This window comes from Thiorhodovibrio winogradskyi (assembly GCF_036208045.1).
Lineage (GTDB): Bacteria > Pseudomonadota > Gammaproteobacteria > Chromatiales > Chromatiaceae > Thiorhodovibrio > Thiorhodovibrio winogradskyi.
This window is the reverse complement of sequence record NZ_CP121472.1, coordinates 1316809-1547494: the sequence shown is the minus strand read 5'-3', so window position 1 is coordinate 1547494 and position 230686 is coordinate 1316809. Positions and strand designations below refer to the sequence as shown.

At 60.9% G+C, this 230686-nt stretch carries 194 protein-coding genes, 1 tRNA gene, 1 pseudogene and 1 CRISPR repeat array (2 of these 197 running past the window's edge); of the genes and pseudogenes, 117 read left to right on the top strand and 79 right to left on the bottom strand.

Annotated elements, in window-relative coordinates:
* On the top strand, positions 1-53 hold the final stretch of the coding sequence (locus tag Thiowin_RS06990) for a metallophosphoesterase (RefSeq protein ID WP_328987028.1). It extends 892 nt beyond the left edge of the window; the window shows 53 of its 945 coding nt (coding positions 893-945); its start codon lies off the left edge, out of view; it ends in the stop codon at positions 51-53.
* A 16-nt stretch (positions 54-69) separates the two neighbouring features.
* Here the strand turns inward: Thiowin_RS06990 and Thiowin_RS06985 are convergent, their stop codons facing one another.
* The 5 genes and pseudogenes from Thiowin_RS06985 to Thiowin_RS06965 all read right to left on the bottom strand — a co-directional run bounded on the left by Thiowin_RS06985 (position 70) and on the right by Thiowin_RS06965 (position 6652).
* Positions 70-321, bottom strand: a complete 252-nt coding sequence (locus Thiowin_RS06985) for a hypothetical protein (protein WP_328987027.1) — start codon at positions 319-321, stop codon at positions 70-72.
* Positions 322-330: 9 nt separating this feature from the next.
* Entirely contained in the window at positions 331-2367 is a 2037-nt protein-coding gene (locus tag Thiowin_RS06980; RefSeq protein WP_328987026.1) for a type I restriction endonuclease subunit R, read from the bottom strand.
* Between the two features lie 119 nt (positions 2368-2486).
* Positions 2487-3332 carry a type II toxin-antitoxin system antitoxin DNA ADP-ribosyl glycohydrolase DarG gene (darG, locus tag Thiowin_RS06975; protein WP_456243447.1) on the bottom strand — a complete coding sequence of 282 codons (846 nt, stop codon included), beginning with the start codon at positions 3330-3332 and terminating at the stop codon, positions 2487-2489.
* A gap of 1939 nt (positions 3333-5271) precedes the next feature.
* Positions 5272-5613: pseudogene (locus Thiowin_RS25210) on the bottom strand (N-6 DNA methylase); the annotation flags it as partial.
* 55 nt (positions 5614-5668) lie between these two features.
* Entirely contained in the window at positions 5669-6652 is a 984-nt protein-coding gene (locus tag Thiowin_RS06965; RefSeq protein ID WP_328987023.1) for a class I SAM-dependent DNA methyltransferase, read from the bottom strand.
* Positions 6653-7132: 480 nt separating this feature from the next.
* On the opposite strand from Thiowin_RS06965, the gene Thiowin_RS06960 reads away from it, so the two are divergent.
* Positions 7133-7480, top strand: coding sequence for a BON domain-containing protein (locus Thiowin_RS06960; RefSeq protein ID WP_328987022.1), 348 nt, complete (start codon positions 7133-7135; stop codon positions 7478-7480).
* 206 nt (positions 7481-7686) lie between these two features.
* Positions 7687-8685 carry an aldo/keto reductase gene (locus Thiowin_RS06955; RefSeq protein ID WP_328987021.1) on the top strand — a complete coding sequence of 333 codons (999 nt, stop codon included), beginning with the start codon at positions 7687-7689 and terminating at the stop codon, positions 8683-8685.
* Positions 8686-8829: 144 nt separating this feature from the next.
* On the opposite strand, the gene Thiowin_RS06950 is transcribed toward Thiowin_RS06955, so the two are convergent.
* On the bottom strand, positions 8830-9195 hold the full coding sequence (locus Thiowin_RS06950) for a TusE/DsrC/DsvC family sulfur relay protein (protein ID WP_328987020.1): 366 nt from the start codon (positions 9193-9195) through the stop codon (positions 8830-8832).
* 578 nt (positions 9196-9773) lie between these two features.
* Between Thiowin_RS06950 and Thiowin_RS06945 the strand changes: the two genes are divergently transcribed.
* The 9 genes from Thiowin_RS06945 (at position 9774) to Thiowin_RS06905 (ending at position 15605) form a co-directional block, all read left to right on the top strand.
* Positions 9774-10631: a DUF2189 domain-containing protein gene (locus Thiowin_RS06945; RefSeq protein WP_328987019.1), complete on the top strand. Its 858-nt coding sequence runs from the start codon at positions 9774-9776 to the stop codon at positions 10629-10631.
* A gap of 50 nt (positions 10632-10681) precedes the next feature.
* On the top strand, positions 10682-10888 hold the full coding sequence (locus tag Thiowin_RS06940; RefSeq protein ID WP_328987018.1) for a potassium transporter TrkG: 207 nt from the start codon (positions 10682-10684) through the stop codon (positions 10886-10888).
* A complete protein-coding gene (locus Thiowin_RS06935) occupies positions 10873-11547 on the top strand; it encodes a potassium channel family protein (protein ID WP_328987017.1) in 675 nt (224 codons plus the stop codon). Before Thiowin_RS06940 ends, Thiowin_RS06935 begins: the two co-directional genes overlap by 16 nt.
* A gap of 252 nt (positions 11548-11799) precedes the next feature.
* A complete protein-coding gene (locus tag Thiowin_RS06930; protein WP_328987016.1) occupies positions 11800-12102 on the top strand; it encodes a hypothetical protein in 303 nt (100 codons plus the stop codon).
* Between the two features lie 253 nt (positions 12103-12355).
* Positions 12356-12496, top strand: a complete 141-nt coding sequence (locus Thiowin_RS06925) for a hypothetical protein (protein ID WP_328987015.1) — start codon at positions 12356-12358, stop codon at positions 12494-12496.
* The gene (locus tag Thiowin_RS06920) at positions 12493-12804 is read left to right on the top strand and encodes a hypothetical protein (RefSeq protein WP_328987014.1); all 312 of its coding nucleotides are present in this window, start codon (positions 12493-12495) and stop codon (positions 12802-12804) included. Before Thiowin_RS06925 ends, Thiowin_RS06920 begins: the two co-directional genes overlap by 4 nt.
* Positions 12805-13020: 216 nt before the next feature.
* Positions 13021-13476 carry a CBS domain-containing protein gene (locus Thiowin_RS06915; RefSeq protein WP_328987013.1) on the top strand — a complete coding sequence of 152 codons (456 nt, stop codon included), beginning with the start codon at positions 13021-13023 and terminating at the stop codon, positions 13474-13476.
* Positions 13477-14037: 561 nt separating this feature from the next.
* Positions 14038-14985 carry a diacylglycerol/lipid kinase family protein gene (locus tag Thiowin_RS06910; protein ID WP_328987012.1) on the top strand — a complete coding sequence of 316 codons (948 nt, stop codon included), beginning with the start codon at positions 14038-14040 and terminating at the stop codon, positions 14983-14985.
* 338 nt (positions 14986-15323) lie between these two features.
* Positions 15324-15605: a hypothetical protein gene (locus tag Thiowin_RS06905; RefSeq protein WP_328987011.1), complete on the top strand. Its 282-nt coding sequence runs from the start codon at positions 15324-15326 to the stop codon at positions 15603-15605.
* A 225-nt stretch (positions 15606-15830) separates the two neighbouring features.
* Here the strand turns inward: Thiowin_RS06905 and Thiowin_RS06900 are convergent, their stop codons facing one another.
* From Thiowin_RS06900 to Thiowin_RS06880, 5 genes are all read right to left on the bottom strand, one after another.
* The gene (locus tag Thiowin_RS06900; RefSeq protein ID WP_328987010.1) at positions 15831-17312 is read right to left on the bottom strand and encodes an alkaline phosphatase D family protein; all 1482 of its coding nucleotides are present in this window, start codon (positions 17310-17312) and stop codon (positions 15831-15833) included.
* Positions 17313-17409: 97 nt separating this feature from the next.
* Complete coding sequence (locus Thiowin_RS06895; protein ID WP_328987009.1) at positions 17410-18135, bottom strand: esterase family protein; 726 nt, start codon at positions 18133-18135, stop codon at positions 17410-17412.
* Entirely contained in the window at positions 18107-19078 is a 972-nt protein-coding gene (locus Thiowin_RS06890) for an acetylxylan esterase (protein ID WP_328987008.1), read from the bottom strand. The genes Thiowin_RS06895 and Thiowin_RS06890 overlap by 29 nt, the downstream gene beginning before the upstream one ends.
* A gap of 9 nt (positions 19079-19087) precedes the next feature.
* Positions 19088-19996 (bottom strand): polyphosphate kinase 2, encoded by a 909-nt coding sequence (gene ppk2 / locus Thiowin_RS06885; protein WP_328987007.1) that lies wholly within the window; start codon positions 19994-19996, stop codon positions 19088-19090.
* A gap of 135 nt (positions 19997-20131) precedes the next feature.
* Complete coding sequence (locus Thiowin_RS06880; RefSeq protein ID WP_328987006.1) at positions 20132-20392, bottom strand: hypothetical protein; 261 nt, start codon at positions 20390-20392, stop codon at positions 20132-20134.
* Between the two features lie 274 nt (positions 20393-20666).
* On the opposite strand from Thiowin_RS06880, the gene Thiowin_RS06875 reads away from it, so the two are divergent.
* Positions 20667-22535 (top strand): methyl-accepting chemotaxis protein, encoded by a 1869-nt coding sequence (locus tag Thiowin_RS06875; protein ID WP_328987005.1) that lies wholly within the window; start codon positions 20667-20669, stop codon positions 22533-22535.
* A 38-nt stretch (positions 22536-22573) separates the two neighbouring features.
* A complete protein-coding gene (locus tag Thiowin_RS06870; protein WP_328987004.1) occupies positions 22574-22972 on the top strand; it encodes a hypothetical protein in 399 nt (132 codons plus the stop codon).
* Between the two features lie 274 nt (positions 22973-23246).
* Here Thiowin_RS06870 and Thiowin_RS06865 read toward each other — a convergent pair whose 3' ends face one another.
* The 4 genes from Thiowin_RS06865 to Thiowin_RS06850 form a co-directional block, all read right to left on the bottom strand.
* Positions 23247-23534 carry a hypothetical protein gene (locus Thiowin_RS06865; protein WP_328987003.1) on the bottom strand — a complete coding sequence of 96 codons (288 nt, stop codon included), beginning with the start codon at positions 23532-23534 and terminating at the stop codon, positions 23247-23249.
* Positions 23535-23767: 233 nt separating this feature from the next.
* Positions 23768-26002, bottom strand: coding sequence for a TRAP transporter permease (locus Thiowin_RS06860; protein ID WP_328987002.1), 2235 nt, complete (start codon positions 26000-26002; stop codon positions 23768-23770).
* A gap of 96 nt (positions 26003-26098) precedes the next feature.
* On the bottom strand, positions 26099-27082 hold the full coding sequence (locus tag Thiowin_RS06855; RefSeq protein WP_328987001.1) for a TAXI family TRAP transporter solute-binding subunit: 984 nt from the start codon (positions 27080-27082) through the stop codon (positions 26099-26101).
* Between the two features lie 367 nt (positions 27083-27449).
* Complete coding sequence (locus Thiowin_RS06850; RefSeq protein ID WP_328987000.1) at positions 27450-29582, bottom strand: molybdopterin-containing oxidoreductase family protein; 2133 nt, start codon at positions 29580-29582, stop codon at positions 27450-27452.
* Between the two features lie 600 nt (positions 29583-30182).
* Between Thiowin_RS06850 and cas3 the strand changes: the two genes are divergently transcribed.
* The 4 genes from cas3 to cas7c are packed head-to-tail and all read left to right on the top strand — an operon-like array spanning position 30183 to position 35915.
* Positions 30183-32333: a CRISPR-associated helicase Cas3' gene (cas3, locus tag Thiowin_RS06845; RefSeq protein WP_408034173.1), complete on the top strand. Its 2151-nt coding sequence runs from the start codon at positions 30183-30185 to the stop codon at positions 32331-32333.
* Positions 32334-32356: 23 nt separating this feature from the next.
* Positions 32357-33004: a type I-C CRISPR-associated protein Cas5c gene (cas5c, locus tag Thiowin_RS06840; protein WP_328986997.1), complete on the top strand. Its 648-nt coding sequence runs from the start codon at positions 32357-32359 to the stop codon at positions 33002-33004.
* Positions 33001-34800 carry a type I-C CRISPR-associated protein Cas8c/Csd1 gene (gene cas8c, locus Thiowin_RS06835; RefSeq protein WP_328986996.1) on the top strand — a complete coding sequence of 600 codons (1800 nt, stop codon included), beginning with the start codon at positions 33001-33003 and terminating at the stop codon, positions 34798-34800. The genes cas5c and cas8c overlap by 4 nt, the downstream gene beginning before the upstream one ends.
* Complete coding sequence (gene cas7c, locus Thiowin_RS06830; protein ID WP_328986995.1) at positions 34797-35915, top strand: type I-C CRISPR-associated protein Cas7/Csd2; 1119 nt, start codon at positions 34797-34799, stop codon at positions 35913-35915. The genes cas8c and cas7c overlap by 4 nt, the downstream gene beginning before the upstream one ends.
* 65 nt (positions 35916-35980) lie before the next feature.
* Here the strand turns inward: cas7c and Thiowin_RS06825 are convergent, their stop codons facing one another.
* Positions 35981-36265, bottom strand: a complete 285-nt coding sequence (locus tag Thiowin_RS06825; protein ID WP_328986994.1) for a BrnA antitoxin family protein — start codon at positions 36263-36265, stop codon at positions 35981-35983.
* The gene (locus Thiowin_RS06820) at positions 36249-36518 is read right to left on the bottom strand and encodes a BrnT family toxin (RefSeq protein ID WP_328986993.1); all 270 of its coding nucleotides are present in this window, start codon (positions 36516-36518) and stop codon (positions 36249-36251) included. Before Thiowin_RS06820 ends, Thiowin_RS06825 begins: the two co-directional genes overlap by 17 nt.
* Between Thiowin_RS06820 and cas4 the strand changes: the two genes are divergently transcribed.
* Genes cas4 through cas2 form a run of 3 tightly spaced genes read left to right on the top strand, consistent with a single transcriptional unit; the run spans position 36517 to position 38560 of the window.
* Positions 36517-37185: a CRISPR-associated protein Cas4 gene (gene cas4, locus Thiowin_RS06815; protein WP_328986992.1), complete on the top strand. Its 669-nt coding sequence runs from the start codon at positions 36517-36519 to the stop codon at positions 37183-37185. The genes Thiowin_RS06820 and cas4 overlap by 2 nt on opposite strands.
* 1 nt (position 37186) lies before the next feature.
* A complete protein-coding gene (gene cas1c, locus Thiowin_RS06810; RefSeq protein WP_328986991.1) occupies positions 37187-38242 on the top strand; it encodes a type I-C CRISPR-associated endonuclease Cas1c in 1056 nt (351 codons plus the stop codon).
* Positions 38243-38269: 27 nt separating this feature from the next.
* Positions 38270-38560, top strand: a complete 291-nt coding sequence (gene cas2 / locus Thiowin_RS06805; protein ID WP_328986990.1) for a CRISPR-associated endonuclease Cas2 — start codon at positions 38270-38272, stop codon at positions 38558-38560.
* Between the two features lie 178 nt (positions 38561-38738).
* A CRISPR array of direct repeats spans positions 38739-41088; the repeat unit is 37 nt; unit sequence GCATCGCCCGGCCAATTGGCCGGGCGCGGATTGAAAC.
* A gap of 213 nt (positions 41089-41301) precedes the next feature.
* Here cas2 and Thiowin_RS06800 read toward each other — a convergent pair.
* Positions 41302-43194 (bottom strand): methyl-accepting chemotaxis protein, encoded by a 1893-nt coding sequence (locus Thiowin_RS06800; RefSeq protein WP_328986989.1) that lies wholly within the window; start codon positions 43192-43194, stop codon positions 41302-41304.
* 158 nt (positions 43195-43352) lie between these two features.
* A complete protein-coding gene (locus tag Thiowin_RS06795) occupies positions 43353-43604 on the bottom strand; it encodes a hypothetical protein (protein ID WP_328986988.1) in 252 nt (83 codons plus the stop codon).
* 109 nt (positions 43605-43713) lie between these two features.
* Here Thiowin_RS06795 and Thiowin_RS06790 point away from each other — a divergent pair, with 109 nt between their 5' ends.
* From Thiowin_RS06790 to Thiowin_RS06745, 10 genes are all read left to right on the top strand, one after another.
* Complete coding sequence (locus Thiowin_RS06790) at positions 43714-46485, top strand: ATP-binding protein (protein ID WP_328986987.1); 2772 nt, start codon at positions 43714-43716, stop codon at positions 46483-46485.
* An 11-nt stretch (positions 46486-46496) separates the two neighbouring features.
* On the top strand, positions 46497-47432 hold the full coding sequence (locus Thiowin_RS06785) for a PhnD/SsuA/transferrin family substrate-binding protein (RefSeq protein WP_328986986.1): 936 nt from the start codon (positions 46497-46499) through the stop codon (positions 47430-47432).
* A complete protein-coding gene (locus Thiowin_RS06780) occupies positions 47429-50662 on the top strand; it encodes a response regulator (protein ID WP_328986985.1) in 3234 nt (1077 codons plus the stop codon). The genes Thiowin_RS06785 and Thiowin_RS06780 overlap by 4 nt, the downstream gene beginning before the upstream one ends.
* A complete protein-coding gene (locus tag Thiowin_RS06775; RefSeq protein WP_328986984.1) occupies positions 50659-52947 on the top strand; it encodes an ATP-binding protein in 2289 nt (762 codons plus the stop codon). The genes Thiowin_RS06780 and Thiowin_RS06775 overlap by 4 nt, the downstream gene beginning before the upstream one ends.
* The gene (locus Thiowin_RS06770) at positions 52940-54184 is read left to right on the top strand and encodes an ABC transporter substrate-binding protein (protein ID WP_328986983.1); all 1245 of its coding nucleotides are present in this window, start codon (positions 52940-52942) and stop codon (positions 54182-54184) included. Before Thiowin_RS06775 ends, Thiowin_RS06770 begins: the two co-directional genes overlap by 8 nt.
* Positions 54181-56739 (top strand): PAS domain-containing hybrid sensor histidine kinase/response regulator, encoded by a 2559-nt coding sequence (locus Thiowin_RS06765; protein WP_328986982.1) that lies wholly within the window; start codon positions 54181-54183, stop codon positions 56737-56739. The genes Thiowin_RS06770 and Thiowin_RS06765 overlap by 4 nt, the downstream gene beginning before the upstream one ends.
* A gap of 248 nt (positions 56740-56987) precedes the next feature.
* On the top strand, positions 56988-58193 hold the full coding sequence (locus Thiowin_RS06760; protein ID WP_328986981.1) for a hypothetical protein: 1206 nt from the start codon (positions 56988-56990) through the stop codon (positions 58191-58193).
* 125 nt (positions 58194-58318) lie between these two features.
* Positions 58319-59605, top strand: coding sequence for an APC family permease (locus Thiowin_RS06755; RefSeq protein WP_408034172.1), 1287 nt, complete (start codon positions 58319-58321; stop codon positions 59603-59605).
* A gap of 294 nt (positions 59606-59899) precedes the next feature.
* Entirely contained in the window at positions 59900-60985 is a 1086-nt protein-coding gene (locus tag Thiowin_RS06750) for a serine hydrolase (RefSeq protein ID WP_328986979.1), read from the top strand.
* Between the two features lie 137 nt (positions 60986-61122).
* Complete coding sequence (locus Thiowin_RS06745) at positions 61123-62409, top strand: cation:proton antiporter (protein ID WP_328986977.1); 1287 nt, start codon at positions 61123-61125, stop codon at positions 62407-62409.
* A gap of 115 nt (positions 62410-62524) precedes the next feature.
* Here the strand turns inward: Thiowin_RS06745 and Thiowin_RS06740 are convergent, their stop codons facing one another.
* From Thiowin_RS06740 to Thiowin_RS06730, 3 genes are all read right to left on the bottom strand, one after another.
* Entirely contained in the window at positions 62525-63787 is a 1263-nt protein-coding gene (locus Thiowin_RS06740; RefSeq protein ID WP_328986976.1) for an ammonium transporter, read from the bottom strand.
* A gap of 25 nt (positions 63788-63812) precedes the next feature.
* On the bottom strand, positions 63813-64151 hold the full coding sequence (locus tag Thiowin_RS06735; protein ID WP_328986975.1) for a P-II family nitrogen regulator: 339 nt from the start codon (positions 64149-64151) through the stop codon (positions 63813-63815).
* 95 nt (positions 64152-64246) lie between these two features.
* Positions 64247-65164, bottom strand: coding sequence for a TorF family putative porin (locus Thiowin_RS06730; RefSeq protein ID WP_328986974.1), 918 nt, complete (start codon positions 65162-65164; stop codon positions 64247-64249).
* Between the two features lie 320 nt (positions 65165-65484).
* On the opposite strand from Thiowin_RS06730, the gene ubiK reads away from it, so the two are divergent.
* The 9 genes from ubiK (at position 65485) to cydX (ending at position 77260) form a co-directional block, all read left to right on the top strand.
* Positions 65485-65742: a ubiquinone biosynthesis accessory factor UbiK gene (ubiK, locus tag Thiowin_RS06725; RefSeq protein ID WP_328986973.1), complete on the top strand. Its 258-nt coding sequence runs from the start codon at positions 65485-65487 to the stop codon at positions 65740-65742.
* Positions 65743-65819: 77 nt separating this feature from the next.
* Positions 65820-67439: a YifB family Mg chelatase-like AAA ATPase gene (locus Thiowin_RS06720; RefSeq protein WP_328986972.1), complete on the top strand. Its 1620-nt coding sequence runs from the start codon at positions 65820-65822 to the stop codon at positions 67437-67439.
* The gene (locus Thiowin_RS06715) at positions 67436-69391 is read left to right on the top strand and encodes an ATP-binding cassette domain-containing protein (RefSeq protein WP_328988020.1); all 1956 of its coding nucleotides are present in this window, start codon (positions 67436-67438) and stop codon (positions 69389-69391) included. Before Thiowin_RS06720 ends, Thiowin_RS06715 begins: the two co-directional genes overlap by 4 nt.
* Complete coding sequence (locus Thiowin_RS06710; protein ID WP_328986971.1) at positions 69388-69939, top strand: DUF2939 domain-containing protein; 552 nt, start codon at positions 69388-69390, stop codon at positions 69937-69939. Before Thiowin_RS06715 ends, Thiowin_RS06710 begins: the two co-directional genes overlap by 4 nt.
* Before the next feature lie 181 nt (positions 69940-70120).
* Positions 70121-72634: a glycogen/starch/alpha-glucan phosphorylase gene (locus Thiowin_RS06705; protein WP_328986970.1), complete on the top strand. Its 2514-nt coding sequence runs from the start codon at positions 70121-70123 to the stop codon at positions 72632-72634.
* A 146-nt stretch (positions 72635-72780) separates the two neighbouring features.
* Positions 72781-74127 carry a Glu/Leu/Phe/Val family dehydrogenase gene (locus Thiowin_RS06700; RefSeq protein WP_328986969.1) on the top strand — a complete coding sequence of 449 codons (1347 nt, stop codon included), beginning with the start codon at positions 72781-72783 and terminating at the stop codon, positions 74125-74127.
* Positions 74128-74282: 155 nt separating this feature from the next.
* Positions 74283-75941 (top strand): cytochrome ubiquinol oxidase subunit I, encoded by a 1659-nt coding sequence (locus Thiowin_RS06695; protein WP_328986968.1) that lies wholly within the window; start codon positions 74283-74285, stop codon positions 75939-75941.
* A gap of 4 nt (positions 75942-75945) precedes the next feature.
* A complete protein-coding gene (gene cydB, locus Thiowin_RS06690) occupies positions 75946-77088 on the top strand; it encodes a cytochrome d ubiquinol oxidase subunit II (protein WP_328986967.1) in 1143 nt (380 codons plus the stop codon).
* Between the two features lie 58 nt (positions 77089-77146).
* Positions 77147-77260 carry a cytochrome bd-I oxidase subunit CydX gene (gene cydX, locus Thiowin_RS06685; RefSeq protein ID WP_328986966.1) on the top strand — a complete coding sequence of 38 codons (114 nt, stop codon included), beginning with the start codon at positions 77147-77149 and terminating at the stop codon, positions 77258-77260.
* 152 nt (positions 77261-77412) lie between these two features.
* Here the strand turns inward: cydX and Thiowin_RS06680 are convergent, their stop codons facing one another.
* Complete coding sequence (locus tag Thiowin_RS06680) at positions 77413-78027, bottom strand: N-acetylmuramoyl-L-alanine amidase (protein ID WP_328986965.1); 615 nt, start codon at positions 78025-78027, stop codon at positions 77413-77415.
* A gap of 463 nt (positions 78028-78490) precedes the next feature.
* Between Thiowin_RS06680 and Thiowin_RS06675 the strand changes: the two genes are divergently transcribed.
* From Thiowin_RS06675 to kdsB, 6 genes are all read left to right on the top strand, one after another.
* The gene (locus Thiowin_RS06675) at positions 78491-79840 is read left to right on the top strand and encodes a L,D-transpeptidase (RefSeq protein WP_328986964.1); all 1350 of its coding nucleotides are present in this window, start codon (positions 78491-78493) and stop codon (positions 79838-79840) included.
* Between the two features lie 98 nt (positions 79841-79938).
* Positions 79939-80589 (top strand): MotA/TolQ/ExbB proton channel family protein, encoded by a 651-nt coding sequence (locus Thiowin_RS06670; protein ID WP_328986963.1) that lies wholly within the window; start codon positions 79939-79941, stop codon positions 80587-80589.
* Positions 80586-81113, top strand: a complete 528-nt coding sequence (locus Thiowin_RS06665) for an ExbD/TolR family protein (protein ID WP_328986962.1) — start codon at positions 80586-80588, stop codon at positions 81111-81113. Before Thiowin_RS06670 ends, Thiowin_RS06665 begins: the two co-directional genes overlap by 4 nt.
* Positions 81110-82873 (top strand): lipid A export permease/ATP-binding protein MsbA, encoded by a 1764-nt coding sequence (gene msbA / locus Thiowin_RS06660; RefSeq protein WP_328986961.1) that lies wholly within the window; start codon positions 81110-81112, stop codon positions 82871-82873. Before Thiowin_RS06665 ends, msbA begins: the two co-directional genes overlap by 4 nt.
* A 66-nt stretch (positions 82874-82939) precedes the next feature.
* A complete protein-coding gene (gene lpxK, locus Thiowin_RS06655; protein ID WP_328986960.1) occupies positions 82940-84043 on the top strand; it encodes a tetraacyldisaccharide 4'-kinase in 1104 nt (367 codons plus the stop codon).
* Positions 84040-84831 carry a 3-deoxy-manno-octulosonate cytidylyltransferase gene (kdsB, locus tag Thiowin_RS06650; RefSeq protein ID WP_328986959.1) on the top strand — a complete coding sequence of 264 codons (792 nt, stop codon included), beginning with the start codon at positions 84040-84042 and terminating at the stop codon, positions 84829-84831. The genes lpxK and kdsB overlap by 4 nt, the downstream gene beginning before the upstream one ends.
* A 185-nt stretch (positions 84832-85016) precedes the next feature.
* Here kdsB and Thiowin_RS06645 read toward each other — a convergent pair whose 3' ends face one another.
* A complete protein-coding gene (locus Thiowin_RS06645) occupies positions 85017-85145 on the bottom strand; it encodes a hypothetical protein (RefSeq protein WP_328986958.1) in 129 nt (42 codons plus the stop codon).
* Positions 85146-85728: 583 nt separating this feature from the next.
* Here Thiowin_RS06645 and Thiowin_RS06640 point away from each other — a divergent pair.
* The 3 genes from Thiowin_RS06640 to Thiowin_RS06630 all read left to right on the top strand — a co-directional run bounded on the left by Thiowin_RS06640 (position 85729) and on the right by Thiowin_RS06630 (position 90598).
* Positions 85729-86124, top strand: coding sequence for a DUF4150 domain-containing protein (locus Thiowin_RS06640; protein ID WP_328986957.1), 396 nt, complete (start codon positions 85729-85731; stop codon positions 86122-86124).
* Between the two features lie 93 nt (positions 86125-86217).
* Positions 86218-88842, top strand: a complete 2625-nt coding sequence (locus Thiowin_RS06635) for a type VI secretion system Vgr family protein (protein WP_328986956.1) — start codon at positions 86218-86220, stop codon at positions 88840-88842.
* Positions 88843-89356: 514 nt separating this feature from the next.
* Positions 89357-90598: an amidohydrolase family protein gene (locus Thiowin_RS06630; protein ID WP_328986955.1), complete on the top strand. Its 1242-nt coding sequence runs from the start codon at positions 89357-89359 to the stop codon at positions 90596-90598.
* Between the two features lie 16 nt (positions 90599-90614).
* On the opposite strand, the gene Thiowin_RS06625 is transcribed toward Thiowin_RS06630, so the two are convergent.
* Positions 90615-90914, bottom strand: coding sequence for a hypothetical protein (locus Thiowin_RS06625; protein WP_328986954.1), 300 nt, complete (start codon positions 90912-90914; stop codon positions 90615-90617).
* Between the two features lie 47 nt (positions 90915-90961).
* On the opposite strand from Thiowin_RS06625, the gene Thiowin_RS06620 reads away from it, so the two are divergent.
* From Thiowin_RS06620 to Thiowin_RS06595, 6 genes are all read left to right on the top strand, one after another.
* Positions 90962-91306, top strand: coding sequence for a hypothetical protein (locus tag Thiowin_RS06620; RefSeq protein ID WP_328986953.1), 345 nt, complete (start codon positions 90962-90964; stop codon positions 91304-91306).
* 156 nt (positions 91307-91462) lie between these two features.
* Positions 91463-92260, top strand: coding sequence for a DUF4198 domain-containing protein (locus Thiowin_RS06615; RefSeq protein ID WP_328986952.1), 798 nt, complete (start codon positions 91463-91465; stop codon positions 92258-92260).
* Between the two features lie 12 nt (positions 92261-92272).
* Positions 92273-92905: a cobalt transporter CbiM gene (gene cbiM / locus Thiowin_RS06610; RefSeq protein WP_328986951.1), complete on the top strand. Its 633-nt coding sequence runs from the start codon at positions 92273-92275 to the stop codon at positions 92903-92905.
* Complete coding sequence (locus Thiowin_RS06605; protein ID WP_328986950.1) at positions 92898-93560, top strand: carboxypeptidase-like regulatory domain-containing protein; 663 nt, start codon at positions 92898-92900, stop codon at positions 93558-93560. The genes cbiM and Thiowin_RS06605 overlap by 8 nt, the downstream gene beginning before the upstream one ends.
* Positions 93557-94318, top strand: coding sequence for a cobalt ECF transporter T component CbiQ (gene cbiQ / locus Thiowin_RS06600; protein ID WP_328986949.1), 762 nt, complete (start codon positions 93557-93559; stop codon positions 94316-94318). The genes Thiowin_RS06605 and cbiQ overlap by 4 nt, the downstream gene beginning before the upstream one ends.
* A gap of 745 nt (positions 94319-95063) precedes the next feature.
* Positions 95064-96023, top strand: a complete 960-nt coding sequence (locus Thiowin_RS06595; RefSeq protein ID WP_408034171.1) for a D-alanyl-D-alanine carboxypeptidase family protein — start codon at positions 95064-95066, stop codon at positions 96021-96023.
* 202 nt (positions 96024-96225) lie between these two features.
* On the opposite strand, the gene Thiowin_RS06590 is transcribed toward Thiowin_RS06595, so the two are convergent.
* The 4 genes from Thiowin_RS06590 to Thiowin_RS06575 all read right to left on the bottom strand — a co-directional run bounded on the left by Thiowin_RS06590 (position 96226) and on the right by Thiowin_RS06575 (position 100412).
* The gene (locus Thiowin_RS06590; protein WP_328986947.1) at positions 96226-96684 is read right to left on the bottom strand and encodes a hypothetical protein; all 459 of its coding nucleotides are present in this window, start codon (positions 96682-96684) and stop codon (positions 96226-96228) included.
* 50 nt (positions 96685-96734) lie between these two features.
* Positions 96735-97862, bottom strand: a complete 1128-nt coding sequence (locus Thiowin_RS06585) for a hypothetical protein (protein ID WP_328986946.1) — start codon at positions 97860-97862, stop codon at positions 96735-96737.
* A gap of 37 nt (positions 97863-97899) precedes the next feature.
* Positions 97900-98946 carry a YncE family protein gene (locus Thiowin_RS06580; protein ID WP_328986945.1) on the bottom strand — a complete coding sequence of 349 codons (1047 nt, stop codon included), beginning with the start codon at positions 98944-98946 and terminating at the stop codon, positions 97900-97902.
* Between the two features lie 263 nt (positions 98947-99209).
* Entirely contained in the window at positions 99210-100412 is a 1203-nt protein-coding gene (locus Thiowin_RS06575; RefSeq protein ID WP_328986944.1) for a hypothetical protein, read from the bottom strand.
* 348 nt (positions 100413-100760) lie between these two features.
* On the opposite strand from Thiowin_RS06575, the gene Thiowin_RS06570 reads away from it, so the two are divergent.
* Genes Thiowin_RS06570 through Thiowin_RS06560 form a run of 3 tightly spaced genes read left to right on the top strand, consistent with a single transcriptional unit; the run spans position 100761 to position 108303 of the window.
* Positions 100761-103388: a type VI secretion system Vgr family protein gene (locus Thiowin_RS06570; RefSeq protein WP_328986943.1), complete on the top strand. Its 2628-nt coding sequence runs from the start codon at positions 100761-100763 to the stop codon at positions 103386-103388.
* Positions 103389-103405: 17 nt separating this feature from the next.
* The gene (locus tag Thiowin_RS06565; protein ID WP_328986942.1) at positions 103406-107239 is read left to right on the top strand and encodes a DUF2169 family type VI secretion system accessory protein; all 3834 of its coding nucleotides are present in this window, start codon (positions 103406-103408) and stop codon (positions 107237-107239) included.
* On the top strand, positions 107236-108303 hold the full coding sequence (locus tag Thiowin_RS06560) for a pentapeptide repeat-containing protein (protein WP_328986941.1): 1068 nt from the start codon (positions 107236-107238) through the stop codon (positions 108301-108303). The genes Thiowin_RS06565 and Thiowin_RS06560 overlap by 4 nt, the downstream gene beginning before the upstream one ends.
* A gap of 64 nt (positions 108304-108367) precedes the next feature.
* Here the strand turns inward: Thiowin_RS06560 and Thiowin_RS06555 are convergent, their stop codons facing one another.
* The 7 genes from Thiowin_RS06555 to Thiowin_RS06525 all read right to left on the bottom strand — a co-directional run bounded on the left by Thiowin_RS06555 (position 108368) and on the right by Thiowin_RS06525 (position 115239).
* Positions 108368-108922 carry a DUF1848 family protein gene (locus Thiowin_RS06555; RefSeq protein ID WP_328986940.1) on the bottom strand — a complete coding sequence of 185 codons (555 nt, stop codon included), beginning with the start codon at positions 108920-108922 and terminating at the stop codon, positions 108368-108370.
* On the bottom strand, positions 108897-109067 hold the full coding sequence (locus Thiowin_RS06550; RefSeq protein ID WP_328986939.1) for a hypothetical protein: 171 nt from the start codon (positions 109065-109067) through the stop codon (positions 108897-108899). The genes Thiowin_RS06555 and Thiowin_RS06550 overlap by 26 nt, the downstream gene beginning before the upstream one ends.
* The gene (locus tag Thiowin_RS06545; RefSeq protein WP_328986938.1) at positions 109067-109930 is read right to left on the bottom strand and encodes a hypothetical protein; all 864 of its coding nucleotides are present in this window, start codon (positions 109928-109930) and stop codon (positions 109067-109069) included. Before Thiowin_RS06545 ends, Thiowin_RS06550 begins: the two co-directional genes overlap by 1 nt.
* A 336-nt stretch (positions 109931-110266) precedes the next feature.
* Positions 110267-111931 (bottom strand): sensor domain-containing diguanylate cyclase, encoded by a 1665-nt coding sequence (locus Thiowin_RS06540; RefSeq protein ID WP_328986937.1) that lies wholly within the window; start codon positions 111929-111931, stop codon positions 110267-110269.
* On the bottom strand, positions 111928-113547 hold the full coding sequence (locus Thiowin_RS06535) for an ASKHA domain-containing protein (RefSeq protein ID WP_328986935.1): 1620 nt from the start codon (positions 113545-113547) through the stop codon (positions 111928-111930). Before Thiowin_RS06535 ends, Thiowin_RS06540 begins: the two co-directional genes overlap by 4 nt.
* A gap of 4 nt (positions 113548-113551) precedes the next feature.
* Complete coding sequence (locus tag Thiowin_RS06530; protein ID WP_328986934.1) at positions 113552-114568, bottom strand: uroporphyrinogen decarboxylase family protein; 1017 nt, start codon at positions 114566-114568, stop codon at positions 113552-113554.
* Positions 114568-115239 carry a cobalamin B12-binding domain-containing protein gene (locus tag Thiowin_RS06525; RefSeq protein WP_328986933.1) on the bottom strand — a complete coding sequence of 224 codons (672 nt, stop codon included), beginning with the start codon at positions 115237-115239 and terminating at the stop codon, positions 114568-114570. The genes Thiowin_RS06530 and Thiowin_RS06525 overlap by 1 nt, the downstream gene beginning before the upstream one ends.
* A 729-nt stretch (positions 115240-115968) precedes the next feature.
* Between Thiowin_RS06525 and Thiowin_RS06520 the strand changes: the two genes are divergently transcribed.
* On the top strand, positions 115969-116967 hold the full coding sequence (locus Thiowin_RS06520; RefSeq protein WP_328986932.1) for a hypothetical protein: 999 nt from the start codon (positions 115969-115971) through the stop codon (positions 116965-116967).
* A 231-nt stretch (positions 116968-117198) separates the two neighbouring features.
* Here the strand turns inward: Thiowin_RS06520 and Thiowin_RS06515 are convergent, their stop codons facing one another.
* On the bottom strand, positions 117199-117627 hold the full coding sequence (locus Thiowin_RS06515; RefSeq protein ID WP_328986931.1) for a hypothetical protein: 429 nt from the start codon (positions 117625-117627) through the stop codon (positions 117199-117201).
* A 479-nt stretch (positions 117628-118106) separates the two neighbouring features.
* Between Thiowin_RS06515 and Thiowin_RS06510 the strand changes: the two genes are divergently transcribed.
* From Thiowin_RS06510 to Thiowin_RS06480, 7 genes are all read left to right on the top strand, one after another.
* Positions 118107-118415, top strand: a complete 309-nt coding sequence (locus Thiowin_RS06510) for a PepSY domain-containing protein (RefSeq protein WP_328986930.1) — start codon at positions 118107-118109, stop codon at positions 118413-118415.
* A gap of 154 nt (positions 118416-118569) precedes the next feature.
* On the top strand, positions 118570-119265 hold the full coding sequence (locus Thiowin_RS06505; protein WP_328986929.1) for a response regulator transcription factor: 696 nt from the start codon (positions 118570-118572) through the stop codon (positions 119263-119265).
* A complete protein-coding gene (locus tag Thiowin_RS06500) occupies positions 119262-120608 on the top strand; it encodes a sensor histidine kinase (protein WP_328986928.1) in 1347 nt (448 codons plus the stop codon). The genes Thiowin_RS06505 and Thiowin_RS06500 overlap by 4 nt, the downstream gene beginning before the upstream one ends.
* Positions 120609-120733: 125 nt before the next feature.
* Positions 120734-120856, top strand: a complete 123-nt coding sequence (locus Thiowin_RS06495) for a hypothetical protein (protein WP_328986927.1) — start codon at positions 120734-120736, stop codon at positions 120854-120856.
* Positions 120857-120923: 67 nt separating this feature from the next.
* Complete coding sequence (locus Thiowin_RS06490) at positions 120924-121400, top strand: nucleotide exchange factor GrpE (protein WP_408034170.1); 477 nt, start codon at positions 120924-120926, stop codon at positions 121398-121400.
* Positions 121401-121705: 305 nt separating this feature from the next.
* Entirely contained in the window at positions 121706-122710 is a 1005-nt protein-coding gene (gene lipA, locus Thiowin_RS06485) for a lipoyl synthase (protein WP_328986925.1), read from the top strand.
* A gap of 93 nt (positions 122711-122803) precedes the next feature.
* A complete protein-coding gene (locus Thiowin_RS06480) occupies positions 122804-123427 on the top strand; it encodes a hypothetical protein (RefSeq protein WP_328986924.1) in 624 nt (207 codons plus the stop codon).
* Between the two features lie 49 nt (positions 123428-123476).
* Here the strand turns inward: Thiowin_RS06480 and ilvA are convergent, their stop codons facing one another.
* On the bottom strand, positions 123477-125006 hold the full coding sequence (gene ilvA, locus Thiowin_RS06475; protein WP_328986923.1) for a threonine ammonia-lyase, biosynthetic: 1530 nt from the start codon (positions 125004-125006) through the stop codon (positions 123477-123479).
* A 266-nt stretch (positions 125007-125272) separates the two neighbouring features.
* On the opposite strand from ilvA, the gene rpiA reads away from it, so the two are divergent.
* Positions 125273-125929, top strand: coding sequence for a ribose-5-phosphate isomerase RpiA (gene rpiA, locus Thiowin_RS06470; protein WP_328986921.1), 657 nt, complete (start codon positions 125273-125275; stop codon positions 125927-125929).
* A 56-nt stretch (positions 125930-125985) separates the two neighbouring features.
* On the opposite strand, the gene Thiowin_RS06465 is transcribed toward rpiA, so the two are convergent.
* Both Thiowin_RS06465 and Thiowin_RS06460 read right to left on the bottom strand, forming a co-directional pair.
* Entirely contained in the window at positions 125986-126546 is a 561-nt protein-coding gene (locus tag Thiowin_RS06465; RefSeq protein ID WP_328986920.1) for a bactofilin family protein, read from the bottom strand.
* A gap of 106 nt (positions 126547-126652) precedes the next feature.
* Positions 126653-127435 carry a DUF6776 family protein gene (locus tag Thiowin_RS06460; protein WP_328986919.1) on the bottom strand — a complete coding sequence of 261 codons (783 nt, stop codon included), beginning with the start codon at positions 127433-127435 and terminating at the stop codon, positions 126653-126655.
* Between the two features lie 354 nt (positions 127436-127789).
* On the opposite strand from Thiowin_RS06460, the gene Thiowin_RS06455 reads away from it, so the two are divergent.
* Together Thiowin_RS06455 and Thiowin_RS06450 are read left to right on the top strand one after the other, a co-directional pair.
* Entirely contained in the window at positions 127790-129466 is a 1677-nt protein-coding gene (locus Thiowin_RS06455; protein ID WP_328986918.1) for an SUMF1/EgtB/PvdO family nonheme iron enzyme, read from the top strand.
* Positions 129456-130364: a PfkB family carbohydrate kinase gene (locus Thiowin_RS06450; RefSeq protein ID WP_328986917.1), complete on the top strand. Its 909-nt coding sequence runs from the start codon at positions 129456-129458 to the stop codon at positions 130362-130364. The genes Thiowin_RS06455 and Thiowin_RS06450 overlap by 11 nt, the downstream gene beginning before the upstream one ends.
* 92 nt (positions 130365-130456) lie before the next feature.
* On the opposite strand, the gene Thiowin_RS06445 is transcribed toward Thiowin_RS06450, so the two are convergent.
* Positions 130457-131482, bottom strand: coding sequence for a DUF2333 family protein (locus tag Thiowin_RS06445; protein ID WP_328986916.1), 1026 nt, complete (start codon positions 131480-131482; stop codon positions 130457-130459).
* Between the two features lie 534 nt (positions 131483-132016).
* Between Thiowin_RS06445 and Thiowin_RS06440 the strand changes: the two genes are divergently transcribed.
* The 10 genes from Thiowin_RS06440 (at position 132017) to Thiowin_RS06395 (ending at position 142490) form a co-directional block, all read left to right on the top strand.
* The gene (locus Thiowin_RS06440; RefSeq protein ID WP_328986915.1) at positions 132017-132628 is read left to right on the top strand and encodes a Na+/H+ antiporter subunit E; all 612 of its coding nucleotides are present in this window, start codon (positions 132017-132019) and stop codon (positions 132626-132628) included.
* Between the two features lie 234 nt (positions 132629-132862).
* Entirely contained in the window at positions 132863-133249 is a 387-nt protein-coding gene (locus tag Thiowin_RS06435) for a monovalent cation/H+ antiporter complex subunit F (RefSeq protein WP_328986914.1), read from the top strand.
* A complete protein-coding gene (locus Thiowin_RS06430) occupies positions 133246-133545 on the top strand; it encodes a monovalent cation/H(+) antiporter subunit G (protein WP_328986913.1) in 300 nt (99 codons plus the stop codon). Before Thiowin_RS06435 ends, Thiowin_RS06430 begins: the two co-directional genes overlap by 4 nt.
* On the top strand, positions 133542-134123 hold the full coding sequence (locus Thiowin_RS06425) for a Na(+)/H(+) antiporter subunit B (RefSeq protein ID WP_328986912.1): 582 nt from the start codon (positions 133542-133544) through the stop codon (positions 134121-134123). Before Thiowin_RS06430 ends, Thiowin_RS06425 begins: the two co-directional genes overlap by 4 nt.
* Complete coding sequence (locus Thiowin_RS06420; protein ID WP_328986911.1) at positions 134120-134830, top strand: MnhB domain-containing protein; 711 nt, start codon at positions 134120-134122, stop codon at positions 134828-134830. Before Thiowin_RS06425 ends, Thiowin_RS06420 begins: the two co-directional genes overlap by 4 nt.
* Complete coding sequence (locus Thiowin_RS06415) at positions 134820-135098, top strand: NADH-quinone oxidoreductase subunit K (RefSeq protein WP_328986910.1); 279 nt, start codon at positions 134820-134822, stop codon at positions 135096-135098. The genes Thiowin_RS06420 and Thiowin_RS06415 overlap by 11 nt, the downstream gene beginning before the upstream one ends.
* Positions 135091-136560 carry a complex I subunit 5 family protein gene (locus Thiowin_RS06410; protein WP_328986909.1) on the top strand — a complete coding sequence of 490 codons (1470 nt, stop codon included), beginning with the start codon at positions 135091-135093 and terminating at the stop codon, positions 136558-136560. The genes Thiowin_RS06415 and Thiowin_RS06410 overlap by 8 nt, the downstream gene beginning before the upstream one ends.
* The gene (locus Thiowin_RS06405; RefSeq protein ID WP_328986908.1) at positions 136557-138062 is read left to right on the top strand and encodes a complex I subunit 5 family protein; all 1506 of its coding nucleotides are present in this window, start codon (positions 136557-136559) and stop codon (positions 138060-138062) included. The genes Thiowin_RS06410 and Thiowin_RS06405 overlap by 4 nt, the downstream gene beginning before the upstream one ends.
* Complete coding sequence (locus tag Thiowin_RS06400; protein WP_328986907.1) at positions 138059-139849, top strand: proton-conducting transporter transmembrane domain-containing protein; 1791 nt, start codon at positions 138059-138061, stop codon at positions 139847-139849. The genes Thiowin_RS06405 and Thiowin_RS06400 overlap by 4 nt, the downstream gene beginning before the upstream one ends.
* Before the next feature lie 34 nt (positions 139850-139883).
* Positions 139884-142490, top strand: a complete 2607-nt coding sequence (locus Thiowin_RS06395; RefSeq protein WP_328986906.1) for a proton-conducting transporter transmembrane domain-containing protein — start codon at positions 139884-139886, stop codon at positions 142488-142490.
* 3 nt (positions 142491-142493) lie between these two features.
* Here the strand turns inward: Thiowin_RS06395 and Thiowin_RS06390 are convergent, their stop codons facing one another.
* Positions 142494-143399, bottom strand: coding sequence for a recombination-associated protein RdgC (locus Thiowin_RS06390; protein ID WP_328986904.1), 906 nt, complete (start codon positions 143397-143399; stop codon positions 142494-142496).
* 48 nt (positions 143400-143447) lie between these two features.
* Positions 143448-144536 carry an AmmeMemoRadiSam system radical SAM enzyme gene (gene amrS / locus Thiowin_RS06385; protein ID WP_328986903.1) on the bottom strand — a complete coding sequence of 363 codons (1089 nt, stop codon included), beginning with the start codon at positions 144534-144536 and terminating at the stop codon, positions 143448-143450.
* 196 nt (positions 144537-144732) lie between these two features.
* Here amrS and amrB point away from each other — a divergent pair, with 196 nt between their 5' ends.
* Genes amrB through Thiowin_RS06370 form a run of 3 tightly spaced genes read left to right on the top strand, consistent with a single transcriptional unit; the run spans position 144733 to position 147567 of the window.
* Positions 144733-145572: an AmmeMemoRadiSam system protein B gene (gene amrB, locus Thiowin_RS06380; RefSeq protein WP_328986902.1), complete on the top strand. Its 840-nt coding sequence runs from the start codon at positions 144733-144735 to the stop codon at positions 145570-145572.
* A gap of 45 nt (positions 145573-145617) precedes the next feature.
* Entirely contained in the window at positions 145618-146211 is a 594-nt protein-coding gene (gene amrA / locus Thiowin_RS06375; RefSeq protein WP_328988019.1) for an AmmeMemoRadiSam system protein A, read from the top strand.
* A 42-nt stretch (positions 146212-146253) separates the two neighbouring features.
* The gene (locus Thiowin_RS06370) at positions 146254-147567 is read left to right on the top strand and encodes an HlyC/CorC family transporter (protein WP_328986901.1); all 1314 of its coding nucleotides are present in this window, start codon (positions 146254-146256) and stop codon (positions 147565-147567) included.
* 6 nt (positions 147568-147573) lie between these two features.
* Here the strand turns inward: Thiowin_RS06370 and radA are convergent, their stop codons facing one another.
* Positions 147574-148977 (bottom strand): DNA repair protein RadA, encoded by a 1404-nt coding sequence (radA, locus tag Thiowin_RS06365; RefSeq protein WP_328986900.1) that lies wholly within the window; start codon positions 148975-148977, stop codon positions 147574-147576.
* 316 nt (positions 148978-149293) lie between these two features.
* Here radA and Thiowin_RS06360 point away from each other — a divergent pair, with 316 nt between their 5' ends.
* The 4 genes from Thiowin_RS06360 to Thiowin_RS06345 all read left to right on the top strand — a co-directional run bounded on the left by Thiowin_RS06360 (position 149294) and on the right by Thiowin_RS06345 (position 159108).
* Positions 149294-153589 carry a response regulator gene (locus tag Thiowin_RS06360; protein WP_328986899.1) on the top strand — a complete coding sequence of 1432 codons (4296 nt, stop codon included), beginning with the start codon at positions 149294-149296 and terminating at the stop codon, positions 153587-153589.
* Between the two features lie 135 nt (positions 153590-153724).
* Positions 153725-156286 (top strand): two-component system response regulator, encoded by a 2562-nt coding sequence (locus tag Thiowin_RS06355; RefSeq protein ID WP_328986898.1) that lies wholly within the window; start codon positions 153725-153727, stop codon positions 156284-156286.
* Positions 156287-156450: 164 nt separating this feature from the next.
* Positions 156451-158862 carry a Fe(2+) transporter permease subunit FeoB gene (gene feoB, locus Thiowin_RS06350; protein WP_328986897.1) on the top strand — a complete coding sequence of 804 codons (2412 nt, stop codon included), beginning with the start codon at positions 156451-156453 and terminating at the stop codon, positions 158860-158862.
* 15 nt (positions 158863-158877) lie between these two features.
* Positions 158878-159108, top strand: coding sequence for a FeoC-like transcriptional regulator (locus Thiowin_RS06345; RefSeq protein ID WP_328986896.1), 231 nt, complete (start codon positions 158878-158880; stop codon positions 159106-159108).
* 143 nt (positions 159109-159251) lie between these two features.
* Here Thiowin_RS06345 and Thiowin_RS06340 read toward each other — a convergent pair whose 3' ends face one another.
* The gene (locus Thiowin_RS06340; RefSeq protein WP_328986895.1) at positions 159252-159806 is read right to left on the bottom strand and encodes a hypothetical protein; all 555 of its coding nucleotides are present in this window, start codon (positions 159804-159806) and stop codon (positions 159252-159254) included.
* Between the two features lie 229 nt (positions 159807-160035).
* Here Thiowin_RS06340 and Thiowin_RS06335 point away from each other — a divergent pair, with 229 nt between their 5' ends.
* Both Thiowin_RS06335 and Thiowin_RS06330 read left to right on the top strand, forming a co-directional pair.
* Positions 160036-160650 carry a 2OG-Fe(II) oxygenase family protein gene (locus Thiowin_RS06335; protein ID WP_328986894.1) on the top strand — a complete coding sequence of 205 codons (615 nt, stop codon included), beginning with the start codon at positions 160036-160038 and terminating at the stop codon, positions 160648-160650.
* A complete protein-coding gene (locus Thiowin_RS06330) occupies positions 160647-161060 on the top strand; it encodes a hypothetical protein (protein WP_328986893.1) in 414 nt (137 codons plus the stop codon). Before Thiowin_RS06335 ends, Thiowin_RS06330 begins: the two co-directional genes overlap by 4 nt.
* A 42-nt stretch (positions 161061-161102) precedes the next feature.
* Here the strand turns inward: Thiowin_RS06330 and Thiowin_RS06325 are convergent, their stop codons facing one another.
* Positions 161103-161720 (bottom strand): DUF938 domain-containing protein, encoded by a 618-nt coding sequence (locus tag Thiowin_RS06325; RefSeq protein ID WP_328986892.1) that lies wholly within the window; start codon positions 161718-161720, stop codon positions 161103-161105.
* A 125-nt stretch (positions 161721-161845) separates the two neighbouring features.
* Here Thiowin_RS06325 and Thiowin_RS06320 point away from each other — a divergent pair.
* A tRNA-Ser gene (locus Thiowin_RS06320) sits at positions 161846-161936 on the top strand.
* Between the two features lie 269 nt (positions 161937-162205).
* Here Thiowin_RS06320 and Thiowin_RS06315 read toward each other — a convergent pair.
* On the bottom strand, positions 162206-162469 hold the full coding sequence (locus tag Thiowin_RS06315; protein WP_328986891.1) for a DUF4224 domain-containing protein: 264 nt from the start codon (positions 162467-162469) through the stop codon (positions 162206-162208).
* Entirely contained in the window at positions 162466-162801 is a 336-nt protein-coding gene (locus tag Thiowin_RS06310; RefSeq protein WP_328986890.1) for a carbon storage regulator, read from the bottom strand. The genes Thiowin_RS06315 and Thiowin_RS06310 overlap by 4 nt, the downstream gene beginning before the upstream one ends.
* 705 nt (positions 162802-163506) lie before the next feature.
* On the opposite strand from Thiowin_RS06310, the gene Thiowin_RS06305 reads away from it, so the two are divergent.
* Positions 163507-164406, top strand: coding sequence for a phosphate-starvation-inducible PsiE family protein (locus Thiowin_RS06305; protein ID WP_328986889.1), 900 nt, complete (start codon positions 163507-163509; stop codon positions 164404-164406).
* 426 nt (positions 164407-164832) lie between these two features.
* On the opposite strand, the gene Thiowin_RS06300 is transcribed toward Thiowin_RS06305, so the two are convergent.
* Complete coding sequence (locus Thiowin_RS06300) at positions 164833-165114, bottom strand: ACT domain-containing protein (RefSeq protein ID WP_328986888.1); 282 nt, start codon at positions 165112-165114, stop codon at positions 164833-164835.
* Between the two features lie 482 nt (positions 165115-165596).
* On the opposite strand from Thiowin_RS06300, the gene Thiowin_RS06295 reads away from it, so the two are divergent.
* The 13 genes from Thiowin_RS06295 to Thiowin_RS06235 all read left to right on the top strand — a co-directional run bounded on the left by Thiowin_RS06295 (position 165597) and on the right by Thiowin_RS06235 (position 182965).
* Positions 165597-166139 (top strand): YcjF family protein, encoded by a 543-nt coding sequence (locus tag Thiowin_RS06295; RefSeq protein ID WP_328986887.1) that lies wholly within the window; start codon positions 165597-165599, stop codon positions 166137-166139.
* 7 nt (positions 166140-166146) lie between these two features.
* Positions 166147-167001: a hypothetical protein gene (locus Thiowin_RS06290; protein WP_328986886.1), complete on the top strand. Its 855-nt coding sequence runs from the start codon at positions 166147-166149 to the stop codon at positions 166999-167001.
* A gap of 93 nt (positions 167002-167094) precedes the next feature.
* The gene (locus tag Thiowin_RS06285) at positions 167095-167700 is read left to right on the top strand and encodes a hypothetical protein (RefSeq protein WP_328986885.1); all 606 of its coding nucleotides are present in this window, start codon (positions 167095-167097) and stop codon (positions 167698-167700) included.
* Positions 167701-168212: 512 nt separating this feature from the next.
* Positions 168213-168689, top strand: a complete 477-nt coding sequence (locus tag Thiowin_RS06280) for an RDD family protein (protein ID WP_328986883.1) — start codon at positions 168213-168215, stop codon at positions 168687-168689.
* Between the two features lie 140 nt (positions 168690-168829).
* Complete coding sequence (locus tag Thiowin_RS06275; RefSeq protein WP_328986882.1) at positions 168830-169219, top strand: hypothetical protein; 390 nt, start codon at positions 168830-168832, stop codon at positions 169217-169219.
* 339 nt (positions 169220-169558) lie between these two features.
* Positions 169559-172846, top strand: a complete 3288-nt coding sequence (locus Thiowin_RS06270; RefSeq protein ID WP_328986881.1) for a helicase-related protein — start codon at positions 169559-169561, stop codon at positions 172844-172846.
* Positions 172847-172868: 22 nt separating this feature from the next.
* Positions 172869-173540, top strand: a complete 672-nt coding sequence (locus Thiowin_RS06265) for a DUF4391 domain-containing protein (protein ID WP_328986880.1) — start codon at positions 172869-172871, stop codon at positions 173538-173540.
* 18 nt (positions 173541-173558) lie between these two features.
* Entirely contained in the window at positions 173559-175622 is a 2064-nt protein-coding gene (locus tag Thiowin_RS06260; RefSeq protein ID WP_328986879.1) for a site-specific DNA-methyltransferase, read from the top strand.
* Positions 175623-175697: 75 nt separating this feature from the next.
* The gene (locus tag Thiowin_RS06255) at positions 175698-175931 is read left to right on the top strand and encodes a type II toxin-antitoxin system Phd/YefM family antitoxin (protein ID WP_328986877.1); all 234 of its coding nucleotides are present in this window, start codon (positions 175698-175700) and stop codon (positions 175929-175931) included.
* Positions 175932-175934: 3 nt separating this feature from the next.
* Positions 175935-176321, top strand: a complete 387-nt coding sequence (locus Thiowin_RS06250) for a type II toxin-antitoxin system VapC family toxin (protein ID WP_009148020.1) — start codon at positions 175935-175937, stop codon at positions 176319-176321.
* A gap of 74 nt (positions 176322-176395) precedes the next feature.
* Positions 176396-179440, top strand: a complete 3045-nt coding sequence (locus tag Thiowin_RS06245) for a type III restriction-modification system endonuclease (RefSeq protein ID WP_328986876.1) — start codon at positions 176396-176398, stop codon at positions 179438-179440.
* The gene (locus Thiowin_RS06240) at positions 179437-181494 is read left to right on the top strand and encodes a hypothetical protein (RefSeq protein WP_328986875.1); all 2058 of its coding nucleotides are present in this window, start codon (positions 179437-179439) and stop codon (positions 181492-181494) included. Before Thiowin_RS06245 ends, Thiowin_RS06240 begins: the two co-directional genes overlap by 4 nt.
* 7 nt (positions 181495-181501) lie before the next feature.
* Positions 181502-182965, top strand: coding sequence for a tetratricopeptide repeat protein (locus tag Thiowin_RS06235; protein ID WP_328986874.1), 1464 nt, complete (start codon positions 181502-181504; stop codon positions 182963-182965).
* A gap of 59 nt (positions 182966-183024) precedes the next feature.
* Here Thiowin_RS06235 and Thiowin_RS06230 read toward each other — a convergent pair whose 3' ends face one another.
* The 3 genes from Thiowin_RS06230 to Thiowin_RS06220 all read right to left on the bottom strand — a co-directional run bounded on the left by Thiowin_RS06230 (position 183025) and on the right by Thiowin_RS06220 (position 186137).
* Positions 183025-184326 (bottom strand): DEAD/DEAH box helicase, encoded by a 1302-nt coding sequence (locus Thiowin_RS06230; protein WP_328986873.1) that lies wholly within the window; start codon positions 184324-184326, stop codon positions 183025-183027.
* Between the two features lie 89 nt (positions 184327-184415).
* A complete protein-coding gene (locus Thiowin_RS06225; RefSeq protein ID WP_408034169.1) occupies positions 184416-185258 on the bottom strand; it encodes an IS4/Tn5 family transposase DNA-binding protein in 843 nt (280 codons plus the stop codon).
* Between the two features lie 63 nt (positions 185259-185321).
* Entirely contained in the window at positions 185322-186137 is an 816-nt protein-coding gene (locus tag Thiowin_RS06220) for a Druantia anti-phage system protein DruA (protein ID WP_328986872.1), read from the bottom strand.
* A 100-nt stretch (positions 186138-186237) separates the two neighbouring features.
* On the opposite strand from Thiowin_RS06220, the gene Thiowin_RS06215 reads away from it, so the two are divergent.
* On the top strand, positions 186238-186513 hold the full coding sequence (locus Thiowin_RS06215; RefSeq protein WP_328986871.1) for a hypothetical protein: 276 nt from the start codon (positions 186238-186240) through the stop codon (positions 186511-186513).
* A gap of 364 nt (positions 186514-186877) precedes the next feature.
* Here Thiowin_RS06215 and Thiowin_RS06210 read toward each other — a convergent pair whose 3' ends face one another.
* The 4 genes from Thiowin_RS06210 to Thiowin_RS06195 all read right to left on the bottom strand — a co-directional run bounded on the left by Thiowin_RS06210 (position 186878) and on the right by Thiowin_RS06195 (position 190529).
* Complete coding sequence (locus tag Thiowin_RS06210) at positions 186878-187015, bottom strand: hypothetical protein (RefSeq protein WP_328986870.1); 138 nt, start codon at positions 187013-187015, stop codon at positions 186878-186880.
* A gap of 103 nt (positions 187016-187118) precedes the next feature.
* Positions 187119-188555 carry a GumC family protein gene (locus Thiowin_RS06205; protein WP_328986869.1) on the bottom strand — a complete coding sequence of 479 codons (1437 nt, stop codon included), beginning with the start codon at positions 188553-188555 and terminating at the stop codon, positions 187119-187121.
* A 30-nt stretch (positions 188556-188585) separates the two neighbouring features.
* On the bottom strand, positions 188586-189923 hold the full coding sequence (locus Thiowin_RS06200) for a hypothetical protein (RefSeq protein ID WP_328986868.1): 1338 nt from the start codon (positions 189921-189923) through the stop codon (positions 188586-188588).
* 300 nt (positions 189924-190223) lie between these two features.
* Positions 190224-190529, bottom strand: coding sequence for a hypothetical protein (locus Thiowin_RS06195; protein ID WP_328986867.1), 306 nt, complete (start codon positions 190527-190529; stop codon positions 190224-190226).
* A 107-nt stretch (positions 190530-190636) separates the two neighbouring features.
* On the opposite strand from Thiowin_RS06195, the gene Thiowin_RS06190 reads away from it, so the two are divergent.
* The 5 genes from Thiowin_RS06190 to Thiowin_RS06170 all read left to right on the top strand — a co-directional run bounded on the left by Thiowin_RS06190 (position 190637) and on the right by Thiowin_RS06170 (position 195782).
* Complete coding sequence (locus Thiowin_RS06190; RefSeq protein WP_328986866.1) at positions 190637-191512, top strand: TauD/TfdA family dioxygenase; 876 nt, start codon at positions 190637-190639, stop codon at positions 191510-191512.
* Positions 191513-191785: 273 nt separating this feature from the next.
* The gene (locus tag Thiowin_RS06185; protein ID WP_328986865.1) at positions 191786-193246 is read left to right on the top strand and encodes an NAD(P)/FAD-dependent oxidoreductase; all 1461 of its coding nucleotides are present in this window, start codon (positions 191786-191788) and stop codon (positions 193244-193246) included.
* Positions 193247-193327: 81 nt separating this feature from the next.
* Positions 193328-193513 carry a hypothetical protein gene (locus Thiowin_RS06180; protein WP_328986864.1) on the top strand — a complete coding sequence of 62 codons (186 nt, stop codon included), beginning with the start codon at positions 193328-193330 and terminating at the stop codon, positions 193511-193513.
* A gap of 62 nt (positions 193514-193575) precedes the next feature.
* Positions 193576-195057: a cryptochrome/photolyase family protein gene (locus Thiowin_RS06175; protein WP_328986863.1), complete on the top strand. Its 1482-nt coding sequence runs from the start codon at positions 193576-193578 to the stop codon at positions 195055-195057.
* Between the two features lie 11 nt (positions 195058-195068).
* Positions 195069-195782: a hypothetical protein gene (locus Thiowin_RS06170; RefSeq protein WP_328986862.1), complete on the top strand. Its 714-nt coding sequence runs from the start codon at positions 195069-195071 to the stop codon at positions 195780-195782.
* A gap of 71 nt (positions 195783-195853) precedes the next feature.
* Here Thiowin_RS06170 and Thiowin_RS06165 read toward each other — a convergent pair whose 3' ends face one another.
* Together Thiowin_RS06165 and Thiowin_RS06160 are read right to left on the bottom strand one after the other, a co-directional pair.
* Positions 195854-197809 (bottom strand): SLC13 family permease, encoded by a 1956-nt coding sequence (locus tag Thiowin_RS06165; RefSeq protein WP_328986861.1) that lies wholly within the window; start codon positions 197807-197809, stop codon positions 195854-195856.
* 395 nt (positions 197810-198204) lie between these two features.
* Positions 198205-198339, bottom strand: coding sequence for a hypothetical protein (locus Thiowin_RS06160; RefSeq protein WP_328986860.1), 135 nt, complete (start codon positions 198337-198339; stop codon positions 198205-198207).
* A 363-nt stretch (positions 198340-198702) separates the two neighbouring features.
* Between Thiowin_RS06160 and Thiowin_RS06155 the strand changes: the two genes are divergently transcribed.
* From Thiowin_RS06155 to Thiowin_RS06145, 3 genes are all read left to right on the top strand, one after another.
* Positions 198703-199440 (top strand): response regulator, encoded by a 738-nt coding sequence (locus Thiowin_RS06155; protein ID WP_328986859.1) that lies wholly within the window; start codon positions 198703-198705, stop codon positions 199438-199440.
* The gene (locus tag Thiowin_RS06150; RefSeq protein WP_328986858.1) at positions 199437-200819 is read left to right on the top strand and encodes an ATP-binding protein; all 1383 of its coding nucleotides are present in this window, start codon (positions 199437-199439) and stop codon (positions 200817-200819) included. Before Thiowin_RS06155 ends, Thiowin_RS06150 begins: the two co-directional genes overlap by 4 nt.
* Before the next feature lie 196 nt (positions 200820-201015).
* Positions 201016-201480 carry a peroxiredoxin gene (locus tag Thiowin_RS06145; protein ID WP_328986857.1) on the top strand — a complete coding sequence of 155 codons (465 nt, stop codon included), beginning with the start codon at positions 201016-201018 and terminating at the stop codon, positions 201478-201480.
* Positions 201481-201579: 99 nt separating this feature from the next.
* Here the strand turns inward: Thiowin_RS06145 and ccoS are convergent, their stop codons facing one another.
* The 13 genes from ccoS to surE form a co-directional block, all read right to left on the bottom strand.
* Entirely contained in the window at positions 201580-201768 is a 189-nt protein-coding gene (ccoS, locus tag Thiowin_RS06140; protein WP_328986856.1) for a cbb3-type cytochrome oxidase assembly protein CcoS, read from the bottom strand.
* 125 nt (positions 201769-201893) lie between these two features.
* Positions 201894-204371, bottom strand: coding sequence for a heavy metal translocating P-type ATPase (locus Thiowin_RS06135; RefSeq protein ID WP_328986855.1), 2478 nt, complete (start codon positions 204369-204371; stop codon positions 201894-201896).
* Positions 204372-204465: 94 nt separating this feature from the next.
* Positions 204466-204924 carry a FixH family protein gene (locus tag Thiowin_RS06130; protein WP_328986854.1) on the bottom strand — a complete coding sequence of 153 codons (459 nt, stop codon included), beginning with the start codon at positions 204922-204924 and terminating at the stop codon, positions 204466-204468.
* A gap of 361 nt (positions 204925-205285) precedes the next feature.
* On the bottom strand, positions 205286-206767 hold the full coding sequence (gene ccoG / locus Thiowin_RS06125; RefSeq protein WP_408034168.1) for a cytochrome c oxidase accessory protein CcoG: 1482 nt from the start codon (positions 206765-206767) through the stop codon (positions 205286-205288).
* A gap of 161 nt (positions 206768-206928) precedes the next feature.
* Positions 206929-207855 (bottom strand): cytochrome-c oxidase, cbb3-type subunit III, encoded by a 927-nt coding sequence (gene ccoP / locus Thiowin_RS06120; RefSeq protein ID WP_328986853.1) that lies wholly within the window; start codon positions 207853-207855, stop codon positions 206929-206931.
* Positions 207848-208138: a cbb3-type cytochrome c oxidase subunit 3 gene (locus Thiowin_RS06115; protein WP_328986852.1), complete on the bottom strand. Its 291-nt coding sequence runs from the start codon at positions 208136-208138 to the stop codon at positions 207848-207850. Before Thiowin_RS06115 ends, ccoP begins: the two co-directional genes overlap by 8 nt.
* On the bottom strand, positions 208131-208877 hold the full coding sequence (ccoO, locus tag Thiowin_RS06110; RefSeq protein WP_328986851.1) for a cytochrome-c oxidase, cbb3-type subunit II: 747 nt from the start codon (positions 208875-208877) through the stop codon (positions 208131-208133). The genes Thiowin_RS06115 and ccoO overlap by 8 nt, the downstream gene beginning before the upstream one ends.
* A 25-nt stretch (positions 208878-208902) precedes the next feature.
* Positions 208903-210354, bottom strand: a complete 1452-nt coding sequence (ccoN, locus tag Thiowin_RS06105) for a cytochrome-c oxidase, cbb3-type subunit I (protein WP_328986850.1) — start codon at positions 210352-210354, stop codon at positions 208903-208905.
* Positions 210355-210711: 357 nt separating this feature from the next.
* Positions 210712-211713: an RNA polymerase sigma factor RpoS gene (rpoS, locus tag Thiowin_RS06100; RefSeq protein WP_328986849.1), complete on the bottom strand. Its 1002-nt coding sequence runs from the start codon at positions 211711-211713 to the stop codon at positions 210712-210714.
* Positions 211714-211792: 79 nt separating this feature from the next.
* Entirely contained in the window at positions 211793-212707 is a 915-nt protein-coding gene (locus tag Thiowin_RS06095) for a peptidoglycan DD-metalloendopeptidase family protein (protein ID WP_328986848.1), read from the bottom strand.
* A gap of 61 nt (positions 212708-212768) precedes the next feature.
* Positions 212769-213353 carry a YqaA family protein gene (locus Thiowin_RS06090; RefSeq protein ID WP_328986847.1) on the bottom strand — a complete coding sequence of 195 codons (585 nt, stop codon included), beginning with the start codon at positions 213351-213353 and terminating at the stop codon, positions 212769-212771.
* Positions 213353-214024 carry a protein-L-isoaspartate(D-aspartate) O-methyltransferase gene (locus tag Thiowin_RS06085; protein ID WP_328986846.1) on the bottom strand — a complete coding sequence of 224 codons (672 nt, stop codon included), beginning with the start codon at positions 214022-214024 and terminating at the stop codon, positions 213353-213355. Before Thiowin_RS06085 ends, Thiowin_RS06090 begins: the two co-directional genes overlap by 1 nt.
* A complete protein-coding gene (gene surE, locus Thiowin_RS06080) occupies positions 214021-214932 on the bottom strand; it encodes a 5'/3'-nucleotidase SurE (RefSeq protein WP_328986845.1) in 912 nt (303 codons plus the stop codon). Before surE ends, Thiowin_RS06085 begins: the two co-directional genes overlap by 4 nt.
* Before the next feature lie 130 nt (positions 214933-215062).
* Between surE and Thiowin_RS06075 the strand changes: the two genes are divergently transcribed.
* On the top strand, positions 215063-215611 hold the full coding sequence (locus Thiowin_RS06075) for a Smr/MutS family protein (protein WP_328986844.1): 549 nt from the start codon (positions 215063-215065) through the stop codon (positions 215609-215611).
* 139 nt (positions 215612-215750) lie between these two features.
* Here Thiowin_RS06075 and truD read toward each other — a convergent pair whose 3' ends face one another.
* From truD to Thiowin_RS06040, 7 genes are all read right to left on the bottom strand, one after another.
* A complete protein-coding gene (truD, locus tag Thiowin_RS06070) occupies positions 215751-216911 on the bottom strand; it encodes a tRNA pseudouridine(13) synthase TruD (RefSeq protein ID WP_328986843.1) in 1161 nt (386 codons plus the stop codon).
* Between the two features lie 21 nt (positions 216912-216932).
* On the bottom strand, positions 216933-217421 hold the full coding sequence (gene ispF, locus Thiowin_RS06065; RefSeq protein ID WP_328986842.1) for a 2-C-methyl-D-erythritol 2,4-cyclodiphosphate synthase: 489 nt from the start codon (positions 217419-217421) through the stop codon (positions 216933-216935).
* Between the two features lie 44 nt (positions 217422-217465).
* Positions 217466-218263, bottom strand: coding sequence for a 2-C-methyl-D-erythritol 4-phosphate cytidylyltransferase (gene ispD, locus Thiowin_RS06060; protein ID WP_328986841.1), 798 nt, complete (start codon positions 218261-218263; stop codon positions 217466-217468).
* Positions 218263-218604 (bottom strand): cell division protein FtsB, encoded by a 342-nt coding sequence (gene ftsB, locus Thiowin_RS06055; RefSeq protein WP_328986840.1) that lies wholly within the window; start codon positions 218602-218604, stop codon positions 218263-218265. Before ftsB ends, ispD begins: the two co-directional genes overlap by 1 nt.
* Positions 218605-218634: 30 nt before the next feature.
* Entirely contained in the window at positions 218635-219912 is a 1278-nt protein-coding gene (gene eno / locus Thiowin_RS06050) for a phosphopyruvate hydratase (protein WP_328986839.1), read from the bottom strand.
* A gap of 164 nt (positions 219913-220076) precedes the next feature.
* Positions 220077-220937, bottom strand: coding sequence for a 3-deoxy-8-phosphooctulonate synthase (gene kdsA, locus Thiowin_RS06045; protein ID WP_328986838.1), 861 nt, complete (start codon positions 220935-220937; stop codon positions 220077-220079).
* 132 nt (positions 220938-221069) lie between these two features.
* On the bottom strand, positions 221070-222785 hold the full coding sequence (locus Thiowin_RS06040) for a CTP synthase (protein WP_328988016.1): 1716 nt from the start codon (positions 222783-222785) through the stop codon (positions 221070-221072).
* A gap of 1844 nt (positions 222786-224629) precedes the next feature.
* Between Thiowin_RS06040 and Thiowin_RS06030 the strand changes: the two genes are divergently transcribed.
* Together Thiowin_RS06030 and Thiowin_RS06025 are read left to right on the top strand one after the other, a co-directional pair.
* Entirely contained in the window at positions 224630-226204 is a 1575-nt protein-coding gene (locus Thiowin_RS06030; RefSeq protein WP_328986837.1) for a DUF4139 domain-containing protein, read from the top strand.
* A complete protein-coding gene (locus Thiowin_RS06025; protein ID WP_328986836.1) occupies positions 226201-227490 on the top strand; it encodes a nickel-dependent hydrogenase large subunit in 1290 nt (429 codons plus the stop codon). Before Thiowin_RS06030 ends, Thiowin_RS06025 begins: the two co-directional genes overlap by 4 nt.
* A 359-nt stretch (positions 227491-227849) precedes the next feature.
* Here the strand turns inward: Thiowin_RS06025 and Thiowin_RS06020 are convergent, their stop codons facing one another.
* On the bottom strand, positions 227850-229424 hold the full coding sequence (locus Thiowin_RS06020) for an ATP-binding protein (RefSeq protein ID WP_328986835.1): 1575 nt from the start codon (positions 229422-229424) through the stop codon (positions 227850-227852).
* Between the two features lie 456 nt (positions 229425-229880).
* On the opposite strand from Thiowin_RS06020, the gene Thiowin_RS06015 reads away from it, so the two are divergent.
* Both Thiowin_RS06015 and hypD read left to right on the top strand, forming a co-directional pair.
* Positions 229881-230180, top strand: coding sequence for a HypC/HybG/HupF family hydrogenase formation chaperone (locus Thiowin_RS06015; RefSeq protein ID WP_328986834.1), 300 nt, complete (start codon positions 229881-229883; stop codon positions 230178-230180).
* Positions 230177-230686: the 5' portion of a hydrogenase formation protein HypD gene (gene hypD / locus Thiowin_RS06010; protein ID WP_328986833.1), read on the top strand. It continues 645 nt past the right edge of the window; the window shows 510 of its 1155 coding nt (coding positions 1-510); the start codon lies at positions 230177-230179; its stop codon lies off the right edge, out of view. Before Thiowin_RS06015 ends, hypD begins: the two co-directional genes overlap by 4 nt.

The following is a 230686-nucleotide window of genomic DNA, read 5'->3' as shown; positions in this document are numbered from 1 at the left end:
AGGGCGAGACGCAGCTCAAGGCCGAGAATTTCTGCTGGGTCACTTCAGAGTAACCATCCGGCCCGACCATCAGGGCGGCGCATAGGCAAGGCCGAGCGTGTCATGCCCGGTTTCATCGATGGCGCGCACCAGACCTTTGGTCAGCCGCTCGCGGGCATCGGGATTGCGCCAGCAGCCGACCAGGCGAATCTCGCGCCCGATGCGTTCGACCAAGTCGAGTGTTGCCGCAATGAGGGCATGGCGCTGGCTGTCATCGGCATCGACGTTTGGGAAGCAGAGCTCGAGCATCAGGCGCACGAAGGGCCGGCTGGCGGCGACCACCTGCGCCTTTTAGCCCTCGGGCAGGATCACCTTGGCAAAGTGCCGCATCATGTCTCGCGCCTTCTGTGCGATCAGCAGCGGCGCCTCCAGCACAACGCTGTCGGTGCCATAGCGGGCCTTGATGACGGCCAGCTCCTCGGGCTCGTAGTCCTTGAACATGTCGAGGAACAGATCGTCCAGGGTCGTCGCGTCCTTGACGAATCCGTCGGCGGTGCGGCCCTCGTAGCGGATCGGCACCGTGGCGCCATCCAGCTCGGCGTCCTTGAGCACATAGCAGTCGATGAAGTCGCCGAAGATCTCCGCCGTGCGCTTCTTGTGCTTGGCCAGGATCGGCGTCCCGGTGAAGCCGATCATCGCCGCGTTCGGCAACGCTTGGCGCAGATTGCGATGCAAGCTCAGCGAGTGGCCGCGATGCGCCTCATCGACCAGCACCAGGATGTCGCGGGATTCGTTCAGCAGGGGAAAGCGTTCTTCGCTGACGTCTTGCGTGAGCCTGATCTCCTTCTCGACCACCGGCTGCTCGCGACCGGGTTTCTTCTCCTTGCGCCGAATGGTCATGGCGACCCGATCGGCGTCATCCACGCGACGCTCCTGATACTTTTGCAGCATGGCAAAGACGATATCCGGCGTCGGCTCGCGGAGGATGGCTTGCGTCAGCGCGGTTGGCGTCAGCCGGCGCTCCAGATCCTGCTGATTGGGGCGCACTGTCTCGCCGGACAGCCGCGCCGTCGCCTTGAGCTGACCTTCAAGGTCGGTGCGATCGGTGACCACGACCACCTTGTACTGTTGCAAGCCCGGCGTCATGCGCAGCTTGCGCACCAGAAACACCATGGTCAGGCTCTTGCCGGAGCCTTGTGTGTGCCAAACGATGCCGCCGCGGATGGCTTGGTCGTTCCATCCCGCCGCGCCATCGTCCAACAAGCGGCGAATGATCTTGTGCACCGCGCGAAACTGTTGATAGCGGGCGATGATCTTGCGCGTGCGGCCATCGACCTGCTCGAAGACGGTGAAATTGCGCATCAGGTCGAGCAGATGCGCGGGGCGCAGCATGCCCGCCACCAGCCGTTGTTGGCTCGACAGCGCCGTCGCGGCATCTTGCGATGCCGCTGGCCGCTGATCCTCGTCGCGGAAGAACAGCGGCGTGCCGGCGCGCCCGGCTTGCTCGGGGCCGAGCGCCGCGAGCTGCTCGGCGGCAACCGGGGCGAGCGTCGCGCCTGTTGCATGGGTGGATGCGGGTTCCTTGCTGGTCTCCACCGCCCCAGTCGCTTTGTTGCCTTCGTCGGTCTCGGCGTCGTCCCGCGCCTGCTGGATCTCGGCCAGCACCTGCGCGGGCGCGACCGGGCTGGTCTCGCTCCATTCCAGATAGGCCTCCGGCGGCGCGCCAAGGGTGCCGGCGCGGGCCTCGAAGAAATCGCTGGCGATCAACAACTGATTGGTGCGAAACAGGCGCTCGACGCCCTCGTGCTCTTTGAAGAGTGTCGGCCAGACCTCGCGGCGTTGATTGGAGTAGCGCAGCAATTGGTTGATCGCCGCGGCCATGGGGCTCTCGATGGCCGGGCTCTTGAACTCCGCCACCACCAATGGCAGCCCGTTGACGAAGAGCACCGCATCCGGCAGCACATGGCCCTGTCCGCTGGTCAGATCAACCTTGAACTGATTGATGACCAGGAAGTCGTTCTGGTCCCAGTGCTCGAAGTCGATGTAGCGCACCGGTTGCGGCCGGCCCTGATCCCAGTCCGGCAGCCCCTCGACCACCGTGCCTTTTAACAACAGCTCGGTGATCGCCTGGTTGACCTCCATCGGCCGATGCCCCGCTACCTGCTCCAGGTCGCGGATCATCTTCTCGATGCGCGCATCGTCGAGCCAGGGCTGACCGTCGCGCCGATTGATCGTGCGCAGGGCCGCGACCAGGCGGCCCCTGAGCAAGACCTCTCGTGAGCTGGTTCGCTGGCTGGACTCGGGCAGGTCGGGGTCCGCCTTGATCCAGTCCCAGCCCATGGCTTGGAGCTGCTGGCAAAAGGGGCGCTCCACCAAGTCCCTTCCCATTCGATCTTGCTCATTTAGCGGCGCTCCTTGTTTCGGGTTGCCTCATACCCAGACCAAGCGCGGCGGCCTGGCTTGGGAAAGTGCGTTAACCACCAGGCCGCACTTGTGCTAAATCGGCATCATCTTTCGGTTAAGCCCTTGTTTTTATGACGAGACGCCATTTTTTCCAGGTTTTTACTTGTGTTAACGATTGTGCTAAACCTTTGCGACCGGGTAGTTAGCCATCCCGCATTGTCCAGCTGCTTCCAAGCGGCTGTAACGTGCTCAGGCTTGAACAGGCGAGCCTGGCGGTGGTTCCAGGTCCGCACCCGCTCGCCGGCATCATCGATGCTCGCCGCGGGCGCTCCGGCGCCTCCGCTCGGATGGTGCGCGACCCAGTGCACGGTGGCGAGCAATTCCATGCCATAGGGCGTCTCGAAGCCTTCGATTAGGTCCACGACCTGCTCTAGGCGTTGCCGAGATTCCGGCTTATCGGCAAGAAAGGCTGTCGCCGCCTCAACGGCGCCGGGCAGCAGCTCGATCTCGGCATCCGGCTTCTGGCTGTTGCCATAGCCGCGGATGAAGTGGCCCTCCATGACCTCTAGCACCTTGTTTAGGTTCGCCGCATAGGGGCCGTAATGTCCCGCCTCGTAGCGCAGCCGCAGCGGCTCACCGGCGGCCTGAAGGAAGTAGGCCAACTTCTGAACCTCCAGCAGCGTGCGGCTGTAGTCGAGAGCGGCGTAGGCGTCCATCAACCGGATGAACAGGGCCCTAGCTTGGGTCATATTCGGCCGCTTGGTGCCCACGGGCATGGATTTCGCCTGCGGCGCCCCGCTCGGCTCGAACAACAGCACCCGCACGTCGGGCAACCGCGCGAATGTCGCCTCGATCATCGGCCGCACCACGCCCCAGTCGAGCCCGCCAAGACCACAGCCAAGCGGTGGCACAGCGATGGAGCGGATGCCCAGCCGTTGTACCTCGGACACAAGGGCCGTCAATCCGGAGTCGATGTCCTCGATGAGCGTCACCGAGTGTCTTCACATTCCAGCTAGTTGGAACCCTGCCTGAATTAGATTCCTGGAAGTCTTTCGGACTTGAGTTTGGATCACGCAGCTCGCCGTTCTCGTCGATGCCGCAAGTCAGAAAGTTTTTGAGTAGACCGGTGCGGAGTTGCTTGAGCTTGGCAATAACCGCCTCGGTGCGCGTGATGGCTTCGTCGACCAAGCGGAGATGCTGTCCGATGACCCGCTGCTCCTGAATCTGCGGCAACCAGATCGGTGTTGCGCTGACAGCGGCGTGAGGCAGACCATAGCGCGTCAATCCATTTGCGTGCTCTGCGAAGTAACGTGCAATGCGGTGATTCCCAAGCTGTTTGCAGAGGAAGGGTGGATCAACGCGATCAAGATCTGGTCGTATCAAGCCCAGATGATATCCGCATACAAGATCCGGCGCTGTGTAATCCGCGATGGCAGGAACCCCAATATCGTATGGAGTTTCCGAGTCCTTGGTCAGCATAACGTCGCCTACGCGAATCCCAAAACGATCAATCTCGGCCAGACTTGCGGACGCCTCCATGAATTCACGTTCCACAAATCCAATGACAGCCGAGCACCGCTCCCCCAACGCCGCATCCAACCCTGCTTGCAGGTCTTGCGCAAACAGCATCAACACCAACTCATCCTTGTCGTCCTCGCTCATCACTCCGCAGCGTGACTTGAGCTCCTCCAAGAAATCGGCGAGCAGGGCGCGGTAACGTTTCCGGGCGTTGGCAAGATCGTCGAGGATTGCCTGGTAAGGCTCCAGTGCCTCATTGATCCGCTTCAGCTCGGCATAGACCGGCGGGAGTTGCGTTTCGAGCGCCCCGTGCCGCGCCTCGGCGTCCCGGAGCTGTTCTTCGCGCTTGCGTGCCGCCGGGCGGGCGCGGGCATTGTCGGGGACAGGCTGCTGAAGCTGCGCCTTCAACCGTCCGATCTGGGTTGCCAGCTTGCCAATCGCCTTCACCGGTTCGCGATGCTCGGCGCGTAGCTCCTTGGCCTGGCGCTCCAGATCCTTGGCCTGATTCCAGTTGCTCAGCTCCTCCTCGTCCAGTTCCTCTGGCGCGTTGTCGGCCTCGAAGGCGGCCTTGTCGGCCTTCAGGCGCGCGACCTCGGCGCGGGTCTCGGCGATCCGCTCCAGGTAGTCGCCCATGGTCGCCAGCACCAGCTTATGGCCGAAAGGATCGAACGCGGGGCCGGTGTTATCCTCATCGTCCAGGGCATCGGCGATGGCGTCGATCCAGCCGTCGATGACGCCGGCAAAGCCACGCTCCGTCAGGATCTTGAGATCGGCGAGGCTATCGGTCCACCAGGCGGCGATCACGCCAGCGAGCTTGAAATAGTCCAACACCGCGAGCGGGGCGAGGGCATCGGCGAAGCTGGCCAGCATCTCGGCGCGAACGGCATTGAGATTGCCGCGCTCGCTCAACGCACTGAGCTTGGGGGCATGCTCGCGCCACCAGTTGGCGAGCTGTTCCTGGACGGTCTGGAGGCGGGCCTGAACGCCGGGGTCTTGCTCGATCAGCGGTCGGATGGCCGCGCGTTCGGTCAGGGTCGGGGCGAAGTCCCGATAGGCGCCCTGGCCAAGCCCAAGCCCAAGCCCAAGCTCCAGTTGTTTGGCCGCCGTGATGGACTCGGCGGTTTCGCTGGCTGGCTGGATGCGGCCGCTGTCGGCTGTCTTGGCCGCGGGATGCCGCTCATCGCGGCAGACAAAGAGCTTGCTCGGGTCCAGCCCAATCGCGTCGAACAGAGCACGCTGGGCATCGATCTCCGCCGCGGGCACGCCGCCGTGCAGGTGTGCGCGCACATCCTGCGGCTCGGGCGGTGGGGCGTTGTCGACATAGCGGCGGATGTTCAGGTTCCTGTCGTTGGTCGGGTCGCCGATCTCGGTGATCGACACGACGCGGGCGTAGGCGGGCAGGTCCTCGAAGCGTTTGTAGGTGGTGACGATCTTCTCGATGTCCTCGGGCCTGAGCGCATTCTGCGCGCGGCCGGCGTGGTACTCGGCATCGGCGTTGATGAACAGCACCCGGCCGCGACGTGCCTCGGGCTTGTTGGGATTCTCCGGCTGGCCGCTCAGATTCGGGCGCATCACCAGGATGCAGGCCGGGATCGCGGCACCGTAGAACAGATTTGCCGGCAGGCCGATAACGGCCTCGATTAGATCCTGTTGCAGCAGCTTCTGGCGGATCTCGCGTTCGGCGCCGGCGCGGAACAGCACGCCATGAGGCATCACCGTGGCGACCATGCCACCGGCCGGCAGACCGCGAGCATGTGCTGGGCGAACATCAGGTCGGCCTTCTTGCCGGTGGTCGGACACCAGCCCCAGCGGAAGCGCTCGGGGTACCCATGTTGGTGCGGCTGTAGTTCTGGCTGAAGGGCGGATTGGCGATGACGCGGTCGAAGCGTTCCAACTCGCCAGCCTCACGGTGCCGGGGATGCAGCAGGGTGTCCTCGAGCTGGATGTCGGCGCCCTCGACGCCGTGCAGCAGCATGTTGAGCTTGCAGATGGACCAGGCGCAGGCATCGTTGACCTGGCCCGCGAGCACCAGATCGCGTGGATCACCGCCGGATTGCTCGACGTATTCGCGACTGATGATCAACATACCGCCGGAGCCGCAGGTGGGATCATAGACGCGCATGCCGGCCGCGGGCTTGAGGATGCGCACCATGAGCCGGATCAGATCGCGCGGAGTGTAGAAGTCCCCGCCCTTCTTGCCGGCAGACTCGGCGAACATGTTGATCAGGTATTCATAGGCGCTGCCGAGCAGGTCCGAGAACTGGAAGTCTTCGTTGCGCAGCCGGTGCTGGCTGAAGTGGCGCACCAGATCGGCGCAGGCATCGTCGCTCACCACGCGCTTGTTGCCCTGCATGCGCTGGAACTGGATGTGGTCGAGCACATGGGTCAGGGAGTCATTGCTCTCGGTGAGCGCCGCGAGCGCCTCGTCGAGCCGGCTGCCAAAGGGCTTGCTAGCGTCGTTGAGCTTGGATTGCAGGTAGGACCAGCGCGCCCGTTCCGGTACGAAGAAGCTGTCGTAGAAATCCGGATTCTCACCATAGCGCTGCTCGGCGACGTCCTGAACGATCCCTTGCGCTATCTTGCGGTTGACGATGCGCTCGCGCTCGGCGTCGTATTGATCCGAGCAGCGCTTCAAAAACAGCATGCCGAAGATGTAGTCCTTGTAGGTGGCGGCATCCAACCCCTCCTGGCGCAGCCGGTCGGCGGCGGAGAGCAGGTGGCGTTCGAGCTTCGCAAGGGAGAGCTTGGGCATGGGGCTGAGACTGCGTTGAGATTGGGCTAGCTGATGGGATCCATGCTTCGGCAGGCTGCATGTATCCCCTTGCCGAGAGGCACGAAGTCCGCATTCTGGGGATACCCAAGCCAATCCGAGGATCTAACATACGGCGCCGGGATTAGATTATCGGTCGTGAGCTGGGAGGTCAACGCCGTAAATGCAGCTGATCGACCATCGAGAGGGGCACGCAATGCGCTTGGTTATGCGGTTTCTAGCGATCTTGGGCCGCAGTGAACAGGCTCAAGATGAATGGCTTCAGTTTGCTGTCTGTAGCAAAAAAATCGTGGACGACGGCGGCTACCAAGCAGCGCGTTGATCGAACTCGAAGGCTCGCGGATGATCGGGACTATAGGGACGGCCGACGGCGTCGTGGCGCACCACTTCCAGCGGGTGTTCTGCCCCAGTGACTGGGGCATTGACACCAAGCCGAAGGGCTGACCCTTGACCATCTGACCCTTGGCCATCAAGAAGCAAGACAAGTCACCCCCCCGCGCCGCCGGGGTGCGCTCGGTGAAGAACGCCATCGAGGTCAAGCCTGAAGCCGACGCATCGGCGCCGACTGACCAGTCACACTTGACGCTCGACAAAACCGATGCCGGCATTGCCCAGCGCTTGCGCAACAGTCTGCGCTTCGACACCCGCATGCTGTCCCTCGACATTGACGCCGAGGTGCGCGATGGCGCTGCCATCCTCAAAGGCCAGGTGGACACCGAGGCCCAACGCGAGCAGGCCGGCAGCATCGCCAGCCATCTGATTGGCGTCAACAGGGTGGATAACCGGCTGTTGGTTAAGACCCAAAGTTAGAATGAGGCCTCAATCAGGAAAGACCATGTCGACTCAAGACGCTCAACACCCAAGCGTTGACTCCCTCAAGGCACTGGAATTGCGCGAAGCCGGAAGACTGCACCGTGAGTGCCTTGATGACATGCCTGAACCCGCGAGCTGAGTCGATCAAGCAGCCGCCACCGCCGCGGCGGCTAATCCCCCCTCCTCCACTTCACGAGGTTCCCATGGAATTCATCACACTCGCCGACACCCCACTGAACGTCTCCAGAATCGGCCTTGGCACCTGGGCCATCGGCGGCTGGATGTGGGGCGGGACGGATGCGGACACCTCCGTTCAAACCATCCTGCGCGCGACCGAGCAGGGCATCAATCTGATCGACACCGCGCCCGTCTATGGCTTCGGGCGCAGCGAGGAACTGGTCGGCAAGGCCATCGCCGCACATGGCCGCCGCGACGAGTTGATCATCGCCACCAAGACTGCCCTGGAGTGGGACAAGGATCAGTCGAGCGTCTGGCGCAACGCCAGTCACGCGCGCATTGAACGCGAAGTCGATGAGTCCCTGCGCCGCCTGGGCACTGATTATATCGATCTGTATCAGGTGCACTGGCCAGACCCGCAAACGCCGATCGCCGAGACCGCCGAGGCCATGCGCGCGCTGCTCGAAGCGGGTAAGATCCGCGCAATCGGCGTCAGCAACTTCACCCCGGCCCAATGCGAGGAATTCCTCGCCGTGGCGCCCCTGCATAGTGTGCAGCCGCCCTACAATCTATTCGAGCGTCAAATCGAGGCCGATCTGCTGCCCTGGGCACGCGAGCATAGTGTCGCGGCGCTTTGCTATGGCGCCATCTGCCGCGGCCTGCTGTCCGGGCGCATGCGGCCCGACACCGCGTTCGAGGGCGATGACTTGCGCCTGTCCGACCCAAAGTTCCAACAACCGCGTTTTGGGCAATACCTCGCCGCCGTCGAAGATCTCAAGACCCTGGCGAGCGAAGGCGGTGGCCATTCGGTTCTCGGGCTGGCGCTGCGCTGGCTGTTGCAGCAATACGACCACAACATCGCCCTCTGGGGCGCGCGTCATCCCGGACAACTGTCCGCCATCGACGAGGTCTTCGGCTGGACGCTCGGCGAGGACGATCTGGCCGAGATCGAGCGCATTCTGGCAACCCGGATTCAGGATCCCGTGGGACCGGAATTCATGGCGCCGCCGCAGCGCCAGCCCTGAAGCCTGACGCTGAGCCAGTGCGCCTTTGGCACCAGCACGACAGTTCAGCAAAACAACTGTTTGAAAACAGCGCGGGCCTCCTTTTGGCTGGACCAATTGCACCGGCGGCTGGGGCAAATGCCCCAACCGCCGGTGCCGATGATCTCAGCGGGCGACACCGAAACCCTCGTCCTGCGTATAGGGCGGAATCGGCAGGCCGGCGATTGTTAGCCCCTGCAACACCGGTCCCTGTGGGAACAGGCGGCGCAGATACCGCCGCCCGCCCTGATCGGCGAATTCGGCGTCGAGGTGGTCGGACAAATCCCTCCCGTTTGCCGGCATGCCTTGTTCGAGATAATGGGCGCGCAAGCTCGCCACCACCTGCCAATGGTCGTCGCTTAGCGCGATGCCGAGCGACTCGGCGATGCGCTGGCCCTCGGCGGGGGTCCAGTCTTCGAGTTCAATCTCGCGGTCGGCGCGACGCGAGCTTGAGGTGTCAGGGTTGTCAATGACCTTTCGCGCATCTGTCATGTGTCGTCTCCTCATTCTTTCTGGAACAATCGGACTCCCCAAGCTGCAATCGCCGTGCCCTTTCTCGAACGCCCATGAGGATGAGATCCGACGATCAGATCAGGCAAGGAAGGCGCTTGGGGGTGAAGACACCCGTCAGGCATGGCACTAAACGCTGGAAACTCAGCAATCGTGCCACCCGGCTGATGCCACTCACTCATCACTCACACGTTCTCATCACTCACAGGTTCCAGCGTGGGAATGCAGAGCGGCCGCTCCAGCGGCCCGAGTCAGCAGTCGAAGCACCATCAAGGCCAATTGGGAAGGCCGATTGGACACACCTTCGGCAGCGGCGGCGGGTGCATTGAACCAGTGATGGTGGATATGCCCCACCCTCAGGGTGTCGCGTTGCGCGGTTTGAGTCCTGATGGGTACTGGCACGGCTTCTGCTTTCCTTGCCTCTATCCCTGATCCATTCCGCAGCGAGTGCGATTGCCTTCCATCCCACCAGAACGAGGTTCCAGGCAGGATAAGGCGCAAGAAATGCACTCAGGGCCCGCGGCTTTCGCCGCGCAACATCCACCATCGGGAGGTCGCTGATGAGTACCTATGTTCTCTCCACCGCTCACCTGCCCCAGCGCAGATTTGAAATTCACCACAGGGCCTGGCGCCGGCCCTTCCAGTGGCTCGAGCGCGGCTGGCAGGATCTACGCGCCGCGCCGGTTATCAGCCTGCTCCACGGGCTGGTGATTGGCCTGCTGGTGGCCGCGGTCGGACGCTGGCTGGGCGCGAGCGAGCCGTTTTTTCTGGTGCCCTTCGCCTTTGGTGGGTTTTTGATCATCGCGCCGGTGCTGGCGCTGAGCTTGTTGGCGCTGGCCAAACAACGCGAGCATGGACCACGCGTGGATGGCCTGGGCGAGGATGCCTCCAAACCACCACTGTCAGCGCTCGCGCTGCTCTCCCGCAATGCCTCATCGCTTGGTTTATTTGGCCTGTTTCTGCTGCTGGTGTTCATCAATTGGATCATGCTGTCCAATCTGCTGTTCGGCGGTGTGTTTCATGAGCTGATGCCGACCTATGACCAGGTGCGGCCGCTGCCGGTGATGTTCGCCGAGAGTTGGCCTTTCGCGCTGATCTTCGGCGGTTTGGCGCTGCTCCTCGCGGCCTTGGTGTTTCGCGCCAGCGCCCTGGCGTTGCCGCTGATGGTGGATCATAAGATCGATCCATTCAATGCGGCTTTCGCCAGTTGGCGGGCGGTGGGCGAGAACGCGGCCACCATGGCCCTGTGGGCCCTGCTTCTGGCGCTGCTCACCGGCCTTGGCCTGCTGACCTTTGGCCTGGGGTTCATTGTGCTCATGCCTTGGATGGCCAATGCATCCTGGCACGGATACCGCGATATCCTCAGGCTCCAGTCAGAAGACGATGGGAAGCAGCATGGTGTTTCCGATGCCAGTTAGCATGACCTCGCTTCTCTCCTATCCCGCCGTTCTGACCGGTTGGCTGCTGCGTGGTCTCGGCCACCGCTAATGCGGGGCTCTCGGCGGGCCTGACCAGTCCCGAACTCCACCCGGCGCTGAAACTGGTGCTGTGCGCCGACATGCTGTTCGGACGGGTGGAGATTCTGGCGCTGCTGGTGGTGCTCTATCCACCAACCTGGCTGGCGCGCAAACGCAACCTCCAAAGGAGAGCGAAAAGGCCATGCGAACCGCATTGATCGGCAGCAACTCACTGACCCTGTCCACCGCCGAGTTGCTGCTCGAGGAGGGTCATGAGGTCGTGATCATTGAACGCGACCGCAACCGCATCGACGTGCTGTCCGAGCGGCTCGACGCCGGATTCGTTCACGGCGACGGCACCCTGCCGGACGTGCTCCGCGACGCCGAGCCCGAGAACACCGACGTGCTTTTCTGTCTGATGGAAAGCGACCAGATCAATATCCTGGCGGGGCTGATCGGGCGCTCGCTCGGATTCGCGCGAGTGGTTCCGCGCGTGAATGACCCCCAGTTTCAACGCATCGCCGCGGAGCTTGGGCTTGAGGACACCATCATGCCCAATCGGGCTGTCGCCGCGCACTTGAGCCAAATGCTCTCGGGCGGCAAATCGCTGGAACTTTCATCGGTCATCCGGGGGAACGCGGCCATTTTCAGCCTCATCGCCAAAGCGTCCGAAAAGGGCCCCATTGACAACCTGAAGTTGCCAGAACGTACCCGGATCGTCTGCCTTTATCACGACGAGCAGTTCTATTTGCCACGGGAGGTCAAGGCGCTAAAAACCGGCGACGAGCTAATCCTGATCACCAGCCACCAGCAGCTTCCCGAACTCGAGCAGCGCTTTGAGCGCGGCGAGGCCGGAGACCAGCTCAAGGCCGACTGACCGGGGCGCGACTCATGGCGCGGACCGGCAGGGCGCACCGGAGACGGTAGCGCGCGACCCCGCGCAAGGGCATCAGCGGCGGGCTTTGGGCAAATGCCCCTATCACTGGTGCACTTGCCCACCCCCAGCATCAGGTCCTAACCTCCTTGGATCTGAACAGTCGCACTCACCAACACCAGCCCCGAGGCATCAAGCTTCCATGCCAGCGCGGCGGATGAAGAAGACCTGTTCATCACCGTCACCACGCCCATTGTGATTGCCCAAACCACGGTGATCGGCACCGTCGAGGACGTCGGAGACAATATGTTCCGCGTCGATACCGGCCAGCAGGATGTCAATGTGATGACCGCGGCCATGGGCTATGACCCGCTCGACGATGAAGGCTACCAAAAAGTCGAGGCCGGCGATCGCGTGCATGTCACTGGCCAGCTGGACGAGGATTTCTTCACCGCGCCGGATCTGATGGCCGACAGCATCGTGGTGCTCAAGGATTCCAGCAAGCAGCAGAGCCAGCAGAACGCGTGGACCACGGATAACGGCGGCGATCAAAGCTGATCGGCTGCTTGTCGGGGCGCGGCGGGCGGCCAAGCGCCGCCGCGCGCCCCGCGGCTCAGGAAAACAGGGGCAGCGCTGGCCAGAGGCGCCGTCCCTGATACATCCGCATGGATTCCGCCACCTTCTCCTTGACAGGCTCCTTGACAGGCGCCCTGCTATGGTTTGGCCTCGGCACCTTGACCATCGCCCTGCTCGGCGCCAAGCTCACGCGCCTGGCCGATCACCTCGCCGATCACCCGGTCTGGGCGAAGCGGTGTTCGGCGCCCTGTTGCTGGGGGCGACGGTCTCCTTTCCGGGCAGTGTCGCCTCCCTGACCGCGGCCCTGGCCGGTCACCCGGAGCTGGCGGTCAGCAATGCCGTCGGTGGGGCATCGCCGCCCAGCCAGAGTTGGTGACCACGGTCGCCGCCGTGCGCCAGTGCGCGCTGACCCTGGCGGTGAGCGGCATCATCGGCGGCAACACCTTTGATGTGCTCTTTCTGGTGCTGGCCGATACCGCCTATCGCAAGGGCTCCATCTACCACGCCATCGGCCCGGCACCCTTGTTCCTGATCAGCCTGGCCATTCTGCTCACCGCCACCCTGCTGCTCGGGCTGATCCAGCGCCAACGCCACGGACTGGCCAACATCGGCTTCGAGAGTGTCGCGGTGCTGGGCTTTTATTTGATCGGTCTGGCCGTCCTGGTCTGGTGGCCAGGGTCTTGACCATGTATGCGATTTGTGCTAAGTAAATCGCCTTAGTAGACGGTGCATTTGCACGGCTGACAGGAGCATTTGAACCAGCGTGCCGGCTCAACGGGGCGGTTTTAGGCGCAAAGAAAGCACTGGCATCACCTTTGCTTTGATTTATGTGAACGAGCCTATCGCAGGTTTCCGCTTGAACCCGCACAACCACTCCTCGGAACAACAGGAGAACCAGCCATGCAAGTGCAAGATGTCATGACCCCAAATTTCCGCGTCATTCCCTACACCGCCTCTATGGGCGAAGCCGCCACGCTGATGCGTGATGAAGATGTCGGTTTTCTGCCGGTGACCAATGAGAACCAGGTGGTCGGTATCCTGACTGACCGCGATATCACAGTGCGCGGTCTTGCCGCCGGTTTTCCGCCGGAGACGGCCGTCAGCGAGGTCATGAGCCCCGGGGTGGATTTCCAATACGCTGACGCCGATCCGCAGGCCGCCGCCCAACTGATGGAAGAACGCCAGGTGCGCCGCCTGGTGGTCTTGGATCAGTCCAACCGCTGTGTCGGTGTGGTGTCACTGGGTGATATCAGTGTCGGCAGTGGCAATCCGGTGCTCGGCGGGGCCACGCTCGAGAGGATTTCCGAGGACAGCCCCGCGTCCTCGGTGTCCGGGGAGCCTAACCCGGCGGCTTGACCAGCCACAGCGAACCGCTCAGTCTCGCTGCGCGCCGGTTCGTATCGTCCGGCGGCGCTTGCCCCTTGCCTACCCTCAGGAGTCCGTTATGTTTATGAAGGACACCCCCAGCGACAAGCTTGTCGAAGTGCTCGGCTTGCGCGACCTGTTCAACCCGCTGCACCCCCAGGTGATTGGCCGCTTTTTACGTCGGCGAGGAAGCACAGGATCCGGAGCCCTTCAACTAAGAAACCCTGTGTTTTCTCTCCGGCGAGCCCTCCCCGCGCTGCTGGTCCGATTCCCATGACCGCAATGCGGAGGTCGAGCCCCAGTTCCGCGGACGCGAAACCATCCGAGGCAAGCGCGTCGAAAGCGGATAACATGACTGCAGGATGATCTCCGCACCCGCGCGCACCCGGCGCGGGTCTTCACCCGCGCTTTTGCTGAACAATGAACCAAGCCGAGTCCAACAACAACAAGATAAGGGCGAACCCGCCCCCACCGACGCGCAGCGGTGCAACCGCTGCTGAAGAGTCCAGTTTTTGGTCCCAGTGGGCCAGTGGCGATTCCCGATCCGGGCGGGTGCTGGCGATCTTCAATCCAACCGCCGGCGACACCCCGGCCGCACGCGACGCGCAGACCGCCCTCCTCGAGCACCTGCGCATGGGTCTGACCACGCACGGGCTGGAACTCGAGCACATGGCCTTCGAGCCCATGCATTTTCGCCAAGCCCTGCAAGCGCACCTGGGCGATGATCTGCGTGCCATTTTCGTACTCGGCGGCGATGGCACCGTGCTAGCCGTTGTCGAAGCACTGAAAGGCGCCCAGGTTCCGCTAGGCATTCTGCCGCGGGGCACCATGAACTGGCTCGCACGCGACCTGGGGCTCCCTCCCGATCCCGAACAGGCGTTGGCGGAGCTCATGAATCCCGTCCTGCGTTGGATTGATCTTGGTCGGGTCAATGGCCACCCCTTCCTCTGTGCCTGCATGGTCGGCGTTGCCGCATTGCTGGCGCGTTATCGCGAGCAGCGCCGTCAACAATCCCGCTGGCGACGTTGGCCGGCACTCTTGGTCAAGGCCCTCAGGCTGTGGGGACGTTATCCGCACTTGCGCCTGCACCTGGTCACGGAGGACAAGACCCAGCGGCTGTGCTCACGCACCCTAGTGGTGGTCAACAACCGCCTGGAACCGGCGTTTAATGTGTTGCCGGCTCGCCCGCGCCTGGATGAAGGCCTGCTCGCGCTTTATGCCATGCGCCGCGCCACGCTGAAGCGCCTGCGCTCGCTGCTCGCGCGTTTGATGTCCGGCGCCTGGAGCATGGAGGATGTGCTCCTGACCGAGACAAGCACCACTGTGCGCATCGAGTTACCCGGCACCACAAGCCTGCCGGTACTCTTGGATGGGGAAATTCGGCGACTCAACCCACCCTTGAATTTCAACATCGAGGCCAGCGCGATACCCGTGCTCGTACCCGCCGCTCCAAACTCGACCAATCATCTGAAAAATGACTTAAACGCTCGTCCTCACTGAAAAAAGGCCCACTAGACTAGACAATGGTGCTGATCGACCTGCGCGCGCAAGCGGCCTTCTGGCAAAACCAACATGCGCGCCAAGGCCGAACGCCAGTTGGCGCATCAGGGGCGAACTCAGGTCAATCGGCATCATCGGTCATCAGCACCTCGCACAAAAAACTGCGGCAGCTTGGACAGATTCTTCCACGCAAGTGCGCTCAAAGCCCCCAGGGATCCGTTGCCAGGCAGGCCACCCCGGTCCTGCCTGCGCAGAATCTGATAATCCTCCCGTGAGCGTCGGATCGAATCGCTTTCACCGAGCCCCAGGCTGGGGTTCAGGGGCGTCAATTCCCTTTAATGCACATCAACAGCCAGCCAGCCGTCCCGGATGGATGCAGCGATCCGTTGCGCATCGACCCCCTCGGCCACCAAACCTCGGCCACCAAAGATTCGTTCCGCACCGAGGCAGTGATACAGTTCCCCGAAAACAACGCCCGCAATTGGAGAACATTTGCTCGCGGATTGCGGCAACCGCTGCCGACGTTAAAAATTCTGTCTGGTATTGCGCAAGATCAAGCTCATCAGCAAAGGGTGGCATTTCTTCGTCACCCTTTGGTTGTGTCCGAAAAGACGTCCTGAAACTCCCGCACCAATCCGTGACCGCGGTAAAGGCCGAACCTGTTAGAACACCAGGTTCGGATTCAACGAGTCCGAAAACACGACTTATTTAGCGCTCCGCCGCACGGCACATGACGCGCGCAGTTCATCGGGCGAGTGATGACCGTATTGCACGCGTGCTCCCCGCAACCGCCATCTCCCCTGTCGCGGCTGCGGTCGCTATTGCGGAAAACCAATGCCCCTGCATCAGATCGGGACTGGCCCAGGACGATCCTTTTCGACAATGAAAGACGCCTGCACATGGCAGGATGGTGCGCGCACCTTGACCGACGGCACCGCGAGAAGATCGGCGCGGACGCGCTCCGGGGTGACGTCCAGCCGCAGATAGCCGCGCTCGGTGCCGTTGGCGTAGCGCAGATGCGGATTCTCACGCACGGTGGCTTGAATCCGGTCCTCGGGGAGTGATTGGGAGGTAATCGAGGTCGTCACGAATTCACTCGCCACGGTCGCCGAGCGCGGGTCATCGAAATTCTTTTTCAGATCGGCGACCCAGAAAGCATGCACATCTCCGCCGAGCACCACCGGATTGCGCGGTTGGGGTTCCGCGAGAATGTCGAGCAAGCGTTGGCGGGCCGCCGGATAGCCGTCCCACCCGTCGGAAAAGAACGCCTGACCCGGCCCCGGGGCACTGTCGGCCTGGGCCATCAGCGTCTGTTGACCAAGCAGATTCCAGTGCGCGGTCGAGGCGCGCAGATTGGCCGCCAACCACTGCTCCTGACGCGTGCCAAGCAGAGTGGCGGCTGGGTCTAGCCGTTGATTACAGTCGCGGATGATGGCCGCGCCCGCGCGCCCCGGCTTCGGGCAGGGCTGCGGACTACGATATTGGCGATTATCGAGCAGATGCAGATCGGCGAGCGCCCCATGGTGCAACCGCGTATGAATGCGCATGGACGGCCCCAAAGGCACCATGGTGCGCGGCAGCGGCATGTGCTCGTAGTAAGCGCGATAGGCCACGGCCCGGCGCTTTAGGAACCACGCCGGATCGTCATTGTTCTGGGAGATCGCGCCGGCATAGTCGTTCTCCACCTCATGATCGTCCCAGACCATCAGCCATGGGCAGCTGGCATGCGCGGCTTGCAGGTCCGGGTCGGTCTTGTAGAGCGCGTGATGGCGCCGATAATCGGTCAGGGTGACGGGTTCCTGTCCCCCTTGGGAGCGCACGAGGTCATCGCCCCAGGTCGATTCGTAGATGTAATCCCCGAGGTGGAGGAAGAGATCAAGCGCATCGGCGGCGACGTAGCGATAAACGCCAAACCACCCCTGGGCATAATGTTGGCAAGACCCCACACCCAACCGCAATCGCGAAACAGGCGCGTATTGCGCCGGCGCGGTGCGCGTGCGCCCGACCGGACTGGTCGCGCCGAGGGCGTGGAAGCGGTACCAGTAGGTTTGCTCGGGCTCAAGCCCCTCGGGCTCGACATGCACCGAGTGCGCCCAGGCGGGCTCCGCATAGACGGTACCGCTCGCGGCGATCTGACGAAAGCCAGGATCGCGCGCCAATTCCCAAGCAACCTGGATGATTTCCGCCGGCAGGCCACCGTCCGGCGCCAAGGGCTCGGGGGCGAGCCGCGTCCAAAGCACCATCGAGCGCGGTTGTGGATAACCGGAGGCAACCCCCAGGGCGAAGGGATCGCGTTCACACCAGAGGTCCGCCCGTAATGGTGCCACGCAAGTCGCAGCGCTCAACGCACCGCAGGCTTGTAGAAGCCCTCGCCGCCGCGGGGAGAAGCCGCGATTTGGGACAAGCTGTTTGAACCGATATTGCTCAGACATAAAGCGGTGCCATGCGTCGCCAGTAGTAACCGCTGTGGGCACGGTCATCCCATTCATGCAGCGCATGCCACACGCCCTTCTCCCACAGGATGCGACTGACATGGCGATTGTTGTCGAGAAAGGGATCCTCGCGCCCGATCACGAAGATGATGTCCATGCGGCGCAAGGCGTCCAACCGCCAGCCATCGAGTCCAGGAAGGTAGTGCGCCGGGGAGTGGTAGTAAATCAGCTCGCTGCGATGCCCATCCAACAAATCCCGAAAGTTCTCGACATTCAAGGTCGGGTCATAACGCCCGGAGAAGGCGCTCAACTTCTGGAAGAGATGCGGATGCCGAAAGGCGATATTGGCGGCATGGAAGGCACCGAAGCTGCAGCCGTGCGCGATGGTACAGGGGTGGCTGTTCTTGCTGGCCATCAGCGGGAGGACCTCGTTGAGGATGTAGTCCTCGAAGGCCTGGTGCCGGGCAATACGCCCTTCCGGATGAGCCCAGTCACAGTAGAAGCCCTCCCAATCGAGGCTGTCGACGCAATAGAGCTGGAGCTGGCCGGCATCGATCTTGGGTCGCAGCGCCTCGGTCATGCGCAGGTTTTCATACTCGAAAAAGCGTCCATCGCGGGTTGGAAACACCAAGACCTTCGCCCCCGCATGTCCGAAGACCAGCAGCTCCATGTCCCGGCCGAGGCGTGGGCTATACCAACTGTGATATTCCCGATTCATGGTGACAGAAGAATCTCCTCAGGGCATCCAGCAGGTTGTGCTCCTGGGCGCTGCGTGCCGGGTTTTCGGCATGGCCAGTCGCCAGGACGAATAGCTGTTTGGGGCCTGCCAGCGCGTTATGGATGGCAAACTGCGTCGGCGGCGCGACATAGGGATCAAACAGCGCCGCGGCGACATGAACGGGCTGACGAATGAATCGCGCAGCCGAGCCGGCATCGTAGTACGCCAAGGTTTCCAACAGGTGACCATGGTGGCGTTGAAAACGCTGATGGGCGGCGGCCGAGCCAAGCGTTGGCAGTTGCAGGCGCAGTGGCTGATGACCGAAGGTGGGAACGTTAAGATGGGCGCGCGCGATCCGCTGATCCCAAGGCAGCGCCAAGGCGCCGATTCCGGCGCCGAAACTGATGCCCATGTAGCCAATATGGTATTCGCACTGCGGGAAGCGGGCCAACAAGGCACTGATACCGATCCAGAGATCCTGCACACAACCGCCGATGATGTAGCGGTCGCGTTGGTCGATGTCGTGCAGAACATGCCACCGAGGATCCTCGGAAATCGGTGCTCGGCGGCTACGCCCGATCCCGCGAAAACAGGGCATCAGATAAACGGCATCGGCACAAGGCAGCGGGAAATCCGGTTGATCAATGCCCCCGTAGCCGTGCCCCACGAGAAAAGCCTGGGTTGCCGGACGCTCGGTGGGTTCGAGCAGCCAACCGCCAATCGCAAAGCCCTCCGTCGATTGATAGCAGCAGTCCCACACCCGCCACCCGGTGCGTTGGTTCGCGGATCGGGTTAACTCCAGTGCTGGGTCGACGCCCAATGCCTGGCGGTAGCGCGCCTGCCAAAATGCGGCAAAATCCGCTGGCGCTTGGGGAGGCTGGATGGACAACAGGCCGTCGAGCGTGTAGCCGTAGGTTGGATCGAAAGGATAGGAGTGCGTCACGGCCAAGCATCAGTAACGCTGCGGCACCATCAGCTCGGCGGGCAGGGTGGAACGCTCATAGTTCGGGTCGAACACCCGGTCAGGCAGGCTGATGGACTCGTGCTCAACTTCCGTGTAAGGAATTTGTTCCAGCAGGTGGTGAATGCAATTGAGACGGGCGCGCTTCTTGTCGTTGGCTTCGACCACGTACCAGGGCGCCTCGGGGATGTTTGAGCGCGCGAAGGTCTCTTCCTTGGCTTTGGTGTAAGCCTCCCAGCGCACGCGCGATTGCAGGTCCATCGGGCTGAGCTTCCACTGCTTGAGCGGGTCATGGATGCGGATCAGAAAGCGCAGTTGCTGTTCTTCGTCGGTGATCGAAAACCAGTATTTGATGAGCCGGATGCCGGAGCGCACCAGCATGCGCTCGAACTCCGGCACGTCCTGAAAGAACTGCTCGACTTGCTCGGGGGTGGCGAAGCCCATGACCCGCTCGACGCCGGAACGGTTGTACCAGGAGCGGTCGAACAGGACGATCTCGCCGCCGGATGGCAGATGCGGCACATAGCGCTGAAAGTACCACTGAGTGCGTTCTCGTTCCGTCGGCTTACTGAGTGCCACCACCCGGCAGACGCGCGGATTGAGCCGCTGGGTGATGCGCTTGATCACACCACCCTTGCCGGCGGCATCGCGGCCCTCGAAGATCACGGCAATTTTCTCCCCGGTGTGCTCCACCCAATCCTGCAGCTTGATTAGCTCGGCTTGCAGCTTGAGCAGGGCGCGAAAATAGGTGTTGCGATCCAGTGTTTCCGGATGGCGCCGCTTGTAGAGTTTGCGGAGCTCGAGCGAGAGCGCCGGCTCGGACAACTCCAGTTCGAAGTCCTCATCGAATGAATCCTGGAGTTCCGCCTGGATCCAGTCCATGCCGTCGAGATGGGTCATTGTGGGATCCTCGAATGCTGCTCAGTTTGCGTTTCCAAAGGAGCGGATCAGCGCTTGGCGGCACGATGTCCGTCTCAACTCCGACCAAACAGGAACCGGACAAGCCCGGCGAGGAGAAATCGCGCCCGCCTCGGTTCAGTCCTGTCCTGGCCAGAGCACGCTGTGCTCTCGCAACCAGTTAATGAAGCGCTCGTTCTTGATATCCATGGAGCATGTCGGCGACAAGCTGTCCTGATAGTGGCCAAAGGCCTCGAGCAGTTCCGTTCGCTCCCAGGGGTCGAGATCCTCCCAGGCGCGCAATGCCGATGACTTTTCAGGCTCGTTGATCACCGCTTGTTCACTGGCGTCATTAACGTGTCGCGCTAGCCAGCGGGGGAGTAAACCGCGGAGTCTCATGATTCGACCGCCCCAGCCCCCCCGACGGACCGTTGATTGATGCTACTTCGCATGGATGACAATGTCATGACCTCGAAGGCCGTTTGTGTGATGACAGATCCCCCCATGCTTGCAGATTTTGCTGCAGCGGTCTAACCTCAAAACACCCTCAATCACCGCTGACGCCACCGCTGGACTCAGGGAGTCAGGTCGCTTTCCAGCCGACGTCAATCTCCGTCCCCCAACGGACTCCCCGTTGTGCGGACTGCCCTGTCGCAAGAGGCGTCAGATCCTTGTGCTGTTACGCAATCGCATTTCGCTCGCGGCCACTGTCATCGTGGTCGTCTCCGCCCTGTCCATTTCCATCGTCGACCACGTCGCTCAGCGCCAACTCGAAACCGGGATGGCCGAACCCGTCAATGTCGGCAAGACCTACGCCTGGCAGGCGTCAATTGACGAGCAGCTGACCCGCATGCGCGCTCAGGCCGATGCGCTGGCCAATGATTTCGCGATCAAGACCGCGCTAAAAGCCCAAGATCGCGCAGGCTTGCAGAAACATGCCGAGGCGCTGTTCAATCTTCTGAAAGAGCAGGATGTCTTTTCCGTCATGCAGATTCGCGGCACCGACGGCGAACTGCTCTACTCGGCGCCGGAGCAACCAAAACCTCCCAATCTGCCGCGGTTGACCGCACAAGCACTCGACGAAAACGAACAGGCGTCGGGACTGGAGCTGGGCTCGGACGGACGTCTGTATCTCGGCCTCGCCATCCCTATCGGCGGGCGTCGCGGTCTCTATGGTGCCGGATTGTACTTGATCGATTCTCAGGTGCTTGCGCGGTTGATGGCTGAACGCGATGGCGGTCAGGTATTCGTTCTCGGACCACAGGGAAGCGCGCAGGCCGCGAGCAGCGGGATTGCGTTCGCCGCGCTGGGCCTCAAGCGCCCTGCCGACAAGGCGCAATTGCAGACCGTCGCGGTCGCTGATCAGGTGCTTTCCGTAGCCAGTCAACCCATTGCCGACAGCGACGGGACGGCTGCAGGTTATCTGGTCTCGGCACGGGATATCACGGCCGATTATCGCGACGCCAAACGGCAAGCTCGGCTCCTGCTCGGCCTTACCACATTGATTCTGTTCGCCGCTGTCGCAGGCTTGTGGTTCTACATCCGCGCGGCCTTTCGCCCGCTCGGCGAAGGTGTGAACAGCCTGGAGGCCTTGGCCAACGGCCAGTTGCGCTTGAAGCTCAAGCCCTCCGAGCGCCAAGACGAAATCGGGTCCCTAACCGCGTCCCTGATTTCAACCAGTACGCGTCTGCGCGACGTCGTTGGTCAGGTCGAGCAGGCCGCGCGTGACGTCGTACAGCATGGCTCCCACCTGAACGACTTGTCCGAGACGGCTCAGCAAGGCACCGCCGAGCAGCAAGTCAAAATCGAGCAGATTGCAGCGGCCGCGACGCAAATGACCCAGACCATGGAGGCGTTGTCAGCCAGCATCGGCGAGATCAGCGCCTATGCCGTGGACACGCGCGAGCTCGCCACCAAAGGCTCCGGGATCATTCATACGGAAATCGCGGACATCCAAAGCATCGCCGCCGACGTCAAGCAGCTTGAGCAGGAAGTTGCCGAGCTGCATGTTCAGGCTGGGCACATCTCCGAAAGCGTGGCCGACATCGAGCAAATTGCTTCCCAAACCAATCTGCTGGCCCTGAATGCTTCAATCGAAGCCGCCCGCGCCGGTGAGCAGGGCCGAGGCTTTGCCGTGGTGGCTGAGGAGGTACTCGCGCTGTCGCGACGCACGCAGCAATCGAATGCACGCATTGCCGAGATTGCCGCGAGTATTCAGACCCGCGTCATCGCGCTGGGCAAGGCCGCCGGCAAAGCATCGGAAAAGACGACGGCGGATGCCAAGCTCGCCCAGCGCGCCGATCAAGCCCTAACACGCATCGAAGAGCACATCGAATCCCTCGAGCAACGCATCGAACAAGTTGTCGCGGCCTCCGAGCAGATTCTGAGCGCTTCGCAAACCGTGGGTCAGGACGTCCATGTGGTCGAGGCCAATGTCAATCGGATCGCCACGAATGCCCGCGAGGTGGCGGATGCATCGATCAGCCTGCGCCGGCTGGCAGAGAACTTGCAGGAACGGATTGGGTTTTTCATGCTGAAATAGACGCGGGCGGCAGGTCGTGCGACACGCGAAATCGCAGCATGGCATGGCTGAATGAAGGATCGGGAGAAATCGAAAAAACTGTGGTTCGCCATGGGTTCCGATGGACAGTTACGCACAGAAGCAGAACCATTCTGAATTGTGCTGTATCCAACCTGCCGCCGCATTCGGACCAGATCAAACCAGCCTGGGCTGCTGTTGCCGGAGCCTATCTGCTTGCCGCGGCGACGTTGGTACTCAAAACACCCGTCTATCTGCAACGTCCGGTAGCCTTAACCCTGTACATCGTTGGTTTGGTGATCGGCCTCTGGATCCTGCCTACACCATCAGGGCTCGAATGCTTCTTGCCGGTGTTCTACCTCAAGCTATTAGTCAGTCTCCTGCCGCACGAGGAACCTTACCGACCCTTGACTAGCGATAGAAGGTCATCGCTCGGCTGATTTATGTGTCTTATCGTGTAAAATTGTTAAGCCGGGAATTGGCCGGTATGCGCTATTGTTGGGCGTCATAGAAGGCTGCAGGAGCAAATGGATGGGGGCCAAGGCCAGCGCCTCGGCGTGCTCGAGATAATCCGGAGCATAGCGGAAATCCCCCCTGCTGAAGGCCGCCAGCGGTTCGGTGCCGCGATGCGCAACTCGCCCGCGAGCAATAGCGCGCCTGCCGGGGTGCGACGCCAGACTGAAACTTGCATCAGGGGTTGCCTGGTTTTTTCGTTCATTGACAACGCGGAGCACGCTGGCGACTGAGGTCAGAGTCGAACAATGACTCGAGTATTGATGAGCCGGTCGACCTCTTCAAGCGCGCCATAGAGCCGAATGGCGCGCAGCCAGGCACCAATTTGCGCGCTAGGATCACCCTGCTCCAGTTGCGATAGGTCGGCACCGAGAACCCGATGCGGACCGCCGCGCGAAACTGTGGTTCCTCGGCCAGCAGGCGGCGACGTCGCAGGCGCGCGCCCAAGGCCGTCAAGGCGGTTTGCTCGGCCTCTGTTAATGCAAGCATCTTTTCTTTTATCTGGCTTTTTGAACTGAAAAGAAAGTTTTATTGCTTTTATGCCAAAACGCAATCTCGCCTTTGGGCGCGTAACGAAATTGGCTGAGGGACAAAGAATCGACAGGTATCGATATGATCAGGATGAGTAGCAAATGGCAGTCAGAATGTCTGGCTTGGGCCAGGGAAACCCCTCGTTCGCGGATCCGACTTTAAATTTCCTGGTTCTTCACTGGCCCTGGTTTTTAACTGGTCCTGGTTTTTAACTGGTCCTGGTTTTTAACCGGATTGAGGACAAAACGCTGCGCGGCGAAAATCACCGCGGCGACGCTCAGGCCGATGAGATCCGACTGCCAGCCACCGCCAATCATCGCCAGCGCCGCACCCAATACCAGAATGCGCAGCGTCCAGTGAATCTGCCCGAAGAACCAGCCCTGGATGGCGGAGGCAAAGAGGAAAATGCCCAATCCCGCGCTCAGGAAGGCATGCAGGTTCTGATACCAGGCGCCCTGCATCAGCATGGGCGGCGAGTAAAAGAACATGAAGGGCACCACAAAGGCGGCCAGGCCGATTTTGAAGCTCTCAAGACTGGTGCGCATGGGATCGGAGCGCGCTATGGCCGCGCCGGCGTAAGCCGCCAGCGCCACCGGCGGCGTGATGGCCGACATCACCGCGAAATAGAAGATGAAAAAATGCGCGGTCAGCGGATTGATGCCCATTTGGATGAGACCCGGCGCGATCACGCTCGCCGCCACCGCATAGGCCGCCGTGGTGGGCATGCCCATGCCGAGAATAATGGCCACCAGCATGGCGAACACCAGCGCGATAATCTGGCTTTGTCCCGCCAGCGCCAGCAGCAGCGACGAGAACCGCACCCCGACACCGGTCAGTGCAATCACGCCCACGATGATGCCCGCCGCCGCGCACACCGCCACCAGTTGCAGCGACATCCGCGCCGCGATCTCCAGCGCGTAGGCGATCTCTTTCCCGCCCATGCGATGGGGCGTGAGCCAGCTCACCACGGCGGCGGCCGCCATCGCCAGGGTGCCGGCACGAATCACCGAATAACCCATGAACAGGGCGCCCATCAGGATAACGATGGGGATGAACAAAAATGCCTGCCGCGCCATGGCGGCGAACTGGGGCAGCTCCTCGCGCGGCAGGCCGTGCATATCGAGCTTCAATGCCTCTTTGTCCACCATGAAATACATGGACAGAAAATACAGCGCCGCCGGGATGATGGCCGCGATCACAATGTCGGTGTAGGCGATGCCGGTGATCTCAGCCATGATGAAGGCACCAGCGCCCATGATCGGCGGCAGGATCTGCCCACCCGAGGAGGCCGCCGCCTCGATCGACGCCGAGGTCTGCGGTTTGTAGCCGACCCGCTTCATCAGCGGAATGGTCAGCGAGCCAGTGGACACCACATTGCCGGCCGAGGTGCCATTGATCATGCCCATCAGCCCGGAGGAGAACACCGCCACCTTGGCCGGGCCACCGCGCGCGCCGCCGGCGGCGGCAAAGGCGAAGTTCACGAAATATTCCCCCACGCGACTCGCCTGCAGAAAGGCCGCGAAGGTAATAAACAGAATGATGTAGGTCGATGACACCGCCGTGGTGGGTCCAAGAATGCCGTTGTCGGTGTAGATAAAGGCAAAAAAGCGTTCCGGCGCATAGCCGCGATGCTCCAGCACCCCCGGCAGCCAAGGGCCGACGAAACCGTAGGCGATGAAGATCGCCACAATCACCACCAGCGCCACGCCCGCCAGCCGTCGCGTCATCTCCAGGATCAGCAGGATCCCGGCAATGGCGGCGTACATGTCATTGCCATGCGGGAAGACGCTGGCGCGAAAGCGCAGAAACTCGGCATGCGAAATGATGTACAGCCCCACGGTGATGGCGGCCACCGCGAGCAGCAGATCCGGCGGTGGCAGGCGGTCGCGTGCGCCCAGCGGCGAGACCCAGGAGGCGAGAATCGCCAAGACCGTCCCGAGCAGGATCGGGTAGCCGAAGGTCATCAGCATCTGCTCCGGCGGGGCGCCCGTGGCCACGCGGCCGTCGGTGAAAATGGCCCAGATGATTTGCACCAGCGCGGTAAAAATAGCCACCGCGGCTGGCAGCAGCAGGATCCATTCCAGCCAGCTTGCCGGGCGTTGGCCGCCATCCGGCGCGGGGAAGGCGCGGGCGGAAAAGAAAATAAAACCCAACGCGAGGCCGCAGGACACATGGATCAGGCGATAGACCCAGGTCTCCAGCGGGTAGAGGTTCATCACTCCGACATGAAAAGCGGTATAGAGCACACAGGCTCCCGCGAACAAAAGACCGAGCAAACCGACGAAAACGCGCTGGTTGGAGGTCACCACCTCGGCATCGACGGAACTCGTTGCTGGCGCGACGGCTGTGGTGGTTGACTGCCCTGTTTTCCCTGGGCTTTTCCGCAAGCTTTTCCGCAAGTCATTCTGGGGTGCGTCTGTGGTCATCGGTTTCCCCTTCGCGAAGGATTTCATCGGCGCAAAAAAAAGCCAGAGCTGCGCTCGATGCAGTCTCTGGCTTGCTTGGTCAAAGCTGAGTCAGCCTCAGCCGCGGAGGTTGTCAGGGATGGTGATGCCCTGTTCCTCGAAGTAGCGCACCGCACCCGGATGGAAAGGCAGGAAACTGTTGTTGACCCAGTTCTCAAGCAAGGTGGCCTTGGCCGCGGCATGGATCTTGAGCATGCGATCGTTGTTTTCGAGCACCAGCTTGGTGATCTCGTAGGCCAGACTCTCCGGCATGTCGCGGTGCACGACGGCGAAGTTCCACATAGCCACTGTGTTGTCATCCTCGGTCTGTCCCGCGTAGGTGCCGGCTGGGATGGTGTAGGCGGCGACCTCGGGGAACTCCTTCAGAATGGTTTCGAGTTCTTCCGGCGTGAAACCAAAGGTCTTCACATCGGTTTCAGCCGCGAGTTGCGAGAAGGCACCAATGGGCACGCCGGCTGCGAATGTGAAGCCATCAATCAGGCCATCCTTCAACTGGCTGGCGGCATCCGAAGCGCCGGTAAAGGACGGGCGCACCGTCACGCCGAGCGCCTCAAAAAACCTTGGCCAGTAGGTTCCAGCGGTGCCACCGGCCGGTCCGACGCTCACGCGCTTGCCTTCCAGGTCGGCAACCGATTCGATCTCGGAGCGACTCAGCGCGATTCCGTGGAAAGGGGTCTCGTACATCGGGAACAAGGCCCGCACATCTTTGTGCTCCAACCCAGGCGCCAGTTCGCTCTTGCCAGTCCAGGCTTCGTACATCGGCCCCATGGTGACCAGGCCAATGTCATGTTCCTGCATTTGCACCAAGGTCACATTCTGCGACGGGCCCCCAGTGATCTCGCCGCTGGCATTAACGCCGAGCGCTTCCCCAATGTAGCTGGCAAGGCCGTTACCGTAGACGAAATAAACACCACCAACACTTGCTGTCCCAATGGTCATGCTGCTTGGCCAGTCGGCGCGATCCTCCGCCATGGCAGCGGTCGCGGTCAGCGCCAGTCCGGTCGCCGCCGCCATCATCCAGCGAGTCAGTTTGCCATTCATGTTAATTCTCTCCTGGTTCGGACCCTGCACTTGGCTCGGCCCCTTTATTATTCCGCGGGATCAGGTCATCCAGTCCCGCCCCTTCCCGCCGGGCTCCCACCCAGCAATTCCTCAGTCTAACCGGCAAGGGATCCCCCCGCCTGATTTCGGATGAGTCTAAACAGTCGCGAAATCACGTGACTGACATCCGCGATTTGGGCACCCAAGCCGCGGACGCGGCATGCGCCCAAAGGGTCATTTATATCACTATGCTACTCGGTCTGTTCAAGCTGATTGGCGAGCAGCCAGTGGGCTTTGAATCCGAGCGACATCAACAGCGGTGGATTAAGCAGGTTAAACAGCAACTCGATGTGCTGGCAACAATGGATCATCCGAGGTCCGATTGATTGGGTTCAGTCCTAATGGAGCCCATTGGCTCCACCTCGCACAGCAAGGTCTTGTAGATTGGAAAGCCACTAATGGGATCATAGCGGGCGATATCCGTCAGCTCGTTGATGTTGGCCTCGCGCCAGGCGTCCGGGCCAACTGGGGTGCCCCCGCCCATGTTCGCGTCGATGGCACCCGCGACCATGTCATCGGTGACCAAGGCGCGCATTTCGACCGCGCCGCGGGGCGAGCGAATGCGCACCTTGTCCCCGTCAGCGATCCCCCGCGCCTCGGCATCCCGGGTATTGATGGTCACGGTCGGCTCCGGTCGCTTCGCGAGCAGCCCGGGAATGCCATGATGCTGGGAGCGGAAGTCAGTCGTCACCCGCGCGCCTGAGTTGAACACCAGCGGATAATCCTTGGCCAGTGCCGGATTGGCCAAGGGTCCCTCGGCGGGCTCGGTATAGACCGGTAGCGGATCATGGCCGTGCTCGGCGAGAATACTGGAGGCGATCTCGAGCTTGCCCGAGGGGGTATCGAAGCCGGGCTGGCCATCCGCCCGCAACAGACCTGCTTGCCATTTGCGATAGCGCATTTCGGGGGTGTCGCGCTTGACCCAGCCACCGGCGGCGCGCACATCCTCCAGGCTGTAGCCACTGCCCTCGAGCGCGAAACGAATAATGGCCTCCTCGTCCCGCGGAAAGCATTCACCGTAACCAAGCCGGCGGGCAAGCTCGGCGAGAATCAGAAAATCGCTGCGTGATTCACCGACCGGGTCGATGACCTGCTCGCGCAGGCGGAAGATGGGGCCATAGCGCATGTAGCTGTCGATCTCAAAGCCCGTCGTGGCCGGTAGCACCAGGTCGGCGTAGGCACAGTCGGCGGTAAGCTGGCGATCGATGCTGACCAGGAAATCCAGCGCGTTCAGGGTCTTTTTCCACACCTCGGGCTGCGGCCAGGAGGTGATGAGCGAGGCGCCCAGGATGATGAGGCCGCGAATGCGATAGGGTTTACCCGCGAGGATCGACTCCGGGAGGGCAATGGCGTGAGACTCACCGCGATACTGGCTGTAGATGGGAAAACGCTCGCGTCCCAGGGCTTTCTCCAGCGCAGGATTGGCGAGCAGCCGCGAGCGATTGGGTGGGAAGTCGCTATTCGGCATCCTGAAGCAGCGTCCGCCCGGTACGTCCAGCTGGCCCGCCAGTGCCCAGAGCACCAGCGTGGCGCGGATGGCCTGCACACCTGAATCGCTGTACTCAAGGCCAGTGTACATCACCGGACTGGCGCCCCTGGCCTTGGCCAGGCGCCGCGCCAGGCCGCGGATTCGCTCGGCCGGCACCCCGGTGATGCGCGCGGCCTGCTCCGGGCGAAAACCCTGGATGTACTGGCGAAAATCCTCGAAACCCAGCGTCCAGTCGCGCACAAAGGCCGGGTCGAACAGCGCCTCCTCAATGATCACCTGTGCCAGCGCCAACGCAAGCGCACCGTCGGTACCGGGTCGCGGCGCGATCCACTCGGCCTCGGCCAGGCGCGAGGTGCGGGTGCGGCGCGGGTCAATCACCACCACCTCGGCCCCGCGCCGCTTGGCCGCGAGAATACGCTCGAGATCGCGCGGCGGACTATCGGTGGCCGGATTGGCACCCCAGACCACAATCAGTTCGGCGTTCTCGATATCCGAGAACATATTGATGAACATCCCGCCCATGGTCACGTGGGGCGCGATCATCGCCATGGAGACATAGCAGAGCGCGCCCACGCCCAGAGTGTTGGGCGAGCCGAAGGGAAAGAGCACGCTGGAGGCCGAGGAGACCGCCACCCCTTGGGGTTGAAACAGATCGCACATCGCCAGCTCAAAGCTGCCGCGCCCGGTATAGATGGCGGTCGCCTCCGGCCCGGACTCGGCTTTAATCGCCTTGAGCCGCGCGACCATCAGCTCGAAGGCTTCGTCCCAGCCAATGGGCTCGAACTCCAGCGAGCCCTTGGGCCCCTTGCGTCGCAGTGGCTGTTTGAGCCGATGCTCGGAGTAGATAATCTCGCGCGCATGCTCACCTAGAGTGCAGAGCGCGCCCAGCGGATGGTCGCGGTCCGGCCGCAACCGGTCGAGGCGGCCGGCGGCGTCATAATCCACTTCCACCCAACAGCCTGCCGGACAAATTCCGCAGATAGCTTTGCGGCGGTTCTTTCCGTGATCGGTCTGTGCGGCCAGAGCAGACATCAATCCTCCAGTCTTTCGGGTTTCATCGGGATGGCCATGGTCAAAATCACCTTCAGGCGCGGCATCAACCGGGCGTCCGGGACTTCTCCAGTGGCGCAAAAAGCCTTGATTATATATGTGACTTGCGTTGCAAGGCTGCACAGGCCTCGCATCTTAACCCCAAGGTGCCGAGCCGGCCGATGTCCTGCCAGGAAAACACCTTTGCCTAGCTGTGGCTTTGACTTGAAACCCCGGCATACACCAGAATCTGATTCAAGGTCTGCTACGGGCACAGATTGCTCGCAATACGTTTGGCATAGTCATGCCGGTTTGCAAAAAAAATAATCCGCCACAAGCCGCTGCTCGAGGCATTTCTGAAGCTGAGGATTTTGCTTGCCAATGTGATTGGATTTGGGCATGCACGTTAACCAGGAATTTTCCATGTCTATGAAAATGCAATTTCTTGCGCACGCTCGCCGCGACGCGAAAGACCAGTGGCATTACCATTCACTTTCCGAGCACCTTAAAGCCGTTGCCAACTTGACCTCAGCTTTCGCCGGATTATTCGGCTCTTCGGATTGGGCCAACGCCGCCGGACTCTGGCACGATCTTGGCAAATTCAGACCAAGATTTCAGCGCTACATCCGTGAGGCCGTTGGGCTGGACCCGGAAACCGCCCATCTCGAAGCGCGACCGGGACGCGCACCCCACTCCACGGCGGGCGCCTTGCTGGCGGAGCGGGAACTGGGTCTTGCCGGCCGCGTGCTGGCCTATGTGATCGCCGGGCACCACGCCGGTCTGCATGACTGGGATGGTGGACTGAGTACGCGCATGGCCGGCGATGACGCGCGCGACGAACTTGCCGAAAGCCTCGCCGCCCGTCCACCCGATGACAGTCCGCATCCGCTGCTGCCGCCTGCCGATTTGCGCCAAGTGCCTGGCGGTAAAGCGGGCTTCGCGCTCTGGGTGCGGATGCTGTTCTCCTGTCTGGTCGATGCGGATTTCCTGGATACCGAAGCCTTCATGGCTCCCGAGCAGGCCGAGCGGCGCACCGCTTGGCCGGAACTTGCCAGCCTCGCGCCGGTTTTCGACCAGTCCATGCAGGCGCTAGTCGATCAGGCGCCGGCGACCCAGGTCAACCGCCTGCGTGCGCAGGTGCTGGAGCAGTGCCGCGCGGCAGCCGAACTGGCGCCTGGGGTGTTTTCGCTCACCGTGCCGACCGGCGGCGGCAAGACCCTGGCGAGCATGGCTTTTGCGATATGCCATGCCCTCAAGCACGACAAGCGCCGGGTGATTCATGTCATCCCCTATACCAGCATCATCGAACAGACTGCCGCCGTGTTTCGCGGCATCTTCGGCGATGCGGTGTTGGAGCATCACAGCGCGGCGGACGCGACGCCGGATGCCGAAACGCTGCGCAGCCGGCTTGCGTGCGAGAACTGGGATGCGCCCATTGTGGTGACCACCAGCGTTCAGTTTTTTGAGTCGCTGTTCGCCGCGCGCACCTCGCGCTGTCGCAAGCTGCACAATATCGTCAACAGTGTCGTGGTGCTCGATGAGGTGCAACTACTGCCGCCGGCGCTGTTGCAGCCCATCGTCGATGCCATGAATCTGCTCGCCAAGCACTATGGCATGACCCTGGTGCTGGCCACCGCCACCCAGCCGGTGCTGAGCACGCGACGCTACTTCGACCGCGCGCGGAATTTTGACGGACTCGACGATGTTCGCGAGATCATCCCCGATCCAGATGCGCTCCAAGACCAACTGAGGCGGGTGCGGGTGCGCTTGCCGCGAGACTGGCATGCCCCCGTCGCCTGGGAGGCGCTGGCCGAGGAACTCGGTCGCCACGACTCGGCGCTGGTCATCGTCAACAGCCGCCGCCATGCACGCGAGTTGTTCCGCGTCATGCCGGCCGGAACCCTGCACTTGTCGGCGCTCATGTGCGGGGCACATCGCTCGCGGGTGATTCGTGCCATCAAGCAGCGTCTGGCCGCCGGCGAGCCAACCCGGGTGGTCTCTACCCAACTGGTCGAAGCCGGCGTGGACCTGGACTTTCCCGTCGTCTATCGCGCCCTGTCCGGGCTGGACTCCATCGGCCAGGCCGCCGGGCGTTGCAACCGCGAGGGGCGACTGGATCAGGGCGAGGTGGTGGTCTTCATCCCGCCTGAGCCTTCCGCACCGGGCTTGCTGCGCACGGCCGAGGATGCCTGTCGCTCGACCCTGCATGACATCAAAGACGGCGATCCGTTGGCCCGCCTCCGCTTTGCCGACTATTTCGAGCGGCTCTACTACAGTCGCGATCTCGACGCCCAGAGCATCCGCCGCCTGCTTAGTATCGATGACCCCAAGGAACTCAATGTGCAGTTCCGCAGCGCCGCCGAGCGCTTTCGGCTGATTGAGGACGAGGACAGCGTCCCGGTAGTAGTGCTCGACCGCGATGCCGGGGATCATGATCTCGATATTCTGCTCGGCACTCTGCGCAAGAGCGGCCCGGATCGCTGGTTGATGCGACGCTTGCAGCGCTATATAGTCAACATTCCGCGCCGTGATGCCTTGTGCCTGCTAGATCAGGGCGATGTCGAAGAGCAGGTACCGGGACTCTTCGTGCAGATCAGCGATTGGCTCTACGATCCTGATTTGGGCCTGGTCATCGATGGCGTCGCGCCCCGACCGGCGCAAACCATTGTCTGAGGGCAACATCTTTAGAGGGCCGCATGAACACCTATTGCCTGGAAGTCTGGGGCGATTTCGCCTGCTTCACGCGCCCAGAGATGAAGGTCGAGCGCGTCAGCTACGATGTCATCACGCCATCGGCGGCGCGTGCCATCTTTGACGCCATTCTCTGGAAACCCGCCATCCGCTGGCAGGTGTGCCGCATCGAGGTACTCAAGCCCATCCGCTGGATGACGCTCAAGCGCAACGAGGTCGGCGGCCTGGCAACGGATCGCGGCGGTGGCGAGGGCTATCGCGGCTTGTTTATCGAGGATGGTCGCCAGCAGCGTGCTGGGCTGTTTTTGCGCGATGTCGCTTATCGACTGCATGCCGAGCTGCATTTCGATGCCAAGCGCGACCCTGGCGCGAACAGCGAAAAGTATCGGCAGATGTTCGAGCGACGCGCTCGGCGCGGCCAATGCGTCAACCAGCCCTATCTGGGCTGTCGCGAGTTTGCCGCCGCCTTCGAGCTGATTGATCCCGGCGCCGCCACAACCGCGCCCATCGCCGACAGTCGCGATTTGGGCTTCATGTTGTTCGATTTGGACTTCGGCGACCCGCAAGACCCCCAGCCGAGATTCTTTCGCGGTCAGATGCAAGCCGGCGTGATCGAGGTGCCGAATTGGTCCGACCCGGAGGTGCTGGCATGATTCTGCAAGCGCTCGCGGCTTACTACCAGCGACTACAGGCTGCCGAGACTGGCGGCGAGTCCTTCGCACCGGCTGGCTTCGAGTACAAAGAAATCCCCTTTGTTATCGAACTCGACCCCGAGGGCAGTCTCATCGGGCTCACGGATACGCGCGGTCGCGATGGCAACCTCAAGTCATCTCAGCGTTTTTTAGTGCCGCAGGCGGAAAAGCGCACGGTTCAGGTCAAGGCCAATCTGCTCTGGGACACGGCCGAGTATGCGCTCGGGATTCCCGATCCAAAGAAGCTTGATGAACGACAAAAGAAAGGCAAGGCCGACGACTATCTTGATCGCGTGCAAGAGATGCACCGCGCCTTCATCGCCCGCCTTGATGAACTGCCGGACGACACCCGAGCGGATGCCGCTATTCAGGCCATGCGCTCTTTTCTGCGCGAAGCACCGCTTGGGGCCATGCAGGCATTGCCTGTATGGGAGGACATCACCAAGACCAACCCTTGCATCGGCTTTCGGCTGCGCGGCGATCTCGACCTGGTCTGCCAGCGCCCATTGGTGGTGGACGCGCTGCGACAACCTCCCGCCGCATCCGAGGACGGCGCGATCTGCCTCCTCAGCGGCGAGCGCGGCACCATCGAGCGCCTGCATCCGCCGATCAAAGGCGTGTGGGGTGCGCAAACATCGGGTGCCAATATTGTTTCCTTCAATCTCGGCGCCTTTCGCTCCTACGGCAAACTCCAGGGCGCCAATGCGCCTATCGGCAAGGCGGCAGCGAGTGCTTACACCACGGCGCTGAACCATTTGCTGCGCAAGGAGTCTCCGCAGCGCGTCCAGGTCGGCGACAGCTCGACCGTCTTCTGGGCCGAACAACCCAATGCGCTCGAGACCGCGCTGCCCGACCTCTTCGGCGAGCCGCCGAAAGATGATCCTGACCGGGGCACGCGCGCCATCGCCGAGCTGTATCGTGCTGTCGCATCGGGTCAATTCGCCGTCGGCAAGGGCGAGGATCGCTTCCATGTGCTTGGCCTCGCGCCCAATGCCGCGCGCATCAGCATCCGCTTCTGGGAGACCGCACCGGCGCTGGAACTGGCGCAACGGATTCGCCGGCATTTCGAGGATCTGCGCATCGCGCGCGGGCCGAACGATCCCGAATACCTGTCGCTATTTCGGCTATTGGTGAACTGCGCCCAGCAAGGCAAGGGCGACAACATTCCGCCCAATCTTGGCGGCGATGTAATGCGCGCCACCCTGAATGGGCGGCCTTACCCAACCACCCTGCTGCACGCCGCCGTGCAGCGCTGTCGCGCCGAGCAGCGCGTGACCTACCCGCGCGCCGCCGTCATCAAAGCCTGGCTGTGTCGCGACCAGCGCCGCGCCGGTACAAATTCGCTCAATCCCGCCCCGGAGCCAACGCCCATGCTCGATCTCGCCAATCCCAGCCCGGCCTATCGGCTCGGGCGCCTGTTCGCTACGCTTGAGCGCATCCAGGAAGAAGCCAGCCCCGGCATCAACGGCACCATCCGTGATCGCTTCTATGGCGCCGCCTCCGGCACCCCGGTAGCGGTCTTCCCGACCCTGATGCGACTCAAGAACCACCACATCGGCAAGCTCGCCAAAGGTCGCGCCGTCAACATGGAGCGCCTGATCGCCGAGATTCTCGACGGGCTGGCCGATTTCCCCAATCAGATGGCCATGCCCGATCAGGGGCGCTTCGCCATTGGCTACTACCATCAGCGCCAAGCCTTTTTCACCAAGCGACCCGCTAAACCAGACGACCAGAATTCCCAGGAGAAAGACGCATGAGCATTGGCCATCGTTATGATTTCGTGCTGCTGTTCGATGTCCAGGACGGCAATCCCAATGGCGACCCGGACGCCGGCAACCTGCCGCGCCTTGATGCCGAAACCGGTCAGGGGCTGGTCACCGATGTGTCGCTGAAGCGCAAGGTGCGCAACTTCGTCGGCCTGACCAAACAACAGGACGATGGGCTATTCGCGCCCGGCTACGACATTTATGTCAAGGAAAAGGCCGTGCTCGGCCATGCTCATGTCAAGGCGTTCGAGAAACTCGGCATCAACCTCGGCGAGACCAAAACCATCGAGGTGCCGCTTGAGCTGGAAGATGCCCTGGCGGAAACCGCCTTGCCGCCCGGCATTGAGCGCATCAGCGATGACGAAGGCCGCGCCCAGCTTGCCTTCTCGGCGGTGCTCGACAAGGGCGAAGTCAAGGATTGGCTCAAGGACACGCCAGATCTGGACAAGAAACTCGCCAAATTGATCGAGAAAGCGCTCAAGGACACCAAGTCACGCAAACCCAGCCGCGACGAGACCGAGCGCGGTCGCGCCCAGATGTGTCAGGACTTCTATGACATCCGCACCTTCGGCGCTGTGTTGTCCTTAAAAAGCGCGCCCAACTGCGGTCAGGTGCGCGGCCCGGTGCAGCTCACCTTCGCGCGCTCGGTCGATCCCATTGTCGCCGCCGAGCATTCCATCACCCGCATGGCGGTGGCGACCGATGCCGAGGCCGAAAAGCAATCCGGCGACAACCGTACCATGGGACGCAAGCACACGGTCCCCTATGGACTCTATCGTGCCCACGGCTTCGTCTCCGCCTTTCTCGCCAAACAAACCGGCTTCGATCAGGGCGATCTCGATCTGCTTTGGCAAGCGCTCGGGCAGATATTCGAGCACGACCGCTCTGCCGCGCGCGGGCAGATGGCGACGCGCGGGCTCTATGTCTTCAAGCACGACTCCGAGTTGGGCAATGCCCCGGCGCATAAACTGTTCGATTTGATTCGCATCGAGCGGACCAATCCGGCGGCTCCGGCACGCCAGATCGGCGATTATCGCGTTCATGCCCCACAACCGGGTCCGCTCGCGGACTTTCCCGGCGTGGAACTGCTGATCATGAATCCCTGAGTATCGAGGCTGTGCGTGAGATTTCTTTCAGGTGCCCACCTGAAAGCCTGAGTCCGACAAGGGATTCAATGCGCCGAATGCGCGGCAACATAATCGCGCAATGCTGCATCGATGCGCGTCTGCCAGCCGGGGCCGCCAGCTTTGAAGTGCTCCAGCACCTCGGGAGAGAGCCGAATCGAAATCGCTTGCTTGCGTTGCGCGCGCAGCTCGGCCAACGGACGCATCCGCGCCAACTGCGCATCGGTGAATTCCGTCGCATCCGGATCGGCCTCAATGCCGTCGCGAATCTGCCTGGCTTCTTCTTCGTCAGGCACATGGAAGGTTCGGCCATGCCTATCTTCGACGTACATAGTCTCTCACCTCTTTTGGTGTGGCTTTACGAAGACTGAAAATCCGATAGTGATCATCGTCCTCGGTCAGTGCGACGCAATAGATCACCGGCCCAAAGGGCGCAAGGCATTTCAGCCGCAACTCGAAATAATCCTCACGGTCGTCTTCCCAGCATGTCATCAAGTTCCATTCCAGTTTTTCCGCCAACGCCAGTGACACACCGTGCTTGGAGATGTTGCGGCGGTCTTTGCCGGGATCGAAAATGACCTTCATGCTTGCAAGTGTATATACAACAGCGGCGTCCGACAAGGTCGGGACACCAGACCCCATCGCCATCTCCGCGCTCCAACACTGGGCCTACTGCCCGCGTCAGTGCGCGCTCATTCACCAGGAGCAGTCTTTCGCTGACAATCTGCACACCGCGCGCGGACAAGCGGTGCATCATCTGGTCGATCAGCCCGGCGAGGCCATCAAGGCCGGCGTTAAGATCGAGCGCTCCCTGCCGCTGTGGTCCGAACGTCTGGGGTTGGTTGGCAAGGCCGATCTGGTCGAAATCCATCCCGACGGCGCCATCTTACCGGTCGAATACAAACATGGTCGCAAACGCCAGGCACGCCATGATGATATCCAGCTCGCCGCCCAAGCACTTTGCCTTGAAGAAATGTTCGACCGACCGGTTCCGCATGGCGCCATCTACCACGCATCCAGTCATCGCCGCCGTGAAGTTGCCATCGATGCCAGCCTGCGCGCCGCCGTCAGCGAGGCGCTGACCGCCATCCGCACCATGCTCGCCTCCGGGCGCCTGCCGCCGCCGGTCAACGACCGCCGCTGCCGCGAATGCTCCCTGGCCGAGCTGTGTCAACCTGAACTCATCGCAGAGCGCGAACGCTTCAAGCGCGCCCTCAGCGGACTGTTCGATCCGGACTCCGAGGCCGCCTGACATGCCCGCTAGCCAAACCACCTATCAGGTGCAAAACAGCCTTTACGTCATGACCCCAGGCGCCTATGTGCATCTGGACAACACCACGGTGCGCATCGAGATTGAGCGCGAAACCCGACTTCGGGTGCCCCTGCATCATGTCGGCAGCCTGGTCTGCTTTGGCAACATCATGGTCTCGCCCGCCCTGATGCACCGTCTTGCCGATGAAGGCAAATCGCTGATTCTGCTTGACAGTTCAGGGCGTTTCAAGGCGCGACTGGAAGGCCCGGTGTCTGGCAACATCCTCCTGCGGCAAGCCCAATACCGCGCGAACGAGAACAAGAACGGGAGCATCACCATCGCCCGTGCCATCATCGCGGGCAAATTGCGCAACAGCCGCTCCGTTTTGCTGCGCGGCGCCCGTGAAACCCAGAACGCCGACGAGTCCGCGCAACTGACCGCCGCCGCCGAATCCCTAGCCGCCTCCCTGCGTGCAGTGCCCGGCAGCCCAGATCTCGACAGCCTGCGCGGCACCGAGGGCGAAGCCGCCCGCCGGTACTTCTCTGTCCTCGGACTCATCGTCAAACCCGCCATGCGCGAGCATTTCAGCCTGCCGGGCCGTTCGCGCCGCCCGCCGCGTGACCGCTTGAATGCTGTGCTGTCGTTCCTGTACTCCATGTTGATGAATGACTGCCGCTCTGCACTCGAATCCATCGGACTCGATCCTCAACTCGGCTTTCTGCACGCCGTGCGCCCCGGGCGCGCCGCGCTTGCCTTGGACATTCAGGAAGAATTTCGCAGCATTCTCGCCGACCGCTTCGCCCTGACACTGATTAACCGGTCGCAACTCACCGTCAAGGACTTCGACCAGCGTGAAGGCGGCTCAGTCTTGCTTAACGACCAAGGCCGCCGCGCGGTGGTTGCCGCCTGGCAGGAACGCAAGCTAGAAGAGATCACCCATCCGCTACTCGAGACCAAAGTACCCATCGGCATTCTGCCCTTTGTGCAAGCCCGCGTCCTCGCCCGCTTCCTGCGTGGCGATCTTGACGGTTATCTGCCTTTTCTTGCAAAAACTTGATTAACCGAGAAAAGCGACGAACTAACCATGCTCATCATCGTCACCTACGACGTATCCACCGAAACCTCCGCTGGCCGCCGCCGTCTGCGCCGAGTCGCCAAGGTCTGCGAGCGTTATGGCCAGCGCGTCCAAAAATCGGTGTTTGAATGCCTGGTTGACCAAATGCTCTACGAACAGATCGAGCGCGAACTCCTCGCGGAAATTGATGAAACCGAGGATAATCTCCGCTTCTACCGCCTCACCGAACCCCACGATTTGCGCATCAAGGAATATGGCCGCTTTCGCTCAACCAATTTTGAAGGCCCATTAGTGATCTGATGCGCGAACCCCAAGCGAACTCCCGTCCCCCACGCTTTCGCGCAACCCATAACCACCTGATTGTTAAGGTCAGTGGCATTCTTCTCATGCATCAGCCGCAACGGCAGCAGCCTTTGTTGACCAGGTTCGCGCAAGCTCGCCGCAAGGACATTGTAATACAAGGACTTGCACCAGCAGCGCATCGCCCGGCCAATTGGCCGGGCGCGGATTGAAACCGCATAACGACCAAGCTAAGGCGCGCGAGCGGGAGCGCATCGCCCGGCCAATTGGCCGGGCGCGGATTGAAACCTTGCAGGCGAGCTGGAAAAAGTCGGCGTTGCCGCGGCATCGCCCGGCCAATTGGCCGGGCGCGGATTGAAACTTGCTCGCCGGCCCCTACACGGGCGCCACAGACCAGCATCGCCCGGCCAATTGGCCGGGCGCGGATTGAAACCGCGTAAGCGTGGCGCATGGCATCGGCAGCCAGGGCATCGCCCGGCCAATTGGCCGGGCGCGGATTGAAACCCGACGTGCTCAGCAAAGCCGCCGCCAGCGCCAAGGCATCGCCCGGCCAATTGGCCGGGCGCGGATTGAAACAACACCGCCACCGCCGCCGTGGGCGAGTTTTTCGGCGCATCGCCCGGCCAATTGGCCGGGCGCGGATTGAAACACGATCCCCGCGCGCGAAGTCCCGCCAGAGGCGCGCGCATCGCCCGGCCAATTGGCCGGGCGCGGATTGAAACCATATAACGCCATCATCAGCCGGCGCGAAGCGCTCGGGCATCGCCCGGCCAATTGGCCGGGCGCGGATTGAAACCGCTAACAATCTGGCTGGCGCGACGTTCCTTAACGCGCATCGCCCGGCCAATTGGCCGGGCGCGGATTGAAACTATACCGACGTTGCGGCCCTGTGCGGCCTTGGTGAGCATCGCCCGGCCAATTGGCCGGGCGCGGATTGAAACTGGATCAATTTCAGGCCCGCTCGGTGCGCCAGCGCTTGCATCGCCCGGCCAATTGGCCGGGCGCGGATTGAAACTTGAACTGGCTGGACGAAAAAGACCCGGACTGTGACGCATCGCCCGGCCAATTGGCCGGGCGCGGATTGAAACTTGCAGGCGAGCTGGAAAAAGTCGGCGTTGCCGCGCATCGCCCGGCCAATTGGCCGGGCGCGGATTGAAACCCGCTGCGCCGCTCCATCGTCCTGCCCGACTACCGCATCGCCCGGCCAATTGGCCGGGCGCGGATTGAAACGATCAAGTGCGACAGGACGGCGGTGCGGCGCATCAGCATCGCCCGGCCAATTGGCCGGGCGCGGATTGAAACATCAACAGCCAGGTATCTTTCGCTGAGCCACATAATGCATCGCCCGGCCAATTGGCCGGGCGCGGATTGAAACCCAGGCCCAGGCGGTGAGTGGCGATGCGCTCCAGGCATCGCCCGGCCAATTGGCCGGGCGCGGATTGAAACATACCCGATCACAAAGTAGATCGGTGCGAGCGTAAGGCATCGCCCGGCCAATTGGCCGGGCGCGGATTGAAACTCACCCAGACATGGACTGCCAGCGCATTGCCTGGGCATCGCCCGGCCAATTGGCCGGGCGCGGATTGAAACTGGTGATTAAGCCTAACAGGTAACTAGACAGAAAAGGCATCGCCCGGCCAATTGGCCGGGCGCGGATTGAAACCCGGCAAGGGTTACGGCAAATCCATCTGGAGGCTGAGCATCGCCCGGCCAATTGGCCGGGCGCGGATTGAAACTGATTAGAATACTTGACGCGCGCAGTTTAGCGCGCGCATCGCCCGGCCAATTGGCCGGGCGCGGATTGAAACGTTTTTCATTGTCTTAATCTCCTTGCCGTTGTTAGTAGCATCGCCCGGCCAATTGGCCGGGCGCGGATTGAAACCGCCAAATCGCGCGCCAAATCATCAGCAGCACGCGGCATCGCCCGGCCAATTGGCCGGGCGCGGATTGAAACTAGTGTGTGTTTGGCGCGTCTAGTGTGACGCGCGTGCATCGCCCGGCCAATTGGCCGGGCGCGGATTGAAACAGCTCGCGAGCTTGATAACATCGCCCGCGCGGGCGCATCGCCCGGCCAATTGGCCGGGCGCGGATTGAAACTCGATGGGCGCATCACAGACGGGGCAACGATTAGGCATCGCCCGGCCAATTGGCCGGGCGCGGATTGAAACGGCTGGCGCGCTATAGCACTGGCGTAGCACCAGAGCATCGCCCGGCCAATTGGCCGGGCGCGGATTGAAACAGGAGCGTGCTTAGCTCGGTGGGCAGCGCGGCAAGGCATCGCCCGGCCAATTGGCCGGGCGCGGATTGAAACTCCGGCAAACAAAGCATCGACATCCATCTGTGCATCGCATCGCCCGGCCAATTGGCCGGGCGCGGATTGAAACCAAGCCGACATCGACGATCTCTACCGCCTGTTCGGCATCGCCCGGCCAATTGGCCGGGCGCGGATTGAAACACCGCATAAGGAACCACCATGGCAACAACCAGATGGGCATCGCCCGGCCAATTGGCCGGGCGCGGATTGGAACGAGCTGCCGCGCATGTGATTGCAGGCCTTGATCATAATCCGGGCCAAAACCTAGCGATTTAGTCGGGCAGTCTGCTTTTACCTCTATGTAAAACAGTGTCTTATTCCTTGCGACTCCAGACCAACAAATACGGGTGGCCCGACTTATGGTCCAGGCCGTCTCTCTCGCATTTTTTGCCGGGTCTTTTCGGAATCGCCCTTTTTGGTGTAAACCTCACCCCGTTTTGAAAAACGCCACGGTCTCATGCAGGCGCTGGGAGTGCTCGCTGACCTGGTTTGCCGTGGCGGCGAGTTCCTCGGAGACGGCGGCGTTTTGCTGAGTGGCGCGCTCCAGATCCGACATCGCCGTGGTGACCTGCTCGACACCGCTGGCCTGTTGTTGCGAGGCGGCGGCGATTTCGCGCACCAGCGTGGCGGTTTCGCCGATTTTCGGCACCGTCGCTGCCAGCTTGCGCCCGGCGTCATCGGCCACCGCCAGGCTGTCCTTAGCGAGTTGGCCGATTTCCAGCGCGGTCTGGCGGCTATTCTCGGCGAGCTTGCGCACTTCCGCCGCCACCACGGTGAAACCCTTGCCGTGCTCGCCGGCGCGCGCGGCCTCGATGGCTGCGTTTAGTGACAGCAGGTTGGTTTTGTAGGCAATGCCCTCGATCAGGCCGATCTTATCGGCGATGCCTTTCATCGCCGTGACCGTGCGGCTGACCGCCTCGCCGCCTTTCTCGGCCTCATGCGCCGCGTCCATGGCTTTTTCCTCGGTAGCGTGGGCCTTGCTGGTGTTGTCATGCACAAGGGTGTTGAGCTGGGCCATGGTCCCCGCTGTCTGCTCCACGCTGGCGGCCTGCTCGGTGGCCGCCTGGGCGATGGACTGAGAGGCGGCATCAACCTCGCGCGAGGCGGCGCCGAGCTGTTCGGTGCCATGTCGCACGCCGCTGACCACCTCGCGAAAGCGCTCGGCCATGTGGTTAAGCGCACGCGCGAGTTCGCCGAGTTCATCGCGGCTATGCAGGTCGATGTTGGCGCTCAGATCGCCCTCGGCCATGTGGCGGGCGAAGGCGAGCCCCTGATTGACCGGCGCGATCACGAAGCGGCTTAGTACCAGCAGCCCGAGCACCGTCGGCAGCGCCACCAAGAGTCCCAAGGTCAGCAGGGTGATGAGTTGCGCCGTGGCGATAATGGCGCGCGGGCCGCTGACATCGTAGCGCAGCACCATCACGCCGAGCGACTCGCCTTTGTAGTCGCGCACCGGGAACAGCGCCAGCGCGGCCTCGCCCTGAACCTTGGTGATAGGTGCGGACACCGCTTGTCCCAGCAAATTGGCGTCCACCGCTGTGCTGATGGCGCGATGTTCCTGACCAGCTATGAGCACATAGCGATCATCGAGCACTGGGTATTGTTGTGGATCGCGCAGCCGGGTGGTGATGGGCAGCAGACTGGCATTCATATAAAGCTGCATCGACAGCCCCGCCTGCTCTTGCAGGCTGGTGAGGACCTGATCGAAATCAGCGAGCACCTCGACCGAGCCGAGCCGCTTGCCATCCGGCCCGATCACCGGCGCCAGGCCGCGCACCGCGAAGCCGCCACGCCCGGGCTCGATTCCGCTCAGGGAGCGGCCGTCGCGGTTGACATCGATCACCGTCTGGCGAAAGGACGACAGATCATCGGAGATGTCGACCCATTCGCCATCGCGCCTGGCCTGCTTCTCGCGCCACAGGCGCAGCAGGGAGCGCGCGTTGGGCAGGTGGAAGTGCAACTGGAGCTTCTTGCCGAGCAGAGCCGTGTAGCCCGCTGCCATCGGCGCCAACTGGGCGCGCAGTTGCTCGCGCGCAGCCTGCGCCCTGGGATCGGCTTCGTCCTCAAACCGGCCATCGCCTGCCAACTGATAGGCCGCGATCACCGCGTCAGCCTGGCTATACTGCGCAGCCTGCGCCAGGGCGCCGCGGCCGGCGTCATTGATGGCCCGCTCCACATCAGCGATTTTCGCCTTGACCAGCATGTCGATGAAGGCGGTTTCCAGTTGGCGCAATTGCGTATTGAGGGCAATGAATCCACCGATGCCCAATAAGACGCTGCCAATGATCAAGGGCAGCAGGAATTTGGAGCGAATCCGCATGACAGCTTACTCCGGCGCATCCTAATGACTCGCGCACACTGACTCACGCACACTGGCTCGCGCACACTGGGGTTCATCAAGTCATCATCTGGCGAATTGTTGAAGACAAAACACAGAGGCCATACCTCGCCCAACTCGGGTGCCAGGGCGCGCGCATGCTATAATATGCATCCGCGCGCATAAGTATAGCGCCCGGCAATCAAAAGGGGCCTGTTACTGCCGCGTAATGATGAAAAAATATAAATAATATGATTGAAAAATATCAATGCTTTTTCATAACCAATTAACTGCAAAGATATTTTTTTATCAATCCATGCGCCACTATTGGAGCCCGAATAGTCTGTATGCATTGTCATGCGTTGCATTTGTGCTATACCAAAGTCTGTCGCTCGCGCCAGCAGCCGAATCATGCTGCTCGTTTGCGGCCTAATCGGATGCTATGTGCAACAACCCGGTTTTGTGTTGATTGTCTTTGTTCTCTGACCCTTGGTTATAGCTGAACACGACACGGCAATCCCAATGAAAATTCAACATCCTGGTCGCTCCGATCTTCCCGGCACCGAGCGCCAGGAGCAAAGCGACCACCTATCCCGGCGAGTTCCATCCATCAGGTTCCGACCGACGTGGCTCGCCGTGGCCCTGCTGCTGACCGCGCTGCTGCTGGCAGGCTTCGCCCGCTTCTGGTTCTCTTTTTCCGTCGCTGTTGTTCCCCCCCCAAATCTGTTGAACGGCCTGGCGCTGGCCAGCGCGTTCTGCGGCGTCTTTTTTGCTGGCATTGCCCACGCAACCGGCGCACGCGCCTGGGCTACCTTGGCCGTTACTGATGCCGGTAACCAAAGGCGCGCCCTAGAAGCCGAGCGAGCGCTCCTGGTGAGTGAACGCCGCCTGCACGCGGTACTCGATAATCTTGACGCCCTGGTCTATGTCAGCGATCTGGCGAGTGAAGAGATTCTCTTTGTCAATGCCCATGGCCGGGCGCTCTTTGGCGATATCGAGGGCGAAACCTGCTGGCGCGCGCTGCACGGGCACGATGAACGCTGCGCCAACTGCTCGCCTGAGCAGCTGTTCGATGCCCATGGCCAGCCCAGCGGTATCCGCCACTGGGAGGTCTTGAACGCGCGCAACGGGCGATACTATGACTGCCGCGATCAGGCGATCCATTGGACCAACGGCCAGTATGCGCGCCTGCAGATTGCCTTCGACATCACCGAGCGGGTAGAAAACGCTGAGCGCCTGGCGCGCTCCGAGCAGGCGCTACGCGCCGAGCGTGATCTGTTTTCCGCCGGGCCGGTGGTGACCTTTGTCTGGGGGCTGGAACCCAGCTGGCCGATCCAGCGGGTGTCGAGCAATGCCAAGGCCATTCTTGGCTACGGACCCGAGGAACTGTGCGCGCCGGGGTTCCACTTCATCGACTTGATTCATCCCGAGGATCGCGCGCGCACTGAAGACGAAGTTGCGGTTCATCTGACCGCGGGCAATCAACGCTTCGAGCAATCCTATCGGCTGGCGGTGCGGGAACAAGACACTGTGCGCTATCGCTGGTTCTATGATGTCACCCAAGTCGTGCGCGCACCCGATGGCGGCCCTAGCGAGATCCGCGGCTACCTGTTCGATCAGACCCATCTCAAGGAGTTGGAGAGCGCGCTCGCGCGCGAGGCCGAGGATCGGCGCATCTTGCTCGACACCATTCCCATTCAAGTTTGGTACCTGAGCGATGAGCGCACCTATGGCGCGGTCAATCAAGCCCATGCTGATTTCTTCGGCGTGCCCAAGGATGCCATGATAGGGCGCGATCTGAGCGATTTCCTGCCTGGAGCCGTCGTTGAGGTGTGTCGAGTCAGCAATTCGCAGGTCTTCACCGGCGCGCGCACCCTGGTTACCGAGGAGTGGGCGCCCGATGCCAGTGGCGAGTTACGCCTGCTGAGCATCGCCAAATCGCCCAAACTGGGACCGCAGGGGCAGGTGGAGTATGTGGTCGGCTGCGCCATCGACATCACCGAGCGCAAGCGCGCCGAGCAGGCACTTGAGGCCACCACCGCCCAGGCCCAGGCGCTCGCCGGGCAGGCCGAGAGCGCCAATCGCGCCAAGAGCGAGTTTCTCGCCAATGTCAGCCACGAACTGCGCACGCCGCTCAATGGCATCATGGGCATGACCGAGCTCCTGCTGAGCGGCGGTTTGACGACGGAACAACAGGGCCAGGCGCGCATCTTGCAGCACAGCGGCGAGACTTTACTGGCATTGATCGAAGATCTGCTGGACTTCTCCCGCATTGAAACCGGTCAGGTCAAGCTCGAGCGGCAGGCCTTTGATCTCGGCCAGTTACTTGATCAATTCAGCGACGCGCAGGGTTTTCGCGCCCAGCAGAAGGGTCTTAAGCTGATCTGTGCCATGGCGCCCGAGCTGCCGACGCAGCTATGGGGCGATCCAGGGCGCCTGCGCCAAGTGCTGACCAATCTGGTCGACAATGCCATTAAGTTCACCAGCCAGGGCGAGGTACGCCTTATGGTGGAGTTGATTGAGCGACGCCACGACGCGCTTATCCTGCGTTTCGCGGTACGCGACACCGGCATTGGTTTGGCGCCCGAGACCAGCGCACACCTGTTCGAGAAGTTCACCCAGGCCGATGGCTCCAGCACGCGCGAATACGGTGGTATCGGGCTGGGGCTGGCCATCGCGCGCCAGCTCACCGAACTCATGGACGGCGAGATTGGTGTCAACAGCCAACTGGGGCAAGGCGCGGAGTTTTGGTTCAGCGCGCGTTTTGGTTTGCAAACCCAAACCACGCGCTCATCCGCGCGCGGATCGAGGATGAAGACAGGCGACCGCCATGATGAGCTGTTCAAGAAACCGCCGCGTCTTGATACCCATGCTCGGGTGCTGGTGGTGGACGACAATCTAACCAATCGTCAGGTCGCACTGGGGTTGCTCGCGCGTTTCGGCATCAAGGCCGAGGCGGTCAGCGATGGCGAGGAGGCCCTGGCAAGGCTCACGCGCGAGGCCTTCGATCTGGTGCTGATGGACATCCAGATGCCGGGACTCGATGGTCTGGAGACCACCAAGCGGCTGCGCGGCCGAGGAACTGGTTTCGCGCCGGCCAGCCCGGCCTTGATCATCGTGGCCATGACCGCGCACGTGCGCCCCGAGGATCGCGACCGCTGCCTGGCCGCCGGCATGAATGATTACCTGGCCAAGCCGCTCGACCCCGCGGCCGTGGCGGCGATGCTTGGCAAATGGCTGGCTGTCGCTCCCGCCCTGGCTCCGCTCGGCAGCCAAGCAACAACTGGGCACTAGGAAAATCCAGGATGTTTAACCGCAATGTTATCGGCCTTTGCATTGCCTTCTGGTCAGGCTTGGCGGCGCCGGTCCAGCGGGGTGATCACCGGAGCACATCAGGAGTCCTGACCTGGCTGTGGTTGTTGCTGCTTTTGGGCCTGTTCTGGCAGCAAGCGTCTGGGCAGCCGCTGGTGTTTGCCCCGCTGCCATTGGAAAACCCGTCCCTAACCCAGATGCGCAACCAGCCTCTGGCCGATCTGCTCGCCCAGTTGCTCCAGCGCCCAGTGGAGATGCGGCTGTGTCGCGATCATGCCTGCCTGATTGATGCGCTGGCCCAGGGTGAGATCGATCTGGCCGAGCTTGGCCCTTTGCCCTATCTGCTGGCGCGTGATCGGCTGCCCGCGCTGCAACCTGTGGTGAGTGTTCGCGAGTCCGATGGCCAGGCGAGTTATCGCTGCGTGCTGGTCGCGCCAGTCGATGGCCTGCAATCCCTGGCGCCGCTCGCCAGCCCTGACTCACCACCCAAGGTCGCGTTCACTCGCGCGGAATCGACCTGCGGCCCCTCCGCCAGTTTCTGGCTGCTGGCCGAGCATGGCGTCGAACCCGCATCCATCGCGGCAACCTATGCGGGCGGGCATGATGAAGTGGCGCTGGCGGTGCTGCGCCAGCTTTTTTCCCTTGGCGGGGTCAAGGACAGCGTGGCGCGGCGTTTTCACGGCCTGGGACTGCGGGTACTGGCCACTTCCGAGCCCATGCCCGGCTTTGTGCTCGCGGCGCGGTTGGAGCGGCTGACGCATGCCGAACTGGCGCGGTTGCGCACCACCCTGATGCAGCTGCCAGACATGCAGCGCGACCGCTTGCAGAGCGGCCGCGCCGGCTTTACGGACTTCGATGCCAGCCTGTTCGAGCAGGTCGAGACCATGCGCGCCTTTTCCGCCCCCTATCTGCAGCGGATCGCGCCATGACGCAGGTGCCCTGGTCGCGCTCGGCCGGCGCCCGTCGCCGCCAGGGACTGGCGTTGCTGATTGGCGCCGTGGTGCCCTTGGGGCTACTCGCCACCGCCATTCTGGCCAGCGAACGCGACCGCGCGGTTGCGAGCCTGCTGGAGCGCGATTTGCTGACACTGCACGTGAGCTGGCGGGCAACCCAGACCCTGCAGCGCAACAGTGTCGCGACCTATTTCGAGGAATATGTCGATCAACCGCGCACCCTGGAGCTGCTCCAGGCGACGAGCGATCCGGCGCGGATCGACCTCGCCCGTCTGCAACTTTTCCGGCACCTGAGCCCAGCTTACGAACGCATGGTCGAACGCGGCCTGCGCCAATTTCATTTTCATCGCCCTAATGGCGACAGCCTGCTGCGCTTCCATCATCCGGCGCGCTTTGGCGATAATTTGCTTGATGCGCGTGACTCCATTCGCCTTGTCAATACCGAGCTAAAACCGGTTTTCGGGTTTGAAGTGGGCCGGGTGGTCTCAGGCTATCGCAGCGTCTATCCCATTCTCGACGCGCGGGGCAGGCATCTGGGCAGCGTCGAACTTAGCCTGCCATTCAAGGTGCTGATGGAGGAATTGCAGGCGCTGATGCCGACCTATGTGTTCCAGTTGCTCTTGGATACAGAGCGTCAACGCGCCATCCTGTTTGACGAACAGCAAAGTCTCTACGAACCCTGGCCAGCCTCGGCGCGGTTTCTGATCGAGGACCCCCACCGCCTGCGCCCGGATTCGCCGCCGCCCCTGCCGGACTTCATGGGGCCAGTGCTCGCGGCCCTGCGTGACCAGCCTGAATGTCTCGATCATCTGGAACAGGGCCGCGAGGGCGCCTTCCGTCTGCGCGCGCAGGGGCGCGACTATGCGGTGCTGCGCACCCCGGTGTTTGATCCGGGGCAACGTCAGGTTGGTTTGCTAGTGGCCTATGTCGAGGAGCCTGAGTTCCGCGCGCTTGACCGGGCCTTTCACCTGCGTCTGCTCGGCATGGTGGCTGGATTGGCAACGCTGTTCATTGTCCTGTGGCTGCTGCTGCGGGCGCTCGAAGCGCGTCTCGATGAGCGCAACCGGCTCAAAGTCATCGCCGACACCATGGGCCAGGGGCTCTATCTGACCGATGGCGAGGAGCGTGTTCTCAGCATCAACCCCTATGGTCGCGAGCTGCTGGGCTACGCCGAGCCGGCCGTGATCGGCCAGGGGGCCCATGACCTCTTCCATCGCCACCAGGACAACGCCTTTACCTCCAGCGCGACCTGTCCCATCGTCACGGCGGTGCGCGCCGGGCGCGAATACCGCGAGGAAACCCGCTTTCGCCACGCCGATGGGCGCTTGATCGATGTGTTGGTGATCAGTCGACCGCTGCTGCCGGAAGGGCGCTATGTTGGCGCGGTCACGGTGTTCGAGGACATTTCCGAGCGCAAAGCGGCCGAGGCCAAACTCGCTGCCTATGCCCAGGAGTTGGAATGCAAGACCATTGAGCTCGATCTGGCCGTGGCGCTGGCGCGCCAGGCCAACCAGGCGAAAAGCGAGTTCCTCGCCAACATGAGCCACGAAATCCGTACCCCCATGAATGGCGTCATTGGCATGACCCATCTGCTACTCGACACCGAATTGGACGAGCGACAACGCGCCTATGTCGACACCATTCAGTCCAGCGGCGAGAGCCTGGTGGGACTGATCAACGACATTCTGGATCTCTCCAAGATTGAAGCCGGTCAAATCGAACTGGAAAGCCTGGCGTTCGATCTGCATGCACTCTTGGATGCCGTCACCGCCACTCTGGCTCTGCGCGCCGCGGACAAAGGGCTGGAGTTGATCTGCTCCGCCGCCCCCGATGTTCCCGTGCAGCTGCGGGGCGATCCCGGGCGCTTGCGTCAGATCCTGCTCAACCTGGCCGGTAATGCCATCAAGTTCACCCATGAGGGCGAGGTTGCCGTGCTAATTACCCTGGCCGAACCCCTGACCGAACCCCAGGCGGCAACCCCTGGCAGGGTGCGCCTGCGCATGGTGGTGCGCGACACCGGCATTGGTATTCCGGCGGCAAAACTCGACCGGCTGTTTCAGAAATTCAGCCAGGTGGATGCTTCTACCACTCGGCAATATGGCGGCACGGGTCTTGGTCTGGCGATTTCGCGCCAGTTGGTCGAACTCATGGGCGGGGAGATCGGCGTGACCAGCGCACCGGGTCAGGGCTCGGAGTTTTGGCTAACCCTGCCGCTTGATTGCCTGGAGAGCGCCAAGAGCGCGCCCCCCGCCTTGCCCCTGGATTTACCGGCACTGATCGTCGCTCACAATGATAGCCTGTGCGATGTGCTCGACACCCACCTGGCCGCCAGGGGCCTGGCGCCCAAGATCGCCCGCGACGCTCCGGGCGCGCTGACGGCCTGTTACCAGGCGTTGGAGGCAGACAAGCCCTACCAACTGGCCGTGATCGACCAGCGCCTGCCAGGCATGGACGGCCTGGCCCTGGCGCGCGCCCTGCGCACCGACACGCGCTTTGCCCACATGCCTCTGGTGCTGCTCAGCACCTTCAACACCCAGTTGGCCGCCGCGGACTTGCCGCCCGGCACCCTCCTGCTGAGCAAACCCATCCGTCTGAGCGCCATGCAAGAGGCGCTGGTCCAATTGCTGGGCCAAGCTCCCGATGCCAGTCCCACTGCGGCGTCAGCCAGTCCCGGGAGTGATTCAGCAGCTGATGTGGGAATTGATTTGGGAGCTGATTTGGGAGCTGATTTGGGAATAGGATCGGGAACTGAACCGGGGACGGATTCCCAGCCCTTCGCCGCGCGCGCGGCGCGCATCCTGTTGGCCGAGGATAACACAATCAATCAACAGGTCGCTCTCGGCATCCTCAAAGGCTTCGGCCTCGGCGCCACAGTTGTCGCCACCGGATACGAGGTGCTCGCGGCCCTCCGCGACCAGCCCTTCGATCTGGTGCTGATGGATGTGCAGATGCCGGAACTCGACGGCCTTGAGGCCGCGCGCCGTATCCGTGCCACCATGGACGGAAGCCTGCCGCGCGAGATTCCCATCATCGCCATGACCGCCCACGCCATGCAGGGCGACCGCGAGCGCTGTTTGGATGCCGGCATGAACGGCTATCTGACCAAACCCATCAACCCACTGCGTCTGCGAACCATGCTGCGCACCTGGCTGCCGCTGATCGCGGAGACCCCATCCGTCAACCCAAGTAAAGAAGCATCCGCATGACTGCCATCATCGCCACGGGGTCCATGACCCAGGCATCGGCCACCGCCGCCAAACCGCGCCCGCGTCGCCCCCGACGCTTGGGTGGCGCGGTGCTATTGCTGGTATTGCCGGTTACCCTAGTGGTGTTCGCCGTGCTCGGCGCATCGGTCTTCACCCTGGTGCGCCACACCCTGGACGCTCGGCTCAACGCCAACGTGCTGGAGCTGGCCCACCACAGCGAGGACATTTTGCGCGACACCCTGAACATGTTACGCAACCAGGCCCGAGCCCTGGCCGGCAACAATCTGGTCATCAACGGCCTGATCGACACCCAGGATCGCTACCGCTATCTGCCCACGCTGTTTCGCTCATTGGAGCGGGTAGCGGGCACCGAGGCCAGCGGCTACTTTGCCATGCTTGATTTTCAGGGCCGGGAGATTCTCTCCAACCAACAGAGGACGCCCGCTGCGTTGCCGGTGTCGGAGATCGCGCATGCGATCGATGCGGGCGTTGAGTTTTTGCGCTTCGACCGGGAGGGGCTGGTCTTCGCCACCCCCATTCTTGTCCATGGCGCCCCTGAGGGTGCGGTGGTGATCGCGCTGCCGTTCGCGGGTCTACCCGAGTTGCTGGCCAGTTGGAATCGACGCGAACACGCTATTTCCCTTAGAACAGCGACTGGTGAGCGGCTATTCACCAACCGCTATCAGCACGCGCAAGCGGATGCGGCGTCCATTTTGGCACAACCCGGCTGGGTCGCGGTGTCGACCACCGCGAACATCCTGGGACTCGCAACCCTAGTGGTCGAGGTGGGGCTGCCACGCGCCCAGGTCGACACTGGCCTGCGCACCCTGAAACACTCCTGGTTGTTATTGATGGCACTGGCGCTGATGAGCGTGACGAGTGCCATTTTGCTTGCCACTCACCTGACCGCACGGCCAGTTGTGCGACTTGAGCACGCGCTGACCGACTTGGCCGCGCGCATGGACCGGGATCTGCCGGCTTGGCTCCCGGAGCCCGACGGGCCGCGCGAGGTCTATCGTCTGGCGCGGGCCTTCAATCGCGCGTTGGATGCATTACGCCGCTCGCGCGCCGATAGCGCCGCAAGCCGCCGTCTGGCGGATGCCGCCGAGCAGGCCAGCCGTGCCAAGAGCGAGTTCCTGGCCAACATTAGCCATGAGTTGCGCACCCCCATGAATGGCGTGATCGGCATGACCGAGTTATTGCTCGACACACCGCTGGATGCGGATCAGCGCGACAAGGCGAAAACCGTGCTGGAAAGCGCCGAATCCTTGCTGGCGATCATTGACGACATTCTGGATTTCTCCGCGATTGAAACCGGTCGGCTTACACTGGAACCGCGGGATTTCGATCTCCAGGATCTGCTCGGGGAGTTGAGCGACGCGCTGGCCTGGCGTGCCGCGGAAAAAGGCCTGTCGTTTCAGTACGTGATCGATCCGGCGCTTGCAACCTGGCGCCACGGCGATGACAAGCGTCTTAGCCTGATGTTAACCAAGCTGCTTGACAATGCCATCAAGTTCACCGAACAAGGCGAGGTATGCCTGACTCTGAGTCCGGTCCGGCATGCGGGCGCTGACCAGCACTGGATTGAGTTTAGTGTGCGTGATAGCGGCATGGGTATCCCGGCCGACAAGCAGGGTCTGTTGTTCCAAGCCTTCAGTCAGGTGGATGGCTCGGCCACGCGCCGCCATGGGGGTACCGGACTGGGGCTGGCCATTGTGCGCCAGCTCGTCGCGCTGATGGACGGTGGACTGGGGTTTGAAAGTGCGCCTGGGGTGGGTTCGACCTTCTGGGTGCGCCTCACCCTGGCGCCCGGGGTATCACCGCCGCCCGCGCGCGATGTCCCCCGGGGGCTACGCGGACAGGGCGTGCTGGTTGTTGACGATCAGGCTGACCAGCGCGCGCGACTTGGTGCCTTGCTCACAGCCTGGGCACTGCACCCGCTCCTGGCCGGAGATGCCGCCGCAGCCCTGCAACTGCTCTATGGGGCCAATGCCGGCCCGTCACCGCTCGGAGCATCACCTACTGTGGCGCTCATCAAGCAACAACTGCCCGGCATGGACGGCGCTTCGCTGTGCCGCGCCCTGCGCACTGACAACCGTTTTGCCGCGCTGCGCTTGGTGTTGATGACCGACTCTGGCAGAACAGGGAGTAATGCTGAATCACCCCAGGCTGCCACGGCCCTTGGCTGCGACGCCACCCTATCCGCGCCGGTTCGCGGCCGCGATCTGCACGCCTTGCTCGTGCGTTTGTTCAATGCTAATGGAGAGCCGCCCCTTGATGCCTAAAGCGCTTCGCTTCCGGTTGGCCCTTGGCCTCATCCTGTTTCAGCTCCTGCTCCTGTTCGCCGGTCTGGCGCCGGCGGCGCCGCCCATCCGTGTTGGCCTAAATGCCGATTTATCGGGCGCTGACCGCCAATCCGGCGAGGCCATCCGGCGCGGCGCCTTGGTGGCCATGGCTGAAATCAATGCCGCGGGCGGGGTGCTCGGGCGCGAACTCCAACTGGTGGAACGCGACCACCGGCGCAACCCAGCGCGCGGCCGCCATAATGTCGAGCAACTGGCGGCCGATCCCGCGGTGATCGCCATCCTCGGCGGCAAGCACACCCCCGTGATTCTCGCCGAGCTTGACAGCATTCATGACCGGGGCATCCCCTATCTGGTGCCCTGGGCAGCCGGTTCCGGGCTGATGACCCATGGACACCAGCCCAATTATGTCTTTCGTCTGTCACTCAACGACGCCTTTGTCGGCGAACTATTGGTGGAGCATGCGCTGGAGCGCGGTCTGGTCCGACCCGGCCTGCTGCTGGAACAAACCGGCTGGGGCCGCTCCAACGAGCGCGCCCTTCTTGCCGCGCTCGATGCCCGGGAACTGCGTCCGGCGCGGGTGGAATGGTTCAACTGGGGTGAGCGGGACTTTGCTCCGGCCCTGGAACGTCTGACCGCCGCCGAGGCCGACAGCCTGATCTTTGTCGGCAACGCGCCTGATGGCGTGCATCTGATTGACGCGCTGCTGGCGCGGCCCGCGTCCGCGCGGCTGCCGGTCATTTCCCATTGGGGCATCGCCGGTGGTGATTTTGCCGCGCCTCTGGGCGCGCGCCTGGACGCGGTGGATCTGGTGTTTCCCCAGACCTTCTCCTTTCTCGACCCGCCGCGCCCGCCGCGCGCCGAACGGGTGCTGCGCCGCTACCGCGAGCAATTTCCGCCCCTGGTCGGGCAAACGCTGGCCAATGACCCAAATGACCCAAATGACCCAGTGAAGACCCCCACCGGCTTCGCCCATGCCTACGATCTTGTCCATCTTCTCGCCCTTGCCATCACCCAGGCGGGGAGCACCGATCGGAAAATAGTGCGCGGGGCGCTCGAGCAGCTGCCGGCTTATGCCGGTTTGGTGCGTGACTATGACCCCGCCTTCAGCGCCAAAAGCCATGACGCCCTTGGTCCAGAGGATGTGAACATGGCGCGTTTCATCGCCGGTGCGATTGTGCCGCTGCGCCACGCGACTGCCGGAGGAGCATCTCAATGACGACCACGCCCGTTGCCGCTTCTCCCAAGCTGGCCAACCCTCCCCACGAACACGATCACCTACTCGGCAATCTTTCCCGTCTGGTGCCGGGCGTTCTCTATCAGTATCGCCTCTATCCCGACGGTCGCAGCGCTTTTCCCTTTGCCTCCGAGCATATCCGCGATATCTACGAGGTCACCCCCGAGGAAGTGCGCGAGGATGCCGGTGCGGCCATCGCCCGCTTGCATCCCGAGGATGTTGATCGGGTCATGGCGTCGATTCATAGCTCGGCCGAGCAACTCAGCCGCTGGGAATGCGAATACCGGGTGCGCCTGCCAGGCCGGGGGGAACGTTGGCTGCGCGGCCAGGCCAATCCGCAGCGCCTCAAGGATGGCAGCACCCTGTGGCATGGGCATATTGGCGATATCACGGACTATAAGATTGTCGAACAGGCGCTGCGCGTGACTAACGACTCGCTGCAACTCGCCAAGGCCGAGGCCGAGGCGGCCAATCGCGCCAAGAGCGACTTCCTCGCCAACATGAGCCACGAAATCCGAACCCCGATGAATGGCGTGATCGGCATGACCGGGCTATTGCTCGACACCGAACTGAACGCTGATCAGCGCCACTACGCCGAGAGCGTGCGCATCAGTGCCGAGTCCCTGCTCAGCTTGATCAACGACATTCTGGATTTCTCCAAGATCGAAGCCGGCAAATTGGAACTTGAGACACTGGACTTTGATCTCGAGGAACTGCTCGATGACTTCACCACCACTCTGGCCTATCGGGCGCAGGATCAGGGGCTGGAATTTCTCTGCGCCGCCGATCCCGAGGTACCCACCCGGCTGCGCGGGGACCCCGGGCGGCTGCGCCAGATTCTGCTCAATCTCGCTGGCAACGCGCTCAAGTTCACCAGCCAGGGTCTGGTGAGTGTGCAGGTATCTATCGGCGAGCCGCCGGCGGCCGCCAATGGCGCGGTTTTGCTGCGGTTTCGCGTCACTGATACCGGCATTGGGATTCCGCCAGACAAACGTGAGCGACTCTTTCAAAAATTCTCTCAGGTGGACACATCCAACAGCCGCGAGTACGGCGGCACTGGCCTGGGATTAGCCATTTCCCGGCAACTGTGCGAACTCATGGGTGGTGCCATTGGCGTGGACAGCATCGCGGGTCAGGGTTCAACCTTTTGGTTCACCGCGCGCTTTGAACTGCAATCCCAGGCCCGCAACGAACCACCGCCAGAGCTTGCCCGGCAGCGGGTTCTCATTGTCGATGACCATGCGAACAATCGCGAGATTCTGGGCCGACGGCTGGAGGCTTGGGGCCTGCGCCCGAGCGAGGCAACCGATGGCCCCGGCGCGCTGCGTCTGATCTACCAGGCCTTGGATGCCGGCGAACCCTTTACCGCCGCCTTGCTTGATCTGCAACTGCCCGGCATGGATGGGATCAACCTTGGTCGCGCGCTGCGCTCGGACCCGCGTCTGGCCGAGCTGCGACTGGTCCTGCTGCCTTCCCTGACACTCGCTGGCAAGACGGCGGATTACCTGGACATGGGCTTTGACGCCTGCCTGCCCAAACCCATTCGCCATCAGGATTTGCGCCGCCTGCTTGGCGAGTTATTCCGTCCCGCCGCGCCCGCCCAACCCGAGTCTCCAGCGGCGGAGCGCGCACCGCGGCGCCTGGAGCAAAGCGCGATCTCCGGCGGCCTAAGCGGTGGCCTAAACAGCAACCGAGGCGGTGAGCAAAGCCACCGTGGCCGGGTGCTGTTGGCCGAGGACAACCAGATCAACCAGCAGGTCGCGCTCGGTCAGCTCCGCCGCATGGGCGTGCGCGCCGATGCCGTGGCCAATGGCCTGGAAGTGATCGAATCCCTGCGCCAGATCCCTTACGACCTGGTGCTGATGGATGTGCAGATGCCTGAACTCGATGGCCTGGACGCCACCCGCCGCATTCGCGATCCGCGCACCGGTGTCCTGAACCCCGGCGTACCCATTGTCGCCATGACCGCGCATGCCATGCAGGGCGACCGCGAGCACTGCCTGAGCGCTGGCATGGATGACTATCTGACCAAACCGCTCAATGTCCCGGCACTCACCAAGGCCCTGGCACACTGGTTACCGGTCGCGGAATTGCTCGCGCCGCAAACGCCAGCCGCCGAGGCTCCAAAGGCACCCGCTATCGATTCACTGATTGATCCAGTAATCGACCCGATGACCACCCCAGCGCTCGACTGGAGCGAACTGCTCGCGCGTCTCGGGGGCGACCGCGACTTCGCACGCGATCTGTTGACCCAATTCCTGGCTGGGTTACCCCCTCAAATCGCGCGCATCCGCCACGCCCTGCATGCCGAGGATGGCGGAATCTTGCTTCGCCATGCCCATAGTCTGCGCGGTGCGGCCGCCAATATCAGCGCCACGCGCCTCCGCGACATTGCCGACACTATCGAGCAGGCCTGCATGCGCGACGACTTGGATTCCGCGCGCGCGGCCAGCGACGAACTGGAAGCTGCTGCCGAAGCGCTATGGCAAGCGAGCCGCGAGGAGGCAGGGGTTATCCCGCTCACGCGGATGAGTTGAGGATGCTTGATTCAATCGCCCCAAAGTGCCAGAGCTGGTATTCCTCGACACCTTGCTGTGCGCCCTCACCTCGCGCTGGCGGCGGATCAGGCACGCGCCCGGGTGGTGGCTGATCGCGAGCTTCGAGGATCGAATCAGACTTGTTAACGATAGGATTCCTTAAACATAATGAAAAATTGTGATTGTTTCTATTTTGTAGTTCAGGTTAGCCAATGAAAAACCAGGGATTCCCGGCCTCAAGTTCATGGATGCTGTGTATTGGGTGGATTCTCATTACCGCCCTTGCCTGCATGCCAGCCGCCGCGCAGCCCGGTGATGCCGCCCGCTACCTGGCAGGACTGCCGTTACCCGAACATTCGACTTATCAATCACTCGTCGATGATGAGTGGCAAAGTTACCAAGAGTCCTTTAATACGGCTTGGCAGGCGCTTGAACAGGACCGCTTTCAGCCCATGCGCGATTGGCAGGCGCAGGTCTTGGCGTCGGAGATTCTTCCTGACTTGCCGGTCTATTATCCATTTGGAGGTCCGGACATGATTCATGCGCTGATGCTTTATCCGCACAGCCAGGATTACCTCTTGTTTGGGCTTGAGCCACCCGGCTCGCTTGAGCTTCACCCGGATGCAACGCCCGAGGAGCGACATCAACTCCTCGACGCCGTGCAATGGGCGCTGCGTGATATCTATCAGCGAGGCTATTTTATTACCGGTCGCATGTCGAGCGACCTGAACCGGCGCGAGCTTGATGGAGTGTTGCCGCTTCTGTTGGTCTTTATCGCCCGCGGCGGCTATGAGGTGCTAGCGATAGAGCACGGGTGGCTATTGCCCGATGGCCGTTTTGACACCAACACATCCGAGCATTTATCGCGGGGCCTTGTAACCGACGATGCCGATGCGTCGCCTGACGAATCGCGCGACCCAAGGCCAGCGGACTGTGCGAACATCCCAGGGGTGCGCGTTCGATTTCGGGCCAACGACAACAGCCCGGAAAAACAGGTAACCTATCTGCGGCTCGACGTATCTGACGCCGGTCTTAAGGATTGTAGGGCACTGGAGACCTATGTCACGGGCCTGGGTCCAACCAATACCTTCATTAAATCCGCATCCTATCTACTGCATTATGCCACTTTCAGCCGCGTCCGGAGGCTAACGCTCGCGGTCAGTGACTCGGTTTTTCAAGATGATACCGGAATACCCTATCGTGACTTCGACCAGGCCGACTGGGATATTCTCTTGTTCGGCCGTTATACCACGCCAATTCGTGACTTCAGCGGTGTCTTTCAGCCGGATCTGAATCAAGCTTACATGACAAAAGCCCATTCCATCGACAATTTACCCTTCAGCATGGGATACCACTGGTGGACATCCGCGCAGAATCATCTTATTGCCCGCCGCCGCCAGCCCTTGGCCAAACCCGCGTCCAAGGAGAACGCAGGATCCCTCTCCCGCCCTTAAAGGCAACGCATCGCGCCTCCCTGTGCTAACCTCCACGTTCTCTCCATTCGCCAGCCCCATCACTTGACATGCCTTCGAAACCCGCCATTGGAGTCTCCGCGGCCGCCGCGGTCGTCGTAGCCAATATGATTGGCACCGGAGTCTTTACCAGCCTCGGTTATCAGGTCATTGACATTCAGTCACCCCTTGCCGTGCTGGCACTCTGGATCATTGGCGGTCTGGTCGCGCTATGCGGCGCCCTGGTATACGCTGAACTCGGCGCGCGAATGCCCCGCTCCGGTGGTGAATATCACATGCTGTCGCGGATCTATCATCCCGTGATCGGTTTTCTAGCTGGTTTTATCTCAATCGCTGTCGGTTTCGCGGCGCCGGTCGCGGCGGCCGCAATCGCAATGTCGAGCTATTTGACGTCAGTTTTGGGGCTAAATACCCATGGCCCATGGATGACGAGTATCGCGGTGATCGCGGTCATGGCGGTCACATTCATTCATCTTTTCCCACTTCGTACCATTGGCCTGTTTCAGATCCTGGTCACCACGCTAAAGGTGATCTTGGTGCTGTTGTTCATCTTGTTTGGCTTTGCCTTGGCAACACCACAACCCATCTCCTTTGCTTATTCACCAGCAGTAGTTCCCGAAATCCTGTCCAGTGAGTTCGCCGTGTCCCTGGTCTATGTCATGTATGCTTACTCTGGCTGGAATGCGGCCATCTATATTGCCTCTGAAATTCACGAGCCAAGACGCAATTTACCCATTGCATTGATTGGCGGCACCAGCGCGGTCATGCTGCTCTATACGCTATTGAACGCGGTCTTTCTCTACAGCGCCCCAATCTCGGAAATGGCCGGACAAACAGAAGTTGGCTATATCGCCGCGCGCCATATCTTTGGCGAGACAGCCGGAGTCGCGATGAGCTTGCTGATCGCTTTTGGACTCATTTCGACCATCAGCGCCATGACCTGGGCCGGACCTCGGGTCTTGCAAACCATGGGCGAAGACTATGCCATCTTCGCCGCTTTTCAACGCGCTAATCGTAATGGTGTTCCTTACCTTGCTCTATTGTTCCAGTTTGTGGTCGTCTGTTACCTGATCCTATCCTCTTCCTTCGAGGCAATTCTCATTTACATCGGTTTTACCCTGTCCTTGTCCGTTTTTCTAACCGTCATTGGGCTATTCATCGTGCGGGCGCGCGATCAGCAACGACCACAGCATTACCTAACCTGGGGCTATCCCTGGACACCCCTGATCTTTCTCATCATCACGGGCTGGATGTTGGTGTTCCTGTTGTGGGAGAAACCTATTGAATCCATTGTCGGACTGGCAACCGTCCTCAGCGGACTTTTGTTGTATGCCTGGAATAGTCACCTGAATTCACGCATGACGCGAAGGGTCGCAGCCGCGCTGACTGACTAGCTTTCACGGCGTACCAGTGTCACTCACGATTGAGTATTGAGCCACCTTTTATTCACAATGTCACAGAAGGCTTGCGAGCACCAACACATCATCATGTTTGCACCCTGCCCAAAAGCCTACCTGCCACTGCTCGCTTTGATTGCCTTGGTGATCTACGGATTTCCGCTACTTCAGGGCTGCTCCATGTCATCCGCGAAATCCGACCACAGTGCCAGTAGAAACTCGGGTTCCCATACCGACCCAAGAATGACGCTCAGGCAGGCATCTTTTCCTTCCAAGGAATCCGAGGTGCTAATGCAAATCCTGCAAACTGATCCCCTGCTACGCGATTACATTGAAAATTCCGAGAGATATCGAATACAAATAATCTTTACCCAGATCGAGCGCAAGCCCTCGAATCGCCCGCGCTTGATCAATTCAAGCTTTCACCAGGACGAGCACTACTATTATCCAGCCAGCCTGGTGAAGTTGCCCATCGCGCTCTTCGCACTCGAGCGACTCAAGGAGCTGGGTTTAAGCAAAGAAAATCAGTTTAAAATTGTTCCGGCAAATCAATGCAGTCAGTACCCGGCCGATAGCTGCAATAGCGTCCAGGAGTGCATTGAACAGATCTTCATCTACAGCAATAACGACGCTTATAATCGGCTGTTTGAATTCTTGGGACAAGACAGAATCAATAACCGCCTGCGCACGCTTGGTTATCAGGGCAGGATTCACCGCCGCTTTAAACCCGGCTGCGGTGGCGACCTCGGCGACACAACTGGCGCCGTCACCTTTTTTGATCAGGCTGGCAATATCCGCCACCAACAAGCATCGCGGACAGCTAGACACGTGGCGACGCCACCGCGAGGGGACATGCGCGTCGGACGAAAAACCCGCACGGCACTGGGAACCTTGAATGAACCCATGGATTTTTCGGACAAGAATTATCTTCCGCTTGGCGATCTCCATCAGATGTTGATCGCCCTGGTCGAGCCATGGGTTGCCGCGGAACAACATCGCTTTTCGATCAGTGAGAAGGATCGCGCTTTCTTGCTAAAAACCATGGCAATGCGACCGAGAGATGCCGGAGGCAGCCAACCGGACAGCTTTCGCAAGTACCTTCTGGTTGGAGGACTGGAGCGAATGCCGCATGATCTCCAGATTATGAATAAAGTAGGTCTGTCCTATGGCTTTGTGTCCGATGTTGCCTACATCCGTGATATGTCACAGGGTGTCGATTTTTTTCTATCGGCGAGCATCTATACGAATAAAAATCAGATCATGAACGATGGCCAGTATGAGTACGAGACCATTGCCTATCCTTTCATGCGTGCTCTCGGTCAAGCTGTCCTTCGCTATATGCGCGATAGCGCGAGGGATACTTCCGTTGATCACTAACGCCAGACCTTTGCTTGACTCTAGTGTGCCTCGAACTCTAGTGACCATCGATTAGATCTCGAGCCTGGTTTCATGGCCAGCCGCAACGAAATGATGACATCCGAACCAAACCCGAGGCTTTGCCAGGAGCTGAAAATATGAGTCTGTTTGACATCATCGCGGTATTGATCTCCTTGTCGGCGGTCTTCAGTTGGATCAACGCCCGCTTTCTAAAGCTACCGACAGCGATCGGTCTGATGATGATGGCGTTAGCGCTCTCGCTGGCGCTGCTGTTGCCATTTCCGCTCAATGAGCATATCGCACTTGACGCACGAGTGTTGCTTTCAGGCGTTGATTTTAATGCCACGGTTTTGCATGGCATGCTGAGTTTTCTGCTATTCGCCGGTGCTCTACATGTCAATATTCATGACCTGGCACAACACCGCAATACCATCGCCGCTCTCTCAACACTGGGCGTTGTCCTGGTCACGATCATTGTTGGCCTTTCCTCTTATCTGGTCTTTCTTTTGCTGGGGTTCGACATTCCCCTGCTCTATTGCTTGCTGTTCGGGGCGCTGATATCGCCAACTGACCCGATCGCTGTCCTGGGGGTGCTGAAAAGCGCTGGTGCACCGAAAAGCCTTGAGACCAAAATCACCGGTGAGTCACTGTTCAATGATGGTGTAGCAGTGGTGCTCTTCATGGTGCTCTTTGATATTGCCATTGGAGGGCAGCAGATTCACTTGGACCATGTGCTGGTGTTGTTTGCGCAAGAGGCGATTGGTGGGGCGCTCTTCGGACTGATGGTTGGACAGATTGCTCTCGAAATGCTAAAGCGTATTGACAACTATCAGGTGGAAGTCTTGCTGACGCTTGCCGTCGCTAGTGGTGGCTATGCACTGGCCGAGCATGTTCATCTATCGGCCCCCATTGCCGTGGTCGTTGCCGGCTTGATGATTGGTAATCAGGGACGCCATGGCGCCATGTCGATGAAAACGCGCGAGCACCTGGATTCATTCTGGGAACTGGTGGATGAATCCCTTAACGCTGTGCTTTTCGTGCTGATTGGGCTTGAAGTCCTTGCCTTGACGCTTGGGGAGAACTATTTGCTCGCCGGCGCACTGATTATCCCATTGGTGTTGATGGCTCGCGCGCTGAGCATTGGTGTACCACTTGGGCTTTATCGCGGATTTCGAAATCTCTCCCCTGGTACTATCGCGATACTGACCTGGGGCGGCATTCGAGGCGGCATCTCTGTCGCCCTGGCGCTCTCCTTGCCACCTGGCGGCATCCGTGACCTCATCCTCACCGTCACTTACATGATCGTGGTGTTCTCCATTATGGTTCAGGGACTCACCCTGACCCCGGTGATTCGCGCATTTGAGCACAAGGCAAATCGTGAGTTTGGTGCCCCGGCGCCAGAGGAAAACAAGCTACAGCCGTGACCCCGGTGCCGTACTTTATGCTTGAAGTTCATTCTTTTGTGTTTGAGTTAAACCTGAGCACAAAAAACGGGGCCCGAAGGCCCCGCTGCCAGCATGATGCGGTCTTAGCGCAGCATCACTTCCCAGCCTTGACAAACTCCGGATAGGCCTCAAGCCCACATTCGCCAATATCGACACCTTCGTACTCTTCTTCCTCGCTGACGCGCAGCCCCATGGCCAGCTTGATCAGGAACCACACCAGCAATGAGCTGGCGAACACCCAAGCCAGGATGCTAAAGAGTCCAATAAACTGCGCGACAAAGGACGCCTCGCTATTGGTCAGAGGCACGGCGATCAGGCCCCACATACCGACCACGCCATGGACGGAGATGGCGCCGACTGGATCATCGACACGCAGCTTGTCCATGGTGACGATGGCATAGACGACGATCACGCCACCAACACCGCCAATTAGGGTCGCGGCGATGGGAATTGGCGTTAGGGGTTCGGCTGTGATGGCCACCAGGCCAGCCAAGGCACCGTTGAGCGCCATGGTAAGATCGGCCTTGCCAAACATAATCCGCGCCGTGATCAAAGCCAGCACCAGCCCGCCAGCAGCTGCCATGTTGGTATTGACAAAGACAGCCGCCACCGCGTTGGCCTCGCCGATGTCGGAGATTTTTAGCTCCGAGCCCCCGTTGAAGCCAAACCAACCCAGCCACAGGATAAAGGTACCCAGGGTCGCCAACGGCAGGTTGGAGCCGGGGATTGCGTTGATGCTGCCGTCCTTGCCATATTTCCCTTTACGTGCGCCGAGCAGCAGAACACCGGCCAGAGCCGCGGAAGCACCGCACAGATGGACGAGGCCAGAGCCTGCAAAGTCATTGAAGCCGATCGCGTCGAGCCAGCCACCGCCCCACTTCCAATAACCTTGCACCGGGTAGATGAAGCCGGTCATGATCACCGCGAAGGCCAGGAAGGCCCAAAGCTTCATGCGCTCGGCCACGGCTCCTGAAACAATCGACATTGCCGTGGCAACGAAGACCACCTGGAAAAAGAAGTCCGCCATCAAGGAGTAATAAGTCTCGCCATCGCTCGCCAGCACCTCGGCCACTTCATGATCGCCACCAAACATGAAGCTGAAATCGAAATGCGGCAGCCAGCCTCCGGCGAAATCATCACCCGGGTACATGATTCCATAACCCATCAGCATGTACATGATGCAGGCAATGGAGAAGAGCGCGACGTTCTTGGTCAGAATTTCGGCCGTATTCTTGGCGCGAACCAGACCGGCCTCGAGCATGGCAAAGCCCGCGGCCATCCACATGACCAGCGCGCCCGAGATGAGAAAATAAAAGGTATCCAGCGCATAGGCGAGCTGTACAGTCGGTTGTTCCACTTTTGGTTCCTCCCGTGAAGTTCGCTTAAAGCGCGTCTGGACCGGTCTCGCCGGTACGGATGCGGATGACCTGATCAACTTCAAAGACGAAAATCTTGCCGTCTCCAATCTTGCCGGTGCGGGCCGCGTTGGTGACCGCCTCGATCACCTGCTCGACCAGTGCGTCGTCGACAGCGATTTCTACCTTGATTTTGGGTAGAAAATCGACGACATATTCAGCGCCGCGATAAAGTTCGGTATGGCCTTTCTGCCGACCGAACCCCTTAACCTCAATGACGGTGATGCCAGACACGCCGATGTCGGCCAGCGCCTCCCTCACGTCATCGAGCTTAAATGGTTTGATGACTGCTGTAACCAGCTTCATTGCATAAGCTCCTTAGTGTGTTGTTTTAGGGTGACCACCAGGGGCGGCCACCCCGCGCAATTAGCCTCTTGAGAAGATCAGACTACTCGGGCAGCTTAGAACTCCTTGTTCCAGCCCACCCAGACCTTCGCATCTTGGTCCCACAAATCTCCGGCATTCGTGGATTCACCGTCGACTTGCTCATAGGTCAAGCTGAAGGTGCCAAAGTCACCGGCCTCTTTGCTTATGGACGCACCCCAGTGCCAATAGTCGTAACTCGCCGTCCTGAGGCGACCGGCTTCCCGGTAGACCTCTTCGTCATGCTTAAAGTCGTAGTAGCCACCGAAAACTCCGAAACTGAACTCTTGGGGAAGAGGGATATCCAAGGCGGCGTTGTAGTAAAAGTCGCCATCATAGTAAAGTGCGTCTTTATTTGCCTTGCCACCCCAGGCGGTATATTGAATACCGGCAGACACGGCTGCCGCGCCGAAATCATAGCCGCCGGAAATACCAATTTCCCAGAAATCAACCTCATCTTTGCTGTCGGGATAAGCGTAGTAAATGGTATTGATGCCCAGGCTGGCGTTCTCATCGGGCAAGGCAAAGTCAAACCCGGCATAAAAGTCAAGCTCATAAGTCGGCGAATCGGCATTGGAGCCGGATGTGGTGCCCTGGACCAGCCAGCCATTCGGGGTATTGATTGGCGCCCCGGTATTTGGGTTGATTTGTACAAAACCCGTCACGCTTTGGCTGCCATCGTCCCAGTCGATGTTGGACGCCCAAGTGCCTGCCGAGAAACCACTCTCATGGGCAGCATCAACCCCACCCTGCACAGCCGCGCCATCACCTGTCTGCGTGACACCACGCCACATGTAGTTGGAAACAGCACCGATATTGGCACTGAGAGACCAAGGCCCTGCCGCGAAGGCAACACTGGTCCCGGCCAGTGACAGCGCGACCGCGGCTGCAAGACTGCTGAGTTGACGCGGCGACGGCTTGGTCGATTGAGTGTCTTTCATAGCGTCGATTTTCATGCGCTTTTCATCCTTACATTCGTTTGCGAGTTAAGAAAATGGGCACCAGGCTCCGCTTTGAGCTCCGCAAAACGGGAGCAGTTGAACCTCGATCACTGGATAAGCATAACGCATGCCAACCTGAAATGTTACGAAAAGACAACGGTTTTCAGGCATTTGTTGTAAAAACGCACCGTCCTGACGCACTATCATTGGGCGAGTGATGGGTGCAAGCAGGGCATCGACGCACCGATACGGTGCATGAATCCTCCGGCGACGCGACACCTGATCAGGCTTATAATGACCGGTATTTCCTTATGCCAAGAACAGGTAGCCTCGATATGATGGATCCAAAACAACTCGACGACCTCGCCCGCCGTCTCAGCGCCGCGATGCCCAAGGGAGTGCAGGTGTTGCAGGAAGACCTACAGCGCAGCATGCGCGCCACGCTCGAAGCGGGCTTGAGCCGGCTTGACCTTGTCACCCGTGAGGAGTTCGATATCCAGGCCGCGGTGCTGGCACGCTCCCGCGCCAAACTGGAAACACTCGAAGCACGCGTGGCCGAGCTCGAGGAAGCGGCTCGCGCTGCCAAGACCTGAGCCACTCGAGCATGATGTGCGGCAACATTCTCGCCAGATGGCCAAAACACCACCAATGAGTGGCGAGCGAGTGGCCTGTGGGTCTCAGTATTCTTTATAGCCGCGCGCCCTATGGCATACAGGCACTCGAGGTGATCGTCGAGGTACAGACCGCCGGCGGTCTGCCCGGTCTGTCCATCGTTGGATTACCGGAAATGGCGGTGCGCGAGAGCAAGGACCGGGTGCGAGGAGCGCTGCGCAGCGGCAGCTTCAAGTTTCCGGACGGTCGCGTGACCATCAATCTGGCGCCGGCTGATTTGCCCAAGGATGGCGGTCGCTTCGATCTACCCATTGCACTTGGCATTCTTGGCGCATCTGGGCAATTGCAACCCGAGGCCATCGCCGAGCATGAGTTCTTGGGCGAGTTGGCCCTCTCTGGCACTCTGCGGCCAGTTTCAGGCGTATTGCCCTCGGCACTGGCCGCGCGCGCGGCCGGGCGCGCACTGGTGCTGCCGGTTGAAAACGCCGATGAAGCTAGCCTGGTGCGCGATTTGCGCATCCTGCCCGCGCGCCATCTGCTTGATGTCTGTCAGCACCTGAACCAGATCGAGGCGCTGTCGCCTCACCAACCGCAACCCGCTTCCAAACCGACCGGCGCCCCGCTGCCCGACCTGGACGAAGTCCGCGGCCAGCCCCAGGCCAAGCGCGCGCTGGAAATTGCCGCCGCAGGCGCTCATAGCCTGCTGTTCGTCGGCCCGCCCGGGACCGGCAAATCCATGCTCGCGAGCCGCCTGCCCGGGATTCTGCCGCCCCTGAGCGAAGAAGAAGCCCTGGAAGCGGCGGCCGTGCGTTCAGTGGTGGGACGCCAGCAGCCTGATCGCAGCCGCTGGCGCGAACGGCCCTTTCGCGCACCCCATCACACCGCGTCCGGGCCGGCCCTGGTCGGCGGCGGCAGTCATCCGCGCCCAGGCGAGATCTCGCTCGCCCACCACGGGGTGCTCTTTCTGGATGAACTGCCCGAGTTCGACCGCCGGGTGTTGGAGGTGCTGCGCGAGCCGCTTGAATCCGGGCGTATTCATATCTCGCGCGCCGCACGCCAGGCCGAGTTCCCCGCACGCTTTCAGCTCCTGGCCGCCATGAATCCCTGTCCCTGCGGCTATCTTGGCGACCCGAGCGGGCGCTGTCGCTGCACCGCCGAGCAGGTCGGGCGCTATCGTGCCCGTATTTCAGGTCCCCTGCTTGATCGCATCGATATGCAGCTCGAAGTTCCCAGGCTAAGCACGGCCGAGCTTGCTGGCCCGCGCCTTCCCGGTGAATCCAGTGCCGCGGTGCGCGAGCGGGTGTGCGCCGCACGCGCCCGGGCCGAGGCGCGCAGCGGCGCTCCCAACAGCCAATTGCAACCCGCCGGCATCGAGCAACATTGCCAGCTCGACGATACCAGCCGCGCCCTGATTGGCACCGCCATACAGCGCCTGGCACTCTCGGCACGCGCCTATCATCGAATCCTGAAGCTCGCGCTCACCATCGCCGATCTCGATCAGAGTCCGGCCATCACACCAGCGCATCTGAGCGAAGCCATCGGCTACCGCCGCCTGGATCGCGGCGACGCGCCCGGCGCAACATCGGGCCAGAGATGGAGCCAACCATCAACTGGGCCAGCAACTGGGCCAGCAAGCGCGTCATCAAATCCGAAACCCCAAAGGCCATCGCGGGCATGATCGAACTGCGCGCGCTCAGTCTCAGACGCGGCCACATTCTGCTGTTCGAGCAGGCCGATCTGCGCATTCACCCCGGCCAGCGCCTTGGCGTGGTGGGCCCCAACGGCTGCGGCAAATCCAGCCTCTTTGCCTTGCTGCGCGGCGAGTTGACACCCGACCATGGCGAACTCAGCCTACCGCCGACCTGGCAACTGGCGGCGGTCGCGCAGCAAACCCCGTCAGGCCAGCAAAGCGCCCTGGACTTTGTGCTCGACGGCGATGCACCCTGGCGCCGCCTGAACAATGAGATGGAGGCGGCAGCCGGCGCGGCGGACCAGGGCCTGCACCTGGCCAAATTGCACGATGCCTTTGAGGCCATTGACGGCTACCGCGCCGAAAGCCGCGCCGCGCGATTAATGCAGGGACTGGGCTTCGCACCGGGCAGCGAACAGCGCCCGATCGACAGCTTCTCGGGCGGCTGGCGTATGCGCCTGGCCCTAGCCCAGGCACTGATGTGCCGTTCCGACCTGCTGCTGCTCGACGAACCCACCAACCATCTCGATCTTGACGCCGTGATCTGGCTCGAGAGCTGGCTGAAAGACTACCCCGGCACCCTGCTGCTGATTTCACATGATCGCGATTTTCTCGACGCCATTGCCACCCATATCTGCTACTTCGAGCAAGGCCGACTGGGACTGCTCAACGGCGGATATTCCGCCTACGAACGCCAGCGCGGCGAGCGACTGGCGCAGCAGCAGGCGGCACACGCAAAACAGCAGCGCGAAATCGCCCATGCGCGCAGCTTTGTTGACCGCTTTCGCGCCAAAGCGACCAAAGCGCGCCAGGCCCAGAGCCGACTCAAGGCGCTAGAGCGCATGGAGTTGATCGCCCCGGCGCATATCGACTCGCCCTTCTCCTTTGCTTTTTTTGCACCGGCGCGCGCGGCCAATCCGCTGCTCAGGCTCGAGGGCGCTGGGGTGAGCTATGGCGAAACCCCGGTGTTGCGGGAGCTTGATCTCAGCCTCGCACCCGGCGCCCGCATCGGCCTGCTTGGCCCCAATGGTGCTGGCAAGTCCAGCCTGATCAAACTTCTCGCTGGCCATCTGGCGCCGGCGAGCGGCGAGCGCCTTGCGTCCGAGGGGCTGAAGATCGGCTATTTCGCCCAGCATCAACTCGACCAGCTCAATCCCGATGATTCGGCCCTCGGGCATCTGCGCTGCCTCGACCCGGAGCGTCCGGAACAGGGGTTGCGCGACTATCTCGGTGGTTTTGGCTTTGGTGGCGAGCGCGTCACCGACCCCATTGCTCCCTTCTCGGGCGGCGAGAAAGCACGCCTGGCCCTGGCATTGCTGGTCTATCAGCGTCCCAATCTGCTGTTGCTTGACGAGCCGACCAATCATCTCGACATCGACATGCGCTTGGCCATCAGCCGCGCGCTCCAGGCCTTTGCCGGGGCTCTGGTGCTGGTCTCGCACGACCGTCATCTGTTGCGCCTGAGTTGCGACGAGCTATGGTTGGTCGACCAGGGCCAGGTGACTCATTTTGACGGCGACCTCGACGACTACCCCGCTTGGCTCGCCGCACGCAACCAAACACCAGCCGCAACCAAATTCAATGGAGCGGCCGCTGCCAACATCGGCACTGACTCCCAGGCTGGCGCCAATGCCAGTCCAAATGCTGGCGAACGCGATGCCCGCAAGGATCAGCGCCGGCGCGAGGCCGAGGCCCGTGCCCGCACTCTGCCGCTGCGCCGGCGCCTGAGTAAGCTTGAGCAGCGTCTGGATCATCTCGGCACACGCCAGGGCGAGCTGGAAAGCGCGCTCGGCGACAGCGCCCTGTACCAGGAAGACGCCAAAGCCCGACTCTTGTCGCTGATTTCCGAAAAGCAGAAAGTGGACACCGATCTAGCCTGTGTTGAACAGGACTGGCTCCTGGCCAGCGAAGCTCTGGAAAAGGCCGAGGCGGCCGCATGACCCAGGTACCGCCCCAGCATCGCTGGCAGTGGTGGATGAGCGAATTCCACGAACTGCGCGACCGACCTCTGCGCCTGCCGAAATGGACCTGGCGCGCTCTCCTGAGCCTGGCGCTGATCGCGGCGCTGCTCTTCGCCTCGCCCTACTGGACCCTGTGGCGCATGAGTCGCGCGGCCAGTTCGGCCACGCCGGAAGCGCTGCGCCCCTTCATCGACCTGGCGGCGGTGCGCGATCAGATTCGCCGCCGCCTCAACAAAGACCTCAAGAGCCGCATTGGAGAGGTTTCGGATCCCTTCATCGAATGGATCGAGCAGGGTCTGCAACAGCGGGGAACCAAAGCCCTTGAGCACCTGGTCACGCTCGAATGGATCGCCGGACTGCTGCGCGATGAGAGCAGTCAGACTCAGCTGTTAGAACGTGTTCGCCATGCCTTTTACGCCCCTCCCCATGGTTTCCTGATCAAGCTTGAACAGCAGAACGGACAACCCATCAACCTGCTGCTGCGCCCGGCGCCGCTGCGCTGGCGCATCACGGCTGTCTCTTATTGAAGGTGCCGAGGCAACTCAAGCAGCGCGATCCATCACCAACAAGTTCGGACGCTTTTGCTACACTGCCGCCATGCCGCGGGCTGGGTCCGAAGGGGCTCCGCACGCAATCCTAACGGGCGCTGACAGGATGACGCCAGTGCTCGAGATGTCTTATTCCCTGTTTTTTTCTTAAGGTTATTCCATGTCTCCGTTCAAAGACCTTCGCGAGAGCTCTCCTAACGACAGCCTGTTCGACCTGCCGCCCCTGGCGATGGACGGCCCCGGGCTAGCCAGAGATTTTCAGCACTATTACGCGCATAATTTTGGCCGTGATCGCGATTGCCGCTCCAGCTACTACCCCTACAAGGCTCTGGCCGTCGCCTTGCGTGATCGGCTGATGGAGCGCTGGAAAAGCACCCGCGCCGCGCAGGATGTCGCCAACTGCAAGCGCACCCACTATCTGTCGCTCGAGTTCCTGATGGGCCGCGCCATGAGCAACGCCCTGATGAATCTGGGCCTGGCCGAAGGTGCCGCGAAAAACCTGCACGACATGGGGTTGATCCTGGAGGAAATTGAAGCCGCTGAAATGGACGCCGGCCTCGGCAATGGCGGCCTGGGTCGACTCGCGGCCTGTTTTCTCGATAGTTGCGCCACCCTGCAACTGCCAGTAAAAGGCTACGGACTACGCTACGAATACGGCATGTTCCGCCAACTGATCGAAAACGGTCATCAGGTCGAGGAACCCGATCATTGGCTGCGTGATGGCGTTCCCTGGGAACTGGAGCGCCCGGAATACACCCAGCGCATTAGATTCGGCGGCCGCACCGAGGACTATACCGACGAACACGGACGCCCGCACAAGCGCTGGGTCGACACCAACAATGTGCTGGCTGTGCCTTACGACATTCCTATCCCCGGCTACCTGAACGACACCGTCAATACGCTACGCCTGTGGTCGGCCGCCGCCACCGATGAATTCGACCTCGGCGAATTCAACGCCGGCAGTTATCCGGAATCCGTCGCGGCCAAGAACGACGCCGAGCACATCACCATGGTGCTCTACCCGAACGATGCCAATGAGTGCGGCAAGGAACTCCGGCTGCGCCAGCAGTATTTTCTCGCCAGCGCCAGCATCAAGGATGTGATGCGCGACTGGATTCGTCTACACGGCAAGGACTTTACCCACTTTGCCGAGAAGAACTGCTTCCAGCTCAACGACACCCATCCGGCAGTCTCGGTGCCCGAACTGATGCGCCAGCTGATGGATGAGCATTACCTGGAGTGGAAGGACGCCTGGGCCATCACCAGCCAGACCATGGCCTACACCAACCACACCCTGCTGCCCGAGGCACTGGAGCGTTGGCCGGTGCGGCTGTTCGCACAATTGTTGCCTCGGCTACTGGAAATCATCTACGAGATAAACGCCCGCTTTCTGTCCGAGGTGGCCGGGCGCTGGCCGGGCGACATGGATCGCCAGCGGCGCATGTCGCTGATCGAGGAGGGAGATGATCCACAGGTGCGCATGGCCTTCCTGGCCATAGTCGGCAGTTTCTCGGTCAATGGCGTGGCGGCGCTGCATTCGGAGCTGCTGATTCGCGGGCTGTTCCGGGATTTTTATGAACTCTGGCCGGATAAGTTCAACAACAAGACCAATGGCGTCACTCCGCGCCGCTGGCTGGCCATGTGCAATCCCGGTCTGCGCGAATTGCTCAACGACACCATCGGCGAGGACTGGGTCAATGACCTCTCCCTGCTCGAACGCCTGGCACCCTCGGCCGAGGATGCCGCCATGCGTGAGCGCTGGGATAAGATCAAACAAAGCAACAAAGAGCGCGTCGCGACCATGGTCAAGGCCGCCTGCGATGTCGACTTCCCGACCGAGTTTTTGTTCGACGTGCAGGTCAAGCGCATCCATGAGTACAAGCGCCAACTGCTCAATGTCCTGCACTTGATTTATCTCTACGCGCGCATCAAGCGCGGTGAAGACCTCGGCACACCGCGTTGCACACTATTCGGCGGCAAGGCGGCGCCCGGCTATGAAATGGCCAAGCGCATCATTAAGCTGATCAACAATGTCGCCGCCGTGGTCAATGCCGATCCCAAGGTCAATAAGCAACTGCGCATTGCTTTCATTCCGGACTATCGCGTCTCGGTGATGGAAGTCCTGGCCCCGGGAACCGATCTGTCCGAGCAAATCTCCACCGCCGGCAAGGAGGCCTCGGGCACCGGAAACATGAAGTTCATGATGAACGGCGCGCTCACCATCGGTACCCTGGATGGCGCCAATATCGAGATTCGCGACAAGGTGGGTGATGAAAACTTCTTCCTGTTCGGCCTTACCGCCGAGGAGGTCGAGCGCACCCGCGGCCACTATGACCCCAATGGCATCATTGCAAGCTCCCCCGCCTTGGCCGAGACCATGGCCTTGCTCGAATCCGGCCATTTCTGTCAGTTCGAGCAGGGGATTTTCGACCCCATCATCCACAGCATCCGCGATCCCAACGACCCCTGGCTGACGGCGGCCGATTTCGACAGCTACCGCCAAACCCAGGAGCAGGTGGCCGAGGCGTATCAGGATCGCGAGCGTTGGTTGCGCATGAGCATGCTTAACACCGCCCACAGCGGCTATTTCTCCTCTGATCGCACCATCGCCGAGTACAACCGCGATATCTGGCGGCTTGATCCGGTGCGACCACCGGCGCCTGGGAAACGCTAGCGAGTTCGGATGGAACAGGATGGGGCGGAATGGGATGGGATGGCTGGCCGAGAGCTTGCCCTCCAAGTCCACCCGGGGCGGCCTGAGGGTCGCCCCGGCCGGACCGCCCCAATTTCCTCAGGTCGGATGACGTTTGGACAAACTCCATGAGCGACACACAACAACCAACCGCTGAAACCACTGGCCCGGCCCCGCGCGAACTCGATCCCGAGCGCATCATCGATGTGCAATTCGCGCGCGCCTGTGCCCACTTCAGCGACATTGACCCCGGGATGATTCAGGTGCTGCGCCACCCAAGGCGCACCATTACCGTCAATGTGCCCATTCAGCGCGACGACGGCAGCCTGGCGAATTTCGTCGGTTACAGAGTCCTGCACAATCGGCTGCTCGGACCCGGCAAGGGTGGCATCCGCTACCACCCCCGGGTGTCCCTGTCCGAAGTCGGTGCCCTGGCCGCGCTCATGACCTGGAAATGCGCCCTGGTGCGCGTACCCTTCGGCGGCGCCAAGGGTGGTGTGACTTGCGATCCCAAAGACTTGAGCGAGCGCGAACTGCGCCACATCACCCGCCGCTTCATCTCGGAACTTGGCGACAACATCGGTCCTTATACCGACATTCCAGCGCCGGATCTCTACACTAGCTCACAGACCATGGCATGGATTCTGGACACCTTCGACGCCATGCATCCCGGTAAGAACAATCTGCCGGTGGTCACGGGCAAGCCGCTGGAACTCGGCGGCTCCGAGGGACGGGACGAGGCCACCGGACGTGGCTGTGTCTACAGCGCCGAGCGCCTGGTATCCCTTGGCGCGGTGCCGGGCCTGAGTGAGTTGGCCGGCGCGAGGGTCGTCATTCAGGGCTATGGCGAGGTCGGCCGGGTGGCGGCACAACTGCTGCACGAGCGCGGCGCGCGCATCATCGCCATCAGCGACTCGCGTGGCGCCGTTCTCGACCCCGAGGGGTTGGATCTGGCCGCCCTCGCTCGCCACAAGGCTGAAACCGGCAGCGTGCTGGGCTTTGCCGAGAGCCGCAACATCACCCCCGCGGAGCTACTGGCACTTGAGTGCGACCTGCTGATTCCGGCCGCGCTTGGCGGGCAGATTCATTCTGGCAATGCCGTGCAGATCAAGGCCCGATTGATCGTCGAAGGCGCCAATCGGCCCATCACGCCGGAGGCCGATGACATCCTGACCGACAAGGGTATTTTGGTACTACCGGACATCCTGGCCAATGCCGGCGGCGTCACCGTGAGTTACTACGAGTGGGTGCAAAACATCGAGCACCACACCTGGCCACTCGAAGAAATAAACAGCAAGCTGCGGGTACGCATGAACGATGCCACCGACAGGGTGGCTTCTCGCTGGCGCCAGTTCTCGCCACCCACGGATACGATGAAAGGCGATTCAAAACGCCACGATCTGCGCACCGCCGCGCTGGTGGAATCCCTCGAACGCCTGACCCATGTCCTGCGGCAACGCGGCATCTGGCCCTGATCTTTCGCATCGACTCGGGCCAATGGCAATATCCGACCTATCATCTCGGACTCTAACCTGCTTTAATTCGCGGTCGGGGTCGGCGCCTGTCTGGTTAGGCCACCCGCGCATGGGCCCCGAGCCACCCAATCCTTCCATCTTGAGGAATCAGCGCGATGCTTGACAGTACCATGATCGAGCTATCGCGATGGCAGTTCGCCGCCACCGCGATGTATCACTTCCTCTTCGTGCCCCTGACATTGGGGCTCTCCTGGATGCTGGTCATCATGGAGAGTGTCTATGTCATGACCGGGCGCGAAATCTACCGTGACATGACCAAATTCTGGGGCAAGTTGTTCGGCATCAACTTCGCGCTCGGGGTCACCACCGGACTGACCATGGAATTTCAGTTCGGCACCAACTGGTCCTACTACTCCCACTATGTCGGCGATGTCTTCGGCGCCCCGCTGGCCATAGAGGGCCTGATGGCCTTTTTCCTTGAATCCACCTTCATTGGCCTGTTCTTCCTCGGCTGGGAGCGACTCAGCAAGCGTCAGCATCTCACCGTCACCTTCCTGACCGCGCTGGGATCCAACCTCTCCGCGCTCTGGATTTTGATCGCCAACGGCTGGATGCAATATCCGGTTGGCGCGGAGTTCAGCTACGAGACCATGCGCATGGAAATGACCAGCTTCTGGGAACTCCTGATGAACCCAGTCGCACAGGTCAAATTCGTGCACACCGTGGCCGCGGGCTATGTGACCGCCTCCATGTTCGTGATGGGCATCTCAGCCTGGTACATGCTCAAAGGCCGCGATCTGGCCTTCGCCAAGCGCTCCTTCTCGGTCGCGGTGGGCTTTGGCCTGGCCTCCATCCTGTCGGTCATACTGCTAGGCGACGAATCCGGCTACGAGGTGGGCGACGTTCAGCGCGTCAAGCTGGCCGCGATCGAGGCCGAGTGGCACACCGAGAAAGCACCCGCCGGCTTCACCCTTTATGGTGAACCCAGTAACGAGGACGAGGAAACCCACAACGCCGTTAAAATCCCCTGGGCACTGGGGCTGATCGCCACCCGCTCGCTCGACAAGGAAGTGGTGGGTCTGAAGGATTTGATGCGCGATCATGAAATCCGCATCCGCTCCGGGATGATCGCTTACAACTATCTGCAAAAACTGCGTGGCGGCGAGGATACCGAGGCCAATCGCGCGGTCTTCGAGGAACATGTCGATGACCTCGGCTACGGGCTGCTGCTTAAGCGCTACACCGACAATCCCGCCGAGGCCACCGAGGAGCAGATCAAGCTCGCCGCCAAGGATTCCATCCCCGAGGTAGCGCCCCTTTTCTGGAGCTTCCGCGTCATGGTCATGGCCGGCTTCTGGATGCTGCTGTTGATCGTGCTTGGTTTCTACTACAACGCCAAGCGGGTCATCCAACAGAAACGCTGGCTGCTGCGTGCCTTCCTGTGGAGCATTCCGGTCCCCTGGATCGCGGCAGAGACCGGCTGGTTCGTGGCGGAATTCGGCCGCCAGCCCTGGGCCATCGGCGAAGTGCTGCCAACCAGCATCGCGGCCTCGAGCCTGACAGCGGATCAAGTCATGACCAGCCTGACAGCCTTTATCATCTTCTACACCGCGCTCTTCCTGATCGAGATGTTCCTGATGATCAAATTCAGCCGTCAGGGTCCGAGTTCACTCCATAGCGGGCGCTATCACCATGAGCGCGAGGCCGGAACTGGAACCGGAAGCGGATCAGGTACCGGAGCAGGCACCGGATCAGGCACAGGCGGCGGCGCCATGCCCGCGAGCGCACCGAGCAAGGAAAACACGGGAGACTGATACCATGATCCTCGACTACGAAGTGCTGAAACTCATCTGGTGGGTGCTGGTCGGCGTGCTCTTCATTGGCTTTGCCGTCACCGACGGCATGGACATGGGGGTAGGCACCCTGCTGCCCTTCCTGGGCAAGAACGACCTGGAACGCCGGGTGATCATCAATACCGTTGGGCCGCACTGGGACGGCAATCAGGTATGGCTGATCACGGCCGGCGGGGCGATCTTCGCCGCCTGGCCGCTAGTCTATGCGGCGGCCTTCAGCGGGTTTTATTTCGCCATGCTGCTTGCCTTGTTCGCCTTGTTTTTCCGACCAGTCGGCTTTGACTATCGCAGCAAGATCGAAAACCCGATGTGGCGCAGCGCCTGGGACTGGGGTCTGTTTATCGGCGGCGCGGTGCCGGCACTGGTGTTCGGCATTGCCTTTGGCAACCTGCTACAGGGGGTGCCCTTCCACCTCGATGAACTGCTGCGGCCTTACTACACCGGCAGCTTCTTCGGGCTGCTCAACCCCTTCGCGCTGCTGGTCGGTGTGGTCAGCCTCGCCATGCTGACCATGCACGGGGCCATCTGGCTGCAGCTGCGCACAGGGGAGCCGGTCGCCTCGCGCGCCAAGGCGGTCGTCAAGGCACTGGGGCTGACGACCATCGCCACCTTCGCGCTGGCCGGTATCTGGCTGGCAATCGCTGGCTATGGCTACTCAGTGGTCGAAATGCCCGGCGCCGACGCCATCCCCAATCCGCTCACCAAGGAGGTGGTGGCTGATCGCTGGGGCTGGCTCAACAGCTACAAGGACTGGCCGCTGACACTGCTCTTCCCCATCCTCGGCTTTGCCGGCCTGGGCGGCGCCATCTCCATGTCCATGCAAGACCGCGCGGGGCTGGGACTGATCCTGAGCGGCCTGGGGATTACCGGCATCATCATGACCGCCGGTTCCGCCATGTTTCCCTTCATCATGCCCTCAAGCACCAACCCCAACAGCAGTCTGATTGCCTGGGATGCCGTCTCTAGTCATCTGACGCTGACGGTGATGTTCTGGGCGGCCATGATCTTCATCCCCATCATCCTCGCGTATACCACCTGGACTTACGCCAAGATGTGGCGACGCATTACCACCGAGGAAATCGACGCCCAGAAAACCCTGGCCTACTGAGTCGCCCAATTAAGTCGCTCAACCGCTCATTGGTCAATCCATCACCGGAGGACAAAGCATGTGGTATTTCGCCTGGATTCTCGGCGTCCTGCTGGCTATCGCCTTTGGCATCATCAATGTCATGTGGTATGAGTCCGAGCAGTACCTCGGGCCTGCCAACGACGATGACTGAGTCGCGCGGAGTCTGCTAATCCGCATTTAGGGGCGCTGAGCGCCCCTTTTTCATGTCCGCAATCCCGATTCTGTGTGACCAAGGTTTGGGCGCAAACTGGTGCAACCGCCAGCATGCCTGACTGTCCGTCAAGGACGTGCTGGGGCTCCGTTTTAGTTCCAAGCTGAATCTTGGCCTGAGTCTTGGCCTGAGTCTCGCCGGAGTTCAGCCAATACCCGCTCCCAGGGGAAGGCCGCGCCTGGATCCTGCTTGCGCTTGATCGCGACGCCCTTGCAAACAATGGTTGAATCATCAAGCTCGGCATGGGATTTAATCGCATCCCCGTCCAACCGATGACGCTCAAGCAGCCCGCGCAGAAGTTCCACCAAGCGATCAATCTGCGCTGGGGGAAAAGGATCAACACCATCGCCGTCATTGACCAGCTCAATGCCGATGGAGTCCTGATTATGCCCGCGCACATGCCAGGCGACCTGGGACTCAGGCACCATACTCACGACCCGACCATCACGGCCAATGACGTAGTGGATGCTGATGCGGCTACGGTTGCGCAGAAAATGCCCCAGGATGCCATCCAGCGTGCCGCCGCGAAAACTGCGCGAGTCAATGCAGTCCGGCCCACCAGTGGCATGCAGAACAATCATGCGCACCCCACCCGGCCGCGGTTTGCCCGTCACCAACACCTGATCATCCAAGGCCAAGACGGGCGGCATGGCAAGGCCCAGAAACAATAACAAGGGAAAAATACCTTTCATCACAGCAATTTTCATGACAGCACCTCGGCTAATTTGCCAGAACGTGCGCGTCGGCTGCGTCACATTTGGGCCGCGCGCTGCTACAATGACCATGAGCCGCCGAACATTTCAGCCGCCCCGGGGCGAGGCTTGACTTCAGGGTTTGAACGGAATTTCAAACTCTTTTATCACCGGCCGCGAGCCACATTCTGTTCCACCCAAGAGAACCAGAAAGCCCACCATGTTGCTTCGAATGCCACATTGCGACCCATGGCTGAGAACCACCTGGCTGAGAACCATCCTAGCTAGCTGCCTTGTCCTCTGTTATCAGGCTTTCTGTCACTCGGCGTTCGCGCAACCCCGCTCGGTCGTGCATATCTCAGACCATCCTAAGGAGTCGGCGGCATGGAGCGCCTGGCAGAGGCTCGCGCGGCGCCATCCTGATGCCGTCGCAGGACTCCAGCCCCAGGTGGTCGAGCGCGACTGGGTCTTTTCATTAATGGCAACGACAGCGGGCGGCGACGCCCAAAGTGGCTGCCAGAAGCTGCGTCAGGCCGGTCATCAGTGTTTCTTGACCCGGTTGGATGTCAGCACCATCCCGAGCGAATCATCCGACATTCCAGGCACTGAACAAAGGCAAAACGCCGTTCCAGATGCCAAGCCAATCGCGGAGCGGACCGCCGAGCCAATTGCCGAGCCAACCTCCAATCAGGCCGCCAAGCCAATCGCCAAGCCAATCGCCAAGCAGGCCGATATTCAATCCCTTTCTCCACCCACAGCTTCGCCCGTCGCCGCGGTCAGCACCCAGCCAACCACTGAACAGCCCGGCATGCAGCTCGCGCTTTACCATGACAGATCCATGGCCGAGCAAGGCTGGCAATTGCTCCACGCGCGTTTCCCCGATCTGCTCGGCGATGTGATACCGGTCTACACCCAGCTTTATCACTACATCGCGCTGCGCGCGGTTGCCGGTGACGCGCTCGAGCGCGACAGAATCTGCGCCAGTTTGCGCCAGCGCGGCGCCGAATGCCTACCAACCCCAGTGGCCTTCTCTGGCAGTCTGGCGACACTGCACACACAGACCGACAAGCAGCCGCCTAACTCTGTCGACACGGACCGCAGCGAAACAAAGGCCGGCAACACAGATCGAGCCCCTGATGTCCCGTCTAGCACAGCTCCAACCGATGCGGAAGCAGACGCCTATCCGGTGGAAGATGGCACTGAAGATAATCGCCACAATGCAGATCGCGAAGAAAATGCCGAGGCTACCAGCGGCGAACCCCTTGATGCAGATTCCGCACCAGCGGATACCGAGACACAAAGCACTCCACCACCGCCTCCACCAAAGCCACCCGCGCGCTTTGGACAGGGCGGTGCCACGCTGGATTATTCGGCATCCCCCTTGGGGCCGGATTCCATCCTCATCTCCATTGCCGACCGCAAGCTGCTCTACCATGCCAAGGATGGCACCATCTATGTCTGGCCGGTCGCGATTGGGCGCCACTGGTCCTATCACATTTTCGGCGATACCCAAATCACCGTGAAACGCCCCAACCCGACTTGGACACCTCCACCGGACATGCGCAAGCGCAACCCAAAATTGCCAACCAGCATGGGACCTGGCCCGCGCAATCCGCTCGGCGCCTACGCGCTCAATCTTGGTTTTCCCTATATTCGCATCCATGGCACCGACCAGCCGCGGACTGTCGGTCGAGCGGCTTCCTCCGGTTGCTATCGCATGCACGCCGATGCAATCAAGTTTCTGTTTCAGTCGGTCTCCGTTGGCACGCCAGTGCGCATTACACCCGAGCCACTGGCTTCGCTGATGCCAAGAACTGCCGCAAGATAAGGCCCCAACTGACTCGCGTCAGTCCCTCACACCGCGATAGCCCGTTCTGGCGCCGCACGCCATGGCACCCTGGACACAAAAATCCGCTCACTGAAATAATGCTTGCCTTCACTTCCGTCATCGACTTGTTCCGCGCTGCCGGCTGGCTCATGTGGCCGATTTCCCTGTGCTCGGTCGCCACCCTGGCCATTGTGCTCGAGCGCTTTTGGGCGCTGCGATCGCGCGCGATCATGCCGGGGGATCTGGTCGAGAGCATCTGGCAACTGCACCGACATGGTGACCTCACGGATGCACGCATTGCCGAGCTACGCTCGGGTTCGGCGCTCGGGCGCATGCTTGCCGCCGGTCTGGTGAACCGCGCGCATTCGCGCGACATCATGAAGGAAAGCATCCAGGACACTGGCCGTCAGGTGGTGGCGGAGATGGAGCGCTATCTCGATATGCTTGGCACCATTGCCTCGGTCGCGCCCCTGCTCGGGCTGCTTGGCACCGTCATTGGCATGATCGATGTCTTTAGCGTCATCATGCAAGCCGGCGTGGGTGATCCAAGGGTCCTCGCCGGTGGCATTTCCAAAGCCCTGCTGACCACGGCGGCCGGTTTGTCGGTTGCCATTCCAGCGCTGCTGTTCCACCGCTATTTCAACAGCCGGGTGACGCACCTGGCGATTGGCATGGAAGAACAATCCCTGCGCCTGGTGGAAATCATTAAAGGCGAGCGCGAACCGAACGAGGAAGGCACTCCGGCATGAACCTGCGACCTCATCCACCGCGGCCAGCCGACCTCAACCTGACACCTTTGGTCGATGTGGTTTTTCTGCTGCTGCTGTTTTTCATGATTTCGACCACCTTCGAGCAACAACGGGAAATTCCCATCGCCCTGCCGGAGGCGAAAGGCCAGCCTGCTCGGCAATCCGACAGCAAGCCACTGGTCATCGTCATCGACAGCGACAGCCGCTACATCGTTGCCGAGCAGCCAATCGCGCCTGGTCCGGAGCAGGATACGCATGAGCTGCTGGTGCAGGCCTTGCGCCAAGCCACAGCCAAGTCTGCAAATCGCACCCTGCTGATCGAGGCCGACGCCCACACCCCTCATCAGGCCGTGATGCGGATGCTGGATGCGGCCCAAGAGGTTGGGCTCACCCGGCTTGCCTTTGCCGCCACGCACATACCAGGGGCGCAAGAGAAGAGCACGCCGCCAGCGCCAGCCATATCCGATCCCGCCGCGACAGCCCCAGTCGAGCCTGACGCCTCCTCCCCTCGGCCACCCCAATGACTCAATCAGAGCTCAATACCAGCGCGCGGGCCATCTATGCGCGCTTGCTTGGCTATGCCAAGCCCTACTGGGGCATGTTCACCCTGTCGATTGTCGGCATGCTGGTGTTCGCCGCCACCGAGCCACTGTTCGCCGCCATGATCAAGCCGCTGCTCGATGGCAGCTTTGTCGAGCGCGATCCAAACACGGTTCGACTCATGCCCTTTTTGTTGGTCGGGCTTTTCGTGGTGCGGGGTATCGCCGGCTTCACCAACACCTATTGCCTGAAATGGGTCGGCCGGCGCGTGGTGACCGATCTGCGCCAGCAGATGTTCGACCATCTGCTGCGTTCGCCAACCCGCTATTTCGACACCCATGGCTCGGGCCAGATTCTCGCCAAGCTGACCTACAACGTCGACAACGTCGCCAACGCCAGCACCTCGGCCGTCACCACCATTGTGCGCGATGGCTTCACCGCACTGGCGCTGCTGGCCTACATGCTGTACCTGGACGCCAAGCTGGCGGCCATTTTTCTGTTCATTGGCCCGACCACGGCCTTTGCCATCAAATACGCCACCAAAAGGTTCCGCCGCTACAGCAAACGCATTCAGGAGCGGGTCGGCTCCCTGACCCATGTCGCACAGGAAGCCATTGACGCCCACCGGGTCATCAAGGCCTTTGGCGGGCAGGACCGTGAGCGCGAGCAGTTCCAGCGGATGAACGAAAAAACCCGCGCTCTGCAGATGAAAATGGTCGCCACCGAGGCCGTCAGCGTGCCCCTGGTGCAGCTTATTTCGGCTGTGGCCATTGGGATAGTGGTTTATTTATCTACTATGCAAGGCCTGCGTGAAAACATTAGCGTGGGCAGTTTCATGTCCTTTGTGGTGGCCATGGGCCTGCTACTGCCGCCGGTCAAGCGCCTGACCTCGGTCAACTCCCATCTGCAGCGCGGCATCATCGCGGCCGAGAGCCTGTTCGAGCTGCTCGACACCGCTCCCGAGCCTGACAGCGGCACCCGCACCCTGGCACGCGCGCGGGGACAGATCGATTATGTCGATATTAGCCACAGCTACGACAAAAACAACGGCCTGGTGATCGAGGGCTTGAACCTGTCCATCGCCGCCGGTGAGAGCCTGGCCCTGGTCGGGCGCTCCGGCAGCGGCAAATCAACGCTTGCGAACCTGCTCGCGCGCTTCTATGAGCCCTGCGCCGGCCGGATTCTGATCGATGACATCGACATCCGCGACCTGCGCCTGGCCAGCCTGCGCGCGCAGATTTCGCTGGTTACCCAGGATGTGGTGTTGTTCAACGACAGCATCGCCAACAACATCGCCTATGGACGCATCGACCAGGTTTCGCGGGAGGACATCGAGCGCGCCGCCGAGGGCGCCCATGCACTGGATTTCATCCGTGCCCTGCCGCAGGGCTTCGACACCCTGGTCGGCGATCGCGGCGTGCTGCTCTCGGGCGGCCAACGTCAGCGCCTGGCCATTGCCCGCGCCATGCTCAAGGACGCGCCCATTCTGATTCTCGACGAAGCCACCTCGGCGCTCGATACCGAAGCCGAGCGCCACATCCAGGCCGCGCTCCAGACGCTGATGCGCGAGCGCACCACGCTGGTGATCGCCCATCGGCTCTCGACCATCGAGCAGGTTGATCGCGTGGTGGTCCTGGAACAGGGACGCATCGTCGAGCAAGGCTCGCACGCGGAGCTGATTGTCCGTGACGGTTATTTTGCCCGCCTGCGGCGCTTGCAATTTAGTCAGTCGACCCGCGCATGACCGACCTGCTCCACCCAAGCTCCCCCTTATCCGGCCGGATCGCGGCCTTGCTGTTGAGCCAATCCGGTGCGGCTTAACCAGCGCTCGGCCCAACTTGTGGCCAAACTGGCGGCCCAACTGGCGACCCAGCTTCAAGCCATCTGGTATGGCCCAGCGCATCCGGTGGCCTGGCTGCTGGCGCCCCTGGGCTGGCTTTACTGCGCCATCGCCCAGGCGCGCGCCGCCCTGTGGCGCCGGCGCTGGCGCCAGCCGCCAGAGGCGGATCAACGGATACTGGCACCGGTGATCGTGGTCGGCAACCTGACTGTCGGCGGCACCGGCAAAACACCGCTGGTTCTGTGGCTCGCCCAACATCTGCGCGAGCGCGGTTGGAGGCCCGGCATTCTCACCCGCGGCTATCGCGGTCAAGATCTGAGTCAGCCTCGGCGAGTCCCGGCCCGGGGCGACCCGCGCGATCATGGCGACGAGGCCGTGCTGCTGGCCAACCGCTCGGGCTGTCCGGTCATGGCGGGAGCCGATCGGGTCGCCGCCGCCAGGCGCCTGCTCAGCGAATGCGACTGCGATCTGCTGCTCGCCGATGACGGCTTGCAGCATTACCGGCTCAGGCGCGACCTGGAAATTCTGCTGGTCGATGGCCGGCGCGGCTTTGGCAACCGCCGCTGCCTGCCGGCCGGTCCATTGCGCGAGCCGGTTTCGCGCGCCCGTCGCGCCAACATCCTGCTGACCAACGGCGGCGACGACAATCGCCCAAACATGGCACTGCGACCGCAACGCGCCGTCAACCTGGCGGACCCGCGTCAAACCCGCGCCCTGGCGCAGTTCGTTGGTCCCCGGGTCGCCGCGGTGGCCGGCATCGGCAATCCCGAGCATTTCTTCAGGCTCCTTGAGTGCCACGGGCTGCGTATCACCCGCCTCCCCTACCCTGACCACCACGGATTCAGCCGCGCGGACGCCCGCCATTGGCCCGCCGGGCCGGTCCTGATGACCGAGAAGGACGCGGTCAAGTGCCGCGCCTTCGCCGAGTCCCGCCACTGGTATCTACCCGTGTCGGCGGTGCCCAATCCGGCGTTCATCCAGGCATTGGAGCCCTATCTCGGCGCACTGGAACAAGCTCGCGCGCAATCCCCCATCCGCCCAGCTCCCTCTCAAGCCTCGGAGTCCCCCGCGTGAATCCAAGCCCTTCCGCTCCCTCCAGTTCGCCCTTCAAAGTGGTCATTCCCGCCCGCCATGGTGCCTCGCGCCTGCCCGGCAAGCCCTTGGTCGACATTGGCGGCAAGCCGCTGATCGCGCATGTGTTGGAACGCGCCCGCGAAAGCCAGGCCGCCGAGGTGCTGGTCGCCACCGAGGATGAACGCATCGCGCGCGTCTGTCAGGAACTCGGCGCCGAGACGGTCATGACCTCCGACCAACATCTCAGCGGCTCCGACCGCATTGGCGAGGTGATGCGTCTGCGCGCCTGGGCGCCGGAGACCATCATCGTCAACCTCCAAGGCGACGAGCCCTGTGTGCCAGCCGCCCTGATCAACCAGGTCGCCGCGGCGCTCGAGCATCATCCAGAGCTTGGCATGGCGACCCTGTCAGCGCCCATGGACGCGACCAGGGCACTGAACGACCCCAATGTGGTGAAAGTGGTGACTGACGCCGAAGGCCGGGCGCTGTATTTCTCCCGTGCCCCCATTCCCTGGCAGCGAGATGCTTTACTGGGTGATGGCGCGCGGCTTCCGCCCAACCTTGTCTTTCAGCGCCACATCGGACTCTACGCCTATCGGGTGGACTTTCTGGCCCGCTTCCTGTCCTGGCCGCCCGCGCCACTCGAACGCATCGAAGCACTCGAGCAATTGCGCGTGCTCTGGAATGGCGAGCGCATTCAGGTCGAAGAGGCCTGCGCCCCCCTGGGTCCGGGCGTCGATACCCGCGATGACATCCCCGCCGTGCTGCAGTGGCTGAACCTTAACTAACAAACCCAACGAAAAGTTCGGCGAAAAGTTCGGCAAAAAAATGCCCCGAGCTTGCGCCCGGGGCCATTCACCACTGAGGAGGTTGAGAGACGGAGCTCGGCGGACAGAAAAAAGCGCCCCTCGCAATGGAGTAAAGCAAACCCTATGCCAGAGTTCCTCAGCGATGCTTGAAACAGTCTTGGCGCTCAATCCCGGCGAATCTCTTGCGCCTGATCAAGAAAAGCCTGAAATTCGCTTCTGGCAAAGGCGGTCACATCCACAAATGTCATGGCAAATGGTCCTTCATCATCATCTTGCGCCTGCTCTCCGCTCATCCCGGCGCACCATTCTAGTGCTCTCTCGGCTAAACGCTGCAATAAGGTGCATCACTGTGGATTGCCCGTCAGCGCACCCTCGGGAGTGAGCGCGATTGACTCCATCCAGCCTCTCTTGCAGGTCAAGTCAACATCTGGCGACCTTGACCCGTGCCACCCCGGTCAGATCCCGGGCCAGATTCCGGGCCAGATCCCGGGCCAGATCCCTGATCAGCCTGCGCGAAGTCCGGCTTATCGGATCCAATTGCTTCGCCACGCAGGCGATTCTGGAGCACGCCCAAGGCCGCCAAGCGCGGTTTGCAGGGACCAAGGCGGGCCAGGCGACAGGATCGCCGGTAGCAGTTTCCGGGATTGAGATCGACCCGTCGTCGACAGCAATTCCATGGTGGGTCGACAAGGGATAGACTACCGCCTGGCACGCGCGCCTCCAGGCATGAAAAAGACGCGTGCCGGCGGCATGTTCGGGCGCCGCCGCAGCCCCGGATCCGGCACGGCAGGGACCATGCGTATACGTATCCCTCCTCCGTCTGCTCGGTTTTTATCCGCTTGGACGGAATCCTCATGCAAAAAAAGGAGCGAGACCATGTTCGCATGCTGTAAATCCAGTGGCATGGCATTCGCCTTCCCGGATGTCTGCAAGGTGCCCACCCCGGGTGGCCCGGTGCCGACTCCCTTACCCAACACGGCGCAAATGGCCCTGGCGCTGCCTGGCGCCAACAAGGTCCTGATCACAGGCGCACCCGCGGTGAACAAGAAATGCAAAATTAGCCTGAGCGAGGGCGACGAGCCCGGCGTTGCCATGGGCGTTCAATCCAACACCATCAAGGGGCCGGCGAAATTCACCAACGGCAGCGCCAAGGTGCGCATCGAGGGCAGCCCGGCGCAGCGCATGGGCGACCCCACCAGCCAGAACAAGGACAACGCCCAACTCGGCAACGTGCTGGCGCCCAGTCAGACCAAGGTGATGATCATGTCCTAGGCAAGGCACCCTGTTTGGCCCGCCGAAAGGGCCCGCCCCGCGCAAGCGCGTTGCGATTCCTTTTTACACAATCCAAGCCCGCGAGAATTATCCATGCCTGTTCTCAAGGAAAACGCCTTTACCTTCGTCAGCAAAGCCTTGCCCGAGGATACCTTCGTCGTCGCCCGCTTCAGCGGCGAGGAAGGTCTGTCCATGCTCTATCGCTTCGATGTCCTGCTGGTCTCGGAGCGACGCGACCTTGACCTGGACGCGGTGCTGCAAAACCCAGCCACTTTCACCATCAAGGGCCTGCTCGGTGGCAAAGAGGATCTACCCTTTCACGGCATTCTGTCCGCCTTCGACCAAATGCATCAGGTTGATGGTTTGGTGTTCTATCGCGCCGAGCTGCGCCCCAAAGCCTGGTGGTTGACCCTGACCCGGCACAACCAGGTGTTTCTGAATCAATCACCAGAGCAATTTGTAGCGGCGGTTCTGGAGGACGGCGGACTGCGCAATGGCCTGGATTTCGACTTTCCGCTCAAGGCCAGCTTCCCCGCCCGCGACTATGTCTGCCAATATGGCGAGTCACATTTTGATTTTTTCTCCCGCTGGATGGAATTTGGCGGTGCCTATTATTGGTTTGAACAGGACGACAAAGGCGAAAAGCTGATCTGTTCGGACTCGCTCATCGCCCACAAAACTCTTCCCGGCTTTGAAACCCTGATCTATTCCGAGCCATCGGGTCTGGATGCCACCAAGGCCGGACAGGTCATCACCTCCTTTCACCTGCGCCAGACCCCGATGCCAAGGCAGGTTCTGCTCAAGGACTATTATTACGAGAAACCTAGCCTTGAGATGAAGGGCCAGGCCCAGGTCGCGGCCAACGGGCGCGGCGAGATGTATCTTTACGGGGATCACGTCCTGACCCAGGCCGGCGCCGCACAGCTCGCGCGCATCCGTGCCGAGGAAATCCGCTGTCGGGAAAAGATTTTTCACGGCCTGTCATCCGTGCCCGGACTGCGCCCAGGTTTCAACTTTAAACTCAACGGCCATTATCGCCAGGATTTCAACCAGGCCTATCTGACCACCCTGGTGCGCCATGAAGGCAGCCAGGAACGCTACCTGGTCGGCGGCCTGGGTTTTAACCGGGTGTCGGACCAAAACGCCTTGTTTTACCGCAACACCTTTGAGTGCATTCCTGCGACCACCCAGTACCGCCCGCCGCGCAAGACCCCAAAACCACGGATTGCCGGCACCCTGTCGGCCAAGATCGATGCCTCTCAATCCGGTCAATATGCGGAACTCGACGACGCCGGACGCTACAAGGTGATCCTGCCCTTCGACCTCTCGGGCCGCGAGGATGGCAAGGCCTCCGCCTGGCTGCGCATGGCCACGCCCTATGCCGGCGAGAATTACGGCATGCACTTCCCGTTGCTCAAGGGGACCGAGGTTTTGATCAGTTTCGACGAAGGGGATATTGATCGCCCGACCATTGTCGCCGCCATTCACAATCCTGAAACGCCCAATCTGGTCACCAGCAAGAACCACGCGGTCAATGCCATCCGCACCGCCGGCGGCAACGAGCTGGCCTTGGGCGACGAACATGGCAAGTCTTACATCGGCATGAAGCTGCCCGCAAGCAAAGGCAGCCTGGTCATGGCCGAAAGCGGCGAGGGTGAGAGCGACGAGGGCAAGTCCACCTTTTTCAATGTGGTGGACGGGCACTTCGAGGGCAGCTTCGATCATAAAACCGAGGTTACCATCGGCACCTCGAACGAAGCCGTGGGCGGGGTCAAGAACGAGGTTTTCGCCGGCGGCAAGGGCGAGGTCCAGGCGGGCCTTGCATGGGAAGCTTGCATCGGCCAGTCATTTGGCTTCACCAAGGGGGACAAAATCGAGTTCGGCTCCGAGTCCTTCTCCTATCACGACAAGAACGAGATGCTTGGCGAGGACAGCGTGGAGATCAAAGCCGGCCTGAACCTCGGCAGCCGCGCCGCGGTGCAAAAGCTCAAGAAAGCCTTCCTGGCCGCCATCGCCACGACACTAGCCGGCTCGGCCTCGACCATGACCACCATGCAGGGCATCCGCAATCCAAAAGACATGTATTCCGAGGGAACCGCCAACACCCTGAAATGGGTCGGGGCCACGGGCGTGGGCCTGGCATCTTTGTTCGGCGCCGGTCTCATGGCCTACATTCGCAGCACCATGAAGGGTATCGAAACCGCCCAAAGCGGTGACTACGCGGCCGTCATGGAACTGTCCAAGGACCATGGCGTGAAAGTCGAGGTGGACAATAGCGTCGGCCCCCAAGCCAAATTGACCATGAAAGTCGGCAATGCGGGCAACTCATCATCGATCGAGATCGCAAGCGAGGGTGAAAAGATCACGCTCACAAACAAAAGCGCTCTCAGCATCGTGCTGGAGGACGGCAAGACCCTGACCGCAAAGAAAACCACGCCCCAAGGTGATGTGGTCATCACCATTGGCAGTCGCAATTCCATTCTCCTGAAATGCCCCGATGGTGGCTCCTTTGAGGTCAGCGCCCAAGGTGTGTTGATGCAAAAACTCAAGGGCGGCGGTTTTTTCCAACTCGATACGAACAAAATCATGATGCAAGCCTCGGCCTCGGAAAATCTCACACTCAACAAGACCTCTGGGATTTCCCTCAAATCCTCGAAGTTCGCGGGCAAGACCACAGGCCCCATGCAACTCGACGGCGGCATCATCAAGCTAGGATAGTGCCCGACCAAAAACTCGAATTTTCGGGCAAACCAGACCCTTATCATTCCAGAAGGAAGGCTGCCGAGGTCTCGATGGCGTTGCGCAGGTCATCCTCAAAGCAGGCGGATGTCGGTTGGGTACGGCACCTTGGTGGCGACGGCGAAGGAAGCGCGGCACGCTTGAAGCGGAACATGAGCGAGGATGGCAAAGACTGCATCGCGCACCCGCTCACTGGTGTGTCATTAGAAATTCCACATCGATTGCCCATAGGCGATTACACTTCGCCGAAACTTTACGCATGAACCCTCCTTTGGGGTGGAGGCTTTTTTTTTCGCTTTAAACAGGAACCTTTGCGATGTCCAAAGCTGTATTCCCCGGGAAGCTCCCGACGAAATCCTTCAACTCCTTAACCTGCCTCTTTGGGACCTTACTCTCCTGCCTGCTGCTTCTGTCCGCGGGGACCTTGATGTTCCCCTCGCCAGGGCTGGCATGGGCTAAGCAGCTGCCCCCGGACGAGGAGACAACTCCCTCCGTGTCGGGTGTCGAAACCGTCACTATCCCTGGTCTGTCTGACTTTCACACCCACACTTCGCTCTACATTGCCTTAATGGAGAGCACCTCCTTCTGGGAAGTTTCCGAGAAAGAAGCGGCCATGGAAATCATTGCCAAACTGCCGGCGGATGACTTGACCCTGATCCAGGGCTGGAACGAGTCTCTTTTCAGCTTCACAGAAGAAGAGCTGGCGTCCATGCCGCCGGTCATCATTGTTCACTATTCCCTCCATAGCATGGTCATGAGTCCGGCCGCGGAAGACATGTTACGCCCGGACTATCCCGACATCGTGGCGCGCTATGGCGATTTTGCCTGGTACCAACGCCACATCAGCGACATCTTGCCGTTCCTGGGTCGCATCCCGAAAATCACCCCGGAGGCAACGGCGGCGCATTTTGAGGAACTGGCGGCGAAAGGCGTGATGCATGTGCAAGACATGCTTTTGGTCAGCGAGGATGCCTTGCGGATCATCTCCGCCTCGCCCATGGCGGATCGGATCAAGTTTTGGGCCGGACCGGACATGTACGCGCGACTGAGTCCCGGGATGCGCGCCAAGGTCTGGGGAATCAAACTCTTTACCGATGGCGGCTTGGGAACGAACACCGCGGCCATGCATCAGCCCTATGCCGGCGAGGAGAACAAGGGTTTGCTGGTGTACGAAGACGATGCCTTGCTGGGGCTGATGCGGGACACCGCTCGCCAGGAGCTGCCCATTGCCCTGCACGCTGTCGGCGACCGGGCCGTGACTCAGATTCTGGACGCGCTCGGTGCGCTAAGCGCTGAAGGGCTTGGCTTTCCGGAAATCCGGGTGGAACACGCACAGTTCATCAGCGAGCAGCAGGCCCGCCAGCTCAAGGAAGCCGGGGTGGTGCTCTCCATGCAGCCCAACTTCTCGCTCGATTCGACCATCTACGCCGAGACCTTGCCCTTAGGCTATGCCGAACGCAACAACCCTTTTCGGATGCTGATCGACCAGGTCGGATATGTACCCGGAAAAGATCTTTTTTTGAGTTCCGACGGCATGCCTCATGGGGTCGAACCGGCGCTGGAGTCGTCCTTGTTTCCGCCGCATTCGGGCCAGCGGCTAGCGCTGGAGGAATTCATCAAGGGCTATACGCGCCCAGACGAGCCGACCCGTCTCGTTGTGGATATCGATACAGAACAGCAGGAGGTGTTCCTCAAGGAGATCCTGTCTGAGGCCAACGCGGACAACCTGGATTAAGTTGACACAAGACAAATCATTCGAGGGTAAAGCCGTGGGCACAATCTCCAACAGCCGCCAGGAAGGAAGCCTGGCCTGGGTGATTTTCTTGTCCTTCGTGGCCACCATTGGCGGTTTTCTGTTTGGCTTCAACGGGCGTGCTTTCCAAGCTGGATGATAGAAACGTCGTGCTCAAAGCCACAGCCTCGCAAAAACTGACCCTGAGCAAGACCTCGGGGATTTCCCTCAAATCCTCAAAATTCGCAGGCAAGACTACAGGCCCCATGCAACTAGATGGCAGCATCATCAAACTAGGTTGATACCACTGCCAGATCATCCATGTCCCCTATGGCGCTTATCTCCAGCTCGCCGAGCGACTCTCGGGTGCCTTCAGAATTCCACGGCGAGTTGGGCAACCAGGGCGATGGCGTTTTCACCGGAGCCGCCATTACGCTCTCCATAGTCGCTGTCGTGGCGAAATACAAAGGACAGATCTGTGTTATCCAACACTTCAACCGACCATCCAAACAACCAGCTGCATCCCGGCAGTTCCAGCGCAACAGCTTCCTCGGTGCCTTGACACCCGCAGGGTGTCGGAACCTTGTTGTCACCATTGAAGGCTTAGAGACTGCCATTGAAGCCCTCATGGATAAAGCCAAGCTGGGCGGCGGTTTGCATGCCGCGCCGATCTTCCACATCAGCGCATCGGAGACCAGGTTGGTCACATAGGCGCCGAAGGGCAGTTAGTATTGACCGGCGGTAGAGAACAGCAGCGAGACGTCCGGGTTGTCAATGTTGATAAAGGCTAGGCCGGCCGGCTGCGATAGTATGATAAAATAGTTTTTTATAATACTGTTGCCAGAACACCTGACTCGGAGGCCCCTCATGCATCACCTAAGCTTGGAATCTAACCCCATCCAGCGGCTTGCCCCAACCCTGGGGATCGCCCTCCTCCACTTCTGCCTGCCAGCGTCTGCCCACTTCCAGGAACTCATTTCCTCAACCGAGATCGTCGATCAGACCACCGCCGAAGAACTCACACTCCAGCTCAGCTTCACCCATCCGATGGAGCAAGGACCGGCAATGGCTATGGGCAAACCCGAGCGTTTCGGGGTCTTGACAGGCGAGGGGCAGCAAGATCTACGCGAAAGCCTGCAGTCCGTCGAGGTCGATGGTCAGCTCGCCTATCAGGCGGACTATGTTGTGCGCGCGCCTGGAGATTATGTCTTTTTCGTCGAACCCGCCGCCTATTGGGAGCCGGCCGAGGGTGTGATGATCGTCCACTACACCAAAACCGTCGTGGATGCCCATGGCGCCGGCGATGGCTGGGATCGGATGGTGGGTTTCCCGGTTGAGATCCAACCCCTGACCCGACCCTATGGGCTCTGGGCGGGGAACCTCTTCACCGGAGTAGTCAAGAGAAATGGCGAGCCAGTCCCTTTCGCCGAGGTCGAGGTGGAATGGCGCAACGATGGCAGTCTTAAGCCACCCGCCGATGCCTTTATCACCCAGGTGGTCAAGGCCGACAGCCAGGGAGTCTTTAGCTACGCCATGCCGCGCGCGGGTTGGTGGGGCTTCGCGGCACTCATCGAAGGCGATCAACCCATGCCAAACCCGGATGGCACGCCGGTTCCGGTTGAACAGGGCGCGCTCATCTGGGTGCGCGCGCGCGACATGCGCTAGGATGCGCCCACCATGGCCCATATCCCTGATGGGGTTCTCAGCGCCCCCGTCCTGACCTTGGGCGCCGTGGTCACGGCCGGCATGCTGGCTGTGGCTCTGCGCCGCCTGGATGACGAACGCCTGCCCCAAACGGCCGTGCTGGCAGCGACCTTTTTTGTCGCTTCCCTCATCAGCATTCCACTGGGACCAAGCAGTGTGCATCTGCTGCTCAATGGGCTAATGGGCTTACTACTGGGCTGGATGGCCGTGCCGGCGCTCTTCGTCGCCCTGATGTTGCAGGCGGTTTTTTTTGGCTTTGGTGGCCTGGTGGTCCTGGGTGTCAACACCATGAACCTGGCGCTGCCAGCGCTCTTCTGTGCCGCGGCCCTGCGCGCCCCGCTGCGCCGCGCCGATCCGCCCCAAGCCTGGCTGATCGGCACCCTGGCGGGTGTTGCCGGAGTACTGCTGACCGGCGTCGCGGTAGCCCTGAGCCTGGCGCTAAGCGGCAAACCCTTTGTGCCGGCGGCCAAGACCCTGGTGGTCATCTCGCTGCCACTGGCGGTGGTGGAGGGACTGATCACCGCGACCATTGTCAGTTTTCTGCTGCGGGTCGCTCCGGAGCTCGTGTTTCACACCGAGACCAACCACGATGAATCACATGATTGAACTTGTCCCTGAAGCCATCCCCGCAGCCGCCTGGCATCTGCTGCTCCGGGTTGGCGCGGGTGCTGGGGCATTGATACTCCTGCTCAGCGCCAATCCAGTCCTCGCCCACAAGCTTCAGGTATTCGCCGCGGTTGAGGGCAGCAGCCTCTCGGGCACGGCCTACTTCACCGGCGGCAGCCCGGCCAGCGGCGCGCGGATCATCATCACCAATGCGGCCGGTGAGCCCATGGCCGAACTGGAGCCGACCGCAGATGGCCGCTTCAGTTACCAGATCAACGCACCGGTGGCGCATCGGGTGATCGCCGAGACGGCGGACGGTCATCGCGCCGAGTGGCAAATCCCGGCCGCGGCGCTGGCTGGCGCCTTTTCACAGGCAGCCGCCGATACACCAGCCATTGCCGCCAAGCAAAGCCCCGAGCCGACCGCCGAACGGGGACCCGCCGCCGGCGAGTCACAGGCACCCGCTCAGTTACACCAAATGCCCCCTGCGCTAGAAGCTGCCCTCGCTCGCCAGCTGCGTCCCCTGCGCGAGGAACTGCTGGCAACGCGCGAGGCGCTGCGGTTGCAGGATATCCTCGGAGGCATCGGCTATATTTTTGGCCTCTCTGGCCTAGCTCTGTGGTGGCGCTGTCAACGCTCGCGGTCGGACCAATGACCGCCGCAGCTCCGCTACTGGCTCCGCGCGGCGGGGGACGTCTCAAACATCACGATCCGCGCGCCCTGGTGATTGCCACACTGCTCTTCGCGCTCATCACCCTTAGTCTGGATTCCCTTGTGACTGCTGGCCTGGCCCTCGCCCTGGCGGTAATGACGGTCATGCTCGCCGGCTTGACCTTGCGTGAACTGATTTGGCGTCTGCTGGTGTTTGAAAGCCTGATGCTTGTACTGCTACTAACGCTGCCCTTCAGCGTGCCAGGGGATAGGCTGTTCGCACTCGGGCCAATGACCGCCACACAGGCCGGGGTCACGCTCGCCGCCCTGATCGTTCTCAAGGCGCACGCCGTTGCACTAGCAGTCATGGGAATGCTTAGCCGCCTGGAGCCAGCCGTGCTAGGCCATGCGCTAGCGCGCCTTGGCCTTCCCAACCGGCTGGCACATCTACTGCTCCTGACCCTGCGCCAAATCGCGCTACTGCACCAGGAGTTTTCGCGTCTGCGCCTGGCGATGCGCGCGCGCGGCTTTGTCGCACGCAGCAACCGTCACACCTGGACCAGCTATGGCCAGCTCATCGGCATGCTGTTGGTGCGCAGTCTCCACCGCGCGCGGCGCATTGAGGCGGCGATGCGCTGTCGCGGCTTTCGAGGCCGCTTTTACCTGCTCGACAGCAGCCGCTGGCGCGCCGCGGACACCCTCTCACTACTGGGATTGCTGGTGATGCTGGCAGGACTGCTGGCGCTAGATCAGTCGACATAAAACTTGTGAACATCGACGGGGTGGTCTCGATAGAAAATTTCCGCGACGGGAAAGATTGGGGCGTCGATTACCACCGAATCGAGCATCTGTAGTCCAATCAGACTAGCCACCCTGTTCCATCTGGTTCAAATGAAGCCATTGTAGCCAGGGGCAGGCTGAAAGCGAAAACTGCATCAACGCGAGGCTCCCCGGCTACATTGGCTGCAATGGCTTCAGGAAAGCGGCGCGCCTGGGGCATCTTCATGCCAGGACTTTCCCCAGTTACTCCACCCCAACGGCCTTAAAGGCGGCATCCACCGGATCGGCATAAAACGCGATTTGGAACCTGGCGAACAGCTCACCGGGGACAGCGAGCCGCCTTCGGACGCACCATGGCGAGCGTGCGATATCGGAAAAGTCGGTTGAAGAACACACTGATCAACAACGCGAGAAGATCAGACTGCTTGTCTTCAACCAAGCGGGGAATCACAACGGCGGGAAGTAGAGTTGTCTTGACAATATAGGCTAGGCGGCGGGTCTTTGTTAGCTCCCAACTGGGTCGGCAGCAACCGCGACTTTCCGAGCTCGACCGCCCGGTGACTCCACGAACCGACCCTTGACCCCATTCACGGCATCCACCAATAATTGCCCACCCGAAATGCATCCAGAACTCAACAAAACCGTCGACATGACTTGGTTGTCCGCATCGCGCTTCGTCCTACGCTTTTTTTCCGACCGCTTACCCAGGCATTCGGGCTGGATTCCAATGCTTAAGTTGCTGCTCGGTATCCTGATCCTGAGTGCAGCATCCTGTGCGTCAAATCACGAAAACCGCCCAGATGATGTGCCGCGGCCGGCGGCAGCTCCGGTGATCGAGGCGCAAGACTGGTCACAGACAACGGGTGGCTCGGCGCTGGATGAGTGGATTGCAGCGAATCTGCGGCCCAGAGCCAGTCGCTGGACGCGGCTTGACCCGTCACTTCTGAATCTGCATTCCGCCAGTGCACTGATCGTCGATGAACACGGCAACCGTCTCTACACTAAGAACGTTCAGCAGATCAAACCCATCGCCTCGATTACCAAGCTGATGACTGCAATGGTGGTGCTGGATGCGGGAGTGCCAATGAAGACACCCATCAAAATCGTCGAGGATGATCGCGACCGGCTGCGTAACAGCCGCTCGCGACTGCGTATCAATGAGGCGACCCTGTCGCGCGGGGAGATGATCGCTGTTTCGGTGATGTCATCTGATAATCGAGCCGCCCATGCCCTGGCCCGGACAACCTTTCGCGGTGGTACCCCGGCTTTTATTGCGGCAATGAACCGCAAAGCCAAATCACTGGGGATGTCCAACACCCATTTCGCCGATTCGAGCGGACTCAATGGGAACAATCGCTCCAACGCCGAGGATCTGGTCAAGTTAGTGAGGGCAGCGGACACTTACCCCTTCATACGGGCAATCACCGCGAAAGGTGAAATGACAGTGCGGCCCTTTGCCGACGGAAGTCCACTGCATTATCGCAACAGTAATTCGCTGGTCAGGGATCCCACCTGGCAAATCGATGTTAGCAAGACCGGGTTTATCAGAGAATCCGGTTATTGTCTGGTGATGCAAGCCCGTATCGACAACCGCCGGGTCATTATGATTTTTCTCGATTCACCTGTCCTATGGGCCAGGGTTAGCGACTCGACACAGGTGCGCGACTGGCTCCTGGGCAAAAACTAGGCTAACAGTTTGACAACCCGAGCGAAGCGAATCACCTGCTTGATTCCCATCCCGCAACATCTTGGAAAGTCCGGGCCAGGCTATCCATGACGCCTTTGGGTATCTTTCACTAGGGTCCGCGGGTTCCTCGTCACAGCGAGCGCGACTTTGTCGCTAATGCCTCGCAACATGTTATTGGGTCGATGACCGCGGTTTTACGCAATCACCACAAGCGAAAATCCAAGCTGTCCCCGACGCTCTCATAATAGGTGCCATCAATGGCGAATTGGTCGGTGTCTTCTTCTTGTAGAATTATCCAGCCGGTCTCCCTGTTGTCACCGTAATAAAGCACATACTTCAGCCGGACTTCGCGTTTTGTTGAGAAAAGATTGTAGATAACACTATCCCTGATCAACTCGTTCGCCGAGATGACGCCCTTTTCTTGTTGTCGTTTCTCATGTCCCGCGGAGAAGGTCTCCAGCGGTACCTCCTTGCGATAATCCTCGCTCAGCAAGTCATAGGCGCGATCATACTCATCCGCTGCCACCATGGCGATGTAAGGTTGCACGATTTGCTTGTCCAAATCGGCCAGCATGACCATTTCGCCACCACGACTGCGAATAAAAAAGACCAGGAAAGCGATCAGGAGAACGACCACCAATCCGGTGACAAGCCACTTCATACCGCCTCCTAAACTAAGGATAGTCCAATATTCCAGTACGATACGCTTGGTTATTGGCCTTGATCGAACCGGGACATGAGATCATGCGCTCTTTGCTGGAGGTCTCTTGCGTTGTCCTTGAACGATGAGGACTCCGCGACCATGACGTTCCTGTCATCATCGAGCCAGCGAATCATCCTGTCATGCTGAAAGTAAAAGCGATCTTCCGTGATGCTTGTCTTCTCGGCGTCGAAGGCTTCCAAATCCATGGCATCGGCCTCTTGCTGGCCAAGATAAAAAGGCGCGTTATATTGATGCCTTGCCCGTAGTACAAAAATCAAGAAACCCTCGCTGAAGTAAAACTCCTCGCGTGTCATTCCGGTATCGAAGTAAAGCTCGAGTTCAATTAGGCGAATACGCCCATCAGGATCGCGAAACGCCTTTGCTTCACCTCCCTCGGTCGATAAATCGAGAATGTCTGCTTGCTCGGTCGCCAGTCGCGGCAATGCCTCGCGGATCGACTGATATTCACCACGAATGAAAGGGATGCCCAATTTCCGGTTCGCGGGTTGGGTCGCTTGCAGGGTCGATTGTTTGATCAGGCCGACCGTGGTTGCCTTGGGGCCGATGTACCGCGCCAGGACATAGTCGTGGGCCTGCTCGTGCTGTATCGGAACGCTTTGGACCAGATCGCCTTGAACGACATAGGCTTGCCTCAGGATCGGCGGCGCGGGCATAACCACATAAAAACGCGACACGGGCGTGATGACGCGAAACTCCTCGACGGCAGTAAAGCCATCCCGGCTGAAGCGCGCACCCGGCCAGTTGGCTCCGCAAAATGACAGGACGCCCGCCACCTGCTCCATGCGCACCCCGCCCTCGGCCACCTGGATGGCCAGGGTGCCCTGACCATCCTGGTAGTGATAAAGGCCATTGCCCACCAAGCCCGCCACACCAGCGCCGTCGCAGATATGTGCTGCGGGCCCGAAAACCGAGGAATAGGAAAACGACAGGGCATCGCCCGCCAACATCAGCGAAAGCGACCCCTGGGCATTGCGCCAGCTTCCGCTTGGGTCAATGGCATTGTCCAGCCGCGCAGCCCAGGCGGTGGACAATGCCGGGTATATGACGGCGAACGCGGTCAGAACCGCGACAAGATAGGAAGTCCGCGGACTGAGCTGCGTTGCCTTTGTCATCATGATGACCCCAAGCGGAACCGTGCTTAGCAGATAGGGCTTAGAAGATGGGTGTGCTCTTCGCGAACATGCCACCAGGTTTGACCGTGACAATACGGTAACCCGATGTCGCGCCATAGGCGGTGCCATCCTCGGAGATGGCGAAATCCTTGAAATACTCGGGCCAACCCTGGAGTCGGTCGGGACTGAAGGTCATCATGCTGACAGCGCCAACCTTGGTGTAAGTCCCTTTCGCCAGGCCACCGGTCAGGAGAATGCTCTGATCATGCGAGAAACCTGTTCCGTAGTTGAATCCATTGTCCAGCTTGAACAAACTCACCTCGCCCTCTGGGGTGATTTTTGCGTTCAAGTCGCTGTAATTCACCGCAACGCCGGCTTCGCCATCAAAGAGAACTTTCATCCCTGTCATGCTGGGTGAATAGTAGGTCTTTTGTTCCCACAGCGGCTCCCCACTGGGAACCTTGAACACCAGGAATTGGGTCGTTTTCCCGTCATGCTTCAGCCTGAACTCATCCCCCTCCAGACCGCGCAGATCCGCTGGCTTGGGTTCTTTTGGTTCTGATTCGTCATTGACGCTTTCAGTCAGAATGCCAAGGCGTTCTCCCGCGGCATCGAGCCCTAGGGCCGCGACCTTCTGCCCCTTGGGCAAGGTGACACGGCCTTGCTCGCTAAGATCGCTTATGTCGAGAAAGCTGATGCTATGCCCGTTGTGATCTGGGTTTAGCACCGCGACGCGATTCACTGCCCGGGCGACGCTCATTTTCTCGGACTTCGGCCGATTTCCCGCCACCTGCCAGCTTGTGGTATCAATGGATAGCAGGTTTCCATCGGAGGCCTCCGCCAGAAGAACCTTGCCATCCTTGTCGAAATCCAGCTTGACGATGCAGGTTCCAAGCCAAACCCGGTTGACGATCTCCATGTCCGCCGCATTCAGCACATAGAGCGTGCGGTTATCCCCGGCCGTCACCAGGGTATCCTCATCCGGGGAAAGCGCGACAGCCAGGCCGCCGAGAGGTGTACCCGCCATGGGCGCGCTGGCAAACACCGAAATCATTCCCACAAGACCCAGAATCGTGATTTTTTTCATTGGTTTGTCTTCTCATGTTGAAGCGCTGGCGACCTGTGACCCGCCTTTTTCAGCGCCTTGGATCCATCGGTTACCTTTCTCTTGGCGCGCCAATCTTAGCCCAAACAAGAGTGCCAAAGCCGGACTTTTCGGCGCTGCTCTCTTGCAGGCTCATCAGCCTGCGTGTTCCAGAGAGATAATATGCCGACTTGATGACTTGGTTTTTGTCCCGCTTATGATCAAGGTCGCCTCGCTCGTTAGCATGACCCGGCGCTGCCTTCGCCTTAGCGATGCGGACGATAAGGGGAGACAACAAAAAGCACCGCGAGCGCGGCAAGCGCCAGCACCGCCAAGGCGCTGCTCAAGCGGTGGGCCCGCCGCCAGCCTGGGTTGGATTTACGCACAATGCGGAAATCTTGAACATAGACGGTCTCACAGGCGCCGTTGCCAGTGTCGGTGCGCGAGGTGCTGGTGCCACGATGAAACCCGCCATCATGGGAATAGCGTGCGAGTTGCCCGGAGAACGCGATCTGATCACCGATTTCGGCTTCCTTGATAGCCTTGTAAAGGTCGGACTCATGCGCCAGGAGATGGTTGTTACTCAGTTGCCGCCAGTCGAAACTGGCCGCGGCCCTGGGGTCGCGGGTCGAGATCCAGCAGGTCCAGGTGGTGTTCTTGTAGTCCATGTCGCGGAACACACCGCTGCTAACATTCTCACCCCAGACCACGCATAGGTCGCGGATATTGAGGAAGTCCTTCCAGTCCTTGAAATGGTAGACATCGATAAAGGCATCACTATCGTGCAGGCTGACCACCACGCCATCGAGTTCATAATCAAACAGCGGCTCGATCAGATAGCGGATGCCTTCCGCCTCCACATGGAAGGGCTCAAGTTCCGTCTTGCTTTGCCGAGGCTCCTGCAGTCGGCCAAGGTCGTAGAACTCGGCGGGCGGAAACTGGTCCTTGCGCCAATTGCTCCACAGGGCGATGGCCAAGCTAGTCAGGAAAACGAGCAGCATCAACTGGCTGACGAGCCTAAAGGGAAAGGTTTCGGCAGGTGCCACGGCAATGGGGTCGCCACCAGCCACGGACTGGCGGCGACGCTCGGCCGCCTCGTACTTATCGAAGACAATACCGCAAAACTGGCAGATGTCGCTTGGCGGTTGTGCCTGGCCACATTTGGGGCAGGAAAACCCGGGTGTGGTGAGCTGCAGATTGGAGGCTTTGGTAAACGCCTGGGCGGCCGGAGCCAAAGCCACGAAGATAGGTTCCAACCGGCAGCCGATGCCAGCGCGTTCGAGTCCACGACGCAGATGTTCGGCGCGCTCCGCGACCAATGGGTTGCGAAAACGGTGGACCCTGCCCTCCAAGAGGTTGCCCGCTTTATCAGGTGTGGTGCCAAGAAGTTTGGCGAGCACCGCCGCTGCTTGCTGGGCATCGGCACCCGGCAGCAAGTGGCCTGTGAGTTCAAGGTGATAGCGATTCATCCGTCAAAACCCGCCCGCTTGACTTGCAACTGGGTGTGACATTTCGGAGCCTGCCATAGGATTCGGAGAGACAACCCAATTCTTCTTGGTCTACTGAGTTGGTCAGGTTGCCTAGGAATTCGTGCGGTTGGCGCTCAGTCTCATTTGTCTTCCGTTCAATTTCCCGCGGTCACCACCTGAGAGACGCTGTACTGTGCCGGTGGAGTCTAGATTCCGGGCTATAATCATGGCTATCGCCACCTCGTTCAACCGCGGCCATCCCGCTTTCTGGGAGGGCTTTCTGGCAGGGAATCCATGGCGAACAAAATGACCTTGTTCAGACGGCAGCCCAGACTATCGGAGGACATCATGCCGCGGCTTTCTGACCATGCTTTTCATTTCCACAGTCAGGCGGTTGATCAAGACACTTTCATGGTGGTTCGCTTCCAGGGCGAGGAGGGGCTGTCGGAACTCTATCGCTTCGAGATCCTGCTGGTCTCGGAGCAGGCCGATCTCGATCTGGATGCCATCCTGCAAAGCCCGGCCACCTTTACCATCAAGACCACCACGTCCCAGGATGGCAAGGGCGACCTACCCTTTCACGGCATCCTCGCCTCCTTCGAGCAACTCCACCAGGCCGATTCCTGGGTGTTCTACCGCGCTGAACTCCGGCCGAAGCTCTGGTGGCTCACTCTCACCCACCACAATCAGGTGTTTCTAAATCAAAAACTGGATGCCTTCCTCGGCGCGGTGCTGAAGGACGGCGGACTCTCGCCAGGGCTGGATTTTGACTTTCAGCTCAAGGAAACATACCCGACCTGGGATTATCTCTGTCAGTACAACGAGTCCCACTTCGCCTTCGTGTCGCGCTGGATGGAACGCGACGGGCTGTATTATTGGTTCGAGCAGAACGACCAGGGCGAGAAGATGATCGCCTCCGATACCCTGATCGCTCACTCCACACTTCCTGGGCATGAGACGTTCGACTATGCCCCGCCCACGGGACTGGACGCGAGCCTCGCCGACCAGGTTATCAAGCGGTTCACGCTCAAGCAAAGTCCGCTCCCCAAGAACGTCCTACTCAAGGGCTACAACTACATGAAGCCCAGCCTAAATCTCAGCGGCAAGGCGCATGTTCAGGACAAGGGACGCGGCGAAATCTATCTCTACGGCGAACATTTCCTCGACACGCACGAAGGCAATCACCTCGCCAAGGTGCGGGCCGAGGAATACCGCTGCCAGGAGAAGGTCTTTCATGGCATGTCCTCCATTCCGGCCCTGCGCCCTGGATATGTCTTTCGCATGCGGCGGCATTTTCGCGACGCATTCAACCAGGATTACCTGACCACGCAAATCCGGCACGAGGGCAACCAGGCGCGCTACCTGTTAAGCGGCCTCGGCCTTGGCGACGAGGAGATGACCGATGAGCTGTTCTACCGCAACAGCTTCCAATGCATTCCCGCGACAACCCAGTTTCGCCCGCCCCGGACCACGTCCAAACCCCGCATCGCCGGATCCCTCACGGCGCGCGTTGACGGCGCCGGCAGCGGACAGTACGCCGAACTCGACCCCCATGGCCGGTACAAGGTGATCCTGCCCTTCGATCTCTCCGGTCGCCATGATGGCAAGGCCTCCTGCTGGCTGCGCATGATCCAGCCCTATGGCGGCCCGAATCACGGGTTGCATTTTCCCCTGCATAAAGACTGCGAGGTGATGCTGCACTTTATCGACGGCGATCCGGACCAGCCGATTATCGCCGGCGCCGCGCCCAATCCGGAAAACCCCAGTCAGGTCAGCAGCGAAAGCGCCTCCATGTGCAAATTAACCACGGCTGGTGGCAACAAGATGCACATCGAGGACCAAGCGGGCAATCAGCGCATCCACCTGGCCTCTCCCATGGCGGGCAGTTGCGTGATCATCGGCGCCTTCCCCACTGGTCCATCCGACCCATCCGGCGGCGGCAATTCCGGCCAATCAAGCGCGGACCATGACCGAGCCGAGAGTGATCATGCACGGGCGGAGACGGATCACTCCACCGCAACCGAGGATCATTCCGCCGCCGCCAGCGACCATACCCAGGCCGCCACGGATCATTCGACAGCATCCAACGATCATTCCACCGCCGCCAGCGATCACACCCAGGCCGCGACGGATCATTCCACGGCGGCCAGCGACCATACCCAGGCCGCCACAGATCATTCCACGGCATCCAGCGACCATGCCCAGGCCGAGACTGACCATGCCCAGACCGCGGCCGACCATGAACAGGTCGAGGCAAATGAACAGCAGATCGACCAGTTGGAAAAGCAAATGGCGGAGAACAAGAAGAACAGCGATGCTGGCAAGGTCTGGGGCGTTCACATCAGCACGAGCAAATTGCTTAAAGTTGATGCCCAGGTTACTAATAAGGCCATTCTCGGGAACGATTTCACCTTCGTCGGCGGTGGCATGGAAAAAGTCGTCGTGGGTGTCGCCGCCGACGCCTTCTTGATCTCCAAGTTCGCCTTCACGGCGGCCATCAAAGGCGAAATGGCTCCCCAAAAGTTCAATATGAGCCTAAACGAAAACAAGCTCGCCACCCAAGTGAATCAGCTCCAGACGCAAGTCAATACCATGCGGGTGGACCACACCAAGCTAAATGGCGCGGTGACTGAGTTGGCCGGAGACATCACCGGCGTATACGCCGAGCAGTGCAAGCTCGCGGGCCAGACCAACAAACTCGCGGGAGAGTCGGCGAAACTGGCCGGACAGGTCAGCACCTTGGCTGGCGAGACCATGCGCCTTGCCGGACTGCAATCCCATCTCGCGGGCTCGGTTCAGGAGTTGGCGGGTGACGTGACCAAACTCGGTGGAGAACATTCCGAACTCGTCAGTGCTCGATCAGAAATCGTTGGGGTTTCCACCCGCATTCTCGCCAAGAAATCCACGGTCGCCGCCCAAAGCGATACCATCGCCACGGAAATGAACACCATCGCGGGACTGATCAATAACTTCTAAGCATTCAGTCCGCGACCATGAAAGTCTTCAAGGACAAAACCGTCTCGCCGCTGTTCAGGCCCATCGGTATCGACGGCGACACCTGGTTGTGCCTGGCCGGACTGGTTTATTTCGATCTGCTCGATCCGGACAGCCTGGACACCGAGCAGAATCTCTGGAGCCAGGTGCCCGGCCAACTGGGGCAGCCGGCGATCATCGATCAGATCGTGCCCAAACCACGTGGCGAGGTGCTGGTTTCCGGGGCTTGCTTTCACCCCGGTGGCGTGGCGCGCGTGGCGCACAAGGCGGGGTTTCGCGTGGGAGAGATCACCAAGGAGGTGGCGGTCTTCGGCGACCGATTTTGGAAAGCTGGCGGGATCACCGATCCTCAAGCCTTCGTCTCCCTGCCGCTGACCTGGGAGCACGCCTTTGGCGGCGAGGGCTTCGCGCGTAACCCGCTGGGCAAGGGCGCTGTGGAGGTGACCGGCGCGGATGGCGTGGCCCGGCGCCCATTGCCAAATATCGAACACCTGGGGCGATTGATCGGCGCGCCCTCGGACCAGCCCGAACCCGTCTGCCTCGGTCCCCTGGATCAGACCTGGCCGCAGCGCAAAGCCAAGGCGGGCACCTATGACGATGTCTGGCTCAAGACTCGCTGGCCCTGGTTCCCCGACAACATGAACTACGAATACTTCAACCAGGCCCAGGACGACCAGTTCCTGGCCAAGGGCTTTTTTCACGGCGGGGAGCCTTTGGAAATCACCGGGATGCACCCCGAGCACCAGCGCATCCAAAGCCAACTGCCCCGACTGCGGCTGCGCGCCTTCACCACGCTGGACAAAGCCTGGAAACCGCACCAATGGCCGCCCGCGCCCCTGCCATCGGAGCCGCTGCGAGAGACGGAAGAATTCCGCGAAATCACCACCCAGATAGACACGGTTTGGCTGTTTCCCTCCTTGCTGCGCGGACTGCTCCTTTTCCGCGGCATGACTCGCATCCAAGATGAGTCCATGGGCGACGCCCGCCGACTACTGCTCGCTCTGGAGCACCAGGACGACCCGCCCAAGAGCATCGAGCACTACCGCGACGATCTGGTCCGCCGCCTGCACCGTGGCGCCGATATCGACATGGCGCCCTTCGAGCAGGCCAAGGAACAACTCACGCCCCTGCTGCGCCGCCTGGGCTCCATCCCCAAGGAAATCGACGATGCGCGGCAAAAAGCCCTGGGCAACCGCCCCTCCATGCCCCTGCCCTCCACCGCTCACTTCGCCCAACTGTCGGCGAAACTGCTGGCCGACGGGCACGGCACCATCAACAGCCTGGAAGCCAAGGCGCGCGAGTTGCAAGCCCGCTTCGGCCACGCCACCGAGGTGGATCTGAGCGTTTTCGACCAGTTTCGCGCCAAGCTCGGCGCCATGGAACAGAAGGTCAAGGCGGCCCTGACCAAGGCCGACCAGACCAAGGCCAAGCTGGAGCAGACGCGCGACAACACCATCGCTCAAATGCGCGCGAACCTGCCGAAATCGCTCAATGACGACCAGCGCAAGAAGCTCGGGCAGATCCCGGATGATCTCCTGAAACCCACATCCCTGGGGCTCTGGCACGACGCGGGTTTCCCGCTCCTGGTCGCGGCCCGCCAACAGCTCGATCTGGACGACGCCGTTCGGGCGGCGCTGAAACAACTGGGTTATGAAAACCTGACATGGAAACGGCACTGGTTCGGAACCTGGCGGGACCCCCTGGCCTTTCACGCCCGCGACTGGGGTCTGGCCGAGACGCCGGCGCGAACGCTGCCCGCCGGCCTCTGGCTGCCGCGCTTCGACGGCAAGACACTCACCGGCCTGTGTCTGCGTCCCATCGCGGCGGACGGCCGCCTGCCCGAGCACCCGGACCAGGATGTCGTCGTGCCCGGCTCGGATGTCACGCCGCTCTTCCTGCCCGCGGCGACCTTGATCGACCTGCCCGGCCTGCCCGCCGCCGCCTCCGCGCCCCTGGTGGTGGCGCCGGACCCCTTCGCGGCCATCTTCCTGGAGCAGGAAATCGGTGATTGCTGCTCCATTCTCGCCCTCGCCTCACCGACCGAGCAACCCGGCGCCGAGGCCGCCCAGGCGCTGAAAACAGCCGACAGCGTCCTGGTGGTGCTGCCCGCGACGGCGCAAGGGGACAGCCGCCTGCTCGCCGCCTGGACAGCCGCCCTGCCAAGAATGGTCCCGGCCATCCTGCCCCAGGGAAGCACGGTGTTCGAGGCCCATGGCCGCAAGGAGGATGTGCGCGGCTGGCTGCTCGACCTGCTGCCCCCGGCCCTGGCCGAGGCCCACCGCCGGGAGATCGTCCTGCCCGCGCCGGGCCAAGCGCCCTCCGGCTCGCCGCTGCGGGGTTCGCTCGCCATGCCGGACCTCAAGACCATCATCCCCGGGGTCATTCAGGAAGTCCGCGCGACCATTGAAGCCCGCATGCAGCCACTCAAGGACGGGATGCAGGCGCGCCAAGCCGAGATGGTCAAGCAAAGCAAAGACATGCTGCGCCGCGCCGGCCAGGATCCGTCCGCGGTGGACAAGGCCCTGTCCGCCAAGCCAGGCGGTTCCTTTCAGGCCTCCGGCGCCCCCTTCGCGAGCGCCCTCAAGGGGCAAAAGGAATCCTTGCGCCAGGCCGGACAACTCACACCGGAACGCGCCGCCCATTTTGACAAGGCCATCACCGACATCACCAGCCGAACCCGCGAGGCAGACGCCCAATTCGCCGCCGGCAAGGAGCAACTGGCCGCCAAGCGCCAGGAACTGGAGCAGGGCCTGGCCAAGCTCAAGGCCATGGAACCGCCGGAGGAGGCCAAGGCGAGGCTGGCGGTGCACGGGCTCGATCCGGACAAGATTCGGCCCCTGACCCGCGAGGAGGTCATCGCGCGCCACGCCCAGGGCGAAAGCCTCGCCGGCGCCATTCTCTCCGGCGTGGACCTGTCGGGCCTGGATTTATCCGGCGCGGACCTGACCATGACCCAACTGAATAAGACCAAGTTCACCAAGACCATCCTCGACCAGGCCCAGTTGGTTCAGTGCATGGCCGGGGAAACGGACTTCGCCGGCGCCTCCCTGCGCGGGGCCAATTTGGACCGGGCCATGCTGCGCCAGGCCTCCTTCGCCGGCGCCGACCTGCGCGATGCCCGCTTGCGCCAAGCCGCCCTGCGCGAGCCCGACCTAAACGGCGCGAACCTGACCGGCGTGGACGCCGAGATGGCCATTATCGAGCAAGCCAAGCTGATCAAGAGCTGCCTGGATGGCGCCAATCTGCGCATGTGCATCCTGGCGGACGCGGACCTGACCGACGCCAGCCTGCGCCGGCTCTCGGCCACGCGCTGCCTGATCAATCGCTGCGTACTCGACCGCGCATCCTTTGTCGAAGCGACCCTGACCCGCACCCTGCTCCAAGCCTGTCGTGGCGAGCGGGTCGCCTTCACCGGAGCCAACCTGGATCATCTGCGCACCTCCAAGGCCACCGACTTGCGCGGCGCCGACCTCACCGGCGCCAGCCTGCGCCAGGCCTCCTTGCGCGACACGGATTTCGCCGGCGCCTGTTTCACCGGCGCCCGGCTCGATGAGGCCATCCTCGAGAACTGCCGCCTGACCGAGACCAAGCTCAAGCGGGCATCCGCCCGCAAGACGCGCTTCCAGGGCTCGAACCTGGAACTCGCCGACCTGCGCGGCGCGAACCTGATGTCCGGTTCACTCAAACGCAGCCGCCTGGTGCAGACCGATCTGACCCTGGCCAACCTCTTCGGTGTGGACTTTTACAAGGCGGTGCTCGGCGAGACTCGGCTGGACGGCGCCCTGCTCAAACGCTCGCTGCTGGAGAAGGGGCGCGAGGACTTGCTCCCATGAGCGCCTTGACCCGCGACCAAGTCCTAAAGGCCATCGCCGATAACCGCACCCTGGACATGGATCTGTCCGGCATCGATCTATCCGGCGCCGACCTGCGCGGCGCGCGTTTTTTTGGCACCGACCTGCGCGGTGCCAAGCTCGCTGGGGCGGACATCTCGCGCACCGGATTCAAGGACAGCGATCTGCGCGGCGCCGATCTGTCGAACACCTCCTGGGTGCAGATGAACATCCAGGGCCTAAACCTGGAAGGCGCGTCCCTGCGCGGCGCGACCATTCACATGTGCCTGATGCAGCAAGCCCGGCTGGCCGGAACCGACTGCACCGGCGCGCGCATCGGCTGGTCCATGGGCCAGGAGAGCGATTTCACCGGCGCCGACCTGCGCGGCGCCCATCTGGAAAAAATGGTTCTCTCCCGCGCGATCCTGACCCAGGCCAACCTCGGCCAGGCCGTGCTCGACCGGGTGGTCTTCCTAAACGCCGTGCTCGATGGCCTATGCCTGGAGGGCGCGCGCCTGGAAAAAGTCCTGCTGCGCGACTGCCTGCTGACAGGGTTTTCCTTCGCCGGCATGACGCTCAATCAAGTCCAGTTCGACGGCTGCGATCTGCGCCAGGCCGATTTTCGCCAGGCCGAGCTGAACATGAGCAACTTCTCCGGCGCCGATCTGAGCGCGGCGAACTTCGAGGGCTGCCAGGGCCAATATGTGATGTTCCTCGGCGCCACCTGCCGCGGCACGCACTTTGTCAAGGCCAAGCTGCCACAGGCCATTTTCAACCAGGCGACCCTGGAGCGCGCCGACCTGTGCGAGGCCAACCTGGTCAATGGTCAGTTTGAGCAAGCCATCTGCCGCACCACGCGCTTTACCGCCGCGTCCCTGCACCACGCCAATTTCTCCCACGCCGAACTGCTCGATTGCGACTTCAGTCAGGCCACGCTCTACATGGCCCGACTGCACCGGGCGAGAATCACCGACACCCGCTTCAAGGACGCCGTCACCCTCTTGATGCGGGAAACCGACGAGGAACTGGCCCAAGCCGAGGACTGGGCCGCCGCGCCCTCATCCTAATCGTCATCCTGATCGCTATCCGGGCCGTCATCTGGGCTCTGCATCTTCGCGGCCCAGTCCCAAATCAACCGAACAAGTCGCCTTGCACTGGCACACGCGCGGCTCCCGCCTTCCCGGTCGAGGTCGCCGGTGGCGCCCGATACCGACCCAGCAGCGATTCCGACGCGGGATCATGCGCCTGCCGATGGCGCCGGGCGGTGGCAAAGCTGCGTGTCGCATAGCAATAAGCGCAACCAAAGGTGCAACTGTCATACATGTCGATGTCGCGGCTTTCGATACAGCCGCAAACCCTGCGCTGGCTCCTGTCCTTGCGTGCCGGAGCCGCCAGGCCGAAGACGCGTCGCATCAGGTCATTGTCAATGCATTTGCCGGGCCGCACACCCCAGAGCCGCAGATCAATGGTTTCGGCACAGCCTTGGATCTCGAAGCACAGTTCGCCCGCCATCCGGGCCAAATCCGCGATCAACTGACCATCTCGAAGCTCGATCCGCGAGACCTGTTTGGCGTTGAAGGGATTAGGCACCGCGAACCATCCTGCCCGCACCCGCTTGATGAACCACTGGCCATAAAAGGCGGGAATGTCAGTGCGCCGGCTAATGCTCAAGATGCGAATGAACATCGTCTCCCGATGACTGAATCGCCCGCGCGGCCAGGGTGCCGGCAGGCTGACCGACGATCTTGATCAACCCAGGGACCACAAAACCGATCAAGACCAGAAACAGAAACAGGAACAAATCGCCTTCATTGTCCAGTAACAGTAACACTATCGCTCCCTATCTGATCCAGGGTCACCACTGGCCTCTAGGCACGAAAAGACAATGATGGCCGCAAACCGAAGAACCCGCGCCACATCTTCGCGCACCTGACTATCCGAGAATGCATCGGGCGCATGCTCGGGCTCAAGCACGAAGTCAACAATTCGAGCCACTAAACGCAGAGTCCCTTGGCGCGTACGCGTGCGCAACCAAACCAGTGGTCGCCCCAGGAAAGACGAACGCGCTACCGCGCTCCGTCCCGAATCGGCCTGCGCGACGCCACCATCCCCTTGCCACCGCGAGAAGGCCCGCACCTCCGGCTGACGCGCGAAATAGTCCACTGCGGCAACCGCGCCTGTCGCCCCAACCAGGGCCAACAGCCCGGTCCCTACCCCGCTGCCACCGCCCGAGAGCCAGATGCCAAGCACGCCCCCGGCGATAGAGGCCGCCGCCCAACGATAAGGCCGCGTGCTCGGCACCGAGACGGGCGATGCGCGTGCGGTGCGCAGCGACACCGTCTGCTTGATCGCGATCTCCAGCATGGACAAGCACTGCCCCTCAATGACTACGCCATCCATCCCGCGCCACTCCAGGTAGTCCCGGCCCAAATCCTCGATCAGCTGGACGTCAAACTGCGAGGCAATCAGACTCCCAAGTTGGCGCGAGTCCAAGACCCTGGTCTCGGCATCCGCCGCCTCGGCGCGGACCCGATCCGCGATCCCATCCAGCCGGTTAGCCCAGCGCAAGCTAAGCTCCTCCAGCCATTTGGTGACATCCAAGCGCGCATCCCTCTCCTCCTTCGAGGAGGCTGCTTCCTCTCCAACCTCCGCAGCGGACGCTTTGCGCTGCGTTCCAGCCTTGTCACTCATCATGATCTCTCTCCATCCCGGTTGACCCAACAATGGCAATTCTCACGCGCGCTGAACCAAGCTGCAAGAAAAGCCAACACCTCGGAATGGAATGATTTCAAACGCCACCCGCCTTCGCCTAGTCAACCCAATACATGGCACTGTCGCAAGCATGACTGGCGCCATATTCGCGGCTATTGAGGATTTGAAACGCTCGCGGGTCATCGACGGGAACCACGCACTCGCGGAAAGCCAATTGCAGGAGTTTGAGTTGTTCCAGTGAGCAAGGTGAATTCCTCTTCCGAGCGCAGCAGCGGCTGCACCTGCTGGCCACCTCGTGCGCGCGGGAGATCGTCAATATCACGCAATAGTTACAGACTCGGCTTTGACGATGTATTCTCCCGCCCGCGCCGAGACAACCACCCGATTGCGCCCGGCTTCCTTGGCGCGGTAGAGCGCCTGATCCGTGGCGATCAGCAGGGCATCGAGGGACTGCTCTGGGTGCGCGTGGCAGGCAACACCAGCGCTGATGCTGAGTTTGACGTCCAGATCGCCGCAACGCACCGGCCGAGCCGTCAGCGCCAGGCGCATGCGCTCGACAACCTGGTAAGCCAGGGCTTGGTCGGTTTCTGGCAGGAGCAGAGCGAACTCGTCGCCACCTAAACGCGCCAATAGATCAATCTCACGGATGCTGTCGAGGCAGACTCGCGTCAAGGCGACGAGCGCCTGGTCCCCGACCGCATGGCCGTGGGTGTCGTTGATCTGTTTGAAGCGGTCGAGATCGATCAACGCAAGGGAGAAAAGCTTCCCATGGCGCTGCGCGCGTTTGAGTTCCCGGCCGGCCTGGTCCATGAAGGCGCGGCGGTTGGCCAGGCCGGTGAGTTCGTCGGTCGTGGCCTGGTGGCGCAGCAGATCCTGCAAGCGTTTGCTCTCGACTGTCTCCCAGGCCAGATCGGCGAGTCCGGCAACAGTGCTGACATCCTCTTCGCGATAGTCGTCGGGCTTGTTGCCAACACCCAGGATGGCGACGACACGCTCGACACGGATCACAGGCACTGTGAGCATTCGGATAACAGGCGCATGTCCGGGTGGCAGTCCCTTGCGATGTGGTAGCCCGAGATAGTCGTTATGAATGATGGCACGGCGCTGGCGCACGCTATCGACCCAAACCCCAGCCTGATCAATGGGATAATGCTGCCCCTCGCCCTGGATCTTGCACATGTCGCGGAGGGTATTGGTCGACCAGGCTTGGAGCGACACGGTGCGCTGGTCGAGTCCAATGAAATGGTAGAAACCGATGTGACTATCGGTCAGCGCTTCCACCTCATCGAGGGTGGCACGCAGCAACTCGGCCAGGCTGTGCGAGTCAGCCAGGGCAATCAGTCGCAGACGTGCCGCCATGATGTCCTGGGTGCGTTGACGCTCGCGGATTTCCCGTTGCAATTGCGCATTGGCCGCGTGCAACTCGGCGGTGCGCGCCTCGACCAGCGCGGCCAGATGGTGGCGGTGTTCGTGCAACTCCCGCTCCGCAGCCAGCCGAGTCGCGGCGGTTCCGACCAGCCCTGCCACCGCGAGGTAAAGGTTCAGCCGCTCATTGGACGGCGACTCGGCACGGCGGTGCCCAACGACCAGCACGTTGGTAACCCGGGACTCGCGCGTGATCGGCAAGCAAATGAGCGTCATTGGCTCCGGCTCGGGTTGACTTTGCCACCAGCCAAGGAAGCCAGTATCGAGGGTTTCAGCGATGCATTCGCGCAGATCTCGATCCTGATCCCGAACTCGCTCAGCCTCGGCCTCGGCCTCGGTGGACCAATACGCCGCCAAGGCCGGATCAGCATAGGCCCAAGCCTGGAGTTGGATCGCCCCGCTCTTGTCACGCTCGCCGATTGCACACAGTTCAGCGTCAAAGAGGCTGATCATGGCGCCGGTCACCTCGCCCCAGATATCCTGCTGAACTGTGAGACCGGTCAGATATTGGGCCAGCGCGATCACAGGCGCGCCCACCATGGATTGCGCCGCCATCATGTCGGATCATCTCCCCTGGCTCCCGGGCCCAGCGGACGCAGATAAAGATGATCCAGGAAAGTGGCTTCGAACTCGGGCTCAAGCGCCAAATTCATCACCTGGGCAGCAGCCCGCAGCGCGCTCAGGTGTTCAAGCCGCTCGGGGCTCAGCAGCAGGGCTGCCGCGCCGGCAAGCGCCGTGTTGCCGCACAGGGCGATCCGCTCGGGCGCCACCGCCGGCAGCAACCCAATGGCCGAGGCATTGGCGATATCAAGCCCCTGGCCAAAGGTGCCGCCAACAGCGATCCGCTGAAGATCTGCGACGGCCAGCCCGGTCCGGTCCAGCAGCAGCGCGATACCGCAACCAATGGCGGCTTTGGCGGTTTGAAACCGATCCACATCGGCACCGCTCAAGCGCGGTACATCGCCCGCGGCAGCGAGGGCGAAACCGCTGGCCGACCATTCGGGCGTTAAATGGCCGCGCTCACTGAGCCAGTCCGCCTGGCGCAAACCGGCAATCAAGTCAACCAGACCGGTGCCGCAAAAACCCCGCGGTGGGCCACCGCCGATCACCCGCCATTCCGGTAGACCGTCACGGAACACAAGGCGGTCGATGGCGCCCGGTTCCGCCGGCAAACCGCAGCGCAACCCATTGGCCTCGAAGGCCGGCCCGCCAGCCGCCGAGCTGACCCATAGGCTCATGCCATCCCACAGAGCGATCTCGGAATTGGTACCGAAGTCAATCAGCAAACCAGGGCCGCTATCCACGGTCAGGTTGGTTGCGATCAGCCCGGCCAGCAAATCTGAGCCAATGAGTCCCGACAGGGGCGGCACCAGGTTAATCCGGCTGGCGGGGTCGATGCCCCAGGCCTGTGCCCAGTCCCTTGGCTCATCAAGCGACCAGTCGACAGGCTGCCACCAGCTGACCGGATCCAACAGGCGCGCGATCCGGTCGCCGGTCACCAGGGCCAACATAGCCGGATTAGCAACCAGGGTCACAGCCGCGATGTTCTCGCGCCGTGCCGCCGCGCGCCGCCCGAGACCGTGGAGGCCGGTGCCAATTGCCGCGATCACCGACTGGCGCATCTGGCACGCTCGCGCCGGCGAATCAACGGCCATCGTCAGCCGGGTGAGGATATCCTGACCAAAGAGCCCCTGCGGATTCGCGCCGCGACAGCCGCCGCGCCACTCGCCAGTGCCCAGGTCGAACAGCGCCAGCGACAAGGTGCTGGTGCCAAGATCCACCGCAAGGCCGAGCTTTCCAGCGGCGGACGCGGACCAGCTAGTGGCCAGGGTGCGGGTCGGCAAACCGGCCTGGTCAGGCGGCTCATACTGCAAGGTGGGACGCGCGGCAAGCGCCAAAATCTCCAACTCAAGATCGCCGCGCGGGACAATCTGGCAGGCTAGGCGCACCCCGGCGGCCAACTGTGGCTCCTCGAGATGCAGCGCCTCGACCGGCGTCGGCGCATCGGCCCTCCCCGCGATGACCCGCACCAGGCACAGCCCACAACCACCGCTGCCATTGCAGCCCACGCGCAGCGGGATCTCGGCGGCCAGCAAGCCTGCCAACAAGGACTGACCCGGCTCACAATCAAGGCGATGCGTCTGGCCGGTGGTACGGACGATCAGAGAAGACACAGAATCAAGACTCACACATCGCCGCTGCGACCAGCGCCATGATGTTCTCGGGCCGCGCCTCGGGCGGAATCTCGCAGCCAGACGACAGGATGAAGCCACCGCGCGGGGCAAACAGATCCAGTAGCCGCGCTGACGCCTTGGCAATATCATCCGGAGCACCGTAGACAAAATCCAAAGGCTTGAGATTGCCATTCATGGCAATCCAAGAAAGCCCCTGCATGGCAAGCTCGGGTTCGACGGCATAATCGAGATTAGCCAGCTCCACCCCAGCCAGCGGATAAAACGGCAGAATGGCTCCGATTGCACCTGTGGTGTGCAGCCAGTTGAAGCGGGCACCGGCGGCTTTCAACGCGCTAAAGAGACGCACAAGGCGCGGCACCAGGAACTCGCGATAAAAGGGCACGGGAATGATTTCCGGCGAGGCGGCGGGATCGAACACCAGTGGCAGATGCACACCGGCATTGATTTGCGCGACACCGAAGCGGATGAGCACCTCGGTCGCAAAGTCCAGCAGTTGCATGAACTGCTCCGGTTCATCGATCGCCAGATAAAGCGCGGCTTCCAAACCCAGTAACTGAGCGCACAGTGACATAGGACCTAGCACGCAGCCCACGACCGCCACCTCGTCACCAAGCGCCTCGCGCAGCAGATGCGCCGCCCGCAAGAGTTCCGGCATGCGCCCGGCGCTCTCGGGATCGGGCAGCCGCAATGGCTCCGTGGCGAGCAATTCAGCCGCCAGGGCATGGGCCTGGACCGTTGGATAGCGGTCGGCCGCGAAATTCAGCCGCAAACCCAGCGCTTCGGCTTCCACATTGACGTCCATGAGGGCGAAAACCGCGTCATAGCGGTAATGCGCCAGGGCTTCCAATTGGCAGCGCGCTAGAAGCGCGCCGTCACACACATAGTCCTCCAAAGGGACACCAGAAAGCACAGCAGCGTGGCCAAACACCTGAGGTATCACCGGCGTGCGATCTGTCGCGCGAAAGGCTACAGTAGCGACAATGCGTTCCAGGCTCTTCATTACCGCTGTCCAGGATTCAGGTCGGCCATTTCTTGCAAATAATGCAGGCCATCGAAAGCGGTCTGGGCGACGTAATCAACATTCAGGCTGGCGGTGGACATCTGTTTCAGCGCCGCGCCACCCGCCAGCACGGGAACCCCTGGTAGATCTAGGTTGTTGAGGATCTCGCGCAACCGACGCACCTGCGGCACCACCGGCGAGATCAGACCGCTGATGCCGACCGCGAAGGCGTTTTCCTCGCGGATGGTGTCGATGACCCGATCAAGCCGACAATCCTTGCCGCAATCGACGACGCGATAGCCCTCGACAGTGAGAATCATGCGCAGGATGTTTTTGCCCAGATCATGCACGTCGCCTTCCAGGGTGGCGAGCACAACAGTGCCGCGGGGCGTCGCCGCGACCGGCGCTTCGGACGGAAAGAGCACCTTCATCACTGCTGTCACCGAGCGCCCGGCGAGCATGATCTCCAGCAGATTGAACTGCTGCAAGGTACATTTGGCATCGAGATGCGCCATGGCCGCCTCAATACCATCGGCGATGATGCGCCCGTTATCGACGCCCGCCTTATGCAGCACCAACGCGGCATCGCTCGCCCGCGCTTGATCGCCATCAAGCAGCGCCAGCACCAGTTGGCGCATGGTCTCCTCGTTGTGATCCTGGGCTGTCGGCATCACCTGAATTACCGCGTTGGAGCGCGTGGTGGCGTGATTTCGGTGCAATCACAAGCCGAGGAACTTGGGGAAGCAGCCTAAATTATAGGCCTTCATCCAGCCTCTGCAACGCCACATCCCAGGGTCCGCCCCTTAAGGTTTCCGGTGGGGTTCACCTCGATTCGAGCAGACGCCGTGGAATACAACCACCTAATTGCTAGCGACTTTCGCCCCTGATCCAGCCGGGAGACGTCGCGGGCGCCAGCTTGAACCCATCAGCGAATGGCACAGATATCGCCTTTCCCGCAGCAGATCGACCGAGCCTGCCTTGACTGCTCGTTTCGCGCGGCCAAGATCTTGATTAAGCTCTCGGCTGGAGATCCTTGTAGCGGTCATGGCAGCTTCTCCATGGATTGTAACTAGGTTACCACATGCTCATCATGCGCTCTGGAAGCAAGCAGCAATTCCAAATTTCGTTTTCCAGCTCCCGGTTGTTGTCCCGGTTCTTAGTAGACGCGCCATCTTGGTGCGTCATGAAGCCGCTGGAAGCCGCTTCTACACCAGATGAAACAACGAAATTTGGAATTGCTGGGAAGCAAGGCAGCCAATTTCAACCTGGACAATAGGTGAAGCGTCATGCTTGGCAGTGATCGAAACGTCGAAACCGCCAGCGCAAGCGCCAAGCAGCTGCGTCAAACGCGGACCAACCCCAGGACTGATTGCAACGCTTGGTGGCAAGAGGATTGATCGATGCACAGTAGATTTGGCCTGATGACCCTTGTCAGCCTCTTGATTGGCACCCTCGCCTTTCCAGCGTCGGCACAATCCTTCACCGCGGAGCAGTCCAGGGATCTTCCTGGCTGGCTGCGGGCCCATGTCGGCGAGGGCGAGGATCAAATCGCACCCTTGGTCTTGCACCGGGCGCGCGCGCTCTATCAGCGCAAGGTCGCCGCCAGAGCCGTGCGCAATCCCTGCTACTTCGCCATGGACGCGACCCGTCCACACGGATCGGAGGATGGCGGACAGGGGCGGCGCTTTTACATCATCTGCGAGTCCGAGCGGTCATTTCGTGCCATCTCCTCGGGTCACGGCGGCGGTCGCACCCTGGACGGCATGGCGGACTTCAGAAACGGCAGACGCTGCGCGAAGCATTTTAGCAATGCCTTGGGCTCCAGGCTGACCGCCGGAGGGGTCTATGTGACCGATGAGACAAGAACCTCCTTTAAAGGGTATTACCAGGCTTCCTCGGGGCGGAAGGCGGCGCTGGTGCGTCCCTTCATTCCTTTCGCGGGCGAAGGCGAAACCGCGAACGCCGAGCAGCGCGCGATCGGGGGACATGCGGCGGTCTTGATCAAGGGCGCCTGCCTGTTGCGCGACCCGAGCAGCCCCCATGCCAATGCAAGCGGTTATGTTCCGCTCGGAGAGCTGGTGGACTACTCCTCGGGCCGCAGCAGCGGCTGCACCAGCTGGTCACCACGGGGCGCGCGGGAAATCGTCAGTATCACGCAACAGCAGCCGACCAGCTTGTACATCTATCCCGAGGCCGCCGACATCGAGGCCGTCGCGCGAGCGGTCGCGGCCGGCCAATCCTTGTCTCGGTTGGGGCTCTATTGGAATGCATCCTGTCTGAAGGAAATCGGCGAGCCTCGGTTTTGGCCAAGGCAAGGACTCGAGCCGATGCTTGCACGCCACCAGCGCAAGCAGCCCCCATCCCAGCCTGCTTCGCTGCCGTATTGTGACGGGCAATAATGGATGTCCTTGGTGACGGCGGACGCCGTCACGCCAGAGCGGGGGCGCCAGGCACTTTCAATCCACGCGGAATTGATTCACATTACAGTCGAGGTCAACGCCCGAGCACTAGCCCAGCGCCAACAGCCAGTGAAAGACGCGAGTGGTCAAATTCCAGTCAGGACTTAGATCAGAGCCCAGATCGGGAACCGGCGGACCGCGGTGATTGGTTTTATCACCCGATCATCGCATTCAATGAGAAGGGACAGGCACTGCCACGACCCTCACCTGGGTGCCGGTGGGCATCGGATCTGGCTTGGGAAGCTGGACGAAAAAGTCACTGAAACGCGCCTGGCGATTGGGCCGCATGGGCCGGATTGTGCGCGTTGCCAGGGTCTGGCCCGAGGGATCGTGCAGACTCACCTGAACGGCACCGGGAATGAAGCCGCGCCGGGCGATGGGCCGGGAGGCGCGCCCGCGCAGCGTCAGCTGGTCATTGTCCTGGCTCAGACGGACAGCGGACAGATGCACCCGCTGCGAGTCCCTTACCTCGAGCACGGGTCGGGAATCGCGCACTTCGGCGGCTGAAACCACCGCAACGGGCGCAAGCAATACGAGCAAGCTCAAACCGTGGATAATATGGGGCAAGGGTACGGTCAATGATGGAAGCAGGCGGGTCATGGTCAATCTCTCCTGGAACACTGATCAGGGTGGATAAGCGTGCTAAGCAGGCGCAATGTGCGGAGAGATTAGCCTGCCGGGCTGAATTCAAACTGAACGCCGCGTCCGTTTCTTCACCCCGCGCCGCAGGCCATAGTCACCTAATCTTCAAGTGCCGCACCCGCTGGCGAATGCCATAAGCATTGGCCGCCTGCCAAGATCAGCAGGCGTTGCAGCAGATGCTCCGACATGGGTTGGCATGACAATGGTTTGCAAACAGCGCTACCCTAAGTCCTCGTAGCTTCTTCATCGCGATATCGCCGCCAAAATCAGGCTGTAGGCCTGTCGCAATGGCCAAACCATCCGTCATGATTCGTTTGTAATTATCCGCACCAAGGCGATGCCTCAACCTGCCTCAATGCACCAGACTGACTCTAAGACTCATGCGCTACTATAAACACAATATGAATAAGACACTGAAGCGAAGGCTAACGCACCGCTTGCTGCGCTGGACTGGTGGGACGTCCTTGCTGCTGATGGCCGCCTTGGCTCTTGCATCGGAAGACGCCGAACAAGTCCGAACCCTGACCGAGCAGGGTCGCATCCTGCCCCTGGAACAGCTGATCACGGAGGCGCGCAAGCGCAAACCCGGGATACTCATCGAAGCAGAGCTGGACTGGGAACCCGAGCAGGGCATTACCATCTATGAGCTCCTGATGCTCGGCGCTGACGGTGAACTCTGGGAGCTTGAATTCGATGCCCTCACTGGCGAACTCCTGGAGCTAGAGCTGGAGCACGAGCATGATTAGCCCGTCAGCGCGCAATAGCAGCGGTCACGGCCTCATACAGTCGGCTCTCTCGCTGGCCCCATGGGCTTTTTTCCTCGACTCGAAGCGACAGGATCTCACCTCCACAGCCTCTGGACCCTCCCGTCAGGGCTGGCTCTGAGCCCGGCTCTAACCCATGCGCCTGCTGCTGGTCGAAGACGATACTGCCCTGGCCGATCTCTTGGCCAAGGCGCTCATGCGCGCCGGTTTCGCCATCGACCTACTCCACGACGGACTCGAGGCGCAGCCGGCCCCCTTATTTACCGAATATGACGCCATCGTGCTCGATCTCGGTCTACCCGGTCGCCCCGGACTCGAGCTGCTTCGCGACTGGCGCAAACAGAGGCTAACAACTCCCGTGCTCATCCTGACCGCGCGCAATGCTTGGCATGAACGGGTCGACGGGCTCAAGGCGGGAGCCGATGATTATCTCGGCAAGCCGTTTCACACCGAGGAACTGCTCGCCCGCCTGCAAGCGCTCCTGCGGCGCACGGCCGGACAGATGCAAGCGCGGCTCAGCGTTGCCGGCCTGACCCTGGACGAGGACCGCCAAGAGGTGGCCCTTGCCGATGGCACCATTGTCGCGCTGACCGGCATGGAGTTTCGCCTGCTGCGGTATTTCATGTGCCACGCCGGCAAACTGCTCGCCAAGGAGCAACTGACCGACCATCTCTACGATCAGCACAACGAACGCGGCAGCAACTTGATCGAGGTCTATGTGCGGCGCCTGCGCGAAAAAATCGGTGCCGGTTTCATTCGCACCCAACGCGGGCAGGGGTACCGCTTTGGGCCAGTGTCGGACGCGGCTGCCGATGCCCCTTCCAACCAATGACCTCGCTCGAACGCCGCCTGAATCTCGGCCTGTCGCTCAGTCTGCTGTTGCTGATCCTGGGTGCCTGGTGGCTCGGCCATGCCGCCCTGCATCGCAGCGCCGATGCCCTGGTGCTCAGCCGACTCGAGCACGATGCCGACACCCTGCTCGCAAATCTGCGCTTCCTCCAAGACGGCCAGCCACGCGTTGCCGAGCGCCATCTCCCGCCTGTCACCAGGCGTCCTTACTCAGGCCATTATCAATTGCTGCGCACACCAAGCAGCATCGCCTGGCGTTCGCGCTCAGTGTGGGATTTCAACCTGACAGCACCGCTGCTGCCAGTCGGAGAGCGGACCAGCTGGACGCAACCCGGACCGGATGGCCAAGAATTGCTGGTATGGAGCGCGGGCTACCGCCGCAATGGCCAGGAATTCACCCTAACCCTGGCGGAGGACGTGCGCCCGATTATGGGCGAGATTCGTGGCTTTGAGCACACAGTAGCGCTACTCGCGCTCTTGGGTTTTTTCGGCATGCTGCTGATTCAAGGTTGGATACTCAAGCACGTGTTCGCCCTGCTGGCGCCCCTCTACCGCGACATCGACCGTCTCGAAGCCGGCGCCACTGGACAGCTGACCGAATCCGTGCCCCGGGAATTCCTGCCGCTGGTCCGCAAGTTCAACGGTCTGCTCGCCGTGCAGTCCGCGCGCCTGATGCGCTCGCGCCAGGCCGCTGGAAATCTGGCCCATGCGCTCAAGGGACCACTGGCGGTGCTCCTGCGCGCACTGGAATCCGATACAGCCACGGTCTTGGATAGGGACAGCGCACGCGCTCAATGCGCACAGATCGAAAAGCTGCTCGAGCGCGAGTTGCGCCGCGCCCGCCTGTCCGGCGCGCCGGCCGCCGGTGCCTGGTTCGACGCCGATGCCGAGCTCGGCCCGCTGATCCGACTGCTGCGCCAGATCTACGCAGACAAGGATCTGCGCATCGACTGGACAACCACCCACCCCGATCCACTCCCCTTCGACCGCGAAGACATGCTCGAACTTCTAGGCAATCTGCTCGACAACGCCTGCAAATGGGGACGAAGCTGGGTACGGATCATGCTGGGAGTCAAGGATGGAGTCTGTCGGATTCAGGTCGAGGACGATGGCCCAGGTTGTCCCCAACCAGCACTGAGCAAGATTCTCGCGCGTGGTTCACGCCTTGACGAGCGCACCGAAGGCCACGGATTGGGACTGTCGATCGTGCGCGAGATCCTTCAGCTGTATTGCGGCGATTTGCATATTGGACGCTCTGAGCTTGGCGGCCTTGGAGTCTCCGTCAGTCTGCCACTTGGCGCGCGCGAGTTGACTAAAACCCGCTGATGCCATGGGCATGAAATCCTCGGCGATCTGTTTTCCAATTGACGGGATAATCTAGGTAGTTCAATTTGACCAGATTTGTCATGTTCCGGCTCACGCAACTTTCCTTCAGCTAAAAACTCAACTCCTTGGCACGCGCCGTCGCCGAATTCGAGCATAGCCTCGATGCTTGCGGTCGCTTGTCCGAGCTGATCGGGGAGTCCGAGTCGAAGATCGAGAACAACCTGCCGCGGCTTGAGCGGCTCTGCTGAGCGGCTCTGTTGAGTGTCAGCGATAAAAGAGCACCTTAGAAACAAGCTGATCGAGCTCCAGCGAGCCATGATCGGCTTGGGGACCGAGCTGGAAGCCCACAAGCGCGAGGCCCAGGATCGCGAGGCCCAGGATAAGGAGAACGATTTTTTCTTGGAGCTGGTGGTGAGGGCGCTGGACGCTTTTGAAAATCTGTTCAACAAGCTGAACCAGGATTCCCTCGATAAGTCGACCAAACGCGCCTTCAACAGTTTTGGAGCCATTCAACGCAAGCTCAGGCGACTGTTGGAAGCACAGGGTATCAAACAGCTCGAGTTTCCCGCTGGCCGCGCCGAAATCGGGCGCTGCAAGGTGATCGAGACCCAGGCGACGGACGAGGTGGAAGAAGGGACTATTCTGGCGGTGGTGCGCGGCGGGTATCGCCGTGGGGAGCAGATTCTCAGGCCAGCGGAGGTCATCACCGCGTCGCGCGGCCAGGCACCGGCCGCCTTCCCAAAGAGCGATGGCCCTGACGCGAATGGGACAAAAGCACTAGATCGCGGTTGAGCAAGCCTATTGCCATTGGGCAAGGTCCATCGGCGGCGGTGCTGCGCCCGAGCGCACGCCATTTCTGGTTCTGCATGGCGGACCTGGGGTGCCGCACAATGATCTGGAGAAGCTTGCCAACTTGGCCTCCGCGATCCAGTGCGAAAAAAGCGCGGGAACAATGTTAGACTTAGGAGCTTTGTGTTGCCGTACCTGTTCATTGTGATTCTGATTGCGATCCGGGTTGAGATCCGGTAATGCGGCATCTCAAATCCCATTTCGCCCCCATATCGCCCCCCATTTTTGTAATTTAGATCCCCCGACCCATGCCAACTACCGAAACATTGATGCCCTCGTCGCGCCAGAATCCGCGCACGCACGAGCGCGGGCGCGACAAAGTCGCGCGCATTCCGGTTCGGGTCGAGTCAGACGGCCCCGCGTTGCGCAAGCCCGCCTGGATTCGCGCCAAGGCCCCGCTCGGTGCCGGGGTGGCGCGCATTCGCCGGTTATTGCGCGATTCCGCGCTCGCCACGGTGTGCGAGGAGGCGCAGTGCCCCAATCTGGGCGAATGCTTCGCCCATGGCACCGCGACCTTCATGATCCTGGGCGATCTTTGCACCCGTCGCTGCCCCTTCTGCGATGTTGCTCATGGGCGCCCCGAGCCGCCTGACCCCAAGGAGCCCGCGCGCCTGGCCGAGGCCATCGCCCGCATGGGTCTGAGCTATGTGGTCATCACCTCGGTGGATCGCGACGATCTGCGCGATGGCGGTGCCGGGCATTTTGCTGATTGCCTGCGAGCGATTCGCGTGCGATGCAAGCAGACCCGGCTTGAGGTGCTGGTACCTGATTTTCGCGGCCGCGAGGCGATGGCGCTGGAGCAGTTTTCCGCTGACTCGGTGCCTGATGTGTTCAATCACAATCTTGAGACTGTACCCAGGCTATATGCCCAGGCGCGCCCAGGCGCGGATTATCAGGGCTCGCTCAACCTGCTGCGGGCGTTCAAGGCACGTCACCCACGGGTGCCGACCAAGTCTGGACTGATGCTTGGACTGGGCGAGACGCGTGCCGAGGTGCTGGCGGTGATGCGCGATCTGCGCGCGCATGACTGCGACATGCTGACCATTGGTCAGTATTTGCAGCCAAGCGCGGAGCATCTGCCGGTGCGTGAATACTGGACGCCCGCTGCCTTCGCCGAGCTTGAGGTCGAGGGTCGCGCCCTGGGCTTTGCCGCTGTTGCGGCGGGGGCCATGGTGCGGTCGTCTTATCATGCCGACCGTCAGGCGCGCGGACTGCTCGACACTGGCCAGGAGCCGGTAGCGGCAAGGCGATGACAGTCGAGATTGACATCAGTCCTGAACCCAACTCTGGCCCCAACTCCGATCACAACTCCAAACAGGCCCCAGAACAAGCCCCAAACCTGCCCCATGTCCATCGAGCTTAAGACCTACGTCTTCATCGACTCCCTGCAGCCGCAGCTCGCGGCCTACATGGGCAGTGTGTCTCAAGGCTTCCTGCCGGTGCCGGGCGATGCCTGTCTGTGGCTTGAGGTCTCCCCCGGCATGGCGATTCACCGGTTGACGGACATTGCACTGAAAGCCACCCGGGTGCACTTAAGCCAGCAGGTGGTGGAGCGCGCCTTCGGCACCATGGTCATTCATCAACGCGACCAGAGTGATGTACTTGAGGCCGGGCGCACGGTGCTGAATCGTCTTGGCGTGGGCGAGGGCGACCGCCAGAAATGCCAGGTGGCCTGGACCGAGATCATCCGCGCGGTGACGCCGGATCACGCGGTGCTGATCAACCGCCAAAACCGCCGCGGCTCCATGATTCTGCCTGGGCAAAGCCTGTTCATCCTGGAAACCGAGCCGGCTGGCTATATCGTCTACGCCGCCAACGAAGCCGAGAAGGCCGCCAATGTCACCCTGGTCGACGCGCGCGCGGTCGGCGCTTTCGGTCGCCTGACCATGGCCGGGCGCGAGGCGGATGCCGATGTCGCCGCCGCGGCGGCTGTCAATGCGGTTGAAAGCCTCAGCGGGCGTATCCGTTAGGCGATTTTTTCAGGCACGGGATCGATCGGTCAGGGGATCTATCGACTGGCTATGTGACGAAGTCGCTACCGGCAAAGAGCCGACAGGCTGGGTTGTCGGTCTCGTCCCAAAAGGGATAACCGAGCCTCTGCAGACTCTGATTCAGCTCCCCCGCGTCAGCCGCTGGAACCTGAATACCCATCAGCACCCGTCCGTAGGCGGCACCATGGTTGCGATAATGGAACAAGCTGATGTTCCAGCGTCGGCCGAGGTTGGATAAAAAATTCAGCAGCGCGCCGGGGCGTTCGGGAAATTCAAAGCGCACCAGGCGCTCGTCCGTCAGTCCCGGTGCATGGCCGCCGACCATGAAGCGAATATGCAGCTTCGCGGTCTCGTTCTCACTCATGTCGAGCACGCGAAAGCCCTTTTTCTCCAGGCGCTCGGCCAGTTCGCGCCGCTCTTGCGCGCCACCACCAAGCTCGATACCAACGAACACCTGAGCCTCGCTGGCGTCGCTGTAGCGGTAGTTGAACTCGGTAATTTGGCGCTTGCCAATCGCCTTGCAGAAAGCGAGAAAACTGCCGGGACGCTCGGGGATGCCGACCGCGAACAGCGCCTCGCGCCGCTCGCCGAGTTCGGCGCGCTCGGCGACGTGGCGCAAGCGGTCGAAGTTGATATTGGCGCCGCTCTCGATGGCGATCAGATGTTCGTCACGCAGGCCATAAACTTCCACATAGCGCTTGAGCCCGGCAACCGCCAGCGCGCCGGCCGGTTCGGCGATTCCGCGGGTATCATCGTAAATGTCCTTGATGGCGGCGCAGATCTCATCGGTATCGACCAGAATGACCTCGTCCACGCATTCGCGTGCCACCCGAAAGGTCTCGGCACCAATGCGCCGCACCGCCACGCCATCGGCGAACAGCCCCACCTCGGGCAGATCGACAGGCTCGCCGGCGGCCAGCGCCCGATGCAGGGTTGGCGCCTCGGCCGGTTCAACGCCAATGATCAGTACCTCCGGGCGCAAATACTTGACATAGGCGGCAATGCCCGCGATCAACCCGCCACCGCCGACGGGCACGAAGATGGCCGCTGGCGGATCCGGGTGCTGGCGCAGCAGTTCCATGCCGATGGTGCCCTGACCGGCGATCACGTCCGGGTCATCGAAGGGATGGATGAAGGTCAGCTTGCGTTCCTCGGCCAACGCGAAGGCGTGGGCGCAGGCCTCGTCGTAAGAGTCGCCATGCAGGAGCGCGCGTCCGCCAAGATTGCGCACCGCCTGGACCTTAATGGCGGGGGTGGTGCGTGGCATCACAATGGTCGCCTCGGCCCCGAGTCGCGCGGCACCGAGCGACACCCCCTGGGCATGATTACCCGCGGAGGCGGCAATGACCCCACTCGCCAGGGCCTCGGGCGGGAGATGACGCAGCTTGTTGTAGGCGCCGCGCAGCTTGAAGGAGAACACTGGCTGCAAGTCCTCACGCTTCAGGAAGACCTGATTGGACAGCCGACGCGACAGCAGGGGCGCGGGGGTTAGCGGGGTTTCGGTCGCGACCTCATAGACGCGGGCTTTCAGGATGCGTTCGATGTAACGATGAGGCATGCGAGAACCAGGAGTTAAGCAAAGGCGGGGGATAGTGACGGCGACAGAAGGTCGGGGCGGGTTTGGGGCCGCTCTGTTATGATCGGTGCCTGACTTATATGATTCATGCCTGACCATGGCGTGAAACAGCGGATTCATTTTCAGGGATGGTGCCGCGCTCAGCCTTGGCCATTGCCAAGATGCGCAGCCCAGGCCTCAATGCCGACGCCATCATCCTGACAACCCTTATCCATCAACCATCATCTTACCCCAGGAGCTTGCGCCCCATGACTCAGGACGAACTCAAAAAACAAGCCGCCGAGGCCGCCCTGGCCTATGTGCAGGGTGGCATTATCGGCGTCGGTACCGGCTCGACCGTGAACCACTTTATCGATTATCTTGCCCGGATCAAAGGCCGTTTCGAGGGCGCGGTCTCGAGTTCCGATGTCTCGAGCGAACGGCTGAAAAGCCATGGTATCGAGGTGTTTGATCTTAACAGCGTTGGCGATCTGTCGCTTTATGTCGATGGTGCCGACGAGGCCAATGGTCGCCTGCAACTCATCAAGGGCGGAGGCGGGGCGCTGACGCGCGAGAAAATCGTCGCCGCCGCGAGCGAGACCTTTGTCTGTATTGCCGATGAAAGCAAGCGCGTCGATGTGCTGGGCGCCTTCCCTTTGCCAGTCGAGGTCATCCCCATGGCGCGCAGCTATGTGGCACGACAGTTGGTCAAGCTCGGTGGCACGCCGGTGTGGCGTGAAGGCTTCGTGACCGATAACGGCAATGCCATCCTGGATATTCAGGGCCTCGAGATTCAGGATCCCATGGCCCTGGAGCAGCAGATCAATAACATCGCCGGCGTGGTCACCGTGGGCCTGTTTGCCTTGCGTCGGGCCGACATGCTGATTCTGGGCTCGCCGAATGGGGTGAAGACCTACGAGCCTTGATGACGCCAGTGGATTGGTCCCAGTCGCCTGGTTGGGGCATGGTTGGAGGCAGGTGGTCAGGCCGAAGCAGTCGCGGGTTTGGCGCTGGCGCGGCGGGATCGGCTGTTGGCAGTGTCCTTGTCGGAGTTGGCATTGTCCTTGTCGGAGTTGGCATTATCCTCTGCCTTCTCGGCTGCATTCCCTGATGTTCCCGAGCTTTCCTTGAGGGTGACCGTTTCCTCGAAGTGGCGTCCATCGTAGGTCAGACGCTGTAGTTCGGCCGAGTCGCAATGCACCAGCTTGCCGTTGACCTCGGCACCCATGGCCATTTCCAGTAACTGGTAATACAGAGTGCCGGCAATACGGGCATGGGCACCGAGCTCAACCCTGTCGCGTGCATGCACGTCGCCGACAATGCTGCCGTCGGTAATGAGCTGTTCGACTTTCACGTCGCCTTCGATGGCACCCTGCTCGCTGATGATCAAGGCCGCATTGGTTTCGGGTTCGGCAGTGACTTCTCCCTTGATTTTACCGTCAAGGTGGAGCGCGCCCGAGAATCGGATATGACCCTCGACGATGGTGCCCTGTCCGATAACAGTGACGACCTTGGGCGGCTTCACTCTGCGAATGCGTGACATGAAACGAACCTCCTGGTTCCTGTGTTGGGTCATGGCCCGTGGATCTTTATGAAACATGGTACGAGTGGGACTCTAGGCTCTATCTGTTGTTCAGCGAGACGTTCCGCTAATCCGCATCCTCACCGAGCTTCCACTCGAATTGACGGCGCGCGCCTCCCATCGTTGTATCATCAGGCACCACGATGACCAGTAACTCCTCCGGCTCGAAACCAGGTGGCAGTGTCAGGGTACCGTCGATTTCCTGAAAGTGACGGAAGCCAAGGCGATGGCCATCGCGCCCGTCAGCCGTCAACTCGGAGAGGCTGAAGTAGCGCTCACCTTCTGCCATCTGGCCGCGCAACTGCACGCGCGCCTGGCCTGTAATCATGTTTTTTTCCGCTTTGGTACGCGCGATTTTAAACCAGTAACGAACCCTGTTCTCGCCCGCGCTCGACAGGGCCAAATCGCTGATTTCGATCGGACCGTCATCTCCACCAAAGAGTTGCGACAGAAAGGCGATCTGCGAGCGTAGTTTGGCATTTTCGCTTTGCAACTGGCGGATCGTTTCCTGTGCCTCGCGCTCAGCGTTGCTTTCTGTCTGTTGATACTGTGAGAGGGTGCGCAATCGCTGTTCAAGTTCAGCGTTATTCTGCGCGAGCGCCAGGCGGCGTTGCTCAAGCTCTTGAAGCTCGGTGGCGTCCGCCTGGTCGCTTGGGGGTCGCGTTTCTCTTTCACTGGTCTCTGGTGATCCACTGGTCTCTGGTGATTGCTCGCCTGTGAGATCCAATAACAGATAAGCCCAGCTGGCAAAGGCGATTGCCACCAGGATGAGTGCGAGCCCCAGTCTTCCTGTCGGACGGGTATCGATGATGTGAGGCCGGCGAATTCGGCGCACTTTGACTTGTCCCATGCCTTTGTTGCAAACCTGCTCTGATGTCAGTTTAAACTGCTGGGTCAGCTGTTGGTTAGGCCGATCCCTAGGCTGATCCTTGGGCCAGTGCCTAGGATAGTCGGCTTTGATCGCTTGCGCAGCCGTTTTTGTGCCGACGCCAAGCTTGTTTATACTCTTGCTGTTTGAGGGTTGCCGACCTTCGTGCCTGTGCCGAGCGGGCGCGGACCCAACCCATGGCACCCCCATGACTTTCGATGCGCTCTTTTCGTCAATAACGTTCGACTACTGCGGCGGCTGCTTCGATCACCGCGCTGACTTGCCGTAGCAAACGGCGTTTCAAATGACCACAGCCTGCTCCACGCAGGGGGATTCATGCCAGATCGACCACCTCAGTCCAAACCATCCCCGGCCAACACTGATCATGGGCCCTTATCGACCCGCCAAACCCCCGGCGCTGCTTCGGTTAAACCAGCCGCCGCCATATCAAAGGGGCAGCGTGACATCAGCGCGGTGGCGGCTGATCTAGCCATTCAGCAGGAAAATGAAGGGCTGCGCTTGGCATTGCGTGAACAGGAGCGGATTGTTGAAGAACTGACCAACGAATGTCGCCGGCTCGAAGATCGGCTTGAAGATCGCTACCAGGATATCGACGCTCTTCGCCGCGAGTTGGACCGTGGCGAGCGGGCGTTGAAACAGGCCGAGGAACGTTCCTCGCAGCTTGTCGGCGACAGCGCCATGCCTGCGGCAACGCAACCAGGGATGCAAGCAACGGCGGACGCGAAGACGACCACCAAGTCTCCCGCCGAGTCCGCGCGCGCTGGCAGTGGCCGGCTCGGCTTTGCCTCTGGTCTGTTGACCGGGCTGGTGCTGGCAACCGTCGCGGTGATGGGTTTATGGTCCGCCGGCTTGCTGACACTTAGCAGCGATATGGCGATATCACCCGAGATCACAGCCCCTGTCGCGCCAACTCAGCCGCCAACGGCAACGACCGAGCAGACGCCGGCTGCGGATGATGGATCGAACACAGAATATGAACAAGAAGTCAGCAATACCCGCACGTCTAACCAGGATAAAAGGATTGCCGGCTCCAATAAGACTACGTTTGAGCCAGTTCAGGATGGGCGGGTGAATGAGCCATCAAATGGCGCCCCGGATAATGGATCTGATAATGGATCTGATAGTGGACCTGAAAGTGGGTCCCATAATGGGCTCAATGATGGATCGGCATCACCCGAGCCCGCCAATGTGGACTTACAAATCCCCGCCGAGCCTGTCGTCGGCACCCATGTGGATATGTTTCTGGTTGGCGAGGCGAAAGCACCAGAGATGGTAGTGCTTGAGCCAAGCGAATTCATGATGGGTAACCCCGTCGGCATGGCGGACAGCGACGCTCGGCCCGTGCATAAAGTCAGTCTCGATGGCTTTATGATCGGTACGCGCGAGGTGACTTTTGCCGACTATGATCGCTTTGTGCGCGAGACCGGTGCGCGGCGACCACTGGATTACGGCTGGGGTCGGGGGGCGCGCCCAGTCATTGATGTGTCCTGGGCCGACGCGCTGGCCTACGCGAAGTGGCTCGGCAAAAAGACCGGCCAGCCTTACCGCCTGCCCAGCGAAGCTGAATGGGAATATGCCGCGCGCGGCGGCACCACCTCTTCATACTGGTGGGGTATCGGCTCCCCTTCCAGCCGCGCGCTCTGTATCAATTGCGGTACCCGTTGGGATCGCATCTCAACCGCCCCCGTGGGTAGTTTTCCTCCCAATCCCTTTGGCCTTTATGACACTGCCGGCAATGTTTACGAATGGACGGCGGACTGTTACCACCACAGCTACCAAGGCGCCCCCGATGACGGCCGTGCGCGCGATGAACCCGACTGCAAGGTGCGCGTGGCGCGTGGCGGCAGCTTCAACTCGCCGGCGGGTGCCATGCGCAGTCATGCGCGCAACCGCTTCTCTGCCGATGCGCGTGCCGACATACTCGGCTTTCGGGTAGCGCGCGACCTCGCGCCCCAGACGCAAACCTCGCCTCAAGGCGCGCATGCGGACTGAGCACCGGCTGCTTGGGGTCGGCGTCGCCACCCTGGACATCATCAATCAGGTGGCGCGTTACCCGCACGAGGATGATGAGGTGCGGGCAACCGGGCAACGGATTGCGCGGGGTGGCAATGCGGCCAACACGCTATCGGTCTTGCGGCAGTTTGGCCACCAGTGCGATTGGGTTGGCTGCCATGCCGATGATCGTCAGGCAGACTTGATCCTCGCGGATTTGAAGCAGCGGGGCATCGGCACGGATGCAGCGGTGCGATGCCAGGATTCAGCCACGCCAACATCCTACATCACTCTGAGCGACGCAAATGCCAGCCGCACCATTGTGCATTACCGCCGACTGCGCGAGTTGACCGCCGCTGATTTCGCTGCCCTGCCGCTTGATTCTTACCACTGGGTGCATTTCGAGGGCCGTCATCCAGTTGAAACCGCGCTCATGATCGAGCGTGTGCGACGCGAGCGCCCGCATCTACCCATTTCAGTCGAGATTGAAAAAAACCGCCCTGAGCTTGCGCGCTTGTGGCAGCCGGTGTCGCTGCTGCTGTTTTCCCGTGCCTTCGTGGAGCCAGTGCTAGATGGCCCGGTGACGCCCTGGGATTATTTGGCCGAGCAGCAGCATCACAGTGGCGCAGCGCTCTGTGTCGCCCCCTGGGGAGCCGAGGGTGCTTATGGTATTGATCGAGCGGGCCAACGGCTGTTCGCGCCTGCCGAGACTCCCGGGCGACTGACCGATACCCTGGCAGCGGGAGATGTCTTCAATGCGGTACTCATCGACGCCCTGCTGCGCGGACTGCCGCTAGGGCAAGCCATGGCGTGCGCCAGCCGGGTGGCTGGTTATAAATGCGGATACCGGGGGATTGATGGTCTGATTGGCGCCGCCCGAGAAGCCGGAATTCTCTGACGGTCGCGACCCGTGACGGCTTGTTGCATCCTCACGTCAGTCAGGAGTGCCCAGCCAACGACTAAACGCTAGCCGGGCTCCCCATCAAGTCATCAGCCGGTCTCAAGCAGAACGCGCAGGTCGATGATTGCGGCATTGGCGCGCGAGATATAGGACGCCATGACCAGCGAATGATTGGCCAGCAGACCGTAGCCGTGGCCGTTCAGCACCATGGGGCTCCATTTGCGCATGGCCGCGCCGCGCAGGTCGCGCAGGATTTGCTCGACCGAGACCATGGCGTTTTTGCCCCGCAGCACGGATTCAAAATCGACTGAGATGGCCTGGATCATGTGCATGAGCGCCCAAGTGTAGCCGCGGGCCTCGTAGAAGATATCGTCGACTTCGTTCCAGGGTGTTGCCTCCAAGACCTGGGCGCCACCCTGGGTGAAGCTCGCGGTCAGTTCGGCGTCGTTCACGCTGGCGCTCAGGCGCTGTGCATAGCTGCCAAGACGCTTCTCCACCACCATCAGGTAGGCGCGCAGATTATCCGCGCGGGTAAAAAAACGCGCGGTCTGGTCGGTTCCGGACATCAGTGCCGCGCGGTATTCGATGAGTGCGTTGGTGCCAGCGCGGAACTGGGACTCGGTCGAGGGCAGCATGTAGGAGTGGGAATCGAAGTTAAAATTGGAATCCGCCACTTTCAGCAGGTCATTCTCGACGGACTGCGTCTGGGAGCGGCTGAAATCGTTGCGCAGCGAGCGGACCGAATCGCGCAGTTCGGTCAGAACGCCATACTCCCAATTGGGCATGTTGTCCATCAGGATGCCGGGTGGCGTGATGTCGTTGCTGAGGTAGCCGCCAGGCTTGCCAAGCAGGGTCTCCGCGACAGTGATGGCGGAGGAGACAGTAGCAACGCCCGGTGTCTTGAGTGCCTCCTCGATATCCACACCATCGATTTGGATCTGATTGACATCGAAGGGTTCCGGCTGCCGCGACCAGTAGGCGCCGAGCCCTCCGATGGTCGCTATAACCAGCACAACCAGCAGGGTAAGGATACGACCCAAAGGCCATGTGCGGCCCTTGGTGGAATTTGTGTTTGGCTGCTCGCCCGAGCGGCCGGTGGAGGGTTCCTTGGTCACAATGAGCACCTCGTTATTCGTGAAATGAACCGAATTGGATACTGACAGGCTGCATCTTTGGGCCTGGCGCCGATACCGAGCCTGGGCTGGCTGGTCGGGCCGGAGATAAGGCTGCGGGCCGGCCCCAGTCATCCGCCAATCAGCAAGTTGCAAACAGCGGCGCTGGGCCGCTCATATAGGTTATTGCAATTCTACCCGGAAACTGTGGGGCATTGGTGAAAGATTATGGCGGGCGGAATGTCCTTGGCAAGGGTTGGAACACCCGTGTGTCAGGAATGCGGCTGAGCACCGCTGGCAATCGCCCCGCGCGAGCGCTTCGATTTCGGCGGTTCGATTTCGGCGGTTTGAAGGCCTAGGATCCTGGTGTCATCCCTTGACCAAGGCAGCCACGCCTGGTTTTGATACACTCTGAATTTCCCGTTACCAACTGGTCACCCGTTCGCGTGAATGCCCGGGGGAATCTGGCTGACCAGCCCAGCCTAATCGGGGCAAATGCGACAATGGTGGCTAGACACAAGCATGGCTAAGCTTAGGATGACAAGGATCGCACTCGGTCGTTTACTGATGCGCGGGCTAATGTTCGCCGGCCTGTGGCTGATTTTGACCCGGGCCGACCCTTTCTCCTGGGTCATCGGTCTGCCCGTGGTGTTGGCCGCCACTTGGGCCAGCAGGCGCATGGAATTTGCCCGCCCGGATCCGGTGTCGCGTGGAGCTGCCGGTTCAGTGCCCGGGATGGTCTCGGTCGATCTGATCCAGTCTGATCGCGCGCGCCTGGGTGCCACGTGGGCTGTGAGCACGCACTGGCTGATCCTGGACATCCGACGGCTGCCGGCATTTTTAGGTTTTTTCCTCGCTACCTCGGTGCGTGGCGGAGTGGATGTGTCGCGGCGTATTCTGACGTGGCCGCTGGCCATCTCTCCAGGCTTTTTGACCTATCGCACCGCGCTGCGTCATCCCGGTGCGCGGATTTTTTTTCTTGACCTGATCAGTCTGCTACCTGGCACCTTGAGCGCGGATCTGGAAGTGCCGAACCGATTGGTGATTCATGTGCTGGATTTGGGCGCGGAGAATTATCGCGAGCTGGCTCAGCTTGAGTTGCAGGTCGCGCGCCTGTTTCGCGAGTCCATCCGTGCCGGAACGCGGTGAGCCAAGATATCCGAAACCAGATATGAAACGGCGATTTCTCCAATTTTCTTGGTCCCGTCCAGCCCATGAGCAAGCTTCCAGCAATTCCAAAGTTGGCCATCAAGCGCTGGCTTTTGCAGCTGGTTATCCTGTAGACCGCCAAGAGCACCAGCTTCGTGATCTCGTGATCTCGTGATCTCGTGATCGCTGGCAAGCTTTTCTGGTATTTCACACTCACATGACACCCAAGCTAAGATGACTTCCTGGCTACTTGCTTTTGCCTGTCTGTTGCTAACCACCATGGCCGTTGGCTTAGTGCGGGCGCTGCGCGGACCCACTCCGGCCGACCGACTGCTGGCGGTGCAGTTGCTTGGCACCGCCAGTATTGGCGTGCTCTTGCTGCTCGCCACCGCGCTCGAGATACCGGCGCTTGCGGATGTCGCATTGGTATTCAGTCTCCTGGCCGCCGTGGCGGTTGCCGCCTTGACCCGGCGATCCACGCCAGCCAGCACCGCGCGCAAGATGGACGCTCGTGATTTACCCACGCCGGCATCACCCACGCCGGCATTATCCAAACTGGCATTATCCAAACTGGCAGCATCGCCACCGGCCCAGACTGAGCCGGATGGGGGCGGGTCATGACCACCCTGCTGACGGTCTACTCCATCGTGCTGATCAGCGCTGGCCTGGGCTTTTTCTCCGCCGGCACCCTGGGCCTGCTGCGACTGCCGGATTTGTTCACTCGCCTGCATGCGCTGACCAAGGCCGATAATGTCGGTCTTGGTTTGGTGATTCTTGGCCTCTTGCCCTGGGCGCCAAGCCTGTGGTACGCGTTCCAGCTGGTGCTGATCTGGCTGCTGGTTCTGCTCGGCGGTGCCACTGGCGCCCACCTGATCGCCAAACGCGCCCTGCATGGCGATGGGGAGGATCGGCGATGACTGACAATCCTGCGATGTTCGTGTTTGATATCCTCATGATCTCCACCCTGCTCGGTCTGGCGATTGCCACTCTTAGCAGCAGAGATCCACGCCGCGCGGCCATTTTGTTTGTTGCCTTCGGCTTGTGGCTGTCCATCGTCTGGGCACGACTTGGCGCGCCAGATGTTGCCTTGGCCGAGGCCGCCATTGGTGCGGGCCTTGGTGGCGCCCTCATGCTTGCCGCAGCGCGCCGTACCCCGGGTGGCCGGGGACCGAGCGAGTCGGCGGCCATGGAGTCAAATCCGACTGGGCCGTCACTGGATTCCCCAGACCATGAACCCCTGCCTGAGCCTGAGCCTGAGCACGAACTCGAGCGCCAACCTGCCCACGAGCCCAAAACCCAATCGGAGCAAGAACCAGTGGCGCCTGACTCACCGCCGGAAAGCCCATCGGCTTGCGAACCAACAGCAGATCAGACCGGAACAAGGGGCGCGTCTCCTGCCATCCAGTCCAGAGATCCCGTGTCCAATCCCAGGCGCCGACCAAAATCCAAATCCAGATCCAAGTTCAAGCGACCTGGCCGGAGTCCATCGCAATGAGTTCACGCCTGGAGCCCAAGCCTCGGCAATCCGCCGCCATCCTGGTGGTGGTTTTCCTGGTGCTGCTGGTGGGCCTGCTCCAGTGGGTCTTCTTTAGCCATCAACTGGCCTCACCCACCACCGGACTGGCCGAACTGGCGCGGACCGAGCTTGGGCGCGCCGGAGTGACCAACCCGGTCACGGCCGTGCTGCTCAACTTTCGCGCCCTCGATACCCTGCTGGAGCTGGCGGTGCTGCTTGCGGCCCTGCTGGGCATCTGGTCGCTCGCGGCCGCCACCCCCGGCTACCAACGCGCCGGGCCTGTCTATGCCGGCATGGTCGCCTGGGTGGTGCCCTTGCTGATCCTCACCGCCGGCTATCTGTTGTGGATTGGCGCCAAGGCACCGGGCGGCGCTTTTCAGGCCGGTGCCCTGTTGGCGGCGGCTGGGGTGATTCTGCGTCTGGGTGGCGCCGAGGCGGCCGGCCTGCCGGGCGCGGTTGCCCAACGCTGGCTGGCGGTGGCGGGGATTGCCGTCTTTGCCCTGGTCGGTCTGGGAACCCTGCTGGCCGGGCGCGGGTTCCTCAACTATCCGCCCGCCTGGTCCGGTTGGCTAATTTTGCTGATTGAAATCTTCGCCACCCTGACCATCGCCACACTCCTGGCGGCGGCCTATGTGGGGAGCGAGGATGAACCCTCAACACAACCAGGGGGCGAGCATGACGGCTGAGTTCCTCTACGCTGGCGCCGGCTTTGTCCTCTTTGGGCTTGGCATCTGGTCTTTTCTGCTGCACCGGGCGCTGCTGCGCAAGCTGATCGCGATGAACATCATGGGTGGTGGTGTCTTTCATTTACTGATCGCGGTGGCCGGGCGCGACGGCCCGCCCACCGACCCCGTCCCCCATGCCCTGGTCTTGACCGGCATTGTGGTGGCGGTCAGTGCCACGGCGCTGGCATTGGCATTTGGACGCGCGCTGGACGCGGCCGCCGATGACTGAGAGTCTTGCTCTGGCGCTGGTACTGCCCCTGGGTGGCGCCCTACTGGCGGTGATCTGGTCCGCGCGGGCGGCTCGCGTCGGCTTGCTGGCAGTAATGCTGAACACCCTGAATTCAGCGCTAATGACCATGGGTGTGTGGCAACAAGGTGCCATGCGTGCCGATTTTGGCGGCTGGGGCGCGCCCTTGGGCATCGGTTTCGTCGCCGATGGTTTGAGCGTGGCCATGCTGGCCATGACCGCGCTGGTGACCCTGGCGATCAGTGTTAATGCCGGCGGCTATTTTCGCGATCCGGCCAAAGCGCGCCACTTCTGGCCGCTGTGGTTATTGTTGCTCACGTCCCTGAACGGACTGTTTTTGTCCGCTGATTTGTTTAATCTTTATGTGTCGCTGGAACTTCTGGGGCTGACCGCCGCGGCCCTGGGCGCGCTTGGCGGACAGCGCGCGGCCATTGAGGCGAATCTGCGCTATCTGCTGGTCGGACTCCTCGGCTCCATGACCTATCTGCTGGGCGTGGCGCTGGTCTACGCGGGTTTCGCCACCCTGGATTTCGCCCTGCTCACGGAGCGACTCAACGCCGGCCTGGCCGACGGCCAGATGCCGCGGCCCATCGCCGCGACCGCGCTGGGGCTCATGGTATTGGGGCTGGCGCTGAAGGCGGCGCTCTTTCCAATGCATTTTTGGTTGCCGCCGGCCCATGGCAGCGCGCCGGCACCGGTCAGCGCGGCCTTGTCGGCCCTGGTGGTCAAGGCGGCCTTTTACTTGATTTTGCGCCTCTGGCTGGAGGTGTTCGCGCCCCTGACCACCCAGGCCGCGGCCAACCTGCTCGGGTTTCTGGGCGCCGGCGCGGTGCTCTGGGGCTCCTGGCAGGCCTTGCGCGCCGAGCGCCTCAAGCTGCTGGCGGCCTACTCCACAGTTGCCCAGCTTGGCTATTTGTTTTTGTTCTTTCCCATCATGCAGTCGCTGACCTTGGGCGCGGCCCGCGACAATCTGCTGGTGGCCCTGACCTTGATGGCCATCACCCATGGCTTTGCCAAGTCAGGCTTTTTCCTGGCCGCCGGTTTTATCCAGCAGCAAGCCGGGCATGATCGCATCGCCGAGCTCGGGCCGGCCATGCAACGATTGCCGGCCACCACCCTGACGCTCGCCCTTGCCGGTACCGCCCTGATTGGTCTGCCACCAAGCGGCAGCTTCACCGCCAAGTGGTTGCTAATGGGTGGTGCCTTCGCCACCGGGCAGTGGTGGTGGGTGCTGGTGCTCTTTGCCGGCACCCTGCTGGCGGTGGCCTATGTGTTCCGCTTGCTGACCCTGGCCTTTGGACTGGAACCCACACCGCTGCACTTTTTTACCCAGCTCCGCGCCGAGATGCCAGCGCTACTGCTGGCCGTGATGGCGGTCGCGGTGCTCGGCCTGGCCACCGCGCCCCTGTGGCGCCTGCTCGGTGTTGCCGGAGGGGCGTCATGATCACAAACTTTGACCATCTGCTGCCCGTTGGCATTGTGCTGAGCTCCTTGCTGCCTGGTCTGGCGATCTTTCTGGTCGCGGAGGACAACCGCGTCCTGCGCACCCTGTTGAACCTGACCGGCGCCATCACTAAGCTGCTGCTGGTCGGGGTACTGGTGTGGGGCGTCTATCACGACCACCTCTATCGGGCGGAACTGCCGCTGGCACCCGGGCTGAGTCTGGTGCTCGAAGCCGACGCCCTCTCGGTGCTCTTCGTGACCCTGTCCTCGCTGCTCTGGCTGGTGACGACTGTCTATGCCATCGGCTATCTGGAGAACTCACCCAATCGGAGCCGTTTCTTCGGATTTTTTAGCCTGTGCGTCACCGCGACCGTCGGCATCGCCCTGGCTGGGAATCTGTTCACCTTTGTCATTTTCTACGAAATCCTGACCCTGGCCACCTATCCGCTGGTGTCGCATCGTGGCACGCCGGATGCCACCGCTGGAGCCCGGGCTTATCTGGCCTACACCATGGTTGGCGGTGCGCTGCTGCTAACGGGCGCGGTCTGGCTGCAGGGGTTGATCGGTCCGGTGAATTTCACGCAGGGCGGTCTGCTGTCCGCTCAGCCGGACTCTTTGCACCCACAGTTTTTCGCCATTTTTCTGCTGCTCCTTGCCGGGCTTGGCGTCAAGGCAGCGCTAGTGCCATTGCACGGCTGGCTACCGCGTTCCATGGTGGCGCCGGCGCCGGTCAGTGCCCTGCTGCACGCGGTGGCCGTGGTCAAGGCGGGTGCCTTTGGCATCGTGCGTCTGGTCTATGACATCTACGGGGTTGAGTTCGCCCATTCGCTCGGCCTGCTGAGCATTCTGGGCGCGCTGGCCTCCATCACCATCATCTATGGGTCCATGATGGCCTTGAGCCAGGACGGACTGAAAAAACGCCTGGCCTACTCGACTGTCAGTCAGGTGTCCTATATCGCGCTGGGCGCGTCCATTCTCGGGCCGGTGGCGACCATTGGCGGCATGGTGCATCTGGTGCATCAGGGCATCATGAAAATCACCCTGTTTTTGTGCGCGGGCAATTATGCCGAAACGCTCGGCGTGCACAAGGTCAGCGAGATGGACGGCATCGGCCGGCGCATGCCCTGGACCACCCTGGCCTTTAGCGTCGGGGCACTGGGGATGATCGGCATTCCACCCATCGCGGGCTTCATCAGCAAGTGGTACCTGGGCCTGGGCGCGGTCGAGGCCGGCATGCCCTGGGTACTTTTGGTGTTGGGCCTGAGCACCCTGCTCAATGCCGGCTATTTCCTGCCGATTCTGTTCCGCGCCTGGTTCCGCGAACCCCCAGCGCATTGGCCGCACGAGGAAATCCCGCGCCGACGGCTGGAAACCCACGCCACCTTGCTATGGCCGCCGCTGATGACCGCGGCCCTGTGCCTGGTCGCCGGTCTGCTGGCGGCGGCGCCCTTCAGTCCACTGGAATGGGCGGAACTGATCGCGCGGCGCGAGTATCGCGGATGAGCGCTTCGGCCACTTGGTTGCTGCTGTTACTCTGGGCCTGGCCCTTGCTCCTGGCGCCGCTTGCCGCGCGCTGGCGTTCGGCCTGGCTGCCGGCCTTGGGCGCGCTGCCAGCGCTGGGCGCGGCCCTGGTGCTGCCGGTCGACACTCGGCTTGCATTACCCTGGTTGCTGCTGGGCTCTGAACTGGGGCTGGATGCCACCGGGCGCGTGGTCTTGCTGTTCAGCGCTCTGTTGTGGCTGCTTGCCGGCGTCTTCGCGGCTGCTCTGATGAAACCCGGCTTGGACAGCTTTCCACGACGTCGCTTCGATGCTTTTTTTCTGCTGGCCATGAGCGGGCAGTTGTGGGCGGTGGTCGGGCTGGATGTAATCAGCTTCTACGTTGGTTTCGCCATCATGGGGTTGGCTTCCTATGCGCTGGTGGTGGCCGACGGCAGTGCACGGGCCCTGCGTGCCGGGCGACTCTACCTGGCCATGACAGTTGTCGGCGAGGTGGCGCTCTTTGCCGGTTTGGTCAGCATCGCTGCCCAGAGCGCGACCCTGACACCGACACCCGAGTTGCTGGCGCGCGTCAGTGGCCCGGCTCTCGCGCTGGTGCTGCTGGGCTTGGGAGTCAAGGCGGCCATCGTGCCTCTGCACCTGTGGCTGCCACTCACCTATCCGGCGGCGCCCGCCGCCGCCACGGCAGTGCTGAGCAGCGCCATGATCAAGGTCGCCCTGCTTGGCTGGCTGCGCTGGTTGCCGCTGGGGGCCGTGACCTGGCCGGGCTGGTCGCTGGCGCTGGTAATCATCGGGCTTGTCACCGCGCTCTATGCACTGCCCATCGGTTTGATGCAACGCGAGTCCAAGGTGGTTCTGGCCTATTCGAGCATCAGCAAAATGGGCTTTCTGCTGCTGTTGGTCGGCCTGATGCTGGGTCAGCCCGACTTGGTCGGGGTCGGGATACTGGCGGTGATCTTCTACGCCACCCATCATGCCTTGTGCAAGGCCGGACTCTTTCTTGGCTTGGGCCTGGGGGAGCAACAGACCTTCTCGAGCGCACGGCGGGCGCGGCCCTGGCTGCTGGCGGGCCTGGGCTTTTTGGCCCTGACCCTGGCCGGAGCCCCCCTGACCAGCGGCGCCCTGGCCAAGTATCTGACCAAACCCTTGTTACAGGAGACGCCCTGGGTTTGGCTCGACCCACTGCTGTGGCTGATGACCCTGACCACGGTGGCACTGATGGCGCGCTTTTTCTGGCTGGTCTATCGCGATGCTGGAGCGCGGATCGAGGATGGGGCGACACTAGGGCAGGCCGCTTCCGACCGCCAAGATGCGCAACCCGCTTCCCCACGGCCCGCGTTTATCGCGCCGCTGATCGGTTGGTGGCTGCTGGTGGGGCTGATCGCCGCGCTGCCCTGGGTCTTTGGTCCGGCCTCGGCCTGGCTGAACAATGCCGCTAACACGCTCTTTGCCCTGGCGCTCTGTGCTCTGGTGCTGGCCTTGGCCCGGCGCGGTTTCAACCCATTGGGCACGCTGGTGGGGCGGGTACCTCCAGGCGATCTGCTGCCCTTGGTGTTGCGCGCTTCCCATCGGCTGAGTGCCGCTGCCGCCTGGCTATGGCACGGCTGGCAAAACGGACGGGATCGGCTGGCACGGCGATTGGCCGGGAGCGGACTTGAGCAACCCGCGACAGAGGCGGCCGCCCATCCCGTGGTGGAGGCCCGGCTGCGCGCCTGGCCGGTGGCCGGGGCCCTGTGGCTGGCGCTTGGTACCCTGCTGATGTTCCTGCTACTGGCGGGTGAAATGAGGTGAAGGCGCGCGCTCACGCAGGCGACTGGACGCGCGCGTGGCCATCTCGGATTTGGACCTGGCGAGCGGCGACCCTGGCAGCGGTGACCATGAAACCGCCGCCTTCTCTTGCGAACTGGCACCGCGCCATGACGCTACTCGGGCGGTCGCCATGCTGAACGGCTTCTTGCTGCTCGTTGCCTGGCTCTGGCCGCTGCTGCTGGCCGGTCCGGCACTGGCGCGCCCCCTATGGTGGCTGCCGCCGCTGGGGGCGCTGCCAGCCCTCCTGATCGCCTTTGCCCTGCCGCCTGGGACCCGCTTTGAACTCCCCTGGTTGTTGCTCGGCACCCAGTTGGGTGTGGATGCCGCCGGTCGGATCTTTCTGATTTTTAGCGCCATTCTGTGGCTGGTTGCCGGGGTTTTCGCGGCCAGTCAGCGCTGGCGCGCCTTGGCGACAGCCGATGAGAATCGCGGCGGCGCGCGCTTCAGCGCCTTCTTTCTGCTCGCCATGGGCGGCAATTTCTGGCTCATCCTGGGGCTGGATCTGGTTAGCTTCTATGTTGGCTTCGCCATCATGGGGCTGGCATCCTACATTCTGGTGATTCACGACGGCACCCGGTCCGCGCTCCGTGCCGGCAAGGTCTATCTGATGCTGGCGCTGGTCGGCGAAGTGCTGCTGTTCGCCGCCCTGGCGATGATCGCCGCCGAGACCGGCACGGCGGCGCCCGAGCCGCGACAATTGGCCGTACTGAGCGATCTGACCATCGCTCTAGTCCTGTTGGGATTGAGCGTGAAAGCGGGCATTTTTCCGCTGCACCTGTGGCTGCCGCTGGCGCACCCGGCGGCCCCCATCGCCGCCAGCGCGGTGCTCAGTGGCGCCATGATCAAGGTCGCCCTGCTTGGCTGGCTGCGTTTCCTGCCAATCGGCGTGCTGGCGCTGCCGCACTGGGGCGCGGGACTTATCCTGCTGGGGCTCTTCACCCTTTTTTACGGCCTCGGTCTGGGCCTGCTGCAGCGCGATCTCAAAGTCATCCTGGCTTATTCGAGTATCAGCAAAATGGGTTTTTTGCTGGTATTGCTGGGGCTGGTGCTGTTACAGCCGGCGCTGGCGCCGGTCGGGGTGGCCGCCATCGCGCTCTACGCCGCTCACCATGGCCTGGTCAAGGGCGGGCTCTTCCTTGGCATCGGGCTGCGCAAGCATGCCGAGGCGATGCGCCAACCGCTCATTCTGGGCGGGCTTGGGTTCTTGGCGCTGGCCATGGCTGGCGCGCCCCTGACCACTGGCGCCCTGGCCAAGGATGCCACCAAGCCCCTGCTCGCTGGGCTGCCGCCGGGTTGGCTGGGCCTGGGGCCGTCGCTGGGATTGGCGCTGACAGTCTCCACCATGGTCACCACAGCCCTGATGGCGCGCCTGCTATGGCTGGCCAAGGGCACCCGCGCCCATCCCCTGGCCGGCGAGGGCGCCGCCGAGATTGCCTGGGCACTCTTGCTTCAGACCATCATCGTCCTGCCCTTCGCCTTGGCTGAACCCAAGGCCATGCTCGGCAATGGATTGCCGGTTGCACTGGGCCTCGGGCTGGTGGCCGCTGTTGCGTGGCTGGCCAGGCGCGGGCAGCGGCCGCTTGCTGGGCTGGCCACTGGATTGGCCGCTGGGCTGGTCGGTCGGGTACCGCCCGGCGATCTGCTGCAATGGCTGCTGCCTGTCTATCGGCTGTCGCGTCTGCTGGGCGTGCTGCTGTGGTTCCAGTGGCGAACCTGGGTTAGTGTTGGCACCACCTGGGCCTCGCGGATCCTGTGCCGTCCATTCGCCGGACCACCAGGCGACCCGGAGCGCGAACTGCGCGGCTGGCCGGTGGTGGGTGCGCTGTGGTTGGCTGTCGGGGCGGTGCTCCTGTCCTCACTGCTGTCTGAGCCCTTTACTCAGCCTATTGGGGCGGATCCCATTGGGGTCAGGACCGAACGCATGATGCCGACACAGGCACGGACAGACGCAGCCGAATTGGAGCCGCGACCTTTGGTGATTCGCCCCCTTGATGAGGCGGTGACCACAAGGACTCTGGCTGATCCTTGGGTCTCACCAAGGAGTACAGCAGGGGTGACTGCGGGGAAGACCGCGGAGTTTACAGCGCCTAGCGTACATTTAGACGCAGCGCCTCCGATAATGTCCACAGAGCGACGAGAACTCTCAGAAGTTAAGGCTGCGCAAGCTCAATCATCGGGCGAGGACGATCTGACCGGAAACGCAGAGCTTGCAGAGCAGCCCGTCGAATTGAACAGCGGCGCACCTAGAGCGCATGAGGCGACCGCAGGAGCCGAGACATCCCCTCCGGCTTGCCAGAGCGACGCGCCTTTCGTCTTCGTCCAGGCCAATGAACCCGATACATCCATCGCACTGATCCAGTGCCTGGCCGACGGTCAGGGCGGTTTTCAGCCACTCGCCGAGCCCGAACTCAGCAACAGGCTGGTCTTGCTGCTGCAGCGCAATCTTCAATGGCTGGGTTACGGGCCCGAGATTGCCGATGGCATGATCGGCCCCGCCACCCGCGATGCCATTCGCGCTTTCCAGGAGTCCCGGGGGCTGCGTTCAACCGGGGGAATCAGCTTCCGCCTGCTGCGGGTCATGCAGACTGAGATCGCACGGCGACAGGCGGCTGATGCTGGCTGATGCTCAAGTCGGCTCGGCCGGTGCGAACTCAGCACTTAGTGCCGCAAGCAGGGCACGCAGCTCGCCGGCCATGATGATGAACTCAGCATCCAGGCGGACCTGTTCATCCTCGGCATCCCCCTCCAGTGCGTCGTCGATCAACTCGTCGCTGAATTGCAGTCGCTTGAGCGCCAGATCCTCGCTCAACACAAAGGACAGGCGCTCGTTCCAGGTCAGCCCCAGGGCCACTACCCGCTTGCCCGAGTCCAGATGTGCCTTGATCTCCGGACTGGTCAAATCCTGCCCGCGACAGCGCACCACGCCACGGCTGTCGCCGGGGTCGCGCAGCTCGCACTGATCCTCGATATCGAAACCGCTGGGGGCCGCGTCGGTGGCGACCCAGGTGTTCAGGCGCTCGTCCACGGCGGTGGTCGCGCGCAGCGGCTTGACCGGCAGGGAGCCAAGACTTTCTCGCAGCAGGCTGACCAGTTCCTCGGCCAGTTTGTCGCTGGAGGCATCCACCACCAGCCAGCCGGCGGCCGGGTCGATGTAGGCGCGCAGCAGGCGCGAGCGGGTGAAGGCACGCGGCAGCATCTCGGTCAGCAGTTCCTCGCGCAACCGGCTGCGCTCCCGTCGGCCGACATCGCGCGATTCGCCCTGCTCGATTTCCGCGACCTTCTCCGCCACCGCCTCGGTCACCACCGAGGCGGGCAGCAAGCGTTCCTGACGGCGCGCGGCGATCAGCAGGCAACCGCCGGCCTGATGCGCGAGCGTCTCGGCGCTGGGCCCCAAGGGCGACGCCCAACCAAGCGTGGCGGTCTCGAGCGGCCCACAAGGCCGAAAGGCATGCGCGCTCAGGCGCTCATGCAGTTGTACCTGATCGAAAGCGATGCCGCCTTCGAGGCGAAAGACCTTGGCATTCCTGAACACGAGTTCTCCTTGGAAAGAGCGAAAAGGGACGCATTATGCGCGGCCCGCTTAGGGATGCAAGCCCAGAGGCTGCCTGCGCGCACCCCAGTCACCTGGAGTCGCCTCGAAGACACCAGCGCAAGGAGTGCCGCATGCACGGCAAGTGCCGCCTGGACTCAGTGCCCAGGTGCCGAGCTGGTACCAGTCGCGCTCGATCAGCAGCGCGTCGCAGCCACTGCACCAGGTACTAGCGCCAGCTCGATCATGCACATTGCCGGTGTAAACATAATGCAGTCCATGGTCGCGGGCAATCTGGCGCGCGCGCGTCAGGGTCGCCGCTGGCGTCGGCGGCAGCTGGCGCAGTTTGAAGTCAGGATGAAAAGCGGAAAAATGTAGCGGCACATCGCGGCCGAGATGCTCGCGGATCCAGGCGCACAGGGCGGTGAGTTCGGCATTGCTGTCATTGAGACCGGGAATCAGCAAGGTGGTGATTTCCACCCAGATGGTGCTTTCCTGCTTGAGGTACTCCAAGGTCTCGAGGACCGGGCCAAGCTGGCCGCCGCAGTGCTGGCGATAGAAGTCCTCGCTGAAGGCTTTCAGGTCAATGTTCGCCGCGTCCATGTCGGCAAAAAAGCGCTCGCGCGCGCCTGGGCTGATATAGCCCGCGGTAACAGCGACGTTTTTCACCCCCAGCGCATGGCAGGCTTGCGCGGTATCGCAGGCGTATTCGAGAAAAATCACCGGGTCGTTGTAGGTGTAGGCCACCGAGCGGGCGCCGTGGCTGTGGGCCGCCCGGGCGATTTGCTCCGGACTGGCCTCGGTGGCAAGGGTGTCGGCGGCGCGTGATTTACTGATGTCCCAGTTCTGACAATAATCGCAGGTCAGGTTGCAACCGGCGGTGCCAAAGGACAACACCGGGGTGCCGGGCAGGAAGTGATGCAGCGGCTTTTTTTCGATCGGGTCGATGCAAAAACCGCTCGAGCGCCCATAGGTCAGCAATTCCACCCGGCCATGCCTGGCGCCGCGCACAAAGCACAGCCCGCGCTGGCCCTCGCGCAGTCGACAGGCGCGCGGGCAGAGATCGCACTGCAGGCGACCATCCCCGAGCGGATGGCAGAAGCTCGGATAGCTGATGTCAGTATTGGTATCAGGGTTCACGGTTGAGGACTTTGTCGGTGTCGGCATGGCACTCGGGTGATAGCTGGTGGATCTTGTCCCTTGGGCGCAACCGGGCTGGAGGTGGTTCCGCTCTCTCCTGAATCACAACCATCGTCTAAACTATGAAATGCCGTCACGGATTTCAGCATCCCTCTGGCATTTTCCTGGCATTTGACCAGCATCGGGAGCATTTTGCATGAGGAATCTTCGCCACGCCTGCGTTGCCGGCACCTTTTATCCGGCCGAGCCATCCCGCCTGCGCGCCGAGATCGACGCCTGCTTCGCGCAGCGCGCGCGCGCCACCCCCGCCAGCACGGCTGGGCGGACCGACAAGCGCGTCAAGGCGCTCATTGTGCCCCATGCGGGCTACCTCTACTCCGGTCCGGTGGCGGCCAGCGCCTATGCCAGTCTGGAGTCCCAAGCGGACCAGATCCACCGCGTGGTGCTGTTAGGCCCCGCGCACCGAATGCCATTTAAGGGGCTTGCCCTCAGTGCCGCCGATGCCTGGGAGACACCCCTGGGTTCGGTGCCCGTGGCGCGCTCGGTCTGCAAGGAGTTGCTGGCTTTTGCGCAAGTGCGGGAATTGGACACGGCCTTTGACGGCGAGCATAGCCTGGAAGTGCAACTGCCATTTTTGCAACACTTGCTCGGGAATTTCGACTTGGTTCCACTGCTGGTGGGCGCGGCCAGCCCCACCGAGGTGGTCGAGGTGCTGGAGTCGCTCTGGGGCGGCGCCGAGACTCTGATTGTGATCAGCTCCGATCTCAGCCATTTTCTCGACGATGCCAGCGCGCGAGCGCTCGATGCCCAAACAGCCACAGCCATTTTACGCCTGGAGCCTGATTTGATTGGCCCCGAGCAGGCCTGCGGGCGCTATCCACTGCGCGGATTGCTTACCATGGCCCAGGAGCGCGGACTTAAGCCTGAGCAACTCGATTTGCGCAATTCCAGTCAAACCGCAGGAACGCCTGATCGGGTGGTAGGCTATGGGGCTTATGCCTTCCACGAATCGCCTGATTCCGGCTGCCACAAATGATCAAACCAGAGGATATAAGCCTTGCGTCAGGATAACAGCCAAGACATGCCGTCCCTGTCTGGCGAAGCCGGTGGCTTGCTCGCCGCCGCGGACCGCCAGCGCCTGCTGGCCATCGCGCGCGCAGCCATCGCCGAGGGGCTTGGCGACGGGCGCGCGGCGGGCGTCGATCCCGCCGCGGAGAGCCCCACCCTGCAAGCACCGGGCGCGGCCTTCGTGACGCTCGAGCTGCAGGGTCAGTTGCGCGGCTGCATTGGCAGTCTGGAGCCGCGTGGGTCGCGCAGCCTGGCGGCCGATGTGCGCGAGAATGCCCAGGCGGCGGCTTTTCGCGATCCGCGCTTTCCGCCACTCCAACAGCATGAGCTGGCGCCTTTGCACATCAGCATCTCGGTCATCGGCCCGCGCGAGCCCCTTGCCTGCGCGAGCGAGAGCGACCTGCTCGCGGCCTTGAGCCCTGGCGTCGACGGCCTGATTCTCGAAGCCGGCACGCGGCGAGGCACTTTTCTGCCCTCGGTGTGGGAACAACTCCCGCGCCCGGCGGATTTTCTGCGCCATCTCAAACGCAAGGCAGGCTTGGCGGACAACGAATGGCCCCAGCATCTGCAAGCCTGGTGCTATCGCACGCAATACTTTGGCGAGTGACCTCAAAAAAACGCCCCGCCTCAGACCTAAGCCCAAACAATCGTGAATGAACTCCCGCTGGCCGGACTCTTTCTGGCGCTGATCGGCCTGCTGATGTTGTCAGCCTTTTTCTCCGGCTCGGAGACGGCGCTGATGACCCTGAACCGCTACCGGCTGCGCCATCAGGCCGATCAGGGCCATCCTGGCGCCCAACGCGCGCAGCGTCTGCTCGAGCGGCCCGATCGCCTGATTGGCCTGATTCTGCTCGGCAATAATTTTGTCAATATCCTGGCGTCATCGCTGGCGACCGTGATTGCCTTGCGCCTCGGCGGCGAGGGCGCCATCGCCATCGCGGCGGGTCTGTTGACACTGGTGATTCTGGTGTTTTCCGAGGTGAGCCCCAAGACGCTCGCCGCGCTGCACCCGGAACGCCTGGCCTATCCAGCGGCCTTTGTCTATGTGCCCCTGCTGCGGTTGCTCTACCCCATCGTCTGGCTGGTCAATCTCATCGCCAACGGCCTGCTGCAACTGCTTGGCGTGCGCCCGGATGAACACAATGGTCATGCCCTGAGCCAGGAAGAACTGCGCACCGTGGTCACCGAGGCCGGCGCCATGATCCCCGAGCGCAGCCGCGACATGCTGCTGGCGATTTTGAACCTGGAACAGGCCACGGTGGAAGACATCATGGTGCCGCGCCACGAGGTGGAAGGCATTGACCTGCGCGATGACGAGGAGGACATCCTCAACACCATCAAGCGGTCAAGCTATGCACGCCTACCGTTGTTCGACGGCAGCATCGACAATGTGGTTGGTATTTTTCACGCCCGCAGCGCGCTTGGCGGACTGCCAGAACGCGATCAGCTCAAGGAGGGGCTGCGCGGGTTGGCGCGCAAGCCCTATTTTGTCCCCGAGGGCACCAGATTGTATCAGCAGCTGATCAACTTTCAACGAAAAAAGGAGCGCATTGCGCTGATTGTTGACGAGTATGGCGATTTTCAGGGCATGATCACCCTGGCTGACCTGGTCGAGGAAATCGTCGGCGAGATCACCACGGACCCCTCGGACTCCTTCCCCGACATCCACCGCAACGAGGACGGCAGTCTGTTGCTCGACGGTGGCATCAGCGTGCGTGAACTCAACCGCGCGTTGAGTTGGGAGTTGCCAACCGATGGCCCCAAGACGCTAAACGGGTTGATTCTGGAGTACATGGAAACCATCCCCGAGCCCGGCACCAGCCTGAAATTGCAAGGGTATCCGCTAGAAATCCTGCAGGCTGACGACACGGCGGTGAAGACGGTGAAAACCATTGTAGCGGAACAACAGGAACCCGACGCAGCCAAGATGGGAACGCCGGATCAGCCCGCCCAGCCTGTCTAGCCAGCGTCAGACCGCGTCCAACGCTTCGCGCAGGCTGTTCACCGCGCGAATCTCCACCCCCTCCAGGCCGCCCTTGGGCGCATTGGCCGCGGGGATAATGGCCTGGCGCATGCCATGCTTGACCGCCTCGCGCAGGCGCTCCAGACCATTGGGCACCGGGCGGATCTCTCCGGCCAGGCCAATTTCGCCAAAAACAGCCAAGTCGAGCGGCAATGCGCGGTCGCGATAGCTCGAGAGCACCGCCAGCACCAGCGCCAGATCGGCGGCGGTCTCGGTGACGCGCACGCCGCCGACCACATTGGCGAAGACATCCTGGTTGAACAGCGGCACCCCGCCATGGCGATGCAGCACCGCGAGCAACATGGCCAGGCGGTTGTGATCCAGCCCCAGGGTGACCCGGCGTGGATTGGCCAGGGGACTTTCATCCACCAGCGCCTGCACCTCGACCAACAGCGGGCGGGTACCCTCGCGGGTGACCAACACCACGGAGCCCGGTACCGGCTCGGCTTGGCGGGCGAGGAAGATCGCCGAGGGATTCTTCACCTGCCGCAAACCACGTTCGGTCATAGCGAAAACGCCCAGTTCATTGACGGCGCCAAAGCGATTCTTGACCGCCCGTACCAGCCGATGGGTGCCGCTTGGCCCGCCCTCGAAGTACAGCACTGTATCGACCATGTGCTCCAGCACCCGGGGACCGGCCAGGGCGCCTTCCTTGGTGACATGGCCCACCAAGAACACCGTGGTGCCGGTCTGCTTGGCAAAGCGCACCAGTTGGGCCGCGCTCTCGCGCACCTGGGACACGGATCCCGGCGCCGAGGACATCCCCTCGGTGAAGAGCGTTTGGATGGAGTCGATCACCAGTACTCCTGGCCGCTCCCGCTCCACGGTGGCGAGAATGCGCTCGACACTGGTCTCGGCCAGCAGGCGGATGGCCTCGCGTGGCAAGGACAGGCGCAGTGCGCGCAGGCTGACTTGCTCGGGCGACTCCTCACCCGTCACATAAAGCACCGGATGACGGCGTCCGGGTGCCTTGGCCTGTCCCCAGCTCACGCCGATGGCGGCGCAGGCTTGCAACAGCAGCGTGGACTTGCCAATACCCGGATCACCGCCGAGCAACACCACCGAGCCCGCCACCAGTCCCCCGCCCAGCACCCGGTCGAGTTCGCCAATGCCGCAGGGCGAGCGGGTTTCGACCTCGGGAGCCAGCTCCGCCAGATCCTGCACCAGCCCAGCCGTGGCCGCGCCAGCATAGCCCTGACCGGCAGGTGGAGGCAGCGGACGATGATGCTCCTCGATTTGATTCCAGACACCGCAATCCGGGCACTGCCCTGCCCATTTTGGCAGTTCGGCGCCACAGGCGGCACAGACAAAGAGGGTCTTGGACTTTTTTGGATTCGCGAGCGCGGACATGACGAACGATTGGGGGGCCTTGTTGGTGTCGAGTGGTTGCACACGAATAACAAAACCTCAGTCTACCACCAGCAAACATCATTGGCTCCACGCAGCAGACTGACCGGCAAGCGACATCTTGTTGCGCAAAATCGGATCGTCGCTGGACTGAAAACTCATCGTCATCACCGCTGCCGCCATCGTTTCCCAAACGGCTGTAACCGTCTAGAATCACTCTCGACCACCCAAGTTGCCGCGCAACAGCAGATGCATTGGCCGGGCAGATGACGTCGCAAAAGCCTGAAGGTTAACTGTGAAGGGACCACTCGCTACCGGAATGTTTCGTCATCTGACCGCACTGAATCTGGTGCTCACCCTGCTGGGGGGAATACTCCTTGTTCTGGCCAGTAGCACCCTCTGGTCGTCCGCGCTATCGGATAACCCTATTCGCGTCGGCCTCTACGAGAATCCGCCAAAAATTTTCACCGATAGCCATGGCCGCCCGGCCGGGCTGTTCGTGGAGCTGCTCGACGCCATCGCGCGCGCCGAGGGCTGGCGACTGGACTACCAAGCCTGCGAATGGCGGGACTGCCTGGTACAACTCGAGACTGGCAAGCTCGATTTAATGCCGGATGTAGCCTTTTCCGGCGAGCGTGCGGTTCGCTTCAATTTTAACGAGCTTTCTGTGGCCAGTAGCTGGTCTCAAGTGTACAGTTCGCAAAATCTGCGCGTGCATACCCTGTCCGACTTGGCCGGACATCGTATCGCGATACTAAGCGGCGGGGTGCAACAGGAATTTTTCGACCGCCTGATGCGCACCAGCGGACTGAGCTATGAGCCAATCCCGGTCGCTTCCCTGGAGGACGGCTATGCCGCCGTGGTCGAGGGCGCGGCCGATGCGGTCATTACCAACAGCTTTTATGCCGCGCGCAATACCCAGCGCTATCGCTTGCGCGAGACGCCCATTCTGTTCCTGCCAGCCAATCTTTATTTCGCCACCGGCCGAGCCGAGAGCGCGAAGACCGAGGCAACAGCACTGCTGGCGGTGATCGACCGTCATCTGCTGCGGTGGCGCCAGGATCCGGACTCGATCTACTTTCGCGCCCTGCGCCGTGCCATGGGACCAGCACCGGAGATTCGCGCACCTGTGTGGATCTGGCGTGCCTTGGGGGCACTGGGCGCGGCCCTGTTGCTGGCGCTCGCCCTGGCCTTTTTGCTGCGTTGGCAGGTGAACCGCCGCACCCGCGATCTGCTCGCCGCCTCGCGCGAGCTGGAACGCCAGCGCGGCGATTTCGAACGCCTTGCCAGCGAACGCGGGGGCGAGTTGCAGGCGCTGTTTGATGCCGCCAATGTCGGCATTGTGCTCATTTCCGAGCGTGTCATCCAGCGCAATAATCGCCGTCTTGATGAGCTATTTGGCTACGCGCCCGGCGAGCAAGTTGGACAATCAACGCGCATCTGGTATCTGGATGACGACCAGTTTCAGCAGGAGGGCGCGGCCATTTACGCTGCCCTGGCACGCGGAGAAACGGCTCCGCGCGACCTCCAAATGCTGCGCAAGACGGGCCAGACGTTCTGGGCACGGCTGTACGGGCGCGCGCTTAACCCGGCCCAGCCGCTGGACGGCATGGTGGGCATTGTTGAAGACATCACCGATGAGCACGAGGCCGCCGAGGCGCTGCGCCTGGCCCACGAGGAACAGGAAGCCATTCTCGCCACCGCCAGCGTCGGCATTGTGCTGATGAAAAACCGCGTGATGGTGCGCTGTAACCGCCGGCTCGAGGAAATGCTCGGCTATGCGCAAGGCGAGCTGCTCGACCGGAGCACCCGGATGCTCTACGCGGATGACGAGACCTGGGAGCGCATCGGCCGCGAAGCCTACCTTCCAGTGTGGCGCGGCGAGACCGATGTGCGCGAGCAGATTCTGGTGCGCAAGGACGGCAGCCAACTCTGGGCGCGACTGTCGGCCCGGGCGGTGAATCCCCAGGATAGGACCAAGGGCGCGGTGTCCATTGTGCAAGACATCGGCCCGGAGCGCGCGCTCCTGGCTGAAATGCAACGCGCCCGCGCGCTGGCCGAGGAGGCCGCGCGCGCCAAGTCGGAGTTTCTCGCCAACATGAGCCACGAAATCCGCACGCCCATGAATGCCATTCTCGGCATGCAATATCTGGCGCTCAAACAAAACCTGCCGACCGGTGTGCGCTATCACCTGGAAAAAGCCCAGGGCGCGGCCCACGCGCTGCTCGGGCTGTTGAACGATATTCTGGATTTCTCCAAGATCGAGGCCGGTAAGATCGCGCTCGAGGAGGTCGAATTTGGCCTCGATACCCTGCTTGAGCGCCTGACCGATGCCGTGGGCTACCAAGCCGAGCACAAAGGTATCGAATTTCTGATTCGCCATGATGCCGCCATCCCGCCAGTGCTGATCGGCGATCCGCTGCGCCTGGGCCAGGTGCTGCTCAACCTGTGCGGCAATGCCGTCAAATTCACCGAGGATGGCGAGGTGGAATTGGCTTTTCACGCCCTGCGCACGGGCAAGTCGCGCATCGACATCCAGGTGTGCGTGCGCGATTCCGGCATCGGCATGACGCCCGAGGTCCAGGCCCATCTGTTCGAGCAATTCGAGCAGGGCGACCCGTCCACCACCCGGCGCTTCGGCGGCTCCGGGCTGGGGCTGGCCATCAGCAAACGCCTGGTGGAGCTGATGGGTGGGCGTTTGTGGGTGGAGGATTCTCAACCCGGACGCGGAGCCACGCTTTGCTTTACCGCCCGACTGCGCCCAGCCACTGACTCACTCAAGCGCCGCCAGGCGCTGCTTGAACGCGCGGTACCCTATCTCAGCGGCATCCGCGTGCTGGTGGTGGATGACAATGCCGCCGCGCGTGATATTCTGCTCGAAATTCTGGCGCGTATTCCGGTCGCCGCCCAAGGCCTGGCCAGCGGCCAGCAAGCACTGAACGTCCTGGTCGGCGCCGACCCGCCTTATGACCTGGTGCTCATGGACTGGCGCATGCCCGGCATGAATGGCGACGAGGCCGCTCAGCGCATTGCCTGCGAACTCGCCCCCGAGCGCCGGCCCAAGGTGGTGATGGTCACCGCCTATGGGCGCGAGGATGTCATCCGCCTGGCCGAGCGCGCCGGCGTGCATGGTTTTCTGATCAAACCCGTCTCGCCCTCCACCCTGCTCGATACCCTCTTGTCGGTGCTGGGCCATCAGCGCCTGCTAGGCTCCGCGCAAAGGCCCGCCGGCAGCGGGGCCGAAAGTCTTCCCGGACCGGCCAATCCACAAGCCAATTCCCAGCCCAGTCCCCAGATCAATCCCCATAGGCACGCGCTGGCCGGCGCGCGCATCCTGCTGGTGGAAGATAACGACATCAATCGGGAATTCGCCAGCGAGCTGCTGCGTGGCGAGGGATTGCTGGTCGATGAAGCCGAGAACGGCGCCGAGGCCCTGGCCAACATCAGCGCGCGCGATTACGACGCCGTGCTGATGGATATTCAAATGCCTGTAATGGACGGTCTGGAAGCCTGCACCCAAGTGCGCGCCCTGGCCGAGCGCGATGGCGATGAGCGCCTGGCGCGACTGCCCATCATCGCCATGACCGCGCTGGCCATGACGCGCGACATTGAACGCGCCACGGCCGCCGGCATGAACGACCATGTCGCCAAGCCGGTGGTGCCGGATCATCTGTTCGCGGTGCTAACGCGCTGGGTCGGCGCTGGGGCAGCGGGGGAGCCAGCACCACCCGGCGGGGAACCTGGCTCTTTGCCTAGGGCGCCCTCGGTCGGCCAACTCCTGGGACAAGCAGCCAGGCAAGAGCATCGGCCCGAGCTGCCAACCGACCTGGCCGCGCTCAAGAGTCTCGACGCCGCCGCCGGCTTGCGCCGCATCGGCGGGCGCGCCGATGCCTACCGACGCCAGTTGCGCCGTTTTCGCGAACATTATTCCGACGCGGCCGATCGGCTCCAGCGACTCTCGGCCAGGGCGGACCAGAAGTCCAACCCGGAGTCCAACCAGCAGTCCAACCAGCAGTCCAACCAGCAGTCCAACCAGCAGTCCAACCAGCAGTCCAACCAGCAGTCCAAACAGCAGTCCAACCAGGAGTCCAACCAGGTGGCCGAGCATTATTGCCACAGCCTCAAGGGCTTGACCGGGACGCTGGGCGCCACGGCACTGTTCGAGGAAGTCTCCGCGCTTGACGCGGAACTCAAAGCCGGGCAATCCCTGGACGCGACCCGCCTGGAACCCATGCGCGCCAGGCTCTCGGAGGTGCTGCAAGACATCGACAGCCTTGGCCGGCCGGTGTCATCCTTGACGGCTGTCAACGGGCACGGCAGCGGCGCCAGCGCGGACAAAGGCACCAGAACTGGCAATGACACAGGTACTGGCACTGGCACAGAAACCGACACTGGCCAGAGAGCCGGAGACGCGGATCTTGCCCCCTTGCTGGATGCACTGGAGCACAGCCTGCAGTCAGACCTGGGCGCGGTTGAACCCCTGCTGGTCCGTGTGCATGCGATAGCCGATACAGATGCACGCCAGAGGCTTGTGGCCATCGCCGAGGCGCTCGAGATTTTCGACATCGACAGCGCCCGCGCGCAACTCGCCGCGTTGCGCGCGGGTCAGTCCTGACAGCCGGACTCCTTGACTCGCGCGCGCATTTGCCGCGCGAATTTGCCAAGCATTGCTGGCATAATCTTGTGCATGCCGCTTCTCTCCTTATGGTCCAAAGGAACCGCAACAAGCAGCAATAGGCACGAACCACAGATGACGCCTCCCAATCCGGACCGCCCACGCATTCTGATCGTCGACGACGTGCATGAAAATCTCCATGCGCTCATGCAACTGCTGCGCGAGGACTATGCCATTCTCGCCGCCACCAATGGCGCCAAAGCGCTTGATCTGGCGGCTGGCGAGCCCCGCCCCGACCTGATTCTGCTGGATGTGAAAATGCCCGGCATGGACGGGTATTCGGTGCTGGCCAGACTCAAGTCCGATCCCGCCACCGCCGAGATTCCGGTGATTTTCGTCACAGCCTTGTCATCGCCGGGCGACGAGACACGCGGCCTACAACTCGGGGTGGCCGATTACATCACCAAGCCGGTGGACCCGGAGTTACTCCATCTACGCGTGCGCACCCAGCTTGAGCTTGGCCGCTATCGGCGCGCCAATGCGCTGCCGCTTAGCGCGCAACCCGAGCGCCCACCCAGCCTGCTGCTGGTCGACGACATCCCCGAGAATCTGCACGAGCTACTCGAAACCCTGAAACACGACTACCGCATCCGCGTCGCCAGTAGCGGCCCCAAGGCGCTGGAGATCGTCTCCGGTCCCGAACCGCCGGATCTGATTTTGCTCGACATCGTCATGCCCGGCATGGACGGCTACGAAGTTTGCCAGCGCATCAAGGCACTGCCGCGCGGCAGGCGAATTCCGGTGATCTTTGTCACTGTGGTCGACGCCAGTGCCGAGAAGGTGCGCGGCTTCGAGGCCGGGGCAGCTGATTATTTAACCAAACCGCTCGACATCGACGAGGTGCGCGCGCGAGTGCGCACCCATCTGGAGCTGGCGCGGCTGCGCGCGGCGCTGGAGGATCAGGTCACCGAGCGCACCGCGCTGCTGCGCCAGAGCGAGCAGAAATACCGCATTCTGGCGGACTACTCGCCAAACTGGGAATACTGGCTGGCACCCGATGGTGGCTACCTCTATGTCTCCCCTGCCTGTCAGGATGTCACCGGCCACCCACCGGCGGATTTTTTTACCGACCCCGAGTTGATGACAGGCCTGATTCACCCCGATGATCGCCCGCGCTGGCTCAAGCATGTGCCGGATGTCGCGGATGCCGATCCCGAGCCACTGCGTCTGCGCCTGCGCGCGCGCGATGGCGGCGAACGCTGGATCGAGCACTATTGCAAGCCGGTATTCGACGAGGATGGGCGTTTTCTCGGTCGGCGCGGCTCCAACGCCGATGTAACCGAACGCCATCACGCCGAACAACGTGCCGATGATCTCGCCCACCGCGATCCCCTGACGGGGCTGCCCAACCGCACCCTGTTCGCCGAACTGCTCGAGCATGCCATCGGCCAGGCACGCCACGGGCGCGGGCGCTTCGCGCTGCTGCTGGTGGATATTGACCGCTTCAAGACCATCAACGAGAGTCTGGGCCACAGTCTTGGCGACCAACTACTGGCCACCATTGCCAAACGTCTGATTGAACAGGGCCCCGAGGCCGAGGCCATCGCGCGCATTGGCAGCGACGAGTTCACCATGATCATTGAGCTGCCGGCGACCGAGCCCTCGGGTATCGATCTCTTTGCCCAGCGATTGCTCGACAGCCTGTGTCGACCCTGCACGCTGAGCGGCCAAGATGTCTACACCAGCGCCAGCATCGGCATCGCGCTTTACCCGACCGATGGCGCGGATACCGAGACCCTGCTCCGCCATGCCAACGCCGCCCTGCATGGCGCCAAGGATCGCGGACGCAATCAGATGCGTTTCTTCGCGCGCGAGCTGTCGCATCGCGCACGCGAGCGCCTGCAACTGGAGGCCGACCTGCGCCGCGGCATCGACCAGAACCAGCTGTGCCTGCACTACCAGCCCCAGGTTGATGCCCAAAGTCGCACCCTGACCGGCCTGGAAGCCCTGGTGCGCTGGAAACACCCCGAACAGGGCATGATCTCCCCCGGTGAGTTCATCCCCATCGCCGAGGAAAGCGGGCTGATCGTGCAGCTCGGCGACTGGGTGCTGCGCGCGGCCTGCCACCAGATGGCCAGCTGGCGCGCCGCCGGGCTCAGGCCGCCGCGCACCGCGGTCAATGTCTCGGCAGTGCAACTCAGCCATGGCCAGCTCACCCAAAGGGTTGCCGATGCACTCGCCGCCAGCACCCTGCCAGCCGAGTATCTGGAATTGGAAATCACCGAAAGCTTTCTGATGCGCGACCAGGAGCGCGCCCAGCAAACCCTGGCCGAACTGCGCGAGCTTGGGGTGCGGCTGTCCATCGATGACTTCGGCACCGGCTACTCATCGCTCGCCTACCTGCAGAAGCTGCGGGTACACAAGCTCAAAATCGACCTGTCCTTCGTGCGCGACATGACCAGCAACCAGGCCAATGCCGCCATCGTCAAGGCCATCATCGCCCTGGGCCACAGCCTGGGACTCGAGGTTCTGGCCGAGGGCGTTGAGCAGGAGGATCAGGCCGAGGAACTGCGCGCCCAGGGGTGCGACCTCATCCAGGGCTATCTGATCGCCCGCCCGCTGCCTGTGGCGCGGCTTCACAACTGGCTGGTCAGCTCCACGCCCCTCGCGCACGACCCTAGCATCCGCGCCAGTTGATAGTGATTCTTGATACGCTTCGCGACAGGGCGTAGCATGCGGCCTGTGGTTGAACCCTTTTGTTCCCATCAAACTTGTTCGCATCAAACAGGGGCAGCCTCTACTATCCTGTCGTTGCCCTGCCTTGGGCGTGGTTTTGGTCTTTGGGTGAATTGAGACGCTTTATGGATCAGGAATCTGGAAAACCAGAAAACTCAGGCGCAACCCCGGCGGTTGGAGCAGACTCAGGCGCGAATCGGCCAGGAGCGCCCGCGCCTCCGCTCACCCTGGCCCTGGCCGGCAACCCCAACTGTGGCAAATCGGCGCTCTTTAATGCCCTGACCGGCATCCGTCAGACCACCGGCAACTGGCCGGGGGTCACGGTGGAACGCAAGGAAGGGCGTTGCGAACTGGACGGGCGCGCGGTGCGGGTGATCGATCTGCCCGGCATTTACTCACTCGATGCCAGCTCGCTTGATGAGCGGGTGGCACGCGACTATCTGCTCGCGCGCGAGGCCGATGTCATCATCAATGTGGTGGATGCAACCAATCTGGAGCGCAATCTTTACCTTAGCGTGCAGTTGCTCGAGATGGGCGTGCCCATTGTGGTGGCACTCAACATGATGGACCTGGCCCGCCGCCGCGGGATCGACATCGACGCGGCGGCACTGGCACGGGAACTTGGCTGCCCGGTGGTGCCGGTGGTGGCGGTCAATAAAGAGGGGCTGACGGAACTCAGCGCGCGCGCGCTGGCAGTGGCCCGCGGTCAGGAGTCCGCGGGCTTTAGCCTGGCGCAGGATGAGTGTGTCGAGCAGGGTGTGGTGGCCCTGAGCGAAGCCATTTTGGCCACCGCGCGACCGCTGCGGCCAGACACCGAGGTGGTGGACGCCTTGGCACGTCCGCCCAATGCCCGCTGGCTGGCGCTCAAGCTGCTTGAAGACGATGCCTTTGCCACCCAGCAGGTGGACGCGCCCATCCGCGCGCTGGCCGCGCAATGGCGCGCGGCCATTGCCGAGCGCTCCGGCGAGGAGCCGGACATCTACCTTGCCGATTCGCGCTTCGGCCATGCCCACGCGCTAACCGCGCGCGCGCAGCGCTGTCGCGGTCAAGTCGGCGGCACCCTGTCGGATGCTATCGACCGTGTGGTGCTGAGCCGCTTCTGGGGCGTGCCCCTGTTTCTGCTGGTGATGTACTTGATGTTTGTCTTCACCATCAATATTGGCGGCGCCTTCATCGACTTCTTTGACGGCGCGGCGGCGGCGCTCTTTGTCGATGGCTTCGGCGCTGTGCTCGACGGACTCGGTACGCCCGAGTTGCCGCGCCTTCTGCTAGCCGAGGGTGTCGGCGGCGGGTTGACTGTGGTGGCGACTTTTATTCCGATTATCGCCAGCCTCTACATTTTTCTCTCGGCACTCGAGGACTCCGGCTACATGGCGCGCGCGGCCTTTGTCATGGACCGCTTCATGCGCTCCATCGGCCTGCCGGGCAAGGCCTTTGTGCCGCTGATTGTCGGCTTCGGCTGCAATGTGCCGGCGGTCATGGCCACGCGCACGCTGGAGAACGAGCGCGAGCGCAAGCTGACCATCCTGATGAATCCCTTCATGTCCTGCGGGGCTCGGCTGCCGGTTTATGTGTTGTTTGCCGCGGCCTTCTTTCCGCACTCGGGCCAGAATGTGGTGTTCGCGCTCTATCTGACTGGCATTGCCGTGGCATTGCTGACCGGACTAGTGATGAAGCGCACCCTGCTCGCCGGCAGCAGCACGGGGTTCATGATGGAGCTGCCGCCCTATCATCTGCCGACGGTTCGCGGGGTGCTGCTGCGCACCTGGGATCGGGTGCGGCTGTTTCTGCGCGAGGCGGGGCAGATCATTATCGTCATGGTGGTGGTGCTCAACCTGCTCGGTTCCATCGGCACCGACGGCAGCATTGGCGAGACCGACAGCGATGCCTCGGTGCTGAGCGCCGCCAGTCGCCTCACCACGCCCTTGTTCGCGCCCATGGGGATAGACGCGGACAACTGGCCGGCGGTGCTGGGCATTGTCTCCGGTGTGCTGGCGAAAGAGGTGATCGTCGGCACCCTGGATACTGTCTACGGGCAACTCGCCGCCGAGGAGCAACCCGAGCCAGAGACGCCTGAGTCTTTTGATCTGCTCGCGGCCCTGAGCGACGCCCTGGCCACTATCCCGGCCAATCTCGGCGCGGCGCTAGGCGGCCTGACCGATCCGCTGGGCCTGGGCGATCTGAACGGGGCCGCGGCTGATCCTGGCGTTTCCGCCGGCGCCTTTGGTGCCATGGAGGTGCGTTTTGACGGCCGCGCTGGCGCCTTTGCCTATCTGCTGTTCGTGCTGCTGTATTTTCCCTGCATCGCCACCATCGGCGCCATTGTGCGCGAGGCCGGCAATGCCTGGGCGGCCTTTGTGGCCGCCTGGACCACCGGCATCGCCTACATCACGGCGACGCTTTTTTACCAAATCACCACCTTCGCGCGCCATCCCTGGTGGTCGGGCAGCTGGATCGCGATCAGCCTGCTGACCCTTATTCTGGTCTTTGTCGGACTGCGTATCTGGGCGCATCGCGGTCGGGACACAGCTGCTTGACCCAGGAAGCTTGTCATGCTTACCGATGTGCGCGCCTATCTGCTCGAACGACCGCTCGCCAGCCTGAACGACATCGCGCTGCATCTGCGGGTGCCACCGGAGGTGGCGCGGGAGTTATGCGCGGTCTGGATACGCAAGGGACAGCTCGAGCGCATCGACTGCGCCAACGGCTGCGATCGCTGCCAGCTCTGCCAAGGACCGCCGGCGGAATTCTATCGCTGGCGGGCGGCCGCTGTCTCGAAGTAAATCATAAATTATTGTTTTAAAAAAATAATTCGGCGATAAGCCGCGCCATTGACCATCTGCACCCAGCTTGTCAGCCTCATCGACAGAAGCCAACCCATGACTCATACTGATTCCAATTTCCCCGCCTGCCGTAAGACAGACGCTTATTCGAAGAGGTCGCCGAAGGCCTTGGCGAAACCCTTGTAAGCATCCCAGCCGTCCTTGTCCATGATCTGATCGATCACCCACCGGTTTTCCTCCTGCTGTCCCATCAGGGTTTGGATCTCGAAACCGAGGTGGCGGAGGAAGGCGTAACTGGGTCCGTCGGTTCCGAGTTCAAAATCCGCATACTCGCCAGAGCGGGTATTGAGCCGCTCGACAAAGGCGTCGCCATACTGGCCGGGTCCCAGGAGGTCGACGCTGTTGTCCTGCAGGTGCTCGATGCATTTTTTGGCGAAACTGGTGATCAGCGCTCGGCGGTCGTCATCCTCAAAGCGGCCAAAAGCCAGGCGGTCGGCTACCTGAATCAGAAAGACCAGATATTCCTGAATGACTTGCAGCCGCTGGGCATCGTCGCGATAGACAAAGCGCTCGCAGTGGAGGTTAATCGCCTTGTCCACCGCGATGCGCCAGGCAATAAAAGCCAAGGCTGAGCCAATCTCCGCCAGCGAGCGCGCGTTGTCGTCGTTCCACCAATGACTTTTAATGCGTAGTGCCACGCCAGACTCCCTCTTGATGTATAAACTGTCCCGCGGCCGCGAGGGTCGGGATAATGGTTCAAAGCCTTATATTTGGCTCTCCGGGCGCGGGACAAGCAGGTGCGCCAGTGCTTTGCCCATGCCTTGCCAATGCCTTGCCAGCGTGAGTTGCTGTTAGGCCCTCCCGCGCGTCCTCCCTGATCAGCGAAAGTTTTCAGCATTCATGAACCAAACAGATCAGCATCCACCAATGAACGCTTTCACCGCCGAGCGCGGATTGCCACCCCTGCCGAGCATTCGCGAAGTCAAGCCGGGCAGCTTTGTGTTCGAGCGCCGTCATGCTCTGCCACCGGCTTTTTGCCAGGAGATGATCGCGCGCTTCGAGGCGAATCCACAGCAACAGTACGAGGGCCGCATCGGGCAAATCCAGGAGCGTGACCGCGCCATCAAGCAAACCATGGATCTGGTGGTCAGCAACAAGGACGACTGGAAGGACGCCGATGAGATGTTTTTCGGCTCCCTGGCCGCCGCGCTACGCGAGTTTCGCGAGACCTTTCCCTACTTCAAAGGCCCCTTCAAGGACATGGGCTACCAGATTCAACGTTACCGGGAAGCTGAGTTTTACCACTGGCACATCGATGGCGGCAGTCACGCCTTTAGTCAGCGGCAGTTGGTGGCGCTTTGGTACCTGAACGACGTGCCAGGTCCAGGCGGGGAAACGCAATTTCTTTATCAGGACATTAGCGTGCGCCCGGAACAGGGCAAACTGGTGCTTTTCCCACCATTCTGGACGCATGAGCATCGCGCGGTGAGTCTTGTCTCTGGCGTCAAATATATCGCCACAACCTGGGTGGTGTTCGCATGACGCGGACCTCCGGCCAACGCCCGCGCTTGCTTGCCATCATCGAGCTGGGCGGCTATCCAAACCTCACCGGCCTTTATCAGCGTCTGGGCTTCGATGCCGAGATCCTGAACTCGCAACGCAAGGCGCAAGCAGCGCTGAAGCGCCGACTGCCGGATGTAATTGTTGCAGAATACAATTTTCAATCCGATTTCCGTGATCGGAGCAGCAATCTAGAGACGCTCATGGCGCGCTTGCAGCGGAGTCCAGAGGTCAAGGTGATCTGTTTTTACCAAGCGGAGTACCAGCATAAGCTTGAGCAACTGCGCCAGCGCTTTCCCGTATTCGCCGCCTTGCCGCTGCCGGTGACGGAAGATCAGGTAGAGCAAAGCTTGCGCGCGGCGCTAGCCGAAGCCGCGGTTGCGGAGGTTTAAGCGCCAAGTCCCTCCGGCTGCAACCGCATGCAGCTCTGATTGTTAATTGTGCTTTCCTTTGCGACGTCGCCAAATCAGGGTGCGGTTGTTCACCGGCATGCTGCAGTCTTCTTCAAGATCCAAGCCTGCAGCCGCCGCGATGCGTTCCAAATCACGAATGTCACGCACCCCGCTTTCTGGGTCACGTGCGCGCAATTGCAGATCAAACATCGCATTACTCGGGCTATTATGGCGCCCATCGCGACTGAAAGGCCCGTACAGCGCAAAACAGCCACCGGCTTGCAGCACCCGGCCGACACCAACAAACATGGCTTTCACCTCCCGGAGCGACATGATGTGAGCAGTATTGGCGCTGAAAACGGCATCAAAAGGGCCAGCCGGCCAGTCCTGCTCGGATGTGACATCGAGTTGCAGTGGCGGTGGTAGGTTGGGCAGGGCGGCTTCGGCGATCCACTGTTGGATACCAGGGAGATTTTGCGCGCGGTCCGTGCATTGCCAATGCAGATGCGGCAATTGCTCAGCAAAAAAGACTGCGTGCTGACCGGTTCCACCGCCAATCTCGAGCACTCGGCTCGCAGTGGCGAATCGGGTCTCGAGCACCGTCAGAATTGGCGTCCTGTTTTCCTCGCTTGCCGCCGCGAACGGCTTTCCGCTCAGCATGCTTATACCTCCATTCCAAGGTTTGATTGCGAGATCGGCCGACATCCCGTATCCTACGCGACCTTGAACCTGCCCGCGGCAACAGTGCCCTTCCCAGGGGCCAGGGCCAGGTTGGCAGAATTTCCGGAGAGGTGTCCGAGTGGCTTAAGGAGCACGCCTGGAAAGTGTGTATGGGTTAATAGCCCATCGAGGGTTCGAATCCCTCCCTCTCCGCCATTAAAAAGATATAAACAACTGTTTAAATTAGAAATAATTCAGGTGAGCCAGAGTCAATCTACACTCTTAGCTACACTTTTGACGGCGACTGTAGAGCGTCTCTGAGCGGACGTTCATGCTTTTTGGTTCGAGTGGCCACCAGCCCCGGCGAAGCCTCCGCCGAGGCTTCTCCACCTTATCAGCTCTTCAAGCAACGCTTGGAAAATCAGACGTCGTACCCCGCCGACGAGACCGCGTTTGCCGGACTTCGTCACGTCTAATTTTGCCCCTCATGGTCCTGTATCGTCACTTCCTTTAGGCCTTGGCGGCAAGGGATAAGGCATGCGGTACTCGACATCCCCTTCAATGATGCGGAACCGCTGGGGGATGGCGACCAGGCGGAAGGCGTTCCTCGGCACCCGTGGCCGCCCCTTCCTGTCCGGGCAAAACGGGATACCGAGTTCGCGCAGATGCTCACGTTGTTTGTCGACGCGGACATAGCCGGTTAAGTCGGCAATGTCTTCGTCGGTCAGGAAGAAAGGTTCCTCGTTCATGACTGCTTCCTCCGGCGACGCGGGCGGGTGCGGATGATGATCTGCTGCCTGTCAGATGTTACCCCTGGTTCTTGGGTTTCGTCGTCAGTCTCGGGTGCTTCGACGCCAGTGTCGACGTACTCACCGCGCAGCTCTCCTCGATAGATATTCCAGTCGTTCGGCGCTCTGATAACAATTTTGACTTGGTTTCTGTCAATGGCCACGCAGCTGATCTGTACGCGATGGCCGCCGAGGTCCTCGGGTAACTCGAGCATTATCAATTCGCCGGGTCTGCGCGTAAGGATCAGCCCGACTGAGCGGGGTTTGTCGTTGGTTTGCGGTGTATTGGGCATGTGATGGCCCTCCATGGTGATGGTCTAACGGTGGGATGTTGCTGTGGTCCGCCTTCATGGCGGTGACCACAGCCTTTGCTGACGCCTGGGTGTCTTCCGAGACAGTGGCGCGATGCCACTCGGGTTACCCAGACGTTGCTGCTGACGCATCGCCTCGATGCGCAGCGACAATGGGGTGTGTCGTCATCAAGCTCGGGGAGCCCCACCCACCACGCGCCCAACGGGCGCTCTCCTGCGTGCAGCGAGGGTTGGTCTGCGGGCGCACCGGCGGGTTGGGTGCAGGCAGCCAGGCGATGGCTGTTGAGCGCTTGTTCTGCCTCCACTTTTCACGTCGCGCCCAGCGGGCGCAATGAGTCACTCAGTAGCAGCGGTTTGGCGCGCTGAGGCTGGCTTCGTTGCGGCCGGGCGGCTGGTGATCAGTCTGGTGGGAAGGGATGGCCGCTGTCCTCTGGGTCATCTCACCCTTGCTCATTGCAGGCGTGAGCCTGGTGGGGAAAGGGTGGGACTCTATTGCGCTTGGACGGAATCCGAAGTGGGGGGTGGGGTTTGAGTTCCCGGGTATGGGGGAGTTGACTCGGTCGGTAAACAACCCACCTTAGGATCAGCCGCACGCACCCTGGCTGCGGTCCCCTTCTCCGCGCCGACAGCGCCGTTACCTGAGCCCAACCCGCGCAACAGTGAAGTATTTGCCTGAGGACCTTGCCGATGATTCAGCTCGTCTATATCAGCGCGGCGACCGCGCCCATGTCGAAGCGGGACTTAACGGAGCTGCTGCAGTACTGCCGCCAGCATAATCCGCAGATCGGCGTGACCGGGATGCTGTTCTACGGCAACGGCACCTTCTTGCAGGTGCTCGAGGGCGAAGAGCGCGTTATCGACGAGTTGCTCGACACCATCGAGCAAGACCCGCGCCACACCGGCGTGCATGTCATCCAGCGCAAAGCGATCACCAAGCGTGAGTATGCAGACTGGAGCATGGGCTTTCAGCAGGTATCAGAGCGTGCGCTGCGCGCTGCCAGTACAGCCGAGTTGGACGACTTTCATGAAGGTGATTTTGAAACCGGCTACCTGCGTGAGCACCGCATTGTGGTACAGAGCTTGATGGATCACTTCCGCAAACAGCGCATTAAAGCCGCCGGACAAAGCGAGTTGGGCGTCGATGAAGATGACGCCATGATCAATGTGCTGCACCGCATCATCCGCCTGTCAGTGCGCGCACTGGCTATCATGATGGTGGTTACCATCGTCTGGGGCACGTTGGAGGTGGGGTATGCGCTCTACAGCCAGTTGTTTGTCCCTGCGGTGACCGAGCTTCGCATCAACGACATCGTGGTGATCTTCGGTGCCTTCCTGTCGGTGCTGATTGCCATCGAGATCTTCGTCAACATCACTCTGTACCTGCGCGATGATGTCGTCCATGTGAAGCTGGTCATCGCCACTGCGCTGATGGCCATCGCACGAAAGGTGATCGTGTTCGATTTCGAGAAGCTGACGCCAATGTACATCCTCGCCACAGCGGCCGTGGTCTTGGCGCTTGGTCTGATCTACTGGCTGATGGATCGCCAAACAGTCATCGGTGCGCGTCATCAGCGGCCAGACGCCTGAGCCCTCCACCCCAGCCCCCAGGCATCAGCCTCCACTCCCTCTTTATAGGGGCACACCGCAAACCCAGCCAGGTACTCGTAGTACCCCTGCCAGAAGGCAAGCGCGGCGGTTTGCGGTGTGCTAGGGAGGGGCATGTGGGTCAGGGTCGTTTCGGTCCGTATTAGAAAGCAGCCGATGTAGCCGTAGCCAGGGTCATCTGCTGCTCCATGGAGTAGCCGCTTCCAACTCAACCCGCGAGCGCGCCTAACGGGTGTCTTGTCATCCGCTGCTTTCTAATAAGGACGGCAGGGCGGGTGCCAATCTCCCGCAGTCCGGGTATTCGTCGGCGTACTTGCAGCCGATCCCAAGTCTCCCATTTCCCGGCGACGTGCCATTACCGCTGCTGACTGGCTTCAGCATTCCTGCCTTTCAACTTAGTCCAAAATCCTATTTCTGGGATTCTTCCCAAGCCAGGAAATCACCGATGATGTTGCGCGCCCGTCCGGCGACGCCCTTGGGCTGCTCGCCTTTGGCGGTGATGTAGGCCTCAATGCGATCACTGAACTTCGCCTTGGCGATGTGCATGAGGGCTTCGGCTTCGGTGGTGAAGAACTTGCCATCAGGAGTCTTGAAGGTGGCGACACGCTCGACGGTGAGCGGCATCTGCGTGACGTTAGTGGCTGCGGCTTCGGACTTCGTCTTCGTCTCGGTCTTCGTCTTCGACGTCATACTTCACCCCTCCGGACCGGTCACTGACAACAGTGGACCGACAGCCACCGCCCCGCCCCCAGCGCTCGCCGAAAAATGCCCGTGTTCGACTGCGCGGCTGCGCAGAATGCGGATGATCAGCAAACCGCCGCTGCCCAAGCGGCGGTAGTTGATGGGCTGAACGGCAAGTCGGCGACAAAAAGTTTTCTCAATAAATTATGCGGCTGGTCAATGCGCTCCAACAAACCACGAGATGGATATAATATCTCTAAAAAGAGTACATTTGTAGGGAATTTCCCTACAAATGGCGGGCGCCGTTGGCGATTTCCCGCCTTGTCAAGGGGGTAGCGCGACAGGAGTTGTCGGCACTCGCTGTGCTATTTTTCTTGCCGTCATGGGTTTTCTTCGCCTAGACTTTGGCTGGGACGTCGCGAAAAATGCTGGAGTCGCAGTGGCTCGGTGCTCTGAGTCTCTACCGCAACAGGAGCCACTCTGGTGTTGTTATGGACATCATCGAATCAGCAAAGCAGCGCATCCAGCGTGAAGTCACGGACATCGAGAATCGCACCGACCTGACCGACGATCAGAAACGTTCTCGCATCATTCACATCTTCTCGGCCACCTGCGCCGCTGTCGCGGTGCAGCCGATTCCCTTCGCTGACATCTTTGTGCTGACGCCTATTCAGGCGTACATGGGCACGCGGCTCAGTGCCATCCGGGGCATGCCGCTCTCCGAGAAGGAAGCCAAAGACCTGGTGGTTGAGATTGGCGGGGTCGTTGGTCTTGGCATGATTGCCCAGCAGATTGCGCTCGGTCTTTACAAGACCGGGCTACCCTTCTTGGCTGGGTTCACCACTATCCCCTTGGTCTACGGGCTGACATACGCCATCGGCCGGGTCATGGATCTGTACCTGGAGAAAAAGGAGCGCGGTCAGACCATGAGCCAGGCGGACATGCGCGCGGCCTGGGCCAAGGCGCGTGAAGAGGGCAAGCAGCAGGCCAAGACGGCCAAGGCCGAGGTCATGGAGCGCAAAGACCAGCTGTGAGCGACCGGTGATTGAGGTCAAGCACATCTCCCGGCGTTTCGACGAGGCGGCGATTCTCGCCTCGCTGGCGAAGGTGGCCTTTGATCCGTCAGCCTCTCTCACCGACCAAGATTTGGCGGTGCTCGCGGCCTTGCGGCGGTCTTCTCCCGAGTGGGCGGCGCTATCCGTCGAGGAAACCAGTGCCAGGCTTGCCGCTTATGACGAAGATCAAATTGCCGGGCTGGTGAACAACACCAAGGGCATCCTGCATGAGATGGAGTTCCAGCGCCTTGAGAACGAGGACGGGGACTCGGTCTTCGCGGCGCTCTATCCCGACACCAACCACCGCGCCGTCGATGTGCAGATGTTGGACCGTTCCTCCGGAGAGAGCTGGTCACTGCAGCTGAAAGCCACCGATGACGCCGGCGCGATCAACGCCTGGATGGCGGCCAATCCCGACACCGAGATTCTCGTCACGGATGAGCTGGCAGAGAAGATGGATCTGCCCTCATCCGGCCTGTCCAACGAGGACCTGACGATGCGGGTGGAGGACTTCGTCGACCGGATGCTGGAGTTCCAGGACGATCCCTCGCTGTGGGATCACTTCCCCGTATTGGTCGTCGCCTCCTCCGGGATCATCGTGTTTGAGGTATGGCGTCGGTATCGCAGCGGAGAGATGGCTTTCGAGCAGTTTCGCGACATGACGATCAAGACGCTCGGGCGGAAGGCTGCCAAGTATGTGACCTTGTTCTCTGCTCTCGCGGTTCCCGGTCTGAATGTGGTTGTTGGCGCTTATTTGCTCGCATCCTTGATCCTTAATGTCAGCGACTTCGCCGGGCGAGCATCGTCGTTCCGACCCTTTGCATTATTGAGAGCAGGATAGGGCGGCTGACTCTAACGGTTCCAAATCACCTTTTGCGCGCAACCACTGGAAAAACCTGCGGCATGTTTCTTTTTGAGTGATAAGGAGTAGAAAATGACTCTTCCGCAATTCTTGGCACTCAGCACGCTCTTTGCGTTTTCAGGGTTAGCTCATTCGGGTGCTTATCGCTGCGCACAACCAAATGGGGAAACCCTGTATCAACAAACTCCGTGTGCGGCGCAAGCTGACGAACAAGCCATCAGACTCGATAGCGCACCAAGAGCATCTGATGTACAAGCAGCACAGCAACGCGCCCAAGACATGATTCAACAAGTTAACGCCCCCGAATTACCCAAGCCGGCAGCGACGCCAGAGCCATCCGACTCACAACCAGTCTTAGCAGAACAATCCAATCAGGATCACAGAGAATGTTCTGACATGCGAATAATCGACTTCCGTAGCGACTATAAATCGCGTGTTTCCGGGACGGTGTCTGGAGGAGTTGTCACCGGCAATATTATCTCTGGGGGGCATTTGAGTGGCGATGTTCGCACTACCGCGTGCGCAAGAGTCAGATTCCACTTGATGGGCACTGGAAGTAGGCTGAGTTCAAACGACAAGTTTCGCGATGAGTTAGCTCAAAAGTTTGTGGCGACCTTTGCGGACGGATCGAGTAAGACTGGACGAAGCCTGAAATTTCTTTGGTCCTCTTACGTTTAGTATGGGTTTCGACCACCAGGCCCCGGCGCTAGCTGGATTCTTTGTGGGAATATTCATATTCAGCTAGTTGCAGGGCCTGTGGGTATGTGCGCGCGAGGCCCGAGAGTGTGGGCAACCCCGGTATTGCGCCGCCCTTCAGTCCAAAGCAGAACCAAGGCGCTGAAACGGCGCAATACCGGGGTTGTCCACACGTCCCGCAGTGCTCGGGCCGGTCCGCAGGACGCGTCCACATATCCATAGGCCGGCGTGTCCTTAGCAAACGTTTCAACCAATTATGCAAAAACCGATCTACCCACACCAGACGTAACAGAGCCATTTCTTTCGGACGGGCGCATTAATTTTGGTGAGGATCACTCAGCGCGCGTTTGCTTCGGCACAATCGATAGCGACGCCAATTCCTTAGCAAACGTTACCTGTCGCTGAGAGGCAAATAACGAAACCCCCTCGTTGTTCCCTGCTGTTCAAGGGTTCAGCCAATGCGATGATATGCGAATTTTTTGGAGACTTCGGCAATGATAATAAATGATAGTTCCAGCAATCTGAGCTACGCTGGTTTTTGGTTTCGTTTTATCGCTGCCATTGTTGACATTATCCTTTGTCAAATATTGATCATTGTCATTGTTTTTCCACTTGCCTATGTGCTCGGTCTGTATATGGCGGAAACCGCATCTGCATCTGACATTGAAAGCACAGGAGAAGCTTTAGGAACAATTCTGGGCATCTTTATACAGTGGCTCTACTTTACTGTTCAAGAGTCCTCCACTTGGCAAGCGACTGTCGGAAAGAAGATGTTCGGGATGACTGTTACTGATATGGGTGGCAAACGCATCAGCTTTGGGCGGGCTAACGCAAGGTACTGGTCGAAGATCCTCTCCGCATTAATTTTGATGATCGGTTACCTCATGGTTGCCTTCACGGCAAAGAAACAGGGTCTACATGATCTCATTGCGGGGACTCTTGTGCTTCGAAATACGCACAATGAGCAATAAACAAGCCTGGTAATTGAAAGAGTTGTTTTTCTAAGAAATAAGGAGATGGTAAATGGCTCGGCTATTTGGTTTAACTGTTTTTCTGATGATGGTTCCACTTGCAACAGTGCAGGCACAGAGCTGCCGATCAGACGGAGCCGGTGGCTACCGATGCAGTGATGGCATGGGAGCCCGATCAGATGGTGCTGGGGGATTTCGCCATAACGATGGAACCTACTCGCGCTCAGATGGCGCTGGTGGTTTTAGACATAGCGACGGAAGCTACTCCCGCTCCGATGGTGCTGGCGGATTACGGCACAGCGATGGATCTTGGTCGCGTTCAGATGGTGCTGGTGGTTGGCGAAATAGCAACGGTACACATTGCCGTTCAGATGGCGTGGGAGGATTTAGATGTAATTAGCTTAGCGTTGATGATTTGTGACAGATCAGGTCGGCTTTCTTTATGCTGGGCAGAGTCGAATTTCGGAAATAGTCAAGACCCTGGCCAGATATCAAGACTGAATTTTTCTTATGTTGCTACTGAAGCATAACTACGAATTACGGGGTTCGAACGTATGAATTGGAACGAATTGGTTTCCTATTTTCGAGAAAACTGGAGATTTATAACAAGAATTGGCGCTGTCGCTTCTGTGATTTGGCCAATAGTAATCGTGATGTTGAATCAGCCATGGGTAACGGGCACGGAGCTAGAATGGGCGCGATTTAACAGGTCATGGAAACACGATTGGATGAACACTTTTTGGGTTGGGTTTTTTCCGATCCTGATATTTTGGGGCGCTTGGTTTCTGCTAAGAGATCAGAACGATTAAACTAGACCTACTCTAATGGTGTTAACACTGAAGCTGCTCTGAAGTCGTCCTTGTTCAAGAATGAAACTTCTCGACAACACGAACGCGCTGTTCGGCGATGATCTAAAAGACAGCCTGCGGCCTGGTTCTCGGCTGCGGGTGGCGGCGTCGTGTTTTTCGATCTATGCCTTCGAGGCGTTGAAGGCGGAGCTTGCCAAGGTCGAGCGGCTGGAGTTCATTTTCACCGCGCCGACTTTTGTGGCTTCGGAGGTGACGGATCGGCTGAGGAAGGAGCGGCGGGAGTTTTATATCCCGAAGCTCGGGCGCGAGACGAGTCTGTACGGAACGGAGTTTGAGATTCATCTGCGCAATCAGTTGACTCAGCGGGCCATTGCGCGGGAGTGTGCGGACTGGATTCGGCAGCGGGCGCGTTTTAAGTCGAACCGAACGCAGGCTCCGATGCAGGGGTTCGCGCACCTCGGGGGTGCTGCGTCGGGCGGTGGCGGGGATGCGGTCTATATGCCTTTGAGCGGATTTACCCTGACTGACCTGGGGTACCAGAAAGGCAACGCGGTCTCCAATTTCGTCAACCGGCTGGATGAACCGGCCCATACGCAGAGCTACCTGCAACTTTTTGAGCAAGTCTGGTCCGATCCAGAACAGCTCGAAGATGTCACCGAGGCGATTTGCCGGCACATTGAGTCGGTCTACCAGGAAAACCCGGCGGAGCGGATTTACTTCCTGATGCTGTATCACATCTTCCGGGAGTTCCTGGACGATGTTGACGAGGACGTGCTACCGAACGACCGCACTGGGTATCAGGAAACCCAGGTTTGGCAGAAGCTGTTTAACTTCCAGCGTGATGCGGCCACCGGCATCATCAACAAGCTTGAGACCTACAACGGCTGCATCCTGGCTGACAGTGTCGGGCTGGGCAAGACCTTCACCGCGCTGGCGGTCATCAAGTATTACGAGTTGCGCAACCGCTCCGTGCTGGTGTTGTGCCCGAAGAAGCTGGCCGACAATTGGCTGAACTACAACGCCAATCTCAAGACGAATCTGTTCGCGGCGGATCGCTTCAACTACGACGTGCTGTGCCACACGGACCTCTCGCGCACCCAGGGGGAGTCCTTCGGTATCCCGCTGAACAAGATCAACTGGGGCAACTACGACTTGGTCGTGATCGACGAGTCGCACAACTTTCGTAACAACGATGCCTTCAAGGAGCGGGAGACGCGCTACCAGAGGCTGATGAACCAGGTCATCCGCGAGGGCGTGAAGACCAAGGTGCTGATGCTCTCCGCCACCCCGGTGAACAACCGCTTCACCGACCTGCGCAATCAACTGGCGCTGGCCTACGAAGGCCAGTCCGACCAGCTCAGCCGGCATTTGCGCAGCGACAGCAGCGTGGAGGAAATCTTCCGTCAGGCACAAAAGGCGTTCAATAGCTGGAGCCTGCTCGCCCCGGAGCAACGCACACCGGCCAGCATTCTGCGGGCGTTGGATTTTGAGTTCTTCGAGCTGCTCGATGCGGTGACCATCGCCCGCTCCCGCCGCCATATCGAGACCTTCTACGACACCCGCGACATCGGCTCCTTCCCCGAGCGTCTGAAGCCGAAGTCCTACCATTGTCCGCTCACGCACCGCCGCGACGTGATGGACTTCAACGAGATTTTCACCCAGCTCTCGGCGCTCAAGCTCGCGATCTACGCCCCAATCAGCTATGTCTTGCCCTCGCGGCTGGCCAAGTACGAGGCGCTCTACGATACCGACCCGGCCAGCGGCGGCGCGCCCCTGCGGCAGGTGGACCGCGAGCGCAGCCTGCAAGCGCTGATGACCACCAACCTGCTCAAGCGGCTGGAAAGCTCGGTGGAGGCCTTCCGGCTCACCTTGCGCCAACTCAGCAACAACCTGAGCAACACGCTAAAAGCCATCGAAACCTTCGAGGCCAACGGCGGCGGCAGTGTGCCGACCAGCTTCAGCCCCGTCTTCAACGACGAGGAGCTGGAAGACGAAGAGCTAGCAGGGCTTGAAGAGTTCACCGTCGGCAATCGGGTACAGATCAGCCTTGCCGACATGGACTTGCTCGCCTGGCAGCATGATCTGCGCGGCGACCTGGTGCTAATCGACGGCCTGCTGGCGTCGATGGATCGGGTCGCGCCCGAGGACGACAGCAAGCTGCAACAGCTCAAGGCGGTGGTGCTCGACAAGCTCGACCAGCCGATCAACCCCGGCAACCGCAAGGTGCTGATCTTCACCGCCTTTGCCGATACCGCGAATTACCTGTTCGCGCACCTCGCCCCGGTGCTGCGGCAGGAACGCGGACTGGAGAGCGGGCGCATCACCGGCACCGGCGCGCCCAAGACCACCCTGAACACCGGGCACAAGGCCGGCTATGACGTGCAATCGGTACTGACGCTGTTCGCGCCGCGCGCCAAGGACAAGGCGCTGATCCTGCCCGATGACCCGGCCGAGCTGGACGTGCTGATCGGCACCGACTGCATCTCCGAGGGGCAGAACCTGCAAGACTGCGACACCCTGATCAACTACGACATCCACTGGAACCCGGTGCGCATCATCCAGCGCTTCGGGCGCATCGACCGCATCGGCTCGCCCAATGCGCGCATTCAGTTGATCAACTTCTGGCCCGACATCACGCTCGATGAGTACATCAACCTCAAAGAGCGGGTCGAGAATCGCATGGTGATCGCCGATGTCGCCGCCACCGGCGATGACAATGTGCTCACTGCCAAAAGCAACGACATCGCCTATCGCAAGGAGCAGCTTCAGCGCCTGCAAGACGAGGTCATCGAGTTGGAAGACGTGAAGACCGGCGTCTCCATCACCGATCTGGGCCTCAACGACTTTCGCATGGACCTGCTTCATTATGTGAAAGCCCATGGCGAGCTGGACAAGTCGCCCAAGGGGCTGCATGCCGTGATCCCGGCCGACGTTGCGCGCGGGCTGCACCCCGGGGTCATCTTCCTGCTGCGCAACATCCATGACAGCGTCAACATCGACCAGCAGAACCGGTTGCACCCGCATTATCTGGTGTATATTGACCACCAGGGCGAGCTGATCGCGGATCACACCCAGGTCAAGCGCCTGCTCGATCTGATCCGCACTGGCTGCAAGGGCTGCGATCAACCCGTCGCGGACCTGTGCGACCTATTTAACCAACATACCCAAGATGGTCGCGACATGCGCCGCTACTCCGAGCTGCTCACCGACGCCATCCGCTCCATGATCGAGGTCAAAGACGAGCAGGACATCGACAGCCTGTTCAGCGGCGGTCACACCAGCGCCCTGGTCAACCGCATCGCCGGGCTCGAAGACTTCGAGCTGATCGCCTTCATCGTGGTGCTGTGACGCCGATCAGGGACGCCGACAGATGAACCCCTGTTTCGCCTACCCGCCCGCCACCCGGTTTGGCCGCATTATCCCCAAGAGCAAGATTTATCAGCACGCAAGCGCGAGTGCCGCGCTCAAACGCCGCTTTGTCGGCTTGGTCGATCAAATTCGCTGGGCGCATAAACTCGCACCCAGCACCCTGAACCTTAACCCCAGCCCGCAGGTGCCGGAGATTCAGGTCTTCCACCTGCAACTGCGCGAGCCAAGTGTCGATACCAAGATTCTGCGCGCCATTGACCAGGCCATCCCCTTCCCGCTGATCTTCGAGCTGACCTGCGGCGAGCGTCTGCTGGTTGCGGCGGCGCACAAGCGCCCGAGCGAGGCCGACAAGCACAAATGGGTCATCAGCGAGCATTTCCACTCCGACTGGCGGCCGCTGGAGACCGAACGCGCGCCCTTGCCGGTCGCGACCTCCATGGACAAACTCTACGAGCAGCTGCTCTCACCCCTGCTGCCGGTAGCCGCCGACGCGGAGGACAGCCTGCCGGCGCGGATTGACCGCACCCAGGCCATTGCCGCGCAACAGCGCGCCATCGACCGCCTGCAAGCGCGACTGCGACGCGAGCCACAATTCAACCGCCGGGTCGCCATCAATGCGGAGCTGCGCGACGCCATGCGCCACCTACACCAACTTACCGGCCCCACTGGTTAGAACAGAGAGATTCGATGGATGGATAAGCTCAAGATGCACAGCCCGGACCTCACCCAGAGCAACATCGCCAAGCTACGCGCGTTGTTCCCCGGCTGCGTGACCGAAGCGCGCGGCGAGGATGGACAAGTCCGGCTAGCAGTGGATTTTGACCTGTTGCGGCAAGAGTTGTCCGACGAACTGGTCGAGGGGCCGCAGGAGCGGTATCACTTGGATTGGCCCGGGAAAAAGGAGGCGTTGCTCGCAGCGAACGCGCCGACAACGAAAGCATTGCGCCCTTATAAAAATGAGAGCCTTGAGTTTTATCGAACGAAAAATCTATTCATTGAGGGCGATAATTTAGAATCATTGAAATTACTGCAAGAGTCATACCTTGGCAAGGTCAAAATGGTCTATATTGACCCCCCTTACAACATTGATAATGATTTAATTTACAATGATGATTTTGCTGAGAGCGCAAACGATTTCTTGCGAAGATCCATGCAAATAGACGAAGACGAAACCCGCCTAACAGCAAACACTGAATCAGCAGGTCGAATTCACTCTAACTGGCTCACAATGATGTACTCAAGAATAAGATTGAGCCGAAATTTATTAACCGATTCTGGGGTAATTTTCATCTCAATTAGTGATGAAGAAATACACAACCTAAGAAAGGTGTGCGATGAAATCTTTGGCGCTGCTAATTTCTGCGCGCAATTCATTTGGAACACTGAAGGGAATACGGACAATCAGTATGCCGTCAAAGTCAATCATGAATATATTGTGGCATACTTCAAAAACTCGGCGTTTGCCGAAGATGCGATAGGCAAAGTGGTTGACCCAAACACGCGCGAAGACAGTAATTTATGGAAAGGTTACGCAGACAATAACATCAACAAAAACAACCCAGAAAACCCGCCGTCCGTAATCGAGTTGCCAGTTGGATTCCCTTCCTCTGAAAAGGACCTTTTTTATCCGGCAAAAACGGTTGATCAGGACTTTTTTGAAATTACAGAAACAGAGAAGTTCATCTCAGACGAGGTGAAGAAAAGATATGATCTCGAGCATAAATCGGGCTTGCCTGTAAAATTGGATGACATGTTAGTAAAGGACTTTAAGTTAACCTCGCCATGCAGAATTTATGTAGGCATGGCCAATAAAAATAAATTGCTAGAATTTATTAATAACGGTTGTCACGAGGTTACTGAAGAAGGTCAGCCAATTTCTTTTTATATCAACTCAAATGCCGCAGTTCGGTATCGAAAAAAGAATGAAAACCCTAGAAATATTCTTTCTGTATTAAAGAATTTCGGGACAACTGAGCGAACAAAGACATATCTGAAAAACATGGGTATTTATTTCAACTACCCGAAGCCTGTACAATTACTCGAATACCTCGTCAAGATCGGCTGCTATCGCGAAGGAATAGTTATGGATTTCTTTGCGGGCTCTGGCACAACAGCCGAGGCAGTCTTTTCGCTTAATGCAAAGGACTCAGTTCAGCGACAAGTTATTTTGATTCAACTCCCTGAACCGCTCGATGATCAGAAAAAAGAACACAAAGCAGCTTATGAATATTGCATCTCAAATAATGTTGAGACTAATCTTGCTGAGATATGCAAAGAACGGATTCGACGTGCGTCAATAAAAATATGCGGCGATAGACAGGTCAGATTGGACATGGGCAACGACTGCGGTTTTCGAGTACTTAAATTAGACACATCCAACATGGCAGATGTCTACTACACCCCGAGCCAAACCGACCAGCGCGACCTCCTCGGCCAAGTCGCCAACATCAAACCCGACCGCACGCCCGAAGACCTGCTGTTTCAGGTGCTGGTCGACTGGGGCGTCGATCTGACGCTGCCGATCCGCGAGGAGACCATCCAGGGTCGCCGGGTCTTTTTCGTCAACGAGCCTCCCTATGACCTGCTCGCCTGCTTCGATGACGATGTGACCGAGGAGCTGGTCAAGGAACTCGCCACCCATCAGCCGTTGCGCGCTGTCTTCCGCGATACCGGCTATGCCACTGACGCCACACGGACCAATGTGGTGCAGATCTTCCGCCAGCTTTCGCCGGGCACGGAGGTGAAGTCACTGTAGTCGGATGACCAAATCCAACGGCGGATGGTCACTACCGAACCCGCGCTAGCCATAAAACTCAGAGAGCCAATCATCATGTCGCAAATCAGCATACGCGAAGCAGAGGTTCAGCTTTCCAGCCTCATTGAACGCGCCTGCCATGGCGAGGAGATTTTGATCGCCGAAGCGGGAGTGCCCGTTGCCCGTCTCAGCCCGATCAGTCAATCCCGAGTGGGACGGCGTTTTGGCGCTCTGGCTGGTCGCGCCCGTGTCGATGTGCGGTTTTTCGACCCCCTGCCAGAGAGCGAATTGCAGGCGTGGGAGGGCTAAGGCGTGCGGCTCTTACTGGATACCCATGCGTTGCTTTGGTGGCTTGATGGCGATGAACAACTTTCGGTCAGCGCACGCGCGGCCATGGGTGACGAGGCAAACCCGGTTTGGGTCAGTGCTGCCTCTGCTTGGGAGATTGCAACCAAGGTTCGCATCGGCAAGTTGCCACAGGCTGTCGAAGTGGCGGAACGGCTGCCTGAGATTCTCTCGGAGCAGTTGTTTACGCCGCTCCCAATTAGTATCGAGCACGCCCGCCGATCAGGGCTATTACAGAGCGATCATCGCGATCCATTCGATCGGATGCTTATCGCGCAGGCGCAGATTGAGGGTATGGCCTTGGTTAGCAACGAAAAGCTCTTCGATCAATTCGGGGTGCAAAGACTTTGGTAACCCGGGGAGTGTAAAGGTCCCGGGCCGCCGCGCATTCGGGAACTCTCGGAGGCTTCGTCGAGCAAGCAACTGATATGAAGATCAAATTCAAAGTCCAACCCTACCAGACCGAAGCCGTGCAGGCGGTGGTGGACTGCTTTCGCGGCCAGCCGAAGGCCGATCCGGCGCGCTATCGCATCGACCCCGGTCGCTTGGATCAGCTGCAACTAACCAGCGAGGGCTTTCGCAACGCCGAGATCGCGCCGACGGTGGATGTACTGGAAAACATTCGGGCGGTGCAAAAGCGCCAGAACCTGATTCTCTCCGACCATCTGGTCCCCAGCGCGGGCGGCAAGATCAACCTCGACATCGAGATGGAAACCGGCACCGGCAAGACCTACGTCTACTTGAAGACCATCTTCGAGCTGTACGAGGAGTATGGCTGGTCGAAGTTCATCATCATGGTGCCCAGCATTGCGATTCGCGAGGGGGTTCAGAAATCGCTGGCGATCACCGCCGAGCACTTCGCCCAGAGCTATCACCGCAAGGCACGGTTTTTCACCTACAACTCCAAGCGCCTGCATGAGATCGAGAGCTTCTCGAGCGACGCCGGCATCAATGTGATGGTGATCAACGTCCAGGCGTTCAACGCCACCGGCAAGGAGAACCGGCGCATCTATGATGAGCTGGATGACTTCCAATCGCGCAAGCCGATTGATGTGATCGCGCGCAACCGCCCGATTCTGATTCTGGATGAGCCGCAGAAGATGGAAGGGCCGGCGACCAAGAAAGCCCTGCCGCAGTTCCAGGCACTGATGGTGCTGCGCTACTCCGCCACCCACAAAAGCGAGCACAACAAGGTGCATCGGCTTGATGCGGTGGATGCCTACCAGCAGAAGCTGGTGAAGAAAATTCAGGTCTCGGGCATTCAGGTGCGCGGCATCGAGGGGGTGAGCGCCTATCTGCATCTGAACGATATCGAGGTGTCGAAAGACGCGGCTCCGGTGGCGCGCGTCGATATGGAAGTGCGCCAGAAGTCCGGCCAGATTCGCCGCCAGCCCCGGCGGCTGGAGCGCGGGTCCAATCTCTTTGCGCTGTCGCGCGAGCTCGACCAGTATCAGGGCTTCAGCGTCAGCCAGATCGACGCCCGCAGCGGCACGCTGGAGTTCAGCAACGGCGTGGTACTGGGGCTGGGCGAAGCGATAGGCGATGTGACCGAGGGCGACATCCGCCGCTTGCAGATTCGCGAGACCATCCGCGCCCACTTGCAGCGCGAGGAGCAGCTGTTTGCCAAGGGCATCAAGGTGCTGTCGCTGTTCTTCATCGACGAGGTGGCCAAGTACCGGGATTACAGCCAGCCGGATGAGAAAGGCGCGTATGCGCGCCTGTTCGAGGACGAGTATGAGCAGCTGAAGGCAGAGACACTGGGGCGGTTCGACTTCGACAGCCCCGGCTATCACCAGTATCTGCAAGGCATTCCAGCCAGCGGAACCCACGATGGCTATTTCGCCATCGACAAGAAAAACCGCCTGGCGGACCCGGACGTGGCCAAGCGCGGCACGGACAAGGGCCTGTCCGACGATGTGACCGCCTATGATCTGATTCTGAAGAACAAGGAACAGTTGCTGTCGTTCGAGGAACCGACGCGCTTCATCTTCTCCCATTCGGCGCTGCGCGAGGGTTGGGACAACCCGAATGTGTTTGTGATGTGCATGCTCAAACAGAGCGACAGCAGCATTTCGCGACGGCAGGAAGTCGGGCGCGGTCTGCGCATCGCGGTGGATCGGCAGGGTGAGCGTGCCGACCATCCGGCCGAGGTGCATCGCATCAATGTGCTAACGGTGGTCGCCAGCGAGAGCTACCGCGACTTCGTCTCCGGCCTGCAACAGGAAATCGCCGATGGGCTGAGTGCCCGACCGCGCCAGGCGAACGAGGCTTATTTCACCGGTAAACAACTCGCCACCGACGCAGGCGCAGTTGAGATGACAGCGGAGATGGCGCGCGAGCTGCACCGCTATTTGATCAGCAACGGCTATGTCGACAATGACGACCACATCGCCGAGCCCTACCACCAAGCCCGCGCCACCGGCACCCTGGCCGAGCTGCCGGCGAGCTTGCAGTCCTATACCGAGCCGGTGCTGGGCCTGGTTGACAGCGTCTTCAGCGGTGCCAGCCTGCCGATGCCGGGCGATGCCCGCAAGCCAAGTACCAACCCGCTGAACCAGAACTTCGACAAGCGCGCGTTCCAGGAGCTATGGCGGCGCATCAACCAAAAAGCCGTCTACCGGGTGGACTTCGACAGCGAAGAGCTGATCAAGAAGAGCGTGCCCATCCTCAACAAAGAGTTGCGCGTCACGCCCATCAAGTATCTGATTCAGCGCGGCACCCAAGTCGAGAGCATGACCGACGATGACCTGCGCGCAGGCCGCTCCTTCAAGGTGGGTGAAAGCCTGACCGAAACCGGCGCGAGCGCCCACTCAGCCATTGCCTACGATCTGCTCGGCAAGATTGCTGAAGCCGCCGACCTGACGCGCCAGACGGTCGCGCGCATTCTCACCGAGATCGAGCCCAGCGTCTTCGCGCAATACCGCCAGAACCCGGAGCAGTTCATCACCGAGGCAACGCGCTTGATCCGCGAGCAAAAAGCCACGGTGATGATCGAGCGTCTCACCTACGACGCCATCAACGAGCACTACGACACCGACATCTTCACCGCCGGGCAGACCGGCAACGACTTCTCCCGCGCCACCGAGAAGCTCAAACGCCATATCTACGATTATGTGATGCCCGACTCCGAGGTCGAGCGCGCGTTCGTCCAAGCGCTGGATACCGCGCAGGAGGTGACTGTCTACGCCAAACTCCCACGCGGCTTCCTAATTCCCACCCCGGTTGGTGACTACAACCCCGACTGGGCCATCGCCTTCGACCAAGGCAAGGTGAAGCACATCTACTTTGTCGCCGAGACCAAGGGCAGCATGTCGAGTCTGGCACTGCGCGGCATCGAGAACACCAAGATCGACTGCGCACGGAAGTTCTTCGCCGAGCTGGCCCGGCAGGTTGGGGACACCCCCGTGAGGTATGACGTGGTGACGGATTATGGGCGGTTGATGGATGTCGTGGGCGCTCGGCAGGTTGGATGATGGAGCTTTTTAGCCTCATGGCTCTGGTGAATTTTGCCGCCAACATGAGTGGCAAGTTCCAGGGACGACGGAAACAGGGCGAGCGGCACGAACAATCCCTATTACATCAGAGTTTTGACCGCGAGCTGTTCCGCGCCAGATGCGAGGAGGAGCGACACCAAGCCGCACAAAGCCGCGCGCATGACTGGGAACTTGCCGCACAGCAACGACAAAGCGCGCTGGACCTGCAGGAAAACCAGAAGGTTCTGGATCACTGGCCGCTGCGCTTGTTTCCTTCCCAGATTCTGAAAACGGCTGTCGCGAGCGGCCCAGTTCCGCTGCGGGTTTTGATTTCGCCTCCCAAGCATTTGATGTTCGACCTGGAAGGTTCGCTGCGGCCGGCTCTGCGCACCTTTGTCACCGAATACTATGGCTTTAACAGCTCGGAACGCCCGGTTGAGTTACTCGACGGGGCTTGGCGCGATGGGAATTTTCAGGGGGCTGCATCCATTAAGGCATTGCACGCGCGCCTCCAGTCCGAACCAACCCTGGTCCTTGAGATGCAGGCTCTATCGAACGGCGAATCCCTCTCGCTGAATTTGGCGGCATGGGGACCAGCGGATTCCCAGTATCGTTACGACACGGTTCTTCAATTCGATATTCGCTCCGAACTGGAAACATCCGCAAGGCGGCGAGCCACGCAGTGGAAGGCAGCCCGCGACAAGCTCATCAGCGCGGGGCTTGCCGACTCGCCCGAAGAGGCTGATCAACGCTTCGGAGGCATCCGAGCCAAGAATCTCAAGCGCATCGAACAAGAGGATGCCTTGCAAGCCGCTGGGGTGAATCTCGCCGATATCACACTCCCAGCCTTCGAACTGGAAGCAGAGGACTACGCGGAGATCCAAACGCCCTTGATCACCTGGAGCTGCCTCGCCATAGGCTGGGTCGCTGACCTTTACTTCGCGAGTTATTGGGAACGCACCCCGCAACTGCCAAATGCCTTGCCAAAGCTACTGACCGCCGAGAAAAACCTTGGACAAGGGTTAAACGAAATCCTCGGCCAGTATTCGACTACCTACCAGGCGTTGATCGCTGACCGCCCGATTGAGACGCCAATTCTATTGGCCCAACTTGCGAAGACGATGCTCGGCTTAGCTGACCGACGACCGGCACAGGAAGTTCTTGAGCGGGCAGTCAGTTCCTGGTGTGCGCTCAGGGAACTTTCTACCTCATCGCCAGAAGGATACAGCCTGATCCAACATTTTCTTTCAAACTTAGCGAAGGATACCAAGCTCAACGAAGCCTTTGAGGTCGACTCCGACTTTCGCCATCTACTGTGCGAACTGGTCGAAACGCTCTGTCCCGAGCTTGAGCTCAACTGCAGTAAGGCTTTCGACACCGGACTCGCCGCCCGACGTGAACGCGAGGCCATGTCTTTGTTGACCCGCGTATTTGAACAAGTGCCCCGCCGCTTTACGATTGCTGCTTCCTTGTACGCACCACTGAGTGAATCCCTTCTGTCCGAGTACAAAGATCGATGGGACTGGGCTGCCTTGGCGTTGAATAAACACATTTTTTGGTCGGAAAGTCTGCTTGATCGGCATATCGACCGTGTTTATTGGCCATTTATCAGCAGCAACCCGAATGTCGATTGGTCGGCCAATTTGCTGAAGAAATATCAAAAGAAACTGCATTGGTCAGCACTTTCCGAGAATGAACACCTGCCATGGGACGAATCCTTAATTTCAGAGTTTTCTAAGCTTTGGGACTGGGAGGCGCTTTCCGACAATAGAAACCTGCCTTGGAGCGATTCATTAATCTCACGATTCTCTGAACTATGGGACTGGCAAGTCCTTTCCGGGAATCAATCGTTACCATGGACTGCCGAACTTATTGAGCGCTACAAAGCCCGCTGGGATTGGTTTTGGCTCTGCAGCAATACGGCATTGCCATGGCGGGAGGATCTGATAGCTTTTTACCAAAAGCACGTAGACTTTTACGCACTGTCAGATAATCTCTCTGTGACGTGGACTTCGCACTTGATTGAAAAATACGCAGAGAAATGGGATTGGTGAATATCGCATGATCACTTCTCTTCTTAACGCAGGAAAGCCCCATGGCTTATCTGCTAATCCTGGCTTGCCATGGAATTCCGACCTTATTAAAAGATATCTAGACAACTGGGATTGGAGTTGGCTTTCGAGTAATTCAGCCTTGCCTTGGACAGAGCAAATTATCTCCGACTTCCAAGATGAATGGGACTGGACTGAACTTTCTAGCAATCCAGCGCTTCCTTGGACGAAGCGTTTTGTCATTCAATACGCCACGAAACTCGATTTCACTTTCTTGTCTGAAAACCTAGGGATTCCTTGGAGTCTAGATATTCTGAGGGCATTTGCTGAAAAATGGAGTCCCAAAGGGTTAATGGTAAATCCGCGTATCGTCGAGAGTCCTTCTATGAGGTCTTGGGTATTGGAGCAATACAGCAAAGAAACATTTTTGATAGGAGATTTCTTTCTTGAACACGCTCAAAATTCGCGTGATTTTTCCTATCTAAACCAGTTACTGAACATTACGCAGTTAGAGCCCAAACAATGGGGCAAATTTGCAACATCACAAATTTGCGAACTGGCACTCTCAAATATTAGTACTTCGCAACTTCGCGCACTACTCAATATGACGAAACCTAATAGTAAGGATGCAGGCTCAGAAGATTGGTATCAATGCGCTCAGTTCTGGGAGAACGAAAGGTATAAAACAGTCGCGCGGTACCATCAAGAAATTTATAATCCTCATTACTCAGATTGCGTTCACAGAAGTTACCTTCGCCCGGCAAAGTTAGGGCATCGCGAAGCGCAATACAAGCTTGCGGAGCACTATTTACGAAAAGGTGGCTTCAAAACATTGCCAATTATTCGGGAGATAGCCTCGATATCGACAGACCCAAATTATTTAAGGCACGCTATTGAATGGCATCGGGAAGCGGCAAAACAGGGACATCCTGAGGCCCAGGCTTTTCTTTGGAAGTCTTTCTACTTCGGGAAAGATGTTAGACAAGACAAAATAGAAGCCCTTACTTGGTTGGGAAAGCTCGCCGAAAAAGAACTCCAGAACAAAGAAATGGAGGAAAGTCTAGGATATTTTAACTTTCAGCTAGGGGCGCATTTTTATCTTGAAAAGAACTTCGATACTGCTTGTGAGTGGATTCAACAAGCATCCGACCTCGGATACGTTGATGGGATCGTTTTGCTGGGGAAGATGCATCTAGAGGGAAAAGGTGTAGAGAAAAACAATATTCGCGGTTTGGATCTTCTTCACTGTGCAGCGAAACATGATCATTATATTGCCCTAAGATGTCTTGGCGTGTTGTACGAATCCATTTACAGTCACCTCAATATGACCGCTGAGGCTCGTGAGGTATGGCGAAAACTGCTTAGAAGAAGACCTGAAAAATTTTACATTCCCAGGGATCAGTTATCACTTGAATATATCCTGCAACAGGACAGCACTTTTTCTGGGGCATTTTTGAATTTCGAATTTCATTAACCTCACTTATAACTGCTGGCTCAAGAATTATAATACATATAATTTGATTCCGATCTAGTTTAGCGGTACTCGACCGTGAAATCCAAGTACTCAGGCCAGTTCGCTCCGTAATCGCGATACTGCTGGTCCGCACAAACGACCGTCAAAAAACTTCCTGACACATGCCGCTTTAAACGAGTAAGCCCGGTATAGAGTAATGTGGCACCTTGCGGACCCTGTTGACTATCAACGAATATTACCAGAGCCCGTGACTCCCAGCCCTTGAAACTATGCAGGGTCGTTGCCTTGATTTTCTCCGCTCCCATGAAGAAATACTGCTTCCGCTGACGCTCAATTTTCCATTCTTCTGGTGACTTGGTAAAAGTGTGCGTGCACTTCACGCCTTTCATGCCAATCTTGCAGACAAAGTTGTAACCGAACTGTTTTGAATCACAGAGAAAAACAACATCGGTAATAGCAAGAACATCGGGCTCCGCTTTTGGGAATAGCGTGCGGAACTCCTCGATACATTGGGCTGCTGCATCCTCGGATCGAACTTGCACCCATCGGAGCTGACAGGGGTAAAAGTCAAGCTCGTCATTACCGTCAGGTATGTTATCCGGGAGATCAAGCAACTGGTGTGGCAGGTACCGTTGCGCGAAGTCTGCGGCATATCTCAAGGCAACAGGTGGTAATCGATAACTGAGCCCAAGACGCGCCCAACGGCCGACGAAACCTGAGTGATTCATCGCCTCCTCGGTCCATGCGCTTGCCGTACCATAGACGTCCTGACTCGTATCCGCTGAAAGCCACATCTCCCCGCCCGGCAAGCAGACTCGACGCAGCAAGTTCCACCAGTTGAGCTGGAAGTCTTGGCCTTCGTCAACCAGAACAGCGTCGAAATGCTCTACGCCGGCGCTGTTCTCATTCAGGGCTTTATCGACGAGCGCTGGCATCAAGATGGTGAGGATTTCGTTAAGGTTTCCGCTGTCCCAGAGTGCGTTGTACTCCTCTCGGAAACCCGCGTCGATACAAACCCGCTTGCACCAAGCATGAAAATTCAGCCATGTGGCATCAGTTCGAGAACGGCCCCGGTATTCCGGACAACGAACAGTCAGGTCCTGTAGGTAATTGAGCAACGTGAGATTGAAGGTTACGACGAGAACATGTTTCCCTTGCGATAAGAGTTCCCCTGTTCTTGCCGCGAGGACAAGTGACTTGCCAGAGCCTGCAGGGCCTTTAATCCGGCGATAGCCAGATGCTGACCGTGTCTTTGAGAGCCGTTTCTGATTCTCATCAAGTTCAAGCGGAAGCCTTTGCGTCGCAGCGAAATCCGGCTCGACCAGCCAATGTCGTAGATCCTTTGCAACTTCGCGCGTCATGAGTACCGACCAACTGCGTTTTGCCTCCGGAAAAACTCTACTGATCCCAGCCTTCTCAAGCGTGTCTCGACCTACAAGCGGGCATACCATTACCCATAACTCTCCCCGACGCTGCGGTAGGCCTCCAGCGCCCGCACAAAATCGGGGATGCGCTGCAAGCCGATCCAGAGCGTCTTCGGCCCCGGAAAGCCATCGCATTTGCGGTTGAGAAAGCCACCGAGGCTGGCGACCATGCGCACCATGGTATCGAGTGGGGGCGGCTGCTCGGGTGGCGCTTGGCGTTGGGTGACCAGATAGACCGCCTTCCATTCCTCCTCGGCAAAGACCGCATCGCAGGGCATCTCCGGGCACTCGCGTCCGAGCATGGTCAGGTAGAGCACCCGCCAGGCGATGATCAGTGTCTCGGCCAGCTCATTGACGCGCGCGTCGCCATCGACCCAGCGCACGCTCTCTCTTTCTTCCAGCGGGCGCAACGGGTCTTTGTCCTGACCCAGACTGCCGGGCTCGCGGGTGAAGGTGTGCACGTCGAGCAACCCCAGCGCGACGCGCTCGGGCGTGACCGCCAAGGTGGGATGGATGTACATCCCATGGCGGCTTTCGTAGTTCAGCGGACCCAGACCGGCGATGCCCTTTTTGGTCGTGAAGTCTCCCTCGCTGGTATCCTGGATGCAAAGGACCCGGGGATACTCGCGCACGCGTGCTTCAGTACAGGCGATATGAGGGGCGAGCACCTGCTTGGCGGTGACTTTTGGATGATTGAAAAACCGGTAGGCCGCGCGGGTCTCATACCAGCCGTTGCAAGCCCCGGGGATACTCTGTGTCGGCTTGGCGCCGAGGGAAGCGATCACCTGCTGGGCGCGCCGATTCAGGCGTTGATCGCCCAGGGAGATGGTGCTCAGTCCCGCGGCCAATGTCGATTCAGGCGCGCTCATGCCACCACCCCCAACGCGGCGCGGTACTCGGGCGCCAGCGGGTAGACATAGACCGCACAAGCGCTACAGCGCGGCTTGATGGGTGCGGTCGGTTTTGCCTCGTCCGGTGGTCTCGCCCAGATAGTGCCAGTTGGCGGCACGGTAGCAGGTCCCGGCAAAGCGCGGGGTTTCGACGAAGGTCTCCAGCAGCACCACGCGCTCGCCATAGCGGGCGGGAAAGTCGATGGTGACTTGCCGCGCGGCCAGGGCCAGCACTTTGGAGGCGAGATGCTTGACCTGCACCCAGGGCAGAATCAGAAAGCGGGCGTTGTTGAGCACCCGTCCCAGCTGCGCTTGGCGCTGGACGGGCGTCCAGCCAATCCAGCGGTCGCGGGCGGCGACTTTCCAGGCCGCCGCGCCAAAGCCGATGGCGCCGAGCAGGCCGCCATCGAACTGGATCAGGTAGCGCAGCTGCGCACCGGGCAGTGGGCTGTAGCCGAGGTAGTGGTAGCATTCGATGAGGCTATTCCAACAGTGCGAGGCACGTCGGTCACTGACGCTCACCAAGTGCAAGCCGCTGAGTGCCTGCACCGGGCAGGACACCGGGACCGGCTCGGGCCAAGTCTCGGGGCGCGCGCGGTATCGGCGCCCATTGCCATTGCCGCCGCTCGGCGGTGGCAGTTCGATGAGCCCGGCGCGATGCAGACGCAGCAGCCCCACGCGGGCGCTCATGAGCTTGGGGTGGCCTTGGAGATCGGTCCACTCCAACGCGCGACACACCCGCCGGGCGATCTCCGCGCGCAGCGGCGGCTGCGCCAGCGCAATTTCGTGGCGAATGCGCGCTAAGTCGGTTTCGTTGAAGGGGCGCCCACATAAGCGGCTTGGAATGCCTTGGTCCATTGTTTTCCGTCCCGTCGGTCATGATGATGGGACGGCACTCAGCAGATCTCGGGAGCTGTGTCCAGCCCTGGGCGACGCTGGGGGGCGGGAGATATGGGTAATGGTATGGATGGAACCTGGTCGCCGCCGACCCCGCGAAGGCGATGTCTACGCCCGCCTGCTGACCAAGCTGGAAATCGAAGGCCAGGCGCTCAATGGTCGGGTGTTCGACATCTTGGGCGAAGTCTTCGAGAACATCCGCCTGCGCGACCTGCTGCTGGAGGCCATTCGCTATGGTAATACTAAAGGCTTAGCGCGGTGCTTAGCCTTGCCTGAAAGGATCGAAGCGATGCCATCGCACACTCGGCGATATTTTTGTAAACAAAATTGCGCGTAGCACCTAAAGTCCGAGGCTACATAAGCTTAACGGTACACATGGATACGACGAATGCACTTATGAGACTCCAGCGACTGGGAACAAGAGGCCAACAAGCTAAGATCGGAAAACGAAGTCCTGCTCGATGGCTTCAAGGCCTGGCTCGCCGAAAGTGGCCTTAAGGAGAAGACAATCGACAAGCACGCCGGCAACGTGTTTTTTCTTCATTAATGAGTTTTTGCTCTAGGAGGACGCCGTACGAGCGGAAGACGGGCCGTCTTTTGTCAACGAGTATTTCAACTGGTTCCTCCCGCGCAAGGCGATGTGGTCGAGCGCGGAAAGGCGCGGACTCCGGTACGGAGTTGGACGCAGACGTTGATCCGCGTTAATTGTGCATCAATGCGTGGGTGATGAGATTGTAGCGCCGCTGAGCTGAGCCCCCGAGAATCCGCGCGAGCAGGGATTCGTTCAGGATGAACTCGCGCAGGTTTGTGGTGATGATGCACTTGGTGAGAGTTTGCATAAGATGCGCGATACTTGCGGATAATAAAGCCGAACGAAATGTTGTTGTAATCGACAACAGAGTTCTGCTTCGATACCGCTCTTGATCCTCTCGCTAGACCCCTCTACAAATTGTCTTCTGACCCCAGTTGCTTGGTGGCCTGCCACGGCAGCTGCCTATCCACACCCTGCTGAGGTGACTTGCTGCTAGGGGAGCCAATCAGTTCAAACCCCGGATCGATGCGCACCCCGACATAGGAGACATTCGCCGGCTTGTTCCGTCCGGACAGGTAATCCACCAACCAGGTAACGAATAGCGCACCGAGCAGGGACAGGCCGATGGCGATGAACAGATCCCTTCGATAATGCGGATAGACAGGACTAGTCGGCAGCGACGCGCTTTCTACGATCTGAATGGGCGGGTAGTCCTCGAAGTTGCGCATTTCGATTCGTGCCAGTCGCTCGCGATTGTCCGCCAGCAAGGTTTCGAGGCGGGCCAATTCTCCTTCGAGAGACTCGTATTCCTTGAACCGCTTGGAAAACTGCTGGACCTCGCGTTGCTGCACGTCGATCTCGTTTTGAAGCGCCGAAACGGCTTCAGTGGCGGCATCAAGTTCCTGAACCGCCTGGTCACGGACGCTCTCGCGGGCCCGCTCAATGGTCCGCTTCAACTCCCGTTCCAACAGCCGCACCTGTTCAGGCAAGTCGCGCAGCGTCGGATCGCGTTCAAGATACTTCAGGGTAAAGCGCCCAAGCAGTCCATCGAGCCGATCACGCGCGCGTTCATAATCCCGTCTCAGACGTGCCAAGTCGGCTTGCTGTTCATTTGTCACCACTGTGGTACCGCGCGCAATGGCTGCATCCACGGCATCAAGGTTCGCCCGCGCGTCCACCACACGCTCACGTGCCTTGGCCAGAGAATCGTTCAGACCCTTGAGCGCGGCCACCGTGCGGTTCTCTTCCCGCTCAAGGCTGACAATATCGAAGCGCTCGGCAAACCGGGCGAGTTCGGCGCGCGTGCGCTCAATGCGTGCGACCAAAGTGCCTTGCTCGGCTTCCAGTTCAGCCGTGGTGCGCCCGCTGGCAGCGCTGATCTCCTCGACCCGAAAAGCCTGATAGGTCTCGGCCCAGGTATTGGCGACTACTTGCAGTTGGCGCGGCTCCCGGCCCTCGGCGCGTAACTCCAGCAGATTGGTAAAAGGCACCTGCGCCACCGACAGCATGCCCGCGAGACCCTCGCGAGACAATGCCGGCGCATCATGCCCAAGCAAAGCCTCCCGCAACCGCGCAATCAGCGTCTCCCCGAGCAGGAGGCGCTCCTGAATGGCAACATGTTCGAAATCGGCATCCGCGCTGAGCGCATCCACCGCCTTGGGCTTGACCGTGAGCACGGAGACCGTAGCTCGATAAACTGGAGGACGGGCATAAACCACTACTAGGCCGATGACTAAACTCACCAACAACACCGACAGGAAGATTTTCCAACGTGCAACCCGCACGGGGGTCTCCGCCGGTGCTTGGCCGGAAGCTGTGTGGGCAGCAAAAAATTTCTGAGCGTCCATCCTGTCCCCCTTTCATATTCCCATGAACAGCTAACTGCCACGCTCAGCGGATGCGGCGCCGGTCGGCAACGGCTCTGACTCCCGGTACAGCGGTAACATGGCGATCCGTGCCTCGATATCTTGTGCCATGGCACGATAGCGCGTGTCATCAAAGCCCCCGAATTCAAGCCGAAACTCGCGCTCGTGAAGAAATTCCGGCAAATCTCGCACCTCTGGCATAAAGATATCCTCGCTCACACCCGCAGCGAAGATCCGCTGAATGCGCGCGGCCTGCGACGCGCTCACCGTTGCCAACTCCGCGAAGCGCACCCCGGCTCGATCAGCGGCCAGGTCGGGAAAACTGAACCCAGAACCACCGCGCTTGTCGAGAATTTCCTTAAACAGCCCGACCGCATCGGCCAGTTCGCTGTCCCCAGGAGTCGCCAAGAGTGCTGAAATAACAAAATGCTGCGCCAAATCACGCCGCCCCCGCAAGCGCAGATCCTGCTGAACAGGTTTTTCCACGGTTTTGCCCGCCCCTCCAACCCATTCCGCAGCGGACCGACCGCCAAGGTAAAATCCGAGCACCAAAATCAGCGCGCGATTTTCCGCCACCGCATCCCCGCCCCGAAGGCTACGCGTCTGGGCCAGCGCAAACAAGGGCTGTGCAAAAGACGCCAGGGACAGGGGCCCGCGATCATCCGCCGCGCGTGAGACCTCAGCGAGCTTGTGTGCATAGACCAGAATGCGGTCGCGCTCTTCCTGTCCAATCAGCTGATCGCGACCGCGCTCGCCGAGCCGCTTCACCAATACCGGATCCCAGCGGTATCGCACCCGCAAGGCATCTTCAGTGAAACGATAATCCTGAATCGAACCCACCGCCGCGACATAATCCGCATCCAGGCGTGCGAGCTGATCGACCCAAACCAGGCCAGTCTGTGCAAGCCATGATGGCAGGTGCCAGCGCCCAATCCGCAGATCGTGGATTGTTGGCTGTCCAGGCGTCTGCGCGACCTTGGCTTGCAGATTCAGGTAGCCGTGAGGCCAGGGAAGCGGCCATGTTAATGTGGCCCATAGCAGCACTCCTCCCGGCTTCAGATCGATCCTAGCCGCTGTCCCTGGCATGAGTCGTGCCAACCCCTGCTGCGCGAGCAGATTCAAATCCTGTTCCGAGATGACCACTTGTCCCATCTGCCCCGGTGTCAGGCGCCGCGGGTCATGAGCGCGCAGGCGGCTTCCGACATCTGCCCCAATTTGCGCCAGCTCCTCGGGCCGCGCAGGCGTCCCGCCGCTCAGCAAGGGATCGCGCTCGAGTGAGACAATCACCAACAAGATCAGCAACAGCGGCAACCCAATAGCCACTAACGAAATCAACCGAACCAATCGCATCAGGTTCAACTCCTTCGTGGCGGTGTCTCCACCCAAAGCTGAATCATCATGTTCTCGCAAAGCATGGCAATGGGATCCACCTCAATAAGCTAGATTTTTCGGTCATCTCCCCCGCAGCCAAGAACCGGAAGCGACGCTCTTGGACCTCGATCATATAGTGACCTTGATGAGAGCCGCAGCACAGGCAGGGCTTGATGGTGAACCCCGCGGTCAGGCGAGATCCGCGAATCTGCTTAAGCTCTTTGCCCACTGGTTCCTAATCATATTTCTAGCACGGCCCCATCCATATTCAAGCGACAATCACCATGCGTGCGGGCGGAACTCTGCCGTATTGAGAATACTTGCCGAGTCGCCGGTGGCCCGGATGCTGAAAAGCCCCCAGTTTTCCAACATGGCTTGCGCTCCCGCATCGGCACTCAGCCAAGCCATGGCACCATAAATCTGATTCTCGGTGTAGCGCGGTATCAAGACCTCGAGATGATCGAGTTTGTACAGGAAGTTTTTCACGTCCTCCGGGCGCAAGGTGGTCTTGACCTCCACCATCACGACCACGACCTCGTCACCCTTGTGGACGGTGATGTCGAGTTCGTATTGGAATGGCTGCAAGCTTCCCCAGGGATGGAAGATGCAGCCGACACGCGATCATTATGGATATCCGGCGGTATAATCGGCCCTGTTAAACCCCCTTCACCCCACCCGGCAGGATGATGACCATGCTTGATTCTCCCTTCGACCTTGACCACGACAGCGCCTATGAGCACTGGCGCGAACACAAGCTCGCCAGTGCTCCGCGCGATCTCAGCACGCTCATTGTCGAGATAAACGACCCGAGAGACCTAACAAGCGCCGAGCATCAGGCGGTCTTGGATCGCTGCCGGCTGGCGAACATGGCCATTTACGCGAGCCGCACGGGCGATGATCCGAGCAAAGACATTCCAGTGGCCATGGGTCGCGCCTTTGGGCTGAACAGCCTCGACCACAACCCAGGTGCCGATGAAGACGCCGTCACGGCGCTCACAGTGCAGGAAGACGCGCGCCATAGGGACTTTATCCCCTACTCCAACCGTCCCATCGCCTGGCACACGGATGGTTACTACAACAGCACGGACAAGCAAATTCGCGGCCTGCTGCTGCACTGCGTGCGCCCGGCGCAGGAGGGTGGCGAGAACGAGTTAATGGATCCGGAAATTCTCTATATCCTGATCCGCGACCGCAATCCCGCACACATTCGCGCACTGATGGAGCCCGACTGCATGACCATTCCGGCGCACACCGCTGAGGGCACAACCCTGCGCCCGGATCGCACCGGACCGGTGTTTTCCGTCATGCAAGATGGGCGCTTGCACATGCGTTTCACGCAGCGCTCGCGCAACATTCACTGGCGCGATGACCCAGGCACCCGAGCCGCGGTTGACTGCCTGAACGACTTGCTGCGCATACCCAGCCCCTGGCACTTCCGCGCCAAGCTCGAATCCGGCTGGGGACTCATCGGCAACAATGTGCTGCATACCAGAAGCGGCTTCAGCGACGGCGAGCACCCGCGCTTGCTGTATCGCGCGCGCTATTATGAGCGTATCAGCGGCACCTGATCGGGGTCAGCACGACGGACTCGATTGTTCCGGTTCCGGACAAAGAAAGGCGGCTTTGCCTGCTTTGAGCTAGGGCTCTATAGGCTAACGACTGGCCGCCATCGGCGGCGTGACTGGCGGTCAGGCTGACCGACAAAATCCCCCATAAAGCCGATGGATGAATGCCTGTTGGCACTGCGGGGTTTCGCGTGAAATATTGATCCAGGTCGTTTTCTTGTGCCGCCTGACTTGTTAGCGTCGCCAGACCATTCTTGATTAACAGGAGCTTTTGCCATGGCGCGAATCCTTATTCTCGGTGCGGGTCTTTCCGGTCACACGGTGGCCCGCTATCTCAGTCGCTGGCTTAAAGGCAGTGCGCACCAGATTACCGTCGTCTCGCCCAAGGCACTGTGGAACTGGATTCCTTCCAATATCTGGGTCGGCGTCGGCGAAATGACCAAAAAACAGGTCACCTTTGAACTCGGGCCTGTCTACCGAAAGGCCGGCGTTGATTTTCGCCAGGCCAAGGCGATATCCGTCCACCCCGAGGGCGATGGGGAGCTTTCCCGACCCTTTGTCACCATCGAATACACCGATGATCAGCGCGCCGGCCAGACCGACAAGATCGACTACGACTATCTGGTTAACGCCACCGGGCCCAAGCTGAACTTTGGCGCCACGCCTGGCCTTGGACCTGATGGCGGTTACACCGTCTCTGTTTGCACCCCCGAGCATGCGATCGAGGCCAACGAAAAGCTGCAGGAGAACATCAAAGCGCTAAAGCAGGGGGAAACACGCACCTTCGTGGTCGGCACCGGCCATGGTATGTGCACCTGCCAGGGTGCCGCCTTTGAGTACATCTACAACATCGACCACTGCCTGCGTGAAAATGGCGTGCGCGATAAAGCGCGCATTATGTGGATCAGCAACGAGTACGAGCTTGGCGACTTCGGCATGGGCGGCGTGCACATCAAGCGCGGCGGCTATATGACCAACGGCAAGGTCTTTGCCGAGTCCCTGATGGTCGAGCGCAACATGGAATGGATCACCCGCGCCCATGTCAGCAAGATCGAGCCGGGCAAGATCCACTATGAAACCCTCGACGGCACCGAGGCCGAACTGGACTTTGATTTTGCCATGTTGATCCCGCCCTTCGCCGGCGTGGGGCTAAAAGCCTATGGCAAGGACGGTAGCGACATGACCGACCAGCTGTTCGCGCCCAACGGCATGATGAAGGTCGATGCGGACTACAGCCCCAAGCCCTACGAGGACTGGAGCAAGGCGGACTGGCCGAGCACTTATCAGAACCCGCTGTACAAAAACATCTTCACGGTCGGCATTGCCTTCGCTCCGCCGCACCCGATCAGCAAGGTGATGAAAAGCCCCAAGGGCACCCAAATCAGCCCGACGCCACCGCGTACCGGCATGCCCTCGGCCGCCATGGGACGCGCGGTTGCCGCCAGCATCCGCGACATGCTCAACGGAGCGCCCGAGCCGACGCACCGTGCCTCCATGGGTGAGACTGGCGCCGCCTGTGTGGCCTCGACCGGCTCGGACATTCTCAAGGGCACGGCGGCCACCATGACGGTTTTCCCGGTGGTGCCGGATTATGAGACCTTTCCTGAATACGGCCGGGATATGGACCTCACCTTCGGCGAGATCGGCCTGGCGGGGCACTGGATGAAGTACATTTTGCATCATGTCTTCATCTACCAGGCCAAGCTTGGCCCTGGTTGGCATTTGTTGCCGGATTGAGTCGGCGAAGCAAGTCCCCTCACTTCAGGAGGCGAACGCACCCGCCTCAAGCGCCAAACAATTCATTAGGAACCCGCACCCATGACCACTGAATCCGACTCCCCCAAAGTCCCGGTGAAAAACCGCGAACCCTACCAGCAGGCCTATTACCCGCCGGTTCCGACCCGGTTCACGCGTTACTTTCGTACCTCTGTTGTCTGGCAGTTCATTCGCTTTTGGATTATTAACTTCAAAATCTTCAAGCTGTTGGCAAAATCGCATGGCTAGCCATAGCGGGGCCGCGCCATGGCTTTTTGGAGTTCAGAGTTTAGCGGGAGCGGAAAGCGCCCATGGCCTCAACCGCAATTTTGTGGTTTCGCCGCGATCTGCGGCTGTCAGACAATCCGGCCCTGATAGCCGCGCTCGATAGCTACGACCGCCTGCTGCCAGTCTATATCCACGCACCGGGCGAGGACGCCCCCTGGTCACCAGGGGCCGCCTCGAACTGGTGGCTGCATCACAGCCTGCGAGCCCTGGATGTATCACTGCGCGAGCGCGGCTCACGTCTGTTGCTCCTCAGTGGCGACAGTCTCGCATGTCTGCAAGCACTCATCGCCACCTCCACAGCAAGCGCGGTGTTCTGGAACCGCTGCTACGAACCAGTCAGCATTGCGCGTGACAGCCGCATCAAGCAGCAACTGCGCGCCCAGGGCATCCGCTGCGAAAGCCACAATAGCGGTTTATTGTTCGAGCCCTGGCAGATCAAAACCACCACGGATCAGCCTTTTCGGGTCTTCAGCGCTTTCTGGCGACGCGCGACGGCGAGACTCGCGGACATTCCAACGCCCACGCCAGCACCCGGGATCTTGCCGCCACTCCCTGACGGGATCTCATCAACCGATGGGCGCTTGTCGCAGTCGCTTCCCGAACAGCCCTTGGATGCGCTTGGCCTGCTCCCGCGCATTGGCTGGGATGCCGCCTTCTCGGACAGCTGGCAACCAGGTGCCGCTGGCGCCCAAGCGCGTCTTCGGCGCTTTTTTGACCAAGGCGCGCATGACTATGCCGTGGTCCGCGACCAGCCAAGTGTTGCAGGCACCTCCAAGCTCTCGGCGCATCTGCATTTCGGCGAGATAAGCCCGCGTGACCTGCTACAGGCCGCCAATGCCACGGCTGGCGATCATGAGGCTTTTGTGCGCGAGCTTGGCTGGCGCGAATTCAGCACCCATCTGCTGTTTCATTTTCCACAAACTGCCGAGTTGCCGCTCAACCCCATGTTCGACGATTTTCCCTGGCGCGATCCCATCCCGCCCGTGTTACTGCAAGCTTGGCAGCGGGGTCAGACCGGGATTCCGCTCATCGATGCCGGCATGCGCGAGCTTTGGCACAGCGGCTGGATGCACAACCGGGTGCGGATGATTGTCGCTTCCTTTTTGACCAAAAACCTGCGCATTCCCTGGCAAACAGGCGCACGCTGGTTCTGGGACACTTTAGTGGATGCTGACTTGGCCAACAACACCCAGGGATGGCAGTGGACCGCCGGAAGCGGAGCCGATGCAGCGCCCTACTTTCGCATTTTCAATCCGGTGCGCCAGGGCGAACGCTTTGACCCCGAGGGCGGGTATGTGCGCCATTGGTGCCCAGAACTGGCGCGTCTGCCAAACCGCTATCTGCATGCCCCTTGGACAGCACCAGTTGGTATTTTACAACAGTCTGGCGTGACACTTGGCCTTTCTTATCCTCACCCACTGGTCGATCTAGCGGATACTCGCCGCGAAGCCTTGGCATTTTGGCAACAGTTGCGTGATACTGACAGTCGTGCGAATGTCGGCTAAACTGCGCACACTTGGATGATGAATTTCCCCGCAACCTGCAACCACCACCGGCCATGAAAACAACACAGTCGCCAAATTTCAAGATCAATGATTCAATCACCAGATTCAGCTCCCTCGCACTGACACTTGCCGCTCATCTCGCACTCGCCGAGTCGGCAACACCGCCCGAACCGCCGGCCGCCCCGCCTCCAGCTGCAATTGAAGCATCTGAAGTTGTAGCAACTGAAATTGAAGCAGCAGTCCAACAGGCGCCCGTGCAACCGGCGCCCGTGCAGCCCCCTGCTCCTTCTGACGTCGACCTCGCCACATTGCTCCACGGCGTGGAGCACCAATGCCAGTACAACGACATGCTCGAGAGATTCTGGCGCAGCCTGGCGAATCCCGAGGCGGCGATGCGCACGCTCCATCCTGAACTGCAAGGAGCCATTGGCGCCATTCAGGTTACCGACCAAGCCGACTTTCGCATGTATTCGATTCCGGTGCGGGGATACTGGCACAAGGTGCCGGTGAGCCAGATTCAGTTTGGCCTGGGCAAGGGCAACGGCATTCATGTCCTGCTGGTGGAATTCGCGTCTCCGGCGACACAGGCAACAGAGGTGTTCGAGCCGTTGGTGAATAGATCCAAGCTTGTCATGGCCCAGGATCCAGACAATACCCTGCAGGCAACCACTGATCTGATTGTTGACGAGGGAAAGGCGCGCTTGATCTGCGATCTGTCCACTTGAGCGGGTTGCGCGCGCCCGCGAGTCACAGGTCAGTAGGAGGCATACCACGATTTAGTGGCGTCATGAGCGCTTTAATAGAGCAGATTCAGCACCCCAAGCGACACCACCAGGAAAAGCACCGTCATAATGCCGCCGGCACGCAGATAGTCGGGAACCCGGTATCCACCCGGTCCCATGATGAGTGCATTGACCTGGTGGGTTGGGATCAGGAAGGAATTGGATGTGGCGATCGCCACGGTCAGCGCAAAAACTGCCGGATTGGCACCGGCCCCGAGGGCAATATTCACCGCCAGCGGCACCAGCAACACAGTCGCGCCGACATTGGACATGACCAGGGTAAAAAAGGTTGCTAGCACCGCGACGGCGGCCTGTATCCCCCAGATGGGCATGTCACCCAGCACGCGCAGGGTCTCATCGGCAATCCATGCCGCCGTGCCCGAGGATTCCACAGCTATGCCGAGTGGAATCAGCGAGGCAAGCAGAAACACCGTCTTCCAACTCACAGCCTCGTAGGCCTCATCAATGCTCAGCACTCCGGAGAGCACCATCCCAACCGCGCCAGTCAGCAAGGCGATCGACAGGCGCAGATCGGTGAAGAGCACCAACCCCAGGGTGACCACAAAAAACAGGAGCGCCACCGGCACCTTGTGCGGTCGCAGTTCCTCGTGCGGGTATTCGGTGGTCACCACCACGAAATTGCGGTCGCTCTCCAGACGATGCAGACTGGCCCAAGTGGTGTGCACCACCAAGGTGTCGCCAGGTTTGAATGGCAGATTGCGCACCCCGCCGGTGCGGAATGTCAGGGTGTCATCTCCGCGACGAATCGCTAGGAGCGACAGCCCGTAGGTTTTGCGCATCCACAGATCGCGCGCGGTCTTGCCCAGCACGGCGGAACCGGGAGGAATGACGATCTCGGCAATGCCTGCCTTACCAGCAGAGAGGTGATCGGCAAAGAACTCAAGCTCCGGCTTTACCTCGATTTGGGTCTGGCGGACGAACTCGTCAAAAGTCTCGGTCGGAGAGATCAGCCCGAGCCGGCTGCCCGCCATGACCCCCGCGCCGCGGTCAACACCATCGGCGCCTAGGCGGATACCATCGCCCTTGTCCATGGCGATAACCCGGACGCGCCAGCGTTGCTCAAGATCATCGACACTGACTCCAAGCAGCGGACTCTGGCTGGGGATGACCGTTTCATGCACCGAGAAATCACTAAATCCGTAGGTCTCGGCAAAATACAACATAGGGTCACGCGCTTCGACGCGTTCGGTCCCGCGCACCGGAAGCACCAGGCGACCGGCAAGGACAAAATACAGAATCCCCGTGACCACCAGCGCCAGACCGATGGGCGTGACCGAGAACAGACCAAAGGTCTCCATGCGCTGATCCGGCGCCAGGGTTGCATTGGTGGTTAGAATGAGATCGTTAAGCAGAATCAGCGGACTCGATCCCACCATGGTGATGGTACCGCCGAGAATGGCGCAGAAGCCCATGGGCATGAGCAACCGCGACATGGGTAGCCCGGTGCGCGCGGAAATGCGGCTGACCACAGGCAAAAAAAGCGCGGCCGCGCCGACATTCTGCATGAAGGATGAAATCACGCCCACAGTGCCGGAAATCAGCGGGATAATGCGCGCTTCGGTCTTGCCGCCGATGCGCATGATAAAGGAGGCGACCTTGGACATGATGCCGGTGCGATCAAGCCCGGCGCCAATGATCATGACAGCGATGATGGACATGACGGCATTGGAGGCAAAGCCGTCGAACAGGGACTCGACCGGCACCAGCCCGGCATTGAGCCCCATGACCGGAGCGAGCAGACTGGTCAAACCCAGCAATAGCATCACGGTCAGGGCCGCGACATCGACAGGCACGACCTCGAAGACGAAGAGAAAAACGGTCAACATCAGCACGGCCATGACCCAGGCAATTTCAATACTGGGCACCAGGGTCGCAAGATAGAGTGCAAGTCCAGAAAATACGAGGGCCGTCAGCGTGCGTGGAGAGATCAACGACGAAAGAGCGCGCATCGGAACCCTCTTTGTGGATAAAACAGGGAGATAATAACGAGGAGATGAAACGAGGTCCGACCTTGCCAAGCTGACGGCGCCGCTGATAACGCGCCTCGGTCACTCTGGGGAATTATAACGAGACGGGAAGTAAAACGCCGAGACAAAAAAACGCCGCCGCAGCAGTCGGAGAAGACTGCTGGGGCGGCGAAGAGGCTTGCTACCTTGAAAAGATTGCGCAAGCGCTTGAACTGGAACCGGACAGCCGCCGATTCTCGGAAGTGTGCATTGGCAGCGTTTGACAGAGACTCAAGGCGAGATGACTCAAGTCAAGATTCGGGGCACCATCGGGCCGGAGCACCCTCTGGCTTGCGAAAAATCCGGGTGAGACAACACGCCCGGACACGGATTTTGCATCAGGCGTTAGGCTTAGCGACGGAGCGGCCGCTCTTTTGCGACTTGGCGCCGTTATGGCTGACGATCCCAACGAGAAACCCGCCGGACACAATCGCAACCAAAAGCCCGCTGATGGTTAAAGCGTCAAAAATCATGTTTATTCCTCCAAAACATGTGTGAAGCCGGGCTAACGCTCATCGTGCGGCACCACCCCGGAAGATGAAGCTGCCATTTCTGGGTGACAATGCGCTCGCAGCCAGCTAGGACCGAAACAGAGCGATTGATCACCTCCAGCAGATGTTTAGCATTGTGCAGAAAAGAGGTTACTCTGTTATTTCCTTATATACTAATATTGTAACAACTTGTAACCAGGATGCGAGGAAAGAAATCACATCTCCATGCCTGTGACAACAAATTGATTATTCTCAATCCGCGACATCCGTTTTCGACCGGACCGCGACAACCGCATTGGTCAAAACCAAAGCCTTGACCAATGCCACGCAGACGGATGCCATATCATGGACAAGGCGCCATCCAAGACCGCAGAAAAATCCAGGGTGCTCGTCGTCGATGACGATCAGGGCCTGCGCCATCTGTTACTCGACTACCTCGAACGCGAGGGATTCAATGTCATTGGGGTGGAAGACGGCGAGCAGATGTTCGCTTGCCTTGAGACCGAGTCCGCCGACATCATCATCCTGGACTTGATGCTTCCGGGCGAGGATGGACTCAGCCTGGCGCGACGCCTACGCCAAACCTACAGCACCCCGATCATTATCCTCTCGGCGCGTGGCGATGAAATCGACCGCATTGTTGGGCTCGAGGTCGGCGCCGACGACTATTTGCCCAAGCCCTTTAATCCACGTGAATTACTGGCTCGCATCCGTGCAGTGCTCCGCCGTCACAGCCCTGCCGCGACCGAGGAAGCCGAGGAGGACAGCGACGACAGCCATCACTTTGGCCCTTATCGACTGAATATCGGCTTACGCCAACTCGAACGCGACGGCGAGACACTCAGCCTGACGTCTGGTGAATTTGACTTGCTTAACGTGTTCTGCGAGCATCCTAACCGCTTGCTGGAGCGTGATCGTCTGCTAGACCTGCTCAAGGGTTACGAACGCAACCCCTTCGACCGCAGCATTGATGTGCAGGTCGCGCGGCTGCGCGCAAAAATCGAGCCCGACAAGAAACACCCACGCTACATCCGCACCGTATGGGGCCGCGGCTATATTTTCACGCCCAAGGGGCAAGCATGATCCTGAGGCGCCGTTGGCTGCCAAGCTCGCTATTCAGCCGCGCATTGCTAACATTGGTCCTGACCTTTGGCAGCTTCGCGCTGGTGACCTTTATTGCCATTGTGCACTACGCCCTACTTCCCGTGGTTGAGCGCGCCACTGGCGATCTGGCGGCGCTGATGGATCTCTCGGCCCGTACCCTTGCCAAACTACCACCTGAGCTACGCGAGGAATACCGCCAGCGGCTGCGTGACGAATACCAACTCGAGCTGCGCCCGCGCGCCGAGCGCCCACCCGATCTTGAGCCCTATTTTTTTCCCTACACCGAGCGCCTAGCCCAATCCATCCAGTCCCAGCTCGGACATCCAGTGCAAGTTGAAAGCAACCTGATTGACGGGGCACGCTGGTTCTGGCTGCGCATGGATACCGAGCAGGGTCCGGTCTGGGTCGGCTTTCCGCGTGATCGAATCAATACCAAACCGCTTGAGGGCGTGGCACTGGTCTCAATCATGGCGCTAGTGCTCATTTTGATCACAGCCACGGTCTTGGCCAGGCGTGTGACCACCCCTTTAACGCGCCTGTCGCGCGCGGCCGAGGAAGTCGCCCGCGGCCGCTCGCCCGAACCACTGCCGGAAACCGGCCCGCTGGAGCTGGCCAATCTGGCGCGCCGCTTTAATGAAACCAGCCAGCAGGTCCGCGAACTGCTGGCTGATCGCACCGTGCTGCTGGCTGGCATTTCGCACGATCTGCGCACCCCGCTGACACGCCTGCGTCTGGCAGTCGAAATGCTGCCCGGACAGGTCGGCGACAGTGAACGCGCTCGCATGACGCGAGACATTGAGGAAATGGACCAACTCATTCGCCAAGCGGTTGAGCTGGGACAGAGTCTGGGTGCGGGCGAGAAGGAGGCTCTTGATGTGGCGGCCATGGTGACAGAGGTTGTCGGCCAACGCCAACGCATTCGCTACCAGCCTGGCCCGCCCTGCCCCGCCAGCATCAACTCCATGGCGCTCAGGCGAATCCTCGGTAATTTGATCGAAAATGCGCTGCGCTACAGCGATCAGTCCGTAGAGGTCGATCTGAAAGGTTGCGCCGAGAGTGTCGAGATTCAGGTTCTCGACCGCGGCCCTGGCATCCCCCAGGACTCCCTGGATGCGGTCTTTCGGCCTTTCTATCGGCTGGAACAGTCCCGCAACCGAGGCACCGGGGGCACAGGTCTTGGTCTGGCCGTTGCCCGCCAGCTTGCGATGGCCAATGATATCGAGATCCATCTGCGCACCCGACCCGGTGGCGGCACCATTGCCAGCATCCTGCTCAACCCAGCCGCGGACACTGACCAACAGCCGATGCCGGCGCCCACCCTGGCTTCCATCCTGGCTCCTGGCGCTGGTAAGACTTGAAGAAACGCCAAAGACAGTTGACGCGGGCCAATGCGACCCATAAATTTCTCAGCAGCAGAAAAAACAACAAAGCATCTGCCGCGGATTCCGACGCGAGCGCATCGCCGCGGATCACAGTCTCCGCACAACACCGGCGTCATCCGCCATGCGAACTATGCCGCACAAGCACCACCTCAGCCACCGGAGCCTTTTGTTTATGTTGCAACCTGGCGACATCGCCCCCGACTTCTCCCTACCCGACGCCGATATGGATCTTGTGAGAAGCGCCAAGCTCTGGGCCGACCAGCATCTGGTACTGTGCTTTTACCCCAAGGATGATACCCCCGGCTGCACCATGGAAGCGTTGGAATTCACTGACTTGCATCCGGAATTTGAAGCCGCGGGCGCCAACATCGCCGGCATTAGCCGCGACACCTGCGCGAGCCATGGCGCTTTTCGCGACAAGCATGGCCTCAGCCTGCTACTCCTTGCCGACACTGAGGGTGAAGTCTGTGCGATCTATGATGTGCTGCGGGAGAAGGTAGTGAACGGAGTCACCCGCCAAGGCATCCTGCGCACCACTTTCGTCATCGAACAGGGCGGGCGCATTCGCCACGCACTCTACGATGTAAAGCCCAGGGGCCATGCGCAGAGAATGCTCGAGTTGGTTCGGACACTTTGAGCTTGCCGGATGTGCAGCCCGACAAATGGTGCATGAAACCCTGCATCCACAAAAGTAGGCTGCGAAAAGGATCGAAAGGACGAATGAATCCGCCATGAATCAGTCCTCGACATCCGCGCCAGGAAAGCGGCGCGGATCATCGGGCTTGATGTCGTCATCCATCAGAATACGCTGTCCGTCGCCCTCGAGATCGTCAAACTGCCCGCTGCGCGCGGCCCAGAAGAGCACGCCGACGGCGGCAAGTCCGAGCAAAAGCATACCAGGAATCAGGCCATAGATGACTTCCATTGGGGGTTTGTAGGTAGTAAGCAGGTAGTTGTGAGCAGGTAGTTGTGAGCAGGTAGTTGTGAGCAGTAGGTCAATGGCAACAGACAAAGGGCGGTATCTGGAGATGCCCGTAGGGGTGAATGCATTCACCGCGCCTTCTTTAGAAGACCACCTATCCGCGCCGAGTTGCCGACGACCGCGAGCGAGCTCAACGGCATCGCAATCGCCGCCACCAGGGGCGTAATCAAAGCCGCCATGGCCAAAGGCACCATCACCAGATTGTACGCAATCGACAGACCGATATTTTGACGAATTGTCACCAGGGTGCGCTGGGCCAGCGCCAATGCCTGGGGCACCCGCGCAAGCTCATTGCCGGTCAGGACGATATCGGCGCTGGCCATGGAAACATCGGTCCCGCTGCCAAGCGCGATGCCCACATCGGCACTCACCAGTGCCGGGGCATCGTTCACCCCATCGCCGACCATGGCGACGCGCTGCCCGGATGCGCGCAAGCGCGAGATCTCCGCGGCCTTGCCCTCCGGCAACACCTCGGCAATGGCTGTGATGCCGCCCAGGCGCTTTGCCATCTCACTGGCCGTCGCCTGACGGTCCCCGCTCAGCAGGGAGACCTGAAGACCAGCGGCAATCAGCGCGTCCACTGCCGTGCGCGCGTCCTCGCGCAAATCATCGCGCAGCAGCAAGCGCGCCACCTCCCGGCCGTCCAGTCCCAGATGCAACAGGGTCACGCCCGGCCAGTCGGTTGGCGATGCCAGTCGCTTGTCCAGTGCCATCCCCAAGCTCTCCAACCAGGCCGCTGAACCCAGCGCTAGGGTCTGACCATCCACCCGACCAACAATCCCCCGTCCGGGCTCCAGGCGGACATCCGTCACCTCCAGCGTCATGTCGGCCAAGCCATGCTCGCGGGCGAAGGCCGTGAGCGCGCGTGCCAGCGGGTGCTCGGAGAGCTGCTCCAGCGCGGCGACCCGCGCCAGCCAGTGTTGACGGGTGGCATCCAGCCGCGTTCCAGGTTCATTCGCACGCCACAGACCGCGTGCGTCTATCAGGGCAACCAGGCTTGGCCGACCAAGTGTTAGGGTACCGGTTTTGTCGAACACCACCTGAGTGACATTCGACAAGCGCTCGAGCGCCCCCCCCTGCTTGATCAGGATGCCATGACGAGCAGCGCTGCCGGTAGCCACCGCCATGGCCATGGGCGTGGCAAGCCCGAAGGCACAGGGACAGGTAATGATCAACACCGAGGTAGCCGCCAACACCGCCGTGGCTGGATCGGCCTGCCACCAGATCAGGCTAGTCAGGAGCGCAAGCGCAAGGGTGGCGCCGACGAACCAGGGCACCACCTGGTCCGCCAGGCTTTGAATCGGCGCCTTGCTCGCCTGGGCTTCCTCAACCAACTGCAGGATGCGCCCGAGCTGAGTCTGGCGCAGCACGGCGGTGACCCGCACCCGCAGTGCCCCAGCACCGTTCAGGCTGCCGGCCACCACTGGCTGACCGGGACCACGCGCGAGCGGCTCGGCCTCGCCGGTCAGCAGGGATTCATCCAGAGCGCTTGTGCCCTGCTCCACCAGACCGTCGGCCGGCACCCGCTCGCCGGGGCGGATCAGCAGCAGATCGCCAGGGCGCAGGGCGCGTATCGGGACCAGTGCCTCCTCGCCATCGCGCAGGACAGTCGCGGCCCGAGGCTGAAGATCCAGCAGGCGCTGAGTGGCCGAGACCGCCTGGCGGCGCGACATCGCTTCCAGGTAGCGCCCAAGCAAAATGACAAAAAGAAAATTGACCAGGGTATCCCAGTAGACATCGCCCCGGCCGCTCAGGGTCACCACCAAGGAGTAACAGTAAGTGATGGCCGCGCCAATGGCGATCGGCAAATCCATGTCAAGATGCCAGTGGCGCAGCCCGCGCCAGGCGCCCACAAAGAAGGGCCCACCGGCGTAAAGCAGCGTGGGCGTGGCCAGTAACCAGCCGACCCAATGAAACAGGCTGCGGAACTCGCCCTGATCGGCCCCGGCATAGAGCGCGATGGAGATCCACATTAGATTCATGGCCGCGAATCCGGCAAAGGCCAGCCGATAGAGCAGCGCCCGGTTGCGTCGCTGCAACCCCAATTCAGCCGCGCCGGGATCAAACGGCACGGCGGCATAGCCAAGCTCACCCAATCGCCGGAGGATGCGTGATAGGCGTAAGCGGCTGTTGTCCCAACGCAAGCGCAACCGTCGGCCAGTCAGGTTGACCCGCGCCTCGCTCACCCCCGGCATGGCGGCAAGACCGTTTTCGATCAGCCAGACACAGGCGGCACAGTGAATTCCCTCGACCGCCAACTGCATCTCTCGCTCGTCGCTTGAGATGTCGCCAAACTCCTGCTGGACTTCGTCGAGATCATAGAACTCGAGCTGGCGCGGTAGCTCCGGCGGCGGGCCAAAAATGTCACCATCCGGGGTACGCTGATAGAAGCCCTCGAGGCCGGCATCGTAAATGGCCCGACACACCGCCGCGCAGCCTTGACAGCAGAAGAGACGTTCGCCGCCACCAACCTGAGCGCGCACGGTGGTGGGCTGCGTGATCGGCAAACCGCAATGGAAACAACCAGAGGCTTGGCTCGCCGACATCAGGCATCAGCCAGGGCGACCGGCAAAGATCGGCAGCGCATTAGAACCAGTAACAAACCTAACTCGAAGCTTTGTTTCCAGACACCAGCCAAGGTCATCGCGCTTTCACATGGAGGCGCTCGTCGAGTCGGTAGATAGCCTCGCCCTCAGTAACCTCAACCAGACTGTCCCACAGTCCAGGGAGCGGAAAACTGACCTCGGCGCGATAACGCCCGGGGGCTTCTTCGATCATGGGCAGGGAAAAATCTTGTCCCGCATCCGAGGGTCGGTAGGCAAACAAGGTCACCGCATCGGGTCTGACTGGCTGCCCCGCCTTGTCCACCACGAAAAAGCGCAGCATTGCCCCTTGCCCGGCAGTCAAATCGGCCGGGATATCCACCGCTAGCATCCGATCATCGGCGACATCAGCGCGTGAACGTATGGCCTCTTCCATTGCGCGTCCGCGCTCATAGTAGTCCTCCACCACCAACCCCGGGCTGGTGACGAAGGCCAGGGTCACCATCAGAATATTCACAGCCAACACCACCGCGACCAGTGCGATCCAGCCGCGCACCCAGGGACTTTGCCAGGCAGATAAAGGGGCAGATGAAGGGCCAGACATGGACGCTGAAGCAGGCGTGGCAAGCGGTTCTTGGACTAGGGTCTTTGTCATGAGCCTTATCTCGATTAGTTCGTGGGCCGTGCTTGGATGCTTCGATTGTGGAGAAGGCCGGGCGTTCTAATCAGCGCTCACAAGCCAATGACCCGCCGGATCTCCAGTCAAGCTCTGCTATTAGGTTCCAGCAATTCCAAATTTAAGTATTTCATCTGGTGTAGATCACCGGGCCAACAACCGGGCGCTGGAAAACGAAATTTGGAATTGCTGATTAGGTTCTCTATCAGGTTCCCTATCAGATTCCCTATCAGATATCCGATCAGGGCTCAGGCGCGAAAAATGCGCTTTCCCGTTCCGCCCTGGCCTCAGTCCCATCAGGCAAGGTTGCGTCGGCCGTGAAAAAAATTGGAATGCTCTCGCCGGTCAAATGCTCGCGTTCGATGCGGATAAAGACCATCATCGGCGTCACCTCCCCATGGCGAATTCTCAGGTCATGCTCGATGCCCCTAACTTCAATCGGCACCGGGCTACTCACGGCGATCCGGGCCTGGAGATCATCATTGGATTTATTCAGCACCTTCAGGGTGTATTTGTTCTGAATTGAACCATCGCTTAACTCCACGAACAGGGGCGAACGCTCGTGCAGCACGTTCAGTTCAATACTGACCAGGGTTGAAAACCCATAGCCAATACCGAGCACCGAGAGCACTAAAATCCCCACATAAAGCCAGACACGCGCGCGCAGCAGCATGGGTCTGACTCGCTGGCCTTCGAGTTCGTCAAGCGAGGCGTAACGGATCAGGCCGCGCGGGCGGTTGATTTTGTCCATCACCTGATCGCAGGCATCGAGGCAGAGCGCGCAAGTGATGCAGCCCTCTTGCTGACCGGCACGAATGTCGATACCGGTGGGACAGACGGCAACACACTGATTACAGTCGATGCAGTCGCCCTGCTGCCCCGCAATAACATCCTGACCCTTGCGCAGGCGCCCGCGCGGTTCACCCCGTGTCAGGTCATAGGCCGGCACCAGGGTGGTGCGATCGAGCATCACACCCTGGATGCGCGCATAGGGACAGAGCCAAAAGCACACCTGCTCGCGCAGCCAGCCCGCAAGCAGATAGGTGCCGGCGGTAAAGAGCGCAACAAAGGCATATACAGCGCTGTTGGCCTGACCAGTGAAGAAGTCCCGCCACAAGGGCAAGGCGCCATAGAACCAGGCAACAAAGCTCCAGCCGGTGGCAAAGCCAATTAACACCCAGAGCAGGTGTTTGACGCTTTTGACGCGCACTTTGTACAGGCTTAAGGGCGCCCGATCAAAGGCGCGACGCTGGCGCGGATCGCCCTCAAGCCATTCCTCGATCAGGGTAAAAATATCCGTCCAGACCGTCTGGAAGCAGAAAAAGCCGCAATAGACCCGCCCGGCTAGCGCCGTGGCGACCGCCAGCAGAATGGCGAAGAACAACAACAGCAAGGACAGCATCCAGAAGTCCTGCGGCAGCACGGTCGCGCCGAAGAGGTGATACTGGCGGTTGGGAATATCAAAGAGCACCGCCTGGCGCCCATCCCAGCGCACATAGGGCCCCAAAAAAAAGATCAACCAAACGGATGCCGCCAGCCATTTGATGCGACGCCAACGCCCGGGTAGGCGTTTGGCATGGATGGTCTCGCCGCCGGCGTTGACCTGCCAGTGCTCGGACTCGGCGTAGAGTTCATCAAGCGTACCTGCTTTAAGGCCGGCTTGAAGATCGGTTTTTACATCGCCTTGTGGACTAGCCTGCGCTTTGCTTGGGGTATCGCTCAAAAACTACTCCCGAATGGACTCTAGCGGCTGACCAACTCTTATCGCCTGACTGGATAACGCCATCAGATGGGACGGCGTCTGGAACATGGCCAAACTCTGACCCGGATGCGGCCCCCTGCCCAGCTCAGATCCGAGGCGGATAACGCACTGTATCCGCCAGATTATAGACCCCCACCAAGCTCGTGCACATAGACAGCCAGCTTTTTGATTTGATTCTCATCCAGGCGTCCTTCCGCGCTGCCGGCACCGCCGAATTTCGGCATCACCGCATCACGGGTTTGCTCCACACCGCTTTGGTTCACGCCATAGAGAATGGTGTGCTTGGCGCTCTCGAAGCCACCCGGGCGAAAGCGCCACAGGCGGTCGGTCAAATTGGCCGCGCCCACGGTGATCACATCCCCAGTCGGCAGGGTGCCGAGCACACCGGTCGCATCGGGACCATGGCAGCCGGAACAGCCCTTGTTATTGAACAAGGTCCAGGCCTCGTCGCTCGCCTCCCGTCCCTCGCTCAGGTCGACCGCGAACTGGGCCAGGGTGTCAACCTCCTGCTCGCTGAGAATATTTTGGTGGCCAATCATGTTGCCCTTACGGCCCCCGGTGATGGTTTCGGTGATCTTGCCGAGAGAGCCGCCCCACAGCCAGTCATTGTCGGCCAACACCGGATAGCCGGGATTGCCCTGACCACCGCTACCGTGACAGGCCGCGCAATAGTCGCCAAACACCACCTTGGATGAGGCGATGGTGTATTGCAGCAGCCCGGGGTCGGCCAAAATCTCATCGGCCGAGAGTTGCGCGATACGCTCTTCGTACTGACCCCGTACCTGCTCGACCTGCTCCATGCCCTGTTTATACTCCTGGATTGACGTCCAGCCCAGCATGCCCCTGGTGTGCTGCTGCTCGGTCTGTTCGAGCTTCCAAGGTGGTGTGGGCCACATGGGATAGAGCAGACCATAAAGCACCCACCAGGCGATGGAGAGCCAGAAGGCAATCATCCACCATCGCGGCGGCGGATTGCGCAGTTCACGAATGTTATCGTCCCAGAAATGGCCAGTATTGTTCTCGCCCGGAAAAGGATTCTCGTCAGCCATGGCCACCTCCGTTCCGCTCCTCTTTGACCTCTGCCCGATTGGCCGCGCCCGGGTCAACCACAGGGTCAGCCTCGGGGTTAGCCACGGGGTCAGCCTCGGGGCTGTCTTCTTCAAACAATAGATATTTTCTTGCCTCCAGCCCCTCGCGATGCTTGGGGCGAAAGACCTGGAAATAGGCCAGAGCCATGAGCGCCGCGATGGCCACCGTCAGCAGAGTGCCGAACCAGTCGGTCGCGGTCATGGCCTGCCAGTCGGTATGAAAGTACTCGGCCAGACTATTCACGATAATCGACTCCCGACTTGAGATCGGCCATGGTGCCGAGCACCTGCAGATAGGCCACCAGGGCGTCCATCTCGGTTTTATCCGCCATCAGCGTCGGCGCACCCTTGATGTCCTCGTCCGCGTAGGGCATGCCAATGGCGCGAAGTCCGTGCATGCGCCAGCGCTGGCGCTTGCCCTTGACCAGGCGTTCATCTAACCAGGGATAACTCGGCATGATGGACTCAGGCACCACCGCGCGGGGGTTGCGCAAGTGCTGGCGTTGCCAGGCATCCGAATACTTGCCGCCAACGCGCGCCAGATCGGGCCCGGTGCGCTTGGATCCCCACTGAAAGGGATGATCGAACATGGATTCGGACGCCAGGGAATAATGCCCATAACGCTCGCGTTCGTCGCGGAAGGGGCGCACCTGCTGGGAATGGCACAGATAACATCCCTCACGCTGATAGATATCGCGTCCGGCCAACTCAAGCGCGGTATAAGGCCGTATGCCATCCCCCGATTTCCAGTTCCAGACCTCCCGGCCACTGTCATCGACAGTGACGATGGGCGTCTTGCCAGCCTGCTCCCAGACGATTTCCGGGAAGCGGTTCGATTCCTCGGTGTCCTTTAGGTAGAAAAGGGGCACGATCTCCACAATGCCACCGACCGACAGCACAATGGCTGTCATGATCAGCAGACCCCAAATATTGCGCTCGAGAAAGTCTTGCACACCGCGCGGTGTGTTATTGGTCTTTGCCATGGCATGATTCTCCAGAACCGAACTGTCAGACCGTCACCGGAACCATGGGCCCGCGCGCCTCGCGCAGGCTGCCCTCGGAGGCGGACTGCCACACCGTCATCAGCACATTGAAGAGCATGACAATGGCGCCGAACAGGAAAATGGCCCCGCCAACCGCGCGCATCGCATAGTAAGGATGCATGGCCGCGACTGACTCGACAAAGGTATAGGCCAAGGTGCCATATTCGTCATAGGCGCGCCACATCAGTCCCTGCATAATGCCAGCCACCCACATAGCGACAATGTAAATGACGGTGCCGATGGTCGCCGTCCAGAAATGCACGTTGATCAAGGTCTCGGACCAGATTTTGGTATGCCACAACCGGGTCATCAAATGGTAAATGGCACCGATGGAAATTCCGGCGACCCAGCCAAGCGCGCCCGAGTGAACATGGCCGATGGTCCAGTCGGTGTAATGGGACAGGGCATTGACCGTTTTGAGCGCCATCACCGGCCCCTCGAAGGTCGACATGGCATAGAAGGCGAGTGCGATAATCAAGAACCGCAGCACGTAATCGGTGCGCAGTTTGTCCCAGGCACCCGAGAGCGTCATCATGCCATTGACCGCTCCCCCCCAAGAGGGAATGATCATGGCAATAGACACAGCCGCCCCCAGGGAACCCGTCCAATCAGGCAGCGCGGTGTATTGCAGGTGGTGGGCGCCGAGCCAAACATAGCCGAACATCAGTGCCCAGAAGTGAATGACTGAGAGCCGGTAGGAGTAAACCGGCCGGTTCGCCTGTTTGGGCACGAAGTAATACATAATGCCGAGGAAGCCGGCGGTCAGATAAAAGCCAACCGCGTTATGCCCCCACCACCACTGGATCATCGCATCCTGCACGCCCGAGAACAGGCTATAGGATTTAAACAGTCCGACCGGAATGGCCAAGCTGTTGACCACATGCAGATAGACAATCATGACCATCATGCCAAGATAGAACCAGTTCGACACATAAATGTGCGAGCTTTTCCGGATGGCGATGGTCATGATGAAATTGAAGGTGAAGGCGATCCAAACAACCGCGATCAGAATATCAATAGGCCATTCCAGCTCGGCGTACTCTTTTGATTGGGTGAAACCAAAAGGCAGGGTCAAGACGGCTAGAAGAATGACCAGATTCCAACCCCAAAAGGTATACCAGGCAAGCTTATTGCTCCACAAGCGCACGCCGCAGGTACGCTGCACGGTATAGAAGGCCGTACCCATTAAAGTGCAGCCGCCAAAGGCAAAGATGACAGCGTTGGTATGGACCGGCCGCAACCGTCCAAAGGAAATGTAGGGGTTGTCGAAATTGAGCCAAGGCCAGGCCAGCTCCGAGGCGATATAAACACCAACCGAGGCGCCAAAGACCAAGTAGACCACCGCCATGATGATAAACCAGCGCACGACGTCAAAGTCGTACTTGCGCTCTGCCGCGCTGTCCGCCGTTGCTTCCATAAACTCCTCCACAAACCGCGGAACCGAGAATCTGGCGGATCGCGCGAGCGACCACCAGCCTGGAGCTGAAGGAGCGCGAAAGCATTTGGATCAGCAGGCCCGCCAAGCCCATACAAGCGCTCGTGGAACGGCGCGATACCTCAGGGCTTCAGCCTGAACAGCGTCCGAACCGGGGATTTCAGCCAGTGCAATGACAATTCATCGGCGCCTGAAAGTCAAGATGGCCGAGTCAATTAGTCAGACTTTGACGCGGGGACAAGGCTCGCGGGCTTGTCACTTATGTGTTCAACCGGTCTAAACCGCGCTAAATAGGATACGGCACTAACTTGGACGCGGAATGCGACCAACCAAAGCGAATTAGCGAAAAAAGGCCTCGGAGGAGAAACCCTCGCGCTCAAGCGTCTGGCGCAAACGCCGTAGGGCATCCATCTGAATCTGACGCACCCGTTCGCGGGTGACACCAAGCTCGTGGGCAACGCGCTCGAGCGTTGAGTGCTCGTAGCCGTGAAGCCCGAAGCGCCGCTCGACTACTTCCCGCTGTTTGTCGTTGAGTTTATCCAACCAACGCTCGAGCTTCTCATGCACCTCGTCATCCTGGATGTAATCGCTGAGGTCATCAAGCGAATCGTCCTCCAGCATATCGACCAAGGGCTTGTCAGCATCCTTGCCCAGCGGGGTGTCCACCGAGGCGATGCGCTCGTTCAACCCCAGCATGCGCTTGACCTCGGAGAGTGGCCGATCAAGCAACCCGGCCACCTCCTCGTCGGTCGGCTCGTGATCAAGCTGTTGCGACAGGGCGCGCGCGGCCTTAAGGTAGATATTGATTTCCTTGACCACATGAATCGGCAGCCTTACCGTGCGGGTTTGATTCATGATGGCACGCTCGATGGTCTGGCGAATCCACCAAGTGGCGTAGGTCGAAAAGCGGAAACCGCGTTCGGGATCAAACTTCTCGACCGCGCGAATCAGCCCCAGATTGCCCTCCTCGATCAAATCAAGCAGCGGCAGACCGCGATTGAGATAACGCCGGGCGATTTTCACCACCAGCCGCAGGTTGCTGACGATCATGCAGCGCCGCGCCGCCTCGTCACCCTGATTGGCCAGGCGCGAGTAGTGGATTTCTTCCTCGGCGCTGAGCAGGGGCGAGCCGCCGATTTCATTCAAATACAGCCGGGTCGCGTCGAAGTCGCCCCCCCCTGGGCTGAAACCGTTATTCACCCTGGACCCATTCACCTTCTCTTGATCCTCGACGAGCAACTCCTCGTCCTCCATTTCTTCCGGCGGACCGAGCAGCTCATCCTGGTCCTCCTCCTCGGTCAGGTCATCGGGCAGATCGTCCTCGATCTTTCTAGCGACCATGAGTGACTCCCGTGATCGCCGGGTTCATCCAAGTGGCCGCCATGCAAAACACTAGAAACATCATGTTCGCGATTCTTGTTTAGCGTTTCGGCAAGTAGCCGAGGGGATCGACAGTGGCGCCATCGCGGCGAATTTCAAAATGCAGCAGGTACTTGCCATTGGGCGCCTGACCGGCCTCGGCGATGACCTGCCCGGCACTGACAGTGTCACCCTGCTTGACGAGAAGCTGACGATTGAAACCATAGGCGCTAAGAAAATGGTCATTGTGCTTGACGATGACAAGATTGCCATAACCCTTGAGTCCGCTGCCGCTATAGACCACGCTGCCCTTGGCCGCGGCACCAATCTTGGCGCCTGGCGAGGTGGCGATACGAATCCCCTGACGGCTGCGATCGCCAGCCCGGTAGCTTTGCTCAACCGCGCCATTGACCGGCCATTGCCAGGTCACGCCGCCCGCGCTGACCTTTCCGGAAGCTGCTTGGGCCGGGCTTGAACTTGCCGTTGGTCTCGCGGTTGAGCTTGAGCTTGAGGCGGTGCGAGGTTTTTCATCCGAACGCGCCGCACTTGGCTTGGCGATCCTATCCCTTGCCGAGGCGAGTGGTGCGGGACGGGCGTGCAGCCTTTTGGGCGCCACCCGCAACAAGCTGCCAGCATGGATTTGGTACGGCGGCCCTAGATCATTCCAGGCCGCTAGGGTCGAGACCGAATGCCCGGTGCGCCTAGCAATGGCTGTCAGCGTATCACCACGCACAACGCGATAATAACCACGCGGCGCTGGTCCGTAACCATCCCTTGTTTCCACTGGAGCCAGCACGCCGCTACTACAGCCGGCGATGAGTGCAAACAACACCAGCATGATGCATCCCAGACCCAGGCGCCAGTTCGCGGCCATCCGCCGGCTGCCGGCACGGCTGACATGCGCCGACCCAACTCTGGCTTCGGCTATGGCGGCGAAGCACCCGTCCGCGCGACTGATATCAGCAGCCAAGGTCATGAGTCAAACCTTCGCGTGACACAACGGCTTTGATTGTCAGGACGTGGCGATGCCATGAGAATCAGAAAACCGTCTTGATGAGCACAAGCAGCCCAATGGCCAGTACCAGCAACCAGCCGAGCAAGTCGACATAGCGGCGCAGGTGCGCCTCCATGGGCGCGCCACCCCAGACCATGAGTGCCGCGACCATGAAAAACCGCAGGCCACGCCCGATGGCCGAGGCGATGGCGAAAGGAATCAAGGCCATACCGACCACGCCAGCCGTGATGGTGAAAATCTTGTACGGGATGGGCGAGAAGCCGGCCAGAAATACCGCCCAGATGCCCCAGTGCTGAAACCAGTCCTGTGCCTGCCCAAACGCCTCGGAATAGTGACCACCCGGGCCGACGATGGGCTCGACCAGATCGAACGCCAGGCGGCCGATCAGGTAGCCGAGCAAACCACCGGCAACCGAGGTCAGAGTGGTCAGGCCCGCGAACCACCAAGCGCGTTGCGGCCGCGTCAGGCACATGGGTGCCAACATCACATCGGGCGGAATCGGAAAAAAAGACGACTCCGAGAAGCTCAGGGCTCCAAGATACCAGGGCGCGTGCCGATGTTCCGACCAACGCATGACCCTGGCGTAAAGCGCGGAAAATAGCCGCATCAGCCGACACCTCCGAGTAGCGGGACAAACATGACCGGCTCCAGATCCTCGTGGCGAAATCCGGAGCGGGTCCGGGTCAGTCGCACCAGTCGCTGCCGCGCGCCCACGACCAGCGGCAGCAACATGCAGCCGCCAGGTGAGAGTTGCTCGGCCAGACAACGAGGGATACCCTCGGACGCGGCGGTAATCAGGATGCCGTCAAAAGGCGCCATTTCCGGCCAGCCAAGGCGACCATCGCCATGGCGATAGCGTACATTGCGCAATTTCAGCGTCCGTAGCCGGGGTTCGGCAAGTCCCCAGAGGGCCGCCAGACGTTCAATGGTATAAACCCGGCGCACCAACATGGCCAGCACGGCGGTTTGGAAACCCGACCCGGTGCCGATTTCCAACACGGTTGAACAGGGGCCGGATTCCAGCAACAGCTCGGTCATGCGCGCGACGATGTAGGGCTGGGAGATAGTCTGACCATGGCCGATAGGCAGGGCCGAGTCCTCGTAGGCGCGCGTTCCCAGCGCCTCATCAATGAACAGATGCCGGGGAATCCCGGCCAGGGTTTCCAGAACTTGCTGATTGCGAATGCCATCTTCTTCCAGTCGCGCCAGCAGGCGCTCGCGCCCGCGCAGCACCAGCGGCTCGCGCTCGAAGGCCGCCTTCCTTGGGGTCTCGATCACCGCAGCCCCTCCAGCCAGGCGTCCAACGCGGCCACGGCGCCGTGGCGGGTCAGATCCACCTGCAATGGAGTGACCGAGACGTAACCATCGCGCACCGCGGCGAAATCAGTCCCCTCGCCCGCGTCCTGTTCGGGTCCGGGCGGACCGACCCAATACACCGGCCGGCCGCGCGGATCCTCGGCACGGATCATGGGCTCCGACTTATGCCTGTTGCCCAGCCGGGTGGCGCGCAGACCCTTGATCTCGGCGGCGGGAAGATCGGGAATGTTCAGGTTGAGAATCATCTGTCCTTGAAAGAGCGCGGCTTGCCATTGTGCCACCAGGTTTGGGTTCAGTCCTGGGTTCGGCTTGGCTGCCGCTTGCACCCTGTTTGAAGGCACCTGACCGGCGCCCGCGGCGGCCGCAACCCAGGCTGTCTCGCCAAGGCGCGCGACCAGACGCGCTGCAATCTCGGCCGCGGTATCCAGATGCCGGGGCTCGAAGGCGCTGCTCGAGACCGCCACCGCTGGCAATCCAAGAAAACGCCCCTCGGTCGCGGCGGCCACCGTGCCAGAGTAGATCACATCATCGCCCAGATTGGGGCCGTGATTGATCCCGGCGACAACAAGATCGGGAACAAGATCTGGCACGAGAACCGACTCCGGATCGGCTGCCTGACTTGAATCTGGCTCGAGCAGACCCGAAAGCGCCAGGTGCACGCAGTCGGTCGGGGTGCCAAATACCCGGTACAGGCCAGGCTCGACCTGTTCGGCGCGCACCGGCGTGTCGAGCGTGAGCGAATGACTGGCCCCGCTGCGATCCCGGTCGGGGGCCACCACGGTGACGCTCGCGTAACGCGACAGCGCCCCGGCCAGCGCATGCAGGCCGGGGGACCGGTAGCCATCGTCGTTACTGAGAAGGATATTCATGGATGCCACCCATCGACAAGCCACCAAGCTGCAAGCCCCAAATCTGCCAGCAAGGCTACATGGCGCGGAGTCAATGACCCGCCCCTTGGTATACTGCCCTGGCCGAGAGCCTCAATCTATCACAAATCAGATGAAAAAAATCCTTCAAGAGTCTGATTCCGAGCTTTTTCGGCAAGCCGTCGATGATGCCCAACCGCTCGCGGTCGAGGCTCCCGTGCCCTATCGGGAACGCCCGCCACCCATCCCAAGACCGCGCCCGCCAGAGGCTGACGAGGCCGAGGAACGACAGCTGTCGGAGCATGAAATCGACACCCCCGAGTACCTGCTCTACGCCCAACCCGGCGTGCAGCACCGGGTACTTGGCGAGCTGCGGCGCGGGCGCATCGCGGTCGATCTCGAACTCGACCTGCATGGCCTGACCGCCGCCCATGCCCAGGCGACCCTGCGTGAATTTCTCGTCGACTGCCGCGCTCGGCGCGTGCGCTGCGCCAGGATTATCCACGGCAAGGGTGCGCGCTCACCCGACCGCCAGCCAGTGCTCAAACGCAAACTTAATTACTGGCTGCGACTGCGCACCGAGGTACTCGCCTTCTGCTCCGCCCCGCGCCACGATGGCGGCACGGGCGCGCTCTATGTGCTGCTGCGCAATCCGGCCAAGTCCCAGCGCAGGCGAGCATGAGCTGGCTGAAACAACGGCCAATGAGGCTTCAGAAATATGTGGTATGACTTGGTTTGAAAAAGTTGGACACGCCTCGCTTTGCCCAACCTACCCGGTATCGCGAATATCCACACCGTTACCAAGCATCAGGATAACGCCGTCATTCAATCCCCGCGCCTGGAGCGGCGACGGCCTTTCCCGAATCACTCGAATCAGCCGCCGCACGCGCGCCGGTTCCACCACCTGCCGGCTCCCACCAATCCCCCAGTTCGCGCACCACCGAGGTCGCATAAGCACCCGCTGGCAGACGAAAAGTCAACCGCAAGCAAGCGCCCTCCTCCATCTCCCAATCCAAATCCAAGGGCCGCAGGATCAAGGCGCGGCGCTCAGCACGCAAACCCGCGCGACCAAGCCCATCGATCCAGTCCGCCCAGGGAGCGAGAATCTCGATTTCCAGCGCGGCCAACTCACCGTCGACCAGGGAGTCGCCCGTTCCGCACAAGGGGCCGGTGGGCGACAGATCCCCGCTCGTCACGCGATTGGTGATGCTGTCATCAATCACCTCGGCCAGAAAATGCGAATGGCTGCCCGCCAGTTGCAGTCGCTCGCCTGGCAGAGCCTGGTTCCAGCATTCAAGCTCCACCCGGCGCGCCAATACCTGATTAAACAATGCCGAGCGCGCGGCCGACAAGAGCAGACCACGCTGGTACCGCGACAGGCGCTGGCCGCGCCCAGGACGCGCACTTAGCAGATGATGGGCGCGCGCCAGATTGCCCGCGTCGCGACCAAAGCGCTGCGGGCCGAAATAGTTTGGCACGCCACCGGCGGCCATGGCGGAGAGACGCGCTGGCAGGGCATCCAGATCACCGGACAGCTCGCGCAGGCGCAGCTCGAAGCTGTTCCAGGCGATGGCTCCGCGGCGCAATTTGCGGCCATGACGACGGCAAGCCAGCACCTCCATCCCCTCGGCGGCGAGCGGCGACCAATCCGGTACCGGACCCTCGCCCAGTGGGAGCGAAAACCACTGCGTCGCCACCGCCTGACGGTCCTTGAGACCGGCGTAGCCGATATCGCGCACCGCAACGCCGGTCAGCGCGGCCAGACGACGCGCCACCCACTCGGTATTGGCGCCGGTCTTGCGCACTTGCAACAACCAATGCGCGCCCTGATCGTCCGGCTCGAAACTCAGGGTCTCGGCAACCCGGAAATCCTCGAGATGTGCACGCATCAATCCCTTGATCAGCGCCAAACCATGCGCGCGCGGCAGTTGTTCAAAGCCGATCAGACGTTCAAGCTCTGGAGCAATGATTTGGCTTTCCATGCCGCGCATAACAAGCCGAACTCAGCCCGAAAAGCCCGGCGGATGATCAAGCAGCACCACCGCGAAGGTCGCGATGCCCTCGCCACGCCCAGTGAAGCCAAGTCGCTCGCTGGTGGTGGCCTTGACGTTGACGCGCGCCGGAGAGCAGCCCAGGTCGCCGGCCAGACACTCGCGCATGGCCGCGATATGCGGGGCCAGCTTGGGCGCCTGGGCGACAATGGTTAGGTCGGCATTGACCAGTGACAATTGATGGGCTGCCAGGGTTTGCATCACCCGGCGCAGCAGCACACGGCTGTCAATATCCTTGAAGGCCGGGTCATTGTCCGGAAAATGATGCCCGATGTCGCCAAAACCACCCGCACCGAGCAGGGCATCGCACAGGGCATGAATCACGACATCACCATCGGAATGGGCCTCGAGCCCGAAGTCGTGTCCGATCTCGACCCCGCCCAGCACCAGTCGCCGCCCCGATGCGAAGCGATGCACGTCAATTCCCTGCCCGATGAGCATGCCGACTCCTGTTGTGCCTGTTTGTCTTGTTCAGCCTGTTGGGCCTAATGAGACTGTTGCGAAAGATAAAAGCGCGCCAGGTCCAGGTCCTCGGGGCGCGTGATTTTGATATTGTCACCATGGCCTTCCACCAGGCGCGGGCGCAGTCCGAGGAGTTCCATGGCGCTGGCATCGTCAGTCACCAGGTGATGCTGCGCAAGGGCAAAATCCAGCGCCTGTCTCAGCTGCCCGAGCCTGAATGCCTGGGGCGTGAAGGCGCGCCACAGGTCGGCTCGTGGCACTGTCTCGGCGACGACCAGCGCATTGGCGGACGTGCCCGCGGTCACCCCAGCACCGGTCACGGCGGCATCATCGACGGCCTGGATGGTCGCGCGCTTGACGGTGTCGTGCACTGGCACCGCGAGCAGCGCACCCACGGGTTCGCTCACCAGCGCCGCCAACAAATGATCCAGGTCCTCGCGCCTCAGGCAGGGTCGGGCGGCATCATGCACCAGCACCCAGTCCCGCTCATCGGCCACGGCCGCCAAGGCGTCCAGCCCATTGCGCACCGAGTGACAGCGCTCCGCGCCGCCATCGGCGCGCAGCACATCGGGATGATGGGCGTGGGGACCTTCCGGCCAGTAGGGATCATCCGGGTGCAGCACCACCACACAACCATGAATACCGGGGTGCCGCAGAAAACGCTCAAGCGCATGGTCGATCACCCGGCGCCCGTCCAGCTCCAGATACTGCTTGGGCCGGGTGGCGCCAAAGCGCCGGCCAACGCCGGCCGCCGGGATGAGCGCCCAAGCCTTGGCGGCTGCATCGGCCTGCTTTCCAGCGGTTTGAACCACGGACGCCATCAGGGCTCCCTGTTCAGTTCGGGGACCGACTGGGAATGGGCGCCGGCGCGCTCAGTCGCTGATTTCTCGATCACCTGCAAAAACAACTCACCGTCCTGGATCATGCCCAGATCGAAGCGGGCACGCTCTTCAATGGCGGCCAAACCGGTTTTCAGGCTGTCCACTTCGGCGATCAATGCCTGATTGCGCGCACGCAGACGGTCAAGCTCCAGTTGCTGCTCGCCGGTCTGCACCTTAAGGGTATGCAGTTGCGCCAGGCTGCCCTCCCCTACCCACAAGCGGTATTGCAGCAGCCCGAGCAAGGCGAGCAAAACCAGCACCAACCAGCGCATGGCGGTCATGGGGCGCGCCTGCGTCCGACTCGCGTCGGATTACAGATGGCGGAAGGCCGAGCGTCCGGCATAGACGGCTCCCTCGCCAAGCTGATCCTCAATGCGCATCAGCTGGTTGTACTTGGCGACACGATCGGAACGCGACAGCGAGCCGGTCTTGATTTGCCCGGTGGCGGCGGCAACGACGAGATCGGCAATGGTGGTGTCCTCGGTTTCGCCCGAACGGTGGGAGACCACGGCGGTATAGCCGGCGTCATGCGCCATTTTGATCGCGGCGAGCGTCTCGGTCAGGGTGCCGATCTGGTTGACCTTGATCAGAATGGAATTGGCGATGCCCTTGTCGATGCCTTCCCGCAGAATTTTTGTGTTAGTGACATAGAGATCATCACCCACCAGTTGCACCTTGTTACCCAGGCGCTCGGTATGATCCTTCCAGCCGTCCCAGTCACCCTCGGCCAGGCCATCCTCGATGCTGATGATGGGATACTTGGCGCACCACTCGAGCAACAGATCGGTCATGCCGGCGGCATCGAGCGTGCGCCCCTCGCCCGTGAGGTTGTAGCGGCCGTTTTCATAGAATTCCGACGCGGCCACATCCATGCCAAGATAAATATCCTGCCCCGCTTTGAAACCGGCCTTGCCGATGGCTTCCAGAATCACCTCGATGGCCGCTTCGTTCGAGGGCAGGTCGGGGGCGAAACCGCCTTCATCGCCGACCGAGGTCGCCAGTCCGCGACCCTTGAGAACAGACTTGAGGGCATGAAACACCTCGGCGCCATAGCGCACCGCCTCGCGAATGCTCGCTGCGCCCACCGGCAGAATCATGAACTCCTGAAAATCGACACTATTATCGGCATGCTGGCCGCCGTTGATGATGTTCATCATGGGTACCGGCAATTGGTAATTGCCATGACCAAGATATTGATACAGCGGCAGGGCTTTCTCCTGGGCGGCGGCATGGGCGGCGGCCATGGACACGCCCAAAATGGCATTGGCGCCAAGGCGGCCTTTGGTATCGGTGCCATCCAAGGTGATCATGCGCTCATCAATGGCGGCCTGGTCCGACACCTCCATGCCGAGCACCGCCTCGCGAATCTCCCCACCAATGTTGGCGCAGGCCGTCAGCACCCCTTTTCCGCCATAGCGGGCTTTGTCGCCATCGCGCAGTTCCAGCGCCTCGCGCGAGCCGGTCGAGGCACCCGAAGGCACGGCAGCGCGCCCAATGGCGCCATCGGCGGTGATGACGTCCGCTTCGACCGTGGGATTGCCGCGCGAGTCGAGAATCTCCCGAGCGCGGACTTCGACGATTTCAGACATGATGAATACTCCATAAGATTAAATGATAAGGAATCAAAAAACGGGGTCGAGCGCCAAGTTGTCTTACAGCGATTAACCGAGGTCAAGGCGAGCGGCGCATTGATGCAAGCTACAGGCTAAGCGCCGCATCCGGCGTGATGGATATAAGCTAATCGCACTTGCATTCATGAACGAGCCGCGGCAGCTACCAGCAAAGATGTTTCAGCCAGCTCACCTCCCTTGACCAGCCGATCGATGCCCACCAGGGTCTCCAGCAGTTGGCGCATCTTGCCCAGCGGCCAGGCATTGGGCCCGTCGCTCTTGGCCTGCTCCGGGTTGGGGTGCGTCTCCATGAACAAGCCCGCCACACCGGCCGCGACCGCGGCGCGCGCCAGCACGGGCACAAACTCCCGCTGGCCACCCGAGGCATGCCCCTGCCCACCGGGCAACTGCACCGAGTGGGTCGCGTCGAACACCACCGGAGCGCCGCTCTCTCGCATCACCGCCAGCGCGCGCATGTCCGATACCAGATTGTTATAGCCAAAGCTCACGCCACGCTCACACACCAAAATCTGGTCATTGCCGGCATCGCGCGCCTTGCGCACCACCTGCGCCATATCCCAGGGCGCCAGGAACTGGCCTTTCTTAATATTCATCGGTTTACCCTGGGCCGCCACGCTCTGAATGAAATTGGTCTGGCGACACAAAAAAGCCGGGGTTTGCAGCACATCCACCACAGCGGCGACCTCGCCCAGGGGAGTATCCTCATGCACATCGGTCAGCACCGGCACCCGCACCTCGGTGCGCACCCGCTCAAGAATGCGCAGGCCGGTTTCCAAGCCCAGCCCGCGAAAGCTATCAATGGAGGAGCGATTGGCCTTATCAAAAGACGCCTTAAAGATATAAGGGATCCCCAAGGCATCGGTGATCGCCTTGAGTTCCGCGGCCATCTCCAACACCAAGGCCTCGCTCTCAATCACACAGGGACCGCTGATCAGAAACAGCGGCTGATTGATACCGACGTCAAAGCCGCAGAGGTTCAACATGGCTAGCCCCGATTTGAAACTTGAGCCCGATATGAAACTTGGGAATGAGGCATGGATTCCAATATCGCCCCAATGTTTTATTCACTGCCGTGGATGTCTTGAAGATTGCAGGATGCACGCGCGCGAATTTTTTCATCCGCGCACGCAGCGAAATTCCCGCGCTGCCTCGATAAAGCTGCGGAAAAGTGCATGGCCATCGCGTGGTGTGGAGGTAAACTCAGGATGGAACTGACAGCCAATGAACCAGGGATGATCCGGAATCTCGACAATCTCCACCAGGCGACCGTCCAGTGACCAGCCGGAGAAGCGCAAGCCGGCGTCCTTCATACGATCCAGGTACTGGTTATTGAATTCATAGCGATGACGATGGCGTTCACGAACCTGATGCTTGCCATAAATACCGCGGGCCAAACTGCCAGGCTCCAGCCGGCAATTCTGCCCACCCAAGCGCATGGTGCCTCCTTTGTCGGCGCCGGCATCGCGACGCTCGCGCGTGCCAGCCTCGGTCGCCCACTCGGTAATGAGCGCGATCACAGGGTGCGGTGTATCGCCAAAGAACTCGGTACTGTGCGCGCCCTCGAGACCGGCGACATTACGCGCGTACTCAATCACCGCCACCTGCATGCCGAGACAGATGCCAAGATAGGGAATCCGCTGCTCGCGCGCATGGCGCGCAGCGCTAATCTTGCCCTCGATACCGCGTTCACCAAAGCCGCCCGGGACTAAAATAGCATCCAGGCCGTCCAGCACGCCGTTTCCAGAGCGCTCGATATCCTCGGAATCCAGATAGCGAATCTCGACCTGCGCCCGGGTATGCACTCCGGCATGGGCCAGCGCCTCCGACAGAGACTTGTAGGCTTCGGTCAAGTCCATGTATTTGCCGACCATACCGATAACGACCCGGTCGCGCGGGGTCTCGAAACCGCGCAGCACCGCATTCCATTCCGACAGATCCGCGGGCGGCACCTCAAGCCCGAACTGCTTGACCACCAGTTCATCCAGGCCTTGGGCGTGCAGCAAGGAGGGAATGCGATAGATATTATCCGCGTCCACCGCCGAGATGACAGCCTCCTCGCCCACATTGGTGAAGAGCGCGATCTTGCGACGCTCGTCGTCTGGCAAATGCTGCTCGGCGCGGCACAGCAGGATATCGGGCTGAATGCCGATGGAGCGTAACTCCTTGACCGAATGCTGGGTCGGCTTGGTCTTGATCTCACCGGCGGTGCGAATGTAAGGCACCAGTGTCAGGTGCATGAAGAGCACATGCTCGCGCCCAAGCTCAACCCGCATCTGGCGGATGGCCTCAAGAAAGGGCAGCGACTCGATGTCACCCACGGTGCCGCCGATCTCGACCATTGCTATATCAGCCGGCGCACTATCGGCCGAGGCACCATCAGCGGACGCCATGCCCGCCCCCTTGCCGATAGAACTGCCCGCCAGGCTCTTCATCGCGTTGGCACCGAGGCGGATGCTGTCCTTGATCTCATCGGTGATATGAGGAATCACCTGCACGGTGCGACCCAGATAATCCCCGCGCCTCTCCTTGCGGATCACGGACTCGTAAATCTGCCCGGTGGTGAAATTGTTGTTGCGCCCCATCTGGGTGCGCAAAAAGCGCTCGTAATGGCCAAGATCCAGATCCGTCTCCGCGCCATCGTCGGTGACATAGACCTCGCCATGCTGAAAAGGACTCATAGTGCCCGGATCCACATTAATGTAGGGATCCAGCTTGATCATGGTGACCTTGAGCCCGCGCGCCTCAAGCAGCGCCCCCAGGGACGCCGAGGCGATTCCTTTCCCGAGCGAAGACACAACACCGCCGGTGATAAAAATCAGCTTGGGTCTCATGGGAGCCTGTATGGAGGGTAAATCATTGGGGCGGACGGCAGCCCTTGCCGCGTCGCGAGCCGCTACGTTATCAAATCCCTGCCCCAACGACAACGCGCCCGGCGCCGGATGCGAGGGCCGAGGAGCCAGGGATGAGGAACAGGCAGCGGTTGCTCGCCCCTGGCCCCGCAACCCTCGTCCCTCGATTAAGAACACAAATAAGCCAAAGGCGAACAGCCAGCCGAGCGCCACCGGCCAATGCGCCAGCGCCAAGCCGTCGCCCAACCGCGGCGGATACCACAAGCGATCCAGCAGCAGCATGGCAAGGCCAAGCAGCGGATAGCCCAGCACCCGCGCCAGGTCATAGGGCACCGGGTAGAATCGCCGCCCCAGCACATAGGACAGCACCACCATGACCCCATAGCAGACCAGATGCGCCCAGGCCGCGCCCTGGTAGCCATGGGTTGGCACCAGCCACAGTAGCATCCCCACGGTCACCCCGGCGCCCACCAGAGCCACGCCCGCCCCCATCAGGGTACGATCCGTCAGCTTGTACCAGATGGATAGATTCACATAGATACCGAGCAGCAAATTGGCCAGCAGCAGCACCGGCACCACGCCCAGTCCCTCGCGATAAGACGCACCGACAAAATACTGGAAAAAATCCAGATTCAGGCTGACCAGCAGGAAAATCGCGACACAGAAAATCACAAAACCATGCAGGACCAGGGCATAGGTCGCGCGCGCATTCTGTTCTTTTGCATAGGCAAAAAAGAAGGGTTCCCCGGCATAGCGAAAGGCCTGAATGAACAAGGCCATGAGAATCGACAGCTTGTAGCTGGCGCTATAGATCCCGAGCTGTGCCATATTGGTGGCATTGTCATGGGGCAGCAGATACTTGAGCGCCGCGCGATCAAGCATCTCATTGACAATGCCCGCCATGCCCACCACCACCAGCGGCAGCGAGTAACGCAGCAACCGCTTGAGCAAGTGCCGGTCAAAGCCGCCAAAAACACCCAGCAACTGAGGGCTAAGCAGCATCAACTTGAGCCCACTGGCCGCGAGATTGGCAATGAACACATAGCCGATACCAATCTCGGGCAACCACAGCCGCCCGAGTGGGGATTGGGGATCGGCCGCGAAGGCCTCGCGACACAGCACGATAAAGAACAGATTCAGTCCGATATTGGCGCCGATTTCGATCAGCTTAATGGTGGCAAAACGCCCGGCACGATTTTCCGCCCGCAGCCGCGCGAAGGCCGCCGCGCCAATCGAATCCAGCGCCACAATGGCCGCCGCCCACAGGATATACTCCGGATGTGCCGAATGACGCAGCAAATCCGCCACCGGCTGGCGCCATACCACGGCGGCGAGCAAAAACAGCCCATTGGCCACCAGCAAGGCCCGCGCCACAGTGGCAAAGACCACCCCAGCCGCGGCGGGATCAGCAGCGCGAAAACGGAAATAACCCGTCTCCAGCCCGAACACCAGCAGCACCGCCAAGAAGCCCATATAAGCATAAAACTCGGCCACCACCCCGTACTCCGCCGGCGCGAAACTGTAGGTGAACAGCGGCACCAGCAGATAATTGAGAAAGCGTCCAAAGACACTGCTGACACCATAAATGGCCGTCTGGGCAGCGAGGCGTTTCAGTGGATTCATAAAGTGTTAATATATCGGAACCGAGATAAAGCCCGCTATCTTAAACCCAAAGCATGCCTTTATCCTTAATCGATCACCGCCCGGATCCTCTCCCACTGGCCGAGCCCCTTGCCAACACCGCTAGCAAGCACCCCGAGCGGTCGCCAGCCGGGCGAGCCGAGAAAAATGCCATACCCCAACCACCCCAACCGGAGTTTTGATTGATGCAAACAAACGCCAAACCCCGGGCCAACTGGCCAGTTTTCGCCATTGCCCTGACATTCGTGTTCGCGGAGGCAGCCATGGCCAATCCACCCGAATCCGACCCAACCCAAAACCAAGCCCGCAACCAGGTCGCGAATCAGGCCCAAGGTCAGACCCAAGGTCAGAACAGGCCCAACCTGCCCGAAGTGCGCACCACCCTGGCCGACCAGACCGCGGTCGCCGTCACCATCTACAACAGCGACCTGGCGCTGATCAAGGACCAGCGCCAAATCAGTTTGCCAGCCGGTCGTCTGGATCTCGCTTTTCGCGATGTCAGCGCGCGCATCAAGCCGCAGACCGCCCTGCTGCGCCCGCCAGAGGGCGATCCAGCCCAGGCGCCAAGGGTCATTGAGCAGAATTTCGACTTCGACCTGCTCACCCCGGGCAAGCTGCTGGAAAAATACGTCGGGCGCGAGGTTGGGCTGATCCGCACCCATCCGACCACGGGCGAGGAGACCGAGGAAACCGCCAGGGTCCTGGCCGCCAACGACGGCGTGGTGCTGCAACTCGGTGATCGCATCGAGACCGGCCATCCCAACAGCCTGCGTTATCGCATCGTCTATCGTGACATTCCCGCGAATCTGCGCGATCGCCCCACCCTGGTGATGCGACTGGACAACCAGGCGACCCAGCCACAGGCACTGGAACTCAGCTACCTGACCGGTGGCCTGAGCTGGCAGGCCGATTATGTCGGTGAGTTGAACGACGAGGAGACCCGACTTGATCTCACCGGCTGGGTGACACTGGAAAACCGCAGCGGCACCAGCTACGGCAATGCCCGGCTGCAACTGGTCGCGGGCGATGTCAACCGCGCGCCCGAGCCGGTGAGCATGTTCGATGGCATGGCCGAGCGACGGATGATGGCAGCGGCGGCGCCGCCGATGCAGGAAGAAGCGCTGTTTGAGTATCACCTCTACAGCCTGGCCGAGCCGACCACCATTGCCGACAACCAGTCCAAGCAGGTCAGCCTGCTGAGTGCCTCCGGTGCCAAGGTGCGCAAGGAACTGCTGATTCAGGGCGGCGCCACCGGCGCCAGCAGCTATCAGCGTGCACTCGGCGATCTGGCCCAGGATCTGGACGTGCAGGTGTTTCTTGAGCTGACCAATGACGAAGACTCCAACCTCGGTCTGCCGCTGCCCGCCGGCACCCTGCGCGTCTACAAAGGCGACTCAGCCGGCAACGCCCAGTTCATCGGCGAGGATCGGATTGACCATACCCCCAAAAACGAAACCTTCAAGGTCTTGCTTGGGCAGTCCTTCGATGTCACCGCCAGCCGCAAGCAGACGGAATTTAGCAAGCGCTCTGGCACCGGCCCCTGGCAGTATGAGTTCGACAGCGCCTTTGAGATCCTGGTGAAGAACGCCAAGCCGGAAGCGGTCTCGGTGACCTTGCAGGAAAGTCTTCCCGGTGACTGGCAAATCCTCGAAGAAAGCGCGCCGCATCAAAAAGGCAATGCCCGCACGGCGGTGTGGACGCTTGAGGTACCAGCCGAGGGATCAACGACCTTGACTTATCGAGTCCGTGTGCGCTTATGAGCGACGCGCTTGCGGCCTATAAGGATCCAGCGGGACGATTGTGCATTGGGCTGCGCTGGGAGGACGACGGCTGGCGGGTGGATATCCGCTCATCGCGCCCACTGGCCGCCTCGCGGGTCTTTGCCGGTAAGCATGTCACCGAGGTCGCGCGCCAGATTCCGCTGCTCTACAGCCTCTGCGCCACTGCCCAGTCCCAGGCTTTTGCCACGGCGGCCGAGTCCATTCTCAAGCTGACTCCCGACGCATCGACCCGGCTCCGCCGTCAGCAGCTGTTGCAGGCGGAGTTGATCAAGGAGCATCTGTGGCGTCTGTTGCTCGACTGGCCGCCTATCCTCGGCCTGCCGCGCGAGGACAGCCTGATGGCCCGGATCATGGCCGCCTGGCAAGGGTTGCGTGCAGACCCGCGCGCGGGCAACGAGCCTTTCGCTCCCGGCGCGCGCATTGAACCGTCAAGGTCACCCAGCGCCGATCCCGCCTTGCGTGAGCTGATCACCCTTGGCGAGCAGGCCAGTCTGGGAACGGCTGCCGCCGACTGGCTGTCCACTTGCGACAGTCTCGCGCACTGGCGGCGCTGGGCCAAGGGCGCCCAAACACCAGCTGCCGCCCTCGCGCGAGCTCTGCACACGCAAGACTTGGAAGCACTCGGCCAGACGACCAGCACCGCCCGGCTCACCCAGCCCGACCTGAGTGCCATTGAGCTCCGGCTGGGTGGCAGTCTGGCTACTCCACCTGAAGGCATTCTGGCCAACAAACCGAATAGCACCCTGGACAGCACCAGCCCCAATGCCTTCATCGCCGCGCCAAGCATCGACGGGCGCTGTTACGAAACCACCCCACTGGCACGCATGGCCGAAGAACCCCTGATCACCGATTTGACCCGGATCCATGGCAACAGCCTGCTGACCCGCTTCGCGGCGCTGATGATCGAACTCGCACAGGCCCTGGTCGAGATCAGCGCGCCCCCTGAGCAGGCCCCCAGCATCCAAAGCCTGCATCCCAGAACGGACACCAGCCTCGCCGCCGTCCAGGCCGCTCGTGGCCTCTTAGTGCATCGGCTAGTCGTGCGCGATGGACGCGTCCAGCGCCATCAGGTGCTGGCGCCGACCGAATGGAACTTCCATCCGCGAGGAGTGCTGAGCCAGGCCTTGGCCGGACTGCCGCCGCTCGGAAAAGCTACTGAACGGACCAGTATTGAGCGGCTGGCCCGCCTGTTGGTGACAAGCATTGATCCCTGCGTTGACTACTCGATCGGCCTGGCAGCTGACAACGAATCAACGACATCTTAAGCAGAAGGCTGGAAAAACGGGCGAAACCAGACATGTTTCAGCACGCGAATCGCTAAGCAGACTCCTGTGGGGCGGGGAATCAATGTCTCCTACTCTTCACTGCTGCGATCTCGTGCTCGCTGGCAAATTCAATAAACTGTTCGCAACACTTGCCATCGGCCTCGCGCCGACCGCCCGGTGCAATGCTTGCTTGGTTCTAAGCTGGGACTCCACCATGATCGATGCCACCGGCAGCTTTGCGAAGATTCGCCATGCCCTGCACGGGATAGGATTGGCGACGCGGATCGGGTTAGCAACACGACCAGAGAATCAGCCCCACCCTCTCCAGCCATGGGACCGGTCATGGTTTCACGCAACGGCTAGTTCGTGGATGATCCATTGTTGGCGCTAGCAACACTGATCACCTCAAAGCCGACCAGATTTCGCTCTTGCTTGCTGAACTCGACACCGATGAGATGGATGGGTTGGTTCAGCGCTTGATACTTCTCGGCGTAATTCCTGGCCTTGAGTTGCTCCAGCGCTCGGCCCTCGGGTACCAGTTCGACCACCTTGAATTCGAACAGATAGACCTGTGCGTTGAACAAGAGCGCCATGTCGAGGCGGCCGTGATTGGTGGCGTCTTCCAAGCGAATCTCCAGCCCCAGAGCGGCGAAGTGGCTGTAGAAGACGCTGGCCCAGTAGCCTTCGTAGTCAGTGACGGGGTTGTTGCGGAACCAGTCGTGGGGAATGCTGGCGTAGAGACTGACGAAGTGCTGGCGCAGTTGGTCGAAATCGCCACTCATTAGGGTGTCGTAGAGCCGACTGCTGGCCTCACTAGCTTCGCTGGCGTCGCCATAGAGCCCCTTGAGCAGGGCCTCGTTGAGGGCGCTTTCCACCTCCAGATTCGGGTAGCCCAGGGTATATTCGATGCGGGCACCGAGCTGACGCTGACCGTGGAAGGTGAGGTAGCCGGTCTGCCACAACAGGGCCTCGGTGCTCATATCATCCACGTCAAACCGCGAGAGCAGCGCCTCGGTGGCGCGCCAGGCGTTCAACCTGGGGCTGAAGGTATGGCGTTGCGTGAGCACCTCGATCAAGAAGGTCGGTGTGCCGGTTTCAAACCAGTAGGAACGGAACAGCCGGCTGTCAAACAATAGCAAGAGATCAAAGGGGTTATAGACGGTTGCACCGGTCCAGTTGTAGCCGTTGTACCAATCCTTAATCTGCTGGCGGTCCAGGCCTTCGAGCTCGGGCGCGAAGACCAAATCGAGATCCGCCTCGGTATAGCCGCACAGCGCCGAGTAGCGCTGATCGATGGTGATGTCCTGGAGGTTATTGAGCCCGGAGAAGAGGCTGACCTTACTGAACTTGGACACCCCGGTGATGAAGACAAAGCGGATATGGCGGTCATGGTCCTTGATCACGGAATAGAGGTTGCGCAGGCCTTCGCGCATTTGCCGCGCAAGTTCGGGATCGGAGAGGTTATCCAGGATCGGCTTGTCGTATTCATCGACCAGGATGACCACGCGCTGGCCATATTGCTGTTCAGCTGCACGGATCAACTCGGCAAAACACCCGGGCGCCGTTGGTTGCCGGCAGATGATTCGCAGGGATGCCTGATTGATATCGAGCAGTTCGCGGAACTTGGCGTCCAGCTCACCGCGATCACGCATCACCCCACCGCCAAAGCTCAACCGGATCACCGGATAGGGGATGCTCCAATCCCAGCACCGCTCGGCATAAAGCCCCTGAAACAGCGGCAGGTTGCCCTGGAACAGCTCGGCTAGGGTATCGAGCAACAGCGACTTGCCAAAGCGGCGCGGACGGGAGAGGAAGTAGTAGCTGCCCGCATCAATCAGCCGCAGGGCCAACTCGGTCTTATCCACATAGTAGTAATCCTCGCCGCGAATCTTGGCGAAGGTGGAAATGCCAATGGGGAGTTTCTTCCGTTGCATGGGGTCATCTTAGCACCGGGTTGGCCTGGAGCAGGTGCTTTGGCAGCCCCTGCCAGCCGAGCCCCAGGCCTCCAGAAGTCTCCGCGCATCGGCTAGACTGCGGGCATGAGTGCCTACCATCGCATCCCTTGGCCCAAACTGCTCGGCAGCGCCCTGGCAGATGCCCTGATCTGGCCAAGCTCAACCTGCTGAGCTTCAAGGCCGCTGACCAGCCCTTTAATACGTTTTCGCCCGAAGAGCTGCTCAGTCATCCCGTCATCTACCGTAAAGTCGCCTTCCTGCGTGCACTCAAATAGGGCGCATAATGGAGCCAGCGTCATTGGACAGCCGCCAGCCGCGGAAAAGGATCCTATATACTGAAAGGCTATAGAACCGAATCAAGGCAAATCCCGCCACGAGCATTCAACCAGCCCCCAGTCGCGCGCTGCTGGCGACCAGATCCCCCGGAGTTTCCTTATGTGCCTCGCGATCCCCGCCCAGGTGCTCAGCATTGATAGCGCCACCGACCAGGCCTGTGTCTCACTTGATGGCGTGCGCAAAGAGATTTCTCTCGCCCTGGTCGATGGCGTCGAGGTCGGCGACTATGTGCTGGTGCATGTCGGCTATGCGCTCAATCGCATCAGTCCGGAGGAGGCCGAGGAAACCCTGCGGCTGATGCGGGCCTTGGGCGCATTGGATGCGGATGCAGCCCAGGGCGCATCCCAGAGCGCACCCGATCAACAGCCGCAGCCAACCCAGGCCGGGGCAGCCGAATGAAATTCGTCGATGAATACCGCGACAGCGCCCTGGCGCGGGATCTCGCCCGCGCTATTCTCGCCGAGGCGCGCCCGGATCGGGACTACCGGCTGATGGAATTTTGCGGGGGCCATACCCATGCCATTTTCCGTTATGGCGTGCAGGATTTGATGCCCGAGAATCTGCGCTTCGTCCATGGGCCTGGCTGCCCGGTCTGCGTACTACCCATGGCGCGCATCGACCAGGCCATCGCCATGGCCAGTCAGCACGGGGTCACACTCTGCACCTATGGCGACCTGATGCGGGTGCCGGCGAGCGAGCGCCAGAGCCTGCTCAAGGCCAAGGCGGCGGGCGCGGACATTCGCATGGTCTATTCCACCCAGGACGCGCTCGCCATCGCCCGCGCCGCGACTCAACAACAACCAGCGCAACAGGTCGTTTTCTTCGCCATCGGTTTCGAGACCACCACGCCACCCACGGCGGTCGCACTGAAGACCGCGCGCGCCGAGGGGCTGCGCAATTTCTCG

Excerpts from the sequence above, each read along its gene's own strand:
- Thiowin_RS06980 (WP_328987026.1), bottom strand. The coding sequence starts at position 2,367 with ATGGGAAGGGACTTGGTGGAGCGCCCCTTTTGCCAGCAGCTCCAAGCC.
- Thiowin_RS06965 (WP_328987023.1), bottom strand. The coding sequence starts at position 6,652 with ATGCCCAAGCTCTCCCTTGCGAAGCTCGAACGCCACCTGCTCTCCGCC.
- Thiowin_RS06955 (WP_328987021.1), top strand. The coding sequence starts at position 7,687 with ATGGAATTCATCACACTCGCCGACACCCCACTGAACGTCTCCAGAATC.
- Thiowin_RS06950 (WP_328987020.1), bottom strand. The coding sequence starts at position 9,195 with ATGACAGATGCGCGAAAGGTCATTGACAACCCTGACACCTCAAGCTCG.
- Thiowin_RS06945 (WP_328987019.1), top strand. The coding sequence starts at position 9,774 with ATGAGTACCTATGTTCTCTCCACCGCTCACCTGCCCCAGCGCAGATTT.
- Thiowin_RS06935 (WP_328987017.1), top strand. The coding sequence starts at position 10,873 with ATGCGAACCGCATTGATCGGCAGCAACTCACTGACCCTGTCCACCGCC.
- Thiowin_RS06915 (WP_328987013.1), top strand. The coding sequence starts at position 13,021 with ATGCAAGTGCAAGATGTCATGACCCCAAATTTCCGCGTCATTCCCTAC.
- Thiowin_RS06905 (WP_328987011.1), top strand. The coding sequence starts at position 15,324 with ATGCACATCAACAGCCAGCCAGCCGTCCCGGATGGATGCAGCGATCCG.
- Thiowin_RS06895 (WP_328987009.1), bottom strand. The coding sequence starts at position 18,135 with ATGAATCGGGAATATCACAGTTGGTATAGCCCACGCCTCGGCCGGGAC.
- ppk2 (WP_328987007.1), bottom strand. The coding sequence starts at position 19,996 with ATGACCCATCTCGACGGCATGGACTGGATCCAGGCGGAACTCCAGGAT.
- Thiowin_RS06880 (WP_328987006.1), bottom strand. The coding sequence starts at position 20,392 with ATGAGACTCCGCGGTTTACTCCCCCGCTGGCTAGCGCGACACGTTAAT.
- Thiowin_RS06870 (WP_328987004.1), top strand. The coding sequence starts at position 22,574 with ATGGCATGGCTGAATGAAGGATCGGGAGAAATCGAAAAAACTGTGGTT.
- Thiowin_RS06865 (WP_328987003.1), bottom strand. The coding sequence starts at position 23,534 with ATGCTTGCATTAACAGAGGCCGAGCAAACCGCCTTGACGGCCTTGGGC.
- Thiowin_RS06860 (WP_328987002.1), bottom strand. The coding sequence starts at position 26,002 with ATGACCACAGACGCACCCCAGAATGACTTGCGGAAAAGCTTGCGGAAA.
- Thiowin_RS06855 (WP_328987001.1), bottom strand. The coding sequence starts at position 27,082 with ATGAATGGCAAACTGACTCGCTGGATGATGGCGGCGGCGACCGGACTG.
- cas5c (WP_328986997.1), top strand. The coding sequence starts at position 32,357 with ATGAACACCTATTGCCTGGAAGTCTGGGGCGATTTCGCCTGCTTCACG.
- cas8c (WP_328986996.1), top strand. The coding sequence starts at position 33,001 with ATGATTCTGCAAGCGCTCGCGGCTTACTACCAGCGACTACAGGCTGCC.
- cas7c (WP_328986995.1), top strand. The coding sequence starts at position 34,797 with ATGAGCATTGGCCATCGTTATGATTTCGTGCTGCTGTTCGATGTCCAG.
- Thiowin_RS06825 (WP_328986994.1), bottom strand. The coding sequence starts at position 36,265 with ATGTACGTCGAAGATAGGCATGGCCGAACCTTCCATGTGCCTGACGAA.
- cas4 (WP_328986992.1), top strand. The coding sequence starts at position 36,517 with ATGCTTGCAAGTGTATATACAACAGCGGCGTCCGACAAGGTCGGGACA.
- Thiowin_RS06820 (WP_328986993.1), bottom strand. The coding sequence starts at position 36,518 with ATGAAGGTCATTTTCGATCCCGGCAAAGACCGCCGCAACATCTCCAAG.
- cas1c (WP_328986991.1), top strand. The coding sequence starts at position 37,187 with ATGCCCGCTAGCCAAACCACCTATCAGGTGCAAAACAGCCTTTACGTC.
- cas2 (WP_328986990.1), top strand. The coding sequence starts at position 38,270 with ATGCTCATCATCGTCACCTACGACGTATCCACCGAAACCTCCGCTGGC.
- Thiowin_RS06800 (WP_328986989.1), bottom strand. The coding sequence starts at position 43,194 with ATGCGGATTCGCTCCAAATTCCTGCTGCCCTTGATCATTGGCAGCGTC.
- Thiowin_RS06795 (WP_328986988.1), bottom strand. The coding sequence starts at position 43,604 with ATGATTCGGCTGCTGGCGCGAGCGACAGACTTTGGTATAGCACAAATG.
- Thiowin_RS06790 (WP_328986987.1), top strand. The coding sequence starts at position 43,714 with ATGAAAATTCAACATCCTGGTCGCTCCGATCTTCCCGGCACCGAGCGC.
- Thiowin_RS06785 (WP_328986986.1), top strand. The coding sequence starts at position 46,497 with ATGTTTAACCGCAATGTTATCGGCCTTTGCATTGCCTTCTGGTCAGGC.
- Thiowin_RS06780 (WP_328986985.1), top strand. The coding sequence starts at position 47,429 with ATGACGCAGGTGCCCTGGTCGCGCTCGGCCGGCGCCCGTCGCCGCCAG.
- Thiowin_RS06775 (WP_328986984.1), top strand. The coding sequence starts at position 50,659 with ATGACTGCCATCATCGCCACGGGGTCCATGACCCAGGCATCGGCCACC.
- Thiowin_RS06770 (WP_328986983.1), top strand. The coding sequence starts at position 52,940 with ATGCCTAAAGCGCTTCGCTTCCGGTTGGCCCTTGGCCTCATCCTGTTT.
- Thiowin_RS06765 (WP_328986982.1), top strand. The coding sequence starts at position 54,181 with ATGACGACCACGCCCGTTGCCGCTTCTCCCAAGCTGGCCAACCCTCCC.
- Thiowin_RS06760 (WP_328986981.1), top strand. The coding sequence starts at position 56,988 with ATGCTGTGTATTGGGTGGATTCTCATTACCGCCCTTGCCTGCATGCCA.
- Thiowin_RS06755 (WP_408034172.1), top strand. The coding sequence starts at position 58,319 with ATGATTGGCACCGGAGTCTTTACCAGCCTCGGTTATCAGGTCATTGAC.
- Thiowin_RS06750 (WP_328986979.1), top strand. The coding sequence starts at position 59,900 with ATGCAAATCCTGCAAACTGATCCCCTGCTACGCGATTACATTGAAAAT.
- Thiowin_RS06745 (WP_328986977.1), top strand. The coding sequence starts at position 61,123 with ATGAGTCTGTTTGACATCATCGCGGTATTGATCTCCTTGTCGGCGGTC.
- Thiowin_RS06735 (WP_328986975.1), bottom strand. The coding sequence starts at position 64,151 with ATGAAGCTGGTTACAGCAGTCATCAAACCATTTAAGCTCGATGACGTG.
- Thiowin_RS06730 (WP_328986974.1), bottom strand. The coding sequence starts at position 65,164 with ATGAAAATCGACGCTATGAAAGACACTCAATCGACCAAGCCGTCGCCG.
- ubiK (WP_328986973.1), top strand. The coding sequence starts at position 65,485 with ATGATGGATCCAAAACAACTCGACGACCTCGCCCGCCGTCTCAGCGCC.
- Thiowin_RS06715 (WP_328988020.1), top strand. The coding sequence starts at position 67,436 with ATGATCGAACTGCGCGCGCTCAGTCTCAGACGCGGCCACATTCTGCTG.
- Thiowin_RS06710 (WP_328986971.1), top strand. The coding sequence starts at position 69,388 with ATGACCCAGGTACCGCCCCAGCATCGCTGGCAGTGGTGGATGAGCGAA.
- Thiowin_RS06705 (WP_328986970.1), top strand. The coding sequence starts at position 70,121 with ATGTCTCCGTTCAAAGACCTTCGCGAGAGCTCTCCTAACGACAGCCTG.
- Thiowin_RS06700 (WP_328986969.1), top strand. The coding sequence starts at position 72,781 with ATGAGCGACACACAACAACCAACCGCTGAAACCACTGGCCCGGCCCCG.
- Thiowin_RS06695 (WP_328986968.1), top strand. The coding sequence starts at position 74,283 with ATGCTTGACAGTACCATGATCGAGCTATCGCGATGGCAGTTCGCCGCC.
- cydB (WP_328986967.1), top strand. The coding sequence starts at position 75,946 with ATGATCCTCGACTACGAAGTGCTGAAACTCATCTGGTGGGTGCTGGTC.
- cydX (WP_328986966.1), top strand. The coding sequence starts at position 77,147 with ATGTGGTATTTCGCCTGGATTCTCGGCGTCCTGCTGGCTATCGCCTTT.
- Thiowin_RS06680 (WP_328986965.1), bottom strand. The coding sequence starts at position 78,027 with ATGAAAATTGCTGTGATGAAAGGTATTTTTCCCTTGTTATTGTTTCTG.
- Thiowin_RS06675 (WP_328986964.1), top strand. The coding sequence starts at position 78,491 with ATGGCAACGACAGCGGGCGGCGACGCCCAAAGTGGCTGCCAGAAGCTG.
- Thiowin_RS06670 (WP_328986963.1), top strand. The coding sequence starts at position 79,939 with ATGCTTGCCTTCACTTCCGTCATCGACTTGTTCCGCGCTGCCGGCTGG.
- Thiowin_RS06665 (WP_328986962.1), top strand. The coding sequence starts at position 80,586 with ATGAACCTGCGACCTCATCCACCGCGGCCAGCCGACCTCAACCTGACA.
- msbA (WP_328986961.1), top strand. The coding sequence starts at position 81,110 with ATGACTCAATCAGAGCTCAATACCAGCGCGCGGGCCATCTATGCGCGC.
- Thiowin_RS06645 (WP_328986958.1), bottom strand. The coding sequence starts at position 85,145 with ATGAGCGGAGAGCAGGCGCAAGATGATGATGAAGGACCATTTGCCATG.
- Thiowin_RS06640 (WP_328986957.1), top strand. The coding sequence starts at position 85,729 with ATGTTCGCATGCTGTAAATCCAGTGGCATGGCATTCGCCTTCCCGGAT.
- Thiowin_RS06635 (WP_328986956.1), top strand. The coding sequence starts at position 86,218 with ATGCCTGTTCTCAAGGAAAACGCCTTTACCTTCGTCAGCAAAGCCTTG.
- Thiowin_RS06625 (WP_328986954.1), bottom strand. The coding sequence starts at position 90,914 with ATGATCTGGCAGTGGTATCAACCTAGTTTGATGATGCTGCCATCTAGT.
- Thiowin_RS06615 (WP_328986952.1), top strand. The coding sequence starts at position 91,463 with ATGCATCACCTAAGCTTGGAATCTAACCCCATCCAGCGGCTTGCCCCA.
- cbiM (WP_328986951.1), top strand. The coding sequence starts at position 92,273 with ATGGCCCATATCCCTGATGGGGTTCTCAGCGCCCCCGTCCTGACCTTG.
- Thiowin_RS06605 (WP_328986950.1), top strand. The coding sequence starts at position 92,898 with ATGATTGAACTTGTCCCTGAAGCCATCCCCGCAGCCGCCTGGCATCTG.
- cbiQ (WP_328986949.1), top strand. The coding sequence starts at position 93,557 with ATGACCGCCGCAGCTCCGCTACTGGCTCCGCGCGGCGGGGGACGTCTC.
- Thiowin_RS06595 (WP_408034171.1), top strand. The coding sequence starts at position 95,064 with ATGCTTAAGTTGCTGCTCGGTATCCTGATCCTGAGTGCAGCATCCTGT.
- Thiowin_RS06590 (WP_328986947.1), bottom strand. The coding sequence starts at position 96,684 with ATGAAGTGGCTTGTCACCGGATTGGTGGTCGTTCTCCTGATCGCTTTC.
- Thiowin_RS06585 (WP_328986946.1), bottom strand. The coding sequence starts at position 97,862 with ATGATGACAAAGGCAACGCAGCTCAGTCCGCGGACTTCCTATCTTGTC.
- Thiowin_RS06580 (WP_328986945.1), bottom strand. The coding sequence starts at position 98,946 with ATGAAAAAAATCACGATTCTGGGTCTTGTGGGAATGATTTCGGTGTTT.
- Thiowin_RS06575 (WP_328986944.1), bottom strand. The coding sequence starts at position 100,412 with ATGAATCGCTATCACCTTGAACTCACAGGCCACTTGCTGCCGGGTGCC.
- Thiowin_RS06570 (WP_328986943.1), top strand. The coding sequence starts at position 100,761 with ATGCCGCGGCTTTCTGACCATGCTTTTCATTTCCACAGTCAGGCGGTT.
- Thiowin_RS06565 (WP_328986942.1), top strand. The coding sequence starts at position 103,406 with ATGAAAGTCTTCAAGGACAAAACCGTCTCGCCGCTGTTCAGGCCCATC.
- Thiowin_RS06560 (WP_328986941.1), top strand. The coding sequence starts at position 107,236 with ATGAGCGCCTTGACCCGCGACCAAGTCCTAAAGGCCATCGCCGATAAC.
- Thiowin_RS06555 (WP_328986940.1), bottom strand. The coding sequence starts at position 108,922 with ATGTTCATTCGCATCTTGAGCATTAGCCGGCGCACTGACATTCCCGCC.
- Thiowin_RS06545 (WP_328986938.1), bottom strand. The coding sequence starts at position 109,930 with ATGATGAGTGACAAGGCTGGAACGCAGCGCAAAGCGTCCGCTGCGGAG.
- Thiowin_RS06540 (WP_328986937.1), bottom strand. The coding sequence starts at position 111,931 with ATGATGGCGGCGCAATCCATGGTGGGCGCGCCTGTGATCGCGCTGGCC.
- Thiowin_RS06530 (WP_328986934.1), bottom strand. The coding sequence starts at position 114,568 with ATGAAGAGCCTGGAACGCATTGTCGCTACTGTAGCCTTTCGCGCGACA.
- Thiowin_RS06525 (WP_328986933.1), bottom strand. The coding sequence starts at position 115,239 with ATGCCGACAGCCCAGGATCACAACGAGGAGACCATGCGCCAACTGGTG.
- Thiowin_RS06520 (WP_328986932.1), top strand. The coding sequence starts at position 115,969 with ATGCACAGTAGATTTGGCCTGATGACCCTTGTCAGCCTCTTGATTGGC.
- Thiowin_RS06515 (WP_328986931.1), bottom strand. The coding sequence starts at position 117,627 with ATGACCCGCCTGCTTCCATCATTGACCGTACCCTTGCCCCATATTATC.
- Thiowin_RS06505 (WP_328986929.1), top strand. The coding sequence starts at position 118,570 with ATGCGCCTGCTGCTGGTCGAAGACGATACTGCCCTGGCCGATCTCTTG.
- Thiowin_RS06500 (WP_328986928.1), top strand. The coding sequence starts at position 119,262 with ATGACCTCGCTCGAACGCCGCCTGAATCTCGGCCTGTCGCTCAGTCTG.
- Thiowin_RS06490 (WP_408034170.1), top strand. The coding sequence starts at position 120,924 with ATGATCGGCTTGGGGACCGAGCTGGAAGCCCACAAGCGCGAGGCCCAG.
- lipA (WP_328986925.1), top strand. The coding sequence starts at position 121,706 with ATGCCAACTACCGAAACATTGATGCCCTCGTCGCGCCAGAATCCGCGC.
- Thiowin_RS06480 (WP_328986924.1), top strand. The coding sequence starts at position 122,804 with ATGTCCATCGAGCTTAAGACCTACGTCTTCATCGACTCCCTGCAGCCG.
- ilvA (WP_328986923.1), bottom strand. The coding sequence starts at position 125,006 with ATGCCTCATCGTTACATCGAACGCATCCTGAAAGCCCGCGTCTATGAG.
- rpiA (WP_328986921.1), top strand. The coding sequence starts at position 125,273 with ATGACTCAGGACGAACTCAAAAAACAAGCCGCCGAGGCCGCCCTGGCC.
- Thiowin_RS06465 (WP_328986920.1), bottom strand. The coding sequence starts at position 126,546 with ATGTCACGCATTCGCAGAGTGAAGCCGCCCAAGGTCGTCACTGTTATC.
- Thiowin_RS06460 (WP_328986919.1), bottom strand. The coding sequence starts at position 127,435 with ATGGGACAAGTCAAAGTGCGCCGAATTCGCCGGCCTCACATCATCGAT.
- Thiowin_RS06455 (WP_328986918.1), top strand. The coding sequence starts at position 127,790 with ATGCCAGATCGACCACCTCAGTCCAAACCATCCCCGGCCAACACTGAT.
- Thiowin_RS06450 (WP_328986917.1), top strand. The coding sequence starts at position 129,456 with ATGCGGACTGAGCACCGGCTGCTTGGGGTCGGCGTCGCCACCCTGGAC.
- Thiowin_RS06440 (WP_328986915.1), top strand. The coding sequence starts at position 132,017 with ATGACAAGGATCGCACTCGGTCGTTTACTGATGCGCGGGCTAATGTTC.
- Thiowin_RS06435 (WP_328986914.1), top strand. The coding sequence starts at position 132,863 with ATGACTTCCTGGCTACTTGCTTTTGCCTGTCTGTTGCTAACCACCATG.
- Thiowin_RS06430 (WP_328986913.1), top strand. The coding sequence starts at position 133,246 with ATGACCACCCTGCTGACGGTCTACTCCATCGTGCTGATCAGCGCTGGC.
- Thiowin_RS06425 (WP_328986912.1), top strand. The coding sequence starts at position 133,542 with ATGACTGACAATCCTGCGATGTTCGTGTTTGATATCCTCATGATCTCC.
- Thiowin_RS06420 (WP_328986911.1), top strand. The coding sequence starts at position 134,120 with ATGAGTTCACGCCTGGAGCCCAAGCCTCGGCAATCCGCCGCCATCCTG.
- Thiowin_RS06415 (WP_328986910.1), top strand. The coding sequence starts at position 134,820 with ATGACGGCTGAGTTCCTCTACGCTGGCGCCGGCTTTGTCCTCTTTGGG.
- Thiowin_RS06410 (WP_328986909.1), top strand. The coding sequence starts at position 135,091 with ATGACTGAGAGTCTTGCTCTGGCGCTGGTACTGCCCCTGGGTGGCGCC.
- Thiowin_RS06405 (WP_328986908.1), top strand. The coding sequence starts at position 136,557 with ATGATCACAAACTTTGACCATCTGCTGCCCGTTGGCATTGTGCTGAGC.
- Thiowin_RS06400 (WP_328986907.1), top strand. The coding sequence starts at position 138,059 with ATGAGCGCTTCGGCCACTTGGTTGCTGCTGTTACTCTGGGCCTGGCCC.
- amrB (WP_328986902.1), top strand. The coding sequence starts at position 144,733 with ATGAGGAATCTTCGCCACGCCTGCGTTGCCGGCACCTTTTATCCGGCC.
- amrA (WP_328988019.1), top strand. The coding sequence starts at position 145,618 with ATGCCGTCCCTGTCTGGCGAAGCCGGTGGCTTGCTCGCCGCCGCGGAC.
- radA (WP_328986900.1), bottom strand. The coding sequence starts at position 148,977 with ATGTCCGCGCTCGCGAATCCAAAAAAGTCCAAGACCCTCTTTGTCTGT.
- Thiowin_RS06360 (WP_328986899.1), top strand. The coding sequence starts at position 149,294 with ATGTTTCGTCATCTGACCGCACTGAATCTGGTGCTCACCCTGCTGGGG.
- Thiowin_RS06355 (WP_328986898.1), top strand. The coding sequence starts at position 153,725 with ATGACGCCTCCCAATCCGGACCGCCCACGCATTCTGATCGTCGACGAC.
- feoB (WP_328986897.1), top strand. The coding sequence starts at position 156,451 with ATGGATCAGGAATCTGGAAAACCAGAAAACTCAGGCGCAACCCCGGCG.
- Thiowin_RS06345 (WP_328986896.1), top strand. The coding sequence starts at position 158,878 with ATGCTTACCGATGTGCGCGCCTATCTGCTCGAACGACCGCTCGCCAGC.
- Thiowin_RS06335 (WP_328986894.1), top strand. The coding sequence starts at position 160,036 with ATGAACGCTTTCACCGCCGAGCGCGGATTGCCACCCCTGCCGAGCATT.
- Thiowin_RS06330 (WP_328986893.1), top strand. The coding sequence starts at position 160,647 with ATGACGCGGACCTCCGGCCAACGCCCGCGCTTGCTTGCCATCATCGAG.
- Thiowin_RS06325 (WP_328986892.1), bottom strand. The coding sequence starts at position 161,720 with ATGCTGAGCGGAAAGCCGTTCGCGGCGGCAAGCGAGGAAAACAGGACG.
- Thiowin_RS06315 (WP_328986891.1), bottom strand. The coding sequence starts at position 162,469 with ATGAACGAGGAACCTTTCTTCCTGACCGACGAAGACATTGCCGACTTA.
- Thiowin_RS06310 (WP_328986890.1), bottom strand. The coding sequence starts at position 162,801 with ATGCCCAATACACCGCAAACCAACGACAAACCCCGCTCAGTCGGGCTG.
- Thiowin_RS06305 (WP_328986889.1), top strand. The coding sequence starts at position 163,507 with ATGATTCAGCTCGTCTATATCAGCGCGGCGACCGCGCCCATGTCGAAG.
- Thiowin_RS06300 (WP_328986888.1), bottom strand. The coding sequence starts at position 165,114 with ATGACGTCGAAGACGAAGACCGAGACGAAGACGAAGTCCGAAGCCGCA.
- Thiowin_RS06295 (WP_328986887.1), top strand. The coding sequence starts at position 165,597 with ATGGACATCATCGAATCAGCAAAGCAGCGCATCCAGCGTGAAGTCACG.
- Thiowin_RS06285 (WP_328986885.1), top strand. The coding sequence starts at position 167,095 with ATGACTCTTCCGCAATTCTTGGCACTCAGCACGCTCTTTGCGTTTTCA.
- Thiowin_RS06280 (WP_328986883.1), top strand. The coding sequence starts at position 168,213 with ATGATAATAAATGATAGTTCCAGCAATCTGAGCTACGCTGGTTTTTGG.
- Thiowin_RS06270 (WP_328986881.1), top strand. The coding sequence starts at position 169,559 with ATGAAACTTCTCGACAACACGAACGCGCTGTTCGGCGATGATCTAAAA.
- Thiowin_RS06265 (WP_328986880.1), top strand. The coding sequence starts at position 172,869 with ATGAACCCCTGTTTCGCCTACCCGCCCGCCACCCGGTTTGGCCGCATT.
- Thiowin_RS06260 (WP_328986879.1), top strand. The coding sequence starts at position 173,559 with ATGGATAAGCTCAAGATGCACAGCCCGGACCTCACCCAGAGCAACATC.
- Thiowin_RS06255 (WP_328986877.1), top strand. The coding sequence starts at position 175,698 with ATGTCGCAAATCAGCATACGCGAAGCAGAGGTTCAGCTTTCCAGCCTC.
- Thiowin_RS06245 (WP_328986876.1), top strand. The coding sequence starts at position 176,396 with ATGAAGATCAAATTCAAAGTCCAACCCTACCAGACCGAAGCCGTGCAG.
- Thiowin_RS06240 (WP_328986875.1), top strand. The coding sequence starts at position 179,437 with ATGATGGAGCTTTTTAGCCTCATGGCTCTGGTGAATTTTGCCGCCAAC.
- Thiowin_RS06235 (WP_328986874.1), top strand. The coding sequence starts at position 181,502 with ATGATCACTTCTCTTCTTAACGCAGGAAAGCCCCATGGCTTATCTGCT.
- Thiowin_RS06230 (WP_328986873.1), bottom strand. The coding sequence starts at position 184,326 with ATGACGCGCGAAGTTGCAAAGGATCTACGACATTGGCTGGTCGAGCCG.
- Thiowin_RS06225 (WP_408034169.1), bottom strand. The coding sequence starts at position 185,258 with ATGAGCGCGCCTGAATCGACATTGGCCGCGGGACTGAGCACCATCTCC.
- Thiowin_RS06220 (WP_328986872.1), bottom strand. The coding sequence starts at position 186,137 with ATGGACCAAGGCATTCCAAGCCGCTTATGTGGGCGCCCCTTCAACGAA.
- Thiowin_RS06215 (WP_328986871.1), top strand. The coding sequence starts at position 186,238 with ATGGTATGGATGGAACCTGGTCGCCGCCGACCCCGCGAAGGCGATGTC.
- Thiowin_RS06210 (WP_328986870.1), bottom strand. The coding sequence starts at position 187,015 with ATGCAAACTCTCACCAAGTGCATCATCACCACAAACCTGCGCGAGTTC.
- Thiowin_RS06205 (WP_328986869.1), bottom strand. The coding sequence starts at position 188,555 with ATGGACGCTCAGAAATTTTTTGCTGCCCACACAGCTTCCGGCCAAGCA.
- Thiowin_RS06200 (WP_328986868.1), bottom strand. The coding sequence starts at position 189,923 with ATGCGATTGGTTCGGTTGATTTCGTTAGTGGCTATTGGGTTGCCGCTG.
- Thiowin_RS06190 (WP_328986866.1), top strand. The coding sequence starts at position 190,637 with ATGCTTGATTCTCCCTTCGACCTTGACCACGACAGCGCCTATGAGCAC.
- Thiowin_RS06185 (WP_328986865.1), top strand. The coding sequence starts at position 191,786 with ATGGCGCGAATCCTTATTCTCGGTGCGGGTCTTTCCGGTCACACGGTG.
- Thiowin_RS06180 (WP_328986864.1), top strand. The coding sequence starts at position 193,328 with ATGACCACTGAATCCGACTCCCCCAAAGTCCCGGTGAAAAACCGCGAA.
- Thiowin_RS06175 (WP_328986863.1), top strand. The coding sequence starts at position 193,576 with ATGGCCTCAACCGCAATTTTGTGGTTTCGCCGCGATCTGCGGCTGTCA.
- Thiowin_RS06165 (WP_328986861.1), bottom strand. The coding sequence starts at position 197,809 with ATGCGCGCTCTTTCGTCGTTGATCTCTCCACGCACGCTGACGGCCCTC.
- Thiowin_RS06160 (WP_328986860.1), bottom strand. The coding sequence starts at position 198,339 with ATGATTTTTGACGCTTTAACCATCAGCGGGCTTTTGGTTGCGATTGTG.
- Thiowin_RS06155 (WP_328986859.1), top strand. The coding sequence starts at position 198,703 with ATGGACAAGGCGCCATCCAAGACCGCAGAAAAATCCAGGGTGCTCGTC.
- Thiowin_RS06150 (WP_328986858.1), top strand. The coding sequence starts at position 199,437 with ATGATCCTGAGGCGCCGTTGGCTGCCAAGCTCGCTATTCAGCCGCGCA.
- Thiowin_RS06145 (WP_328986857.1), top strand. The coding sequence starts at position 201,016 with ATGTTGCAACCTGGCGACATCGCCCCCGACTTCTCCCTACCCGACGCC.
- ccoS (WP_328986856.1), bottom strand. The coding sequence starts at position 201,768 with ATGGAAGTCATCTATGGCCTGATTCCTGGTATGCTTTTGCTCGGACTT.
- Thiowin_RS06135 (WP_328986855.1), bottom strand. The coding sequence starts at position 204,371 with ATGTCGGCGAGCCAAGCCTCTGGTTGTTTCCATTGCGGTTTGCCGATC.
- ccoP (WP_328986853.1), bottom strand. The coding sequence starts at position 207,855 with ATGGCTGACGAGAATCCTTTTCCGGGCGAGAACAATACTGGCCATTTC.
- ccoO (WP_328986851.1), bottom strand. The coding sequence starts at position 208,877 with ATGGCAAAGACCAATAACACACCGCGCGGTGTGCAAGACTTTCTCGAG.
- ccoN (WP_328986850.1), bottom strand. The coding sequence starts at position 210,354 with ATGGAAGCAACGGCGGACAGCGCGGCAGAGCGCAAGTACGACTTTGAC.
- rpoS (WP_328986849.1), bottom strand. The coding sequence starts at position 211,713 with ATGGTCGCTAGAAAGATCGAGGACGATCTGCCCGATGACCTGACCGAG.
- Thiowin_RS06095 (WP_328986848.1), bottom strand. The coding sequence starts at position 212,707 with ATGACCTTGGCTGCTGATATCAGTCGCGCGGACGGGTGCTTCGCCGCC.
- Thiowin_RS06090 (WP_328986847.1), bottom strand. The coding sequence starts at position 213,353 with ATGCGGCTATTTTCCGCGCTTTACGCCAGGGTCATGCGTTGGTCGGAA.
- surE (WP_328986845.1), bottom strand. The coding sequence starts at position 214,932 with ATGAATATCCTTCTCAGTAACGACGATGGCTACCGGTCCCCCGGCCTG.
- Thiowin_RS06075 (WP_328986844.1), top strand. The coding sequence starts at position 215,063 with ATGAAAAAAATCCTTCAAGAGTCTGATTCCGAGCTTTTTCGGCAAGCC.
- truD (WP_328986843.1), bottom strand. The coding sequence starts at position 216,911 with ATGGAAAGCCAAATCATTGCTCCAGAGCTTGAACGTCTGATCGGCTTT.
- ispF (WP_328986842.1), bottom strand. The coding sequence starts at position 217,421 with ATGCTCATCGGGCAGGGAATTGACGTGCATCGCTTCGCATCGGGGCGG.
- ispD (WP_328986841.1), bottom strand. The coding sequence starts at position 218,263 with ATGGCGTCCGTGGTTCAAACCGCTGGAAAGCAGGCCGATGCAGCCGCC.
- ftsB (WP_328986840.1), bottom strand. The coding sequence starts at position 218,604 with ATGACCGCCATGCGCTGGTTGGTGCTGGTTTTGCTCGCCTTGCTCGGG.
- eno (WP_328986839.1), bottom strand. The coding sequence starts at position 219,912 with ATGTCTGAAATCGTCGAAGTCCGCGCTCGGGAGATTCTCGACTCGCGC.
- kdsA (WP_328986838.1), bottom strand. The coding sequence starts at position 220,937 with ATGTTGAACCTCTGCGGCTTTGACGTCGGTATCAATCAGCCGCTGTTT.
- Thiowin_RS06040 (WP_328988016.1), bottom strand. The coding sequence starts at position 222,785 with ATGAGACCCAAGCTGATTTTTATCACCGGCGGTGTTGTGTCTTCGCTC.
- Thiowin_RS06030 (WP_328986837.1), top strand. The coding sequence starts at position 224,630 with ATGCAAACAAACGCCAAACCCCGGGCCAACTGGCCAGTTTTCGCCATT.
- Thiowin_RS06025 (WP_328986836.1), top strand. The coding sequence starts at position 226,201 with ATGAGCGACGCGCTTGCGGCCTATAAGGATCCAGCGGGACGATTGTGC.
- Thiowin_RS06020 (WP_328986835.1), bottom strand. The coding sequence starts at position 229,424 with ATGCAACGGAAGAAACTCCCCATTGGCATTTCCACCTTCGCCAAGATT.
- Thiowin_RS06015 (WP_328986834.1), top strand. The coding sequence starts at position 229,881 with ATGTGCCTCGCGATCCCCGCCCAGGTGCTCAGCATTGATAGCGCCACC.